This is a genomic window from Neorhizobium sp. BT27B (assembly GCF_050455485.1).
Taxonomy (GTDB): domain Bacteria; phylum Pseudomonadota; class Alphaproteobacteria; order Rhizobiales; family Rhizobiaceae; genus Neorhizobium.
Genome location: NZ_JBCIYT010000001.1, coordinates 92,904 through 314,922 on the forward strand (window position 1 = coordinate 92,904; position 222,019 = coordinate 314,922).

The following is a 222,019-nucleotide window of genomic DNA, read 5'->3' on the forward strand; positions in this document are numbered from 1 at the left end:
GGGGTTCGACTCCCCTAGGGCGTGCCACTCCCCTCCTGAAAATCATCAGCAAAACAGACAGACCAACCGCTGGTCCTGTTGCAGCATTCCTGCAAAAAGATCGCCCTTCTCAGAGCGATCTTGCGGCATCCAGAATGCGCAGCTGCACGCGGCGGCTGGACTGCCAGTGATCGGCGCTCAGGTTGCCGGCCACATGCACCTGGCTGCCACGCCCGTTGAGCAGCATCTGCCCGAGCGGCGTGTCGGCAGAGCGGAAACTGATGGCATCGATTCGACTGCCATCGACAGCCTCCAGAACCACCTTCACATGCGACGTCCCGACCGTGCGCGAATCGACGATTCGGTGCGACGGCAGCGCAAACACCGGCTGCGAGTGACCCGAACCATAAGGCCCTGCCTGCTCCATGCGGTCGATCAGCTCCAGCGTCGCGCCGGAGGCCGACAGCGCGCCGTCGATCTTCAGCACATGGTTAGCCACCAGCGCCGGCACATCCTTTTCAGCCCGCGCCTCGAAGAATGCCCGCAGCTTGCCGAGATTGGCGCGGTCGACAGTCAGGCCGGCCGCCATGGCGTGGCCACCACCCTTGGCGAGCAGGCCTTCATCAACGGCTGCCCGCACCATCCTGCCCATATCGAAGCCGGGAATGGAGCGGCCAGAGCCGGTTCCGCGACCAGACGGATCGAAGGCGATGGCGAAGGTCGGCCGCTTGAATTTTTCCTTGATGCGGGCAGCGATCAACCCGACAATGCCGGCATGCCAGTTCTGGTTGGCGGTGACGATGACGGAGGCGTTGTCGCCATTGCCGTATTCGGCCAGCACCTCGCCTTCGGCCTCGGCCAGCATGGCGGCTTCCATGGCCTGTCGTTCGCGGTTGAGGTCGTCCAGACGCTCGGCAATGACATCGGCAGCCGGGCCATCGTCCAGCGTCAGCAGACGGCTTCCCAGCGCCGCATCACCGATACGTCCACCGGCATTAATACGCGGCCCAATCAGGAAGCCGAGATGATACGGCGTGACGGGGCCGGCAAGCCCCGCCTTGCGGAAGAGTGCCGCCAGGCCCGCATTGCCCATATGCCGCGCCGCCAGCAGCCCCTTGACCACATAGGCACGGTTCAGCCCCTTGAGTGGCACGACATCGCAGACGGTCGCCAGCGCCACGATATCGAGCCAGGCCAGCAGATCGAGCGAGCCCGCCTGCGGATGTTTTCGCTCGCGCAAGATCCGCGCCGTCGCCACGAGCACGAGGAACACCACGCCGGCGGCACACAGATGCCCCTGCCCCGACAGATCGTCCTCGCGGTTAGGATTGACCAGCGCCAGACATGGCGGCAGATCCTCGCCGAGCTGGTGGTGATCGATCACCACGACATCACATTTTTCATCGCGCGCCACGCCAAGCGATTCGTGGCTTGTGGAGCCGCAGTCGACCGTCACGATCAATTGCGCGCCATTGGCGATCAGCTGGCGGATCGCCGCCGGGTTGGGACCATACCCTTCAAAGATGCGGTCGGGGATGTAGATTTCGCTCGACAGACCAAAATGGTGCAGAAAGCGCGACATCAACGCCGAGGATGATGCGCCGTCGACGTCATAGTCACCGAAGATGGCGACCCGTTCGCCGCGCATGACGGCATCGGCGAGACGTGCCGCCGCCTTCTCGCAGTCGGTCAACGTAAAGGGATCCGGCATCAGGGAGCGGATTGTCGGATCGAGAAAGGCTGGCGCGTCATCGACACCGACACCACGTCCGGCCAGCACGCGGCAGACGAGTTCCGGTATGCCGTGGATCTGCGACATCGCCAGAGCACGGTTGAGGCCGGCCTGATCGAGGCGCGCCATCCAGCGCTGGTCGCTTGCGGATTTCTCTACGCCTAAAAAGGCGCGCGCGATTGGATCAGCGGGTTCGGAGGCGGTCGGCATGATGGGGCTTGGGCTCATGAGAGCCATCTAGCCTATTCCTATGCCAAGCCACAATATTTTCGCGAACAGAACACGACGATGCTGCACACCGTCGCCGATGAGCCCAAAACTGCAATCAGTGAGATTCGACAGGGGTCAGAATAACCAGACAAGGAACGCGATCACCATCGCGAAAAATGCCGGCACGGACAACAGAACCAGAAGAGCCGCCCAATTGCGCGTCCCCTGGAAATCGTCGTCACTTTCGCTTCCCTTCCAGCCATCGAGCAGTCGAATATCAGCAATCCTGTCTGCTGCAGCGCCGACGATCAAACGTGACAGGTCTTCCGCCACACCCAATGACATTTCAGAGAGCCTCCCATACTTAATTTTTTCAATTCTATACACCAGACCCAAATACAAAACCAGCCCAAGGGTTTCACGGGTAAAATATTACCAAAAATAAACTTAATGCATTTCAGGTCCTCAGCAAAAATGCCGCCAGCGGCGGCATCTCATACTTTAGATCCAGACATTCTTTAAGAGTAAACTATCCGTGATCGGATCAGTATATATCAGAATGCTTTGGGTCGCTCGATGCGGATTACCTGCGGTTCTCCGGCTAGATATGTACCGGACTTGATAGCATCAACCGCCTTGCGGATGGATTGTTCCGTTGTCGCATGGGTGACGAGGATGATCGTCTTCGACCCGGAATCCGCTTCCGAACCCTTGGCACGCTGAACGATCGATTCCAGCGAAATGCCGTTATCTGCCATGCGCGTTGCCACATCGGCGAAAACACCGGCACGGTCGAGCACGGTCAGGCGGATGAAATAACCGCCCTCATGGCTCTGCATCTGCGCGCGGGTGTAAGGTGCAAGCGACGCCGCCGGATTGCCGAGAACCGGCACACGCTGGGCACCCGGACGGCTCTTGGCGATATCGGCAATGTCACCGAGAACGGCCGAGGCCGTGGCGTTGCCACCGGCGCCGGGGCCGACCATCAGCAATTCGCCGAGAATGTCGGATTCGATCGCCACCGCATTGGTGACGCCATCCACCTGAGCGATGACGCTGTCATGCGGCACCATGGTGGGATGTACGCGCTGCTCGATACCGGTATCGGTACGAAGGGCTACACCAAGCAGCTTGATGCGATAACCGAGATCGGCCGCCGCCTGAATGTCTTCGATCGAGATGTTGGAAATGCCCTCGAGGTAAATCTCGTCAGCCGCGATCTGCGTACCGAAGGCAAGCGTCGTCAGGATGGCAAGCTTGTGCGCCGTGTCGTTGCCTTCGATATCGAAGGTCGGATCGGCTTCTGCATAACCGAGGCGCTGGGCTTCCTTGAGGCAGGCTTCGAACGAAAGACCTTCCTTCTCCATCCGGGTCAGGATGTAGTTGCAGGTGCCGTTCATGATGCCGTAGACGCGCGACACAGTGTTGCCGGTCAGTGATTCACGCAGCGCCTTGATGACCGGAATACCACCGGCAACGGCGGCTTCGTAGTTCAGCAACGCGCCCTTGTCTTCGGCCATCACGGCAAGCTCGACGCCGCAACGGGCGAGAAGCGCCTTGTTGGCGGTCACCACATGCAGGCCACGCGAGAGTGCGGCACGGACTGACTGGTCAGCGGCGCCCTCGGCACCGCCCATCAGCTCGACGAACACGTCGATATCAGCGGAATTGGCCATGTCGACAGCCGAATCGAACCACTGGATGGCAGACAGATCGACACCGCGGTCACGGCTCTTGTCGCGTGCGCTGACCGCCGTAATCGTAATCGGGCGTCCACATGTCCTGGCGAGCTCGTTTGCACGTTCGCCAAGAATGCGCACCAGGGACGAACCCACGGTGCCAAGACCCGCAATGCCGATTTTGAGGGCGTCAGCCATCTGTCTTTTCCTGATTTTGTTTTAGAAAGGCGGGGTGGCCGGAACTATCATCCGGCCACGGAAGAGAAGTCTACTCAGCGATGCGCGTTGAGCGAGATCACATTGTGCATGGTCTCGTCGGCGGTCGACATGAACTTCTTGATATTGCGGGCAGCCTGACGGATACGGTGCTCGTTTTCAACGAGTGCGAGGCGAACGTAATCGTCGCCCTGCTCGCCGAAACCAATGCCCGGCGCCACGGCCACATCGGCCTTCTCGACCAGCAGCTTGGAGAATTCAAGCGAACCGAGATGGCGGAATTTTTCCGGGATCTTTGCCCAGGCAAACATGGTCGCTGCCGGCGGCGGCACTTCGAAACCGGCCTTGCCAAAAGTATCGACCATCACATCGCGACGACGCTTGTAGACATTGCGAACTTCGGCAATGTCGGTCCCGTCTCCGTTGAGCGCATGCGTTGCCGCGACCTGGATCGGCGTGAACGCACCGTAATCGAGGTATGATTTCACACGCGTCAGCGCGGCGATCAGGCGATCATTGCCGACGGCAAAGCCCATGCGCCATCCGGGCATCGAAAACGTCTTCGACATCGAGGTAAACTCGACGGCGACATCGATAGCACCCGGAACTTCCAGCACCGACGGCGGCGGAGCGTTCTCGTCGAAATAGATTTCCGAATAGGCAAGGTCCGACAGCACGATCAGCTCATGCTTCTTCGCGAACGCGATCACGTCCTTGTAGAAATCCAGCGAGGCGACATGCGCCGTCGGGTTGGACGGATAATTGATGATCAGGGCCAGCGGCTTCGGGATCGAATGCTTGACCGCACGCTCCAGCGGCGGAAAGAAGCTTTCATCCGGCTCGACCGACATCGAGCGGATCACGCCACCGGCCATCAGAAAGCCGAATGCGTGGATCGGATAGGTCGGGTTCGGGCAAAGGATGACATCGCCGGGCGCCGTGATGGCCTGCGCCATGTTGGCAAAGCCTTCCTTCGAGCCGAGCGTAGCCACAACCTGCGTATCAGGATTGAGCTTCACGCCGAAACGGCGTGCGTAATAGGCGGCCTGGGCACGACGCAGACCCGGAATGCCCTTGGACGACGAATAACGGTGCGTGCGCGGGTCCTGAACCACTTCGCACAGCTTGTCGACGATCGCCTTTGGCGTCGGAAGGTCGGGATTGCCCATGCCGAGATCGATAATGTCCGCGCCACCCGCTCGTGCGCTGGCCTTCAAACGGTTGACCTGTTCGAAGACGTAGGGCGGAAGGCGCCGGACCTTATGAAACTCTTCCATGTCTCTCCCCTTGGAAGGATAAAAGCCTTGAACCGCAACCAATGCGGCTCACATCAGGCTGGAGGCGTGCTTTGCGACCAAATTGGCGCAAACGCAAGCCTAGTTGCCCGAGATTTTCGCGTCAGCGTCGGTTACGTGACCGGTTGCGACGGCCTGCAGTTCGGCAACGCGTTTCTGGTACTCCCGCTCCGAGATCGCACCACTGCTGCGCGCCTTCGCCAGTCGCGACATCTGCGATTCCTGCGTGGTATAATCGGCATCGTCGATCTGGGTGTTGGCAGCCGTCAACTGACCGCCAAAAGTCGGATAGGTATTGGTCTGCTTGCGGAGCACCGGCCCTGGCGCCGGAACGTTGCTCGATGAAACCACGGTGGCCTGCGGTGCCGTGTTGGGAATGCCGTCATCCAGCGCAAAGCAGCCGGACAAGCCTGCCGGAATGGCAATCAGGACAGCCACAAAAGACAGTCTGCCGAACCCGTGCCTCATTTTTTCCATTCCCTGCGTCCACCTTTTATCGAAACGTCCGTTGGCGAACGCCAATCGCCGGACTTGTATTCGCTTTCGAGCACCATGTACAAACGAAAACGGACTTTAATTCAACACAGACCGGACGGCCAGCGTGAGCGCAAAAAAAGACCAGACCGGCAGTGAAAAAAGCCAGGCTTTCCCCGGCTTTGATCCCGCGTCCGTGGAAGACTATCTGGTCAAGGATCCGCATGCTCTCGCCATGAACCTCGCCCGCGCCGCCGAAAATTTCGGCAAGGCCGCGACGGAATGGCTGGGGCCGCGCGAACGTGGCGAGCTTGTGGATACGCTCGATCCGCTGACCGATCTCGTCAAAACGCTGTCGAAAGTGGCCGAATACTGGATGGCGGAACCGCAGCGGACGCTGGAAGCGCAGACCCTGCTTCTTTCCAGCTACATGAGCATATGGTCGCGCTCCGTCGCCCGTTTTTCCGGTGAGCCTGTTCCGCCGGAACCCGACCTGCCCAAAGACAAACGATTCGCTGACGAGGACTGGTCGAAAAATCCGTTCTTCGCGGTTTTGCGGCAGGCCTATGTCGTCACCGCCGCGTGGGCCGAACAGCTGGTGAAGCAGGCGCAGGATCTCGACGAACACACCCGCCACAAGGCCGATTTCTATCTGCGTCAGGTAACGGCAGCGCTTTCGCCCGCCAATTTCGCACTCACCAACCCCGAAGTGTTTCGCGAAACGGTCGCCTCGAGCGGCATCAACCTCGTGCAGGGTATGCGCAGGCTGGCCGAGGACATCGCCGCCGGCGGTGGCGAACTGAAGCTGCGACAAACGGATGAAAGCCGCTATGTCATCGGCAAGGATCTGGCGATCACGCCTGGCAAGGTCGTGGCACGCAGCGAGATCTGCGAAATACTCCAATATGCGCCGACCACGGAAAAAGTATTCAAGCGGCCATTGCTGATCGTGCCGCCCTGGATCAACAAGTTCTACATTCTCGACCTGACGCCGCAGAAAAGCTTTATCCGCTGGTGCGTCGAGCAGGGCCACACCGTCTTTGTCGTTTCCTGGGTCAACCCGGATGCGCAGCATGCAAAGATGGGCTGGGAAAGCTACATAGAAGACGGTATCGATTTTGCGCTGAAGACGATCAACAGCGCCACCGGCGAACGCGATATCAATGCCATCGGTTATTGCGTCGGCGGCACATTGCTGGCCACGGCGCTGGCCTTGCATGCCCAGTCCAGCAACAAACCAAGGTCGCGTCAGCCGCGTATCGTTTCCGCCACGTTTCTGGCCGCGCAGGTGGATTTCACTCATGCCGGCGATCTGAAAGTGTTTGTCGACGAGGAACAGCTGGCCATTCTTGAAAAACACATGGCCGATGTCGGTTACCTCGCCGGTTCGAAAATGGCGACGGCCTTCAACATGCTGCGCGCCTCCGAACTGATCTGGCCTTACGTCGTCAGCAACTATCTCAAGGGTCGCGATCCCCTGCCCTTCGACCTGTTGCACTGGAATGCCGATTCGACCCGCATGACACCGGCCAACCACGCCTATTACCTGCGCAGCTGCTATCTCGAAAACGCGCTGAGCCAGGGGCGGATGGAAGTGGCGGGCAAGACGATCGCGCTGTCCGACATCAAGATTCCGGTCTACAGCCTCGCCACCCGCGAGGATCACATCGCGCCGGCAAAATCCGTTTTCAAGGGCAGCGCATTGTTCGGCGGCCCGACCGAATTCGTGCTGGCGGCTTCCGGCCACATCGCCGGCGTGGTCAACCCGCCCGAGCGCCAGAAATATCAATACTGGTCCGGCGCGCCGCTGTCCGGCACGTTCGACGACTGGCTTTCCGCCGCCTATCCCGAAGACGGATCATGGTGGCCACACTGGCACGCCTGGATTACCGCGCAGGACGACGCCCACGTGCCGGCACGCCAACCGGGCGGCGACAAGCTGAAGCCGCTGGGCGATGCGCCCGGCACTTACGTTCTCGTGCGAAGCTAAGCCCTTTCAAAAAATGCATTTTTCCTCACCCCTCGTGCCGGCCACGCTGATCAGCCGCTACAAACGTTTCCTGTTCGACGCCGTGCTGGAAGACGGCCGCACAATCACCGGCTCCTGCCCCAATACCGGCTCGATGCGCGGCCTGACGACACCCGGCTCACGCATCTGGTTGTCAGAGCACGACAGCCCCACCCGCAAATATCGTCACATGTTCGAGATGATCGAAGCAGACGGCACCACAGTCGGCATCAATACCGGCCTGCCCAACAAGCTCGCGGAAGAAGCCATCCTTGCCGGCATCGTGCCCACCCTTGCCGGTTACGATCTGCTGAAGCGCGAACAGAAATACGGGCTGAAATCGCGCATCGATTTTCTGCTGTCGGGCGAAGGGCGGCCGGATTGTTATGTCGAGGTCAAGAACGTGCATTTCATGCGCACACAAGGTCTTGCCGAATTTCCAGACACGGCCACCATACGCGGCGCCCGCCATCTGGACGAGCTCGGCGACATGGCGCAAGCCGGCCACCGCGCTGTGATGCTCTACGTGATCCAGCGCAACGATTGCGATGCCTTGCGCATCTGTGGCGATCTCGACCCGGTTTATGCCGCCGCTTTCAAGCGTGCGGCGGCGCGAGGCGTTGAGGCCTATGCGCTGGCCTGCGAGGTTTCACCGCAAGCGATTACCGCAACGAGACTCATCGAAGTGGAAGATTTGGCCTAACGATCGGCCGCGGCGCGATAGGCAGCGTTTTTGTCGCGTCGGCCAACCGCCACCACCAGCACAACCAGTTGCGCATCCCGCACTTCATAAACCAGCCGGTATCCCGCCGTCCTCAGCTTGATCTTGTACCGATCCCGCGCTCCATGCAGCCTTGCTGATGGCACGCGCGGATTTTCCAATCGCTCGGCCAGCTTCTTCCTGAATTGCTCACGGATATTGGCGTCGAGCTTTCGCCATTCCTTCAAGGCTGGATCGAGAAAGGCCAGTTCATAGCTCATCCAGACTGACCTTGATCACCGGCTCGCCCGCCCTTTCGTCGGCAATCGCATTCAATTCCAGGTCTTCAAGACGGTCCATCATCACCTCATAAGCCTTGGCCGGAATGCAATAGAATGCCGGCTCATTGCGATTGAGGATGGCAACGGGGGCGCCATCGCCAGCGGCAACGGTTCCCATCGGATTGCGCTTCAGTTCCGAAACACTGGCCGTGACCTCGGCAAGGACAATACTGACCATCGCTCTATTCTCCGCACATTTAAGAGCACCTTAAATAGCACTCGAACAAGCGGGATGAAAGTCCTGTCCGGCGATGCGGCCATCAGATTGCCACTACAAATCCGCATCCCCCAAAATCAAGGTAATGGACGAACCCCGCCCACCTCCTTTATGAACGGGTGGAAATGGTATGAAGGCACGGCAATGGTAAGTTACATCGACGCGGATTCCGCACCCTTGAAGAACAACGGCGCGATCCGGCTTTATTCAGCCGAGGATTTCGCTGGCATGCGCAAGGCGTCGCAACTGACCGCGCGCTGCCTCGATGAACTGGCGTCGCTGGTCAAACCCGGCGTTACAACCAGTGCGCTCGACCGTTTCGTCTTCGAATTCGGCATGGATAACGGCGCGCTGCCGGCCACGCTCGGTTATCGCGGCTACAAATATTCCGTCTGCACGTCGCTCAACCATGTCGTCTGTCACGGCATGCCGGATGACAAGCCGTTGCGCGAGGGCGATATAGTCAACATCGACGTCACCTATATTCTCGATGGCTGGTACGGCGATTCGAGCCGCATGTATCCGGTCGGCCAGATCAAGCGCGCCTCCGAGCGGCTGCTGGAAGTCACCCATGAATGTTTGATGCGCGGTATTGCCGCCGTACGCCCCGGCGCCCGTATCGGCGCCATCGGTGAAGCCATCCAGACCTATGCCGAAGCGCAGCGCTGCTCCGTCGTGCGTGATTTCTGCGGCCATGGTGTCGGCAAGATCTTTCACGATACGCCGAACATCCTGCATTACGGCCGCGCCGACGAAGGCCCGGAAATGCGCGAGGGCATGATCTTCACCATCGAGCCGATGATCAATCTCGGCAAGCCGCATGTAAAGGTTCTGGCCGATGGCTGGACCGCCGTCACCCGCGACCGCTCTCTGTCGGCACAATACGAACACGCCGTCGGCGTCACCGCCACCGGCTGCGAAATCTTCACGCTGTCGCCGGGCGGCCTCGATCGCCCCGGCCTGCCACCAATAAAGGGCTGATATGGCTAAACCTCCCGCCTTCCCTTATCCTGACGGTGAAAATTCCGCAGACAAGGCGGAGGCGGACGGAGGTTTTGTCGACGAACGCGGCTTCTTTTCCGAGCAACCGGGCAAGCGCGACAACATCAAGAAAGCCATCGAGGCGAGCGGCGTGACGGAGCCGCCCGCCCATTATCTCGGACACCGGGAACGGCTGCGCGAAAAATACCGCGACCATGGCGACACGTCGCTTGCCGATTATGAAATCCTCGAACTGCTGCTTTTCCGCTCTATCCCGAGACGCGATACAAAACCGCTCGCCAAAATCCTGATCGCGCGGTTCGGCACGCTTGCCGGTGTGCTGGGAGCACCGCTTGGACTGCTGCAGGAGATAAAGGGCATCGGCGAGAATGTGGCGCTGGACCTGAAACTGGTCGCCACAGCCGGCCAGCGCATGCTGAAAAGCGAGCTGCGTGAGAAGCAGGTACTGTCCTCATGGTCGTCGGTGATCGACTACTGTCATGCCGCCATGGCCTTCGAAAGCCGCGAGCAGTTTCGCATCCTCTTCCTCGACAAGCGCAATACCCTGATCGCCGATGAAATCCAGGGCAAGGGCACGGTCGATCACACGCCGGTCTATCCGCGCGAAGTGGTGCGGCGCGCACTGGAACTCTCCGCTACCGCCATGATCCTTGTCCACAACCATCCGAGTGGCGATCCGACACCGTCCCGCGCCGATATCGACATGACCAAAACGATCATCGACACCGCAAAACCGCTCGGCATTGCGGTGCATGACCACATCATCATCGGCAAGGACGGCCATGCCAGCCTCAAGGGTTTGAGGCTGATCTGACCGTCCGCCCGCATATCGTCAGCCGGTGAAATAGGCATCCTGATCGAGATCGACGAGCAGGCCCGGCTGGGTCGGTTTCCATCCAAGCCAGGCTGCGGTCTTTGCACTCGATGTCGGAGAATCCATGCCTGCAAAATGCGTGAACCAGCCGAAATGGCTCGCGGCCTCGTCACCCGATCTTGAGACGACCGGCAGGTTCAGGCGCCTGCCGATGATCTCGGCAATCTGGCGGAACGGAATGCCTTCCTCCGCCGATGCATGATAGCGCGGTTCCGTTGCACCATGCTCCAGCGCCAGCCGATAAACGCGCGCGGCATCGATGCGGTGCACGGCCGGCCAACGGTTCTGACCTTCGCCGATATAGGCGGCAACGCCTTTTTCGCGCGCCAGATTGATCAGCAGGGGCACGAAACCATGGTCGCCGACCCCGTGCACCGATGGCGGCAGGCGGACGATGGCGGCGCGGACGCCACGTTCGGCGGCGGCCGCCGTCGCTTCGTCGGAGGCGGCCCGCGGAATGACGGAGGCGTCCGCATTCGGCAAATCGTCTTCCGTCGATGGCCGGCCAAGCTGCAGAAGCCCGGTGCCCGAGGTCACCAGCAGGGGACGATCCGATCCGGCAAGTTCATCCGCCAGTGCGGTGATCACCCGCCGATCCGCCTCGCAGTTTTCCTTGAATTTGGAAAAATCGTGGTTGAAGCCGGTATGGATGACACCATCCGCCTTTGCCGCACCGGCCCGCAGGCTGGCATGGTCATCCAGCGAACCACGGTGAACCTGCGCACCCGCTGCCTCAAGCTGTATGGCCCCAGCATCGGAACGGGCCAGCCCCAGAACCTCATGTCCGGCATCCAGAAGATCCCGCACGACGGCCGAACCGACAAAACCCGTTGCACCCGTAACAAAGACACGCATATGAAACCTCATGCTCGCTGTTGATCGGCTTCAACTAGAGCCATGGGTCAGGTGTTAAAAGCCGTGACCTTATACCGGTATCACAACTAACAGGCTGACGCTCATGCCCGGAACAGAGACAGTGCAGGACGACAATCTGCTTGGTGACTATCTGCGCGATCGCCGAGCGAAACTCGATCCGGCCGATTTCGGAATTGTCGCTTCGCGCCGGCGCACACCCGGCCTACGCCGCGAAGAAGTCGCCCAGCGCGCCAATGTCAGTGCCACCTGGTATACATGGCTGGAACAGGGTCGTGGTGGCGCACCCTCGGCTGATGTGCTCGATCGGCTGGCCAAGGCGCTGGCGATGAGCGGCGTCGAACGTGACCATCTGTTCCTGCTCGCCCAGCATAGATTGCCGGCGCTGCGGCAACGGCCATTGGAGCCGGTCTCCGCGCAATTGCAGCGCGTTCTCGATTCGATGGAATTTTCGCCGGCACTGGTGCGCACCGCGCTTTGGGATGTCGTTGCCTGGAACGATGCCGCTGCCGCCATTCTCTACGACTATGCGACATTGCCTGCCGAGCAGCGCAACATCCTGAAACTGGTGTTTTGCAATCCCGACAGCCGCAATCGGGCGATCGACTGGGAGACAACTGCCCGCAACGCCGTGGCGGCTTTTCGGGCGGAAGCGATGCGGACCGGCAGCATGCAGGCGGTGCAGGCCATGGTCGAGGAGATGAGTGCTGCCAGCCCGGAATTTGCAGCGATCTGGAGCGATTACGATCTGCAGAACTACGGCGAAGGTCTCAAACGCATGCGCCATGCCGCAGCCGGCGACCTGTCACTCGAATATTCATCCTTCGCCGTCGATGGCAGGCAGGATCTTGGCCTGATGATCTTTACGCCGGCAACGGCCGCTGACGCGGAGCGCATCAGGGCCTTTCTCAGTGAAAAACGGCGGAAGAACTGACCGTCCGGTTACCCCACCTGCACCATATGGCCTTCCGACACTTCGCGATATTCGCGAACCGGCGGCTGGTAATCCATGCCGCGCACCGGGCTTTTCAGTTCTTCATTGGTGATGCCACGGCGAATGCCGCGACGCGCCGGATCCGGCACCGGCACCGCCGCCATCAGCTTCTTTGTATAGGGATGCTGCGGGTTCTCGAACACCGAGGCACGCGGCCCGATCTCGACGATTTCGCCCAGATACATCACGGCGACGCGGTGGCTCACACGTTCGACGACCGCCATATCGTGGCTGATGAACAGGAAAGCGATGTCGAGGCTCTGCTGCAGATCCAGCATCAGATTGCAGACCTGCGCCTTGATCGACACGTCGAGCGCCGACACGCTTTCATCGGCCACGATCACTTTCGGATCGAGCGAGAGCGCGCGGGCAATGGCGATACGCTGGCGCTGGCCGCCGGAAAATTCGTGCGGATAACGATCCGCCATATCCGGCGACAGGCCAACCTTTTCCAGCAGATCGGCGGTCTTTTCCTTGGCCTGTTTGGCGGTGCCGAGCCTGTGCTTGATGAACGGCTCGGAAATCGCCGAGCCGACGCTCATGCGCGGGTTGAGCGACGAGAACGGATCCTGGAAGATCATCTGCACGCTCTTGCGCAACTGCCGCAGCCCGACCGGGTCCAGCCGCATGACGTCGTAACCGTCCAGTGACACTTCGCCGCTGGTGGGCTCGATCAAACGCATGATCGAACGACCGGTTGTGGACTTGCCGCAACCGCTCTCCCCCACCAGCGACAATGTCTCGCCCTTGAACAGGTCGAACGAGACATTTTCCACCGCATGCACCGCGCCGGTCTGGCGCGAAAACAGGCCGGAGCGCACGGGAAAGCGGGTAATGAGGTTCTTGACCGCCAGAAGCGGCGTCTTGCCCTTGCCGACCGTGTCGGACAATTCGATCGGCTCGGCCGCCTCTCCCGTCTTCACATCGACGATCGGAAAACGTGTCGGGCGCTTGCGTCCTTCCATCGATCCGAGTTTCGGTACGGCCGACAAAAGCGCCCGCGTATACGGATGCTGGCCGCGGAGAAAGATGTCTTCGGTGGCGCCGGCTTCGACCTGATCGCCACGAAACATCACGATCGTGCGGTCAGCAATCTCGGCGACGACGCCCATATCGTGGGTGATGAACAGAACGGACATGCCCTCCTCTTCCTGCAGGATCTTGATGAGGTCGAGGATTTGCCCCTGAATGGTGACGTCGAGTGCGGTCGTCGGCTCGTCCGCGATCAGGAGTTTTGGCTTGGAGGCCAATGCCATGGCAATCATCACGCGCTGGCGCATGCCGCCGGAAAACTGGTGCGGATATTCGTCGAAACGCGACGAAGCGTTCGGGATGCGCACCTTTTCCAGCAGCCGCACCGTCTCGGCGCGCGCCTCGCTCTGGTTCATGCCCTTGTGGCGGATGAGAACCTCGGAAATCTGCCGACCGATCGTAAAGATCGGGTTCAACGAGGTCATCGGCTCCTGAAAGATCATCGCGACATCATTGCCGCGCACGCCGCGCATTTCCTTTTCCGAGAGCGCCAGAATGTTCTGGCCGTTCAGCAGAACCTCGCCCTCGATCTTGCTCGAGCCCTGCGCCAGCAGACGCATGATCGACAGCGAGGTGACGGATTTGCCCGAGCCGGATTCACCAACGATGGCGACCGTTTCACCGGCATGCACGTCGAAGGAAATGTCGCGAACGACGGTCTTCCAGCCATCGCCGGTCTTGAACGAGGTGGAGAGATTGCGGACGGACAGAACGGGAGCGTTGGTCATAGGGGCTTCCATGGAGTTGCGAAGGAGGCGGATGGCAGGCCCTTGGCCACGCGTTCCGCTTCCAGCGCCGCAATCTTGCGGTCGATTTCGGTCCGGTCGGTCAGACCGTGAGGATTGTTGCGTGTCGGCATGGTCTCAGCGACATGCAGGAAACGTTCATGCGCAACGGCCAGCAGCCGCCGCAATTCGGCAAGCGGATCGGTATGGTCGTCGGCGCGAATGTCGAGCCAGGGGTAATCCTGATCACGGTAAAGAACGAGCGCTGCCGACTGTTTGCCGCGCTTGTCGCCGCCGGCCTGTTCGCCGGCATCCATGGCATCGAGCAGGCGTTCGGCCAGCGGCTTGCCCGCCCCTTCGCGGTAAACGCGCATCGTCTCTTCGATGACATGCGGCCCGGCCAGCATGTTGCCGGCCACGGACACGCCGTCCTCGACTAGATGCCCGGCCCAGTCGATGCATTTTTCACCGGTGAAGGCGGCATTGCGGCCGTCTCTATCGATCAGATGCATCTGCCGCTGTTGATGGCCATCATCACGCTGCGTCAGTGCGCTGATGATGGCGTCGGGTGCCAAACCCTCCGCCAGCATTTTCAGGCCGTCCGTACCGTAAAGCGGGCTGACAAAAGCCTGCGTGGCGATCGCGCCGATACTGCCGCGGATATGCGGCACGGCCGAACCAACCGAAAAGAACCGGCTGGCAACGGCAATGCCGAAATGACCCGTCTCAGCTTCGCGTGCAACGATCGACCACGTCATGGTTTTAGCGTCCGATCGCGTAGGCTTGCATCAGGCGCGGCGTCGCCGCTGCCTTCAGCAGGCCATCGGCCTCGCGCTTGGCGGCGGTCAGGCGGCCGACCGTCCAGGCATCCGAGACGGTGACATCGTGACCACGCTTGCGCAGGTCGCCAAGCGCCGCCTCGCCGACATTGGCTTCCACCATGATATTGCCCGGCTGGCTGGTGCGCGGATAAAACGAACCCGGAAAATGGGTGGTGTGGAACAGCGGCATGTCGATCGTCGCCTGCAGGTTCTTGCCGTGGTGCACGTAGCGCAGGAAGAACGGCAGCTGCCACTGGTCCTGCTGGTCGCCGCCGGGCGTGCCGAAGGCAAGCGTCGGGCGGCCCTGATGCAGCGCCAGAGACGGCGTCAGCGTGGTGCGCGGACGACGGCCCGGTGCCAGCGAGGTCGGCAGGCCTTCCTTCAGCCAGAACATCTGCGCACGAGAGTTGAGGGCGAAACCGAGACCCGGCACGATCGGCGAGGACTGCAGCCAGCCGCCGGACGGCGTGGTCGAGACCATGTTGCCCCAACGGTCGATGACGTCGATATGCACGGTATCGCCGCGCTTTTCGGAAAGATGCGCCATGGTCGGCTCATAGACGGCGCCCTTGCCGCTATAGCTTGCCAGCATCGACATGGTGAGGTCGTGCTGGTTTTCGAAGCCGGGAAGCTTGCCGGGACGCAGTTCGTAAGACGCTTCTGCGCCGATCAGCTTGCGGCGCTCGTCGTTATAGGCGTCCGACAGCAGCGTCTGGATCGGCACCTGCGCGAATTCCGGGTCGCCGTAATAGACTTCACGGTCGGCATAAGCGAGCTTCATCGCCTCGACGACGGTATGCACGAATTCCGGGCCGGTCGGATCCATCGATGCCAGGTCGATCTTGGAGAGCAGCGCCAGCGACTGCAGGAGAACCGGGCCCTGCCCCCAGCTCGGCGTCTTGGCCACGGTCCAGTCGTGATAATCGTAGGTCTGCGGCGCTTCGATCGTGGCGCTCCAGTCGGCCATGTCGGCGGCGGTCAGCACACCCTTGTGCTTTATGCCGCTGGCATCCATCACTTCGGCGGTCTTCAGAAAATCCTCGATCGCTTCAGCAACAAAGCCACGATAGAAAGCGTCGCGTGCTGCATCAACCTGCGCCTCGCGGCCGGTCGCAGCCTCGGATTCGCGGATGATGCGCTTCCAGGTTTCGGCAAGCACCGGGTTCTTGAAGTTCGAATGCGGCTCAGGCGCGGAACCGCCCGGCAGCCATGTCTCGTAAGAGGTCGGCCATTCCTTCTGGAAAAATTCGGCAAGGCCCTTGATGGTGGCCGAGACGCGCGGCAGCACCGGATGACCGTGTTCGCAATAATAGATCGCCGGCTCCAGCACGTCGCGAACGGACATCGTGCCGTAGTCGCGCAACATCAGCATCCAGCCATCGAAGGCGCCGGGAATGACGGTGGAGAGAAGGCCATCGCCGGGGATGAGCTTCAGGCCTTCCGACGTGTAGTGTTCGATTGTGGCGCCAGCCGGCGCCGGCCCCTGCGCGCAGATGACCTCGACCTTGTCCTTCTTCGTCGAATAGATGATCGCCGGCATGTCGCCGCCGGGGCCGCAGAGATGCGGCTCGACAACCTGCAGCACGAAACCGGTCGCGACGGCGGCGTCAAAGGCGTTGCCGCCCTTTTCCAGGATGGCCATGCCCACAGCGGAGGCGATCCAGTGTGTGGAAGTCACGACACCGAACGTGCCGAGGATTTCGGGTCTCGTCGTAAAGTCACTCATGCTTGCATTCCTTGAGAGATTAGCTTTCACGCGGGTCGAGCGCATCGCGCAGACCGTCGCCGAGAAGATTGAAACCAATTACGACGAGGAAGATCGCCGCGCCCGGCCACATCGCCATCCATGGCGCCTGGCTCAAAAAGTTCTTGGCGACATTGAGCATCGAACCCCAGGAGGGTGCCGGTGCCTGCTGACCAAGACCGAGGAAGGAGAGAGAGGCTTCGGCAATGATGGCGGTCGCCACCGTCAGTGTGGCCTGCACGATGATCGGCGCAAAGACGTTGGGCAGGATGTAGCGCGTCATGATGTCGACATGGCCGAGACCGACCGAACGCGCGCCCTCGACATAGTCTTCCGTCTTGACGGCCAAAACCTGGCCACGGGTCAGCCGCACGAAGATCGGCATTGCCGACAGGCCGATGGCAATCATCGCATTGGTGAGGCTCGGGCCGAGGAAGGCTGCAAGCGCGATTGCCGTGATCAGGAACGGCATGGCCAGCAGCGCTTCAGTGACGCGCTGGATGACCTGATCGACCCAGCCGCCAAAGTAACCGGAGAGCAGACCGAAGGGCACGCCGATGGCAACGGCGATGGCGACCGAGACGACACCGGCCATCAGCGAGGCGCGTGCACCCCAGATCATACGGGAGAGGATGTCACGGCCGAGATCGTCGGTACCGAGCCAATGGGCAGCAGACGGCGCCTTGCGGATCGCCCCCCAGCTGGTGGCGATCGGATCGGGGATCGGCAGGATCGGTGCCGCGATGGCGAGGATGGCGAAAAAGGCGATGATCCCCAGGCCGACCAGCGAACCACGGTTGGCCTTCATCTTACGCCATGCCCGGCTTTTTTCACGCGGCTTCAAAATCGGAGCGGTCTGTTCGATCACGGTCATAGCGTTGCCCTCAGACGCGGATTGAGAAGGACGTAGAGCACGTCGGCGATGAGGTTCATGACGATGAAACCGATGGCCGTACACATGACGATGCCCTGTACGACGGCGTAATCGCGGGTAAAGACGGCATCGACGGTCATCTTGCCGAAGCCGGGAATGGTGAAGATCTGCTCGGTCAGCACGGCGCCGGCCAGCAGTTCACCGAACAGCAGCGCCGAAAGCGTGATGATCGGCAGAAGCGCGTTGCGGAACGTGTGGCTGAGAATGACCTCGCGGGGCGAAAGACCTTTTGCACGGGCGGTGCGGATATAGTCGGAACTCAGCACGCCGAGCATGGCGGAGCGCGTGTGGCGCATCAGCTGTGCGGCAAGGGCCGTCGACAAAACGAAGGCCGGCATGATCATGGTTTTAATCGAGCGCACCGGATCGACAAAGATCGATTCGTAACCGGACGCAGGCAGCCAGCCGAGTTGCACCGAGATCAGCAGGATCAGCATGATACCGAGCCAGAAATTCGGCACCGACAGGCCGGAAAGCGCCACGATATTGGCGATGTAGTCGATTGCCCGGTTCTTGTAGACGGCTGCCAGGATGCCGGTCGGAATACCGATCACCAGAGCAAAAATCATCGCCATCACGGCAAGCTGGATGGTGACCGGCAGTTTCTGGCCGATCAGCTCGAGAACGGGCTGGTTGGTGCGCAGCGAAATCCCGAAGTCACCCATCAACATGCTGCCGAGCCATGAGAAATACTGCATGATCACGGGATCGTTGAGGTGATATTTTTCGCGCAGGAACGCGAGTGTCGCCGGATCGCGCTCTTCACCCGCCATGGCGAGAATGGGGTCGCCCGGCAGAAGTTTCTGCAGCGAAAACACGAAGATCGAAATGATCAACAGCGTCGGGATCGCGACCAGAAGCCGCTTGCCAATATAGACAGGCATGTCATCGCCCTCTTTGATAGTGGGAGACCGCGCGGACGTTGTTGTCCGCGCGGCGATCGTATGTCGGGATTACTTCTTGGAAACACCCAGCAGACGCATCATGCCATCCGGCGACGGCGCAAAGCCTTCGACCTTCTTGGAAATGGCATAGGCATAGGGCTGATGGCCGAGATAGATGATCGGCATGTCATCGTTGAGGATGACGCTGACAGCATCATACTTTTCCTTGCGCACGGCTTCATCCGGCGAAGTGCGGGCTTCGTCGAGCAGCTTGTCTACTTCCGGGTTGCAATATTTCACGTCGTTGATGCCGCCCTTGCAGGTGACGAACTGGTGAACATTGCCATCAGGATCAATACGGCCGGACCAGTCGGAACGGCTGAGCTGATAGTTGCCGGCAGTCTGTTCAGACAGCAGCGTTGCGAATTCGGTCGCCTTCAGCGACACGTTGAAACCCGCTTCCGCAACCATCGACTGGATGACCTGCATCATCTGCGTCTGCGTAGTGTTGTTGGCGTGCTGCAGTTCGATGTCGAGCGTCTCGTAGCCCGCTTCCTTCATCAATTGCTTTGCCTTTTCAACATCACGGGCCGGCACCGGAAGGTTCTTGTTGAACCACGGGCTGGTCGACGGGAACGGCTGGTTACCTGCCAGCGACGTGCCTTCAAAAACGATCTGGCCGATTGCTTCGCGGTCGATTGCCAGCGAGAAAGCCTGGCGCAGGCGCTTGTCCTTGCCGAGCGGGTTGTCGGCGCGTGGGCCATTGTTGACGTTGGCGTACATGGCCATGTAGCCCGGGCCGATGACGTCTGCATAGGTCAGGTTCGCATCATCCTTCACGGACTGCGCATCGGAGGCCGAGATACGCTCGGCGATGTCCAGATCACCCGAACGCAGGTTAGCGAGCTTCACCGTTGTGTCCGGGATCGGCAGGAAGGTCAGCTTGTCGACCTTGATCTTGTCCTTGTCCCAGTAGTCGGCAAACTTTTCGAGAACGATACGGTCCTGCTGGATGCGCTCGACGAACTTGAACGGGCCGGCGCAGACCGGCTTGGAACCAAAATTGGCGCCGAGTTCCTTGGCGGCCTTGGGAGCGACGATCATGCCGGCGCGATCGGTCAGCTGTGCGAGCAGCGTAACGTCAGGCGATTTCAGCGTGAACTTCACTTCCAGCGGGCCAGTCGCCTCGACCTTGGCAACCGAGGAAAGCTCGCTCTTGCGGCGCGATTCCGGCAGGGTCAGGTTACGTTCGATCGTGTAGACGACGGCCGCCGCATCCAGGGTTTCGCCGTCGTGGAATTTCACGCCTTCGCGGATCTTCATCGTCAGAACCTTGCCCTCTTCGGACCAGGCCCATTCTGTAGCCAGCTGCGGCACGACCTTCATGTTCTGGTCGATGTCGACCAGCTTGTCGCACATCGAGGTATAGACGATACGACCGACGAAAGTGCGCGACTGCGCCGGATCGAGAACGTCGGCATCGTCATTGAGGCCGATGCGCAATTCGGCAGACATGACTGGTGCGGCCAGGAAGGCGCTGGCCAGCAGTGCCGAGGTGAATGCGGAAAATTTCTTCATGTTCGTTCCTCTGGTCTGATTTATCTCTGTGTCGGCATTGTTCTTTTTGGCCGCCCGAAAAGGTGCGGCAGGCATTTCGACGGTTCAGGATGCGGCGCTGAGACGATCTCCCTCGTCATCAATGATTTCCAACGCAGCAATCTCCTTGTCCGTAAGTCCGGCGGCATCGAGTGAGGTTGCACGGATAAGTCGTTCCTGGTGCATCAAGAGATGCAGCCGCATCGCTTCGCTCGCCTTGCCCGGGTCACGCTCCGCGATCGCATCGACGATGGCATGATGCTGCAGATATGAGGCACGCGGATTCTTCCCGACGCGACGGGCACGCTCGCGGATCGACTGCCACGCCGCATCCTGACGGATGCGGTTGATGACATCGAAGATCGACAGAAAAAGCTGGTTTCCGGCACTCTGGGCGATCTGCCGATGCAGCGCGCCATCCCAAAGCTCCTTGGAATCGGCATCCGTGCTCTGGCCGATTTTTTCCGCCAACGCCCGCATACGCTCAATCTCTGCCGGTTTTGCCCGAAGCGCCGCCAGTTGCGCCAGCTGCGGCTCGATGCGCAGGCGCACCTCCATGATTTCCATGATGTCCGTGCCGGCCACCAGCGCCTCGACATGGCTGCTCCAGCCATCGGGCTTTTCACCAACGAAGGTCCCTGCCCCCTGACGGCGCCAGATCAGGCCTTCCGATTCCAGCACTTCGAGCGCGCGGCGTACGGAGCGACGGCCCACCCCCATCATCTCGGAAAGAGCGCGTTCGGTCGGCAGCTTGTCATCGGCGAGGTCACCACTGGCGATCAGCGCCCGCAGGCGCTCCAGGGCGTAGGCCGAATTGTCATGGGATACTTCGCTCACCGGCGGACCATTTACTGAACCAATCTTGAATTGGTCCCAGACAAAGACATTTTAACGTTTGCGTCAAGCTAGATTTTCATCATTTTTTTGCGCTGCACAAACGATGTGCAGGTGCGTAAAATTTCTGCCGGGCGCAATCAAACGTTCAGAAAAATAGAGTAGATATTGCGACAATTGGTCGCCATATTGCGAACTCGACCGAGCACCAGAAGCCGGAGTTTTTTATGAACCATTATGATCTGATCGTCGTCGGCAGCGGCCCAGCAGGCCGCCGCGCAGCCATACAGGCCGCAAAGCTGGACAAGAAAGTCCTTGTCATCGAACAGGGCAAACGTGTCGGCGGCGTCTCCGTCCACACCGGCACCATCCCGTCCAAGACGCTGCGTGAGACGGCACTCAATCTTTCCGGCTGGCGAGAGCGTGGCTTTTACGGCCTCTCCTACCGCGTCAAGCAGGAGATCAGCGCCGAAGATCTGCGCCGCCGCCTGCTGATCACGCTCGACCACGAAGTCGAGGTCCTTGAGCACCAGTTCTCCCGCAACCGCGTCCATCTCATGCGCGGCAAGGCGACATTCGTCGCCAAGGACACGCTGGCGATCGAAAAGGACGACGGCGAAATCCTGCACGTCAATGGCAACAGCATCCTGCTCGCCGTCGGCACAAAGCCGTTCCGCCCCGATTACATCCCGTTCGACAACGAGACCGTTCTCGACAGTGACGAGCTGCTGGATATCGCGCGCCTGCCGCGCTCGCTGGTGGTTATCGGCGCCGGCGTCATCGGCATCGAATATGCCACCATCTTCTCCGCGCTCGACACCGCCGTCACCGTCATCGATCCGAAATCGACCATGCTCGATTTCATCGACAAGGAAATCGTCGAGGACTTCACCTACCAGCTGCGCGACCGCAACATGAAGCTTCTGCTCGGCCAGAAGGCTGAAAAGGTCGAGCGCCTGCCCGATGGCAAGGTTTCCGTGACGGTCGATACCGGCCGCCGCATCATCGCCGACATGGTCCTGTTTGCTGCAGGCCGCATCGGCGCCACCGACAGCCTGAACCTTGCTGCCGCCGGCCTTGAAGCCGACAGCCGTGGTCGCCTGCGCGTTAACCCGGAAACATTCGAGACCTCCGTGCCCGGCATCTTTGCCGCCGGCGATGTCGTCGGCTTCCCGAGCCTTGCCTCGACCTCGATGGAACAGGGCCGCATTGCCGCCCGCGTTGCCGTCGGCGCCATCACCAAGGAACCGCAGAAATACTTCCCTTACGGCATCTATGCCGTGCCGGAAATTTCCACTTGCGGCCTGACGGAAGAAGAGATGAAGGAACGCGGCATTCCCTACGAATGCGGCATTGCGCGTTTCCGCGAAACCTCGCGCGGCCACATCATGGGCCTCGACAACGGCATGCTGAAGCTGATCTTCTCGCTGAAGACCCGTCGTCTTCTCGGCGTCCATATCATCGGCGAAACAGCGACCGAGCTCGTGCACATCGGCCAGGCCGTGCTCAACCTCAAGGGCACCGTCGAATATTTCGTCGAAAACACCTTCAACTATCCCACACTTGCCGAAGCCTACAAGATCGCCGGCCTCGACGCCTGGAACCGCATGGGCCCACCTGTGCCTAAGGAAGAAATCGTCGCCGGCCAACCCGCTGAAAAGGTGACGGCAGCCGAAACCTCCGAGCCGCAGAAGAAAAAAGCCGCCACCAAGTGAGGCGACCGCTCGGCAAGGAACGTTTGCGTTTTGGCCAGCGCCACCCGGTGCTGGCCTATTTCGCCACTCTGACGGTCATCCTGCTGTTTGCACTGTTCCCGCTGATCTCGGCACTCACCAGCATCTCGGTCGCGGATGCGGCTGGCTGCCGCGTCGATGAAGCCGGCAGCTATCCGTGCATCATCTTCGGCACCGATATCGGAGAACTTCTGGCTTTTCTCTTCGTGCTCGGCTGGCTGGGCATGGCAACGGTGCCGCTCGGGTTCATCTGTTTCCTCGTCTGGACCGGCTTTGTCATCGCCCGGATCATCCGCAAGCGCCGCCTGTCGCAGCAATAGAAAAAACAACACCAACGCAAAAAGCCGCCTCCGAAAGGAAGCGGCTTTTTCGTATGGCAGATACAAAAACGGCCCCTTGCGGGGCCATTTCCGTAAATTTTCGTCGCGATTAACGCGAGTAGAATTCGACGACGAGCGACGGTTCCATGATGACCGCGTACGGCACATCCGAAAGCGACGGTACGCGAGCGAAGGTGGCAACCATTTTGTTGTGGTCGACTTCGATATAGTCCGGAACGTCGCGTTCAGCGAGCGAAACGGCTTCGAGAACCGTTACCAGCTGCTTCGACTTCTGGCGAACTTCGATAACGTCGCCGGCCTTGCAACGGTAAGAACCGATGTTGACGCGAACGCCGTTGACCGTGACGTGGCCGTGGTTGACGAACTGACGGGCAGCGAAGACCGTCGGTACGAACTTGGCGCGGTAGACGATGGCGTCCAGACGCGATTCCAGCAGACCGATCAGGTTTTCACCGGTGTCGCCCTTGCGACGGTTGGCTTCTTCGTAGGTCGCGCGGAACTGCTTCTCGCGGATGTCGCCGTAGTAGCCCTTCAGCTTCTGCTTGGCGCGCAGTTGCACACCAAAGTCCGAAAGCTTGCCCTTGCGGCGCTGGCCGTGCTGGCCGGGGCCGTATTCGCGGCGGTTAACCGGGGACTTCGGACGACCCCAGATGTTTTCGCCCATACGGCGGTCAATTTTGTACTTGGACGATTCGCGCTTGCTCATCGCATTTCCTTTCGAACGGTTACACCGGTCTGTTGCCAAACCGGATGAAGGAAACACGCCCTCCTCTGAACCTCGTTTTAGAAGTTCTGACAGGCTTCTCACGGTAGCGACCGGAGAGTGCCACGGGACATGTCATTAAAACACCGGGCTTTGATACCCGGCGCTGGCGCGGTGTTTATGGGCCTGTCATGGAATTGTCAACTGCGCGATGCGTTGAGGGATCGAAGAGTTGTGCGTATAATCATATGACAGACAGCCCAAAGGTGATCCATGCAGATGAACCTTGACATCGATGACGACGTTTTTGAGGCCGCGAAGAAAATCGCAGAGAGCGAGGAACGGCAAATTGGTGACGTCATATCAGAGCTTGCCCGCAAATCGCTGACGCCATTGCGGTGGGAAATGAGAAACGGGGTTCCGTTAATTCCCAAACAGTTTGGATCAAAGCCGGTGACGATTGATATTGTCAACGCGCTCAGGGACGACGAGTATTGACCTCACTACTGGACGTCAATGTTCTGATCGCTTTGGCCGACCGCCACCATGAAAACCACGATGTTGCTCATCGCTGGCTGGGACGGAACGGGGCCAACGGCTGGGCAAGCTGCGCGATCACAGAAAACGGCCTGGTCAGGATCGTATCCAATCCACGCTATCCCAACAGCACCAAGTCTCCCGCCTTGGTAATACAGATGTTAGCGATGCTGCGACAAATGAGCGGCCATGTCTTCTGGAATGACTGCATCAGCCTGCTGGACGACAGCATTTTTCGGACTGACGAGATGATCTCGCACAAACAGGTAACAGATATCTATCTTCTGGGCCTCGCCCGCAGCTACCGAGGGTATTTCGCCACATTCGACAGGCACATCCGCGCGCAAGCCGTCATCGGTGGACGCGATGCGCTCCACATCATCGAGATCTAAAAACTACTCGGCCGCGATCTTGAGGTCACCCTCGTCAGGCGCTTCGGCGCTGCCCGGTGCCGTTTCGGCCTGCAGATCGGGGAAAGCGACGATACGTTTTCCGGAAAAATCCGCATGCACGACGATCAGCCCCTGCTCCTCGAAATACCCCAGCAGGCGGCGGGCGCGGCGGGCGGAATGGGTGCCGTAAGCACGGGCGATACGGGCGTCGGACGGGCAAGGCTCAGCCCCGAGCGCCGCTTTCGCCATCATCAGGAACACGCCCTGAAGGTCGTCCGAAACGCCGTTGGACAGCGAAAGCACAGTCGCCCAGGCTTCACTCGTTGCCATGGTCGCATCTACGCCTGAACGGGCAATCGCCGTGCGGCGGCGGAAATCGCTGAGCGAGATCGGCGATCCGGGCAGGCGGCGCATGCGGGCGCGCACCAGAAAATCCTGATAGAGAACGGCATCGGTGCGATAGGCCGATTGCGGATCGTCGAGGATTTCCGCCATCACCGCCATAAGGCGCTCTTCCCGCTCCTCCTCCGACAGTTCCGGCACCGGTACACGCGGCTCAGACGGCGAAGGCTGCATCACGGCCGGCGTCGAGCGAGAAAGCTCGGCCAGAATATCGGTTGTCGGGCGCGGCGTAGGCGTCGGGCGGCGCACAGCGGTCAACGGGCGCGAAAATTCTTCGGGGTCGGGCGTAAAGATCAGGTCTTCGACATCCTGCGGCGCATCCGGCAGCGGCATCAGCTTGGGGCTGGACGAACGCGCAGAAGTTTCCACCGTGCCGATGACGATCGGCAACGGACGGCGCGACAGGGCCGGGCCGAGCGCGACAAAATTGCCGCGCTTCAGATCGCGGAACATTTCTGCCTGACGACGATCCATGCCGAGCAGATCGGCGGCGCGCGCCATGTCGATATCGAGAAAGGTACGACCCATCAGGAAGTTGGAGGCTTCAGCCGCGACGTTCTTGGCAAGCTTTGCCAGACGCTGGGTGGCGATGACCCCGGCCAGACCACGCTTACGGCCACGACACATCAGGTTGGTCATCGCGCCGAGCGACATTTTTCGCGCATCTTCGGAGACGTCACCGCCAACCGATGGCGCAAACATCTGCGCTTCATCGACCACGACCAGAACCGGATACCAGAAATCACGGTCGGCATCGAACAGGCCGTTCAGGAAAGCGGCGGCAGCGCGCATCTGCTCTTCGAGATCGAGGCCTTCGAGCGTCAGCACGCAGGAGACGCGGTTCTTGCGGATACGGTTGGCAATGCCGGCAAGCTCAGCCTCGGTGCGCTCACCATCGACCACGACATGGCCAAACTTGTCGGCCAGAGTGACGAAATCGCCTTCAGGATCGATGACGACCTGCTGCACCCAAGGGGCGGACTGCTCCAGAAGACGGCGCAGAAGATGCGACTTTCCGGACCCGGAATTGCCCTGGACAAGAAGACGCGTCGCCAGCAGCTCCTCGATATCGAGCTTGGCGGCGTCCCCTCCTGCCAGGTTGCCCATATCGATGCCGACCTGCAATGCACTGCCCTCGTCTATATCGCTAACGGATTGATATCTTTGTTATCGCTGCACATGGCAGCGCAAGAGCGCCAAACGCTCTCCGTGCCTATAACAGAGATCGGGATTCGTTTCGCGGTGCAAGAGGCGAAATGCACAGTCTTTGCATTTGCAGCTTTCAAGCCGCGCGTTTGAGGCCCAGCGACAACAGCCCTGCCCCGATCATCAGCGAACCGCCGGTGCGATTGACGATCGTCTGGACTTTTGGCTTGCGGATCGTGTCGCGAGCCATCGATGCCAGCAGGCCATAAAGTGCTGCGTTGATTGTGGCCAGCACAAGGAATGTCACTTCGAAGACGGCCATCTGGAACAACAGCGGTTTTGCCAGATCGAGAAACTGCGGCAGGAAAGCCACGAAAAACACGATACTTTTCGGATTGAGCGCGGTGACGGCATAGGTGTGCAGAAACACTTTTAGCGGCCGCACTGCTGGCGCATTCTCTCCCGCATCGACGGCCTGCCCTGCCACGGGCGCACGCCAAAGCTTGATACCGAGATAGATCAGATAACCGGCGCCAACCCATTTCAGCAGCGTGAACAGCATTGCCGAGGTCGCCAGCAAGGCGCCAAGTCCCAGCATCGAGGCGGTCATGGCGGTGAAATCACCGAGCGCCACGCCTGCCACCGTCGCACTGGCGACCTTGCGTCCGTGGCTGAGCGAATAGGAAATGACCAGAAGAATAGTCGGACCGGGAATGGCCAGAAGAACCGCCGAAGCAGCAACGAAAGCAAGCCAGTGTTCGAGCGACATGAAATCCCCTCCCGGAAAACCGCAGCAAGCCACGGAAGCGTCAGGCTGGCAAGATCAATGAATTCACGCGGCCTCGTCATCCAAGCGCCGGATTTCCGGCTGCTCACGCTGCATGGCCTGCGACAGGTCATAATTGGCCTGCATGGCCAGCCACGCACGTGCCGTACTGGCACCAGCCCTTTCCAGACGCACTGCTAGATCCGGGCTGATTGCCGCGCGGCCATGCAATACCCGCGACAGCGCCACGCGCAACATTCCGAGCCTCTCGGCAGCTGCCGTGACGGAAAGCCGGAGCGGCACAAGAACGTCCTCGCGGAGCAGCTCACCGGGATGCGGGGGAGATTTCATCATGATGGCGCTCCTTCAATGATAATCCTGATAGTCCACAAGCTCGACATCCGCTCCAATGAACCGGAATGTCACCCGCCAATTGCCATTGACCCAAACAGACCAATAACCTCGCAAATCCCCTTTGAGCGAATGCAATCCGACACCGGGCAAATTCGATTCGGCAGAAGTTGTTGCGACATCCAGCAAGCCAGAGGATACGTGCGAGCTTTCTGGCATAGGCAACCTGAATGCCCCTGATCGTGCCAGATTTATAAATGGCCTCCAAATCCTTAGGCCGAAAGCTCACGATCATGCGTAACCGTATCGCGTAAAGATACACAGGGCCATATTATCGGCGCCAGTGGTAGAGCATATCCGGTTCGCGCTCATCATTGTCGGCACCGTCTGTTTCTCGCCTCGCGAGAAAGCCATGCGCCTCGTAGAAACGCCGCGCCCCGACATTGCGCTGAAACGTCCAAAGGCTCAGCACGCAATGCGTGGATTTTGCTTGATCCAGCAGGCGCGCACCGATCCCCTGCCCATGTGCGTGCGGAAGGACGTAAAGCTGCTCTATCCAGTTCTCACGAAAGGCGATGACGCCGATAAGTTCGTCCTGCCGCGCGACGCCCCATATGACGCAGTTCGTAAACAGATAGCCCGACCAGAAAGCCAGATCTTCTTCTGAAGTGTGACGGCCTGCAAGCCAGGGAAGTCGCGCATCGAATGCGTTGCGAAACACATTCGATGCGGCAGCCATATCCTTCAACGCCAGCGGACGGTAGGTCAGTTCTTCGTTCACGGGCATGCCCGCCATTGCAGAAATCAGGCATGAAGGGCGCGGTCGACTTCAGGCACGATCTCAGGGGCACCGATATCGCGACGCATGTAGTTGTCCAGATCGTCGATTTTGTTTGCACGCCACGGCGCCTTGCGCCGCAACGACGCGCCAATCAGCCCTTTCAAGATGGCCCAGGGACCATGACGCTGCCACAAGGCCTCCAGCTGGGCATCGAGAACGTCATCAACCATTAATTGTAATTCACGCATAGCTTTTCCGCCCCGACACGCGCGAGCGGTCAGGTCCTTTCGAAAGTCGGCGACGCGCGCGGACATGCGGACGGCAAAAGGCGCCGAACGGATTAGCCGGTTACGTCAGATTGATTGTGAGATAGCTGCCAAAAGGCGGATTCCGGGCTTTATCAGCCCTTGAATGCCACTCGAAGCATGAGGCGCGGATTGCCGCGCATGGTTCGATTGGATCCGCCATGGAGGCGAGTATGTGCGAAAAATACAGTCATGAAGCGCCTCCTTGTGTTTGCGTTGCGGATGCCGAAAACATGCCACGCTCTTTTTGATCGCGCAAGCCTTCGCAATCGAAAATTGCACTCCGCGAAAAACATGTTGCACGATCGCAACAGATAGCACGCGCAGACCTGCCGTCAGTTCGTGCTGAGGCCAAAGCCCTGCATCAGGCGACGTGTTGCAAAATCCGGGTTGCCGGAGGTGAACACGGCAAAATCGAAATCTTCCGGGTGATCGACCCCATCGACCAGCGGCACCTTGCGACGCGCCTGCCGGGCGATTGCCTCGGCGGGATCGAGCCAATCGACCGGCCATGGCGCAAGACGTCTGAACAGGTTGGCCATGAACGGATAATGCGTGCAAGCCAGCACGACGATATCGGTCTTTTTCCCGTCCATCTCCACGAAACAAGGAGCGATCTCGCTGCGGATATCATCATCGGACAGCGACTCGCCGCGGATATAGGCTTCCGCCATGCGGGCGAGGTTTTCAGAGCCGACCAGACGCACATGGCATTGTGTGGCAAAGGACTGGATGAGATCGCGCGTATAGGCGCGCTTGACGGTGCCGGGCGTCGCCAGCACCGACACAAGACCCGACCGCGTCCGCTCCGCCGCAGGCTTGATGGCCGGCACGGTTCCGACGAATGTCATCTCGGGGAATTTTTCGCGCAGCGCCGCACCGGCCAGCGTGAAGGCGGTATTGCAGGCGATAATGCAGATTTCCGGGCGATAGTCGGAGAGCAGCTTTTCGAACAGCGACAGGATGCGCGACGTCAGCGCCTGCTCTTCCCAGCCGCCATAGGGAAAACCGGCATCGTCGGCGACATAGATGAAGCCGCGTTCCGGCATCAGCACGCGCGCCTCACGCAGCACAGTCAGCCCGCCAATGCCAGAATCGAACACCAGCACCGGCCGCGACATGTTATTCGCCGTCATTCCCCTCGATCTCCGCCTTGTCCGTCGCCTTCTGCTGCCTCGGCACGACCTTGCGCGGCCATTGGCGCGGAAAACGGTCGAGCGAGTTGATCACGCCGCGAAACACGCTGATTTCCTGTTCGGAAAATCCGCGGCGCGAGATGACTGCGCGCAGGTTGTCGATCATTCTGGGCTTTTTCGCGGGCGGATGGAAATAACCGCGGGAATCGAGCGCTTCTTCCAGATGTTCGAACAGGCCAAACACCTGCTCCTTGGTCGAAGGCTTCTGCTCCACCGGATCGAACAGCGTTTCGGACAGATCCTCCATGCCGCACTTCATCCATTCATAGGACATCAGCAGCACGGCCTGGGCGATATTGAGCGACGCAAAGGCCGGATTGACCGGAAAGGTGACGATCTCGTCGGCGAGCGCCACTTCTTCATTGGTCAGGCCCCAGCGTTCGCGGCCGAACAGGATACCGGTCTTTTCGCCGCCCTTGAATTTCTGTTGCAGCGTCTGGCAAGCCACTACCGGCGAGCGCACAGGCTTGAAGCCATAACGTTCGCGCGCCGTCGTCGCGTAGACGAAGTTGAGGTCGGCGGTCGCCTCTTCCAGCGTCTCGTAGACCTTGGTGGCGTCGATGACATGGTCGGCCTTGGAGGCTGCGGCACGCGCCTTTTCGCTCGGCCAACCGTCGCGCGGATTGACGAGGCGCAGTTCGGCCAGGCCAAAATTGGCCATGGCACGCGCCACCATGCCGATGTTTTCGCCAAGCTGCGGCTCGACGAGAATGATGGCTGGGCCTTCGGCGATCAGTTCGCGTTCGCTATTGGTGCCTGACATGAATGCTTCCGGTTGGTTCTGTCCGGCGCGTTCGTCCGGATCGTCTCATATATCTGGGCGGGCAATAGCGCGCATGGCGGCGCGCGGCAAGCGTTCAGGCTTTCGGATAGAGCCGGTCCAGCATGGTCGCGACCATATCGACACCCAGCCGCGCGCCGTCCTTGAACACCGGCAGATGCCGCGAAGGCTGGGCGCGCTCCTGCATCCCGGCGAAAAAACATTCGCTGCGCCGGGCTTTTGCCGCATCGAGTTTAACGAGCGCGGTCTCGACAGCCGTTGCCATGCCCGCCGAGCTTTCGCCGGCAACCACATGGCTGCGGGCAAAGGTGCGCGCCCAGTAGGTGGAGGCCAGAAAGATCGCCAGCGTCTGGCGGATTTTGCCCGGTTTCGTCACCACCGACCAGCTGGTGCCGAACGGTCGCGCCGCCGTCGTCACCTCGCGATAGGCGGCGTCGAGCTCGCTGGAAAGCTCCACCATGCGAAAGCCGCCCTGCCCGTCCTTTGCCGCCACAAGCAGAGCCCTCAGAGCGCTGTACCAGCGGTCAAGCGCACCATCGAGGGTCGAGCGCGTGCTGGCCGGAAATACCAGAAAAGACACAAGCGTGCCGGCCGCGGCGCCGATCAGCGTTTCTTCGACACGCAAAATGAGGACCTCCGTTGTCAGCGTGCCAATCAGGCCGTAGACGAGGCAAAGCGTGATCGACACGAAAAATGTCATCACCGCATAGGAAACCTGCAGCGAATAAAAGGCGAAAAACACCCCGAGCGTGGCAAACACCGTCAGCCACAGCATGTGCCCGCCGAGCAGCGTCGCCAGCGCCAGTCCCATGCCGATGCCGAGCAGCGTGCCGATCGACCGCTGCACGGCCCGCAGTGCCGCGTCACCCCGCGACTTGGCATTGGTAAACACCAGAAACGCTGTCAGCACCGCCCAGAACCAGCGGTCGCGCGACAGCATCAGCCCACAGACCATGGCGATCGCCGAGGCGATGGTGATCTGCAACGCCGCCCGCACCACCGGGTTCTTCAGCGAAAAATCGATGGGTGCGGCAGCCGGTGCATTGTCCATCTCCTGCTGCAGCGAACGGAACTGATCGCGACGCCCCTCCTCGATCATCGCGGACAGCGTCAGACGCGCCTTGTGCAGCCATGTCAGCGCCCGCACGCTTTCGTCGGCGGGCGTGTCGCCGGTATGCAGCCTTTCGAAACCTTCGACGGTTTCGGAATCCTGCTCCAGCACGGCATGCACGAGCGAAAACGGCGGCAGGCTTTCCAGACCGATGACGACCGCACCTTCAGCCGCCAGATGCACGTCGAAAATGGCAGTCGCCATCGCCGCGATCCGTTCCTGGCCGGCATCGATCGCGCCATCAGCGGGACGCGGCAGAAACCCTTCCGCCGTCATCGCCACATCCTTCAGGCGCTCTTCCAGATGCTGCAATTCGCGGCGATCCGCAGGGCTCCATTCGCGCGCGGCAGACAGCACGGCAAGCTTGATCAGGATGGTGTTGACCCGTCCCTGAATACCGATCAGCGACTGCAACAGATCACGCCGGCGATCATCGGTGATCAGCCAGGTGCGCACGACGTGGCCGATGGCAACCGCCACGATCGGCCCCAGCGCTGCAAGCGGCAGGTCGGCAAAGCTTGGACGCAGATAGGCGCCGATGAAATAGGAGGTGAAGGCAAACATGCCGATGGCAAAACCGCGCGGCCCATAAACGCGGGCAAGCGTCGCCAAAAGGATCACGCCCAGAAACACCACGTCGGAAACGTAGCGATTGTCTTCCAGAATGGCCGCAACGCCGACTGCGCAAAGGCTGGCAAGGCAGCCGAGCAGTCTGGTGATCAGCTGATCGCGCGGCTTGCGGTCACGCACCGCCACCCCGCCTTCGATCGACAGGATGATGGCCAGACCGTAGGAGATCGGCGGCAATGGCAGAACCAGCGTATGAAAGGCGATCAGCAGCCCGATCGACAGCAGCATGGTCAGCGTCACGCGGGCCCCCATGCGCAACCGCGAAAAGGCCGGATCCTGCGCCAAAAGCCAGTCGATGATGGAAAAGCGGGCGCGGGTCAGGAAACTGGCAGCCATGTGTCGTCCTTCGGGCGGCATCCCGTCATGTCATCCATAAACCGGATAGTCAGGCAATCACTGGCCCTTGGCCAGTTCCTGCATCTCCGCATAGACGCTGTCGCTTTCGTCGTCGTCATACCGATGGATATCGTCGATGACCGGATGACCGTCTTCGCTGATCACATCGAAATGCACTTTTTCGACGGAATTCTTGATGTCGTCGTCATCCATGCAGGTCCAGAATTTGAAGCTGACGCCGACATCGGTGGCGCCGTCCTTGCCCGGTTTCTGCTCCAGCTTCATGTCCTGAAGCGGACAGCCGTCCTGCGAATTGGTGATCACGTCATAACCGAAGGGATCGCCCGGCTGGCCATTATCCGTGTCATAGGCCGGGTGTTTCGCCGCCTCGTGATAGGCCGCCTGAAAGCGCTTGCTGAACAGCTTTTGCAAAGGCTCGGCATCGAAGATGAACTTCCAGTCGCTTTCGGCACTCTTCCAGTTTTCCGAGGTGATTCGCATCACCTCCTTCACCGGATCGGCGGGGTCGGCAGCCTGGCAAACAGAGGCTGCGACAGAGAAAAGCAGCGCGAGCGAGAGGGTGCGCATCAAAATCAGTCCTTGAGGTGAAAGCGTCGGCAGACCTTAGCCCCGATCCGCATTTTGGCAATAATATTCCTGCAAAAGATCGCGGCTCAAACTCTTTGCGTCACGTCAATGCGATGTTATAGCGCATGCGCAAAGACCATTTTTCCATCCGGGTGTGACCGTTTTTCAACGGCCATTCCATCCAATCTCTCGAACGAGGCAGATATATGAAAAAGATCAAGGTCGCCAATCCCGTTGCAGATCTCGACGGCGATGAAATGACACGCATCATCTGGCAGCTTATCAAGGACAAGCTGATCCATCCGTATCTGGACCTCGAAATCGACTATTTCGACCTTTCCGTCGAAAACCGCGATGCCACCAACGACCAGGTCACGGTCGATGCCGCCCACGCCATCAAGAAGCACGGCGTCGGCATCAAGTGCGCGACGATCACGCCGGACGAAGACCGCGTCAAGGAATTCAACCTCAAGCAGATGTGGAAGAGCCCGAACGGCACGATCCGCAACATTCTGGGCGGCGTCATCTTCCGCGAGCCGATCATCTGCGAAAACGTGCCGCGCCTCGTTCCGGGCTGGACCAAGCCGATCGTTGTCGGCCGTCACGCTTTCGGCGACCAGTACAAGGCAACCGATTTCAAGTTCCCGGGCAAGGGCAAGCTGTCGATCAAGTTCGTCGGCGAAGATGGCCAGGTCATCGAGAAGGACGTCTTTGACGCTCCGAGCGCCGGCGTCGCCATGGCCATGTACAACCTCGACGAATCGATCCGCGAATTCGCCCGCGCTTCGATGATGTACGGCCTGATGCGCAAGTGGCCGGTCTACCTGTCGACCAAGAACACCATTCTCAAGGCCTATGACGGTCGCTTCAAGGACATCTTCGAAGAGATCTACCAGACCGAGTTCAAGACCAAGTTCGACGAAGCCGGCATCACCTACGAACACCGCCTGATCGACGACATGGTCGCCTCGGCCCTGAAGTGGTCCGGCGGTTACGTCTGGGCCTGCAAGAACTACGACGGCGACGTTCAGTCCGACACGGTTGCGCAGGGCTTTGGCTCGCTCGGCCTGATGACCTCGGTTCTGCTGTCGCCGGATGGCCGCACGGTCGAAGCCGAAGCCGCTCACGGCACGGTCACCCGTCACTACCGCCAGCACCAGAAGGGTCAGGAAACCTCGACCAACTCGATCGCTTCGATCTTCGCCTGGACGCGTGGCCTCGCGCACCGCGCCAAGCTGGACGACAACGAGGAACTGGCGAAGTTTGCAGCGACCCTGGAAAAGGTCTGCGTCGACACAGTTGAGGCCGGCTTCATGACCAAGGATCTGGCGCTGCTCATCGGCCCGGATCAGCCTTGGCTGTCGACCACCGCCTTCCTCGACAAGATCGACGAAAATCTTCAGAAGGCCATGGCGTAAGCCCTGGTTTTCGGAATAGATTTGAACGGCGGGGTTTTCCCCGCCGTTTTCTTTTGCGCCGGAGGCAAGCATGAGCAATACCCCGATCGAGATCCGTCCTCTGGTGCAGTCCGACCGTGCGGGCTGGGAGCCGTTGTTCGAAGCCTATCTGCGCTTCTACGAGTCGGAGCTTCCCAAAGACCAATACGACATCACCTGGGCGCGGTTTCACGATGATGCTGAACCTATGTATGTGCTCGGTGCCTTCGATGATGGCAAGCTGGTCGGCATCGTTCACGCCATCTTCCACCGCTCCACTTGGCTGCCGGACACGACCTGCTACCTGCAGGACCTTTATGTCGATGGCAGCCAGCGCGGCCGTGGCGTCGGCGAGGCGCTGATCGAAAAGGTGGCGCTTCTCGCGCGCGATAAAAATGCCGGCCGCCTCTACTGGCTGACACAGGAAGACAATGCCAAGGCGAGACGCCTTTACGACCGTGTGGCGGTTGCGCCCGGCTTCATCCAGTATCGCAAGCCGCTGTAGCGTCATCGCGTAGCCTTCAAGCCGGACGGAGGAGAGAATGGCTGAGAAGATCCTATTTTACACCCACCCGATGTCACGCGGACGCATCGTCCGCTGGATGCTGGAGGAAGTCGGTGTTCCCTATCAGGCGGAAATCCTGCAATTCGGCACAACGATGAAGGATGCCGAATACCGGGCCGTCAACCCGATGGGCAAGGTGCCGGCCATCGTGCATGGCAAGACGGTGGTGACCGAATGCGCCGCCATCTGCGCCTACCTCGCCGACGCCTTTCCAGAGGCCAATCTCGCGCCTCCGCTGAAAGAACGCGGTGATTATTACCGCTGGATGTTCTTTGCCGCCGGCCCGCTGGAAGCTGCCGTCACCAACAGGACCCTTGGTGTGGAAATCGCCAAAGATCGTGAACGCATGGTCGGTTATGGCAATTATGCCGAGGTCATGGCGACGCTTGAACGCGCCGTCGGCGCCCACGACTTTGTCGGTGGCTACCGTTTTTCCGCAGCCGATGTCTATGTCGGCTCACAGATCGGCTGGGGTTTGCAGTTCGGCACGATCGAAAAGCGTCAGGCCTTTGTCGATTATTACGGCCGTCTGTCGGAACGTCCGGCTTACAAACGCGCCACCGAAATCGACGACGCGCTGGTGCGGGAAATCAAGGCTGCAGGTTAAGACCTGCCGCCCTACTGGATCGACGGCTTTTTCAAAAAGCTGTTGCGATCGGCGGAATTGATGCGTAGCCACGCTTCCCGGCCATCGCGCAACACGCGCATCGGGATCTGCGCACCCGCCGGACCACTGCTCCATACTTTTCGATAGAAATCGGCCAGACCGTCGACCTCGCCATCGCGGATCTCCGAGATCACATCGCCGCGTTTCAATCCTGCCTGCGCCGCCGGGCTGCCCTCGGCAACGCTCATGACAACGACCTCGCCATCGCTTTCGGCGGAAAAGGCGCCAAGCCAGGGGCGCGGTTCGCGGTCGATCTCGCCACGGTTCAGGAGATCGTCGAGAATTGGCCGCAGAATGTCGATCGGCACGACCATGTTTATGTCGGTGACTTCGTTGCGCTGGCTCATCTGCAGCCGCAGCGAGCCGACACCAAGCAGCGTGCCTTCCGCATCGAACAGGCCGGCGCCGCCCCAGGACTGATGTGCGGGCGCGATAAAGATTGCCTCTTCCAGCAGATATTCCCAGTAACCGGCAAATTCCTGCTTGGCGACGATCGCCGCCTGCACATAATCACCCGTGCCATCGACGATCACCACCGGTTCGCCAACCTGCGCCTTGGCGGACTCGCCAAGCGGCACTGCGGGCAAATCGAGCGGCCCGAGCGCTTGTACGATGCCAAAGCCGCTTTCCTGATCGTAGGCCAGCGCATGTGCCGGCACCACGCGGCCGTCCTGCAAGGTCAACCAGACATCTTCCGCTTCGGTGATCAGGTAACCGATGGTCAGGACAAGCCCGTTTTCCCGGATGACGATACCACTGCCTTCACGACGCGTTCCGAGAGACCCGGCAGTGAAGGCATCTTCGGGAATGGTTGTGCGGACGGCCACAACGGACCGCAAGATTCTTTCGATATCCATGGTTTTGACCCCGATGAATGGGCCGGGCACCTGATACGGCGCCAGCCAATATGTATGGCCCTAAACGTATGAACTCGTGCTGCGGCGCGCAAGGGTCGGATGTCGCACCACAACCGCAGCAATCGGCAATTATTAAGCATTCGCTCACAGATATATTGCGGGCAATCACGCTTATGTTACTTATCATCAGTCCAGTTCCGGACCCGGGAGACCTCCAGTGACTAAAAAACTCGTTTCCGTCGCGGCGATTATTGTCGGCATCGCGGCGTCGGTCAGTCATGCGCATGCAGAAGACCTTGTCTTCACCCTGAAAAATGCCACCAGTTCGACGCTGGAGCGTTTTTACACTTCGCCAAGTGGTGTCGATGACTGGGAAGATGACGTGTTTGGCCAGGACGTGCTGGAACCCGGCCAGAGCATAAAAATCACCATCGCCGACGGCCGAAGCGTCTGCAAGTATGACATGCGTTTCGAGTTTACCGAGGATTCCAACCTCGACACGACCGAGGATACGCAGGATCTCTGCAAGATGGGTTCCTACACGATCCACGAGTGAGACGGCACCGGTGCCGGTGAGAGGCCAAACCATCACCGGCACTATGCCAATATCTGGGCATTCCCGACCGCGCCCGCGGCCGCTATATCTTTGCCATCACAGGCAATGATGGATTCCCCCGATATGACCGACACCGTCCTCGACCGTTTTCTCCGCTACGTCGTTATCGACACCCAGTCCGACGCCTCTTCGCCCACCCAGCCATCGACCGCCAAACAGCTGACGCTCGGCAAACTGCTGGTGGAGGAATTGCAGGCAATCGGCATCACCGATGCGCATCTCGACGAGCATGGTTATGTCTATGCGACGATCCCGGCCACCTCGACCAAGAACAATGTGCCGGTGATCTGCTTCTGCTCGCATATGGACACCGCACCCGATTTTTCCGGCACCGGCGTCAAGCCACAGGTCATCACGAATTATCAGGGCGGCGACATCGTCCTTCCCGGTGACAAGAGCCGCATCATCAAGGCCAGCGAAAACCCGGAACTGGCCCAAAACATTGGCAATACGATCGTCACTTCGGACGGTACGACGCTGCTCGGCGCCGATGACAAGGCGGGCCTGGCCGAAATCATCACCGCCGCCGAAATACTGATGAACAACCCGGATATCAAACACGGCGCCATCCGCCTTCTGTTCACGCCGGACGAGGAAATTGCGCGAGGCGTCGAAAAAGTCGACCTTGCCAAGCTGGGTGCCGATTTCGGTTATACCGTGGATGGTGAAACACCCGGCCATATCGAGGACGAGACGTTTTCCGCCGACAGCGTCGATATCGCCATCAAGGGCGTCGCCATCCATCCCGGTTTCGCCTTCGGCAAGATGGAAAACGCCATCCGCATCGCCGGCGACATCATCGCAAAACTGCCGCGTGACATGGCGCCCGAGAGCACCAAAGGCAAGCAGGGCTTTATCCACCCGACCGGCGTGTCCGGCGCCATGGAAGGTGCATCAATCCACTTCATCATCCGCGATTTCGTCGATGCAGGCCTGATCGAAAAGGAAGAATTGCTGGAAGGCATGGTCAAGGAGGTCATGGCGACCTACCCCGGCTCGACCTACACATTCAAGGTCACCGAACAGTACCGCAACATGAAAAACGTGCTCAGCGAACATCCACAGATCATGGACTATGCGCTGGAAGCGGTGGAACGCGCCGGCATGAAGGCCGTGCGCGGCAGCATTCGCGGCGGCACCGACGGCTCGCGCCTGACCGCCATGGGCCTGCCCTGCCCTAACATCTTTGCCGGCGGCCATGCTTTTCACTCGCCGCTGGAATGGGTCAGCCATCAGGACATGGACAAGGCCGTCGCAACGCTGGTGGAACTGGCAAAGATCTGGGAAGAGCGCGCCTGAGGGCGACCGGAAAATAAACGCAAAAGGCGGCCTCGACAGCCGCCTTTTCCTCATCCGCCATGGACGCCAATCAGGCCTGCAGGCCGGGAGCTTCGTAACCGGTGCGCTCCACATATTCCGTATAACCGCCGCCATACTGGTGAATGCCATCCGGCGTCAGTTCCAGCACGCGGTTAGATAGTTCGCCGAGGAAATGGCGATCATGGCTGACGAACAGCATCGTGCCTTCATATTCCGACAGCGCCCTGATCAGCATTTCCTTGGTATCGAGATCAAGGTGGTTGGTCGGCTCGTCGAGGACCAGAAAGTTCGGCGGATCGAACAGCATCGCCGCCATAACCAGACGGGCCTTTTCGCCACCCGAAAGCACGCGGCACTTCTTTTCGATGTCGTCACCGGAAAAACCGAAACAGCCCGCCAGCGCCCTGAGCGATCCCTGCCCGGCGCGCGGAAACTCGCTTTCCAGCCATTCGAACACGGTCTGCTCGCCATCCAGCAGGTCCATTGCGTGCTGGGCAAAATATCCCATCTTGACGCTGGCGCCGAGCGCCACCGAGCCCTGATCCGGTTCGGTTGAGCCGGCAATCAGCTTCAGCAGCGTCGATTTTCCGGCACCGTTGATGCCCATGATGCACCAGCGTTCCTTGCGGCGGATCATGAAGTCCAGACCTTCATAGATCGTGCGGCTGCCGTAAGCCTTGTGAACACCCTTGAGGTTGACCACGTCCTCGCCCGAACGCGGTGCCGGCTGGAACTCGAAAGCCACCGTCTGGCGACGCTTCGGCGGCTCGACTCGCTCGATCTTGTCGAGTTTTTTCACGCGGCTCTGCACCTGCGAGGCGTGGCTGGCGCGAGCCTTGAAACGCTCGATAAACTTGATTTCCTTGGCAAGCATCGCCTGCTGGCGCTCGAACTGCGACTGCTGATGTTTTTCGTTGAGAGCGCGCTGCTCCTCGTAAAATCCGTAATCGCCGGAATAGGAGTTGAGCGAGCCGGCATCGATTTCGATAATCTTGCCAACGATGCGGTTCATGAACTCGCGGTCATGCGAGGTCATCAGCAATGCACCGTCATATCCCTTGAGAAATGCTTCCAGCCAGATCAGGCTTTCGATGTCCAGGTGGTTGCTAGGTTCGTCGAGCAGCATCACGTCCGGGCGCATCAGCAGAATGCGGGCCAGCGCGACGCGCATCTTCCAGCCGCCCGAAAGCTTGCCGACATCGCCGTCCATCATCTCCTGACTAAAGCTCAGGCCATCCAGCACTTCGCGGGCGCGGCCTTCCAGACCATACCCGTCCAGTTCCTCGTAACGGGCCTGCACGTCGCCGTAACGCTCGATGATCTGATCCATCTCGTCCATGCGGTCGGGATCGACCATGGCGGCTTCCAGTTCGCGCAGTTCCGCAGCCACGATACTGACCGGGCCGGCCCCTTCCATGACTTCCGCCACGGCGCTGCGGCCGGACATCTCGCCGACATCCTGGTTGAAATAACCGATGGTGATGCCCTTATCGACCGACACCTGGCCTTCATCCGGCTCTTCGCTGCCGGTGATCATGCGGAACAGCGTCGTCTTGCCGGCGCCGTTGGGCCCGACCAGACCGATCTTTTCGCCGCGGTTGAGTGCAGCGGTCGCCTCGATGAAAAGAATGCGGTGGCTGTTCGACTTGCTGATGTTTTCGATGCGGATCATGGCTGCCGGTTCGGAAAATGGAAATCGGCTGCCTTATGTCATGGGTGCTGAAGAAAGTCGCGAGGGATTCAGCAAGAAAGCTCTCTACTCACCGGCGTGGCGGTTTGGGCGCGTCTTTTTTTCCACATAACGGGAGTAAAAGGCGATCGCCAGGCCGAGCGCGCCGACTAGGGGCGGCAGAATGTACCAGAAAAATATGTATGCGGACGTCATGACCTCAATCCTCCGAGAACAATCCGGCCCGCAAAATGTAATGCAAGAGCGCCAACAAGCCAACTGGCGATATCGATGATGGCGGACCACCCCACATTCATGGCCATCAATGCGGGAAGTTGAGTAACGACACCCACGGCCAGACAAGCGGTGGACAACCGGTCGAAAGAGGCCGCCAAATATTTCGTACGTTCATTATGAATGAGATCCACCGCAATGCCCCCTCAACCCGAAATGCATCAACATTAATGCAACTGCGGTCAGGCAATGCAACCCACCACCAAAACACGAAAAAGGCCGGGCTGTTTCCAACCCGGCCTTCATGATGTCTATCCGAAAAGGATTATTCGGCGCTGTCTTCAGCGGCCTTCTTCTTCGGAGCAGCCTTCTTCTTCGGAGCGGCGTCTTCGCCTTCGGCAGCGTCGTCAGCCTTGGCAGCAGCCTTCTTCTTCGAAGCAGCCTTCTTGGGCTTTTCCGAAGCATCGTCCTCGTCGTCGGCCATCAGCTCTTCCTTGCTGACGGTCTTGTCGGTGACGTCAACTTCGGAGAGCAGCTTGTCGATGACCTTCTCTTCGAAGATCGGAGCGCGCAGCGAAGCGGAGGCGCCCGGCGTGTTGCGGAAGAAATCAAGAATTTCCTTCTGCTGGCCCGGGAACTGCTGCAGCTGGGCGTAAAGCGCGCGCTGCATTTCTTCCTCGGTTACTTCGACGCCGGCCTTTTCGCCGATTTCGGAGAGAACCAGGCCGAGACGAACGCGGCGTTCAGCCAGCTTGGTGTATTCGGCGCGGGCTTCTTCCTCGGTCGTGTCTTCATCGGCAAAGGTCTTGCCGGACTGTGCGAGGTCGGTGTTGATCTGGCGCCAGATGTTTTCGAACTCGGCGTCGACCAGGCCCTGCGGCGCGTCGAACTTGTACATTTCGTCGAGCTGGTCAAGGATCTGACGCTTGACTTTCTGACGGGTCACGTTGCCGTACTGGCCTTCGATCTGACCGCGAACGATTTCCTTCAGCTTGTCAGCCGATTCGAGACCGAGCTTCGAAGCCAGGTCATCGTTGATTTCCAGTTCGGCTGCAGCAGCAACGTCCTTGACGGTGATGTCGAAGGTGGCTTCCTTGCCGGCCAGGTTTGCAGCCGGGTATTCAGTCGGGAAGGTCACGGTGATGACCTTCTCATCGCCAGCCTTGACGCCGACCAGCTGGTCTTCGAAGCCCGGGATGAAGCGGTTGGAACCGATGACCAGTTCGGCATCTTCGGCGGCGCCGCCATCAAAGGCTTCGCCATCGACCTTGCCGAGGTAGTTCATGGTGACACGGTCGCCTTCGGCGGCCTTGCCCTTCTTGGTTTCGTACGAGCGAGCGCTTTCGGCGATCTTGAGGATCTGCTCGTTGACTTCGTCTTCGGCAACTTCGACGACTTCGCGGGTGACCTTGATGCCGCTTGTCGGCTTCAGTTCGATCGCCGGGATGACTTCGTAAGCGAGTGTGAATTCGAAATCGATTTCGGCGTTGAGGATCTTGTCGGCTTCAGCTTCGTCCTCGGTCATGGAGACCGACGGCTGGGTTGCGGACTTTTCACCACGATCCGACAGGATCTGGCTCGGACGCTCACGAACGATCTCGTTGACGAGTTCAGCCATGATCGACTTGCCGTGCATCTTCTTGAGATGCGAAACCGGCACTTTGCCCGGACGGAAGCCGTTGATGCGGACCTTATCCTTGGCGTCTGCGAGGCGCACGTTCAGCTGCGCTTCCATGTCCTTGGCCGGGATGACGACCTTGAGTTCGCGCTTCAGGCCCTCGGAGAGGGTTTCGGTAACCTGCATTGTCTAACCTTCATATCAAACAGCTGTGTGCACACGGCCGTGGTTTCGATCGCACGGTCCCGGAACGCAGCCGGCCGTGGCTTCAGATACAATCTCGGACGCAACCGGAGAGCGTCAGCAATTCTATGGCCCTGATTAGGCTCCAACTGCCAGCTCTGCGGTCCTGGTGCGGGTAGAGAGACTTGAACTCCCACGCCTTGCGGCACCAGAACCTAAATCTGGCGTGTCTACCAATTTCACCATACCCGCGCACCGAACCGCGACGAAAATCCTCAGATCAGAGGCCTTCCGGAGCGCGCGTCTCTATATCACCCGTTTTTCAGCACGCAAAGGAAAAATGACAGGTTTTGCACGGCTGCACGGCGGCGGACTAAAGGCTAGCATAACAAGTAAGCCCAATCGGCGCATCTCGCCCTGAGAACATAAGGCAACAGCCCTGCATCACGGCATTCACGACAGCTCTGCGGGTTTTTGCGGCATTTACCAAAAAGCCATGCAAAAGCTGCAGACCATGCGTTCCGAGTTTGCACTGCACATGCAGCAGGTATCGTCTATAACTCAGCCATGCAGGCAATACATATCGTCTGCAGCGGCAGGCGGCCGGGCAGCAGTGCCAAATCACCCTCAAGCAAAAGCTTGCGAAACAGAATTCGGGGTTGCGCATCTCCTCCTAAGCGCCGCCTCGATAGACTAGCGCCCCTCCTCCTCCCGGTCGCTGGTCGTTTCCTCCAACGCCCACCGGATCTCCTCCCCCGGTGGGCGTTTCTCATTGCGCAAATTCAGCCGGATTGCAGCATCAGTCGCCGCGCGACGGTGCATTTGCCTTTATTTTGTACAGTTCCCTAATGCGATTTAACCAGGCCTGCACAAAACGCATGGGTGACCTCTGGGAAACGCGCTTTTATCGCGCCTAAATCGATTTATATTCCAATTCATGAAATTGACGCCGGTCAAGAACTGAACCGGCAAGCCTCAAAAAAGGAATTCGCCATGAACATCGCTCGCTCGCTCACCAACTGGCGCAAGTACCGTCAGACCGTTACCGAACTCGGCCGCATGTCGGACCGCGAACTGCACGACCTCGGCATCGGCCGTGGCGACATCCGTCGCGTTGCACGCACTGCCGTCGGCAACTAATTCCTCAAGCCCGCGAGGGCTTTGACGGACATCAAAAGAGCGCCCCTCGCCGGGCGCTTTTTTTGTGCTTTGTTCTTGCCACAATTCCGCCCTGCCCTGCACGAGAAAGCATCAAAGCGCTTTTTTTGTTCAACGTGCTGCACATTTGCATGGCAGTCGCCGATTTTTTGCACTGCGTTCTCTTGTTATCTGGCTGTATAAGACCCTCATCCGCTGAAGCAACAACGCGTTCGGCACCAGATCACTCGAGGAAAACCATGAACCCGATCCGCATCGCCAAGAACTGGATCAGCTACCGCCGCACCATGAACGAGCTCGGCAACCTGTCGAACCAGGCCCTGACCGACATCGGCCTGACGCGCTACGACATCCGTAACGTTGCTGCCCGTTCCTACCGCTAAGCATATCCTCGCGGCATGAGGCCGCGTTCATGGGGATGTCGATTGACCGATATCCCTTCGACGGCGCCCACGAGGCGCCGTTCGCATGTCTGGCACATGCTTTTCTTCATCACCTGATCCCTTTGGGAAAAGCTTTCCAGTTGGATGGCGAATGCGCACATGATAATGAGCGCGCCATGACAAACACGCTCCCCTCTCCCATTCACGTTATCGGTGGCGGCCTTGCCGGTTCCGAAGCCGCCTGGCAGATCGCCAGCGCCGGCGTCCCCGTCATCCTGCACGAGATGCGCGGCACCCGCGGCACCGATGCCCACAAGACCGATGGCCTGGCCGAACTGGTCTGCTCCAATTCCTTCCGCTCCGATGACGCGACCGCCAATGCCGTCGGAGTCATCCATGCGGAAATGCGGCTTGCCGGTTCGCTGATCATGTCCTGCGCCGACAAGAACCAGGTTCCGGCCGGTGGCGCACTCGCCGTCGATCGTGACGGGTTTTCCGATGCCGTCACGGCCGCAATCCACGAACATCCGCTGATTACGGTGGTGCGCGAGGAAGTGACTGGCCTGCCCCCGCAAGACTGGGATCTCGCCGTCGTCGCGACCGGCCCGCTCACCTCGCCGGATCTGGCGGCCTCCATCCAGAGCGAGACCGGCAAGGATGCGCTCGCCTTTTTCGACGCCATCGCGCCGATCATCCATCGCGATTCGATCAACATGGATGTCTGCTGGTACCAGTCGCGTTACGACAAGGTCGGGCCCGGCGGCACGGGCAAGGATTATATCAACTGCCCGCTCGACAAGGATCAGTATGACGCCTTCATCGATGCCCTGATTGCCGGCGACACGGTCGGCTTCAAGGAATGGGAAGGCACGCCCTATTTCGACGGCTGCCTGCCGATCGAGGTGATGGCGGAACGTGGCCGGGAAACCCTGCGTCACGGCCCGATGAAGCCAATGGGACTGACCAATGCGCATAACCCGACCGTCAAGGCCTATGCTGTCGTGCAGTTGCGGCAGGATAATGCGCTGGGCACGCTCTACAACATGGTCGGCTTCCAGACGAAGCTGAAATACGGCGCACAGGCGGAGATCATTCGCCTGATTCCCGGCCTCGAAAACGCGGAATTCGCCCGTCTCGGCGGCCTGCATCGCAATACCTACATCCAGTCGCCGGTTCTGCTCGACAATTCGCTGACGCTGAAAAGCCGCAAGGGCCTGCGTTTCGCCGGTCAGATCACCGGCTGCGAGGGTTATGTCGAAAGCGCTGCCGTCGGTCTGCTGGCCGGTCGTTTTGCCGCCGCCGAACGCCATGGTCAGGAGCCATCGCTGCCGCCCGCCACCACCGCACTCGGTTCGCTGCTCAACCACATCACCGGCGGCCACATCATGTCCGATGACGAACCGGGCAAGCGCTCGTTCCAGCCGATGAACATCAATTTCGGGCTTTTCCCGGAACTGGAGCCGGGCTCGATCGTCAAGCCGGAAGGCGTCAAGCGCTTTCGCGGCAAGGACAAGACGATCATGAAGCGGCAGCTGGTCTCGGCCCGCGCGCTGAAAGATTGCGCGGAATGGCTCGGCAAGACGCTCTGATCTTCCACGTGATACCAAGACGAGAAAAAGCCCGCTGATGCGGGCTTTTTCGATAGGTCTCGCACGCTTTTCTCTCAGGCCAGCGGGCGCTCGTCAGCCTTGCCGTCTTCGACAACGGCCTTATCCTCGGCGCTAACATAATTGCCGAGCAGCCACAGGCCGACCTCTGCCGCGATTTCATGGCTTGGAAATACGAATTCGCCATTTTGCGTCGGCGCATCGAGGAACTCGATAACAAAACCCTTGCCATCCGGCGTGCTGGTCGCCCGCGCGCGGCCGGGCTGAATGACGTGGCAGGAATAGTGGCGACCGTAATTGCGCATCACGCCGGCCTTGCCGTCATGCAGGCGAATGAACACTGCCTTGCCATCCACCGTTTCGTGGAGGGCGCGAATGGCTTCCGTCGGAAAGGCGCGGCCGAATTCCAGAATCGCAAGACCGGGATCGTGGCGTTCACCATCTTCGCGATCCTTGGCCATGCGCGTGACGTAATAGGCCAAGGCGATAACGATAACGCCGATGATCAACCAACTGACGAGGCTCATCTTTCCTCCCGAGAACAACCCGCACCGTTGCGGCATACCGCCACTAGAGCATCAGGCTTGCGCGAGCTTGGTCCTGCGACAAAATAGTTTGCAGAGTTTAGCAGATAGACGCAGGCGGAACAAAGGGGTGCCAGCCTCCTAGAGCAGGCCGCAGCTAATATGCACCACTCTGCCGGAGCAGGTTTTCGTCAGGGCAGAGGCGATTGGCGAAGTGCATACCCGAAGGTACGTGCGAGCCGATCGCCTCTGATCCTGGCGCAAAGATGCCCGGCCCCTTCGGGGTTGGCTGATACGGGCCGCCTATTCGTTCGGCCGGCTTGGCCGTATGCTTTGGCTACGACGCGCGCCGGCCGAACGAATATCCGACTCCGTCTAAGCCAACAGAATGGCGCAGATTAGCTGCGACCTGCTCTAGCTCAGATGCTGCGGCGGACGAGCGCCATCACCATGCGCAACTGCCGGCGCCATTGCAGCGGCAACAGAGGTTGATGAACGGCACCAGCGCCCAGTTTGCGCGCTCTTTTCAGCACCGTCTCCGCCGTTGTTGGCGGCAGAAAAGCGGGCATGACGGCCGCCGGGATTTTCCCCAAGGCACGCGCCTTCGTCAGGTGGTCGAGGCCGAGACCCGCAAAAGCCTCGATGGCAGCCGAGATGTGCACCTTGTCGTCACCGGCAAGAAAGGTCTCGCGATCGAGGCCGACAGCTGCCAGAAGATCGAGCGGCACGTAAAGCTGGCCGCGAGCCGAATGGTTCGGCATCAAAAGCAGCGCACCGGCAATCGCGTGTGCGACACCCGCATGGCCTGCCACTTGCGCCGATGCGGCCGCATCCGATGGCGACAGGATAAGGCCTGCCAGTTGGATCAGCGCCGAGGCGGTCTCGCCGGCATATCCTTCCAGCGCATTGCGATCCGGAAACGCGTCATCATAGAGGTCGAAGATACGGGCATCGAGCATGTCGATAAAGGTCTGACGCGGCAGGCGGTATTTTTCGACGGCAGCGAATAGTGCTGCGGCCACCGGATTGGCCTCGGCCTCTTCGTTCGGGCCTTCCTCAAACTGGCCACGCCACCATTGCAGGCGGATTTCACCGGCCAGAGGCTGGCGAATGACATCGCGGATCCTGGCGATTTCGGCATTGAAGGCATAAAGCGCTGCCAGCGCATCGCGCTTGTCCGGCGGCGAGAGCAGGCAGGCGAGATAACGGTCGCGGTCGGTGGCACGCAACGTCGACAGGCAGATGTCTGAAATGGTTTCGCCCGATGCGCTCACGGAGCGTTCATCCTTGGATGCGCTTCAGTCGACCGCGATCAGGGCAGCCGCCACCGGTCGCGATTCCATCAGCATGATATTGTAGGTGCGAACTGCCGCCCCGGTACTCATCGGGTCGGACGCGATACCGTGTTCCTTGAACACCGCTTTCAGCGCAGCCGGAATGGGCCGCATATCATTGCCGGTACCAAGAAGCAGGAATTCGATCTCACCGGCATCAGCCAGAACCTTTTCGAAGGCGGCAACATCAAGCGCATCGCCTTCGGAAAAATCCCAACCATAGATGCCGGAAGGAAGACAAAGGATCGAGCCGCGATGCGACATGTCGGCGAAGCGAAAACCGCCATTGCCATAAACGTCGATCTCGGCCCGGCCCGGAAAATGTGCGTCGCGGATCTGTAGAGGTTTCATCGGAAAGGATGCCCTTTATCGGATATCGCGACGCGCGGGTTTCAAACGTTATTACTTGGCAGCTTCGGTCTTGACCGGCTCGCCCTTGACGCGGACTTCGGCAACGTAAGAGCGCAGGACGCGAACGCGGACGTTTTCGGCGATTTCGACTTCGACTTCGTTGTCGTCGATGACCTTGGTCACCTTGCCGGAAATGCCGCCGCCGAGAACGACCTGGTCACCACGGCGGATCGCCGACAGGGTTTCCTGACGCTTCTTCATCTGGGCGCGCTGCGGGCGGATCAGGAAGAAGTACCAGACAACCATCAGCGGTGCGAAAAGGAAAAGCATTTCAAGGCCGGAGCCGAATGCGCCACCGGCTGCGGGGGCTGCACCACTGGCTTGGGCAAATGCCTCAGTAATAAACATCGAAAACTCCCAGATTGACGCTATACGCGTAGAAAGCCGTAAAGGCCGCCGAAATATAGTAACCGCTGCCCCGAATGCAACAGAGACACCGGGTCGCGGGCTTGTTCGGCGTACCGTTTCAAAGCCTCCTACCCTTTCGAGCCATCAAAGGCCATGCTACCGCCGGTCGAATACACAAAAAACCCGCACCACGAGGCCGATATGACCGACGAAAACACCGCTCTTCTGCTGGCCGAAATACGCCGCCTTGCCGATGCGCTGGATCGGCTCGCCGGCCCGCCACCGGCGGTAAACGACTGGAATGCCGCGGATTGTTTCGTCTGGGTACCGTCGAACCAGTATCTTCAGCCCGTTCCTCGCCCCAATCGTGTGGCGCTGACGCTGATCCGCGGCGTCGATCACGTACGCGATATCCTGCATGAAAACACGCAGCGTTTTGCCGAAGGTTATCCGGCAAACAATGTGCTTCTCTGGGGCGCGCGCGGCATGGGCAAGTCGTCGCTGGTGAAGGCCGTTCACGAAGATGTGCGCGGCCAGACCGGCGTTGCACTGAAGCTGATCGAGGTCCACCGCGAGGATATCGCCACTCTGCCGGCGCTTCTCGAGGTTCTGAAAAAGTCCGGCCAGCGCGTCATCCTGTTCTGTGACGACCTTTCCTTCGACCATGACGACACCGCCTACAAGTCTCTGAAGGCAGCACTCGACGGCGGCATCGAGGGCCGGCCGGACAATGTGCTGTTCTACGCCACCTCCAACCGCCGCCACCTTCTGCCACGCAACATGATGGAAAACGAGCAGTCGACGGCCATCAACCCGTCCGAGGCTGTGGAAGAAAAAGTATCGCTGTCGGACCGGTTTGGTCTGTGGCTCGGCTTCCACAAATGCAGCCAGGACGATTATCTGACGATGATCGACGGGTATGCCGATCATTTCGACCTCGGCCTCGATCGGGAGACGCTGCATCATCAGGCACTGGAATGGGCAACAACGCGTGGCGGCCGCTCCGGCCGTGTCGCATGGCAGTATATCCAGGATCTCGCCGGGCGCCTGCGCAAGCCGCTCACCGGCAAATAATCACCAGACAACCAGACGCAAAAAAGCCCGGCATGACCGGGCTTTTTCGTACAACCTTGAAACGCACTACATTATTCAAGGAAAGTGATCGGGTTGACCGGGGTTGCATCCTTGCGAACCTCGAAGTGGACCTGCGGACGCTTGGCATCACCGCTCATGCCGGAAGAGGCGAGCGTCTGGCCGCGCTGGATTTTCTGTCCACGCGTGACATTGATGCTGCCGGCATGGCCGTAAACGGTGACCTTGCCGTCGTCGTGGCGGACGAGAACCGTGTTGCCGAGCTGCTTTAGGCCGTTGCCGGCATAGATGACCACGCCGTTTTCGGCGGCCTTGATCGGCGTGCCTTCCGGAACCGAAATGTCGATACCGTCATTGCGGCTGCCGTTGACGTTGGCGCCGTAACCGGCAACCACCGCACCACTCACCGGCCAGCGGTACTTGCTGATGCCCGTGGAGGCGGGAGAGACCGAAGCGACATCGGACTTCTTTTCGACATCCGACACGCTGGCCGTGGCAGCGGGTGCTTGTTCGGCGGACTTTGCAGCCTGCTGCGGGGCAACCGATGCGGTCTCAGCCTTGGCAGGCGCCGTGGGCTTGGCGACAGCCGGCTGAGCCGGAATCGAAGCGGTTTTCAGCGTGTCCGAACCTGCGCCCGGAAGCGTCAGCGTCTGGCCGATGCGGATATTTTCGGTCGAAAGGCCATTGGCAGCTTTCAACTGATCGATCGGGGTGCCGGTTGCGCGTGCAATCTTGGCAAGCGAGTCACCCGGCTTCACCGTGTAGGTGCCGCCTGCGGGCTTGCCGCCGCCAGCCGGCGGAACCAGCTTGCCGGTTTCGCTCTGCGCCTTGTCGCGCGCCATCTGGGCGCCGGGAAGAACGGCAACCTTCTGCTCGGACTGCTGCTGCGGTGCCGGCATCTGGCCTTCGCGGGCAAGATCGGTACCGTCTGCAGCAGCCTTGGCAGCGTTACGCGGCGTGCCATAGGTCGGGATGATGGCGATCTGGCCAGACTGAACCTTGCCACCGTTCGCCTTGAGAATTTCCTTTTCCGGAACGCCGTAACGCTTGGAGAGCGATGCAGCGCTTTCGCCGGGACGCACCGTTACCTTCGGCGCATTGGCTGTCGTCCAGCCGGACGCGGACTTTGTCGTGTTGGTGACGACATTGTCGGAAGACGGCACCGAAAGCGGGCGCGGGGCAAGACCTGCAGTCTGCTGACGTGCCGGCATCGGCTGCGCCATGGCTTCCTGACGCGTTGCAGGTTCCATGCCGCCCGAAGGTGCAGCCAGTTCAGCACGCTGAATGCTGCTCGGTGCAGACGCTGCCCGCGCAGGCGACATTCCGCCACCGTATCCACCACCATTGTTCTGGTAGCCGGCGTTGTTCTGGTAACTACCATTATTCTGATAGCCGCCATTGCCGTTCTGGTAGGAACCCTGATTGTTGCTCGCCATCGGTGCCGACATGCCGCCATTCAGGTCGCCATGCGGGATCGGCGCCTGACCGTAAGCACCACCACCCTGCCGTTGCGGGATGGATGCCGTCGTCATGTTGTCCGATTTGGAGAACAGATTATCGAAGCGCGTTGCATCCGAACTGCAGCCTGTTGCGGCACTTGCCAGCAAGGCCAAAGCAGCAAACCGCAGGCTCGATTTTCCGACTTTGTATGAACTCTGAAAACGCATGACCCGACCTAACTCGTGACGCAACCAAGTGAGATTGATTAAAGCGCGTTAGTCTTACCGTCGGGTTAAAGCCGGCCTTAAGCGGCTTTTATTTTTGTCAAATTGATAACCATGTCATCGCTGTTGCGATAATGACTCACCTGGTCATTCCACCGGCGTCAGAGCTGGGCGGCGATATGCGGAACGATAGGCAGATAAGGAACTGCGAAAAGATCCTCGCGCTCGAAACGGCTGCCGGTCTTGGTCAGACGCACCATCATGCAGGTCTCGTCATCGATCATCAGGGGCGCCAGCATCGAGCCGCCATGGGTCAACTGATCCGCATAAAATCTCGGCATTGTCGGGAAAGCGGCCGTCACCAGAATGCGATCGAACGTTCCCTCGCCCGGCATGCCATTGCCGCCATCCGCCTGACGCAGAACGACGCCGCGAATGCCGAGCGCATCAATGCGAGCCTGCGCCTGCGTGACCAATGTCTTGTAACGTTCGACGGAAAGCACGCGCTCGGCCATGCGACCGATGACAGCGGTCATGAAGCCACTGCCTGTGCCGATTTCCAACACCCGCTGCCCGGGCTTGACCTGGAGGCGCGCCAGAATGCGCAGCGCCATATCGGCACCTTCCATGAAGGAACCGCATTCGATCGGAATGGTGCGGCTGGAATAGGCGGAAGCGGAAAATTGCGCCGGCACGAATTGCGACCGCGGCGTCTGTTCCACCGCGGTCAGGAGATCGAGATCGGAAATACCCTCGGCCCTGAGACGCAGGACGAGCGCCGCAAAACCTTCCTTCTCGACCATTCCCGGTTTCAAGCGGCTACTCCGTTACCAAGCAAGCAAAAGGGCCTCAGCCCAGAACCTTCGTCAACTGATCCTGCACCGAATAGTCGGTCAGGTCCAGCTTCAGCGGCGTCACCGAAATGCGGTTTTCGCGGATGGCATTCAGGTCGGTTCCCTCGCCCGGACGACCGGTACGCGATGCGAAATACAGCCAATAATAGGGAAAACCGCGACCATCCTTGCGCTCGTCGACGGCGAGATCGAAATCGGTCTTGCCCTGCGCCGTCACTTCGATGCCGGCAACTTCGTCCGGCGCACAGGCCGGGAAATTGACATTGAGCAGCGTGCCAGCCGGCAGTTCGGCTTCAAGCAGCTTGCGGATCACGCCGACGGCATGGGCTTCCGTCGTTTCCCACGGAACGATCTTGGCGCCATCCTGTTTCACATAGGCCTGGCTGAGCGCAATCGAACGCACGCCCTGCAGCGTGCCTTCCATGGCACCGGCAACCGTGCCGGAATAGGTGACGTCGTCGGCCAGGTTCGCACCGACATTGACGCCGGAGAGAACCAGATCGGGCTTTCCGCCCATCACCTGACGCATGCCCATGATGACGCAATCGGTCGGCGTGCCGCGCAGCGCGTAATGCTTGTCGCTGATCTTGCGCAGCCGCAGAGGCTCCGACAGCGTCAGCGAATGAGCAAAACCACTCTGGTCGGTTTCCGGCGCTACGATCCAGACGTCGTCGGAAAGCTGGCGAGCGATCCGTTCAAGGACCGCCAGCCCTTCCGCGTGAATGCCGTCGTCATTGGTCAGGAGAATGCGCATGTAAAGGCCTTATGCTTTTTCGATTTTCGTAAGGCCGCCCATATAGGGCAGGAGCGCATCCGGAATTGTGACAGAACCGTCTTCGTTCAGGTAATTTTCCAGAACCGCGATCAGGCAGCGGCCGACGGCAGTGCCCGAACCGTTCAGCGTGTGAACGAAGCGCGTCGCCTTGTCTTCCTTGCCGCGATAACGGGCGTTCATGCGACGGCCCTGGAAATCGCCGCAGACCGAGCAGGACGAGATTTCGCGATAGGTGTTCTGGCCCGGCAGCCAGACTTCAAGATCGTAGGTCTTGCGCGCGCCAAACCCCATGTCGCCGGTGCACAGCGTCATGGTGCGGAAATGCAGGCCAAGGCGCTTCAGCACTTCTTCGGCGCAGGCCGTCATCCGCTCATGCTCTTCCAGCGAGCTTTCCTGATCGGTGATCGATACGAGTTCGCACTTCCAGAACTGGTGCTGGCGCAGCATGCCGCGCGTATCGCGACCAGCCGAGCCGGCTTCCGAGCGGAAGGATGGCGTCAGCGCCGTAAAGCGCAGCGGCAGCTTTTCCTGATCGAGGATTTCGGCAGACACGAGGTTGGTCAGCGTCACTTCGGCAGTCGGGATCAACCAGCGGCCGTCGGTGGTCTTGAACAGGTCTTCCGAAAACTTCGGCAGCTGGCCGGTGCCATACATGGCCTCGTCACGCACCATCAGCGGCGACGATACTTCCGTATAGCCGTGTTCGCCGGTGTGCAGGTCGATCATGAACTGACCGAGCGCGCGCTCGAGGCGGGCCAACTGGCTGGTCAGCACCGTGAAGCGCGAGCCCGACAGCTTTGCGGCGCGGTCGAAATCCATGTAGCCGAGGGCTTCACCGATTTCGAAATGCTCCTTGGCCGTATGGTTCCAACGCGGCTTTTCGCCAACGACGCGAGCGACGATATTGTCGTTCTCGTCCTTGCCGACCGGCACATCGTCATGCGGAATGTTGGGGATGCGCGACAGCATGTCGTCGAGGGCAGCGCTCGTCTCGCGCTCCTCCTGCTCGGCTGCCGGCATGGCGTCCTTGAGGGTCGCGACTTCCGCCTTGAGCTTTTCCGCCAGTTCCATGTTCTTCTGCGCCATGGCGGCGCCGATTTCCTTGGAAGCGGTATTGCGACGGGACTGCATATCCTGCAGGCGGGCGATAACCGCGCGGCGCTTTTCATCCAGCGCTACGAGGGAGGCGGCCTGCGGCTCGGCGCCACGCTTGGCAAGGGCTGCGTCGAGCGCCTGCGGGTTCTCACGGATCCACTTGATATCGAGCATCGTCGTTCCACGTCATCGGTCTGGGTATCGGTATAGGCCGCGCCAGCCGGCTCGGCCGTGAGTTTGCTCCGGCCGAACAAAGATCTTCCGGAACGAATTACGTCTTGTCCGCTTCGGAAACCTCGGAGGATTCGTCGCTCTCGGCGAGTTCATCTTCCTTGCGCCTGCGTTCCACGAGTCGAGCGGTATAGATCGAAATCTCGTAGAGAAGGATGGTCGGCAGTGCAAGGCCGATCTGGGAGAGCGGGTCCGGCGGCGTCAGCACGGCCGCCACCACGAAGGCAATGACAATCGCGAACTTGCGCTTTTCACGCAGCCAGTCGCTGGTCAACAGACCGACGCGGGCCAGAAGCGTGGTCACGACCGGCAGCTGGAAGACCAGACCGAAGGACACGACAAGCGTCATGATCAGGCTGAGATATTCCGAAACCTTTGGCAGCAGGGAAATCGCCACACCGCCTTCAGTCGGTGCCTGCTGCATGGCCAGGAAGAACCACATGACCATCGGCGTGAAGAAGAAATAGACGAGCGCGGCGCCCATCAGGAACAGCACCGGCGATGCCACCAGAAACGGCAGGAAAGCTGCGCGTTCGTTCTTGTAGAGGCCCGGCGCCACGAACTTGTAGAGCTGCGAGGCGATGATCGGGAATGCGATCACCAGCGCGCCGAACATGGCCACCTTCACCTGCGTGAAGAAAAACTCCTGCGGCGCGGTGTAGATCAGTTCGGATTTCGACAGATCGAGGCCAGCCCACAGGACAGCCCATTTGTAGGGCTGAACCAGCAGGTTGAACAAACCCTTGGCGAAGAAGAAGCAGACAAGGAAGGCCAGGAAGAAAGCCGCGAGCGACCAGATCAGTCGCGACCGCAACTCCAGCAGATGCTCCATCAGCGGCTGCGGCTTGTCGTCGATATCGCCGGTCATGCTTCATCCTTCGGCGCGGTCGCTTTTTTGGGAGCGCGCGGTGTTTTTACTGCGGCGGCAGCCGTTTCGGATTGTGCGGCCTTCTTGGCCGGCGCCTTGGTGGCGACAGCCTTTGCCGGAGCAATCTTGGCGGCGGTCGGTTTTGGCGCAGTTGCCTTTGCCGCTGCGGCCTTTGGAGCGGCAACCTTTGTCGCCTTGGCAACAGGCTTCGGCTTAGTCACCACTGGCTCGGCGGTCGCCGGCGCTTCCACCGTCTTGCGCGGAGCACGCGGCTTGCGCACCGGAACCTCCGGCACTGCCGGGGTCGCAGCAGCAGCAGCCTGCTTGGCGGCTACCGCGGCAGCGACAACATCCGCAGCAGGAACGACCGCAGCTGTTGAGGCAGGTGCAGCGGGCTGAACCGGCGCGGTCGCGGTCTGCGGAGTGACGGTATCAGCCGCCTCATCCGCTGCCTCACCCGTCAGCAACGGGTCGTCGGCCGATGTCACGCTTTCCGAAGGCTTGGGAACCGCGGTCGCCTTTTGCAGGTCCTCGCGAATCTCCTGGCCCATCTGGCGCAGCGGATTGATCGCATCACGCAGCGCGTTTGCGGGGTTCAGGCTCTTGGCGTCAGAGATTGTCTTACGCACATCGTCCATGTCCGCTTCACGCAGCGCCTCATCGAACTGGGTGCGGAAATCGCCGGCCATCTTGCGCAGATTGCTCGTCATTTTTCCGAACGCCCGCAACATGGGGGGCAAATCTTTCGGCCCGACCACAACGATCAATACGATCGCTATGACCAAAAGCTCGGTCCAGCCGATATCCAACATTCACGCGGCTCCCGCCGAATCGCGTCTACAAGGAGACGCGTTCAATTATCTGGTCTTTGTCTCTTCGGCCTTATGGTCGACGGTGCGGGCATCAACGGTCTTGTCGTTGTCTGCAGGAGCCTCGTCGTCAGCCATGCCCTTCTTGAAGCTCTTGATGCCCTTGGCAACGTCGCCCATCAGGTCCGGAATCTTGCCGCGACCAAAGAAGATAAGCACGATGACCAGAACGATCAGCCAATGCCATACACTAAAAGAACCCATCACTTGACTCCATAGATTGCGCGTCTGTCGCGCATTAGGCCCGATGTAAGCTTATTGCCATGATTTTTCAAACACCAAATCGCGACATACACCGCGGATCGGGTCTCTATATGAGCAAGTCGATAACGACTGCGTCATCGGCAGGCCGTTCCGCTGCCCTGCCATTGCCTATTCGTCGCCGCCACTTGGCGCCAGCAGCCCCAGTTCCTCAAGATCGAGCTGGGTGATCGGATCCTCGTCCTCGGTCAAATCATCACCCAACGAGGGGATAGGAATATTGAAATTCGGCGGAATACGGCCAGACAACAGCCCTGCCCCCTTCAACTCTTCCAGCCCCGGCAGATCGCGCAGTTCCTCGAGGCCGAAATGGTCGAGGAAACTGATCGTGGTGCCCAGCGTGACCGGGCGACCGGGAGAACGGCGGCGACCGCGAAAGCGCACCCAGCCGGCTTCCATCAAAACATCGAGCGTGCCCTTCGACGTCTGCACACCGCGGATTTCCTCGATCTCGGCGCGTGTTACCGGCTGGTGATAGGCAATGATCGCCAGCACTTCGAGCGCGGCGCGCGAAAGCTTTTTCACTTCCGTCTCGTCGCGGCGAATCATGAAGGACAGGTCCGCGGCCGTGCGAAATGCCCAGCGATCCTCGACGCGCAGAAGATTGACGCCTCGACCGGCATAAAAAGCTGCCAGCTGGTGCATCGCCGCGGCAACATCGGTGCCCCGCGGCAGGCGATCTGCAAGATATGCTTCGGACACAGGTTCGGACGAAGCAAACACCAAGGCCTCGATCGTGCGCTGGATATCGATATCCGACAAGGTGAAGCGAGCGGGTTCGCCCTCCCCGGCCTCATCGTCCGGCTCCGGCGTCAGGAATTCGTCGTCAACCGCCTGCACTGTCGTTCTCCTGTTCGGTCAACTTTACCGCCACCGGCCGCTTCTGGCCCTGCCGCATATAGATCGGCTGGAACGCACCATCCTGGCGCATTTCCAGCTTGCCTTCCCGCACCAGTTCCAGCGAGGCGGCAAAGGCGCTTGCCGTCGCCGTCACCCGTTCTTCGGCGGGCATGTATTGCAGCAGATAATCCTGCAGCGCCGTCCAGTCACCGATTTCACCGAGCATATCGGTGAGCAATTGGCGCGCCTCGACCAGCGACCACACTTTTCGCCGCTCGATCGTCACCTGCGTGATCGCCTGCCGCTGGCGCAGATTGGCGTAGGCCGACAACAGATCGTAGAGGCTTGCATCGAAGGCAGACTGGCTGCTCTGCGGAATATGCTCCGGCGCACCGCGCACGAAAATGTCACGGCCGATGCGGTTGCGGTTGACCAGCATGGTCGCCTGCTCACGCATGGCTTCCAGACGTTTCAGGCGGAAAGCGAGGATCGCCGCCATTTCCTCGCCGCTAGGGCCGTCATCCCCACGGACCTGCTGCGGGATCAGCAGCTTGGATTTGAGAAAGGCAAGCCACGCCGCCATGACCAGATAATCGGCAGCCAGTTCGATGCGCACCTTTCGCGCACTATCGATGAAGAGCAGATATTGCTCGGCCAGCGCCAGCACGGAAATACGTTGCAGATCGACCTTCTGGGTGCGGGCAAGATGCAGAAGCAGGTCGAGCGGGCCTTCGAAGCCGCTGACATCGATCACCAGCGCGGGATCGGTCACCGCGCGGTCGTCGGCATCCTGCCAGAGCTTCTCCATCGGCGTGGCGCTCTTCGATGTGTCCGTCGCCATGCGCCTCTCCTATGCTGCGTCTTTACGAGGTCGGCAGCAGCGACCAGAATTCAGCCCGTATTGTCGCCTCGTCGGCGCCATCAGGCTGCGTGAATCCGGCCTCGACCAGTTCGGCGCGCCGCAAGGCTTCGCCAGCCAGAGACGGCACCTCGGCCACGACCTGCTTCATTTCCTCCATCAGGCCATTGCAATGCAAGACAATATCGCAGCCACCAGCGACAATGTTGGCGGCGCGCTGACTGAGCGTGCCCTTCAACGCGTTCATGGAACTGTCGTCGGAGAGCAGCAGTCCGTCGAAACCGATCGTCCCACGAATGATCTCGTCGATGACCTTCTTCGACGTCGTCGCCGGCCGTTCGGCGTCAAGCGCCGTGAAAACGATATGCGCGCTCATCGCCATCAACTCGTCCTTCATGGCCATGAAGGGACGGAAATCATGCGCTTCCAGCTCCTCGCGCGAAACGGTGACAACCGGCAATTCGTGGTGCGAATCGGCCATGCCGCGGCCATGGCCGGGAATATGTTTCATCACCGGCAGCATGCCGCCGGCCTTCAAACCTTCCGCCGCCGCCTTGCCCATGTCCGCCACCGTCACCGGATCAAATCCATAGGCGCGGTCGCCGATGACATTGCTCGCGCCTTCCACCGGCACATCCAGCACAGGCAGGCAATCGACATTGATGCCGAGCTTCATCAGGTCGAAAGCGTGCAGGCGCGACATCAGCCATGCGGCGCGCAGACCCTGCTGCTTGTCGGCGCGATAGAGATCGCCGAGGACCTGTGCCGAGGGATAACGCTCGATCATCGGCGGGCGTATGCGTTGCACACGGCCGCCCTCCTGATCGATCAGCACCGGTGCGTCCGGCCTGCCAACCGTGTCACGCATGGCCGCAACCAGATCACTGATCTGCTCAGTATCCTGCAAATTGCGGGCAAAGAGGATGAAACCCCAGGGGCGCTCGCCCCTGTAAAGGGCAATCTCTTCTTCGGTGAGGACGGTCCCGGCACAGCCGAGAATCATTGCTTTTGATTCGCTCATGCCCGGCATCATAAAACGCGCGACTGGAATAGCGATAGCTGCTGATCGTGATCCCGCGGGAAGCACAACGAGAAACGGGGCCTTTCGGCCCCGTTCCAGATTGGATTTTCGTCGTTGGAAAACTCAGCGTGCCACGAGGCAGCTGCCACCGGCCGAACGATAGTTTTCGCAAAGCTGCACGGCCTGATCCTTGCTGCCGGCCGGAATGCGGACGCGGTAGAAAGTACCCTTGCCGGCGATCTCTGCGGCCTTGATATCGACGCCTCGACCGCCGATGACATTGCCGAATTTCGACGACAGGCTCTGGTAGGACTTCTGGGCTTCGGCCTGCGAAGGCAACGATGCAACCTGGATGAAGTACCCACCCGGACCGACGGAGGCGACCTGCTGAGGAGCAGCCGACGTCTGCTGAACATTGCCGCGATCGGAAACAGAAGCCACCACGTTGACCGGCTGGTCAGCCGGACGCGATGCCGGAACCGGCCTTGCAGGCGCACTTGCAGTGACCAGCTGGGCCGGTGCTGCAGGTGCCGCCGGAGCGCTCATCGGCGCGGGCTGGACCGGAGCAACATGGGCGGTCTTCGGTGCGACAGTCGGCTCGGCAAGCGCCGGCTGGGCCGGAACCTTTTCCGAAGCGGCAGGCTGTACCGGAGCGGCGGCCTGCTGCACTGGGGCTGCCGGCGCCGTGACTTCCTGTTCGACCAGCGTACCATCAGGGCGGACGACCATGGTGCGCACCTTGCGGGGCATCACGCTGACGGGCTGCTCACCCTGCGGGGCGCCGTTCGCCTGCTGCGGCAGAAGGCGCGGATCCTGCGTATCGAGGCCTTCGGTCATCGCCTCTTCCTCACCCTGCAGAGGCAGGCTGTCGGAGGTCAGCGTGCGCTGGACAACGTCCATCGGCTCTTCATTGCTGGAAATCAGCGTTTCCTGGCGAGGCGCATCGTTAGCGCCGCCGGCAACACGCTCGTAAACAGCCTTGTCCTGGTTCGGCACCGTCTTGCCGCCCGGATTTTCCGGAGCAATCTTGACCGGCTCCTTGTCGGCGGCGATGACAAGCGGCTTGCCGCTCTCAGCCTTGCCCGGCAGACCGCTGGCATAATAGGCATAGGCCGAAAGCCCGCCCATCAACAGAAAGCCGACGACAGCAACCGGCGCACCCCAGCGAACCTGACGACGCGCGACAGGTGCCGCGTAACCGTCATCATCCTCATCGCTCATGCGGCCGCCATCCGGCAGCGGGTTCGACAGGCTGCGACGGAAATCTTCTTCCAGAGCGCGCTCGAAATCGTCGAGATCGGCATCGTAAGCGGATTTGGCCGGTGCGGGCGCGGCGGCGGGCTGTGCGACAGCGACCGGGGCCTGCGTTGGCGTGGCACGCGACATCGGCTGGCGAGCCTGTGCGTTCTGCATCTGGGCAGCTGCGGCACTGCCGCGCACCAAAGACGGAGCGGCAGGAGCAGAGGCCTGAAGCAGGTTCGCCAGTTCCGCGTCCAGATCGATATCGAAATCCGGATCGTGTTTGGCAGGTGCGACAGGCTCGTCGACCAGAAGTTCCGGAACATCGACTTCGGCCATGCTTTCCACATGCTCTTCGCCATCGGCGATCAGCGTGGGGTCGAAACTGTCGGCATCGAATTCCGGTGCAGCAGCTTCGACAGGCACGGCAGGAGGTGCCGGGGCGAATGCGGGTGCTGCACTCAAAGTCGTCGCCGGCGCATACGCTGCGGTCGGCACATAGGAAGGCTGCGAGGTCGTGACCGGGGCCGGCCTGTAAGCTGGCTCAGGCTGGCGGGCCGCATAAACGGGCTCTGCCGGCACTGGCGCCGCGACAGGCTGGACAACAGCAAGGGTAGCCGCCGGCTTGTCGTCATCGCCAAGCGAGATGTCGGAAAGATCGAGATCCAGATCGTCAAGCGCGAGCTCGAAATCATCGTCGATCAGATCGGCATCCGTCGCCGTCGGCTTCACAGCCACCGGCTGCGGTGCAACGGGTGCTGTAACCGGCTTTTGCGACAAGAAATGATCGACGTCGTAGACCATTTCTTCCAGTTGCGAGAACGTCTCCGATGGAGCCGGCTTCGCCTGGAAGGAAGGTTCGGCGCGAATCGGCTCGACAGGCGCTTGCGCTGCCACCGGCTTCGGCATTTCAAACACCGAAAGCTCGACGGGCTTTTCGACAACCGGAATGATAGCCGGCTTGCTTTCCGTCTGCTGGGCAGCAGCCTCGCCGGTCAGTTCGCGCTCAAGGCTGCTCCAGATCGATTCGTTGGTCTCGACAGGCGCTTCCCTTGCAGGCTCCACCGGAGCCGCCACAGTGACGGGGGCAACGTCCACGGCAACCTGTGCCGGCTCGACCGGCGACGGCCGATAGGCTTCGCGCGGCGCAATGTCGGTGCGCTGGAAATTGGCGATCGGCATGCGGAAACCGGGCTTGTAGCCCTTATCCACCGACCGTTCGGTCAGAGACAGTTCTGCAGGCGCCGGGGCCGCTATTGCAGCCGGCTCGACCTGGACCGGCTCGACAGGCTGCGGCTGATAGCGCGGCTGCTCGTATTGGGGCTGAGGCACCGGTGCGAGCGACGATTCAAGCTCTGCGACCAGATCCGCATGAGAGAAAGGTGCTCTCTGCGGAACAGCCTGCTGGATCGGCATGGATGGCGCCGTGGCAGCCAGATCGAATGGAAGGTGCTGCAGCGGCGGATTGCCGTCCGGCAACGGCTGAGCAACAGCCGGCGGCTCGAAGGCCGGTTCAGCACGCTCGACGGAAACCGTGCGCGGCTCATCCATAACCGGCGCTTCAACCGGCTGGCGCACCTGCGCAGGCTCGGCGACTGCACCGATATCGTTGGCGGGATCGAGGCGCGGAGCGTCGTAACGCTCGAATTCGCGCATCAATTCATCTTCGAGATTAAACTCGGGTTCACGGCGCGGTGCCGCAGCCTGAGCCGATGGGCGTGCCGGGCTATCTTCGTAACCGACGATACGGGCGAGTTCCGCCAGCGGATCGTCTTCCGCAAAGATATCCGGACCATCGTGCCGGCCGAGTGCAAGGTTGTTGTCTGCCATTCCCTCGTCCACTTACCTACGCGTAACAATTGCATATGCCAGCGCAATATGGGGAAATGGTGGCAATACTACCGCATTTCTACCGGAGCGTCAGTGCCCGCAATGGCGAGACCTGACTTCAAAACAGAAGCGACGGCATGCACCAACCCAAGTCTGGCTATACTCGATTCTCTATTTTTGTCGTTAATAAATCGTAAGTCCGCATTCTGATTGCCTTTCGCCCAGTGTCCGTGGAAGGCGCTGGCGAGGTCATACAGATAGAAAACAACGCGATGCGGCTCCTGCGCCTGCGCTGCGGCTTCGATCATCCGCGGGTATTCCGACAGCTTTGCAACGAGCTGCAACTCGCTCGGATCGGTGATTCCGGCAACCGAATCGGCCAGATTGAGCGAATCGATATCGAGGTCCGGGAACGCTTCGCGCGCCTGCCGGAACACCGACATACAACGGGCATGTGCATACTGCACGTAGAAAACCGGGTTGTCCTTCGACTGTTCCGTCACCTTGGCGAAGTCGAAGTCGAGCGGCTCGGAATTCTTGCGATAGAGCATCATGAAGCGCACGCTATCGGAGCCGACTTCATCGACCACTTCACGCAGCGTCACGAAATCGCCGGAACGCTTCGACATCTTTACCGGCTCGCCATCGCGCAGCAGCTTCACCAGCTGGCACAGCAGAACGGTCAGCTTGGACTTGCCTTCCGACACGGCCCGCGCCACGGCTTCCAGCCGCTTCACGTAACCGCCATGGTCGGCGCCGAGCACATAGATCATCTCTTCGAAGCCGCGATCGAACTTATCCTTGAAGTAGGCAACATCGGCGGCAAAATAGGTGTAGCTTCCATCGGACTTGATCAGCGGACGGTCGATATCGTCACCCACTTCGGTGGAGCGGAACAGCGTCTGCTCACGGTCTTCCCAATCTTCCGGCAACTGACCCTTCGGTGGCGGCAGCGCACCACGGTAAACGTGGCCCTTAAAGGTCAGGTCGTTGATGGCGGTGCGGATCTTCTGGGCGCCATCTGCGTGCAAGGTCCGCTCAGAGAAGAAGAGATCGTGATGCACATTGAGTGCGGCCAGATCCTCGCGGATCATCGCCATCATCGCATCGACCGCCTTGTCCTTGACGATCGGCATCCACTCGTCCTGCGGCATGTTGTGCAGGCGCGTGCCGTATTCCTTGGCCAGTTCCTGGCCGACCGGCACGAGATAGTCACCCGGATAAAGACCTTCCGGGATCGCACCGATGGTTTCGCCGAGAGCCTCGCGGTAGCGCAGGAACACCGACTTCGCCAGAACATCGATCTGGCCGCCGGCGTCGTTGATGTAATATTCCTTGGTGACGTCGTAACCGGCAAAACCCATCAGGTTGGCCAGCGCGTCGCCGACGACGGCGCCACGGCAATGGCCGACATGCATCGGGCCCGTCGGGTTGGCCGAAACGAATTCGACGTTGACCTTCTTGGACGCGCCAAACTGCGAGCGGCCGTAATAGGTGCCATCAGCGATCATCACCGCCAGCACACGCTGCCAATAACCGGTCGACAGGCGAATGTTGATGAAGCCGGGACCGGCAACCGACACTTCGCTGACATCGGCATCACCGCGCATCGCCTCGGCAATGATATCGGCCAGCGCCCGCGGGTTGGTGCCGAGCGGCTTTGCCAGCACCATGGCGGCATTGGTCGCGACATCGCCATGGCTCTGGTCTCGCGGCGGCTCGATGGTGATGCGGCCGAAATCGAGCTCGGCGCGCTTTTCCTTCACGATATCCAGCGTTTCCAGGGCGGCTTTGATCCGCAGGTCGAAATCGGCAAAAAGGTTCATGGCTAACAATCCGCGCGGCAGGCAAAACCGCCCCCGCGATAGTGGTTCATGTGGCGGGGTGCCTAACGCAATTCGGGAGTGCGGTCAAACAGGCGCTGGTGGGCTTTGACGGCATAGGTGTCGGTCATGCCGGCCAGATAATCGCCGACATGGCGCGCCCTCGCCGCCTCGCTGAGGTTGGGCATCTGACTGACCCAGTAATGGCTCTGCATCTCCTGCGGCGCCGCCATATAGGCGCGAAAAAGGTCGCAGACGATCTCGGCGGCACCGGCGCGGATGCGCATGATATCCGGGTGGCGATAGATACGGCTGAACAACAGTTTCTTGATCTGCCGGTCGGTCTCGGCCATCTCTGTGGAAAAGGTGGCGATCGCAAGATCGGCGCTGCGAATATCCGCCGCACTCTGCGGCTGCAGATTTGCCAGCCGCTCCTGCGCCACGCCGATGACGTCCTCGACCATGTGGGTGATCTGCCGGCGCATGATCTCGTGAGCGAACCGGCTCGTCTCGAGGTTCGGGTAACGGTCGCGCACCTCGCGCATCATGGCAGCCAGAAACGGCACGTCCTCCAGCATGTCCAACGTCAGGAAGCCGGACCGCAAGCCGTCATCGATGTCATGAGTATTGTAGGCGATATCGTCGGCAATCGCCGCCACCTGCGCCTCAAGACTGGCAAAGCTGGCGATTTCCAAATCGTGGATCTCGCAATAATCAAGGATCGGTTGCGGCACCGGGCCCTTGATACCCTCGCCCGCCTTGGTCATCATCGGGCCATTGTGCTTGACCAGTCCCTCAAGGCTCTCCCAGGTCAGGTTCAGCCCGTCGAAATCCGCATAACGACGCTCCAGCTTGGTGACGATGCGCAGCGACTGGGCATTGTGGTCGAAACCGCCATAGGGTTTCAGCATCTCGTCGAGCGCATCTTCGCCGGTATGACCGAAAGGTGTGTGGCCGAAGTCGTGAACAAGCGCCACACCTTCCGCGAGATCCTCATCCACTTTCAGGGCACGCGCCAAGGCGCGGGCAATCTGCGCCACCTCTATCGTATGGGTCAGCCGGGTGCGATAATGATCACCGTCGACGCCGATGAAGACCTGTGTCTTGTGTTTGAGTCGACGAAACGCCGTGGTATGGACGATGCGGTCGCGGTCGCGCTGAAATTCCGAGCGCGTCAGGCTGCCGGTTTCGGGAAAAAGCCGGCCACGGGATGTCCACGGATCGGCGGCGAAAATCGCCCTCTCCCCGCTTCCAAACCCCAGACTGCGTGTATCGATCGTCATTCAAAAGCCTTCCAACACGGCACGAAGCAGTAAACGCATCAACGAAGCATTGACGTGTCATTTAACCCTTCATACCTATAGTGCAACAAGCTGTAATGCTGATGATGACAATCTCGCCGGACCTTTAATCCGGAAGGAGCCCGAAATGCAGAACGATGTCACCCTTTCCGATGCAGCCGCCAAGCGCATCGCCCAGATCGTCAGCGCCGATGCCGGCAAGCAGGCGCTGCGCGTTTCCGTGGAAGGCGGCGGCTGTTCCGGCTTTTCCTACAAGTTCGATCTGGTCGAAGATCAGCTGGACGACGACTTCGTGATCGCCAAGGGCGACGCCAAGGTGCTGGTCGACAGCCTTTCGCTCGTCTACATGGCCGGTTCGGAGATCGATTTCGTCGACAACCTGCTCGGCCAGTCATTTCAGATCAAGAATCCGAATGCCGTCGCAAGCTGTGGATGCGGCACGAGTTTCGCCATCTGACTGGCTTCTGAAAGTCTTTTCCCTTCCAATGCGCGGGCCTTGCGATAAAAAGGCCCGAACGGAAGGAAGATCTGGCCCATGAAAATCGCGACCTGGAACATCAACGGAGTCAAGGCACGTATCGACAACCTGCGCGCATGGCTGACCGAATCTGCTCCTGACATCGCCTGCCTTCAGGAAATCAAATCCGTCGATGAAGGGTTTCCGCGTCTGGAAATCGAGGCGCTCGGTTATCACGTCGAAACCCATGGCCAGAAGGGTTTCAACGGCGTCGCGATCCTGTCCAAGATCAAGCCTGACGAAGTCATCCGTGGCCTGCCCGGCGATGATGGCGACGAGCAGTCGCGTTACATCGAGGCGGTGTTTTCGGTTCCAACGGGGGCCATCCGCGTCGCGTCGATCTATCTGCCGAACGGCAACGCGTCCGACGATCCGGTCAAATATCCTTACAAGCTCGCCTGGATGGAGCGCCTGCGTCTGCACGCTGCCGATCTGCTGAAGCTGGAAGAGCCGTTGATTCTGGCCGGTGACTACAATGTCATCCCCGAACCGCACGACTGTTTTGATCCGGCCGCCTGGGCCACCGACGCGTTGTTCCTGCCGCAGACCCGCGCTGCTTTCCGACGCCTCGAAGCGCTCGGCCTGACAGACGCCGTGCGCGCTACCACCGATGCCGTGAAACTCTATACGTTCTGGGATTATCAGGCCGGCGCCTGGCAGAAGAATAACGGCATCCGCATCGACCATCTGCTTCTGTCGCCGGAAGCCAGCGACTGCCTGAAATCGACAACGATCGAGAAGAGCACGCGCGCCTGGGAAAAACCTTCCGACCACGTGCCGGTATCAGCCGAATTCGATTTCGGCTGATAGGCCATTAAAGGCAAAAGCGGACGGATTTCCTGAAAAATAGAGGCCTCAGTCGCCGCTGCGCTCAAGATTTTGAGCCAGGGCGACGGCATTGCGGCGGTCGTTTTCCGTGGACAGGGAGAACGCGTCTTCCTGCAACTGCTGCATCCACGGGCAATCCTTCTTGCTGCAGCGATCAAGCGCTGCCGTCATGAAAGCGAGGCCGCGCAGTGTCTGGCCTTCATCGAAGAGGACATTGCCGAACACTGCCATGGCACCGGCATGGCCGCTCTTGCGGGCCTGATTGAGCCACTTCTTGGCCTGCTGCACGTCGGCACGGCCGCCCTCGCCTGCCAGCATCATACGGGCAAGCCGGAACTGCGCCTCGGCCACACCGAATGCGGATGCGGCTTGGAAATACAATTGGCGGGCCTGATAGAGGTCGGCCTTCACAGGCGTTCCAGCAATCCCTTCGCGATAATAGCCGGCCAGCGAAAGCAGAGCATTGACGAAGAAACCGGTATCTTCCGAGCCTGGCTCTACGCCCTGGCTGGCGATATCGCTATAGATCTTGAAAGCCTCGAAATCGTTCTGCACCACGCCGTCGCCATAGGCATACATGTTGGCCAGCGCCCAGCGCGAGCCGGTATGGCCCTTTTCGGCGGCATAACGATAGGCTTCGACAGCATCCTTCTTCTGACCGTTCTTGTAGGCCTTGAAGCCGAACTTGAAGAGATCGAAAGGACCTGATTCCTTGTTGACGCCGGCATTGATGTCGAACGCGAAGGCCGGCACTGCCGCCGTCGACGCAAGAACGAGCCCGATGAAAAGAGCCCTCAGAGAGCGTGTATCAGTCTTCAGCATGGGTCAGACTTCTTCCACCGTGCTGATTTTCGCACGCAGCGAAATTCCGCGCTGCTTTAAAGCGGCGGCTGCACCCAAAGCGGGTCCACAGTCCCATCCCATGCTCATGCCGATACTCCAATACACACTCTGGCCCCTTTGCCCGGGATAGCTACGGTCTTCATCAACCGGCACCTTCCAGGGGAGCTGCAATGCTGTTCGATCGGCAAAACAATAATCATGGTTTTCGGCAAGACTGCGGCCCTGAACCGCATTAGCAAGCATAAAATGCCCCCACGGCGCGCAGATGCCTGCAAGCCTTGATTCAATGGCATTTCTTTCGAATAACCGCCCATGTTTCCCCGACTACGAGCCCCGCCCCCGAGGTCCGTGAATTCCGTTGCAACTATCGCTGCGCTCTGTTTGTGGCGGGAAATGGACAAATTCCACCACAAAGATGCTGACGATGATCGTCGCAGACAGATGTTGCCAAATCGTCACATTTATACGAGTGATCGCGATTATCTGTCAGCATTTTTTTCACATAAAAAAGGCCCGGCAACGCGCCGAGCCTTTCATTCTTTTCAGACCGATAAGTCCCAGTTTTAGAACTTTACTTTAAGCGAGGTCGAAACAGCGGCAACAAGATCGTTGTCGAAGTCATAGATTGCTTCGTTGCCATAGGTCGCGCCGTTGATCTGAATGGGACCGGAACTGCCGCTGGTCATGATACCCAGCACACCACCGAGCTTGATTTCGACATGCTCTGTCGGCGCGTAGGATACGCCTGCACCGACTAGCCAAGTGTCGGTCTGAGCCATATAGCCGGTCGAGGTGCCGCGATCCCAAGTCAGGCTGACAGCGCCACTCCACTGATCGTTGAACTTGTGGCCAATACCTCCCGTAATCGTCCAGCCATCCTGGTACCCCAGATCAAGCGATGTCACCCGCGCGCCATTGGCGGCATAAAACGGGATTGTCTGGAGCTGGCTCCAGTCGACCCATTTGACCGAACCGAAGGCAAGCCAGTCCGGCGCGATGCCAGACTGAACCTTCAATTCGACCGAATCGGGCATCGCCGTCGATCCGGTCACAGGGATGACAGTTCCAGCACCGGGCACAATGCTGCCAAGCAGGGGGCTTCCGAGTGCAGCCGGCACTCCCCTCAAGTCTACGGCTCCCGTGATGTCATCCAGCTTTACTTCGCTGTAATACATCAAGCTCGCGCGCAACGCGTATTCGGGAATTTCGTAGGCAACACCGGCCCGCCAACCCCAGCCGTCGCCCTCGAGGTCGAGGCGTCCAACACCTGAACCAGAGAGGCCCAACGTCGAAAGAGGAGGCAGACTGAACAATTCCGGAGCGACAACGAGACGCTCTTTGAACCCGTCCATCTTCAGATAGTTGCCGCCGCCGATAACGCGAAACTGTCCGGGTCCCATATCAAAACGATAGGAACAGGTCAGCGCGTAACTATGGCTATTGACCTTCGTTTCGATATTCTGGTTGGCACCAGCCCAACGTGCCCCCGGATTTGTATGGGCACCAAATGGCTGCGAGTAATCGAACATGCAGTCAGCAGCATCGCCGATGCCAGCCTTGATACCGATGCGCGGCGACCAATAATCGTCCGTTTCATCGGCTGAGTTGGAATAACCGAGCGTATTCAGCGGACCATCGCCGGCGACCGTATCGCGGACATTTTTAACCTTACGATTTGGCATAACGAAGGTAGCCGTTGTCTCCGCAGCCACTGAAGACGGATCGAAAAGCAAATCGATATTATAACCACCTCGTTCAAGGCCGCTCGCAAAAGCAGGTGCCTGCACGGCCAGCAAACCGCTGGCAGCAAGAACGATCGTGGCAGTTTTTTTATTGAACGTCATGAGAACCCGCTCCTCCCAGCAAGTGATGGGAATCAGTGTGATGCAGTCTCTGCCAAATAACAACTTTCCGTGACATTAGGAATATCGCCGCTTACGCCCAAAAATTGACGTAAGCTTTTCAACAGAGCGCCATATCGACACATTCTGCGGAATTTAGTTTTAACATTCAGCAAATTTCACCTGTTACGTTAGAATGATTTCACGCAACCAAAGGTGGACGTGTCATTGCGGCAACAGAATGCTCATTTCACGCCTTCCATGGAACGCAAAAGGCGCGCTGCCTGGCAGCGCGCCTTTTTTCACTCAAAACCAAGGGGTTGCTGAACCGACTCAGTCAGCCTCGTTCAAACGCTGCAACGCCGTCAGCAGGCTCGCACGCTGCATCTCAAGCTCGGCCAGACGCTCGCGTTCCGCTGCAACCACTTCCGGATCTGCATTGGCGACAAACTTCTCGTTGGACAGCTTGCCCTTGGCGCGGGCGATATCTGCATCGACCTTGCCAAGCGTCTTTTCGATCCGTGCGCGTTCCGCAGCAAAGTCGATCAGGCTGCCAAGCGGCAGGCAGGCGGTCGCCTCGCCGATCACGACCTGTGCAGCGCCCTTCGGCGCCGCGTCCGCCAGCGAAATGGCATCAACACGCGCCAGACGACGGATCGCGGCATCATGGCGCTGCAGGCGGCCCTGTGTCAGCTCGCTCGCACCGACCATGATCAGCGGAGCGGTTGCCGACGGCGGCACGTTCATTTCCGAACGGGCCGAGCGCAGACCGGTAACGAGATCGACCAGCCAGTTGATTTCGGCGGCCGCAGTTGCATCGGCAAATTCCGGCGCCGGCCAGTCCGTGTGGCACAGCAAGTTGTCGCGGCTGTCGGTATGCGCCCACAGCTCTTCCGTCATGAACGGCATGAACGGGTGCAGCAGCTTGTAGATCTCTTCGAGAACATAAGCGGCGCAACCCTGCGCTTCCTTCTTGGCGGCTTCGTCTTCGCCCATGAAAATGGGCTTCAGAAGCTCGAGATACCAGTCGCAGAACTGGTTCCAGACAAAACGGTAGAGCGAAGATGCTGCCTCGTTGAAGCGGTGCGATTCGATCGCCTCGGTGACGTCACGGATGGTGATGCCGAGTTCGGTCAGGATCCAGCGGTTGATCGTCAACGTCGTGGCGTCCGGAATGAAATGCGGATCGCGCTTGACGCCGTTCATCTCGGCAAAACGCGTCGCGTTCCACAGCTTGGTGCCAAAATTGCGGTAACCAGCGATACGGGCCGGGTCCAGTTTCACGTCACGACCCTGCGCCGCCATGATGGCCAGCGTGAAGCGCAGTGCATCGGCACCGTATTCGTCGATCAGTTCCAGCGGATCGATGACGTTGCCCTTGGACTTAGACATCTTCTGGCCGTTCTTGTCGCGAACCAGCGCGTGAACATAAACCGTGTTGAACGGCTCGACCGCATTGCCTTCTTCATCCTTCATGAAGTGCAGGCCCATCATCATCATGCGGGCAACCCAGAAGAAGATAATGTCGAAACCGGTTACGAGCGTGTTGGTCGGGTAATAACGCGCCAGTTCCGGCGTGTTATCCGGCCAGCCGAGCGTCGAGAACGGCCAAAGCGCCGACGAGAACCATGTATCGAGAACATCTTCGTCGCGCGTCAGGATCGAACCCGGCTCGTAGTTTTCGAGCTTTTCCTGAACCCAGGCCTTCCACGGACCTTCATGCGCCAGATAATGCTGAACGGCGGCGTCGAGCGCCTCTTCCTCTGATTTTTCGACGAAGCACTGGCCATCCGGGCCATACCAGGCCGGGATCTGATGGCCCCACCAGAGCTGGCGCGAGATGCACCACGGCTCGATGTTTTCCATCCATTCAAAGTAGGTCTTTTCCCAGTTCTTCGGGACAAAGTTGGTGCGGCCTTCGCGAACAGAGGCGATCGCCGGCTCGGCCAGCGTCTTGGCGTCGGCAAACCACTGGTCGGTCAGCATCGGCTCGATGACGACGCCGGAGCGGTCGCCGAACGGCTGCGTGATCTTCTTCTTCTCGACGTAGGGAATATCGTTGTCTTCGGCATCCTTGACCGTGACGGCAAGGCCTTCGGCATTGATAGCCTCGATGATTTTCGCACGCGCGACCATGCGGTCGAGACCGCGATATTCTTCCGGAACGAGATTGATCTCGTCGACATCGCTTTCGCTTGGCAGTTCGCCGGACTTGGCGATTTCGAGCGCCTTGGCCGCGTAAACGGCATAAGCCTCGCCATCGTCACGCATGGATGCGGTCGTGTCCATCAGACGATAGAGCGGGATCCTGTTGCGCTTGGCGACCTGATAGTCGTTGAAATCATGCGCGCCGGTGATCTTGACCGCACCCGAACCGAAATCCGGCTCGGGATATTCGTCAGCAATAATCGGGATCAGGCGGCGATGTTCTTTCGGGCCAACCGGGATTTCGCAGAACTTTCCAACGATCGGCGCATAACGCTCGTCGGACGGATGAACGGCAACCGCGCCATCGCCCAGCATGGTTTCCGGGCGCGTGGTGGCGATCGAGATATAATTGCGCTCCTCGGACAGGGTTACATTACCGTCGGCGTCCTTCTCGACATAGGTATAGGTCTCGCCGCCGGCCAGCGGGTATTTGAAGTGCCACATATGGCCGTCGACATCCTTGGATTCGACTTCAAGATCGGAAATCGCCGTCTCGAATTTCGGGTCCCAGTTGACCAGACGCTTGCCGCGATAGATCAGGCCCTGTTTGTAGAGCGTGACGAAAACCTCGAGAACGGCCTTGGAAAGCCCCTCATCCATGGTGAAACGTTCGCGCGACCAGTCACAGGAAGCGCCAAGACGCTTCAGCTGGTTGAAGATCAGGCCGCCTGATTCTTCCTTCCATTCCCAGACCTTGTCGACAAAGGCCTCGCGGCCCATCTCGCGACGCCCCGGCAGCTGGCGCTCCATCAACTGGCGCTCGACAACCATCTGCGTGGCGATGCCGGCATGGTCCATACCCGGCTGCCACAACACGTCCTTGCCGCGCATGCGCTCGAAGCGGACCATGATGTCCTGCAGCGTGTTGTTGAGCGCATGGCCCATGTGCAGCGAACCGGTGACATTCGGCGGCGGGATGACGATGGTGAAGGTTTCCGCGCCCGGCTTGGCATTGGCACCGGCACGAAAGGCATTCGCCTCGTCCCAGGCGGTTGCGATCTTTGGTTCGACGGCGGCGGAATCGAAGGTTTTATCGAGCATTTCCTGACCCGTTTTTCTTTTATGAATGAGATGGTGCGGTGTTAGAGCGGTTCATTGTTAAATGGAATCGGTTCTGTTGGCTCAAACGGAGTTGGATGGTCGCATGGCCGGCGCGCGTCGTAGCCAAAGCATACGGCCAAGCCGGCCATGCGATCAGCCGGCCCGTTTCAGCCAACCCGTAAGGGCCGGGCATCTTTCCGCCGGGATCAGCGGCGATCGGCTCGCACGTACCCGGTGGTATGCCCTTCGCCAATCGCCTCTGCCCCGACGAAAACCTGCTCCGGCAGAACCGGTTCCATTTAACAATGAACCGCTCTAAAGAGATGGGGTACCGATAGTCAATAAAAAAGCCGCCCCGTCACCGGAGCGGCCATATTGAATGGCAGGTGCGGCGGATTAACGACGCGGGCCGCGGGCCACGCGCTCGATTTCCTCGCGCACAAGACGCTCGACCAGCGTCGGCAGATTGTCGTCCAGCCATTCCTGCAGCATCGGACGCAGCATGTCCTGCGCGATTTCCTCGACAGACTGCTGATTGAAACCGTCAAGCATGTCGGCCAGTTCGCCAAACGAGCGGGCAACCTGGGCGCCTGCTTCCGCCGACATCAGGTTGGCGGCTGCCTCGATCTTTGCCGGCAGGCTTTCGGCCTTCGGCTCGATAAACGGCTTTTCCGCCTTGGGCTCGGATGCGGGCGCAGGCTCGGCAAAGGTGATTTCCGGCATGGTCGGTTCGACAGCAGACTCCACGATGCGAGGCATCCTTTCAGGTTCGGCGGAAGCTTCATTCGGGTTGAAACCGGCAACACCGAGTTCCGGAATGGGCGGCAGAACGGGACGCGGCAAAGGCCGCGGTGCCGACGAGGCAACCGTCTGTACCGGTGCATGCGCGGCGGGCTGGTCGTCCGACTTCACGGTTTCCCGAGGGGTTTCAGTCGGCACTTCCGGCGCACGACCGGACGCGGCGCGAACGCGCGCGGCAACGTCGGCCAGCGAAAGCGACCGTTCCGGCACCGGTTGAGCAGGCGCGGAAGGTTCGGCGGAGAAATCGAGGGCCTGCGGCGCGGGCCTGGCGGACACAGTCTCGTGAGCAGGGATACCCGGATCGTTCGCAGCCATTTCCGGCACGAAAGCGATATCGCCGGCATCGTCCGTCACGCGATCATCATCGCGATAATCGGCGAAGTCGCGCGGTGTGGCACCCTCGGCCACAGGCTCGTTGCTTTCGATGATCCGGCGAATGGACGCCAGGATCTCTTCCATGGAGGGTTCACGCGCTACGCTTGGCTGAGCCATACTCTTCCCCGATCTGACGGTTCACGATCCCGAGCCTCAGATTACGCGAGGACGAATCACCGGCATTTTAACGGGAAAGCCCGCCTCGAAACAATCGAAGGCGGGCAAGTCATGCTGCGCGTGCACAGATTTGTTCAGCGCTTGCGCGCCGACAATTGATCAGAAAACGAACTCTTTCGCCTTCAGGAAACCCGGCAGCGGACGGATGGAGGAGTTGAACTGCGGGGTTGCAGAAACACCGCCGCTTTCCTTGGTGAACAGGGTGGCGAAGGCAGAATTGCCGTGGCCGACAACGGCGATCAGGCGACCGCCATCGCGCAACTGTTCAAACAGCGCCGCCGGCACTTCTTCGACAGCGCCGCTGATGAAGATCATGTCATAGGGGCTTTCGGCATGATGGCCCTTTGCCATGTCGCCGGCCGCCACTTCGACATTGTCATAACCGGCAAGCGAAGCCTTGGCCTGCTCTACCAGCACCGCGTCGCTATCGATGGTGACTACACTGCCGGCCAGGTGCGAAAGCAGGGCCGCCGTGTAGCCGGTGCAACAGCCGATCTCGAGCACGGCATCTTCGCGGGTGATGGCTGCCATCTGCAAAAGCTTGGCAAGAGGCGAAGCGGCCAGCACATAACGGCCCGACGCCACTTCAATGTCATTGTCGATATAGGAGATCGGCTTGACGGCATCCGGCACGAAAGCTTCACGCGGAACGGCGAGAAACGCCTTGAGAACCGAGTGGGACGTCACATCGGTCGTACGGATCTGGTTATCCACCATGGTGATCCGCGCTTTTTCGTAATCGGTCATGCTTCTGCGCCTCATAAAAGCGGTCCAACTGATCCCCGTATTACTGACGGTGCAGACGGCTTTCAAGCCAATGGTGCGTGGCGGAGCAGAAAAACTCGCCCAATGTGCCTGAACACCACCGCCACCCTCGATCCGACGGTCGCGCGCAAAAGCATATGCCACGCCGTAACAAAGCCCGGCGATGGCACGCCCCGTCGGCATTAACGTAAAATTCACTATGCGCTGGACGGCCACTCAACTTTATGGCGATAGGATGTCATGTTTTCAGGAGATAGAAATGCCAGACGCCGCAGCCCTTCGCGAAAGTTTAGACACAGTAGCGCATCTCAATAATTTCTGGTCGGTGCGTGATGATGGCTCACCGGTCAAGTTCGTCGACATGATCACCGAGTGTCGGCATCACAACAATATTGCCTATATTTCGCTTGGCTCGGCGATCATGGACCTGAATGGATCGCCAATCGTGGAGGTTGCCAGCCGCCTGCGGTTCGATCTCGGCACCGCGAGAAACCTGCACACCATGCTCGGCACGATGATTGCCGAAATGCTGCGGACCGAAGGGAAGACCTAAGCCACGGCCCTATCCGGCGCTGCAGACTATTCTTTCTTTTACTCACATTCTACCTATTGCCGCCATGACCCCGTGAGGGCGGACATGCGAACACGGGGCCGCCACCGGTTTTCGGTGCGGGCCGCCAACCGCACAACGCGAACCAGCTGACAGGCAAAGTAATCCGGGATGCGTGTCATAATGGTGCAGATATCGAAAATCCTGCGTCAAAGCCGAACCGGTGGCGCGCGTGACTGCAACATGAAAAAAGGATGGATGTTCAGAATGAAGGGGCTTGCGCGCCCCATAGATTCGTTCTAAACGCCCCTCACCGCACGCTTTTATCTACCGGATGGCCTCGTGGCGGAGTGGTGACGCAGAGGACTGCAAATCCTTGCACCCGAGTTCGATTCTCGGCGAGGCCTCCAACATTTTCTCAATAAAAATCAAATAGATACCCCTCTCGGGGCTCTCGATGCGAGACATCGTGCGTTACAGGCGTGCTGCAAGCCGGATTCATTCCCGACGACAGTCGCCCTATTAAAAGAACCTGCCCTGCTGCCCATAAAAAAACCGCCCGAAGGCGGCTTTCATTGCAGGCACATACGGGTGCTTATTTCTTGCCGCCGGCTGGCCGCGTTTTGCTGCCGCGGTTGTTGTTCGCGCCTGTGGTCTTGGCGTCGTAGCCCTGGCCGTTATTCGTTCCGCCAAGCTGGCCGCCCGCGCTGGTATTGGCGATCTGTCGCTGTGCTCTCTTGAGAAGCAGGGCCGCATCGGTCTTTTTCATGATTTTCTTTCGGGTCGCCGGAAATGAAAAAAGGCCGGGCGAAACCGCACCGACCTTCCTCATCGTCGCTTCGAACACCGGTGCCAGTACATCCGTGGTCAAAGGCTAAAAGCGACAGCGGCAATTGCGAACTCCGAAAGTTTCGGTGCTCATCAGCAATGCCGATACAAACACATAGACGCTCAATGTGTTCACAAGAAGTCGCTGCCGTCGTATTTTAAAGAATTGCGATTGGCGCTTCGTTACCGCGCATGCGCATCCCATATAGGATGAATGGAAATCAACCACGCGCGCGCCGCCGCCATCCTTGTGCTCATCACCCTCGCCATCTTCGTGTCCGTCTTTGCGACCGAACGATGGATGACCGGCAGGACCGGTGAGATCGACACACATTCGAGCATAACAGAGCCGCCGAAGTGAAGATTTGCGGACAGAACGGCTGCATGTGGTAAAACCCACCTCTCACCGAAAGAACCGATCACCGCATCGAGGCGGGCCTTCCAGTGATCCTGCGGTTTCCCCTGTCCTTTCAGACATGCGGCAGGCATCGCGATTCGAAATGCCACTGGACGCATACGGCCGCTTCTGGCAAAAGCGCCGCAGAACGCGACTGCCGTTAGCTTTAGAACGGGGTCGGGCGACCGATTGACGTCACGTTGCTGCCGCGAGATCACGCAGGCCGTTCTAAATTCTCCTTCGACATTCGATCACGCCGGCCAGTAATTGTCCGAGGCGAAATCGGCCGGGATCTTTACAAAACGCGCGATCGCCTGTGCGGCATACTCGATCTGCATGCGCAGATAGCGGATTTCGATTGGCATCGGCGTACCAGTCGCCAGTTCCCGTACCCGCCAGTCGTCGTAACCGCTGGCATGGATGCGCCGTTCCGCCTCCTTGCGCACATCCTCGGATGTTGGCCGACCGGCCCTGCCCGCTTCATTCGCAGCAAATCTGCCCTTGCCGCCCTCGATCACCATAAATTTCACCATGCCTGCCGCCTTTCCAGTCTGGCGCCCTTGATGAAAAACAAGTGTGGACCCGCTTTCTTGAGCGATCCTGACCATCGGCACTGTCGAAAACCATCGAAGAAAAATCACACGAACACGCGCTCTGGCAGGCAGTCATCAAATCTGCTAACATAACCGTGTGCTGAAGGGCTGAGGAGACCGACGGCACCGCATTGCGCCCTGCGATGCGTGGACCGGGAGGAGCATTTGCGGCGGATCAATGCCGCACCCCCTCCCTGAGGTAAGCTTGTCATGCGGTAAGAGGAGAAACCGTCATGCACTATCTTGAATTTGTCACCGCCATTAATCCGTTTGTACTCGGCGTGCTTGCGCTGGTCATTTGTGTCGGCATGTACGATCATTTCGTGGCGCATAAATAAGACTTCCGCTCGGCGCTCTACCGGCCAGCCTGAATGACGGTTCGCCCGCCGGCGAGCCGCGAGGTCGGTTTTCGCTTGGCATCAAAGCTGCTAGACACATCACAACCGCATCAACACGGAGGTGAATGTGCAGCAATCGGTCGAATTCGAAGATACCTCGCGCTCCCTGACGGAGACTTTGCAGGCGCTTGTCAGCGGCATACGTGGTCAGTCGATCACGCTGCGTGAGCTGATGGATGCCGTCGGCGAGCAGGGGCTTTTGCTGCTGTGCGCCATCGCCTCCCTGCCCTTCCTCATTCCCGTCTCCATTCCGGGCGTCAGCACCGTGTTCGGCGCCGCCATCATCTTGGTCGGCATCGCCGTGTGCATGAACCGCCTGCCCTGGCTGCCAAGACGCATTCTCGACCGCAAGCTCGACACAGCCAAACTGGTGCCGGCGCTGGAACGCGGTATCGGCATCGTCGGGAAGTTCGACCGTTTCGTCAAACCGCGCATGACGCAGCTGACCGGCAGCACCATTGCCAACCGCATCAATGCGCTGGCCATCACGGTCGGCGGCATTCTTCTGATGTTCCCGCTCGGCCTCATTCCATTTTCCAACACGCTGCCGGCAGTCGCCATCCTGCTTCTGGCGGTGGGCATGATCCAGCGTGATGGTCTGGTCGTGCTTGGCGGCTATGCATTTCTCGTCGGCACGAAAATCTATTTCGCCGCGCTCGCCTATGCCGCCTTCAGCGCCGGCCAGGGATTGATGTCGGTCTTCAGTTCGTAAGGACAAAAGTCCGGACGCAAAACGCAGAATCAAATCGCCCGCGAAAATCTCAGAATTTTCGCGGGCGATTCTGTTTATCGGGCATCGCGGGCACGCCGACGCGCCCACCAGACGGCAAAACGCCTCCGCTTGCGTCTGACGAAGGCAATATCGGCGGAAAGAACGAGAAGGCCGAGCGGCACCATCCAGAATCCGAGTATGGGCAGAAAACCGAGGCAGCCGCAGATGACCAGCAGGATGCCCAATGCCATGCGACCGTAGCGAGAACGCGGCATAGGAAGGCGAAAGCGCCCAAGCATCAGCTTTCCGTCCTTTGGATCGATCCCGAACCCGGACCTTTTTTCCTCGTCAGTCGCAGCCATCTGGCCTCCATTTTGGTCGATATTTTCAGGCGCGAAGTGGGAAGTCGCAGTGGATAAAACAAGTTCCTTCATTTTTTTGCAAAAAAGCGCTTGGCAAATGGCTCAAGCGTTTGTATTACCCCGCTCACCGCCGCGGCGACGCGGTTTTTCCCTGGTAGCTCAGCGGTAGAGCATTCGACTGTTAATCGACAGGTCGCCGGTTCGAATCCGGCCCGGGGAGCCAAATTAAAAGACAAACGCCTGCTTTCGTTGAGAAATCCGAAAGCGGGCGTTTTCTTTTCTGCTATACGGACTATCGCCGTGTGCAGGCATTTATCCCCGTTAATCAGAACCGAGCGTTTTCAGTCCGCCCTCAGCGATCAGGCTGTTTCGAGAGACGGCAAGGTCACGTCTTCCTGCCATCGAAATCGAATCGTCTGCACAGACATTCGTCCGAATGTTTCAGGTGATCCGCATGAGGAGGGATTTGATCCGTTCAGATTCGGGCAGAGCCGGCGCCTGATCGAGTTTTGTGCGCGAACGGTACTTCGTGTCGGAAGCATACCAATCGATCAGCCCTGACGCCACATCGAGCGCCTCGGCATCGGTCTTGTCGACGCCGTTCTCTTCGCACCATGCGGTATGGAAGCGATCGATCTCTTCCAGATCATCGGAAGACAATACGGTCGACGAAACTCTATTGGAAAGCATAACTGATCTCCGCGCGCTCACGCGTCATTGTTTGCGCATAACGGCAGCGGAATCATTTTGTTCCTGATTCGAAAAACACGAAGGCTGAAACGTCAGCACAGTTCGACGGTTTGAATGACCTTCGTCGGCATCAGCCCGACACGGAACACGTCAGGCTTTCTCCTCCAGAATCGCACTGAAGGCCTTCATGTCTTCCAGAAAATTCTGAAACCGCTCTTTTCCCATGGCCGAATGGATACGGCTTCTGGCCTTGAGCGCCGCCTCATGCACCGTCTGCAACACCTGTTCGCCCTCGGGCGTGATGAACAGCAGGCGCGCGCGCCTGTCCTTGCTGTCGACTTCGCGCCGGATCAAACCCTCGTTTTCGAGAATCTCGACGCATTTTGTCACCGACGAGCGGTCGAGTGCGATGCGTTCACCAAGCATGTTCTGCTGAATGCCCGGTTCGATATAGGTGAATGCCAGCGCGCTATATTGGGTTGGGGAAAACCCGAATTCCGACGCCTCTTCCGTAAACAGAGCAAGCGCCACCTGCTGGCAGCGCCGCAAGAGTATCCCATGGGTATTCAGCATATGCTCGGCGGTCACGATCACGGAAAACGTCTCCCTGCGACAGATTGACATACGTCAACTGGTGGCGTAACTGATCATCAGCTATCCAACTAATTTGGCGCGGTGGAGGACTGCGCTGTCTCGCGACAGCGTCAACAGGTCCGCTCGCGCTTTTTTTCGTGACTTCCGCATGCCCGAAATCCGTCAGCATTTTCCAGTCTCCGGACGCCAGGCGCTCAGCGCCACGGTGAAGAGCGCGACCTTGCCCGACATTTTTCGCCGATGCAACGCACCGGCCGTGCCGAAAACCCTTTTCCCGCAGGCAACAGCCTCGCTTTCTTCATGGACAGGAAAACGATGACGAGACAGTCGAACGATCCCAACGGCAAGCTGATGATGTCGCGCCGCGGCATGCTGCTCAGCGGCGCCACCCTTCTTGCCGGCAGCATGGCGGCTTCGCTCTGTCCCGGCATGGCGCTGGCGGCGGTCGATGCCGGCGCGCAGAGCCGCTTCATGCAGCTCTCCAATCTGCTGATCGACCATCGGCTTAACCCCGATGTCGGCGCCCGCATCGCCGAGACGGCGACAGGCCAATACACGAATTTTGCCGGCATGCTTGATGCCATCATCGCCATTGCCGAAAAGAAGCAGGCAAAGACGGTCGAAGAGTTTTTTGGTGACATCCCCGAAGGCGAGCTGAAGGACTTTGCCCACTGGGTGATTTTTGCCTGGTACAGCGGCTGTTCGTCGGAAAAGCGCGATGCCAAGGTTTTCACCTATGAAGAGGCGCTGACCTTCAAGACCACCAGCGACGTGGTCACCATCCCCTCCTACGGCATTTCCGGCCCGAACCTGTGGACACGCCCCAACGTGCCGCTGTCGGCCCCGATGCCGCGCTTCTGACGAACCCCATTTAAAAGAAGTTTTCCCATGGTTACCAAGAACAGTGCCGACGTCGTTATCGTCGGAACGGGCGTGGTCGGCGTCGTGATCGCCGAACAGCTGCTCGATGCAGGCCATTCCGTGCTGATGATCGAGGCCGGCCCGCGCGTCTCGCGCGCCGAAGTCGTCGAGAACTGGCGCAACGCGCCGCTCGGCGTCAAGGGCGATACATCCGTCGCCTATCCGCCCCGCCCCTGGGCGCCGCATCCGACTGGCGCGGAAAAGCCGGAAAATGCCTATCTGCAATTCACCGGCCCCGATGCCTACGACCAGACCTTCATCCGATATGCGGGTGGCTCGACCTGGCACTGGGCAGGCACGTCCTGGCGCCTGACGCCGGAAGATATGCGCCTGAACTCGCTTTACGGCGTTGGCCGCGACTGGGCTTTCGACTACGACACGCTCGAGCCCTATTACGTCCGCACCGAACACAAGCTCGGCATCTGCGGCCCCTCCGACAGGGCGCAGCAATGGCCGCAGACCGGTGCCCGCTCGGCTGACTATCCGATGCCGGCCCTGCCATTTTCTCCGGGCGAGGTGCGTTTCACCGACGTCGTGAAGACGCTCGGCTACAACAACATCCCCGTCTCGCAGGCGCGCAATAGCGGCATGCCCTATGATGGCCGCCCGGCCTGCTGTGCCAACAACAACTGCGTACCGGTCTGTCCGGTCGCGGCAAAATACGATGCCGAAACGGCGCTGCACCGCCTGGAAAAGAAAGGCGTCACCCTTCTCGTCGATTCGGTCGTCTACCAGGTCGAAACGAACGCCCAGAACAAGATCGAAGCCGTCAGCTATTACGACCAGCACAAGCAGAGCCACCGGATCACCGGCAAACTGTTCGTGCTCGCCTGCAACGGCCTTGAAAACCCGAAACTGCTGCTGATGTCGAAGGACGACCGCAACCCGAACGGTGTTGCCAATTCGTCCGATCAGGTCGGCCGCAACATGATGGACCATCCGGCCCGCTCGTTTACGGTCACCACCAAGGATCCGTACTGGTCCGGCGTCGGCCCGGTCGTCAATTCCGGCATCATGCAAACGTCGCAAGGCTCGTTCCGCTCGGAGCATGCCGGCGCCTATTTCCGCTATAATAACTTTGCCCGCAACCGCTTCGTCACCTTCGCGGCGCTGAAAAAGGGCCTCGTCGGCAAGGCACTTGATGAGGAAATCCGCCGCATGACCGCCTGCACGGCGGATATCGTCGCCGCGCACGAAATCCTTGCGGACCCGAACAACCGCCTGACACTCTCCGACAAGAAGGACTGGCTCGGCCTGCCCAAGCCATCGATCCACTACGACGTCGGTGATTACGTTCGTAAATCCTGGGAAGCCTATTCGCAGCCGATCGGCAAGCAGATCGCCGAGGCCATGGGTGCCGTCGACATCAAGATCAGCCCCAAATTCAACAACAGCAAGCACATCATGGGCGGAACCATCATGGGCAAGGACGCCTCGAACTCGGTCGTTGACGTGGATTGCCGGTCGCATGACCACGAAAACCTGTTCATTCCGGGCGGCGGCGCAATGGCAGCCGGCGCATGCGGCAACAGCACCATCACCATGGTCGCCCTCGCCCTCAAGGCCGGCGACGCCATTGTCGACCAGATGCGGGGTGCATGATCATGAAGACCATCACGTCCTTTGCCCTCGCCGCACCGCTGGCGCTGGTTGCCCTTGCTCCGGTCACGGCTTCCGCCCAGGAATTTTCCAAGGAATTGATCGACAAGGGCCGCTATCTGGCGACCGCGTCGGACTGCGTCGCCTGTCACACCAACCATGCCGGCGGCAAGCCGATGGCCGGTGGCCTGCCGATGTCGTCGCCGGTCGGCACGATCATGTCGACCAACATCACGCCGTCGAAGCAGTTCGGCATCGGCAACTATACCGAAGCCCAGTTCGCCGACGCGGTGCGCAAGGGTGTTCGCGGCGATGGCGCCAACCTCTATCCGGCCATGCCCTATGTCTCCTATTCCAACATGACGGATGAGGATATCCACGCGCTCTACGCCTATTTCATGCAGGGCGTGCAGCCGGTGGACGAAAAGGCGCCGGAAACCAGTCTGCCATTTCCGATGAACATCCGCGCCTCGATGATGGGCTGGAACATGCTGTTCCGTCCGAACGAGATGCACAAGGATGATCCGGCGCAGTCGGCCGAGTGGAACCGCGGGCGCTACCTTGCGGAAGGTGCCGCCCATTGCAGCACCTGCCACACGCCGCGTGGCGCCCTCATGCAGGAGCAGAAAGACCTGAACCTCACGGGCAGCCAGATCGGCCCGTGGTTCGCGCCTGACATCACCAATGACAAGGTGCACGGCATCGGCACATGGACACAGGAAGAACTGGTCACCTACCTGAAGACTGGACGGCTCGATCACCGCGCTCAGGCGGCCGGCAGCATGGCGGAAGCCATCAGCTATTCGTTCCAGCACCTCACTGATCCCGATCTCAACGCTATCGCCACCTATGTGCGCAGCGTGCCCTCCGCCAATGCCACCCAGGCATCCGCACCGACACGCTTCGATCAGGGCAAGGCCGGCAACGAACTCGCCGCCTTCCGTGGCAGGAACTATGCCGAAGGCATCAAGGGCGATCAGGCAGGTGCCGCACTCTACACCGCCAACTGCGCCTCCTGCCACGGCTACAATGCGCAAGGCACGACGGACGGTTATTATCCGAGCCTGTTCCACAATGCGGCGACGGCCGGCGACAACCCGACGAACGTCATCGCCGCCATCCTCTACGGCGTCGATCGCCACACCAAGGGCGGCCACGTGTTCATGCCGCCTTTCGGCGACCAGCCGAACACCGTCAATGCGCTCAGCAATGTCGAGGTCGCCTCGCTGTCGAACTTCCTCCTCAAGGACTATGGCAATGCGAAGCTGACCGTGACGCCGGAGGACGTGCAGGTGATCCGTCAGGGCGGCCCCAGCTCGCAGCTGGTGCTGTTTGCACGTATCGGCATGGGTGCCGGCGCTGCTGCGGCGTTGATCGTGCTGGGTGCCGCCGTATGGCTCTTCCGCCGCAAGCGGGCACAAACGCAAACCGCCGCGTAATCGCGGCGGCATTGCGTTCAAAATTGAAAGCCGCCCTCGCCGGGCGGCTTTTTTGTTTAGAAGAGCTCGGCAACAGCCGACGACTTGGCGGCCGCCATGGCTTCCGGCAGCGTCAGGGTCGAATAGACGCGGTTACGGCCATTGCTCTTGGCCAGATAAAGCAACTGATCGGCAGCATTGAGATTGTTGTCAAAACTCTCGCCGGTTTCGGTCTCCACCACGCCGATCGAGATAGTCACCGCGATCTCGTGCTTGTTGACCTCCATCACCAGTTCCTCGATCTGCTGGCGGATCAGCTCGCAGAAAGAATGCGCCTGGAAAGCATCCGTATTGCGCAGGTAAAGCGCGAATTCCTCGCCACCCAATCGCGCGGCAAAATGCTTTGCCGGTGCGCAGATCTCTGTCAGCGTATCGGCCACCATCTTCAGCACCCGGTCACCTGCCTCGTGACCGTAAGTGTCATTGATACGCTTGAAATGGTCGATATCGAGAATGGCAACGCTGCTGCACTGGCCGGGCAGCCTCGCCTCCTCCATCTGTTTGGTTTTCTCGAAAAAGCACCGACGGTTGGAAAGTCCGGTCAGGTAATCGCGGTCGGCCAGATAACGCAGCCGCTGGATCTGCTTCAGCGTCTCGATATTATTGTCGATGCGACACTGCAATTCTTCCGGCACAAACGGCCGATAGATGAAGTCGCAGGCGCCGGCCTTGAGAAAACTGGCCGAAAGCCACCGGTCATTCGAGGAAGACACGCCGACGATGCGCATTTCCTCCGAGGAACGGGTCTCGCGGATGCGCCGCGTCAACTCGTAACCATCCATGTCGGGCATGTGATAATCGGTCACGACGAGATCGATGATCTCTTCAGCCTCCAGGATCTCGAGAGCCTGTTTGCCGGAATGCGCTTCGAGAACGCGAAAATTCTGGCGCGCCAGTATTTCAACGAGGCCGGAACGTGCTGATCTTGCATCGTCAACGACGAGGATCGTGAAGGCACGGTTGGAGAGGATGCGCGACACTGTCTGCAGCACGGTCTCGATTGTCCGCTTGCCGTCCTTGACGATGTAGTCGATGATTTTCTTTTCGGCGTAACGCTCGCGTGCTTCCGGATCGAAGATCGCCGTAAAAACAATCGTCGGAACTCCGAAATCCCCGAGCAGGCCCACAATTTCGCCGCGCGGCGCATCCGGCAGATTAAGTCCGGTCAGCGCCAGCGTAAACTGCTGCGTCTGAAGACAAACACGAGCGCTTGCCAAGCTGTCACAACATACGACATCCGCACCGGTTTCTTCTTCCATTCGCTGCCGCAGCAACATCGTCATGGCCGGAGAATCTTCGATCAGCAGTATTCTATTGTGGTCGTCTTTTATGGTCGCAACACTCACGTGTCGCGCGTCTTTTCTGCCTGCCATTTACCCCACCGCAATAACAGTCACCCCAAATTTCCTCTTTTGTAGGAGGCAACCTGTTACCAAGCGATTATAGTGGAAGTAAAATTGCGAGCGGAAAGAAGCTTTTAGAGCAAAAGCTCATGTTGTCATGAACACCAATTGGTAAAAGCACCACCCTTTGGTTGCGCCAAACCTTCGCGCACAAGCTGATCACCTATCGACTTACCATTCCGCATCGCCACCCGCAGCTTGGCTCCGGCCTGTTCTCGATCACCGCTATCCGAAAGGACAAGGTCGAACGGGCCAGCGCCTAGAAGCTCCCGCAGACGAACCTTGGCGCGAAAACCGCGCTGGCGTTCGGCATCACACTTTGCAGACTCGGCTCCGGGCACGTCGACATCGGCCAGGCGCACCGCCGTCTTGTCGTGCCAGAACACACCCGCCTCGGCAATGCAGTCGTTCAATCCCGACCGGCCGCAATAATAGAACTGTCCCTTGAAGCCAGCACCGACCATCTTGGCACCACCATCGGGCGCAAGTGCTTTCGCACCTGCTGCCGTTGGAATGGCCGGCGGCGGCAGCGAGGCCAGCATCGGCTTGGCGATCGGCTGCGGTGCGGTTGCCGGTACGGATCGTGACGGAATGGATGCCGGCGGGACCGGCACATTGGCGGGCAGGTTCGAGGCCGCCTTGCTGCTCGACACGGCTGGCGGCGAAGTGGGGCGTGGCGACGGCTGCGGCTTTGCAGCCTCATGCCGGCTGGCCGCGGTCGCCGGCGGTTTTGTCGGGGGCAGATATCGCGCGAGATCCTCGCGGTTATCATAGGCGATGATACCGACGACCACGAGAGCCGCTGCACCGTACCAGGGCGTCATGCCGCCCCCGCCCTTTGCCTTGCTTGAACGGCGCGTCTTGCGCGCCCTGCTCGTGGCTGCCTTTGCCATTGCCTTTTCCTTCACGCCGTTTGCGACGGAGTATCGTTAATAAATCTTTCCGAATGGTTGGCATGAGACGATTGAGCGTACCGTTTCGGCGCAGATTTTTTTCGTCATCCACAAGCCTGAAATACAAGGGGTCCGGGCGCATGGGTGCGCAGACGTGCCGCCAAACATGACACCAGCCTCTAGAAAAGCGGATTCCCCCTCTATATGCAGGGGCTATCGGCACCTGTGTCAGTTTTGATCATGTGTGTATTTCGCGGATTTCGCGGCGGTGTTGATCCAGTTTTACGCAAGCCCTGAATTCTAGGGTCTCGTCACCGGAATGAGTCCGGCCCCAACGAGGACAATGATATGTCAAATGAAACGGACCATAACCGCCACGAGCCGAGCGATTCGGCCATTGCGCTTTTCCTGCAGGACAATGATCCTGATCAGTTGACGGACATCCTGGTCGCGGCGCTCGATGAGGCCTTCCGCATCATGGAACAGGATATCCGCACCGAAACCTTCCACTGAGACTTGATAGGGTGACGAGCCGGCCAACCAACCGGCTCAGGCCGCCAGCAACGCCTTGAGCTTTTCGAAACGCCGACGTGCGCGCGCCAGTCGCTTCGCCTCGGCGATCGGCAGATGAACGATATCCTCGAGGGATTCCATCAGCCGGGTGGCCGCTTCATTCTCGCCGGTTCCAACCGGCGCGTTTTCGACAATCTGGCAGGCGAAATTGTACATCTGTCTATAGCTGGCGATTTCCGCGGCGATCTCCTGCCAATCGCGCTTCTGTCTGCTCATATCCATCCATCACTTTGATCATCAAATCGGGACGGAAACGCGCCAACTGCCTAAAATGCCCAGCTTTATCGAAATCATTAGTCAAGCTCGCATTAACCTGTAACCGGCGCGCGAATTAGCATTGTCTGAATAAACGCACACACTTAAGTTTCGGATGGGAACCGGACGCGTACCGTCAGCCCTCTGCCGCCGGGTCCGTCCGCAAGCTCGACACTGCCGCCGTGCAGCGCGGCGACTTCCTCGACAATCGGCAACCCAAGTCCGCTTCCCGGCCGATCCTGCCATCCGCCACGCTCGAAACGGGTCAGCGCCTGCGTCCTGCGACCTGGTGGAATGCCCGGACCGTCATCCTCCACCTCGAGAATCACCTCGTTTTCCGTCTGCGATGTCCGCAGGGTGACGACGGCGCCCTCGCCCGCATAAAGAACGGCATTTGAGATCAGGTTCTTCATCAACTCGGTCAGCAGCAAGGGTTCGGCCTTGACCATAACAGGCGCCTCGCCCTCGAAACCGAGATCGATGCCGGCCTCTGCCGCCCGCACCACATGCTCGGCTGTCGTGGCACGCGCCAGTTCCGTCAGATCGATCGACGCAAAACCGTCGCGACGTGCGCGCGCCGTTGCATCGATCCGCGCCATCAGCAGCAGTTGCGCCAGCATGCGCTCGGCATCGGCCACCGCCTCATCGGCCTTCAACGCCGCCCGCCGCGCCTCGTCGAGATCGGTCGCCCGAGTCGCCAGCGCCAACTGGGTGCGGATGACGGCGAGCGGTGTGCGCAACTGGTGGCTGGCATTGCCGGTGAAGTGACGCAACGCATCGAGCGCCGATTGCAGCCGCACCATGAAGGAATTGACCGTATCGACCAGTTCCTGCACTTCCTTCGGCACCCGGTCGGCAATCGGCGCCAGATCGTCCGGGCTGCGATGGGCAATCGCGCCGCCCAGCCGGCTGAGCGGCCGCAGCGACACGGTCACGGCAATCCACACGATCAGCGTCGCACCGACGATCAAGAAAAGCAGCCGCAGCGCCGAATGCAGCAGGATCGAATTGGTCAGTTGCCGGCGCGCGATCGTGGTTTCCGCCACCGTCACCATGAAGGGCATGGAATTGATACCGGTCGAGGCGGAGCGCGCCAGCGTCGCCACCCGGATCGGTTCACCGCGAAATGTCGAATCGAAAAATGCCGTTGGCTGGCCTTCGTAACGCGCCAGAAACGGCAGGTTCTTGTAGCCGGTGATGAAGGTACCGGGTGGGCCATCAACCCGGTAGAAAACCCGGTCCTGCGCCGCCGAGGTCAGCATTTCCAGCGCCACATAGGGAATATCGACTTCAAGACTGCCGTCTTCGGCAACCACGACCCGCTCGGCAATGGCCAGCGCCGAGCCGGCCAGCACACGATCCGACACCTCGTTGGCGGTTTCGCGCGCCTCCCGCCATGTGTCGGACAGAGCCAGCAGGCCCAGCACGCCGGTCGAGGCGAGCAACCATGCCAGCAGGCGCCGGCGGATGGAATAAAGCACCAGCCTCATGCGGTCACGATCGTCTGGTTCTGGAAAAGGCGAGCATCAAAACTCACCGGCTCGCCGCCGCGCCTTCGAGGTAATAACCGATGCCGCGCGCACTCTTCACCGTCAGCCCATGCGGCTGCAGGCGGCGGCGCAGGCGGCTGACATATTGTTCGATCGCATTGGCCGACAGGTCCTCGTCGAAACCCGTCATCGAGCCGATGATCGCCTCCTTGGAGACGACCTTGCCGGCGCGCATGAACAGCAGCTCCAACAATCCGAGTTCGCGGGCGGGAATATCGAGCGGCCGGCCTTCGCTGGAAAAGCTGCGCGAGGTCAGATCGAAGGTGACGCCGCCATACCCGATCTGCGACGAGCGCATGCCCGCCTGCCGACGCAGGAGCACGCGGATGCGCGCTTCCAGCTCGGAGATATCAAATGGCTTGGTGAGATAATCGTCGGCGCCGAGATCAAGCCCCTTCACCCGCTCCTCGGGCGCTCCCCGTGCAGTGAGGATCATAACGGCGGCACGGTTCTGCCGCGAACGCATGGCGCGCAGAACGTCAAGCCCATCCATTTCCGGCAGGTTGAGATCGAGTATGACGAGATCGAAATTCTGGGCGGCTGCCACGGCTTCCGCAGACGCACCGTCGCGGACGACATCGACCACATAACCGCTGCCCCGCAGAATCGCCGCCAGCCCGTCGGCCAGCGCGACATTGTCCTCCACCAGCAAGATACGCACCGGCGACACCTCCCTCTTCGCAAGGCCGAGAATAGCGGCAATGCGACGAATTGTCACCGGCATTAGGCGGCTCGCGAACAGGGAGGCGGCGTTACTGCTTAAGTCTGCGATGGCTGAGCAGGTGCAGACGCTGGAGCGGCGTTTAGCTGGCGCGCCAGAGACATCTTTGCAATGTCGTTCTGGTACTCGGCAGATTTTACGAGAAAGTTCATGTGTTTCTCAATCTTAGCGATGTTGCCGCTGATGAGCAGCCCAACAGCGATGATTCCACACGTAAAAGTCGCCACAACGATGCCGATGAAAAAGCCAACCCACCCCGCTCCAGCCATGGCGGGTGAGTAAGCCATGCTGGCGAGAGTAAAGCCCGCAACGATCAGGATAGCATAGATTCCGTTCAGGCCATTTAGCAGCGCAACAAGAAGTCGATTCATAGGTCCCCCCAGGTTGCGGTAAAGATGCGCCCGACTGCGCATGATTTCAACTCATGGTCGTTGACGAACTGCTCAAGGCCTTTGGCCAAAACGTCGCGGGAGAAGGCGAACTGCCTCGTTTAAACGCTAGGAGCGCGGGCCGAGATAATCCATCTTGCCGATCGGAACGCCTTTGTGGCGCAGGATGGCGTAAGCGGTCGTGACGTGGAAATAGAAGTTCGGAATGGCGAAACCGAGCACGTAATCGCGCGCCGTGAAGGTAGTCGAACCGCTGCCGGTTTTCAGCACCACTTCAATGTCGTCCTTGCCCTCCATCGCTGATGCCTCGACGGCCTTCAGGATCTCGACGGTCTTTTCGATACGGGCGTGCAGGTCGGCAAACGTCACTTCTTCGTCCGCCATCGGCACGTCGTCGATTCCGGCGACGCGCACGGCCACGAATTTGGCGGTATCGCTGGCACGCTGGATCTGCGAGGTGAGCGGCGCCATGTCCTCGATCAGCCGTGCTTCAAGAAGGGTCTTGTGATCCAGCCCCTTTTCATCAGCAAAGGCCTCGCCTTTCTTCAGAATGGCGGAAAGGTTTTCGAAGGCGCGGATGAAGGCCGGGAGAGTGATGTCGTAAAGCGAGAGCGACATGGATGCGTCCTGTGTATTTGGCCGGAACGGCCGGGGAATGATCGCCAACAGGTAGGCATGGCGTTCCGTCAAACAAGCGGGACAAAAATTGTTTTTCCAGCCGTTGTGTTTGCGCTGGCAGTGCCCATGCTTGTCGTTTGTCAGGCAGTCGGGCATGCTTCGCCGATGAAGGCTTTTACGCTCCCGTTTATTATCGCGCTTCTCTGTCCCATCGCCGCGTCGGCGGCGGAGGAAACGCTGTTCCCTGCCCTTTCCGGCGCCAGGGACGCGCGCGAACTGAAAGTCTATTCGTCGCTCGACCGGCCACTCGCCACACCGATGATCACCGGCTTTCAGAAGGCCAATCCCGATATCGCCATTCGTTATGAGGAAATGCTGACCGGCGAGATCTACGATCGCATCGTGCACGAAACCGATGCCGGCCAGAAGACCGCGGATTTCGCCTTCTCCTCGGCCATGGATCTGCAGGTCAAACTCGCCAATGACGGTTACGCGCAGGTCAGCGAAATGCCGATGAAGGAGCGCTGGCCGACATGGGCCAACTGGCGCGATGCCGTTTATGCCCTGACGTTCGAGCCGGCCGTGTTCGTCTACCACAAGCCGAGTTTCGAAACGTCGCCGCCGCCATCCACCCGCGCCGAACTGGTCGATTATCTGGAAAGCCAGGGCGACGCCGTTCATGGCCGCATCGGCACCTATGACATCGAGCGTTCGGGCGTCGGCTTTCTGTTCATGTCGCGCGATCAGGAACAGTTCGGCGACATCTGGTCGGTGGTGAAGGCGATGGGGGCTGCCGGCGTCAAGCTCTATTCCACCAGCGAGGCGATCCTCGAACGCGTCGCCGACGGCCGGTTTGTGCTGGGTTATAATATTGTCGGCTCCTATGCCTCCAACTGGGCGAGCCGCCATCCCAATATCGGCATCCTGCTGCCCAAGGATTATACCGTGGTGATGTCACGCATCGGTCTTGTTCCGCAGGCTGCGGCGAACGCCGATCTTGGCCGGCTCTATCTGGAATTCTTCATGTCGAAGGAAGGCCAGACCATTCTCGCCCGCGATGTGCAGATCCCCGCGGTCAGCCCGGATGTCGCCGGCGCCAATACCGAAACGGCCCTGCAGAAGATTCTCGGCGGCCAGTTGAAACCCGTTCCCGTCAGCCCCGGCCTCATGGTCTATCTCGATCAGGTCAAGCGCGCCCGGCTGATTTCGCACTGGAACGACGTTCTGAGGCGACAATAATCGCTGTTTCCCCTTGTCAAATGCCAGGCGCGGGTGAAGTGTCAGGTAGATGTCAGCTTCATATGTTGGCTTAACAAATGATCGGTGACCGCGTGGAGGCGGAAACCGGTGGTGATGGGAGAGAGATTTCAAGCTGGGCCAACCCGGCACAGCTCCTCCTGTCTCCAGCAGAGACACCGCGCCTCAAAGGCGCCTTTGGAGGAAGACACTTGAAACACTTTTTCATCGCTTCGTTGTTGGCTGGTGCCATGGCACTGCCCGCTTATGCCGCCGATTACACCATCGTCGCTCCGGCAGCGCCGGGTGGCGGCTGGGACCAGACGGCCCGCTCATTGCAGGCCGACCTGCAGAAGGAAAAGATCTCCGGCAAGGTTCAGGTCGTGAACGTACCGGGCGCCGGTGGCACGATCGGTCTTGCCCAGTTCGCCAGCCAGCAGAAGGGCAACCCGAACTCGCTGCTCGTCGGCGGTTACGTCATGGTCGGCGCCATCCTCACCAACAAGGCCCCGGTGACGCTCGACGCCATCACCCCGATTGCCCGCCTCACCGGTGAATATGAAGCCGTCGTCGTTCCGGCCTCTTCCGACATCCAGAACATCGGCCAGCTGATCGAGAAGCTGAAGGCTGATCCGGGTGCGGTATCCTGGGCTGGCGGCTCGGCCGGCGGCACCGACCATATCGGTGCGGGCCTGATTGCCAAGGCAGCCGGCGTCGATCCGACCAAGATCAACTACATCGCCTATTCGGGCGGCGGTGAAGCGCTTGCTGCCATCCTCGGCAACCAGGTCACCGCCGGCATTTCCAGCTATGGCGAATTCGAGCCGCAGATTAAGGCCGGCACGCTGCGCCTTCTCGCCGTCTCCAGCGCCGAGCGCATCGAAGGCGCAGACGCTCCGACGCTGAAGGAATCCGGCCTCGACGTCGTTCTGGAAAACTGGCGCATGGTTGCCGCAGCTCCCGGCATTTCCGCCGAGCAGAAGGCTGCCATCACCGCAGACGTCGAAAAGCTGGTGAAGTCCGCCACCTGGCAGGCAACGCTGAAGACCAAGAAGTGGCAGGACACGTTCCTCGCCGGCAAGCCGTTCGAAGACCAGCTCGCCAAGGACATTGCCGCGACCGAAACCATTCTCAAGGACATCGGACTGGTTAAATGACCACTGGCAATCACAACCACACCCACGCGCGCCGCCCTGATTGGGCGGCGCTTGCCGTCGCCCCCGTTCTCGCCGGCATCGCCGCCGTCATCTTCTTCGATGTCAACCGGTTGGAAAGCAGCGGTGGCTATTCCGGCATCGGCCCGGCAACGGTTCCCGAAGTCATCGCCTTCTGTCTTGTCGGCCTGGCGATCTGGACAGTCGTTGCGGCCTTCCGGGGCGATTTTCCCGAACGCGAACAACAGGAAGTTTCGCCCGTCATCTGGATCGTCGGTGGCCTTGCTGCCCAGATGCTGCTTCTGACGACCGCAGGCTTCTCGATCGCGACAGGCATCCTGTTCGCCATGACCGCCGCCGGTTTCGGCAAGCGCAAGCTTTGGTTCTCCATCCCTGCCGGCATCGCCTTTGCCTTCGTCGTCTGGATCGCCTTCGCGCAGCTTCTGCAGCTGTCGCTGCCGGCCGGCCCGCTCGAACGACTGTTCTTCTGAGGCGCGTTGCAATCCCCCGGATCGCCTCGTCGCGCCTTAGTCTCTGTTTTCTCGCATGTCGTTACCGCAGCACGCTTTTGCGCGGCATGCTCTAGGAAGTAAGCCCCGATGAATACCTTCGATTTCCTGCTTCAGGGCCTGTCGATCGCAGCACAACCGATCAACCTGTTCTATGCGCTGATCGGTGTCACGCTCGGCACGCTGGTCGGCGTTCTGCCCGGCATCGGCCCGGCGCTGACCGTGGCGCTGCTCCTGCCCGTGACCTACCAGCTCGATCCGGCCGGTTCGCTGATCATGTTCGCCGGCATCTATTACGGTGGCATGTATGGCGGTTCGACCACCTCGATCCTTCTCAACACCCCCGGTGAAAGCGCCTCGATCGTCACCGCGCTTGAGGGCAACAAGATGGCCCGCGCAGGCCGCGGTGGTCCGGCACTTGCAACGGCTGCGATCGGCTCGTTCGTCGCCGGCCTCATCGCCACCGTGGCGCTGGCCTTCATCGCTCCCTTCGTCGTCAAATTCGCGCTCGCTTTCGGCCCCCGCGAATATTTCGCGCTGATGGTTCTGGCCTTCGTCACCGTGTCAGCCGCCTTCGGCGATTCGACCTTGCGCGGCCTTACCTCTCTTTTCATCGGTCTTGCGCTTGCCATTATCGGCATCGACCAGCTGACCGGCCAGACCCGCATGAGCTTTGGCATTCCCGATCTGCTCGACGGTATCGAAGTGACGACGCTTGCCGTTGCGATGTTTGCCATCGGCGAAACGCTCTACGTTGCCGCACAGGGCAGCCGCGCACCCGAAAAGGTCGAGGCGGTCAAGGGTTCGTTGTGGATGACGAAATCGGACTGGGGCCGTTCGTGGAAGCCTTGGCTGCGCGGCACGGCGATCGGCTTTCCGATCGGCGCCATGCCGGCTGGTGGTGCCGACGTATCGAGCTTCCTCTCCTATTCGGCGGAAAAGCAGTTTTCGAAACACCCGGAAGAATTCGGCAAGGGCGCCATCGAAGGTGTCGCCGGCCCGGAAGCCGCCAACAACGCCTCGGCTGCCGGAACGCTGGTTCCGCTTCTGACGCTCGGCCTGCCGACCACGGCGACCGCCGCCATCATGCTGGCCGGTTTCCAGCAGTTCGGCCTTCAGCCGGGCCCCCTGCTGTTCGCCACCAATCCGCAGCTCGTCTGGGGCTTAATCGCCTCGCTGCTGATCGCCAACTTCATGCTGCTGGTTTTGAACCTGCCGCTGATCGGCCTGTGGGTGCGTCTGCTGACCATTCCAAAACCGTGGCTTTACGCCGGCATCCTGATGTTCGCGACACTTGGCACGATCGGCGCCAACCCGTCGGTGTTCGAACTCGGCATGCTGCTCGCATTCGGCCTGCTCGGTTATTTCATGCGCGTCATGGGTTATCCGATCGCACCGGTTGTCGTCGGCCTCATCCTCGGCCCGATGGCGGAACAGCAGCTGCGCCGCGCGTTGTCGATCAGCCAGGGCGATCCGACCGTGCTGGTCAGCTCGCCGATTGCAGCAACGCTGCTGGTGCTGGCCGTGCTCGCACTGATCGTGCCGCTGATCATGCGTGCCCGTGGTCGTGGCGACGTGCTGTCGCAGGTTGCCGGCGCTGAAGATTGATCAAGACACAGCCTCCCAAGGCAAAAAACACCCCGCCCGGTTTCGCCGGCGGGGTGTTTTGCATTTCAGGGAGTGAAGGTTTTTAAAGGCCGAGAATGTCGCCGAGCAGGCCCATCTTCGAGCCTGACAGCACGATCGGCGCAAACAGGACCGACAGGCACAGGCAGGGTTTTGTCTGCCCCGCCACCGGCCGGTGGTCGAGGCTCTCGTCAGCGACAGAAACGTCGCCCCGCGCAAATGTGCCGCGATGATCGTGGAAATCGCCGTCGAGAACCAGCGTCAGTTCCAGCCCCTCGTGGGTATGATTGGGCAGTGCCCTGCCCGGCCGCGCCCATAACAGGCTCGCTTCCGAACCGTCTTCCTTGTTGTGCTCGATCATATGCTGCTTCAGACCCGGCAGCTTGCCCTTCCAGGGCACATCGGCCAGATCGAAGCCGAGATAATCACGCAAAGCGCGCGGCAGGACGTGGTGTTTTTCGCGCGGCTGCACCAATCGCAGCTGCGGCGATGCGGACCGCATGATGGTTTCCATCCGTCGATCGCCATTCACCAATGACCGCGTTTCTCCCTTTTCCAGAGATTGACCGGCAAACGCTTCCAGCGTTCGCGCCATCAGCGCAGAAGACGGTTTCATCTCGATATGGGACGCTATCAGTACCCGCGCAGGTTCCGGCAGGTCACCTGCCACGTATTCGGAAATCAGCGCATCCAGCATTGCAACCGTCATATGCCCGCCTCTGCTGCACAGCAGATTGTAAGCGCGCATGAGAGCAGGCTTCCTACTCTGCAACCTTTCCAATACTGCCAGACCATTGGCCGCATCAATTCACAACCTTCCAGTGTTCCTGCCTCCGCAACAGGGTAGATTTCCCATAATGTGGGGGTAATGGCGAAAAGCCGCCACTCCTGAAAAATAGGGGTAGATAAGAAATTAAGGCTGTCCCGCTTCCCAGAAACAGAATTTCTTGCGTCGGCGCCATTGTCCGTAGACAAGACGGTTACTAGGTCGTGTACTCTCGCGTCCATGCGTCGAGACACGATGCGCTTGTTAAATGACAGAAAAGGCTTTTCCATGACCCCGCATTCCTCGGTGCTCAGCGTGATCGGCAACACCCCTCTGATCCGCCTCAAAGGCGCGTCCGATCAGACAGGCTGCGAAATTCTCGGCAAGGCAGAATTTCTCAATCCGGGACAGTCGGTCAAGGACCGGGCAGCGCTCTACATCATTCGCGATGCGGAAAAGAAAGGCCTGTTGCGTCCGGGCGGGGTCATCGTCGAAGGCACGGCCGGCAATACCGGCATTGGCCTGACGCTGGTCGCCAAGGCGCTCGGGTATCGCACGGTCATCGTCATTCCCGAAACCCAGAGCCAGGAAAAGAAAGACGCCCTGAAACTCATGGGTGCCGAACTCGTGGAAGTGCCGGCTGTTCCTTACAAGAACCCCAACAATTACGTCAAAATCTCCGGCCGCCTCGCTGAGCAGTTGGCAAAGACCGAGCCGAACGGCGCCATCTGGGCAAACCAGTTCGACAATGTCGCCAATCGCCAGTCGCATGTGGAAACCACCGCGCAAGAAATCTGGCAGCAGACGGATGGCAAGATCGATGGCTTCATCTGCGCGGTCGGCTCCGGCGGCACGCTTGCGGGCACTGCGGAAGGACTTCGCGCCCATAACGCGGCCATCAAGATCGGGCTTGCCGATCCCGATGGCGCCGCGCTCTATGACTATTACGTCAATGGTGAGTTGAAGGCCGAAGGCAGCTCGATCACCGAAGGCATCGGCCAGGGCCGCATCACCGCCAATCTCGAAGGTTTTACGCCCGACTTCAGCTACAAGATCGGCGATGCGGAAGCCCTTCCCGTCGTCTTCGACATGGTCGAGCAGGAAGGCCTGTGCCTCGGCGGCTCCACTGGAATCAATGTCGCCGGCGCCATTCGGCTTGCGCGTGATCTCGGCCCCGGGCACACGATCGTCACGATCCTCTGCGATTATGGCAATCGCTACCAGTCAAAGATGTTCAATCCGGAATTCCTGAAATCCAAGGGCCTGCCGCTGCCGAAATGGTTGACCTCGACCAACAAGATTACGGCACCGTTCGAAGCTGCCTGATGCCCCTGAAAGTACACGCATGACCACGAAGCTGCTTTTCCGCGACGACTTCTATCTGTCCACGGCCGAAGGCACGGTTACCGTGCTGCACGAGGATGGCGCGATCGAACTCGACCAGACCTGCTTTTACGCCACCTCGGGCGGCCAACCCGGCGATATCGGCTTTTTCGAACGTGCCGATGGTAGCCGGATCGAGATTGCCACGACCCGCAACGGCGCCACCAAGGAGATCATTCTCCACGTGCCGGCCGAAGGTCAGCCGCAGCCGCTGGTGGGCGAAAAACTGACCATCCATATCGACTGGCCACGCCGCTACAAGCTGATGCGCATGCACACCGCCTGCCATATCCTGTCGGTCGTGTGCCCCTACCCTGTCACCGGAGCGGCTGTCGGCGAGGATGAGTCGCGCATCGATTTCGACATGAGCGACATTCCCGATCCGCTCGACAAGGCGTCAGCCACCGAACGGATGATGGCGCTCGTCACGCAAAACCACCCGGTCTATCTGCAGTGGATCACCGACGAGGAACTGGCCGCCAATCCGGAACTGGTCAAATCCAAGAACGTGCGCCCGCCGGTCGGCCTCGGCCGCGTCAGCCTTGTCTGCATCGGCGAGAATTCCAGCATCGACAGCCAGCCCTGCGGCGGCACCCATGTGTCTGAAACGCAGGAAGTCGGTGCGGTCTACATTTCCAAAATCGAAAAGAAGGGCAAGGAGAACCGCCGGTTCCGCATTCGCTTCGGCACGCCCGAAGAGACCGCCTGACCGCTTTCTGATATTGTCATCTATTGCCATGCAAGGGAGAGTGCCATGAGCGGAGCAAGAAGCCGTTTTATCGTATCCGCTGACTGGGTGGAAAAGCAGCTGGGGACGAGAGGTTTTCGTGTCATCGACGCGGCCTGGTATCTGCCGGCGCATAACCGCAATGGCGCTGCCGAATATGCCGGCGGCCACATTCCCGGCGCCGTGTTCTTCGATCAGGACGTGATCGCCGACCACACGACGGGCCTGCCGCACAGCCTGCCCTCGCCGGACTATTTTGCCGAGGAAATCGGCAAGCTCGGCATTTCCGAACACGATACGATCGTCGTCTACGACGGCCCCGGCTTTTTCTCCGCACCGCGCGTGTGGTGGATGCTGCGCACCATGGGTGCCGAAAACGTCTATGTTCTCGACGGCGGCCTCGATGGCTGGAAGGCGGAAAACCGCCCGCTTGAAACCAACCTTTCAGAACCGGTGCCCACCACCTTCACCCCGCATTACCGCCCGCGTCGCGTCACCGGATTTTCGGAAATGCGCGCCGTCGTCGATACCGCCGTGCGGCAGGTGGTGGATGCCCGAGGTGCCGGCCGTTTTACCGGCGACGAAGCCGAGCCGCGTGCCGGCATGCGCTCCGGCCATATGCCCGGTGCCCGCAGCCTGCCCGCCACCAGCCTTTCTGCGAATGGCCGTTTTCACGATCTCGCCACGCTGAAACGCCTGATGGACGATGCCGGCATCGATCTTTCGCAACCGGTCGTCACCAGCTGCGGGTCCGGCGTCACCGCCGCCGTCATCACGCTGGCGCTGGAATCGCTCGGCCATACCGACAATTCGCTTTATGACGGCTCGTGGTCGGAATGGGGTTCGCGCAGCGACACAGCCGTTGTCACCGGCCCCGCTGAGCCGATTTCGCGTGAGGACGTGCAGCCGATGAAGGCGCATATCACCCGCCTCGAAATGACAGCCGTGCCGAAAAACAGCCTGCCGATCCCGGCCAATATCCACACGGCGCTGATGAGCGTGCAGGACGTTCCCCTTAGCTATTACCGTTATCTCTACCATCAGGTCGGCAAGCGCTGGCACTGGTACGAGCGGCTGCGGATGAGCGACGCAGAACTGTCGGAGGTTCTGAAAGATCCAAAAGTCAGCGTCACTGTTCTGTATGTGAACGGCGCGCCAGCCGGTTTCTTCGAACTCAACAAGCTCAATGACGACCTCGTCGAACTTTCCTACTTTGGCCTGTTCGAACATGCGCTCGGCATGGGCATCGGCAAGTGGTTCCTGTTGCAGGCGCTGTACGCCGCCTGGCAGAACAATCCGAAAAAGGTCACCGTCACCACCAACACGCTCGATCATCCGCGCGCCCTGCAGCTCTACCAGATGATGGGTTTCTCACCGGTCAGCACCGGCGAGGCCTGGGTGCCACCCATGTCGGATGCCGAACTGCTGATGGCGCTCGATCGCTGATGCCGCAATTTCCCCCCAAGGCTACTCTGTGGGCCTTGGGGCTCCTGCCCGTTCTCGCCATCCTTGCCTACGGCTCATGGTCTGCGATCCGGGCTGCGCTTTACGTACCCCAGACAGTCACGATCTCTAAAATTGAAATCCTGTGTTCGATCCGTTCACGGCATCATGTGTTTCTTTTCAATGAGGAAACGCCGTGGACAGAGGACTGCGCGGGGCAGAAACAATTGTTCAAGACGCGGTTCGGCGGTCGACGGGACACGTTGCGGAGCGGCGTCTTTCTGTCTTTTTCCTATGTTTCTCCGGCGGACGGACGCCCACATGTTGGAACGCTACGCCGTCGCCACAACGACCAGAATTTCGAGGCACGACCGGGCGACAGAATTGCGATCGAGGCCTCCCGTCTGATGCCGTTGGTTATCACCGACTGGTCAAGCGGCAGCATCGCAGAAGATGATCGCATTCTCAGTCCTGCCGCAAACAGTTCTCTTCGACGCTGACGCAAGAAACGGGTGGCGGCTCTGAGCCATCCAGTTCATTTCTCCCGAACACAACGGGAGCAGCACCATGATCACCTTCACCGCCATGCCGACCGAACACGCCGAGCACCTGCGCAACAGCGGCCCGGACGCCTACGGCAACACGCCCGAAACCGCCGTGTCGGACGGCCCCGGACATCCGTGCCGTCACTGCCTTGAAAACATCGATGCGGGCGAAGACTATCTCATCGTCGCCTACCGCCCTTTCCCGTCGCTGCAGCCTTACGCCGAAACAGGACCGATCTTCCTGCACGCGAAACGCTGCAAGCGTTACGAGGCAACGGAAATCATGCCGCCTATGCTTGAGAGCCCCGACTATATTGTCCGCGGTTATGGCAGCAATGATCGCATCGTTTATGGTAGCGGCGCGGTGACATCCACATCCGATATTGCCAATCGTGCGGAAATTCTTCTGGCGCGCGAGGATATCGCCTATCTGCATGTGCGTTCAGCACGCAACAACTGCTTCCAGTGCCGGATCGACAAGGTTTGAAGCCATTTGACCGTCCCGTTCTGGGATTATATTCGAATTGCTCGAATTTTACAGATGCAATGAAATATAATTCAACGGCTTACCTGTATTTCTCCATTCGAACGATGGAGAGACGCATGGCAGTCATTGGAATGAAGACCCGCAGCGCCCAGCGCCGCAAGACCCGCATTATCGGGACCGTGAAATATTACAATCAGGCCGCCAAGGGCCGTATCGTTGATCTGTCCGACACCGGCCTGGCGCTCGATCTCGGCAGCCCGTTCCACGCCGCGACCGGCAGCGCGGTCAAGATCGAAACCGAGGAACTCGGCATTCTCGAGGGCACTGTCAAGTGGTCGCACCGTGGCCGCCTGGGCATCCATTTTCGCCCCAATTCGAATGCGTCGGCGCAGGTACAGTCGTATTTCCGCTTCTTCCATCAGGAAATCCGCCCGGTTCTGACACGATAAAAAGCGGCATCGGAAGATATCCAACCCTCTGTCATTTTACTGATGCAACCCCATGCAATTGCGCCTAGGTTGCCTCGATAAGCACAGGGGAGATTTTCATGTCGCAATTGTCCGCTCTTCATCCTATCAGCCGCCGCGCCCTGCTCGGCGGCTTTGCCGCTTCTTCGGCCCTCGTTGTCCTTCACCCATTTGCGGCACGCGCTGCCAATAATCAGGCGCATCTGCGCATCATGGAAACCACGGACATTCACGTCCACGTCTTCCCCTATGACTATTACGCCGACAAGCCGAACGACACGCTGGGCCTTGCCCGAACCGCCTCGCTGATCGACGGCATCCGCGCCGAAGCCGGCAATTCCATGCTGATCGACAATGGCGACTTCCTGCAGGGCAACCCGCTCGGCGATTACATCGCCTATGAGCGTGGCATGAAGGATGGCGACACACATCCGGTAATGGATGCCATGAACGTCCTCGGTTACGACGTCGGCACGCTTGGCAATCACGAATTCAACTATGGCCTGGACTTCCTCTCGAAGGTTCTGGCCGGCTCCAAATTCCCGCATGTCTGTGCGAATCTTACCAAGGGCATGCTGGCATCCGATGCCAAAAAGGATGAACTGATCCTCAAGCCATACGTGATCATCGAAAAACAGATCCGCGACGGCTCCGGCGCCACGTCTACCATCAAGGTCGGTTTCATCGGTTTTGTACCGCCGCAGATCATGACCTGGGATGCCAAGAACCTCGAAGGCAAGGCGCAGACCCGCGATATCGTCGATGCCGCCAAGGCCTGGGTGCCGGTGATGAAGGAGGAAGGCGCCGATATCGTCATCGCCCTTTCCCACTCCGGCATTGATGGTTCCGGCCAGAGTGAGCGCATGGAAAACGCCTCGCTTTATCTTGCCGGCGTCGAGGGCATCGATGCGATCTTCACCGGCCACCAGCATCTGGTCTTCCCCGGCCCCAAGGATTTCGACGGCATTGCCGGCGCAGACGCCAAGAAGGGCACGCTGATGGGCAAGCCCGCCGTGATGGGCGGCTTCTGGGGCTCGCATATGGGCCTGATCGACCTGCTTCTGGAAAAGGACGGTAACAGCTGGAAGATCATTTCCTCCACCTCCGAAGCGCGGCCGATCTACCATCGTGACGACAACCGGAAGATCGTCGCTGACGTGAAGGACAAGCCCGAAGTTCTGGCGGCCGCCAAGGCCGATCATGAGGCGACGCTCGCCTATGTCCGCCGCGCCGTCGGCAAGACATCCGCGCCGCTCTATTCGTATTTCGCGCTGGTGGCAGACGATCCCTCCGTACAGATCGTCTCCAACGCCCAGACCTGGTACATCAAGCAGATGCTGAAGGATGGCGAATACAAGGACTTTCCCGTCCTCTCCGCCGCAGCGCCCTTCAAGGCCGGCGGCCGTGGCGGCTCCGAATATTACACCGACGTTGCCGAGGGTGACATCGCCATCAAGAACGTCGCCGACCTCTATCTCTATCCGAACACCGTGCAGGCCGTACTGATCACCGGCGCGCAGGTGAAAAACTGGCTGGAAATGTCGGCCGGCATGTTCAATCAGGTCAAGGCCGGCTCGAAGGATGCCGTCCTGCTGAATGACGGTTTTCCGTCCTACAATTACGATGTCATCGACGGCGTCACCTACCAGATCGACCTGTCCCAACCGGTACGTTTCGACAAGGACGGCAAGCTGATCAATCAGGATGCCAACCGCATCGTCGATTTGGCATTCGACGGCAAACCGATCGATCCGGCCCAGAAATTCGTGGTGGTCACCAATAACTATCGCGCCGGCGGTGGTGGCAAATTCCCGGAGATCGCTTCCGACAAGCTGATCTTCGTTGCCCCCGACACCAACCGCGACGTCATCGTCCGCTACATCGTCGATCAGGGCACGATCAATCCGTCGGCCGATGCCAACTGGTCGTTCAAGCCGTTACCGGGCACCAGCGCGGTATTCGAGAGCGGTCCGAAAGGCCGCCAGTATGCCGCTTCGGTCAAGGGTGCCAAGATCGAGGAAGCCGGTGACGGCGAGAACGGTTTTGCAAAATTCCGTCTGGTGCTTTGATACCCTCCGGCATCATCAACCCTGACGTCATCCTCGGGCTTGTCCCGAGGATCTAATCACGTCAATAATCACAGGCAGTTGCAGATCCTCGGGACAAGCCCGAGGATGACGGCCGCACCGTTTATCCGAAACAACTCCCGTGATCCCCATGCCCACATTCTCCTTCCAGCAGGTCGACGTCTTTTCAACCCAAGCCATGCGCGGCAATCCGCTGGCCGTCGTCATCGGCGCCGATGGGTTTTCCGATGCCGACATGCAGGCCTTTGCCAACTGGACCAACCTGTCCGAAACCACTTTTCTACTCCAACCTACCACTCCCGATGCGCATTACCGCGTCCGCATTTTTACACCCACACAGGAATTGCCCTTTGCCGGCCACCCGACGCTCGGCAGCGCCCATGTCTGGCTCAGCCAGGCGGTGAACGCACCTGAGGGTGAAGTCGTGCAGGAATGCGGAGCCGGCCTCGTGCGCATCCGCCGGGATGGCGAGCGGCTTGCCTTTGCCGCCCGACCTTTGGTCCGCTCCGGCCCGGTCGATGCCGCCATCGTCGAGCGGATCGCCCGCGGCCTCAATCTGCCGGATGCGCTGATAAAGGACGCCAACTGGGTGGAAAACGGCCCCGACTGGATCGGCGTGCTTCTGCCCTCGCGCACCGATGTGCTGGCCGCCAAGCCGGATTATTCCATCCTGGCCGGCGCCCGCGTCGGCCTTGTCGGCCCGTTCAATTCCGATCTCGATGGCGCGGACGCCCGGTTCGAAGTGCGTGCCTTCACCCGCAACGGCTATGAGGATCCGGTCACCGGCAGTCTCAATGCGGGGCTTGCGCAGTGGCTAATCGCTTCGGGTGTCGCGCCAGACCATTATGTCGCCGTGCAGGGTACCGCGCTTGGCCGCGCCGGCCGCGTGCATGTCGACAAGGTGGGTGACGATATCTGGGTGGGCGGCAATGTGACCACCTGCATATCCGGCACGCTGACGCTATAGTCACCTGACAAGCGGCAGGAGGACGCATGCTGACGCGGCACTATTTTGCGACCCAGGCCTACAACAATGCCTGGGCCAATCACCGGGTTCTGAAGGCATGCAGGCAATTGTCTGCGGCAGAACTTACGGCGAAACGAGTAAACTTCTTTCCGTCGATCATCCACACGCTCAATCACATCCTGACCGTCGATTGGCTCTATATCAGCGCGCTTGAAGGGGATTGTATCGGCAGTGCCGCCTTCGATCCGGAGATCCCGTTTCCCGCCCTCGCCGATCTCGACCGCGAGCAGCGCGCCGCCGACCGTCGCCTGATCGACCACTGTCGAAATCTTGGCGAAATCGGCCTTGCCGCAGAGATCCACATCCCGCGCGCCACGCATATCCAGGTGGAAACAGCGGATCGCACGCTTCTGCATCTCTTCCAGCACCAGATCCACCATCGCGGTCAGGTGCATGCCATGTTATCGGGAGCATCGGTTGCGCCGCCGCAGCTGGACGAATTTTTTACCGCCGATCCGGCAGAACAGGCGCTCCGGCGTCAGGATTTTGCCGAACTCGGCTTCACCGAAGCCCTTATCTGGGAAAACGACAATGCCTGATCTTTATCTCTGTCTCAGGGCCCTGCACCTGATTTCCGACTTCGTGCTGATTGCCGGCATACTGGTCAACGCCTTTGCCATCGGCATGGTGCCGCCGGCCATCCGCACCGGTGTCATCGAGGTGCTGCGCAAATACGACCGCACCGTCAACACCGCGGCTCTCGCCGGTGTCTGGATTTTTGGCCTGTGGCTTGCCTTCGGCTATACCGGTTTTGTCGGCAATGGCTGGCTGCACGCGAAACTGCTGTTCGTGGTGTTGCTGTCGGCGCTGCACGGCATGCAGCAGGGCTGGATGCGCCGCATGGCCAAGGATCCGAAGCTTGATCCGCCCGCTTTCGTGCGCGCCGGCATGCCGATCATTCTGGTCTCGACGGTGATCATCGTGGCGCTGGCCGCCTTAAAACCGTTCTGATCTCGAAAACAGCGATCCTCAGCTTTCGCCGAGGATCGCCGCCAGAAGCTGGCCCTCCAGCAGTGCCAGCTCCGGATCTCCATGACGACGCGGATGCGCCTGTGGCACCGCGAGATCAAGCTTTATCTCGCCCTCATCCAGTACGATGACGCGGTCGGCCAGATGCACGGCTTCCGTTACGTCATGCGTCACCAGTACGGCGGTAAAACCCAGTTCCCGCCAAACCCTTGTCAGCAATTGCTGCATGCTGATCCGCGTCAAGGCATCGAGTGCGCCAAGCGGTTCATCCAGCGCCAGCAGCCCCGGCCGGCTGACGAGTGCACGCGCCAGTGCCACCCGCTGTCTCTGCCCACCGGAAAGCTTTGCCGGCCACTCCTTTGCCTTTTCGGAAAGCTGCACCTCTTCCAGCACCAGTTCCGCCTCACGGCGCGCATAGGCTTTTGGCACGCCATCGCCAAGGCCCACTGCAACATTGTCAGCCACGGAAAACCACGGCAGCAATCGCGGCTCCTGAAAGACGATCCGGGCATCCGGCGCAACACGATCACCACCATCGTCGATGAAATCGATCTCGCCACCGGTCGGCTCATCCAGCCCGACCAGCAGGCGCAAAAGCGTGCTCTTGCCGCAACCGCTTTTGCCGACGATGGCCACGAACTGCCCGGCCGGAACATCGAGGTCGATGCCGCGCAGGACACGGTTGTCGCCAAACGCCTTTTCGACACCACGCAGGCGAAGTCCGGCCGGAGCCTTGGGCAGGACCGGTGGCTCGGCACTCGGCCGGACCTCGGTGCCGTCGGGGAAGTAAGCTCTTTCCTGAAGCTCGAAAGCGTCCCAGACCATGGCGGAAGGAAGCAGATAGGAACTCACTGGCATAACCTCTTCTTCTCAAACCTGATAGGCCGCGTTCCAGGACAGGGCCCAGCGCTCCAGAGCGCGGGCAACAACATCGGCGAGCTTGCCGAGCACGGCATAGATGACCAGCGCCAGCACGACGACATCGGTCATCATGAATTCGCGGGCGGTATTGGCCATGTAGCCGATGCCGGAATTGGCGGCGATCGATTCGGACACGATCAGCGTCAGCCACATGATGCCGAGCGCATAACGAAGCCCCACGAAGATCGATGGCAGCGCACCCGGAAAGATCACCTTGCGGAACAGCGACCAGCTGCTCATGCCGTAAATCCTGCCCATCTCGACCAGATCACGATCAACGTTTTTCACGCCGTGATAGGTGTTGAGATAGATCGGAAACAGCACGCCGAGCGAGGTCAGAAACAGCTTTGCCTCCTCACCGATGCCGAACCACAGGATGACCAGCGGAATCATTGCCAGATGCGGAATGGTGCGCAGCATCTGCAAGGTCGTGTCGGTAAGTTGTTCCGACAATTTTGACACACCGTTGGCAATGCCGAGCAGAAATCCGATCGAGCCGCCGATCAACAATCCGCTGAGTGCGCGTGCGCCGCTGACAGCGATGTCACGCACCAGTTCACCGGACAGCAACCGTTCCCAGAAAGCCGCGACCACCGCCACCGGTGCCGGCATAATGCGATCGGAAATCACCCCGAGTGACGACAGGGTCTGCCACACGATCACCAATGCCACCGGCACGAGATAGGGCAACCAAGCAGCGCGCGAGATGGTGCGCAGGCCAGACGGTTTCCCGCCCTTTGCCTGCACACCGTCCGCCGCGCCCTTGGGAGGGTTTTGTGAGGCCTGCGCCCAGTCCTTGGACTTTTCCTGGGGCCTGTCTTCGGTCAGTGTCCGTGGCGTTCCACTGGTCGCCCGCCGCAGTTTTCGTCCGTCGGAAAACGTATCGATCGTCGTCATCGGCCAAGCCTCCATGGGTTATCAGGACGCCGCAACGGCGCGCACGGTCGCGTGCCCGCCGCCGCCAAAGATCGGTTTTGCCGCTGCAAACTCGTTGCCGAACCCGGCACGCTGTTCTTCGCGAGTAATGCCAAGCTCGGGGAAAAGCAGTTCAGCCACGCGATAGGCTTCTTCCAGATGTGGATAACCGGAACCGATCACCGTTTCGATGCCGAGTTCCTGATACTCCTTGAGCCGCGCCGCCACCGTTTTTGGCGAACCGACCAGCGCCGTGCCGGCACCCGAACGCACCAGGCCGATACCGGCCCACAGGTTCGGCGAGACTTCCAGCTTGTCGCGTCGTCCATTGTGCAGAGCCGCCATGCGCCGCTGCCCGACCGAGTCCGACTCGGTCGCGAAATGCGCCTGTGCCTTGGCAATCGTCTCGTCGGAAAGCTTTGAAATCAGCTTGTCGGCCGCTTCCCAAGCCTCCTCGTCGGTCTCGCGCACGATGAAATGAAGGCGGATGCCGAAGGAGACGTCCCGGCCCTGCTTTTCGGCTGCCGCCCGCACCGCCTTAATCTTCTGCTCCACCTGCTCCGGCGGCTCGCCCCAGGTCAGGTATTTGTCGGCGCGGCCTGCAAAAAATTCGATACCGGCATCCGACGAGCCACCGAAATAAAGCGGCGGGCGCGGCTGCTGGATGGTCGGGAAACCGAGTTTTGCGCCTTTGGCCTTGATGTGCTTGCCATCGAGATCGGCATGGCCGGTCGTGACCAGATCCTCGAAAACCTGAAAGAACTCTTCCGCATGCGCATAACGCTCGTCATGCTCGAGAAAGATGCCGTCACCGGCCAGTTCGGACGGATTGCCGCCGACAACGATGTTCAGCAGCAACCGCCCGTTCGACACGCGGTCGAGCGCCGCCGCCAGCCGCGCGTAATAGGCAGGCGACGCCGTGCCCGGCCGGATCGCCACTAGAAATTTCAGCTTTTCCGTGAACGGCGCCAGCGAAGCGGCCGTTACAAACGATTCCTCGCAGGAGACGCCGGTCGGCAGCAGCACACCGGAATAACCCAGCCGGTCCACCGTCTGCGCCAGTTCGCGCAGGTAGCGGTTTTCCGGCGGCCGGTTCAGTTCAGAACCACCGAGATAGGTGCCGTCGCCGCCGGTCGGGATGAACCATAAAAAGTCGATCGGTTTGGATGTGTCCGTCATGTCGGTGCTCCTCTCATTCCTGCTCAGCTGGCTTTCGGACGCCAGACGATGTCGCTGATGTCGAGTTTGCGGGGAATGATCTTCAGATCGTAGAATTCGTCGGCGAGCGCCTGCTGGTATTGAACCGCCGCGTCCGGCAGCGTTGAGACGGCACCGAGATCGGCGCCGCGACGTGACAGAACCACCTTGGTGACGTTTTCCGGCACACCGGTGATCGAGGCGATCGCCTTCACCGTCTCGTCGAAATTCGACTGCGCGGCGGTTCCGACCTTCTTCAGTTCATCGATGATCTCGACGACCAAATCGCCGTTTTCGCCGACGAAATCGCCGTTGCCGAGAAAGTAGCTCCATGAGTCGACGATGCCTTCCGCCGTCGTCAGCACCCGCGTGTTCGGATCTGCCTCGGCAATCGCCGTATAGGGATCCCAGATAGACCAAGCATCGATCGAACCGTTCTTGAAGGCGGCCGCCGCATCCGGCGGCGCGAGATCGAGCTGCGTCACGTCGCCCGGCGTAAGCCCGCCCTTGCGCAACACCTTGACGGTCACGTTATGGGCACTGGAGCCGCGCTTGAAGGCCAGCTTCTTGCCCTTGAGATCGGCGATCGACTGGATCGGCGAATCCTTGTGCACGAGAATCGCAGAGCCCTGCCCGCTGCCGCGATAGGTGCCGACGTAAAGCAGGTTGCCGCGCGCCGCCTGCGCAAACAGCGGCGGCACATCGCCGGTCGGGCCAAAGTCCAGCGCACCGGCGCCGAGCGCTTCCAGAAGCGGCGGACCGGAGGTGAATTCCGACCATGAAACCTTGATGCCGCGATCGGCAAAACGCTTTTCCAACGCACCCTGGCTTTTGGCGAGCGCAAGCACGCCGTTCTTCTGCCAGCCGATGCGCAATTCCTTCGCCGCCGCCCGCGCCTTGCCGGCGATCGGAAGAACCGTCGAGACTGCGGCGGCACCAATCAGTCCAAGTGTCTGCCTGCGCGTAACCATGAGAACCATCCCTCTCTTGCAGACCCCGCAGTGCCCTCACCGGCGGCGATCTCTCGATGAAGAAAGGCTCCCATACTCCAGTGGATTGGTCGACATTGCGATGTTTCAAAAAAGGCGGGGTTTAGGAGTTTTCATTTCTCAATTTTAGCGATGTCGGAATGCGAAACTCCTACAGTCACGAAATACACCGCAGTGCGGAAAATGATTTTTTGCAGCTGCGCGCTTCCCGATGCTCTCGCTTTGTTCTAAGCCTTAGGAAGTCGCATATTGGAGGTTGGCATGGCGAAAGTGGCATTCATCGGTCTTGGGGTCATGGGTTTTCCGATGGCGGGGCACCTCAAGGAAAAAGGCGGCCACGAGGTCACGGTCTATAACCGCACCGCTGCAAAAGCCGACGACTGGGCCAAAAAGTTCGGTGGCAAAACCGGCGCCACACCGGCCGAAGCCGCAAAAGATGCAGATTTTGTTTTCATCTGCGTCGGCAATGACGATGACCTGCGCTCGGTCACGCTGGGTGAAACCGGCGTGCTTGCCGGCATGAAGTCCGGCGCCATTCTGATCGACAACACCACGGCCAGCGCCGATGTGGCGCGCGAACTCGCAGACGCAGCCGCTGCGAAAAGTATCGGCTTTATCGACGCTCCGGTTTCCGGCGGACAGGCCGGCGCAGAAAACGGCGTGTTGACGGTCATGTGCGGCGGTGATCAGTCGACCTTCGACACGGCAAAACCGGTCATTGATGCCTTTGCCCGCATGGTCGGCCTGATGGGGCCGGTCGGCTCCGGCCAACTCACCAAGATGATGAACCAGATTTGCATCGCCGGCATCGTTCAGGGCTTGGCCGAATCCATCCATTTCGGCAAGCAGGCCGGTCTCGATATCGAAAAGGTGGTGGACGTCATTTCGAAGGGCGCCGCCGGTTCCTGGCAGATGGAAGCCCGCCACAAGACGATGAACGAAGGCAAATACGACTTTGGTTTCGCCGTTGACTGGATGCGCAAGGATCTTGGCATCGTGCTGGAAGAGGCCCGCAACAACGGCGCAAAACTGCCGCTGACGGCGCTGGTCGATCAGTTTTACGGCGACGTGCAGGCGCTTGGTGGCAATCGCTGGGATACATCCTCGCTGCTGGCGCGGCTGGAACGGAAATGATCAGGCGTTTGCGCATCGTCGCACTTGCCGCCGCGACCGTCGCGATGGCATCGGCGGCTCTGGCAGAAACCGACGGGGAGAGGATCGCAAAAATCCTGACCCCGGCCATCAAATCGTGCTGGACGATGCCCCTGCCGCCGGAAGGGCAAAAAGCGCTGCCATTTTCCGTAAGCTTCAAGCTTGGTCTCGACGGCTCGGTCAGCGAGCGACCCGTTTCGCAGAAAGAGCCCAGCTCCGATTACGAACGTCTGATGATAGCGAGTGGCGTTCGCGCCATTCTCAAATGCGGGCCGTATAGCGCGCTCGCGGCGTCGGGCCTGCCCTATGAAGCATGGCGGGACATCGACATCAACTTCGATCCGAGCCAAACGACGTTTTAAAGCCCTTAGTCGCAAGTTTGAGGCGGCTTGTCCGGTCACGCTTACCGTAAAGCAAGGCCATCGGCACGAATTTCCGTGCCGATGGCCTTCATGCGTTTTCGCTTGGTGCGCTGAATGCAGCGCTGCCGCTTATTCCTCGACCTGCGACTTCTGGGTATCGAGCGTCATGTAATCGAGCGGCAGTTCCGTCGTGTACTTGATCTGCTCCATCGCAAACACCGAGGACACGTCGCGGATCTCGATCTTGGCGATCAGGCGCTTGTAGAAAGCATCATAGGCAGCGATATCCGGTACGACGACGCGCAGCAGATAATCGACGTCGCCGCTCATGCGGTAGAATTCCACCACTTCCGGGAAATCGACCACGACTTCCGAAAAGCGCTTCAACCATTCGATCGAGTGGCTGGCAGTGCGGATCGAAACGAAGACCGTGACCTTGGTATTGACCTTGCCCGGATCGAGCAGCGCCACACGACGGCGGATCACACCATCCTCTTCCATCTTCTGGATACGGCGCCAGCAGGGCGTCGTCGACAGGCCGACCTTCTTGGCGAGGTCGGCGACGGCCAGTGTGGAATCCTCCTGCAGGATACGCAGAATCTTGCGATCGAGACGGTCCATAAAATCTCCCCTTCGAAATTATTTTTCGTCATACCGCGAATTTTGGCATGTGTAACCGAAAATTCTTTCAACGACACAAACTGTCCACATCCTGACGCAGAGTTGGCAAGACATCTTTGCTAAACCACAAATTGCGCTTCAGCCACGCGCTGTTTCGCCAGCTCGGATGCGGCAGAGGCAGAATGCGCGGCCCGTCATTGACAAAGTAGCTGCGGCGCCATTCCTTCACCGTGTCCGTCATCGTCTTGGCCTTGATAGTGCCCATATGCCAAACCTGGGCATATTGACCGACCGCCAGAATGAGTTCGATCTGCGGCATGGCATCGATCACCGCCTGGCGCCAGAGCGGGGCGCACTCCCGGCGCGGCGGCAGATCGCTGCCCTTTTCGTCATAACCGGGAAAACAGAAGCCCATCGGCACAATGGCAAACCGGTCGCGATCGTAAAACTCATCGCGACTGACGGCCAACCATTCGCGCAGCCGGTCGCCAGACGCGTCGTCAAACGGCAGGCCGCTTTCATGCACGCGAAGGCCCGGCGCCTGCCCGGCAATCAGAATTTTTGCCTTCGAGGACAACACGGCCACCGGACGCGGCTCGTGCGGCAGCCGATCCTCCGGCCCCCGCACCGGCACGTCACGACAGAGCCGACAGTCGGCGATCGATCGGCGCAGCAATTCCAGCCGATCGGCGGTGTCGGTTTCTGCGGATGATGTAACGGAAACAGACATGGCGTTGGACACGGGCAAAGAACTCACAACCATTGCAGCGACAATATATCCTTCATTCCGGAGAGGAAACCGCGGCCTTCCTGCTCAAGCTTGCGCTCGCGCCGCCAGTCGGCGGGCATGATGAACGGACCTGCCCATATCCCTTTCCTGTCATTTTCCGCATCCACCTGCTCCCGGCGATAAGTGATCAGGCTCGTCGTCACCGCCATGCCGGATCGCACCATCGCGCCACCGACCGTGCGGCCATCGACAAAACAGTTGACCACAAGACGCCCATAACGATCCCGCTCACCGCCGCGGCATTCGACCTCGCCGCCTGCGACTACCCGCTGCAACGCTGCCTTGGCATCCTGCCCGCAATCCCAAGCCTGCCCATCACGCTCGCAGGTCTGGTCGAGTTCGGGCGCATCGATACCGGCGAGCCTTAGCCGTTCCGACCCCGCCGCCAGCGTATCGCCGTCAACCACACGAAACGGACCTGTCACCGGATCGCTCGCGCCGCCCTGCAGCCGTGCCGCGATCAGCGCCAGCAGGAACAGGAAACACAGCGTCAGCACGACATCCTTAAAGCGCCCGATCGTTCTATGCCTTCGATAGGCGCCTATGCGACCCCGCGTCATGTTTCCGCCTCAAATCCCAACAGATGCTTCAGAAAAATGGAAAACAAATTCTTTCGCATCAGGACCTTCTTAATAATTTCCTACTAGGCTCGCACCATCCGGATCAGCAGTCCATGGGCAATGAGTAACAGCGTCAGCACATCGACGGACAAGATCATCGTGGACCGCACGCGCGCCCACCGCAGCAAACCTGTGTCCAAAGCCGTGCGGGCGACGCGTGAAAGATTGCAATATACTGCGCAGGGCGCCCATGGCTTTGATCGCGAAATGCTGTCGCAGCACGTTCGCACCGTGCTTCAGAGCGCACTGATCACGCCCGTCGTCATCTTCCTCGTTGCGATGGTCGGCCTTGCCATCAACCAGAACAGCAGCCTCATCTCCTGGGGCCTGCTCACCATGGCCGTTCATGCCATGAACCTGGTTCTGGCCAAACGGATCGCCCGCAAGGAATTCACCACCGAAGAGGCGTTGCGCTGGCGCAGATGGTTGCTGGTTGGACAGATCGCGCTTGGTTTCTGCTGGGCGCTTTTTGCCATGCAGAGCTGCGATGCCTGCGGCAATACCGACGGTTTCTATTTCTACAAGGTCGCAGCCCTTCTGGTGGCCATCTCCATCACGGCCATGACCAATTTCATGCTGCGCCAGGCGGCATTGTTCAGCTTTATCCCGACCGTACTGATGCTGGTGATGACCGCCATCAGCAGCCAGAACCCGCTGGATTATGGCCTGACCGCGATGGTCGCCACAGCACTCGTGCTGTTTTATTACATCTCCAACCGGCTTTATCAGTCCAGTCTTACACTGATGTCCTATCAGTCGGAAAAGGACGACCTGATCGCCGAGCTGGAGGTTGCCAATTCGATGTCGGACGAAGCGCGGCGCCGTGCCGAGGAAGCCAACCTTGCAAAGTCCCGCTTCCTCGCCTCGATGTCGCATGAGCTGCGCACACCGCTCAACGCCATTCTCGGTTTCTCCGAGGTGATGAATTCGGAAGTGCTCGGGCCGCTGTCCAACCCGACCTACAAGGAATATGCCGGAGATATCCACCGCTCCGGCGAGCACCTGCTCAACCTCATCAACGAGATTCTTGATCTGTCGCGCATCGAAGCCGGCCGTTACGATCTCGCCGAAGATGCGCTGTCCCTGCTGGAAATCGCCGAGGACTGCATCGGCATGGTACAGTTGCGGGCGCGCGCCAAGAACATCACCATCCAGCAGCAGTTCGAGCCGGAAATGCCGCTCGTCTGGGTCGATGAGAAATCGATGCGGCAGGTGCTGCTCAATCTTCTCTCCAATGCGGTAAAATTCACCAGCCAGGGCGGCGACGTCATGGTCAAGGTCGGCTGGACGGCCGGCGGCGGCCAGTATGTCTCTATCAAGGACAATGGCCCCGGCATCCCGGAAGAGGAAATCCCGGTCGTGCTCTCCGCCTTCGGCCAGGGCTCGATCGCCATCAAGAGCGCCGAACAGGGCACCGGCCTCGGCCTGCCGATCGTACAGGCCATCCTTGCCAAGCATGACGGCCAATTCATGCTGAAGTCCAAGCTGCGCGAAGGCACCGAGGTGATTGCCATCCTGCCCTCCACCCGCGTGCTACAAAGCCTGCCGGCCGTTGAAGACGCCCCGCCGATCGAGCGCCGCCGCAAGAGTTTTGCGTAATCCGGGTTCAGGCCACCATCTTCCACGGCAGCGCTTTTTGAGGCATCATGCCGGCCATGACCGAACTTCTCGACAAAGCCATCGAAGCCAGCAAGGAGCTTCCTGCGGAATTGCAGGATGAACTCGCTTACATGATGATGAAATTCGTCAGCGGTGGGCAAGAACCCTACATGATGTCTGCCGAAGAGGAAGCATCGTTCAAGACATCGCTTGAGCAAGCGGCGCGCGGTGAATTTGCTTCCGAAGAGCGCATGCAGGCAATCTGGACGAGATTTTCGAAGTGAATATCCTTTTCACACCTGAAGCGGCAGATGAGCTGGAGCAGGTGCTGGAAAGGGTTTCCGCAGTTTCTCCTTCGGGTGCCAAACATATCAGTCAGCGTATCGAGCAGATACTCAAATATCTCGCTGCTTTTCCATATGCCGGAACGAACGCCAATCGCGCTGGTATGCGCCGTCTGGTGGTTAACCCCTACCCTTATGCCATCTACTACAGCGCCACGGATGATTTCGTCACGGTTCTTGGTGTCCGTCACACAGCGCAAAATCCAGCTGACATGCCCGATGCCCGTTGACGCTTACCCCCACAGCCGCACCACCACCACATAGACAACAAACACCCCATTGGCGCACAGCAGGCAGAACACTGCCAGTGACCCCAGATCCTTGGCATGCCGGCCGACGGTGGAAATTTCGGGCGAGATGCGATCGACCAGTTCCTCGATCGCCGTATTGAGCGCCTCGACGGCAAACAGGAGCAGCATCAGCACGAGATAGATCAGGTAATCGGCAAGATGCGCGCCGATGGCAACAAACACCACAATGGCCATCACGAAAGCGATCACCTCGTGGCGAAAGGCTTCTTCCTGCCACAGCCTTGTCAGCCCCTGCAGCGAATAACGTGTCGCTGCGATGACGCGACGCAAGCCGCTCGCCTTTTCGATATTGCTGTCGAGTGGTGTCTTTTCCATGCGGGGCATACCTTCTCCGGCAGCCGCAGGATCATCGGCCATGGACGGTTCTATGGCGTGGGCAGGTTTCGCAGTCCATCCGCAATTTTTCGGTCACAGAGAAATCGGTCGTCGTAAATCCAGCCGCACCTGCCGAGAGACAGCAGCCTCGTCAGGTCTCACGGTCGTGCTCTTGCGCCTGTCTCAACCGAATTTTCTGACCGGCCGCCCAGGAATCGGCATGTTCTGCAAAACGAAATACGCGCTCCATGACCTCACCATTTTCAAACACCCGGACGATCCACCAGTCGTCACGCTCGAAAATCTCCACCCTGTCGCCAGACAATATGCCAAATCCCAATCACCCCACCAAAACATGACAAACGCTAACTTTTCAGGAAAAGAGAGTCTACCTGCAAGCTCTCGCGACTGACTGAAAATCAGGCAATCAATCACTCGGAAATATCCCAAACAGCTTGATATGAGTAAACATCACACAAACGTGAGGTTGCTCTGCTCTCAAAAGCGGCACGCCCTGCCAGGCCGATGGAATCAGCACGCAGACAGAAAATATTTCCAGGCAAATAAAAAGGGCGCCGCTACAGTCATAGCGCCGCCCCAAAAATTGCTGTCGTGATGTCTCGTCGAGCGGCTTACGCCTTGTTGGTCACGCCGGCCTGCGCAAAAGTCGCCATGCCGGAATGGCAGGCGGCAGCGGATTTGACGATGCCGGCGGCGAGTGCGGCGCCGGTGCCCTCACCCAGCCGCATGCCGAGCGCCAGAAGCGGCGTCTTGCCGAGTTTTTCGATCGCGGCAAGATGACCCGGCTCGCCGGAGACATGACCGATCAGGCAATGGTCAAGCGCCGACGGGTTGATCGCCTTCAGGATGGCCGCAGCAGAGGTTGCCACGTAACCGTCGATCAGCACCGGGATCTTTTCCATGCGCGCCGCAAGAATAGCGCCGGCCATCGCCGCCACTTCGCGGCCGCCGAGACGACGCAGCACTTCCAGCGGATCGGCAAGATGATCCTTGTGGAACTCGACAGCAGCCTTCACCGCCGCCACCTTGCGCGCCAGAACATCGCCATGCGAACCGGTGCCGGGGCCGACCCATTCCTCCGCCGTGCCACCGTAAAGCGCCAGATTGATGGCGGCGGCCACCGTGGTGTTGCCGATGCCCATTTCGCCGATCACCAGAAGATCGGTACCGCCGGCAATCGCTTCCATGCCGAATGCCATCGTAGCGGCGCAGTCACGCTCGGACAGAGCCGGTTCGACCGTGATATCGCCGGTCGGGTAATCCAGCGCGAGGTCAAAAATCTTCAGTCCGAGATCGTGCGTTACGCAGATCTGGTTGATGGCAGCGCCACCGGCGGCAAAGTTTTCCACCATCTGCTGCGTTACAGAAGGCGGAAACGGCGTGATGCCGTGTTTGACGACGCCGTGATTGCCGGCAAATATCGCCACAAGCGGACGGTTCACGGCCGGCGAACGGCCCGACCATGCGGCCAGCCAGAAAGCGATCTCCTCCAGACGCCCCAGCGAACCCGGTGGCTTGGTCAGTTGCGCGTCGCGTTCGCGCGCCGCCACCAGTGCCCGCTGGTCAGGTCCCGGCAATTCGCGCAGGAGAACGCGAAAATCGTCGAAAGGCATGCCGCTCACGCTCATATCATCAATCCTTGTCATGTCTTAAGCGCGGGAGACTTGTGTTTGCTTCGGGAATCCCGCTTTGTGGCCCCCTGTTTATCAGGCACGGCCGGAGGAACAACTGCCAAACGCACGTCACATGCTCAGCGAATTCGTCGCAGACATCGCCCGCTCCGTCGGTTTTCTCAGCCGACTGCCGGTTCACGCCCGCTTTTTCGAGGGCCATGACGGCAGCATTTCGCGTGCTGTCCGGGCGTTTCCGCTGGCAGGTGTGGTCGTTGCGCTTCCCGCCATGTGCGTGTTCTGGGCCACGCTCGTTCTCGGTGCCGAACCGTTCCTGGCCGCCATCCTCAGTCTCGGCGCATTGGCAATCACCACCGGCGCGCTGCATGAGGATGGATTGGCCGATGCCGCCGATGGGCTTGGCGGCGGCCGTGACAAGGAGCATGCGCTCACCATCATGAAGGACAGCCGCACCGGTTCCTATGGTGTTGTCGCCCTCATCCTTTCCTTCGGCATCCGCGCTGCGGCACTGGCCCAACTCGGCGACGACCTCTCTCCCTTCGGCGCGGCACTCACTCTTCTCTCCACTGCTGCCGTCAGCCGCGCGCTGATGGTCTGGCACTGGTCGCTGCTGCCACAAGCCCGCACCAATGGTGTTGCTGTCGCCGTCGGAAAACCGGAGGATGCAGCACGCACAACGGCGCTGACACTGGCCACATTGATTGCCTTCCTATTGCTTCTGCCAAGCTATCATCTCGGCTCCATCCTGTTCGCTTTGGCACTCGCGGTTCTGGCCGCCTTCGCCTTCACCCGCGTGGCCGATAAAAAACTCGGCGGCCATACCGGCGATACGATCGGCGCCACCCAGCAGATCACGGCGGCAGCCATGCTCACCGCCCTTGCCCTCGCCACGTGAGCACCCGATATGTCGGCCATGCACGTATCGAAAATCCTCTCCCCCTGCACCGGCGTCTGCACCATTGCTGCGGAAGACGCCCCGCTTGCCGGCCATTGCCTCGGCTGCGGCCGTTCGCTCGATGAAATCGGCAACTGGCGCGATATGGATAATGATGCGCGTGCAAAAATCATGGCCACCCTGCCCGGCCGCCTGCACCGTGCCGGCCTCACCGTTGCCTCGACACTGATGGAGACCACCGCACCGTGAATGGATTGACCGTCGTTCTGCTCATTCTCGGCGCCGGACTGGCGCTCCTGATCTTCAACGATTCGAGCGGCCGCACGCTCGGCATGGCCAATGACGATTTTGCCAGCCTCGTCTATCTTTTGCCGATTGCCGCCGTGCTTTCCGCGGGCGTGCTGGCGGGCCGTCATGGCAAGCTTGGCGAAACGGCACGGATGATCGCAATCTGGCTGGTCATCATCATGGGCCTGATGGTCGGTTATCTCTACCGCAATGATTTTGCTTCCGTCGGCAACCGGCTGATGGCCGGCCTCATGCCCGGCAGCGCCATCGTCACCACCGCGTCGGACGGTAGCTCGGAAGTCATCCTCCACCGCTCGATGGGCGGGCATTTTCAGGCTCGCACGGAAGTCAACGGTCGCACCATTGCGATGCTGGTCGACACCGGCGCCAGCGCCGTGGTGCTGACTTGGGAAGATGCACAGACACTTGGCCTAGATCCGGAAAACCTGTCCTTCACCGTCGCCGTTTCGACCGCGAACGGTCGCGCCATGGCAGCCCCCGTCCGCCTCGATCAGATGGCGATCGGCCCGATCGTGCGCCGCGATGTGCGCGCCATGGTCGCCTCGGAAGGTCGCTTGAGTGAAAGTCTGCTCGGCATGACGTTTCTGTCGACGCTGGGTTCCCTGCAAATCCAGACGGATGAGCTGAGGCTGCGCGACTGAACGACGGTGGGGCGGCGTCTATTCCGCCGCCATCAGTTCCATAACCGGCGTCACTTCATCCACCTTCGCGCGAAAATGACTCGGAGGAGCGCCGATGATGCGCTTGAAAGCACGGCTGAACGAAGCCTCGGCATCATATCCCAGCCGCTCGGCGATTACCGCCACCCGCATGCCCTCTTTCAGCCAGAGCCGCGCCTGATGCATGCGCACCCGCGCCACGTAACGCGCGGGCGTTTCGCCCACAACCTTGGCAAATCGTTCGGCAAAACCCGAGCGCGACGCCCCCATATGGCGCGCCAGTTCGGCAACCGTCCAGTCACGCTCCGGCTCCAGATGGATCGCCGCCAGAACCCGGCCGACATCGGGGCTGCGCACCGCCGCAATCCAGCCATTGGTCTTGCCGCAACCATGCTCCACCCAGGTGCGGATCATCGTCGCCATCAAGACATCCGCAAGCCGTGCCAAAATGCCGCCGGCACCAACGCGGTCCATATCCACCTCACGCGCCATGGCGTCGAGCAGATGCGGAATGGTGGGCTCGCTGCGGGCCAGATCGATCGTCGTCATCACATCCGGCATCATCTGCAATAGCGGATGCAGCCGGTCGACATTGAAGCGCATGGAGCCGTTGAAGACCTGCGTACTGCCACGCAGCATTTCCTGACATTGAACATCATAGACGCCGGAGCATATTTTGGTACGTCCGTACCGTTCGAACGGCACCGGCGACACGTCCGAACGGCTGGCCAGCACATGCGCATCGCCGCGCGGCAGAAGCACGGCGTCGCCGGCCTTCAGCTCCAGCCATTCGTCGTGGCCTGCCAGCTGCAATACGGCGCACCCGGACTGGATAAAATGAAACCGCGCCGCATCCTGCGCCGGAAATGCCGTCGCCCACGGCTCCGCAAGCCGGCACCGACCGTATTCAACGCCATCGAGACGCAACCCCCGCAGCATTTCGCTGAGCGGATCGGCGGGAAGTTCAAAATGAGAATTGGACGAATGATCAAGCATGACGGAGTTTCTAGCATGGAAACTCCAGCTCGTCACGCCTATCCCTTGATCAACCGCAAATCAGGAGAATACCATGCTGGACCATATCCCATCCCCGGGCGGCGACGCCCGGACGGCAGAACATGCGCGTTGGGGCGCTGTCGTCTCCATGACATTGGGCGTTTTTGGCCTTGTCACCGCGGAATTTCTGCCCGTCAGCCTGCTGACACCGATTTCCGGTGACCTTGCCGTCACCTCCGGCGTTGCCGGCCAGTCGATCACCATGACCGCCATCGTCGCTGCCATTGCAGGGCCTGCCGTTGTTATCGGCACCCGCAAATATGACCGCCGCTGGACCGTATTGGCGCTGACGACACTGCTCATCATTTCAAGCCTGATCGCGGCTTTCGCCGGCAGCATCTATACGTTGCTCACCGCCCGCTTCCTGCTCGGCATCGGGCTTGGCGGTTTCTGGGCCATGTCGGCAGCGCTTGCCATGCGCCTTGTGCCGCCGCACCTGATGCCCCGCGCCATGGCCATCATCATGGCCGGCGTGTCGCTCGCCACCGTCTGTGCCGCCCCGCTCGGCGCATGGATCGGCGCCACGATGGGATGGCGCGCTGCATTCCACCTGTCGGCCGGCATCGGCGTTGTCGCCCTTCTCGTACAGGCATTTACCCTGCCCGCCATGCCGCCAAGCGGCCATGCCGGTCTCGCCACCATGGCGGCACTGCTGCGTCGTCCGGCCATGCGTCTCGGCCTCATCACCATTCTTCTGGTCATCACCGGCCATTTTGCAGGCTTCACCTATATTCGCCCGTTCCTGGAACGTGTGCCGCATCTCGGCGTCGAAACCATCTCGCTGATCCTGCTTGCCTATGGCGTTGCCGGCTTCTTCGGCAACCTGCTCGGCGGCTTCGTATCGGAGCGCAGCCCGCGCCTGTCGATCACCATCTTTGCAAGCCTTGTCGCAGCCGCAGCCGTCAGCATGGCAGTGGCCGGAAGCTCGGAAATCGTTGCAGCTACGGCTGTTGCCGTCTGGGGCCTTGCCTTCGGCGCCATCCCGGTCAGCCTGCAGAGCTTTGTCGTCCGCGCCGGTTCGGATGAGGCGGAAAGTGCCGGTGCGCTGATGCTCACAACGTTCCAGATCGCCATTTCCAGCGGTGCGGTCCTCGGCGGCATCCTGATCGAGACCCAGGGGCCGATCGCCGTCGTGTCCTTCCTCGCCGCCGGCGCGCTTCTCGGCGCCTCGGTCATGGCCAGCCGTGGCGAGAGCCGTCGTCTGTCGATGGGCTGAGACGTTTCCTGACCATCCCTGCCAAAAAATCCGGTCGACACCTGTCGGCCGGATTTTCCTTTATTAGCTCTTGGCAATCATCAAGTTTAGGCGCAAGCACGGCGCATCAACGACCGCAGCAAGATGCCTCCATGTCTCCTCGCAAAATTGCCTCCGTCATTTTCAACCCCATCCTTGCCGGCGCCAGCCTGCGCGAACGCCTCGTCGCCGGTCTCGGCGCCCTGATCGGCATCGCGCTCACCGGCGCGCTGGCCGGGCTGATGATCGGCCATGGCCTGTCACCGCTTCTGGTCGCGCCGATGGGCGCATCCGCCGTGCTGGTGTTTGCCGTACCCGCCAGTCCGCTGGCGCAGCCATGGTCGGTGATCGGCGGCAACACGCTGTCGGCGGCTGTCGGCCTGCTGGTCGCGCATTTCGTGCCCGAACCGGTGCTGGCCACGGGTATCGCCGTCTCGCTTGCCATTCTGGTGATGTCGATCACCCGCTGCCTGCATCCGCCCGGTGGCGCTGCGGCGCTGATGGCGGTTCTCGGCGGTGGTGCCGTTGATGCCTGGGGGCCGCTCTTTCCTGTCATGCCGGTGCTGTTGAACGCCATCGTGCTGACGATTGCCGGCATCATTTTCCACCGCCTGTGTGGCCGCTCCTACCCGCACCGCCCGGCACCGGCGGTCACCGCACCGAATGTACCGGTGCCATCGGCCATACCGAATTTCGAAGAGGAAGATGTCGATGCCGCGCTCGCCCATCTCGACGAAACCTTCGACATCGACCGGGAAGACCTGATCCGCCTGATGCGGCAGGTGGAGGCGGAGCATATCGCCCGGCGCACGGTCCTGAAATGACAAACGGCGCCCCGAAAGGCGCCGTCCTCAATTATAACTCGCAGTCGAAGAAATCAGATCTTCAGATCGTCCTTGTCGGCCTTCGCCGAGGCCATGATCTTTTCCAGCCAGCCGAGCATCACCGCCGATACGACAAAGGCAAGATGGATGATCGTGTACCACATCAGCTGACCATCGGTGTATTGCGCGGCATTGAGAAAGATCTGCAGCAGATGGATCGACGAGATCGCCACGATCGACGAGGCCACCTTGATCTTCAGGCTGCCGGCATCGAGCTTGCCGAGGAAGGACACGTCGGCTTCCGTCTCGTCGAAACGGCTGACAAAGTTTTCGTAGCCGGAAATCATCACCATCACGATCAGGCTGGCGACCAGAGCAGCATCGATCAGGCCGAGCATGGCGAGGATCATTTCCCCTTCACCCAGCGTGAAGACGTTCTGCGCGACCTTCCAGAACTTTGACAGGAAGGACAGTGCGTAAACCGCCAAAGCCGCAGCAAGGCCAAGGTAGAAGATGATGAGTATCCATCGGCTCGACAGGATAATCTTCTCGACGAGCAGTTCCAGCGATTTCATGTAGGTGTAGTCTCCGAAGGTCTTGGGGTGCGGATCAGATAGTCCCTGACCACGACACCCGCAAGACGACGAAGCTGCCCCGCGTCGCTAGGTCGCGATTTTCCTGACGATTGCCAGTTTCAAGTCTTAGCTGCGCAGCCGGTAACCGGTGCGGAAAATCCAGCCGAGGATCGACAGGCAGATCACCAGAAACAGCCCGATCATGCCAAGGCTGACGATCGGATTGACGTCGGCGATCTCGTAAAAACTCCAGCGGAAACCGCTGACGAGATAAAGCACCGGATTGAAATGGCTGACCGCCTGCCAGAAAGGCGGCAGCATGTCGATCGAATAGAAACTGCCGCCGAGGAAGGTGAGCGGCGGCACGATCAGCATCGGCACGATGTTCAACTGTTCGAAATTCTTGGCCCAGATGCCGATGATGAAACCGAACAGACTGAAAGTGATCGCCGTCAGCACCAGAAACAGCACCATCATGAACGGATGGGCGATGTGGATATCGACGAAGAAGGAGGCCGTGGCGAGAATGATCAGGCCGATGATCAGCCCTTTGCTGGCCGCCGCTCCCACATAACCGATCAGCACTTCCGACATCGCCACCGGCGCCGACAGAAGCTCGTAGATCGTTCCGGTAAATTTCGGGAAATAGATGCCGATCGAGCCATTGCTGATGCACTGGGTCAATAGCGTCAGCATGATCAGGCCCGGCGTGATGAACGAGCCGTAGGAAACGCCGCCGACTTCCTGAATACGCGAGCCGATCGCCGTACCGAACACGATGAAATAGAGCGACGTGGTGATGACCGGCGAGATGACGCTTTGCAGAAGCGTGCGGCGCATGCGGGCCATCTCGAAATAGTAGATCGCCTTGACCGCTTCGAAATTGAATGTGCCGGTCATGCCCGCTCTCCGATCAGCTTTACAAATATGTCCTCAAGCGAACTCTGGTGGGTGGAAATATCGGCAAGCGGCACATCGGCTGCCGCCAGCGCCTTCATCAGCGCCGCGATGCGACTGCCCTGCCCGTTCCCATGCGTCTCATCCGCCGCATAATCATGCACCAGCGCACGACCGTCATCGACCAGTTTGAGATCGAAGGCCTCCAGCCCTGGCGGCACCGTTTCAAGTGGCCGAGTCAGTTCCAGCCGCAGCTGTTTGGCACCGAGCTTTTTCATCAGCGTGGTCTTGTCCTCGATCAGCAGCAGCTCGCCGGCATTGATGACGCCGACGCGATCGGCGATCTCCTCCGCCTCCTCAATATAATGGGTGGTGAGGATGATGGTGACGCCGGTTTCGCGCAGTTTTTCCACCACCTGCCACATGTCGCGCCGAAGCGTCACATCGACACCGGCCGTCGGCTCGTCGAGGAAGAGGATGCGCGGTTCATGCGCCAGCGCCTTGGCGATCAGCACACGCCGTTTCATGCCGCCGGAAAGTTCGCGCAGCATGTTGTTGCGCTTGTCCCACAAGGACAGGTCCTTCAGAACCTGCTCAATCAAGGCCGGATTTTTCGACTTGCCGTGCAGACCGCGCGAAAACGTGACGGTGTTGATCACCGTCTCGAACTGGTCGGTGGTCAGTTCCTGCGGAACCAGCCCGATCATCGAGCGGGTGGCGCGGAAATCGCGCACCACGTCATGACCGCCGACCGTCACCTGCCCACCGCTCGGATTGACCAGCCCGCAGACGATAGAGATCATCGTAGTCTTGCCGGCGCCGTTTGGCCCGAGCAGCGCAAGGATCTCGCCCTCGCGGATGTCGAGATCGACGCCTTTCAGCGCCTTGAACCCGTTGCCATAGACTTTTGTCAGATTACGGATGGAAACGATGGGAGGTTTGCTGGAATTCGGCTGAATAGACGACATGGAGAGACTTCTGGCTGGAATACTTTGGCGCCGGATATAGGTGCCATGCCAACGGAAAAACATCCCCCGTCGGCAGTTATCCGTTTTGACGGACAATCAATAGAACACGCCGACAAAGAACTGGATCGAAACGCAGACGAGAAACACGCCGAACGCCCGCTCCAGCGCCTGTCGGCTCATCGCATGCGCGGCCCGCGCGCCATAGGGCGCCATGATGAGCGTGATCGGGATGATCAGCGCGACGGCGATCCAGTTGACGTAACCTGTGGAAAGCGGCGGCAGGCCGGCTGCACCCCAACCGCCGAATACATAACCCACCAGCCCCGGCAGCGAAATCAGCACGCCCATGCCGGACGACGTCGCCACCGCCTGATGGATGGAACGGCCATAGAGCGTCATGAACGTGTTGTTGACGACACCGCCGCCCACACCCATCAGGCCGGACAGGATGCCAAAGCTGGTGCCGACCAGAAACCGCGCCGGATTTTTCGGCAGCTCGTCGCCCAGCCGCCAGCTCGCCCGGTTAAAGATCATCCGTGCCGCCAGAATGAGCGCGATCACCGCAAAGATCAGCCGTAGCGTCACGCTCGACGCCTTGGCGGCAACGATTGCCGCAATCAGCGTGCCGAGCGGCACGGCAATCACCCAGCCGCGCAAAAGCTCCATATCGACCGCACCGCGCGCCCGATGCGCCAGAAACGAGCGGATCGAGGTCGGCACGATGATGGCCAGCGACGTGCCGAGCGACAATTGCATGCGAACGTCCTCGGGCACGCCGAGCAGACCGAAGACATGAAAGAAGATCGGCACCAGAATGGCGCCTCCGCCGATACCGAACATGCCGGCCAGCAACCCGGACACGACACCGCTCGCCGCCAGCACGGCGGCAAAGAAAAGCATTTCTGTCATTTCGGGCATGAACTCTCCTGCAACGCGAAAACCGGCATTGCGGAGTTTTTTTGAAATTCACCGCCTGCGCATCCGATCCTGCCGTTGTGCCAGCGTGATCGCCTGTGGACAAGTGCGTTCGGGTGTCATCCAGATCATTCGTAAAACGCGCAAATGGCAAAATCTGCACAACCGTCACAGAGCCGTAATCTTGTCGCGCCATGTTGCCGTCGTCGAGACCGGCCGCACCGCCGCACACGCCGCCGATCCCGAAGCATGACCGTCAGGCCGCCTTGCCCGCCCATCCTCGTTGGGCCGCCGAGGCACCGTTCGCCTGATGGTCCCTATCGGAAATGCATGGCCGCCCATGCGCTTCCTGTCGTGATGCATGCAGTCGTAGTGACCGAAAGCCGGCACACAATCCCGCGCCCGCTTTCCACCCTTTGGCCGGCCCCGTGCCGGCCTCTTTTTTGCCTGAGGGTATGAAAGCCATTCTCACCCTTGAGCCTTGGCCCCTCACCGGCTATCTGGAGCCTCCACAAAACTCCTCCGTCACAGCAAGGTAGCTCCCGGCATGATCCCAGATTTCCTCGTCACCCATTCCGGGGGCTTCCATGCCGATGAGCTGCTGTCGAGCGTCATCCTCACGCGTCTCTTCCCGAACGCCAAATTGGTACGCAGCCGCGCGCCGGAATGGATCACGCCGGGTTCCGACCGCATCATCTATGATGTCGGCGGCGCCTATGATGCCGACATAGGCATTTTCGACCATCATCAGCGCGGTGCGCCGCTGCGCGAAGATGGCGCGCCTTACTCATCCTTCGGCCTGATCTGGAAACATTTTGGTCGCGCCTATCTTCTGGCGCTGGATGTGCCGGAAGCGCATGCCGATGCCGTGCACGCTGCCTTCGATCAGAAATTCGTGCTGCCGATTGATCTGCTCGACAATGGTGCGGTCGATCCCTCCGTCGCCGGACCGCTGGCCAGCCTGACGCTGCCGAGCCTGCTGGCAACCTTGAAGCCCGTCTTCGACGCCAAGGATGCGGACGCAGACGACCGCGCCTTTGAGGTTGCACTCGGCATTGCCCGTCTCTTCGTCGAGGCCGGCATCGCCCAGCGCGCCTCGAAACTGCGCGCAGAAAGCCTCGTTCTCGATGCGATCGCCACCACCGGCGACAGCCGCGTTCTGGAACTGCCGATGGGCATGCCTTTTCGCCCGGCCATCGTAAAAGCCGGCGCAGAGCATCTTCTGTTCGTGGTGCACCCGCGCGACAAGGATTGGTGTGTTACCGGTATTCGCCTCAGCGATGACGGATTTGAACAGCGCGCCGATCTGCCCGCTGCCTGGGCCGGTTTGAACAACGGAGAACTTGAAAAGGTTTCCGGCGTTATCGGCGCCAGCTTCTGCCACAATGCCCGCTTCATCGCGGCTGCCAAAACACGCGAGGCAGCACTCGCCATGGCCGATCTGGCGGTAAAGGAAGCTCTGGCGGGTTGATCCCCGCCAGCTCCACTCAATCGCAATAACGGCTGCCCGATTTGCGCTCCCGCAGATCGAAGTGAAAATGGTTCCAGTGCTCCTTGTTGGAGCCTGGGCCGAGCACCGTGTTGAAATATTTGCAGCTGTCGGTGCGCACGGCCTTCAGAAGCCCGCCTTCGCGGAACTTGAACAGGCCCTTCTTGCGCACGTCGATATCGTGGCCGTTCTTCAGCACGAACTTGCCGACATCGATGGCATTGCCACGCGCATGTTCGGAGATCGGATTGTATTTCTGGCGGCTGTTGTTCATGCGCCGGCAGGAATAGCCGCCAAGCGGCACGATGGTCTTGACGCCGCTCCAGTAGCGGGCGCGCGAAGACGGTGCGAGTTCGTATTTCACCCAGCGGGCAAAGGCGAGTGTCGTCTGGCAGTTCAGCTTGACCGACGGCTTGACGCCGATATTGCCGGACAGGCCGGTCAGCTCGATCGGGTAATCGATGCCGCAGCTCGGGCCATCCGAGATGCGCTCGGCATTGCGATATTCGACGCCGAGACGGCGCAGTTCGACACGGCAGGCCGCTTCCGAAGCCGGCATGGCTTCCGGGCCGCGCGGTGCGATCGGCGTGCGTTCGTCCATCGGGTTCGGGGTGCGCAGCATGGCCACTTCCTGCGCCTGCGCCTCGCCGCCCACCTGACGGGTCCCGAAAGGCGTAGACTGGCGCTGCCATGGCTGCTCGCCACTCATGTTGTTGTTATTGCCCAGATCGGCACGCTGGCCGCTGCCCGAGCGCTTTGGCGGCACGATGACAGGCTCGTCACCCAGGTTCTGCGGCTGCGTCCTGCCCTGACGGCCAAGTGCGCGTGGACTGTCGGTGCCGATGCCATCAACCACCGGCTGGCTGCCGACACCTTCGGCGATATCCGTCTGCTGCTCCTGCGCCAGACCGACGACGCCGTTATCGCCGCCGACGCCAAGTTCGGCATCCATGTTGACGCCACCTTCGGCGCCTTGTGCGGACATGCTCTGGCCGCCGGAAACGGCAGCGACGCCTTCATCGCTGTCGATACCCGGAAGACGCCCCTGCTGCACGCGAGCGTTCCGCATCGGCTGGCTTGTTGATCGCTCGGGCGGCATCGGCCCGCCCCATTGTTCGTTGGCGGGTGCCTGCGGCATCGGCTGGCGGGCAATGCCACCGTTCTGTCCGCTATAACCGCCATAGGCCGAACCGGGATTGCCGTTGACGCCCGGCTCGCGCAGGTATCCGTAGGAAGACTGGCCGTTATCGACGGCTGCCGGCGGCATGGGGTCGGAAAGGCCGGCGGTCGAGGTTCCGCCATAGGTCTGGCTGGCCGGCATGTTTGTCGGCGGCATCGGCCGAATGGCGCCGACGCGCGTGCCGTTGTCGATGCCGGCCGGCGGCACAAGCCCGTCCGCCGAACATGCCGTCAGCATCGTCGTGATCATCAGCGAAGCCGTAACCCGCCGCCAGAAAAGAGCATACGCCATACCAGAATGCCTTACCTGTCCAAGAGGTCGTCCGTTCTTCGTGACAGATTCGCCACTCTTCCGGATTCTAGGCTGGCTTGGTAAACGAAAGCTTGAGCGATCAAGGCCGTTTCAAGGTCATATCGGGACAGAGGTGCCGCGAAACGATGCGTCCGGGCGGCAGACTTGCTGCGAAAGCCGCCTTGCCGAGGCTATGCGACATGCTTATGGTCCGCCGCACCGCAAACGAAGGCCACCAGATCACCATGAACGACACCGCCAAGACTGTACCAACGGGCGAACTGACACTCCGCACGCTCGCCATGCCCGCCGATGCCAATCCGGCCGGCGACATTTTTGGCGGCTGGGTCATGGCACAGATGGACCTGGCAAGCGGCATCCGCGCCGCCGAGCGCGCCCATGGCCGCGTGGTGACGGCCACCGTCAAGGAGATGTCGTTCGAACTGCCGGTGAAGATCGGCGATACGCTGAATATCTACACGCAGATCACACGGGTCGGCCGCACTTCGATCACGCTCAGTATCGAAGCCTGGGCGAAACGGGACCGTCACCGGGCGCTGGAAAAAGTCACGGCCGGCACATTCATCATGGTGGCACTGGATGAAAACGGCAAACCGACGCCGGTGCCACCGGAGTGAGGCGGAGCACCGCTCGCGGCCTCCCTGAACCGCATCTCACCGCAAAACGGCAAGCCGAAATTGCTCGCCCTATTCCGCCGCCTGCCGCATGGGCCGCACATCGTCCAGCCCGAGAATTTCGGAAAAATCCTTGTGATTGGGGCAATTGGAAAGCCGCACCTTGAAGGCCTCCACCAGCCAGGATGCCGCAGGTCCCAGCGGATGCGAGGCCTTGTGCATGGCGTAAAGCGGATATTCGCCCTGCTGATAGGCATCGAGCTTCAGCGCCACCAGCCGGCCCTCGACGAGATCATGCCGCACCAGCGAGGCCGGCAGACCACCCCAGCCGAGCCCGCCCTTGATCAGTTGGTGTTTGGTGGCGATGTCGCTCACCCGCCATGTCTTGAACGACAACACATTGAAATCGCGGCCATTGGTCAGGCCCGATGCATCAGTCACCACCATCTGCACCTCTTCACGCACGTCGGCCAGCGTCAGCGGCCGGGCGATCTGCGCCAGCGGATGGTCGCTTGCCGCCACCGGCAGCATGAACGAGTGGCCGATCCTTTCCACCACCAGCGTGTCATCCTTGCTCAGCAGCGCCCCGCCAAGGCCGATATCGGCACGACCGGAAGACACCATGTCCATCACCATGCCGAGTTCACCGACATGCAGATTGAGCGACACGGAGGGAAAACGGGCGCGAAATTCGCGCAGTTCGACGACGACGGCATCGGCAGGCACCATGACGGAGATCGCCATGGTCAGCTCAGCTTCCAACCCCTGCTTGATGCTCTTTGCCCGCGCCCGCATCAATTGCAGGTCGGCAACGATGCGGCGCGCATCGGCCAGCATCGCCCGCCCCTCTTCCGTCAATTTTGGCTGGCGGCCGCTGCGCTCGAAAAGCGGCATTTCCAGCTGCGCCTCGAGATTGGCGATCGTGTAGCTGACCACCGACTGCGCACGGTTCAACCTGCGGGCGGCAGCAGAAAAGCTTCCCGTTTCGGCAACCGACAGAAAAACCTGCAACTGATCGAGCGTGGGATTGGCGTCCATTCGACCTATCCATTTCCTAGATAACTAGCTTCGACATTATCCCGGTTCTCTCGATAGGTGTCCATGCCTATTTGTGAAGCCGAGCGAGGATGGGACCTCCCAGCCCAACCTCCGAAGAAACAACCGCAATCCGTTCAAGGAATTCCGACATGTCGTCCATTCTCCTCGTCACCTCAAGCCCGCGCGCCGAATCCCTGTCGACGAAAGTGGCTACCGAATTCGTCGATAAGCTGAAGGCAAACAATCCGGCCGCAACCGTCGCACATCGCGACCTCGGCAAGAACCCGATCGCCCATCTCGACCCGGTCACCACCTCGGCCATCAAGAAGCAGCCGGCCGACCGCACGCCGGAAGAAGCCGCAGCCGTCGTCGAATCCGACACGCTGACCAATGAACTGCTGGCCGCCGACACAGTCGTCATCGCCACCGGCCTGATCAACTTCAACATCTACTCCTCGCTGAAGTCCTGGATCGACATGGTCGCCCGCGCCGGCATGACCTTCCGCTACACTGCTGAAGGCCCGGAAGGCCTGGCAAAGAACAAGAAGGTCTACATCGTCCTGTCGGCTGCCGGCGTTTATTCGGATGGCCCGGCTGTCGCCATGAACCACGCCGTTCCCTACCTCAAGACCGTGCTGGCCTTCCTGGGCATGACCGATGTCGAAGTCATCTATGTCGAAGGCACGGCCTTTGGCCCGGAAGCCTTTGAAAAGGCGATCGCCTCCGCTGCTGCCCGCACGGACGAACTGGCCAAGGCTGCCTGATCCGCATCTGATCCACCGCTGAAAACACATATGGCGACCGATGCAGATCGGTCGCCATATTTCGTTGGAAGACATTTTGTTCGATGTGCGTGCCCGCGCAGACGCGATGTCAGACCGCTTCGCGCTCCTGCATCTGTCCGCTGCGCACATTCTTGCTGCCGCGCGTAGCCTCGGCCATGCCGTTGAGCTGCATGGCAATCGCCGGGCGCACCTCTGTCAGCCGCTCGCTCACCGGTGCCGGCCGGCCAAGTAGATAACCCTGCAATTCATCACAGCCCGCCTGTGTCAGGAACAGCGCCTCCTCGATGGTCTCGACGCCTTCGGCGACGATACGCATGCCGAGCCCGTTGCCAAGCGCAATGATGGAGCGGACGATCACTTGCGCGCTGTCGACGACGCCGAGATTGCTGACAAAACTGCGGTCGATCTTGATCGTGTCGAATGGATAGCGGCTGAGATAGCTGAGCGACGAATAACCGGTGCCGAAATCATCCAGCGCCACATCGAAGCCCATCTGCTTGAGATCGCCGAGCACCTGCAGCGCGCGCTTGTCGTCATCGATCAGCACGCTTTCGGTGATCTCCAGCTCGATCTGCGACGGTTCGGCACCGGTTGCCTTCAAGGTTTCCGCCAGACGGCTGACGAAACGGCTGTTGCGGAACTGCAGCGGGCTAAGATTGATGCTGATGCGCCGGCCTTCCAGGCCACCACTCAGGCGGCATGCCTCGGCAATCACCCACTCGCCCAGCGCCACGATCTGGCCCGACGCTTCAGCCACGGGAATGAACTCGCCCGGAGGCACAAGGCCGCGCTGCGGATGGTGCCAGCGCAGCAGCGCCTCATAGGCGACAATCTCGGCCGTCGCTGCATCCACGCGGGGCTGCAGATAAAGCTCGAATTCGCCGCGCAGGATGGCGAGATCGAGATCCGCCTCCAGCGCCCGCCGTTTTTCGATCAGTTCGTTCATGCCGGGCTTGAACACCAGGCTGGTGCCTCGCCCTTCCTGCTTGGCATGGAAAAGGGCGATATCCGCCCTGCCGACCAGCCCGTCGAGATCATCCGCATGTTCCGGGCAGAGCGCCCCGCCGATGCTGACATCGGCCAGCACGATGTCGCCGCTGACGAGTTCGATCGGCTCGGCCATGCTGCGCAACAGGCGATGGCCAAAATCCTCGATCTGCGCATTCAGATGGGCGCTCGTCAGGATCACCGCAAATTCGTCGCCGCCCAGCCGCGCCACGACATCATCCGGGCCGAGCAGGCGCTGCAGCCGTGCAGCCGTCTCGCGGATCACAGCATCGCCAGCCTGATGGCCGTGGATGTCGTTGACGTCCTTGAAGCGGTCGATATCGACCATGGCGATGGCAAAGCTCGCGCCGCGTTCGGTCAGCTCCCCCACACGTTCGGCAAACAGTGCCCGGTTCGGCAGGCCTGTCAGGAAATCGTGCTGCGCCAGATGGCGAATGCGCTGTTCGGCTTCCTTGCGATCGCGCAGGTCGACGATGCAGCCGACGCGCACGCGCTCGCCACGATAGACGATGTCGCGTCCGCGCGCCTGTACCGGAATGCGTTCGCCGTCGCTCGCCACCAGCACCAGTTCGTGGATCGTGTCGTCGTTGAAGGTGGTCACGGTCGCCACATCGATTGACGGCCCGTTCTGAAGGAAATCGAAGATGCTCGTGCCCGGCAGGTCTTTCAGTGGCCGACCCAGCAGCTTCGCCAGCTGCGGATTGCCATCGACGACGATGCCGTCGCGGTGGATCATGATCGCCTCGAACGTGGCACTGGCCAGGGCCGCAACACGCTCGCCGTCATCGCCAACGACAACGTTTTTCACCTTCTTACGATGGAAAGCGGCCAGCGACCAAGCCTTTCGGCCAGGGATCAGCCAGCTGAGACCGGCAAAAACAAGCGCACCTGCGCCCAGTCCCCAATACAGGTCCGTCGTGATCGTGGCTGTGGCAGATGCCATCACTACCGCATTCGTCGCAGCCGCCGCAGCCTGCGGCTCGAGGCAGACGAGAGGGCTTAGCGCAAACCAGCCGATATGTATGCAACCTGCTCGCATCAACGGACCGACAACTCAAATGACAAGATGAGCGGACGGTAGCGGCAAGGCCTTAATTTTAGGTGATCGGCAAACGCCAGCCGACGACAATTTCAGCAACAGGATCAAGACCGTGCTGACTTTTCCGTGAGAGCGGAGAACGACTTACGTTACGGTAACCGACTCTGCGTCAACAGCCGTCAGGCCGAGCGTTCCGGCGCACCATCGGAAAACAGCGAGGCGCCGTTCTGATCAATGATCTGGCGTGCCTTGCGGAACGTGCTTTCGACTGCGTCATCCATCGAGGTGAACATGTCTGCCCGGATGAAGGTGCGCACAAGCACGGTCTCGCCGACCTGCTTTTCGATACGGCCTGCAAGCCGATACTGGCTGCCTTCCTTGATCGGCGCGGGATGGATCATGCAGCCCGCATGCTCCTGCGGCTCGACAGCCGGACCTGCGGCAGCCTTGGGCGCATCACCGGCGGAAAACATCGAAAGGAAACTGGAAAAGAATGAAGCCATGGGATTTGCCTTATCATACCAATGCCGCTGCCGGAAGCCACGCATTGACGCAGCTTCCGTCGGTTCAAAATGCCCGTCAGATGATCAGATTGGCGAGAATTTCGTTTTCGGTTATGTCCTCGTAACCGAGACCCGCGGCTTCAAAACGCTGGAACAGGCCGGCAAAGTTTTCCGGCGCCGTCGTTTCGATGCCTATCAGGATCGAACCGAAATTGCGGGCCGATTTCTTGAGATATTCGAAACGGGCGACATCATCGTCGGGACCGAGCATATCGAGAAAGTCGCGCAGCGCACCGGGACGCTGCGGCAGGCGCAGGATGAAATATTTCTTCAGGCCGGCAAAGCGCATGGCGCGCTCCTTCACGTCCGGCAAACGCTCGAAATCGAAATTGCCGCCCGACACCACGCAGACCACCGTCTTGCCAGCCAGCCTGTCCGGCCCCAGTTCCTCCAGCGCCCGGATCGACAGGGCGCCGGCCGGCTCCAGCACCACGCCTTCAAGGTTGAGCATTTCGGTGATCGTCACGCAGATGGCGTTTTCGGCGATCAGTTTTACCTGCTCGGGCGGAAAGCCGCTCAGGCGCTCGAAATTGAGGCTGCCGATACGGGCAACGGCTGCGCCATCGACAAAATTATCGACCTTGGACAGCGTCACCGGCCCACCGGCGAGAAGGCTCTTTTGCAGGCTCGGCGCGCCTTCCGGCTCGACGAACAGAAAGTTTTCGCGCGCCACGACATCCTTCAGGAAACCGGTGGCACCCGATGCCAGCCCGCCACCGCCAACCGGCAGGATAACGAGATCCGGCACCGCGTCGCTTGGCAACTGGTCCATGATTTCTGCGGCAACCGTCGCCTGGCCTTCGATGATATCGGCATCGTCGAAGGGTGGCACCATCATGGCACCCGTCGTTTCCACATGCTCGCGGGCAGCAGCATAACATTGATCGAAAATGTCGCCGACGAGACGGATCTGGATGAACGGGCCGCCGAACATGCGGGTCTTGTCGATCTTCTGCTGCGGCGTCGTCACCGGCATGAAGACCACACCCTGCACCTCGAAATGGCGGCAGACGAAGGCAAAACCTTGCGCATGATTGCCGGCCGAGGCGCAGACGAAAACACGGTCACGACCATGCACTTCTACGGCCTTGCGCAGAAAATTGAAGGCACCGCGAATCTTGTAGGAACGGACGGGAGACAGGTCCTCGCGCTTCAGCCAGATTTCGGCGCCATACCGGCGGCTCAAATGTTCATTGAGCTGCAACGGCGTTTCGGGAAAAATTTCCCGCATGGCCACCTGAGCATCCGCGACCGCGACTTTATCCAAGACCTTCACTCCCTGACCGTTCTCTCTGTTGAACCGGCTATGCCACAGCGGCGCGGAAGACAAAAGGATATTTCCGAACCCAGCGGTACGGTTGAGGTAGATGATCGGAATTGATGAGTACAGTTGGCACTGGTGCGGACGGCGGGGATCGAACCCGCAAGACCGAAGTCGAGAGATTTTAAGTCTCTTGCGTCTACCAGTTTCGCCACGTCCGCGTGACGTGTCTTTTCAGGCACATAAGCCGTGCAGTCAACAGCCGGTTTTGAAATCACGCGGATTTCAGCACGCGGCTTATATTAGCAACTACCATTGATGCGACCTCGCCAAAGCCTATGTCGATCTTTTGGCGCAGGAGCGATCATGGCAAAATTCTATCTGCATATTTCCGACGGCAAGGAAGCCGAAGTGGAAATCGACGCAGCCAATGCCCACGCGGCGATGAATGACGGGCTGAACGCACTCAGCACCTTCGCCTGCCGCAATTTCCCGCCGCCCGACAATGTTTCGATCACCGTGCTCGACGACAAGCGCCGCAAGGTGGGTCGCATGCGTTTTGTGTTTGAAATCGAATATGCCGATACTCTCGTGATGTAGTCCGTCCCATCAGGCACAAAAACAAAAGAGCGCGACATCCCTGCCGCGCCCTTCTCAAAACCTTTACAGCCGATCAGGCCAGCTTGGCGGCGATTTTTGCCACATGGGCGCCCTGGAATTTGGCGGCTTCCAGCTCGACTTCGGACGGCTGACGAGAGCCGTCGCCATCGGTGATGGTCGAGGCGCCATAAGGAGAACCGCCCTTGACGGCTTCAACGCCCATCTGGCCCTGGAAGGCATAAGGCAGGCCGACAACGACCAGGCCGTGGTGAAGCAGTGTCGGGATGAAGCCGAGAATGGTGGATTCCTGACCACCATGCTGGGTGGCGGACGACGTGAATACCGAACCGACCTTGCCGACCAGCTTGCCGTTGAACCACAGGCCGCCCGTCTGATCCCAGAAATTGCGCATCTGCGAGGCGACCGTACCAAAGCGCGTGCCGGCGCCGACGATGATTGCGTCGTATTCGGCAAGCTCATCGACGGTGGCGATCGGCGCTGCCTGATCGAGCTTGAAATGCGAGGATTTTGCCACCTCCTCCGACACCAGTTCCGGCACGCGCTTGACCGTTACCTCGGCACCGGCCGACTTGGCGCCTTCGGCAACCGCGTAGGCCATCGTCTCGATATGGCCGTAGGAGGAATAATAGAGGACCAGAACTTTTGCCATTGTCTTCGTTTCCTTGGTTTGTGTGGGTGTAGGCGCTTCGACCGGCGCGCTGCCGATCAGCTTTTTGAGAAATTCGATGATCATCGGCCCGCCTTGTAACAATCGTATGGGCGAAGCTAACGGAGGCAAGCCAACCCCGCCAGCCGATGGTTTCAGCACGCACTGTCCACTTTTCATGAACAACGACGAGAGATCTCGTTCATCTTTTGTGGAAGGCAAGCCCGCAGCATGTTGCGGCTTGCATTCATTCTGCCGCGCGCTAACGTCAAAGCATCCGCACACCGCACGAGTACCCTTCATGAGCCAGACCTCCTCCGTCACCGCCGCCATGCTTGCCATCGGCGACGAGCTTCTCTCCGGCCGCACCAAGGATAAAAATATCGGCCATCTCGCCGACCTTCTGACGATGGCGGGCATTGATCTGAAGGAAGTCCGCATCGTTGCCGACGAGGAGGATGCCATCGTCGAGGCGCTGAATGCGCTGCGCAGCCACTACACCTACGTCTTCACGTCAGGCGGCATCGGCCCCACCCATGACGATATCACCGCCGATTCGGTGTCAAAGGCTTTTGGCCTGCCCTGCATCCACGATGCGGCGGCGATGACGCTGCTTTCGGAAATGTACAAGCGCCGCGAGATGGAATTTACGGAAGCCCGCCAGCGCATGGCGCGTATGCCGCAGGGTGCAAAACACATCGCCAATCCGGTCTCGACCGCGCCCGGCTTCATCGTGGAAAACGTCTATGTGATGGCCGGCGTGCCGCAGGTGTTTCAGGCCATGGTCGACAACGTCCTGCCGACGCTGAAGACCGGCGCAAAGATGCTGTCGCGCGCCATCCCCTGTCCCTATGGCGAAGGCGATATCGGCACGCTGCTTGGCGCCATCCAGAAGGCGCATCCCGCCACCAGCATCGGCTCCTATCCGAAATATGACGGCCAGCGGTTTTCCACCGAGCTGATCGTTCGCGCCCGCGACAACGACGTTCTCGATGCGGCCGCAGCCGCCGTCGAAACAATGATTGCGGAACTCACTGCGCAGAAAACCGCCACAAACCCCTCGCCGGACGCCTGATCGCGGCCAGCCTCCTCCATCGCCGCCCCATCCTTGACCCGCAGGCCACCGCGACCCACCTTCCATACAAGGCCGGGTCTGGAAAAAATCCCGGCGCATGAGGAGGCACCGCAATGAGTTACAAGACCATCATGGCCGTACTCGATGATCCGGCCAGCGCCCGGCAGATCAGCGATTTCGCCACCTTCCTTTCCGAGCGGTTCTCCGCCCATATCGTCGGTGTGCATGCCGAAACGCTGGCCGCCGTGCCGCTGATCGCGCCGATGGAAATTCCCGATCCTGCCGCCGTGCAGGTTCTGCAGGAAGCTGCCCAGCGCGAAACCGCCTCGGTCGAGAAGATTTTTCGCGAACGCATCGAAGCACAGGGGCTGCCTTCCGAATGGCGCAGTTTTGTTTCCGCCAACGGTTATGCTTCCGGCAATGTCATAGAAAGCGCGCGTGCCGTCGATCTGATCGTCGCCAGCCAGGGGCACGCACCGGAAGGCGGCCCCGTCAATCGGGCCGATCTCGAGGCATTCCTGTTCGAAAGCGGCCGCCCCATGCTGCTGGTGCCGCGCACCCTCACCCAGCCCCAGCCGATCCGCCGCGTGCTGATCGCCTGGAACGGCTCGCGTGAGGCGACGCGTGCCACATTCGATGCGCTGCCCTTCCTGAAAAATGCCGAGAGCGTCGAAATCTTCTGCGTCGATCCGCCGGAGACATCCGGCCAGATGCCGGACATGGCAGGCGTCGAGCTCGCCGCCACGCTTTCCCGTCACGGCGTCAACGTGACGCTGCGGACCGAACACACAAGCGGCATCAAGGCATCCGCAGCCATCGAGAACCGGCTGGCCGATTCCAGCGTCGATCTGCTGGTGATGGGTGGTTATGGCCATGCCCGCTGGTGGGAAGTGCTGTTTGGCGGCGTCACCCGCACGCTGCTGGATTCGATGACGGCGCTGACGCTGCTGTCGCGCTGAGAGGACCGGGCTGCCTTCTCCCCGCAGGCCGGGGAGAAGGACGTTCACGGGAACGCACCGCGTTTAAGGCCGCACCTCGAGATAAACTGACTGCCCGCCATCCCTGCCGATCGCAACCACATCATAGGCTGCAGCCGGATCGTCGCCCATGCCAAGCGCACCGGCCGGCATGCCCGGCACGGCGACACCGGCCATATCGGGCCTTTCCTTCAGCACGCGCTTGAGCGCCGCCAGCGGCACATGGCCTTCGAACACATAGCCGTCGGCCACGGCGGTGTGGCAGCTCCAGGCCTCTTCGGGCACGCCCCATTTGGCCTTGACTGCATCCATATCGTCCACAATTTCCATACGCAAAGGCACACCGGCCGCCTTCACGGCCTTGGCCCATTCCTCGCAGCAGCCACAATACGGGTCCTTGTAGACAACCATTTCCGCCGCCTGCGCCGTCACGGAAGCCATTAGCGCGAAAGCCAGCGCGCCCATCATCAATCTCGGTTTCATCACGATATCTCCATCGTCTTCGAATTTTCAGTCAGGGTGTCAGGCGACGAATGCGCCCATCGTTTCGAGAACAGGAGATTTGGGTGGCGGCACCGGCGGCGCTAAAAACAGCACGGTAATGCCGCACTCGGCAGGCGGGCAGAAACACGGCTGCACGCCAAAGGGCGCAACCACCAGCAGGTCAGGCACGATCACAGGCGATGCCACGCATTGCATCGGACAGGCGGCAGGCGTGCATCCCGCCTCCTGGCAATATTTGCCGCCCCGTGCGGCATGCGCCTTGCCGGGATGATACGCCGTTTGAATGTGGGACGCCGCCTGCCCCGCATCATCCGATGGCATTTCCAGCGACAGCGCACCGCCTGCCAGAAACAGCGTCGCGACGAGCATCGACAGGAAACGCAGCATGATGACCATGACGGCATGATTGCACCGTCAATGCCGTAAATGAAGCGCTCACCAGAGGGACAATTGAGCGCAGCTTCTCTATCGTCAGTTTTCCCGGCGCATGCGGGCGGCCTCGCCGCTCAATCCTGCTCGTAAACCACCCAGGCCTTGTCGAAATTGCGCGCAGCCAGATCTTCTTCGCTCATCAGCACATACAGTGCGCCCGGAAAGGGATAACCGGTCGCCTCGTCGGTGCCGATCTGCAGTACCAGCCGCCAGTCCTTGGCATCTGCCAGCAGGCGCTTGCCCTGCTCCGTCTCGAATGCGGAAGTATCGCCGGCATAAAGGCCGTTTGCGGCCAGCTGGCTCATCGCCTGCATGCCGGTCTGGATGGCACGCGGCCAGCCACCAAGCTGGTGATTGCCGCCCTCGGCTGCCGTCGGCCAGCCCAGCGAAAACAGCCATTGCGAATAGATCGACGTATCGTCGCCGCTGATTTCGCCGACCGTATCCCAGCCGCTGTCGCCGACCGGCACCGTGGTCACGACAGAACGCGGAGAAATGGCTGCGGCCTTCAGGCTGGCGGCACCGGGAAAATCCGAGAGTTCCTTCGGCAGAGGCTTGCGCTCGAGTTCGGCTTTCGGCGTGTCGTCATAAACCAGCTTCCAGCCGGCTTTTCCGCGCGGCTCGTAGCTCGCCGGCAGAACCGGCATGTCGTAAAAGAACAACAGCCTGCCCGTCGTCGGCAGCGCCTTGTCGAAACCGGGTTCGCCGGCCAGAGCCGCCAGATCCACCTGCGCGACAAACGGCAGCGGAAACGGTTTTATCACGGTCTCGGCCAGCAGTTTCTGTTCGACAGCCGCCTTGACGGCCACATCCGCCGGCAGACCGGTGGCATTGGCCAGATCGGCTTCACTCACCTCGGCGCCGGCATCCTTCATGACTTTCAGCGCCGCAGCCCTTGCCTCCTCGTTGGCGCGCTTGCGCTCATCGGCAAAAGCCCTGCCCTCGGCTTCCGGCACCCAAGGCGGCACGACACCGGCATCGGCATAGAAATTGGCGGCATCGGCGGTGAACTGTTCGGCCAGTTCCACCGCATTCTCATAAACCGGCCGCATCGGCCATGCGACACCCTTAGGCAGGTCCGGCAGGCCACCGACCTTGGACGAACCGAGCGGCAGCGCCGTTTCATCGGCGGGTTTGGTATCGAGCACGATGCCATCGCGCGCCACCTTGACGATCGCCGCCACACCGGCCGCCGACATGCCGGCCTCGGTCAAACGGTCGGACAGTTCGTCACGTGATGAGGGCAGCGCCATGATCTCCTCGCCCTCCTGCGCAAATGCCGCATGGGGGCTGGACAGGGAAATACAGGCCAACAGGCTGCAGGCGAGAGCGAGACGGAAACGGCGGGCCATGGTCGGCTCCTCGGGCTGGTCGCGGGGAAAAGAGCAGTGCCGTGACTCGCGTGACAAGATCAAGTCGGATGCGGTGGGCTGTACATCGCCGCGCGTTTTCGTCCCAACTCGAACGAACAGGGCCTTGCGCTAGAATTGGTCGTGTTTCCACTTTTATCGTGATAGCCGTCCTTCGTCGCCCAGCTCATTTTCCTCAGAAGGGAAATCTGTATGAAGTGCCTGCGCATCTACGCCACACCGGATGGTGAATCTCATTTCGATGAAATCGAACTGCCAACGACGAAGCGGTCAGTACATCCAGATGCGGTTCCGTTTGACGTTACCGCCAGCTACCCAGCCTCACGTGTCCGGATCACTCATATTCCGGAGGGTATGCGGGAAGTTGCGTGGCACAAGGTACCAGAGCCGGTGCTGACCGTCAGGCTTGATGGATCCGTAGAATACGAAACCAGTGACGGAGAGGTGCGCCAGGTTTCGGCTGGCAGTTTCGTGCTGGTCATGGACACCCATGGGAAAGGCCATCTTTCGCGACATTCACCAGAGGCTCAGACCGTCATCTGGATATCATTGCCAAACGGCCTTGATCTTCCATCGCCGCAATGACCGTTCATCCATTCGTGGCAGACATGCCGTCCAGTCCGCCACTCGCCCACCTACAATTCCCCCGATCATCCACAGCACCCTCACCCTCCCGCTTGCCATCGATCCGCCAATACCGTTATGAAAGCCTGCAAGGGGCCGGAAAACCGGCCTTTCGGCGTCTCCGCCCTCACTACCGGCGCGGCCGCCCGTTTTCTTTCACACCATGCTTGCGGAGCCCGTCGGATGTCTCTTCCCGATAAAGCCTTTCCCGTTTCCTGGGATCAGTTCCACCGTGATACCCGTGCGCTCTCGTGGCGGCTGTCCGGCCTCGGCCAGGAATTCAAAGCCATCGTCTGCATCACCCGCGGCGGCCTCGTGCCGGCGGCGATCATTTCGCGCGAACTCAATATCCGCATGATCGACACCGTCTGCATCGCCACCCGCCATGATTACGTCAATCAGGGCGATACCGTTCTCCTCAAGGGCATTTCGCCGGAACTGATGGAAAATGGCGGCGAAGGCGTGCTCGTAGTTGACGATCTCACCGATACCGGCAAGACGGCACTGGAAGTGCGCGCTATGATGCCAAAAGCGCATTTCGCCTGCGTCTACGCAAAACCCTCCGGCGTGCCGACCATCGACACCTTCGTGACAGAGGTTTCGCAGGATACGTGGATCTATTTCCCATGGGACATGGGCTTTACCTATCAGGAGCCGATCGCCAAGGGCCATCGCGGCTGATGGCCGACAGCCGCTGATTCGCCAAAAAATCTCTGGCCAGCCCCATGCATGCAGGGCTGGTCTTCCAAATCCGCACGGCGTCCCATTTCGGAACGATTAAAGAGCGTGGTCCACTTTGGGTGCCGCGCTCTTTCCATATCTGGTGATGCCTTGGCATGCCGGGGACACGGCGGTGGCGAGGTGACAAGCTCTTTCCGAAATCCACCGGAAAATGTGGCAATTTATCGTCGCTTTTGTGGTGCACGGCCGTTCATTTTCCGGCTCATCACTGCTTGACCTCCAAAAACTTTCTCGCAAGCAATTGAGATTTAACGGCTATTTTTTCTCCCCGTTTTCCACAGGCCCCAACCACAATATCTTGTGGTTAAAAAAGTGTGGCAGACCAGCCCTTGACCCAAAGGCTGCGACTCGGCATGAATGATCCCATGTTGCGGCGGCGACTGGACCGGATATACGAGACCGGCCCTCCTTCGATTTGTAGATTTCCTGCATGGCTCGGGCCGACATGACTGTCGCCTTGGCAACGGGTTTTCGTGCGCGTTCGAATGCTTGCCAATGCGGTGCCCAAGGCTGGTAAAAATATTCTGTTAATGCTATATTTAGCGTTTGCAGCCAGCATCGGACACAAGATACAGGTTAAGCAATCACTGCTGATTCACCTGGATCACCGAATCCGACCGGCTGCCCATGATGGCGAGCGGCCGGCGCTGAAGATTTGCGCCTTGAGAGGCGCCACGAACTAAGGACGAGACCATGCGCATTGAACGTCGTTTCACCAAGCCCGAGACCGGGGCTTATGGCGAGATCGCTTTCCGCAAGGCGGTGAGCGAGATCCGCAACCCGGACGGCTCCATCGTTTTCCGTCTCGCCGATATCGAGGTGCCGACCCAGTTTTCTCAGGTCGCCACCGACGTTCTGGCCCAGAAATATTTCCGCAAGGCCGGCGTGCCAAAATTCCTGAAGAAGGTCGAGGAAAACGACGTTCCTTCCTTCCTGTGGCGTTCGGTTGCCGATGAAAAGGCGCTGAAGGACCTGCCGGAGAACGAGCGTTACGGCTCGGAAACCGATGCGCGTCAGGTGTTTGATCGTCTCGCTGGCACCTGGACCTACTGGGGCTGGAAGGGCAAGTATTTCTCGTCTGAAGAAGATGCGAGCGCCTTCAAGGACGAGCTTGCCTATATGCTCGCCACGCAGCGCGTCGCCCCGAACAGCCCGCAGTGGTTCAACACCGGCCTGCACTGGGCCTATGGCATCGATGGCCCCGGTCAGGGCCACTTCTATGTCGACCCCTTCACGGGCAAGCTGACGAAGTCGAAGTCTTCCTACGAACATCCGCAGCCGCATGCCTGCTTTATCCAGTCCGTCGAGGACGACCTCGTCAACGAGGGCGGCATCATGGACCTGTGGGTGCGTGAAGCCCGCCTGTTCAAGTATGGCTCCGGCACCGGCTCCAACTTCTCCTATCTGCGTGGCGAAGGCGAGAAGCTTTCCGGCGGCGGCAAGTCGTCGGGCCTGATGTCCTTCCTGAAGATCGGTGACCGCGCTGCCGGCGCCATCAAGTCGGGCGGCACCACCCGCCGTGCGGCGAAAATGGTTGTGGTCGACATCGACCATCCGGATATCGAAGCCTATATCGACTGGAAGGTGAAGGAAGAGCAGAAGGTTGCCGCTCTCGTCACCGGTTCCAAGATCGTTGCCCGTCACCTGAAGTCGATCATGAAGGCCTGCGTCAACTGCGAGGCCGATGGCGACGATTGCTTCGATCCGCTGAAGAACCCGGCCCTGAAGCGCGAAATCCGCGCTGCCAAGAAGGACCAGGTTCCGGAAAACTACGTCAAGCGCGTCATCCAGTTCGCAAAGCAGGGTTACAAGGATCTTGATTTCAAGACCTATGACACCGACTGGGATTCGGAAGCCTACCTGACGGTTTCGGGCCAGAACTCCAACAACTCCGTCTCCTTGAAGGACGACTTTCTGCGCGCCGTCGAAAACGACGGTGACTGGAACCTGACCGCCCGCAAGGACGGCAAGGTCATGAAGACGCTGAAGGCACGCGACCTGTGGGAAAAGATCTCCTACGCCGCATGGGCGTCGGCCGATCCGGGCCTGCATTACAACACCACCATGAACGACTGGCACACCTCGCCGGCCGCGGGCCCGATCCGCGCCTCGAACCCGTGCTCGGAATACATGTTCCTCGACGACACCGCCTGCAACCTGGCGTCCCTGAACCTGTTGCAGTTCAAGTCGGCCGCCACCAAGCGCATCGACATCGCCGATTACGAACATGCCGTTCGCTTGTGGACCGTCGTTCTCGAAATCTCCGTGATGATGGCGCAGTTCCCGTCCCGCGAGATTGCCGAACGCTCTTACGAATACCGCACGCTTGGCCTCGGCTACGCCAATATCGGCGGCCTGCTGATGTCGACCGGCATTCCGTATGACTCGAAGGAAGGCCGCGCCATTGCCGGCTCGCTGACCGCCATCATGACCGGCGTTTCCTACGCCACGTCGGCTGAAATGGCATCGGAACACGGCCCATTCCCGGGCTTTGCGCCGAACCGCGACAACATGCTGCGCGTCATCCGCAACCACCGCCGCGCCGCTCACGGCGAAACGTCGGGCTATGAAGCCCTGTCGGTTGATCCGGTCGCTCTCATCCACGAAGAGAACCCGGATCAGGATCTGGCAGTGCATGCCATGGCCGCATGGGACAAGGCGCTGGAACTCGGCGAACAGCACGGCTACCGCAATGCCCAGGTATCTGTTATCGCGCCGACCGGCACGATCGGTCTCGTGATGGATTGCGACACGACCGGCATCGAGCCCGACTTCGCACTGGTCAAGTTCAAGAAGCTCGCCGGTGGCGGTTACTTCAAGATCATCAACGGTGCCGTTCCGGAAGCGCTTCGCACACTCGGTTACTCGGAAAGCCAGCTTGCCGAAATCGAAGCCTATGCTGTCGGTCACGGCAACCTCAACCAGGCCCCGGCCATCAACCCGTCGACGCTTGCCGCCAAGGGTTTCCCGGCTGACAAGATCGAAGCCGTCAACGGCGCTCTCAAGGCTGCCTTCGACATCAAGTTCGTGTTCAACCAGTGGACGCTTGGCGCCGACTTCCTCAAGGAAACCTTGAAAGTTTCCGACGAGCAGCTGGCCGACATGAGCTTCAACCTGCTCGAGCATATCGGCTTCTCCCGCAAGGACATCGACGCCGCCAACATCCACGTCTGCGGTGCGATGACGCTGGAAGGCGCGCCGTTCCTGAAGGACGAACATCTGGCCGTATTCGATTGCGCCAACCCCTGCGGCAAGATCGGCAAGCGTTATCTGTCGGTAGAATCGCACATCCGCATGATGGCAGCTGCCCAGCCGTTCATCTCGGGTGCGATCTCCAAGACGATCAACATGCCGAACGACGCGACTGTCGAAGAGTGCGGCGAAGCCTACATGCTGTCCTGGAAGCTGGCCCTCAAGGCCAACGCCCTTTACCGTGACGGCTCCAAGCTTTCGCAGCCCCTCAACGCCTCGCTGATCGACGAAGACGATGCCGACGACGCTCTCGAAGAGCTGATCCAGGCACCGGCAGCCGCGCAGGCGGTCACCGTCACCGAAAAGATCGTCGAGCGCATCATCGAGCGTGTATCGCGTGAACGTGAAAAGCTGCCGAACCGCCGTCAGGGTTACACCCAGAAGGCCAATGTCGGCGGTCACAAGGTTTACCTGCGCACCGGCGAATTCGGCGATGGCCGCATCGGCGAAATCTTCATCGACATGCACAAGGAAGGCGCCGCCTTCCGTGCGATGATGAACAACTTTGCGATCGCCATATCGCTGGGTCTGCAATACGGCGTACCGCTGGAAGAATATGTGGAGGCATTCACCTTCACCAAGTTCGAGCCGGCCGGCATCGTGACGGGCAATGACGCGATCAAGAACGCCACGTCGATCCTCGACTACGTGTTCCGCGAACTCGCCGTATCGTATCTCGGCCGCCACGATCTGGCGCATGTCGATACGTCGGACTTCTCGCAGACCGCACTCGGCAAGGGCATTCAGGAAGGCAAGACCCAGCTCGTTTCGACCGGCTGGACCCGCGGTTACAAGCCGACCCTGATCCAGGGCGGCCAGATTGACCGCGCTGCCGGCGAACCGAAGGGTGCAGCCACGGCAGCCCCTGCCCGCGCCTCGGCCAATGTGACGGCGTTTGCCGGCTCGGCTGCCCGCAAGCTGGAACCGGCTGTCGCCATCTCGACCTCGGAAATCGTCGCCTTCAAGCGCGATTACGAGGAACGCGCCAAGGAACTGGCCGAAGAGATCGCCGAGGAAGCACCGCTGGCCAGCGAAAGTGAACAGGCCGCAACCGCGCTGTTCTCCGACAAGGCAGCAGCGGATGCCGCATCGGCAAAGGCCGAAGCCAAGAAGGTGGAAGCCGACCGCCGCATGAAGTCGATCATGCAGGGGTATACGGGCAACATGTGCTCCGAGTGCCAGAACTTCACGATGGTGCGCAACGGCACGTGCGAGAAGTGCGACACGTGCGGTGCTACGAGCGGCTGCAGCTGATTGACGCGACAGCGTTGAATGAATGAGAAAAGCCCGGTTTCACGACCGGGCTTTTTGGTATCGGCTGGCAGAAACATGCCCCCTCACCAAGCGCGTCCAGCGCTCGGCTTCGCCTCTCGCGGACTTGCTATCCTCTCCCTCAAGGGGAGAGGTAAGACGCTGCGGCCCTTATCTCTCCCCTTGAGGGAGAGAAAGCGATTTCAACACCTTAGCCAAAGGCTAAGTGTTAGAAATCGCAAGTGAGGGGTAAACGCCGCCTCCACCATCACTCACCTCGATTCATCAACTCGGCGACAATTTTCATCACCACACCATCCAGATTGCGTTCCACCTCGTCGTTCCAGAAGCGCAACACGCGAAAACCTTGCGACCTGAAATAGGCGTCACGCACTGCATCTGACGCGCTTTCGGAGTGCTGGCCACCATCCACTTCGATAATCAGTTGCGCCTCGAAACAGACGAAATCGAGAATGTAACCGCCGGTCGGCACCTGCCGCCTGAACTTGAAACCTTCAAGCTGCCGATTGCGCATCGCCTGCCACATCAGGTTTTCCGCCTTGGTGGAATCCGTCCGCATCGCTTTCGCATATCGGCGATGCTTGTCTGGAATGTTTCTATGCATGTGATGCCCCCAGCCGGGAAGCATTTAACCGCCGGCTGAAAGGGAAAGGCAAGATGGTTGCGGCAGCGTGTTTACCTCTCCCCCTGCGGGAGAGGATACAAGATCATGATCTTAGCTTCAGCTAAGTCATAGATTTTGTTGGTGAGGGGCAACCTTCTGCGCCCCCACAAACGCAAACAGCGCCGCGCACCCTTCCGGGCACACGGCGCTGCCGCAATCATATCAGGCGCAAATCCTAGAAGTGGTAGTTCACGCCGGCCTTGATGGTGTGATCCTTGACGTCGCTTTCGGCAACGGTGCCGCTGGCGGTGTCGAAGCTGCGGACGTCGCCGGTGCGGGTGTAGTTATATTCCACGCGGCCGGAAATCTGCTGGTTGAACTTGTGCTCAACGCCGGCGCCGACCTGCCAGCCTGGCTTCCAGCCGTCAGGACCTTCAACACCAGCGCTGTCGCGGATGCTGGTCATGGCGACGCCGCCTGTGCCGTAGATCAGCGTATTGCCGAGCGGCATACCGACCTTGGCCTTGCCGGCCAGGCGGTAGCGTTCCTGCAGGTTGCCATTAGGCACGTTTACTTCGACATCGCCCAGATGCGAGAACTCGACTTCGCCACCGACGACAACGCCGTTGGTTTCCATGTTGTAGCCGCCGTGGACGCCGCCGGTGAATTCCTTGTCGCCCGAAAACGGGTTGCTGCGCTCCGAAGAGGTGCCGGCATGGATACCGACATAACCGCCGGTCCAGCCCGAATCCTGCGATACAGGCTCGTTGTAGGACGGGGCTTCATAAGCATTGGTGAGATCGGCAGCGAAAACCGGGCCGGAAACGAAAGTGGCGGCAAGCGCCAAAGCAAGCGACTTCTTGATCATGACTATACTCCATACACAGCCCGCAGATGGTGGATGCGCGGGCGATACATCGGCTTGCGCCACGGAAGTTTCCAATCGGTCCAGCCCGGTCCCCTGACCGTCTTGGCACTTCCGCACCGGTATGCCTTTAACTTTCACGAAATCATAAACAGTCCATTAACCGCGCCGCGCCGTCGCCCCCGCGCCGATACCGCAACAGCCCCGGTTTTCCGCATTCACGCCTGAGCGGAGCGAAAGAGCCGATAACGGAATCAAGTGCTTGCAATTATCCCGACATTTGATCGCCTTTCGCGGTCGCCTGCAGATATTTTTTTCGTGATCACGGCCGAAAAAACAGCCAGCATCAGCGGGTGAGCCAGCCTTGGCCGCAACCACATGATCCCGGTCCGTACCGAAACCATGGGAGAACGGCAGTTTTGCCAAAAGGTTTGTCTGGTCACGGCAGCGCCCTCCGCTATCTTGGGAAACCCACACCCTGAGCGACCGGAAGCCCATGAGCGAAACGCCTCCAAAAACCCGCGAACGTTTTGTCCTGCTCGATGGTTTGCGTGGTGTCGCCGCCGTGTTCATCGTGCAGCGCCATGCCGAGCCGATGCTGGGCGACGCCCTGCCCTCCAGCTATCTCGGCGTCGACCTGTTCTTTGCCCTGAGCGGTTTCGTGCTTGCGCATGCCTATGGGTCGGCGCTGGCCTCCGGCGCCACGTCGTCGCTCGCCTTCATGAAGGCGCGGCTGCTGCGGCTTTACCCGCTCTATCTGGTCGCGCTGGCGCTCACCGTCGGTTATTACCTGCGCATGTACCAGACCGGCCTGCCGGTGATGGCGGACGAGGTGGTGGCACCGGGCGAGCTTGCTGCCGCCATCGTCACCGGCCTTCTGTTCCTGCCGACGCCCTTCACCATCTCCTTCAACGCTGCGCTGTTTCTCGTCCACCCCGCATGGTCGCTGTTCGATGAACTGGTCGCCAACTTTGCCTATGCGGCGCGCGGCGTGCGCCTGCAAAGCCGCCATATCGCCGTCGTCATCGCCATCAGCGCCGCCGTGCTGGTCATTGCCGCGCTGCAATTCGAGCGCCTGCATGCGGGCTTCCGCTGGAACGAGATGTATGCCGGCCTTGCCCGCGTGTTCTTTTCGTTTTCCGCCGGCGTGCTGATCTATCGCCATCGCCGCAGGACGCAGAAACTTCAGCCGCTCGCAGCCCTCGCCTGCCTCGCTGTCACGGCCGCCGTGCTCGCCGCGCCGACGCCAAAAGATGTGAAATGGATCTTTGATCTGATCGTCGTCTTCCTCGTCTGGCCGGCTATGCTCTATGCCGCAAGCGGCATCCTGCCCGACCGCCGCACCGCCGCCGTCTCCACCTTCCTCGGCACGGCCTCCTACGGGCTTTACGTGCTGCATTCGCCCTTCATCGATTGGGCTGTGCTCGGCTGGGCGACATGGACCGGCAACAGCATCGGCGACCTGCCGTTCGCGCCGGTTGCCGGCACCGCCTTCATCGGCCTTTGCGTGCTCCTGTCATGGTGGCTGACGGTAGCGTTCGACGAACCCTTGCAGCGCCGTTTCAAGCGTGCCCGCGCTGACCGCCGTCCACTGGCCGACAATCCCGGAGGCCCCTGAAACATCCGCACCCATAGATGACGCATGACCGGCGGAACCAAAGCATTCACCGCGTGTTGAAATGCCACACGGCAGCAATAGACCGTGATCATTTCAGGAGGTTCATCATGGGACGCGGTATTCTTCTCTGGCTTCTGGGTATTCCACTGCCGATCGTCATCCTTCTCGTCCTGTTCCTGCGCTGAGGAGGCTGACATGCCCCTCACCTCAACAGACGCCACGGCGCTCACGCCGGTCGAATCCTCGAAATCGGCCGTCGCCTGGGGACCGATCATCGGCGGGGCGGTCGCCGCCACCGGCGTCAGCCTCATCCTCATCATGTTCGGCTCCGGCCTCGGCCTCACCATGGTCTCGCCCTGGGCGGGCGAAAGCAGCTCGGCGGCAACGGTCGGCATCACCGCCGCGATCTGGCTGATCGTCGTGCAATGGCTGTCCTCGGCGCTCGGCGGTTACCTGACCGGTCGCCTGCGCACCAAATGGGCGGCCGTCCATACTGACGAAGTGTTTTTTCGCGATACCGCCCACGGGCTCGTGTCCTGGGCCGTAGCCACCCTCTTCGTGGCAGGGGTCCTCACCTCGTCGCTGACCTCGCTTGCCGGTGCCGGTGCGCAGGCAGTCGGCAGCGCTGCCGCCACAGCCACGGTGGCCGCCGCCTCGACATCCGGTGGCCCGGCAGACACGTCGGCTGCAACGTCATACTTCACCGATGCATTGCTGCGCCCGGAACGGGTTTCGTCCAATGCGCAGGGTGATGACACCGCGGCAACCGCCGAAGTCTCCCGCATCCTCGTCAACGGCGCCGTTGCCGGCGGCGTGCCGGAAGACGACAAGGCCTATCTCGCCGCCATCGTCTCGGCCCGCACCGGGCTGGAACCGGAACAGGCACGTAGCCGCGTCGATGCCGTGCTGCAGCGTATCGAAGCCGCCAAGGTCGCCGCTCAGGAAGCGACCGACAAGGCCCGCAAGGCAGCGGCAACCACCGCACTGGTCGGCGCCATCTCGCTGCTGGTCGGTGCCTTCATCTCCTGCGCGGCCGCCGCTCTTGGCGGACGCCAGCGTGACGAGGAAGAAGACCTGATCGCCGCCCGCCTCTGAGCGCGACCCGATCTGACGAAAACGAAGCCTCGCAGCGATGCGGGGCTTTTTTGTCGCGTCACGTCAACGCAACGTGAGCCAAGTTTATGATGCCAAACAAAATGCGGATCGGAGTGTGGTTTTGCTCGTAGAATCGTTTCCATCCCCTAATCTGGCGCTTGATGAAAGCGAAGGAGCAATGAAGGCATGACCGAGTTGAAAAACATCTGCGTCTATGGCGCCGGAGCGCTTGGTGGCACACTGGCGGCACGACTTGTGGAAGGGCTCGGCGACACGGTTTCCGTTTCCGTCATCGCGCGCGGTGCGCATCTCCAAAAAATCCGTGAGAACGGCCTGGAAGTGCGTGTGAGCGGTGAAGACAAGCCGACCATCGTTCCCGTCACCGCAACCGACGACCCGAGGACGCTGCCCAAGCAGGATCTCGTCATTACCGGCCTGAAAGGTCATCAGGTACCGGCAGCGGCGGAAGGCATCGCCCATCTGCTGGCCGATCACACCCGCGTCGTGATGGTGCTGAACGGCATTCCGTGGTGGTATTTTCACCGCGACGAGAAGAGCGGCCATGCCGAACATCGCCTGCCGGAACTCGATCCCGGCGATCGCCTGTGGAATGCCGTCGGTCCACAACGTGTAATCGGCTGTGTTGCCTATCAGGGCGCCGAAGTGGTCGAACCGGGCATCATCCAGCTGCCGGCGCGTGGCCGTTTCATTCTCGGCGAACCGTCCGGCGAGATTTCGGCTGATCTGCAGGCCATCTCCGATCTCCTGACGCAGGCCAATGTCAAAATCATTCAGACCGCCGATATCCGTGGCGAAATCTGGAGCAAGCTGATGGGCAATGCGTCCTTCAATCCGATCAGCGCACTGACAAAAGCCCTCAGCGACCGCATCGTTACCGATCCAGCCCTTCTGGCGTTGATGAGCCGCGTCATGCAAGAGGTGTATGCCGTCGCTTCCGCCCTCGGCAGCCAGCCGGCGCAGACGGTCGAGGAACGATTGAAGGAAGCGATGACGATCGGCCCCCACCCCACCTCCATGCTTCAGGATTTCCTTGCAAAGAAACCGCTGGAATATGTCCCGCTGGTTGAAATGGTGGTGCGGCTCGGACAGATGACCGAAACACCGGTGCCGGCGCTCGATACCATCCTTGCACTGGTCGGCGAACTCGACCGGCAGAACCGTGAGGTTCAGGCCTGATAAATCGAGTCAACGGCTTGTGAGATAGAATCAGGAAAGCCCGACAAGGCGCTGATATGGAGTGCAAACAGCGGCCCAAAGAAAAACCCTCCGCGGCAGGGGAACAGCGGAGGGTCAGGTGACTTGGAGGTCAAAAATGTTTTTTGTTATCGTGCGACACCGAGGGGAGGAATGCCGCCTGTTATCTGATGTGTTCGATGTGTAGATAACCGATAAGTGGCCATTTGGTTCCACGCTTCCTTAACGGCCGAGTGTTATAGCTCTAAACCACCGCATGCAGCAGAGGCAACGATGTCGACCCATAATTTCCGCTTCACCCATTATGATCTGCGTGAACAGCGTGCCGGTACGATCGTGGATGTGACGCTGAATGCGGTGAACAACGTGCGTCTGATGACGGCGGTGAATTTTCAACGCTTCAAGGAAAAGCTCGACTACAAATATGTCGGCGGCATCGCCAAAAAATCACCGACACGGGTCATCATTCCGGATGCCGGTCACTGGCACCTGATTGTCGATGAGGAAGGTCATGGCGGGCTGGCGGGGTCTTCCGTCAAGGTCGTCGCACCGCCCGGCCGTCAGACCAAGGCGTCCTGACGCCTCAGCCTTCGCCGCGCTCACGCCGCAGTTTTTGCCACCAGTCCAGCCGCTTGCGGATATCCCGCTCAAAGCCGCGCTCGACCGGCTCGTAAAACGTCTGGCGACCCATCTTTTCCGGAAAATAATCCTGACCTGAAAACGCATCCGGCTCGTCGTGGTCGTAACGATAGCCGTCGTTATACCCTTCAGCCTTCATCAGCTTGGTCGGCGCATTGAGAATATGTTTGGGCGGCAGCAGCGAACCGTTTTCCTTCGCCGCCCGCGTCGCGGCCTTGAAGGCGGTATAGACGGCGTTGGATTTCGGCGCGGTGGCGAGATAGACGCAGGCCTGCGCCAGCGCCAGTTCGCCCTCCGGCGAACCGAGATAGTCATAGGCATCCTTGGCGGCATTGCACACCACCAGCGCCTGCGGATCGGCAAGGCCGATATCCTCCACTGCCATGCGCACCAGCCGGCGCCCGAGATAAAGCGGGTCCTCACCGGCATCGAACATACGGGCGAGATAATAGAGCGCCGCATCCGGGTCCGATCCGCGCACCGATTTATGCAGCGCAGAGATCAGATTGTAATGGCCGTCCTGCGCCTTGTCATAGACCGGCGCGCGACGCTGCACGATGCGGGTCAGGTTCTCTGTGTCAAAAACCTCCCCTGCCCGCGCGGCACGCCAAACCTCTTCGGCCAGCGTCAGCACAGCACGGCCGTCGCCATCGGCCATGCGCACCAGCGCCGCACGCGCGCTGCCATCGAGCGGCAGCGGCTTGTCTTCCACCTTTTCGGCGCGTGCCAAAAGTTCGGTCAGGCTTTCTTCGTCATGGCTTTTGAAGGTCAGAACACGGGCACGCGACAAAAGAGCGGCGTTGAGTTCGAAGGACGGATTTTCCGTGGTGGCGCCGACCAGCACGATCGTGCCGTCTTCCATCACCGGCAGAAAACTGTCCTGCTGGGCGCGATTGAAGCGATGGATCTCGTCGACGAACAACAGCGTCTGGCGGCCATCCATGCGGCGCAGCCGGGCGCCCTCAAAAACCTTCTTGAGATCGGCGACGCCGGAAAAGATCGCCGAAATCTGCTCGAAGGCCAGACCCGCCTCACCGGACAAAAGCCTTGCAACAGTGGTCTTGCCGGTGCCGGGAGGTCCCCAGAAAATCATCGAACCCAGCGAACCGCTGTCGATCATGCGGCGAAGCACGCCGTCTTCACCGGTCAGGTGCGATTGGCCGGTCACGTCAGCGATCGTTTTCGGTCTCAGCCGATCAGCAAGAGGCCGCCGATTGGCGACCTCCTCCGGAATTTTCGGTGCGAAAAGATCGTTGCTCATGATCGATCAGCGGAAGAACTGGCGGATGCGCTGGCCATCACGCTCGATCTCAAGACGCCAGAAACCCGGATCGGCATCTTTCAGGATGCCTTCGAGTTCCTTGCTGGTCTTCACCGTATCGCCGTTGAGCGAAATGATGATGTCCTTCGGCCGGAAGCCGACGCGGGCAGCAGGAGAGTTGCGGGCGATATCGGTCACCACGACGCCGGTCTTGTCGGCGGTCAGCTGCAGTTCGCCGGCAAGTTTCGGCGACAGATTGGCGACGCGCAGGCCGGCAAACGGATTGCGGCCTTCGATCAGGCGTTCGTCACGTGGCGTCGTTTCCGGCGCGGTGTTGAGCGCGATCGTCAGCTTGCGCTCACCGCTCGATTGGGCGACCGTCAGGTCCGCAGCCTTGCCGAGACCGGCCGTGGTCAGGCGGTAACCCAAGGCATCGGGATGCTCGACAGGGATGCCGTTGACGGCGGTAATGACTTCACCCGGCTTCAGGCCACCCTTGTCCGCCGGCCCACCTTCGACAACGGCCGTTACCAGCGCGCCGCGGGCGGTTTTCAGGCCAAGCGCTTCAGCAACCTCGGAAGTCACCGGCATGAAGGTCGCGCCGACATAAGGACGTTCGAAGGTGGTCTTGCCCTCTTCGGCAGCCTTCAGGAACACTTTTACGAGATTGCCGGGAATGGCAAAACCGACGCCGTTGGAACCACCACCACGCGAGAAGATCGCGGTGTTGATGCCGATCAGCTCGCCATTGGTGTTCATCAGTGCACCGCCGGAATTGCCGGGGTTGATCGACGCATCCGTCTGGATGAAGAAGCCGAAATCGCCATTGGTGACCTGGTTGCGGGCAAGGCCCGAAACGATGCCGCTGGTGACGGTCTGGCCGACGCCGAACGGATTGCCGATGGCGAGCACGAGATCACCGACCTCGACGGCATCGGAATTGGCGATGGCGAGAACCGGAAAGCTTTCCTTCGCCTTGATGCGCAGCACGGCCAGATCCATGCTCTCGTCCTTGAGGATCACCTCGCAGGGGAACTCACGGCCATCGGCCAGCGCGATCTTGATATCGTCAGCGCCCTGGATGACGTGGTTGTTGGTGACCACGAGACCGTTGTCGGAGAGGATGACGCCGGAGCCGAGCGACGACTGCTTTTCCGAGCGGTTCGGCATGCGCTGGCCAAAGAACTGCTCGAAGAAGGGATCGCCGGCAAACAGATTGTTCCGCTGCACGGCACGTTCGGCATAAACGTTGACCACGGCGCCCGCGGTGCGCTTGACCAGCGGCGCGAACGAAAGCTGCATCTGCTCACGGCTCTGCGGCAGGGTTTTCTCCTGCGCTTGCGCCGCAACGGGCAGAAGAAGGGTTAAAGCCAGAAGGCCGGTCGACACGCATTTTTGCATGTTCAGCATGTAGTTCCTCTATTCAGAAGGTCCGGCCACAACAGCCGGGGCCGATATATCGACGCCGAAGCTGGAAAACAAAGGTGGCCGAATCACGGACGAGATCGCGAAAATCGAATGGTTTCAGATTACATATAGGACAGGTAAGAATGGAAACCATGGACTTTCTGACACGCGCAAAAAACTGGGCAAAACGGCTGAAACGCGAGGTCGTGGTGCTGTGGTTTGCCGCCCGTGATCGCGCGTACCCTTGACGGCGAAGCTCGTGGCAGGTGCGGTTGCCGCCTACGCGTTGTCACCGATCGACCTGATCCCGGATTTCATCCCCGTCCTCGGTTATCTCGATGATGTGATCCTGGTGCCGCTCGGCATCATGCTGGCGGTAAAGCTCGTGCCGCAGGCGCTGATGGCCGAGTTCCGCGAGCAGGCAGCTTTGCGCGAAGGACGCCCGACCAGCCGCTCCGGCCTCATCGCCATCCTTGCCATCTGGCTTTTGTGCCTCATTTTGCTTGTCTGGGGTCTTTCAGATTTCTTCTGAAGGCTCGCCACCATGCAAGGAACGCCGGAATGAAGAATACGATCACCGCCACAGCCCTGACTGCCTTTCTCCTCGGCCTGACCTTGCCAACCCTGCCCGCGACCGCAGCCAGTTTCGACTGCAACGGCCAGAATCTGGCCGCCGATGAAAAAGCCATCTGCGAAAACCGTGACCTCAACGATGCCGACGTGAAGATGGTGACGACATTCGAGATCCTCACCGGGCTTCTGGCCATGGGCACGCGCGGCGAGATGCAGGACGATCAGGCCACATGGCTGAAACGCCGCCAGGCTTGCGGCGGTGATATCGAATGTATCCGCACCGCGTATGTAGGGCGGCTGAAACAGCTCAGCGAAACGTTCGAGAAGATCAACCGGCCGCTGTGATGGTGGTGTGGTGGTGCCATGAATGGTAAGCTGTCTCAGTTCATCAGAAGAGGTTCACCATGGCAGCCCTCGATAATCTGCCGGATGGCTCTGACGACACCGCGCGCGAGCCCACAAGCAGGGCCGTTAGCACCTATGTCGACGACGAAACCGACATCCTTCGCGGCATAGAAGCGGGCCTCTCCGATCTTCAATCCGGTAGACTCGTGCCGCATGATGAAGCCATGGCCGAGATAATGGCGCGGATCAATGCAGCGCAGTTTCAGGCGACGCCTGACACCGTATGACCGGCAGGGCCGGCGATATATTCAAGGGCGGCCTGAATATCCGCAGCCTCGGGAAGCGGATAATCCTCGAGGATTTCCTCATGACTTGCACCGGCCGCCAACAGTTCAAGAACATCCTTCCCACGGATCCGCAGGCCGCGAATGGCGGGGCGTCCCGCGCAGATTTGCGGATCGAAGGTGATGCGATGAAGTTCGGACATTTTTGCCTCCGGAGCCTGCCACCTAAACACAACACAAAGCCCCGCCGGTGAAACCTGACGGGGCTTTGATGTCTTAGTGCCGTATCGGCAAACCTTACTCCGGCAAGATCCGCACTGCGCCCTTGTCGGCCGAAGATGCAAAGGCCGCATAAGCCTTCAGCGCCGTCGTGACATTGCGCTTGCGCGGCGCTGCCGGCTTCCAGCCGAGCGTTTCCTGCTCGTGGCGGCGGGCCGCCAGATCGGCGTCCGAAACCTTCAGGTTGATCGTGCGGTTCGGAATGTCGATCTCGATCATATCACCCGGCTGAACCAGACCGATGGCGCCGCCCTGTGCCGCTTCCGGCGAGGCGTGACCGATCGACAGGCCCGACGTGCCACCGGAGAAACGGCCGTCGGTGATGAGAGCGCAGGCCTTTCCAAGGCCCTTCGACTTCAGATAGCTGGTCGGATAGAGCATTTCCTGCATGCCCGGTCCGCCCTTGGGACCTTCGTAACGGATGACGACGACGTCACCGGCAACGACTTCGTTGCTCAGGATGCCCTTCACGGCAGCGTCCTGACTCTCGAAAACCACAGCCGGGCCGGTGAATTTCAGGATCGATTCATCGACACCGGCGGTTTTGACGATGCAGCCATCGAGCGCGATGTTTCCGTAGAGAACAGCCAGACCGCCGTCCTTGGAGAACGGATGTTCGACCGAGCGGATAACGCCCTTTTCGCCGTCTGCGTCGAGATCATCCCAGCGCGAGGACTGCGAGAAGGCGACCTGCGTCGGCACGCCGCCCGGTGCGGCCTTGAAGAAGGTGCGGACAGTCTCGGAATTGGTGCGGGTGATATCCCAGCGGTCGATGGCATCACCGAGCGTCGGCTCGTGGACGGTGTAGCAATCGCGGTTGATCAGGCCACCGCGATCGAGTTCGCCGAGAATACGCATGATGCCACCGGCGCGGTGCACGTCTTCCATATGGACGTCCTGCTTGGCAGGCGCGACCTTGGACAGGCACGGTACCTTGCGCGACAGCTTGTCGATCTCTTCCATGCCGAAATCGATGCCGCCCTCATAGGCGGCCGCGAGGATGTGCAGAACCGTATTGGTCGAACCGCCCATGGCGATATCGAGCGACATGGCGTTCTCGAAAGCTTTCTTGCTGGCGATATTGCGCGGCAGGACGTTTTCGTCCTCCTGCTCATAATAACGGCGTGCGAGATCAACGATCAGGTGACCGGCCTCGACGAACAGGCGCCTGCGATCCGAATGGGTGGCGAGCGTCGAACCGTTTCCGGGCAAGGACAGGCCGAGCGCCTCGGTCAGACAGTTCATCGAGTTGGCGGTGAACATGCCGGAGCAGGAACCGCAGGTCGGGCAGGCCGAGCGTTCGATGACAGCCACGTCCTCGTCGGAAATCTTGTCATCCGCAGCGGCGACCATGGCATCGACGAGATCGAGCGCAACCGTCTTGCCGTGCATGACAACCTTGCCGGCTTCCATAGGGCCGCCGGAGACGAAGACTGCCGGAATGTTCAGGCGCATGGCAGCGTTCAGCATGCCGGGCGTGATCTTGTCGCAGTTGGAGATGCAGACCATGGCATCGGCGCAATGGGCGTTGACCATGTATTCGACCGAGTCGGCGATGATTTCGCGCGATGGCAGCGAATAGAGCATGCCGTCATGGCCCATGGCGATGCCGTCATCGACGGCGATGGTGTTGAATTCCTTGGCAACACCGCCGGCCGCCTCGATTTCGCGCGCAACCAGCTGGCCGAGATCCTTCAGGTGGACGTGGCCGGGTACGAACTGCGTGAAGGAATTGACGACGGCGATGATCGGCTTGCCGAAATCCGAATCCTTCATGCCGGTGGCGCGCCAAAGGCCGCGCGCACCCGCCATGTTGCGGCCGTGGGTGGTGGTTCTGGAACGATAAACTGGCATGGATGTGTCCTCACTCGATCGGACCCTGCAGTCTATCTGCTCCCCGGCAGAGACGCAAAAGCCCTATTTTTGTGGTTTTCCTACTCCAATCGCGAACGGGTGTCACTGCCAGAAACCGGCAAAACAGTACGGTACGGTACGGTTCGCAAAATGAACTTGGTCAACGCCGCAAGTCATCAGGCATAACGCCAAAATGCTGCATGATCATATCGACGTTGCGGCGGTGGGATTTGAAATAGACGTCGAACAGATCACCGAACACCGGCACGCTGCCGACCACAGAATCCAGCGCGATATTGCCGACCATCTGCGCCAGCTTATCGGCGGGCACACCCATGCGGCGCGCTTCGTTGACGATGTAGAGGCCGATTAACGCGCCGCCGGCATCACCGATCACCGGAACGAGGCCCATTACGGAATCTGCGCCAAAGCGGATGCCGGTACCGGGAATGCGGATGGCAGTGTCCATCAGCCGCGCGATACCCGACAGCCTGCGCAGACGACGCAGTCTCTCGATACTATCGGTGAAATCGTCTCCGGTGGTATTTCCAGCGGCATTCCATGTGCGTGCGGCCATTTTTGCCTCCAGCAAATCCATTGCTGCATAAATGAATGGGGATTGCTGTGGTTCCCTGCAATGCCGGCGGTGAGATTTGTCTCCTCAAGGACAATCCCAGGCTTCACGCAAACGTGGTTCATTCGCATCCGCTGGGTGCTGTGAAACCAAACCGCCCGGCGCTACGTATATTGACGGAATACAGTTTTCAGCTGGAGGCCGATCATGGCTGCCTATCGCCCACCACACATTCCCGCATCCGACATTACGCCGCGCAGCATCTACATGTCGCGCCGCAGCTTTCTCGGTACGGCCGCTGCCGGCCTTGCCCTGACTGGCGCAGGCAGCGCGTTTGCCGCACCGCTGCAGGCCAGGCCCGGCCCCTATACACTGGACGAGAAGCTGACGCCGAAGGAAGCGGTGACCTCCTACAACAATTTTTATGAGTTCGGGACGGACAAGAGCGATCCGTCCAACAATGCCGGCGACTTCAAGCCGACGCCCTGGACGGTGAAGGTCGACGGGCTTGTCGGCAAACCGAAGGAATTCGGCCTCGAAGAGCTGTTGAAGATGCCGATCGAGGATCGCACCTATCGCATGCGCTGCGTCGAGGGATGGTCGATGGTGATACCATGGATCGGTTTTCCGCTGGCGGCATTGCTCGATCAGGTGGAGCCGCAGGGCAGCGCCAAATATGTTTCCTTCGAAACGGTGGTGCGGCCGGAAGAAATGCCGGGCCAGAAAGGCCTTTTTCAGCCCCTGCCCTGGCCTTACGTCGAAGGATTGCGCCTCGATGAGGCCCGTCATCCGCTGACCATCCTCGCCGTCGGTCTTTATGGCGAAACGCTGCCCAACCAGAACGGTGCACCGATCCGACTGGTGGTGCCGTGGAAATACGGCTTCAAGAGCATCAAGTCGATCGTCAGGATTTCGCTTGTCGAAAAGCAGCCCGAAACCACCTGGAAAAACAGCAATGCCCGCGAATACGGGTTCTATTCCAACGTCAATCCGGCCGTCGATCACCCGCGCTGGAGCCAGGCGACCGAGCAGCGCATCGGCGAAGGTGGTTTCTTCAAGACGGCGCGGCGGCCAACCCTGCCCTTCAATGGCTATGCCGATGACGTCGCTGGTCTTTATGCCGGTCTGGACCTGAAGGCAAACTACTGATGTCTGTCATTCCCGCCCTGCCGCGCAAGTTCCACGGCCCGAGTATCTGGGCGCTCTATGTCATCGGTCTCTGTCCCGCGGCGTGGTATTTCTATCTTGGCGCAACGGGCGGCCTCGGCATCAATCCGGTCAAGGAATTCGAGCACCTGCTGGGTTTGTGGGCGCTGCGCTTCATCATCGCCACACTTGCAGTGACGCCGCTGCGCGATCTGGTTGGCATCAACTGGATCCGCTATCGGCGGGCGCTGGGTCTCCTCGCCTTCTATTATGTCGTGATGCATTTTTCGGTGTGGATGCTGCTCGATCTCGGCATGGATGTGCATGCAGTCCTGGGGGATATCCTCAAACGTCCCTATATTTCGATCGGCATGGTGTGCCTTGCGGCGCTGGTGCCGCTGGCGGTTACATCCAACAACTATTCGATCCGGCGTCTCGGCAAGCTCTGGATCGACATGCATCACCTGATCTACCCGATCGCCCTTGGCGGGGCGCTGCACTATTTCCTCGCCGTCAAATCGATCACCACCGGGCCCTTCATTCACATCGCAGCGATTGCCCTGCTTCTTGCCTATCGGCCGCTGCGCAAACCCATCATGCGCTGGAAGCGGGCGCGCAAGTCCGTGGATAGCCCACAGCCAGCACATCGCTGACGCGCCCTCGCCTTGACTTTGCCCATCTCGCAGTCTCCATTCCGGGCCGAATGGAGATCGGGGCATGACGACAGCAGACACGACAGCGAGCGGCGGACGACTGTCCTTCCTCGACACTTATCTGTGTGATCTGCGCCCCTGGGGCGAGCTTCGCGGTTCTGCCCGGTTCATGGTCGAGTTTCTCTATTTCGGCGTCAAGGAAGCGCGGGCCTGTCTGTTTGCCGGCCTGTTTTTCGTTTCGATCTTTCTGGTGCCGAAAGCAGGACTGCTTGGCCTGCCGCGCTACGACGTTCTGCTGATCATCGCACTCGCCATCCAGATCTTCATGATCTGGAGCAAGCTCGAAACCTGGGACGAAGCCAAGGCGATCGGCCTGTTTCACATCGTCGGTTTTGCGCTGGAAGTGTTCAAGACGTCAGGCAGCATCCAGTCATGGTCCTATCCGGATTTCGCCTATACCAAGCTGTTTGGCGTACCGCTGTTTTCCGGTTTCATGTACGCCGCCATCGGCAGTTACATCATTCAGGCCTGGCGGCTGTTCGACCTGCGTATCCACCATCATCCAAGCTACTGGATGGCGACAGTGATTGCGCTGGCGGTCTATATCAACTTTTTCAGCCACCATTATATCGGCGATTATCGCTGGTATATCGCAGCCTGCGCGATCGGCCTTTATGCGCGCACCACGGTCACCTTCCGCCCTTATGACCGCGAACGGAAAATGCCGCTTCTGCTGGCTTTCGTTCTGATCGGCTTTTTCATCTGGTTTGCCGAAAACGTCTTCACGCTCGTCGGTATCTGGCAATATCCGAACCAGATCGGTGCATGGTCTACCGTGCATCTCGGCAAGTGGAGTTCGTGGTCGATGCTGGTCATCATGACCTTCACGATCGTCGCGCACCTGAAGCACATCAAGCGGCAGATCCACGTTCCGGAATAAGCGCTACCGCAAGCAGATGAGGGCCGGACCCTGATGTGTCCGACCCTCGCCCCTCCCGCTGAACCTCGCGTGATGTCTAAAACTGTTTCTTGAAGAGCAGACGATCGAGCGACAGATAACCGCCGCCGAAGGCTGCGAACATGAAAGCGCCGCCAGTCCAGAACAACGATGCCTGTTCCGCCTTGCCCTGCGCCTGATGCAGGAATTTTGCGCCGCCATCGGCGAGCCTTGCCATTGCCGGCTGGGTGAACAGATCGCCGCCAGCCTTCAGCGCATCGATACCGGCCTGCGTCAGAAATGCATCTCCGTATGGATGCGCGAAATGATAGAACAGCGTGATCGCCAACATGACACCATTGGCCAGCGCTGCCGGACGGGTGAACAGGCCGAGAGCAATCATGATGCCACCGAAAAACTGCACGGCGGCGAGAAGCGGCGACCACAGCCAGCCCGGATAGAAGCCGATATTCTCGACAAAGCCGATTTGCGCGAACGGCGCCGTGATCTTGGCCCATCCCTCGATGGCAAGCATCCCGCCAATTGCCAGACGGAACACGCTCCAGGCCATGGGCTGAGCAATCCGTTCGTAAAATCCGCCAAGGGCAGGAATAAACAAATTTCTGGGTTCGCGGTCGAATATCGGAGCGTAAGTCATTGTCATCCCTCGCACTGTGTTGACAAGAGACAACTTAGCGGGATCACCGCCGGCCGACTTTGATTACAGTCAATCGCGAAAGACAAATGTCTGCGGCGGCGACCAATCCGATACCAACCGCGTAGGCCAGGATATTCCAGAGCGAGAAAACGCGGCCAAGCAGCAATTTCCCGGCCAGCGTCAGGCGAAACGCGTCGAGTTCGGGCGTGTGATATAGCCGGGAGAATTCCACCGCGGCGGCGATTGCTAGCGCCATGACGACCATCCGAACGATCCTCAGTGAACCGCTGACAACAGCGATCAGCAGGAAGACCATGGCGCCCCAGAGAATGGAGCCACCATATTTCACCACCAGGAAGGACAGTCCGAGATCATATCCGAAGCGCCGGAGTGCCAGCCCCGCCATGATCACGAGGATGACGACGAGCAGCCTGCGCCACCTCCGGTTCCACATCTCTTTGTCGGTCGCCATGCGCCCTCCCCGCAAGACATGAAAAAGGCCGGGCGTTTCCACCCGGCCTTTTCAAAGGATAGATCGAAGCCGAAATTAAGCGGCTTCAGCAGCTTCTGCTTCAGCGGCAACACGAGCCTTGTCGGCCTTGCCCTTGGCATCAACGTCGCGTTCAACGAACTCGATGACAGCCATCGGAGCGTTGTCGCCCTGACGGTAACCAGCCTTCATGATACGCAGGTAACCGCCGTTGCGGGTTGCGTAACGCGAAGCGATGGCATCGAACAGCTTCTTGACAGCGTCGTTGTCCTGGATCTGCGAGATGGCCTGACGACGAGCGTGCAGGTCGCCGCGCTTGCCGAGCGTTACCAGCTTCTCGACGATCGGGCGAATTTCCTTCGCCTTCGGGAGAGTGGTGACGATCTGCTCGTGCGTGATGAGCGAAGCAGCCATGTTGGCGAACATCGCCTTACGGTGGCTGGCAGTACGGTTAAGCTTGCGGCCGGCTTTTGCGTGGCGCATGATTTGTCTCCTTCACTTGCAGGCATTCGCCTGCAGTCTGACTAGTTAGTATTGGTCTTCGTAACGCTTTGCGAGGTCTTCGATGTTCTCCGGCGGCCAGGCGGGAACTTCCATACCAAGATGGAGGCCCATGGACGCGAGAACTTCCTTGATCTCGTTGAGCGACTTGCGACCAAAGTTCGGAGTGCGGAGCATTTCTGCTTCGGTCTTCTGGATCAGGTCGCCGATATAAACGATGTTGTCGTTCTTCAGGCAGTTCGCCGAACGGACGGAAAGTTCCAGTTCGTCGACCTTCTTGAGGAGCGCCGGGTTGAATGCCAGCTCGGTGACTGCTTCCTCTTCGGCTTCCTTCTGCGGCTCGTCGAAATTGACGAAGACCGACAGCTGGTCCTGAAGGATGCGGGCAGCGAATGCGACGGCATCTTCACCGGTGACCGAACCATCGGTTTCGATGGTCATGGTCAGCTTGTCATAGTCGAGAACCTGGCCTTCGCGGGTGTTCTCAACCTTGTACGATACCTTCTTCACCGGCGAGTAGAGGCTGTCGACCGGGATAAGGCCGATCGGAGCATCTTCCGCACGGTTGCGATCGGCCGGGACGTAACCCTTGCCGTTGTTGACCGTGAACTCCATGCGGATCTCGGCGCCCTCGTCGAGCGTGCAGATCACGTGGTCAGGGTTCAGGATCTCGATATCGCCGACCGTCTGGATGTCGCCGGCAGTGACCGAACCCGGACCCTGCTTGCGAACGACCATGCGCTTGGCATCGTCGCCGTCCATCTTGATGGCGATTTCTTTGATGTTGAGCACGATATCCGTCACATCTTCCCGAACGCCGGGGATGGAGGAGAATTCATGCAGGACGCCGTCGATCTGCACTGCGGTGACAGCAGCACCACGCAGAGACGACAGGAGAACGCGACGCAGGGCGTTGCCGAGCGTAAGACCGAAGCCACGTTCAAGCGGCTCGGCGACCAGCGTTACCTTCGTGCGACCGGACGAGGTGAAATCGACCTTGTTCGGCTTGATCAATTCCTGCCAGTTCTTCTGAATCATATTTTTCCCTTCCGTACGCTGCCACCATCCAATCGTGGCAACCGATCACGAGAACACCAACGATGCAAGATGCTTGTCGGCGATACAGGCAAAGCCGCCAAACCTCAAACGTGAGGCCGGGCGGCGATACCAGAGTTCTTTGAACGAAGCCGCGCCACACGCAGCCCCGAAATGCGATCAGACGCGGCGCTTCTTGCGCGGACGGCAACCGTTGTGCGGGATCGGCGTCACGTCGCGAATGGAGGTGATCATGAACCCGGCAGCCTGGAGGGCGCGCAGAGCCGATTCACGGCCGGAACCCGGACCGGTAACTTCGACTTCAAGCGACTTCATGCCGTGTTCCTGAGCCTTCTTGGCGCAGTCTTCAGCAGCGATCTGGGCCGCAAACGGAGTCGACTTACGCGAACCCTTGAAGCCCTTTGCACCAGCAGACGACCAAGCAATTGCGTTGCCCTGTGCGTCCGTGATGGTGATCATCGTGTTGTTGAAAGTCGAGTTAACGTGGGCAACGCCCGACGTGATGTTTTTACGTTCGCGACGGCGAACGCGTGTGGCTTCCTTGGCCATGATCTTCCTTTCGTCGATCTCTTCACCGCCGTAGTTCCAGCGGCTCCACCGGCCTGCATCGCAAGGATACAGGCCAAATTATAAAGAGGCCGGCAGCAGCCAGCCTCCCACTCCGGATTCCCGAAGATTACTTCTTCTTACCAGCAATCGCCTTCGCCGGACCCTTGCGGGTACGAGCGTTGGTGTGCGTGCGCTGACCGCGGACCGGAAGGCCACGACGGTGACGCAGGCCACGGTAGCAACCGAGGTCCATGAGGCGCTTGATGTTCATCGCAGTTTCGCGACGAAGATCGCCTTCGACCTGATAGTCGCGGTCGATGGTTTCGCGGATCTGAAGGACTTCAGAGTCCGTCAGCTGATGGACGCGCTTATCGGCGGGAAGACCAGTCTTCTCCATGATTTCCTGCGCGAACTTCGGACCAATCCCGTGAATGTAGGTCAGCGCGATAACAACGCGCTTCGCAGTCGGGATGTTGACGCCAGCGATACGTGCCACGTCTGCTCTCCTTTTCCAGTTGCCATCCGGCAAGTGGTGCTTGTTCATGATAGCGACCTTAAGCGGTCACCAGTTCAATTTCGATCCGGAACATGTCAAAACGATCGGACCCGGCTTCCCTCACGGGAAAACCGCGCCGATCGCAGAAATGTCGCGAGTTGGCGCGGTGTTTAGCGGAATCAGTGGCTGAAAGCAACCGGCACCGCCAAGATTCTTTAACAGTCCCCTACGGATCAAAGAGCCGACAGGTGCTTTTCGATTTCAGCCGTGACCGTCTTTACGTCAGCCATGCCATCGATCGTCTTCAACTGGCCGGTCGAAGCATAATGCGCCGATAGCGGAGCAGTCTTCTCGCGGTATTCGACCAGACGCTTCTTGAAAGCTTCCGGCATGTCATCTGCACGAACCTTGCCGCCTGCGGCGATCGTTTCGGCGACTCGGTTTTCGATTCGGCCCAACAGGGCGTTCTCGTCGACCTTCAGCTCGATGACCGTATCCAGCGGGCAGCCCTTGTCCTCGAGCATCTTCTCCAGCGCAACGGCCTGCGGCACGGTGCGCGGATAACCGTCGAGGATAAAGCCCTTGGCACAGTCCTCGGCGTCGATGCGTTCAGCGACGATCGCATTGACGATCTCGTCTGAGACCAGCTGGCCAGCATCCATGACGGCCTTAGCCTTAAGGCCGATTTCAGTTTCGGCTTCCTTGGCGGCACGAAGCATGTCGCCGGTGGAGAGCTGCGGAATACCGTATCTCTCGGTCAGAAGCTTGGCCTGGGTGCCCTTGCCCGCCCCGGGCGGTCCCAAAAAGATCAGTCTCATCGTCCCCTCTTTCCTCCGCGCAGTTTCGACTTCTTGATCAGACCCTCATACTGCTGCGCAATGAGGTGTCCCTGGATCTGTGCGACCGTATCAAGGGTTACACTGACGACAATCAAAAGCGAAGTACCACCAAGGGCTAATGGAATACCCGTGCGGGCAATCAGAAGCTCAGGCAGAGTGCAGACGAAGACAAGATAAATAGCGCCGATAACCGTGATGCGGGTAAGCACGTAGTCAATATATTCAGCGGTGCGATCACCCGGACGAATGCCCGGAATGAAGCCACCATGTTTCTTCAGGTTGTCCGCCGTCTCCTTGGGATTGAAGACGATGGCCGTGTAGAAGAAGGCGAAGAAGGCGATCAGCAGGCCATACAGAAGCATGAACACTGGCTGGCCGTGGCCGAGCGCCGAGATAACCATGGTTGCCCATTCAGGCAGCTGGTTGTTGCTGGCAAAGCCAGCAGCCGTTGCCGGCAGAAGCAGCAAAGAGGAAGCGAAGATTGCCGGAATGACACCCGAAGTGTTGAGCTTCAGCGGCAGGTGCGACGTGTCGCCCTGGAACATGCGATTGCCGACCTGACGCTTCGGATACTGGATCAGAAGGCGACGCTGCGCACGCTCGACGAAAACGATCAGAGCTATGACGCCGATGGCAACGAGGACGACCAGCAGAATGAGGCCCGTGTTCAGCGCGCCCGTGCGGCCAAGTTCCAGCGTGTTGGCAAGAGCGCTCGGCAGGCCTGCGGCAATACCGGCGAAGATGATCAGCGAGATACCGTTGCCGAGACCGCGCGAGGTGATCTGCTCACCCAGCCACATCAGGAACATGGTGCCGCCAAGCAGCGTCACGACGGTGGCGATTCGGAAGAACCAGCCCGGATCGATAACAAGCCCCTGCCCGCTTTCGAGGCCGACAGCAATGCCATAGGCCTGCAGCGTGCCGAGAAGAACGGTGCCGTAACGGGTGTACTGGTTAATGATCTTGCGGCCCTGCTCGCCTTCCTTCTTCAGGTTTTCAAGCGAGGGAACGACCGAGGTCATCAGCTGCACGATGATCGATGCGGAGATGTAAGGCATGATGCCGAGCGCGAAGATCGCCATACGCTCGACGGCGCCGCCCGAAAACATGTTGAAGAGGCCGAGAATACCACCCGACTGACCGCGGAAGGCTGCGGCATAAGCCTCGGGGTTCAGACCCGGAAGCGGAATATGCGTACCCAGACGGTACACAAGAAGGGCTGCCAGCGTAAACCACAGGCGCTTCTTGAGATCTTCCGCCTTGGCGAAAGTCGAAAAATTCAGATTTGAGGCCAGTTGTTCAGCTGCTGAAGCCATGGAATTCTCCGCCCGACCCTGTCCCCGGCAGCAAAACGCCAAACCGGAACCTAGTCTTGATTCTGTTTTTCAGAAATTCGGGGGCGCGAACTGCAATCAGCAATCGCCTGCCTCACCCGCTTTTCCGTTTGATCCCGGTAAGCTGACCGGCCGGACTGCCCTGGGATCGTGAGGCTCACATATGGACATAAAATCGCCCGGTGTGAAGCTCACTCCGGGCGATTTCAAAGGTTTTACTCTGCGGCAGTTTCGACAGCCGGAAGCTTGATCGAGCCACCAGCCTTTTCGATCTTCTCGACAGCAGCCTTGGAGGCGCCGGCGGCTTCGATCGAAACCTTTACCGTCAGTTCGCCGTCGGACAGGACGCGAACGCCGTCCTTGAGGCGACGGATGACGCCGGCAGCCTTGAGGGCTGCAGCATCGATCGTTGCCTTCGGGTCGAGCTTCTTGGCATCGATCGCAGCCTGAATACGGCCAACCGAAACGGTTGCGAAGTCAGACGAGAAGATGTTGTTGAAGCCACGCTTTGGCAGACGACGGTAGATAGGCATCTGACCGCCTTCGAAGCCGTTGATGGCAACGCCGGAACGGGCCTTCTGACCCTTGACGCCGCGACCACCGGTCTTGCCCTTGCCCGAACCGATACCGCGACCTACGCGGATACGGTCCTTGGAGGCGCCTTCGTTGTCCTTGATCTCATTCAGTTTCATGATCAAACCCTCACTTCTCGTCGACGACGCGGACGAGATGCTGGACGGCCCGGATCATGCCACGAACGGAAGGAGTGTCTTCCAGCGTGCGAACCCGGTGCATCTTGTTGAGGCCCAGACCAACCAGCGTTGCACGCTGAACGGCCGGACGGCGAATAGGCGATCCGATCTGTTCGATCGTAACCGTCTTTGCTTCAGTCTTCTTCGTAGCCTTAGCCATGTGTCAGACTCCTCTTATTCTTCCGACGCATTGCCGGAAGCGGCGCGACGAGCCTGCAGTGTGGCATACTTAAGGCCACGCTGAGCTGCCACATCCTTCGGATGCACCTGGTGCTTGAGGGCATCGAACGTCGCACGGATCATGTTGTACGGGTTCGACGAACCGGTCGACTTTGCAACAACGTCGTGCATGCCGAGAGTTTCGAAAACGGCGCGCATCGGGCCACCGGCGATGATGCCGGTACCAGCCTTGGCTGCACGAAGCAGAACCTTGCCGGCGCCATGGCGACCGTTGACGTCGTGATGCAGCGTACGGCCGTCACGCAGCGGTACGAAGATCAGATCGCGCTTGGCAGATTCAGTTGCCTTGCGGATAGCTTCCGGCACTTCACGAGCCTTGCCATGGCCGAAGCCAACGCGGCCCTTCTGGTCGCCGACGACGACGAGAGCAGCAAAACCGAAGCGACGGCCGCCCTTGACGACCTTGGCGACGCGGTTGATCGCGACCAACTTGTCGACGAATTCGCTATCGCGCTCTTCACGGCCCTGACGATCGTCACGGCCCTTTCTTTCCTGTGCCATTGTCCTTTTCCTTTTTCTTTTGCGGGTGGAACGGCAGGTTAAAGATAACCCGTCCCCTCTTTCTCAAGATCGGCCGGGGGCTGCGGAGAAACCGCATTTCGCCCGGCCTCCCCTATTGGGTGAGACCGGGCGAAAATTTCTTAGAAGCTCAGACCGCCTTCGCGGGCAGCTTCAGCAAGTGCCTTGATGCGGCCATGGTAGATGAAGGCGCCGCGATCGAACACGACTTCCGTCACGCCGGCCTTGGAGGCGCGCTCTGCAACCAGCTTGCCGACGGCAGCAGCTGCTGCAACGTCCGCACCGGTCTTCAGCGACTTGCGCAGATCGACGTCGAGCGTGGAAGCGGCTGCAAGAGTGCGGCCGGCCACATCGTCGATGACCTGTACGTAGATGTTCTTGGACGAGCGGTGAACCGACAGACGCGGACGGCCGTTTGCGACCTTCTTGATCTGGCGGCGAACACGGCTCGCACGCTTTGTGAGTGCTTCTTTTCTGGTAGCCATGATCGCTCGTCCTTACTTCTTCTTGCCTTCCTTGCGGACGATCCGTTCCCCAGCGTACTTGACGCCTTTGCCCTTGTAGGGCTCGGGACCGCGGTATTCGCGGATTTCCGCTGCAACCTGACCGACCTGCTGCTTATTGATGCCGGAGACGACGATTTCCGTCGGCTTCGGCACGGCAATGGTGATGCCCTCAGGGGCTTCATAGACAACATCGTGAGAGAAACCGAGCTGCAGCTGCAGGTTCTTGCCCTGCAGAGCCGCGCGGTAACCGACGCCGTTGATTTCGAGCTTGCGCTCGTAACCGTCCTTAACGCCCTTGAAGATGTTCTCGATCATCGTGCGGGACATGCCCCACTTCGAACGAGCATCCTTGGAATCGTTGACCGGGGTCACCGAAACAGCGTTTTCGTTGTATTCAACTTTGACTTCGTCGTTAGCAACGAAGAAAAGTTCGCCCTTCGGGCCCTTTGCGGTGATCTTCTGGCCGTCGACCGAAGCCGTTACGCCTGCAGGAACCGGAACGGGCTTTTTACCGATACGAGACATTATGTTATCCTGTCTGTCCGTTATGGAGATCCTTGCCCAGTCTTAGAAGACCGAGCAAAGAACCTCGCCGCCTACGTTCTGCTCGCGCGCCTGGTGATCGGCCATCACGCCCTTCGGTGTCGAAAGGATGGTGATACCGAGGCCGTTCGAGACCTGCGGGATGGACTTAACCGAGACATAAACTCGGCGGCCCGGCTTCGAAACGCGGCCGATCTTACGGATCACGGACGCGCCTTCGTAGTACTTGAGTTCGATTTCGATCTCGGCCTTGCCGTTACCAAAATCAATTTCCGAATAACCGCGGATGTAGCCTTCAGCCTGCAGAACATCGAGAACGCGAGCGCGCAGCTTGGAAGCAGGCGTCGAAACGGTGTTCTTGCGACGGGCAGCGCCGTTGCGGATGCGGGTGAGCATATCGCCCAAGGGATCAGTCATGGTCATCTAACGATCTCCTTACCAGCTCGACTTAACAATGCCCGGCACCTTGCCGGAATTACCAAGCTCACGAAGCGCGATACGCGACATTCCGAGCTTGCGGTAGAAAGCGCGCGGGCGACCGGTGACTTCACAACGGTTGCGGATACGCGTTTTCGAGCCATCACGCGGCAGAGAAGCGAGCTTGACAGAAGCCTTGAAGCGCTCTTCGATGGGCAGTGCCTGGTTCATGATGGTCGCCTTCAGAGCAGCACGCTTCTCAGCGTGTGCGGCAACCGTCTTGCGGCGGCGCTTGTTCTTTTCAACTGCGCTGGTTTTCGCCATATCGTAGTTCCTTTAAAACGCTTGTCGTTACGGTTACTGGCGGAACGGGAAGTTGAACTCTTTCAGAAGAGCCCGTGCTTCGTCGTCGCTGGTAGCCGTCGTGCAAACGATGATGTCCATGCCCCACATCTGATCAACCTTGTCGTAGTTGATCTCCGGGAACACAATGTGCTCCTTCAAGCCCATGGCGAAGTTGCCACGACCGTCAAAGGACTTCGGGTTCAGGCCGCGGAAGTCGCGAACGCGCGGAAGCGCGATGTTGACCAGGCGATCTACGAACTCGTACATGCGGGCGCCGCGCAGGGTAACCTTCGCGCCGATCGGCATCTGCTCGCGGACCTTGAAGCCGGCGATAGAGTTGCGAGCCTTGGTGATGACCGGCTTCTGGCCGGCGATAGCAGCCAGATCGGCAGCAGCCACGGTGGGCTTCTTCGAATCGGCAGTTGCTTCACCAACGCCCATGTTGATGACGATCTTGTCCAGCTTGGGGATCATCATTTCATTGGCGAACGAGAACTGTTCCTGCAGCGCTGCGCGGATGCGGGAAACGTATTCGGTCTTGAGCCGCGGCTCGTACTTGGACTCAGCCATCGATCACATCTCCCGTACGCTTGGCCACACGAACCTTCTTGCCGTCGACGACGGAGAAACCAACGCGGGTCGGCTTGCCGTCTTTCGCGACGATCGCGATGTTAGACAGGTGGATCGATGCTTCTTTGTTGATGATGCCAGCTTCCTGCGTCTGTGTCTGACGCTGGTGACGCTTCACCATGTTGATGCCGCCGACGACCGCACGGTCTTCCTTCGGCAGAACCTGGAGGACTTCACCGGTACGGCCCTTGTCCTTGCCGGTGAGTACGACGACGTTGTCGCCCTTCTTGATCTTCTGCATGGTTCTCGCTCCTTACAGTACTTCGGGAGCCAGCGAGATGATCTTCATGTGGTTCTTGGCGCGAAGTTCGCGCGGAACCGGTCCGAAGATACGGGTGCCGATCGGCTCTTTTTTGTTGTCGATGAGGACCGCTGCGTTGTTATCGAAGCGGATGACGCTGCCGTCGGCGCGACGGATGTCCTTGGCGGTACGAACGACCACCGCCTTCATCACATCGCCCTTCTTCACGCGGCCGCGCGGGATGGCTTCCTTGATCGAAACGACGATAATGTCGCCGACCGAAGCATACTTGCGCTTGGAGCCGCCCAGCACCTTGATGCACATGACACGACGTGCGCCGGAATTATCCGCCACGTCGAGGTTTGTTTGCATCTGAATCATGTCAGGTCGCCTTCTCGTAAGGACCGAAACGGTTGGGCATAGAGCCCCCTATTCCGGCCATGGACATATTTTATTTCGCGCGGGTTGGGTCTTGCCAAGGTGGTTTCCCCAACGGGACCTTCCCTGCGCTGCAAAGCAAAAAGAACGCCCGTAAACCGGGCGTTCTCAGCCGATGGGCTGCTTCATACAGATTTCTGCGGCAGACGCAAGGGCCTGCCGCAATTCTGTGGGCTTAAGCCTGGGCAGAAACAACTTTCCAGGTCTTGTCCTTGGAGATCGGTGCGCATTCCTCGATGGAAACGACATCACCAATCTTGTACTGGTTGGTTTCGTCATGCGCCTTGTACTTCTTCGAACGGCGAACCGTCTTCTGAAGCAGCGGATGAGCGAATCGGCGCTCGACGCGGACAACAACGGTCTTCTCGTTCTTGTCGGAAACGACTACGCCCTGCAGAATGCGTTTTGGCATATTATTCTTCCTTAGGCCTTGGCTTCTGCCGCCTTCTGGCGGGCAATGGTCTTCACGCGAGCGATGTCCTTGCGGACTTCGTTGATGCGGGAGCTCTTCTCAAGCTGGTTGGTGGCCTTCTGGAAGCGCAGATTGAACTGCTCTTTCTTCAGGTCAGCAAGCTTATCCTTGAGCTGATCGGCCGTCAGGCCGCGTACTTCTTCGGCTTTCATCGTGCCTCTCCTTACTCTGCGATGCGCTGAACAAAGCGCGTCGTGACCGAGAGCTTGGCAGAGCCGAGGCGCAGGGCCTCGCGCGCGATTTCTTCCGAAACGCCGTCGATCTCGAACATGATACGACCAGGCTTGACCTTGCAAGCCCAGTATTCAACAGAACCCTTACCCTTACCCATACGAACTTCGGTGGGCTTGGCAGTAACCGGGACGTCAGGGAAGACGCGGATCCATACACGGCCCGCGCGCTTCATGTAACGGGTGATCGCGCGGCGAGCCGCTTCGATCTCGCGAGCGTTCACGCGGTTCGGTTCCTGAGCCTTCAGGCCGAATTCGCCGAATGCCAGGTCGAAGCCGCCCTTGGCAACGCCCTTGATGCGGCCCTTGAACTGCTTGCGGAACTTGGTACGCTTTGGCTGCAACATTTTCTTACTTCTCCGAGCTTATCTTTCGCCAGCGCTAATCAAGCGTTTTCGCGTTCGCGGCGACCGCCGCGATCGTTGCGTTCGCGGCTTGCCGGACCCTGTGCGTCGCCTTCAAGGCCACGACGTTCGGAAGCCATCGGATCGTGCTCAAGGATTTCGCCCTTGAAGATCCAGACCTTGATGCCGCAGATGCCGAATGCGGTAGAGGCTTCAGCCGTACCGTAGTCGATGTCTGCACGCAGGGTGTGAAGCGGCACGCGGCCTTCGCGGTACCATTCGGTACGAGCGATTTCAGCACCGCCGAGACGGCCTGCGCAGGTGATCTTGATGCCTTCGGCGCCGAGACGCATGGCCGACTGAACGGCACGCTTCATCGCACGGCGGAAAGCCACGCGGCGCTCGAGCTGCTGGGCGATCGACTGACCGACCAGCGTGGCATCGATTTCCGGCTTGCGCACTTCAACGATGTTGAGGTGCGTTTCCGAAGAGGTCATGGTCGAGATCTTCTTGCGAAGCTTCTCGATGTCTGCACCCTTCTTGCCGATGATCAGACCCGGGCGAGCCGAGTGGATCGTGACGCGGCACTTCTTGTGCGGACGCTCGATAACCACCTTGGCGATGCCGGCCTGCTTCAGCTCGGACATCAGGTAAGCGCGGATCTTCAGGTCTTCATGGAGCAGCTGGCCGTATTCGGCGTTGTCGGCGAACCAACGGCTGTCCCAGGTACGGTTAATGCCGAGGCGGAAACCGATAGGATTGATTTTCTGACCCATTATGCGGCCTCCCCTTTTTCCTCGACTTCGCGAACGACGATCGTCAGATGCGCGAACGGCTTTTCGATGCGCGAGGCGCGGCCGCGACCACGAGCGTGGAAACGCTTCATGGTGATCGACTTGCCGACGTAGGCTTCCGCCACGATCAGGCTGTCGACGTCGAGGTCATGGTTATTCTCGGCGTTGGCGATAGCAGACTCGAGAGTCTTCTTCACCGAACCGGAAATGCGCTTGCGCGAAAATTCCAGTTCTGCCAGGGCGCGTTCAACCTTCTTGCCACGGATCATGGCAGCGACGAGGTTGAGCTTCTGCGGGCTGACGCGAAGCGTGCGGGCTACTGCCTGTGCTTCGTTGTCCTTCAGCCGGCGTTCGGTCTTAGCCTTCGCCATGGTTACTTCCTCTTCGCCTTCTTGTCCGCACCGTGACCGTAATAGGTCCGGGTCGGAGAGAATTCACCGAACTTGTGACCGACCATGTCTTCGTTGACATTGACCGGAATGTGCTTGCTGCCGTTGTAGACGCCGAACGTCAGGCCAACAAACTGGGGCAGGATCGTGGAGCGACGGCTCCAGATCTTGATAACTTCTGCACGTCCGCCTTCGCGCACCTTCTCAGCCTTCTTGAGAAGATAGCCGTCAACAAACGGACCTTTCCATACTGAACGAGCCATTTTTTGACTTCCCTCTTACTTCTTGCGCTGGTGGCGCGAACGCATGATGAACTTGTCGGTCGACTTGTTCGAACGCGTGCGCTTGCCCTTGGTCGGCTTACCCCATGGGCTCACCGGATGGCGACCACCAGAGGTACGGCCTTCACCACCGCCGTGCGGGTGATCGACCGGGTTCATGACGACGCCGCGGTTATGCGGACGCTTGCCACGCCATACGGTACGACCAGCCTTGCCGTCGTTGATGTTGCCGTGATCCGGGTTGGATACGGCACCGACTGTACCAAGGCACGAAGCCGGTACGAGGCGCTGTTCACCGGAGTTCAGACGCAGGATCGCCATGCCGGCATCGCGGCCGACGAGCTGCACGTAGGTGCCAGCCGAACGAGCAATCTGCCCACCCTTGCCAGGCTTCATTTCCACGTTGTGGACGATGGAGCCGACCGGGATGTACTGCAGCGGCATCGTGTTGCCGGGCTTTACGTCCACTGCCTTGGTGGAGGCAATGACCTTGTCGCCGGCAGCAAGACGCTGCGGAGCAAGGATGTAAGCCTGCTCACCATCCGTGTAGGTGATGAGCGCGATGAACGCGGTACGGTTCGGGTCGTATTCCAGACGCTCGACGGTGCCTTCGATGTCGAACTTGCGACGCTTGAAGTCAACCAGGCGATAGGTACGCTTGTGACCGCCGCCGATGAAGCGGGCGGTGATGCGGCCGTTGTTGTTACGACCGCCGCTCTTGGAGAGACCTTGCGTAAGCGCCTTGACCGGCTTGCCCTTCCAGAGGCCCGAGCGGTCGACGATAACCAGCTGGCGCTGGCTAGGGGTCGTCGGATTGTAGCTTTTCAATGCCATGATCTAATTCCCTCAGAGGCCCGTGGACACGTCGATGGACTGGCCTTCGGCGAGCGTGACGATAGCCTTCTTGACGTCCTTCTGCTTGCCGACGAAGCCGCGGAAGCGCTTCGTCTTGCCCTTGCGGACCAGCGTATTGACGGCAGTGACCTTGACGCCGAAGAGAGCTTCGATGGCAGCCTTGATTTCAGGCTTGGAAGCGGTCTTGGCGACGTTGAAGACGACCTGGTTCTGTTCGGATACCAGTGTCGACTTTTCGGTGATCGACGGAGAGACGATCACGTCGTAGTGGCGAATGTCGATCACTTGAAACGCTCCTCGAGGGCTTCAACCGCAGCCTTGGAAAGCACGAGCTTGCCGCGACGCAGGATGTCGTAAACATTGATGCCCTGTACCGGAAGAACGTCCACGTTCGGGATGTTCTGGGCAGCGAGCTTGAAGTTGCTGTCGAGTTCGGCACCGCCGATGAACAGCACGTTGGTCAGGCCGAGCGAAGCGAACGTACCGACCAGACCCTTGGTCTTTGCTTCAGCAGCAACCAAGTCATCGATAACGATCAGATCTTCAGACTTCAGCTTGGCCGACAGGGCGTGACGCAGAGCAAGCGCACGAACCTTCTTGGGAAGGTCGAATGCATGGCTGCGGGTAACCGGGCCGTGAGCCTTGCCACCACCACGGAACTGCGGAGCGCGAGCCGAATGGTGACGAGCGCGGCCCGTACCCTTCTGCTTGAACATCTTGGCGCCGGTGCGGGAAACTTCCGCACGTGTCAGCGTCTTGTGTGTGCCCTGCTGCTTCTTGGCAAGCTGGTAGCGAACCATACGGGCGAGGATGTCCTCGCGCGGGTCGAGGCCGAAGATCGCGTCGGACAGGGAAACCTTGCCGGCGTCTTTTCCCTCGAGGGTCTTGACGTTGAATTCCATTTGCTTGGCTCCCTTACTTCGCGGCCGACTTGACGGCATCGCGGACGATGATCCAAGCGCCCTTCGAACCGGGAACGGCACCCTTTACGAGGATCAAACCACGATCTTCGTCGGTGGATACAACTTCCAGATTCTGCGTGGTTACGCGGGTCGAACCCATGTGACCAGCCATGCGCTTGCCCTTCCAGACCTTGCCCGGATCCTGGTTGTTACCAGTAGAACCGTGCGAACGGTGCGAAACGGACACACCGTGCGTGGCGCGAAGACCGCCGAAGTTATGGCGCTTCATGGCGCCAGCAAAACCCTTACCGATCGAGGTGCCGGTCACGTCGACCAGCTGGCCGGCCGAGAAGTGGCTCGGGGTCAGAGACTGACCAACTTCGATAAGGTTGTCGCTGGAAACGCGAAACTCTACGAGCTTCGCCTTCGGCTCGACTTCAGCAACGGCAAAATGACCGCGCAGAGCCTTGCTCGTATTCTTGACCTTGGCAGTACCAGCACCAAGCTGGACAGCCGTATAGCCATTCTTTTCATCGGTACGCTGGGCTACCACCTGGCAGTTTTCCATGCGCAGTACCGTTACCGGGATATGCTCGCCGGCGTCGTTGTAGACGCGGGTCATCCCAAGCTTCTGTGCAATTACACCTGAACGCATCGGTTCAATCCTTCTCACTCAACCCGAGACCTGGCCTCAGAGCTTGATTTCCACGTCGACACCAGCGGCGAGGTCGAGCTTCATCAGAGCATCGACTGTCTGGGGCGTCGGATCGACGATGTCGAGCAAGCGCTTATGCGTGCGCATTTCGAACTGCTCGCGGCTTTTCTTATCGACGTGGGGAGACCGGTTGACCGTAAACTTCTCGATTCGAGTCGGAAGCGGAACGGGGCCCCGGACGCTAGCTCCGGTGCGCTTCGCCGTCGACACGATCTCGCGCGTAGAAGCGTCGAGAATACGGTGATCGAATGCCTTAAGGCGAATGCGGATATTTTGGCCGTTCATTCGACGTTATCCTTGTTATCTAGTTATCCGTGCACCGAAAAAACGGAACACAGGTTCTTCGTACCTAAAGGCGGGACCACCGGTGTCAAAGATCGAGAGAGACCCCGGCGAACCGTGGCTCTTTCCAGTCTTCGGGCCCAAAGGACCCACCTTTATATTGATTTGCAGCAGACGATTCGCTGGCCAAAGCCGCTTTTCACTGCGCTCACGCGCCATCTGCTACATTTTTATGTCATACGCAAGGGTCTACCCCGTTTGCGCATGAAAAAAGCATGAATAAAGGGATAAGGGCGCCGCGAGCGGCGCCCTTACCTGTCTTATTCTACGATCGAGGCAACGATGCCGGCGCCGACGGTACGGCCGCCTTCGCGGATAGCGAAGCGCAGCTTTTCTTCCATCGCGATCGGAACGATCAGCTCAACAGCAACCGTGACGTTGTCGCCCGGCATAACCATTTCCGTGCCTTCCGGCAGCGAAACGATACCGGTCACGTCCGTCGTGCGGAAGTAGAACTGCGGACGGTAGTTGGTGAAGAACGGAGTATGACGGCCGCCTTCTTCCTTCGTCAGGATGTAGGCTTCTGCCATGAACTTCTTGTGCGGCTTGACCGAACCCGGCTTGCACAGGATCTGACCACGCTCGACGCCGTCACGCTGTACGCCACGGATCAGCGCGCCGACGTTGTCGCCGGCCTGGCCCTGGTCGAGCAGCTTGCGGAACATTTCAACGCCGGTAACCGTCGTCTTGGTCGTGTCGCGGATGCCGACGATTTCGACTTCTTCGCCAACCTTGACGATACCACGCTCGACGCGGCCGGTCACAACAGTACCACGACCCGAGATCGAGAACACGTCTTCGATCGGCATCAGGAACGGCTGGTCGATCGGACGCTCAGGCGTCGGGATGTAGGCGTCGACCTGAGCCATCAGCTCGCGGATCGCGTCTTCACCGATCTTCTTGTCCGAATCGTTCAGAGCGGCCAGAGCCGAACCCTTGACAACCGGAACGTCGTCGCCCGGGAAGTCGTAGGACGACAGAAGTTCGCGAACTTCCATTTCCACGAGTTCCAGCAGCTCTTCGTCGTCGACCTGGTCGACCTTGTTGAGGAACACGACCAGAGCCGGAACGCCAACCTGACGAGCAAGCAGGATGTGCTCGCGGGTCTGCGGCATCGGGCCGTCGGCAGCCGAGCAAACCAGGATCGCGCCGTCCATCTGCGCTGCACCGGTGATCATGTTCTTGACGTAGTCGGCGTGGCCGGGGCAGTCGACGTGCGCGTAGTGGCGGTTCGGCGTCTCATACTCAACGTGTGCCGTCGAGATGGTGATGCCGCGTGCCTTTTCTTCCGGTGCAGCGTCGATCTGGTCGTACGCCTTGAACTCGCCGAAATACTTCGTGATCGCTGCCGTCAGAGACGTCTTGCCGTGGTCGACGTGGCCGATCGTGCCGATGTTCACGTGCGGCTTGTTACGCTCAAACTTGCTCTTTGCCATTGCAGGCTCTCCATTTTATGTGGACCGTTTCAGGTCCTAATTCTTGTTTGATCGCCCCGGCTTTGAGACCGGGGCGTAGTCTGGTGTCGTATTCCGATTACTTCTGACCGGAATACTTAGCCTGGATTTCGGTCGCGACGTTCGACGGAACCGGTGCGTAGTGATCGAAGGTCATCGAGTACTGCGCGCGGCCCTGCGACATGGAGCGCAGGTTGTCGACGTACTTGAACATGTTCGCAAGCGGAACGTGTGCGTTGATGACGATAGCGATGCCGCGCTGTTCCTGGCCCTGGATCTGGCCACGACGCGAGTTCAGGTCGCCGATAACGTCACCGACATAGTCTTCCGGCGTTACGACTTCGACCTTCATCATCGGCTCTAGAAGCTGTGCACCAGCCTTCTTTGCTGCTTCACGGAAGCAGGCACGCGATGCGATTTCGAAGGCGAGAACCGACGAGTCGACGTCGTGGAAGGCGCCGTCGATGAGGGTCGCCTTGACGCCCAGCATCGGGAAGCCAGCCAGCGGACCCGAAGACAGAACGCTCTCGATACCCTTCTGAACGCCCGGGATGTATTCCTTCGGAACAGCACCGCCGACGATCTTGGATTCGAACAGGAAGTCTTCGCCATCCGGGTTCGGTTCGAAGACGATCTTGACGCGCGCGAACTGACCGGTACCACCGGACTGCTTCTTGTGCGTGTAGTCTTCTTCGTGCTGACGCGTGATGGTTTCGCGGTAGGCAACCTGCGGAGCACCGACGTTGGCTTCAACCTTGAACTCGCGACGCATACGGTCAACGAGAATGTCGAGGTGAAGTTCGCCCATGCCGGCGATGATCGTCTGACCCGATTCCTGGTCAGTCTTGACGCGGAACGACGGATCTTCAGCAGCCAGACGGTTGAGCGCGAGGCCCATCTTTTCCTGGTCGCCCTTGGACTTCGGCTCGATCGCGATCTGGATGACCGGCTCGGGGAATTCCATCCGCTCGAGGATAACCGGCTTCAGCGGATCGCAGAGCGTATCGCCAGTGGTGGTTTCCTTGAGGCCAGCCAGAGCAACGATGTCGCCTGCAAAGGCTTCTTCGATGTCTTCACGGCTGTTGGAGTGCATCTGCAGCATACGGCCGACACGCTCGCGCTTGTCCTTGACCGTGTTGATGACAGACGAACCCTTTTCGAGCTTGCCCGAATAGATACGTGCGAAGGTGAGCGAACCGACGAAGGGGTCGTTCATGATCTTGAACGCCAGCATCGAAAGCGGCTCCGAGTCGTCAGCGTGACGCTCGATTTCGGCTTCGGTCTTGAAGTCGATGCCCTTGATCGCGGGGATGTCCATCGGCGACGGCAGGTAGTCGACAACAGCGTCGAGCAGCGGCTGAACGCCCTTGTTCTTGAACGCGGTGCCGCAGAACATCGGGTGGAACTTGACGTCGATCGTGCCGCGGCGAACCAGTTCACGGATCTTGTCATTGTCCGGCATGTCGCCGTTCAGGTAGGCTTCCATTGCCTCTTCGTCGATTTCGACGACCTGTTCGATCATCTTCTCGCGATATTCGGCAGCCTTTTCCTTCAGGTCGTCCGGGATCTCGACAACGTCCCATGCAGCGCCGAGCGATTCGTCGCGCCATACGAGAGCGTTCATCTCAACCAGGTCGACAACGCCCTTGAATTCGGTTTCTGCACCGATCGGGAGCTGCATGACGACTGCGATGGCGCCAAGACGGGTCTTGATCATCTCGACCGAGCGGTAGAAGTCCGCACCGGTCTTGTCCATCTTGTTGCAGAAGATCATGCGCGGAACGTTGTACTTCTCAGCCTGACGCCAGACGGTTTCCGTCTGCGGCTCTACGCCGGCGTTGGCATCGAGAAGAGCAACCGCACCGTCGAGCACGCGCAGCGAACGTTCGACTTCGATGGTGAAGTCAACGTGGCCGGGGGTGTCGATGATGTTGAAGCGGCGCATCTTGCCGTCGCGACCCTTCCAGAAGGTCGTGGTGGCAGCGGAGGTGATCGTGATGCCACGCTCCTGCTCCTGCTCCATCCAGTCCATGGTGGCAGCGCCGTCATGAACTTCACCGATCTTGTGCGACTTGCCGGTGTAATAGAGAATACGCTCGGTGGTCGTGGTCTTGCCGGCGTCGATATGCGCCATGATACCGAAGTTGCGGTAGTCTTCGATTTTATATTCGCGAGCCATAATGACTGCCTTTCGAAATTCGATCGGTTAAGATTACCAGCGGTAGTGCGAGAAGGCGCGGTTGGCGTCAGCCATCTTATGCGTATCTTCGCGCTTCTTGACAGCGGAACCACGGTTGTTCGAGGCATCCATCAGTTCACCGGACAGGCGGTCAACCATGGTGGTCTCGTTGCGCTTGCGGGCAGCAGTGATCAGCCAGCGAATAGCGAGTGCCTGACGGCGCTCCGGACGAACGTCGACCGGGACCTGGTAGGTAGCACCACCAACGCGGCGCGAGCGTACTTCAACATGCGGCGCGATATTCTCGAGCGCCTGATGGAAGATCGCCAGCGGCTCGGACTTTGCCTTTGCCTGCACGCTATCGAAGGCACCGTAAACGATGCTTTCAGCAACCGACTTCTTGCCATGAAGCATGATGGCATTCATGAACTTCGTGACGACCAGATCACCGAACTTCGGGTCCGGGTTGATCTCACGCTTCTCTGCACTATGACGTCTGGACATACGTTCCGTCTCTCAATTGTTGCGGGCGCTTTATCACGCGGAGAACCTCGCGCAGCGCCAAATAGGTTTTGTTGACCGAAGATTACTTCGGACGCTTCGCGCCGTACTTGGAGCGACGCTGCTTACGGTTCTTGACACCCTGGGTATCGAGAACGCCGCGGATGATGTGGTAACGAACGCCCGGCAAGTCCTTTACGCGGCCGCCACGGATCATGACGACAGAGTGTTCCTGCAGGTTGTGACCTTCACCCGGAATATAACCGATGACTTCGAAGCCGTTGGTCAGACGGATCTTGGCGACCTTACGCAGAGCCGAGTTCGGCTTCTTCGGCGTCGTGGTGTAGACGCGGGTGCAGACGCCACGCTTCTGCGGGTTTTCCTGCAGAGCCGGGACCTTGTTGCGCTTGACCTGTGCCTGACGAGGCTTGCGGATCAGCTGGTTTACGGTAGGCATATAACCATCCCTTGCAAAATAATCTCGTGACCCCTTTTGAGGGCCGGTTTCGCCGTTTCCGGCCGCGACGCACACATTCCAACATGCACAAAACGTGGCCCCACCCTGTCTCGGAAGGACCACGGAAGGCAGAGGACGCGTTCAAAAAACGCGTCGTGCGTGCAGCATTCTTGTCTTCAACGTGCGCATGGAAGCCTGTTTGAGGCATATTTCCGACACGTGTCGTGCCGGATAGTGCAGCCTCACATCTCTTCCGATGCGGCGCGTTTACTGTTTCCGTCCCGGCGCGTCAAGGGAGAAAACGAAATTACCCCCTGCCCGACCTGGGCAAGCGCCTTGTTTTCCGGCCTTTATACGCCATTTCCGGGGAATTGCGACACAGGTTCGGTGATGCCGGTGGGAATCGGCTGGCAAAGCCGTTAAGAATCGATAAAGACCTGAAAGGCACCTGCCCACGGCACTGCCGCCAGCCTCGGAAATGGAAAAACGCATGATCGACACGCCCGACAACGACAACACTCTCGACGAACCAATGATCTTCATCATCATCGGCAAGGGGTATGAATCGAAGACGAGCGAAGGCACGGAGATGCATATCCTGCTGCGCGCGCCCGATGATGACACCGCCGTACGCGACGCGCTCAACGCGCTGTCCGAAGAAGGTTTTCTCGAAGCGGACCTCGACCAGATCGGTGTCCTGACGCAAGAGCCCGTGGATGAACCGCATGCCTCCGCCTATCAGGGCGCTCTCGAAGGCGAAGTGTCGATCATCCGCTTCACCTCCTGACCCACACGCCGCACGCCGCTGCGGCGGCCCGTGCGACGCCGTTCAGGCCATACGATACGCCCACGCCTCCACCGCGTGGGCGTTTTCGTTTGTGCATCATCCATGATCCCGGATTGCTCCGGACAGTAAAAAAGCCGCCCGGATCACTCCGAGCGGCTTCATTTTTATCGGAAGGACCGACCCTGCTTATTCAGCCGGGGTCTTCTCCGGGTTCATGTCCTGCAGCATCGGGGTGGCAGAGCCAGCGCCCGAACCCTTCTTGCGCTCATCAAGGATGAGTTCGTCGCGCGAAGTGGCGATGCGGCGGATCTGCGTCATGGTCCCGCCGGTACCAGCCGGGATGAGGCGGCCGACGATGACGTTTTCCTTCAGACCCTGCAGTGTGTCCATCTTGCCGGCGATGGCAGCTTCCGTGAGAACCTTGGTGGTTTCCTGGAAGGATGCAGCCGAGATGAAGGACGGCGTCTGCAGCGATGCCTTGGTGATGCCGAGCAGAACCGGATCGCCGTAAGCGGGCTTCTTGCCCTCTTCCTCGAGCCGTTCGTTGGCTTCGTCCAGTTCGATACGATCGACGTTGTCGCCGACGATGTACTGGCTGTCACCACTGTCGGTGATCTCGACCTTCTGCAGCATCTGGCGAACGATCACCTCGATGTGCTTGTCGTTGATCACAACGCCCTGCAGTCGGTAGACTTCCTGGATTTCGTTGACCAGGTAGGAAGCGAGTGCTTCCACGCCCTTGATCGCCAGGATGTCGTGCGGCGCCGGGTTACCGTCGAGGATGTAATCACCCTTTTCGATATAGTCGCCTTCCTGAAGGTGGAAGGGCTTGCCCTTCGGGATCAGGTATTCGACCGGCTCGACACCGTCTTCTGCAGGCTCGATCATCACGCGACGCTTGTTCTTGTAGTCGCGGCCGAGGCGGATCGTACCATCGATCTCAGCGATGATGGCGTGGTCCTTCGGACGACGAGCTTCGAACAGTTCGGCAACGCGCGGCAGACCACCGGTGATGTCCTTGGTCTTGGCGCTTTCCATCGGAACACGCGCAAGAACGTCACCCTGCGACACCTTCTGGCCCGGTTCTACGGACAGGACGGCCTCGACGTTGAGGTGGAAGCGGGCTTCGCCACCACGCGACAGCTTCAGGATCTGGCCTGCATCGTCCTTGATGACGATTGCCGGCTTGAGATCGACACCGCGCGGCGTCGAACGCCAGTCGATGACCTGACGCTTGGTGATGCCGGTGGATTCGTCGGTGGATTCCGAAACCGAGATCGAGTCGACCACGTCTTCGAAGGAAACCGTACCGGCGACTTCCGTCATCATCGGGCGTGTGTATGGGTCCCACTCTGCCAGACGCTGACCGCGACGAACCTTGTCACCATCATCGACATGCAGCTTCGAACCGTAGGCAACGCGCTGCGAAGAACGCTCCACGCCACGCTCGTCCAGGATCGTCACCGCCATGTTACGACCCATGGCGACAAGAACGCCTTCCGAGTTGCGCAGCATGTTGCGGTTCTTGATCAGGATCGTGCCTTCGTACGACGCTTCCAGGAACGACGAGTCAACCACGTTGGCCGTACCACCAAGGTGGAACGTACGCATGGTCAGCTGCGTGCCCGGCTCACCGATAGACTGAGCAGCGATAACGCCGACTGCTTCGCCCATGTTGACCGGCGTACCGCGAGCAAGGTCGCGGCCGTAGCAAACCGAGCAAACGCCGGTCTGGACTTCGCAGGTCAGTGCGGAGCGAATGCGGATCGACTGGATGCCAGCCTTTTCGATTTCGATGACATCCGGCTCGAGGATCATGCGGCCGGCATCAACGATGCGCTCACCCGTGACCGGATGATCGATGTCGTCGAGAGCCGTACGACCCAGAACGCGGGCGCCGATCGATGCAACGACCTGGCCGGCGTCAACGATGGCGGTCATGGTAAGACCGGTCTCGGTGCCGCAATCGACGAGGTTGACGATGCAATCCTGGGCGACGTCAACGAGACGACGCGTCAGGTAACCGGAGTTAGCCGTCTTCAGAGCCGTGTCTGCGAGACCCTTACGGGCACCGTGGGTCGAGTTGAAGTACTCGTTAACGGTCAGACCTTCCTTGAAGTTCGACGTGATCGGCGTTTCGATGATTTCACCCGACGGCTTGGCCATCAGGCCGCGCATGCCGCCCAGCTGACGCATCTGGTTCGGTGAACCACGAGCACCCGAGTGCGACATCATGTAGATGGCGTTCATCTGCTTCTGGCGACCGGTTTCCGGATCGAACTCGACGGCCTTAATGCGGGCCATCATGTCTTCGGCAACCTTCTCGGTGGCCTTACCCCAGGCGTCGACGACCTTGTTGTACTTTTCGCCCTGAGTGATCAGACCGTCATTGTACTGCTGTTCGTATTCCTTCACCAGGGTTTCGGTGTCACCGACGATCTTGGCCTTGGTTTCAGGAATGATCATGTCGTCCTTGCCGAACGAAATGCCGGCGCGGCAGGCATGCTTGAAGCCCAGCTGCATGATGCGGTCGCAGAAGATGACCGTGTCTTTCTGACCGCAGTGACGGTAGACCGTGTCGATCATCTTGGAGATGTTCTTCTTGGTCATTTCCTGGTTGCAGGTCTCGTAAGGGACCTTGAAGTTCTTCGGCAGAAGTTCGCCGATGATCATACGACCAGGTGTCGTCTCATGGATCTGCGAAACCGGCTTGCCTTCTTCGTCGACCGTCTTGAAACGACCGCGGATCTTGGCATGCAGGGTCACGACCTTGTTTTCCAGAGCATGGAGCAGTTCGCCCATGTCGGAGAAGACCATGCCTTCGCCCGGCTCGTTCTGGTTCATGATCGATAGGTAGTACAGGCCGAGAACCATGTCCTGCGACGGAACGATGATCGGTGCACCGTTAGCCGGGTGCAGGATGTTGTTCGTCGACATCATCAGGACGCGGGCTTCGAGCTGAGCTTCCAGCGACAACGGCACGTGAACGGCCATCTGGTCACCGTCGAAGTCGGCGTTGAAGGCCGTGCAGACGAGCGGGTGCAACTGGATAGCCTTGCCTTCAACCAGGATCGGTTCGAAGGCCTGGATGCCCAGACGGTGCAGCGTCGGTGCGCGGTTCAACAGGACCGGATGCTCGCGGATAACCTCGTCGAGGATATCCCAGACTTCCGGCTTTTCCTTTTCAACCAGCTTCTTGGCCTGCTTGACGGTCGAGGAATAACCCTTGGCGTCGAGGCGGGCGTAGATGAACGGCTTGAACAGTTCGAGCGCCATCTTCTTCGGCAGGCCGCACTGGTGCAGCTTCAGTTCCGGACCCGTCACGATAACCGAACGACCGGAATAGTCGACGCGCTTGCCGAGAAGGTTCTGGCGGAAGCGGCCCTGCTTGCCCTTGAGCATGTCGGACAGCGACTTCAGCGGACGCTTGTTGGCGCCGGTGATGACGCGGCCACGGCGGCCGTTGTCGAACAGCGCGTCCACAGATTCCTGCAGCATGCGCTTTTCGTTGCGGATGATGATGCCCGGAGCGCGCAGTTCGATCAGGCGCTTCAGACGGTTGTTACGGTTGATGACGCGACGATAGAGATCGTTCAGGTCAGACGTCGCGAAGCGGCCGCCATCGAGCGGAACCAGCGGACGCAGGTCCGGCGGGATAACCGGCACGACCTTCATGATCATCCATTCCGGGCGGTTGCCGGACTCGATGAAGTTCTCGACGATCTTCAGTCGCTTCATGAACTTCTTCTGCTTCAGATCAGACGTCGTTTCCGCCAGATCTGCACGCAGGTCACCAGCCAGCTTGTCGAGGTTCATCGACGCCAGCATTTCGAAGATGGCTTCAGCACCGATCATCGCCGTGAACTGATCTTCACCGAACTCGTCGATGGCGATCATGTATTCCTCTTCCGACAGAAGCTGATTTTCCTTCAGCGACGTCAGGCCAGGCTCGGTGACGATGTAGTTTTCGAAGTAGAGAACGCGCTCCACATCCTTCAGCGTCATGTCGAGCAGCGTCGAGATACGCGAAGGAAGCGACTTCAGGAACCAGATATGGGCAACCGGAGCTGCGAGCTCGATATGGCCCATGCGCTCACGACGAACGCGCGACAGCGTGACTTCGACGCCGCACTTTTCGCAGATGATGCCCTTGTACTTCATGCGCTTGTACTTGCCGCACAGGCACTCATAGTCCTTGATCGGACCAAAGATGCGCGCGCAGAACAGGCCGTCACGTTCCGGCTTGAAAGTACGGTAGTTGATGGTTTCCGGCTTCTTGATCTCGCCGTAGGACCACGACAGGATCTTTTCCGGGCTCGCAATCGAGATCCGGATCGAATCGAAGTGCTGTGCCGGCACTGTCGGGTTGAAAAGGTTCATGACCTCTTGGTTCATGCCTGTCTCCTTGATGGGGCGCGAAGGCCCTCAAACGGGTCGTGCTCGACAAATTCCCGGGCTGTCGAACCAGACCCTTAAATGACAAAGGACGCCAGTGATGGCGAAACTCCCCTCACCTTTCCGGTTGCCCGGCGGTTAAGGGAATGGTGTGCGCAATTTCTCACGCACACCGTTGTCAAAGTATTATTCGGCTGCGTCCGGCAGCTGACCTTCCGGCTGGTTTTCGAGCTTGGAATTCTCCAGCTCGACCGACAGACCGAGCGAGCGCATTTCCTTGACGAGAACGTTGAAGCTCTCCGGAATGCCCGCTTCGAACGTGTCGTCGCCACGTACGATCGCTTCGTAGACCTTGGTACGGCCTGCCACGTCGTCCGACTTCACGGTCAGCATTTCCTGCAGGGTGTAGGCGGCGCCGTAGGCTTCCAGAGCCCAGACTTCCATTTCCCCGAAGCGCTGGCCACCGAACTGCGCCTTACCACCGAGCGGCTGCTGGGTGACGAGCGAGTACGGACCGATCGAACGCGCGTGGATCTTGTCGTCCACAAGGTGGTTCAGCTTGATCATGTACATGTAGCCGACGGTTACCTTGCGGTCGAACTGCTCGCCGGTACGGCCATCGTAGAGAACCGACTGACCGCTTTCGTCCAGACCAGCCTTCTTCAGCATGGCAGCAACGTCAGGCTCATGCGCACCGTCGAAGACCGGCGTTGCGATGGAGAGACCACGCTTGGACTGCTCGGCCAGACGAATGAGAGATTCGTCGTCGAAGGTCGAAACCTCGTTATTGGCCTGGCTTTCGTAAGCTTCGGTCAACTCCTGCTTGAGCTCGGTGATGTCGTTCGATGCCTTGTACTCTTCGAGCATCTGACCGATGCGCTTGCCCATACCGGCGCAAGCCCATGCAAGATGCGTCTCGAGGATCTGGCCGACGTTCATGCGCGAAGGCACGCCCAGCGGGTTCAGAACGACGTCGACATGGGTACCATCTTCCAGGAACGGCATGTCTTCGACAGGCACGATACGCGAGACAACGCCCTTGTTACCGTGACGGCCGGCCATCTTGTCGCCCGGCTGGATCTTGCGCTTAACAGCCACGAAGACCTTGACCATCTTCATGACACCCGGAGGCATTTCGTCGCCGCGCTGTACCTTCTCGACCTTGTCCATGAAGCGGTGCTCGAGGAGCGACTTCGATTCGTCGTACTGGGCACGCAGAGCTTCGACTTCGCCCTGAACCTTTTCGTCTTCGACTGCGAACATCCACCACTGCGAGCGGGGGTATTCGGAGACGATGGCGTTGGTCAGTTCGACGCCCTTCTTGAAGCCCTTCGGGCCGGCAACCGACATCTGGCCGCGCAGCATCTCGATCAGACGGCCGTAAACGTTACGGTCGAGGATCGCCTGCTCGTCGTCACGGTCCTTGGCGAGGCGTTCGATTTCCTCGCGCTCGATCGCCATCGCACGTTCGTCCTTTTCAACGCCGTGGCGGTTGAAAACGCGAACTTCGACGATGGTGCCGAACGTGCCCGGAGGCATGCGCATGGAGGTGTCGCGAACGTCGGACGCCTTTTCACCGAAGATGGCGCGCAGAAGCTTTTCTTCCGGCGTCATCGGGCTTTCGCCCTTCGGCGTGATCTTGCCGACGAGAATGTCGCCAGGAGCGACTTCCGCACCGATGTAGACGATACCGGCTTCGTCGAGGTTCTTCAGCGCTTCTTCCGAAACGTTCGGAATGTCGCGCGTGATTTCTTCGGGACCAAGCTTGGTGTCACGTGCCATCACTTCGAATTCTTCGATGTGGATGGAGGTGAACACGTCGTCCGACACGATACGCTCGGAGAGCAGGATCGAGTCTTCGTAGTTGTAACCGTTCCAGGGCATGAACGCGACGAGCGCGTTGCGGCCGAGTGCCAAGTCACCCAGGTCCGTCGACGGACCGTCGGCGATGATGTCGCCCTTGTTCAGAATGTCACCGACGGCGACGAGCGGACGCTGGTTGACGCAGGTGTTCTGGTTCGAACGCTGGAACTTCATCAGGCGGTAGATATCGACGCCGGACTTGCCGGATTCGAGGTCTTCCGTGGCGCGGATAACGATACGTGTCGCGTCGACCTGGTCGACCACGCCGCCACGACGGGCAGCGATGGCAGCACCGGAGTCACGGGCAACGACCGGTTCCATGCCGGTACCGACGAACGGCGCTTCAGCGCGAACGAGCGGAACGGCCTGACGCTGCATGTTCGAGCCCATGAGAGCGCGGTTGGCGTCGTCGTTTTCGAGGAACGGTATCAGAGCCGCGGCAACCGAAACCAGCTGCTTCGGCGAAACGTCCATCAGGTTGATGGTGTCGCGCGGGGACAGCATGACTTCGCCGGCATGACGGCAGACGACGAACTCTTCGACGAACAGGCCGTCCGTGGTCAGCTCGGAGTTTGCCTGGGCAACGTAGTACTTCGCTTCTTCCATTGCGGAGAGATAAACGACGTCCTTCGTGACCTTGCCGTCAACGATCTTGCGGTACGGGCTTTCGATGAAGCCGTACTTGTTGACGCGGGCAAAGGTGGCCAGCGAGTTGATCAGACCGATGTTCGGGCCTTCCGGCGTTTCGATCGGGCAAATACGGCCGTAGTGGGTCGGGTGAACGTCGCGGACTTCGAAGCCTGCGCGCTCGCGGGTCAGACCACCCGGTCCAAGAGCCGAAAGACGGCGCTTGTGGGTGATTTCCGACAGCGGGTTCACCTGGTCCATGAACTGCGACAGCTGCGAGGAACCGAAGAACTCGCGAACGGCGGCAGCTGCCGGCTTCGCGTTGATCAGGTCCTGCGGCATCACGGTGTCGATTTCGATCGAGGACATACGTTCCTTGATCGCGCGTTCCATACGCAGGAGACCCAGACGGTACTGGTTTTCCATGAGCTCGCCGACCGAACGAACACGGCGGTTGCCGAGGTTGTCGATGTCGTCGATTTCGCCCTTGCCGTCGCGCAGCTCGACCAGCATCTTGACCACGGCCAGGATGTCGTCCTTGCGGAGTGTACGAACGGTGTCTTCGACCTGCAGGTCGAGGCGCATGTTCATCTTCACGCGGCCAACGGCGGAGAGGTCGTAACGCTCCGCATCGAAGAACAGCGAGTTGAACATGGCTTCGGCGGAATCCATGGTCGGCGGTTCACCCGGACGCATGACGCGGTAGATATCGAACAGAGCGTCCTGACGGTTCTCGTTCTTGTCGACCGAAATCGTGTTGCGGATGTAGGCGCCGACATTGATATGGTCGATGCCGAGAACCGGGATCTCGTCGAAACCGTTCTTGAGAATGATCCCGAGGGTCTTCTCGTCGATTTCGTCGCCGGCTTCGAGATAGATCTCACCGGTTTCGTAGTTGACGACGTCTTCGGCAAGATAGTTGCCGTACAGATCGTCATTGCTGGCCTTGAGAGCCTTGAGGCCCTTTTCGGTCAGCGTGCGAAGCAGACGCGGGGTCAGCTTCTTGCCGGATTCGACAACGACTTCGCCGGTATCGGCGTCGATCATGTCGGACAGCGTCTTGGCACCCTTGAGGGTTTCCGCGTTGAACGGAATGCGCCAGCCGTCACCGTCGCGTTCGTAGTTCGACTTCGAATAGAAGGTCGACAGGATTTCTTCGCCATCCATGCCGAGGGCCATCAGCAGCGAAGAAACCGGGATCTTGCGACGACGGTCGATACGGGCGTAAACGATGTCCTTGGCGTCGAATTCGATATCGAGCCAGGAACCGCGGTAAGGAATAACGCGAGCAGCGAAGAGCAGCTTGCCGGAAGAATGGCTCTTGCCCTTGTCGTGGTCGAAGAAGACGCCCGGCGAACGGTGCATCTGCGACACGATAACGCGCTCGGTGCCGTTCACGATGAACGTACCGTTATTGGTCATGAGCGGCATGTCGCCCATGTAGACAGACTGTTCCTTGATGTCCTTGATGGACTTCGCGCCTGTATCCTCGTCGATATCGAACACGATGAGGCGCAGCGTCACTTTCAGCGGCGCTGCGTAGGTCAGATCGCGCTGACGGCATTCATCAACGTCGAACTTCGGCGGTTCGAATTCGTAGGACACGAATTCGAGCATCGAGGCACCGGAAAAATCGGTGATCGGGAAGACGGAGCGGAAAACCGCCTGCAGCCCCTCGTCGGGGCGGCCGCCTTGCGGCTCGTCTACCATAAGAAACTGATCGTAGGACGCCTTCTGAACCTCGATGAGGTTCGGCATCTGCGTAACTTCAGGAATTTTTCCGAAAAACTTGCGTACGCGCCTGCGACCGTTGAACGAAAGGGTCTGAGCCATCGTCGCTCCTTCAAAATTGCATCCGGGCCTGCAACGGACGGGTGTCGATGGCCAGTCGATCCCGTCGAACATGGGTGATCTCAAACTCGTCCCACTTCCCAATGCCGCAGGCCGGATTGCCATGGCGGTCTCGGTTCGGGACTATCCTCTTGAGAACCCATTACCCAGGAACCGTTTTTGCGGTTCCTGGGTAATACGTTCCAAAGAAACGGGTGGGGAAGCAAACTTCCCCACCACATTCCGATATTACTTAACGTCGACCTTAGCGCCGGCGTCTTCGAGCTTCTTCTTGAGGTCAGCAGCTTCAGCCTTCGAAACAGCTTCCTTGACAGCCTTCGGAGCGCCTTCAACGAGGTCCTTGGCTTCCTTCAGGCCGAGACCTGTGATTGCGCGGACTTCCTTGATGACGTTGATCTTGTTTGCGCCGGCATCCGTGAGGATGACGTCAAATTCGGTCTTTTCTTCTTCAGCGGCAGCAGCCGGGCCAGCAGCAGCAGCAACAGCTACCGGAGCAGCGGCGGAAACGCCCCACTTTTCTTCAAGAAGCTTGGAAAGCTCAGCAGCTTCCAGAACGGTCAGAGCCGAGAGGTCGTCTACGATCTTTGCGAGATCAGCCATTTTCATAGTTCCTTATATAGGTTCGAACTTGGTTTTGAACAGCGAAAAACCGCCTTAAGCGGCTTCGTCCTTCTTTGCATAGGCCGCGAACACGCGGGCAAGCTGGCTTGCCGGTGCTGCAACAACCCCTGCGATACGGGTAGCCGGCGTCTGGATCATGCCCAGAAGCTTTGCACGAAGCTCGTCGAGCGAAGGCAGGGTCGCAAGCGACTTGACTGCATCTGCTGTGAGCGTCGTGGAACCCATGGCACCACCGAGAACAACGACCTTGTCGTTGGTCTTGGCAAATTCCATGACGACCTTCGGTGCCGTGATCGGGTCGGCGCTATATGCGATAAGCGTCTGACCCTTGAAGAGATCGATGATCCCTTCCGACTCCGTACCCTGAAGAGCGATCTTGGCCAGGCGGTTCTTCGCGACTTTGACGGTGCCGCCAGCAGCACGCATTTTCGAACGAAAATCGTTCATCTGCGCAACTGTGACACCAGCATAGTGGGCCACGACAACCGAACCGGAAGCCTTGAAGACTTCGTTCAGCTCCGTGACGAATTCGCGTTTTTCCGCTCTTTCCACTGTCTGTCTCCAGTTGACGGGACCGCAATCCTGCAGGCCCCATCGGTTTGCCTTTGCCATTCAGGATCTTCGAAAAGACCATGTCTGGCGTTTGAGGATCCTGCCCCCCTGCTCTACAGTTTGACTGCAGGCACAAGGCATTCCAGGCTCGAACCAACACTTAAGGGGATGCATCACGCATCTCAAAAACCTTGGGTCTTACCAGTCTCATGCAGGTCATACGATTAAGGTTTCGATCTCAAGAGACCTAGACCACCCACAATCTCGGACAGGAGTTCCGGATTTCTCCGGAAATCTCCGGCTCCTTGCGGAACCGGAAATCAGTGCGGCCGGACTGACGAGCAGCCCGGCAAACTTGTCTTAGAGAACCGACGACGGCTCGATGCGAACGCCCGGACCCATGGTCGAGGAGATTGCAACGCGCTTGACGTAGTTGCCCTTGGCGCCAGCCGGCTTGGCCTTGACGACCGCATCGGCGAAAGCCTTGATGTTTTCTTCCAGAGCCTTGGCGTCGAAGGAAGCCTTGCCGATGCCGGCGTGGACGATACCAGCCTTCTCGACGCGGAATTCGACTGCACCGCCCTTGGATGCCTTGACGGCGCCGGCGACGTCCATGGTCACGGTACCGACCTTCGGGTTCGGCATCATGCCACGCGGGCCGAGAACCTTACCGAGACGACCGACCAGCGGCATCATGTCCGGGGTAGCGATGCAACGATCGAAGTCGATCTTGCCGCCCTGAACGATTTCCAGCAGGTCTTCTGCGCCGACGATGTCTGCGCCAGCAGCCTTGGCTTCATCAGCCTTGGCGCCACGTGCGAAGACGGCAACGCGAACGTCGCGGCCGGTGCCGTTCGGCAGGTTGACAACGCCGCGGACCATCTGGTCTGCGTGACGCGGGTCAACGCCGAGGTTCATCGAGATTTCGATGGTTTCGTCGAACTTCGCGATAGCGCGTTCCTTGACAGCCGAGATGGCATCGGAAAGTGCGATCAGCTTGGTCGGATCGATGCCTTCACGGATCTTCTGGAGACGCTTTGCAACTTTTGCCATGTTACGCCACCACTTCCAGGCCCATGGAGCGGGCAGAGCCCTCAACCATCAGCATTGCGCCTTCGATATCGGCTGCGTTGAGATCCTTCATCTTACCTTCGGCGATCGCACGGACCTGAGCCTTGGTGATGGTGCCGGCCTTGCCGCCCTTACCAGGCGTCTTGGAACCGGACGTGATCTTCGCTTCCTTCTTCAGCCAGTAGGTAACCGGCGGCTGCTTCATTGCGAAGGTGAAGGACTTGTCCTGGTAATAGGTGATGACGACCGGGATCGGCATACCCTTTTCCATTTCCTGCGTGGCGGCATTGAACGCCTTGCAGAATTCCATGATGTTGATGCCACGCTGACCAAGCGCCGGGCCGATCGGCGGGGACGGGTTAGCCGATCCTGCCTTGACCTGAAGCTTGAGCTGGCCTGCTACTTTCTTAGCCATTTCTCTGCCTTTCGTTATGGACCGAATGTCGGCCCGATATGCCGACCCGAAGGATCGACGGCTGCGGTTGCGTGGTACGGTCGGGACATCCGGCTAAGACGCCTCCCCTCCCACGCGGTTGCGGCAAACGCCGCGCGAGGCCGACCACATCAAGCGGTCGACCCCAATTCGAAACAAATGTTCAGACCTTCTCGACCTGAGCGTATTCGAGCTCCACCGGAGTGGCGCGACCAAAGATCGAAACTTCGACCTTGAGGCGCGAACGCTCTTCATCGACATCCTGCACCACACCGTTGAACGATGCGAACGGACCGTCGGAAACACGAACCTGTTCACCGATCTCGTAGGAGATCGAGGACTTCGGACGCTCGACACCTTCCTGGACCTGACCTAGGATACGGTCGGCTTCAAAGTCCGGGATCGGAACCGGCTTGTTGTCGGAACCAAGGAAACCGGTGACCTTCGGCGTATTCTTGATCAGGTGATAGGCTTCGTCGGTCAGGTTCGCACGAACCAGAACGTAGCCGGGGAAGAACTTGCGCTCGCTGTCGACCTTGCGGCCGCGACGCACTTCCGTCACCTTCTCTGTCGGCACCAGAATACGTTCGAACAGATGCTCAAGCCCTTTCTGGCGAGCCTTGTTCTCGATATCCTCAGCGACCTTCTTTTCGAAGTTCGAATATGCGTGGACGATGTACCAACGTGCCGCCATCTTCATACCAACCAATCAAACGCCGAAATTCATAACGAAGCCGAGGAGCCAGCCGATAAGCTGGTCAGCGGCGAAAAAGAACAGGGCAGCCACAACAACCATGACCAGGACCATCGCGGTCGAGATCATTGTTTCACGACGCGAAGGCCAGGTGACCTTCTTCGTCTCGGTGCGCACCTGTCGCAGGAACGTAATCGGGTTGGTTTTGGATGCCATAACTGTCCACGCAATTACGGCACGTAAAGCTGATCTTATTCAGCCCCACGCACCGCGTGTCTGTTCTTACCCTACATAGACACCGATTTCAGCTTTCACAAGAGGAAATCGATATCCGATGAAGCCGGACTACCGGCAGACCAATTTTCTTCGGCGACCATGCTGCGAAACAACCGCGCGTATCAACCTCAAGAAAATGGCAGGGGCGGCCGGGCTCGAACCGACGACCTGCGGTTTTGGAGACCGCCGCTCTACCAACTGAGCTACACCCCTAAACCCTTTTTGGACCTGCGCCGAAGCGCTGTCCGTGAAGGACGTGTGCGCTCTTTAAGGCGATGAACCGGAGTTGGCAAGTGGGTTTCTGCAAGAGATGCGACACTTTTATGGATGAACGGTGGAAAGCCCATTCAAGCCGCCGGCTTTTCAGACCCATCACCAAATGCGCATTCACGATTCTGCCCGGTACCGGGCGCATTTTCGAAGGTACAGCGCGCTTCGGGCGGCGTGCCGCAGACCTTGGACAGTTGCTTGAAGCCGACGCAGCGACCATCCGGCCACGATAGCCGGGGCCGCCCTTGCATCCACAGCCCTTGCAGGCCGGCCGCTCCGGACAGCGCGCCTCTGCCGGTACTGGCAGAATCATGGAAGAGGACAGAATCACAATTGCAACAATGAGATACCGAATCAAAGGTGCCCCCTCCCCGACAGAATCACCAACGAAAAAGGCCTCGCCGTTGCCGGCGAGGCCTATCTTATTCAATTCGATCGAGGATTACTCGACGATCGAGGCAACGATGCCGGCGCCGACGGTACGGCCGCCTTCGCGGATAGCGAAGCGCAGCTTTTCTTCCATCGCGATCGGAACGATCAGTTCAACAGCAACCGTGACGTTGTCGCCCGGCATAACCATTTCCGTGCCTTCCGGCAGCGAAACGATACCGGTCACGTCCGTCGTGCGGAAGTAGAACTGCGGACGGTAGTTGGTGAAGAACGGCGTATGACGGCCGCCTTCTTCCTTCGTCAGGATGTAGGCTTCTGCCATGAACTTCTTGTGCGGCTTGACCGAACCCGGCTTGCACAGGATCTGACCACGCTCGACGCCGTCACGCTGTACGCCACGGATCAGCGCGCCGACGTTGTCGCCGGCCTGGCCCTGATCGAGCAGCTTGCGGAACATTTCAACGCCGGTAACCGTCGTCTTGGTCGTGTCGCGGATGCCGACGATTTCGACTTCTTCGCCAACCTTGACGATACCACGCTCGACGCGGCCGGTCACAACCGTACCACGACCCGAGATCGAGAACACGTCTTCGATCGGCATCAGGAACGGCTGGTCGATCGGACGCTCAGGCGTCGGGATGTAGGCGTCGACCTGAGCCATCAGCTCGCGGATCGCGTCTTCACCGATCTTCTTGTCCGAATCGTTCAGAGCGGCCAGAGCCGAACCCTTGACAACCGGAACGTCGTCGCCCGGGAAGTCGTAGGACGACAGAAGTTCGCGAACTTCCATTTCCACGAGTTCCAGCAGCTCTTCGTCGTCGACCTGGTCGACCTTGTTGAGGAACACGACCAGAGCCGGAACGCCAACCTGACGAGCAAGCAGGATGTGCTCGCGGGTCTGCGGCATGGGGCCATCGGCAGCCGAGCAAACCAGGATAGCGCCGTCCATCTGGGCAGCACCGGTGATCATGTTCTTGACGTAGTCGGCGTGGCCGGGGCAGTCGACGTGCGCGTAGTGGCGGTTCGGCGTCTCATACTCGACGTGTGCCGTCGAGATGGTGATGCCGCGTGCCTTTTCTTCCGGTGCAGCGTCGATCTGGTCGTACGCCTTGAACTCGCCGAAATACTTCGTGATCGCTGCCGTCAGAGACGTCTTGCCGTGGTCGACGTGGCCGATCGTGCCGATGTTCACGTGCGGCTTGTTACGCTCAAACTTGCTCTTTGCCATTGATGCTTCCTATAATCTGTAGGGATGATAGATCCGCAGTGAACGGATTTGGTGTCGCCGTTTAAGGCTTTCGCTACGAATGCGCAAGACTTAATTGCTGGGCCCTATTTAGGTGCGCGCTTGCAGAACACCAAGCCCTGCGAAGCGACTGTTTTCCCATTTGCTTATAAAGTGCGGATCACCGGCCACCCGGCTCATCCGCGATCCCCTCACCGGCTCATCGCGAATATGGCGAAGTTCACGGCCAGCAGCAGAACGATCGTGGCTACGAAGCCGCCGACGAAATAAAACATGCGCCGACCAAATGGCTTGGCGCTGTTGAAGACAGGAATATAGAGGAGAGAAAATCTGGAGCGGGTAGCGGGAATCGAACCCGCGTATTCAGCTTGGAAGGCTGCTGCTCTACCATTGAGCTATACCCGCGGGGTCTGGTTCGATCCATGCAACGAAATGGTGGAGGGAGTTGGATTTGAACCAACGTAGGCTGAGCCAACGGATTTACAGTCCGTCCCCTTTAACCACTCGGGCATCCCTCCAGTATTTCGTCTGGATCGAGAACCAAGCTCTTCAGAACGTTCAGCGAAACCGCGTCTCGTTCTGTGCGGCGTATATGACGGGCACTTTCGCTGCTGTCAACACGGGTCAAAACGAAAACTTCAGAAAAAACACAGATTGATATGTCAGGCTGATGAATGTGCCCTCACCCTGTGGATAGAGTGAACGGCGACCAAAGCTCTGCAAACCAGCGGATACGGGGCTTTGCCGGAACCGCGCCTGCCGTTATAAGGCGGCATGAGCAAAAATGATCAAAACGACAAATCCGGGCGTGACAGCCATTACGCCACCCTGCGCCGCAATGTGCGCGATGCCAAACGCCAGCGCGGCGACATTCCGACGCCGGATCCGCGCAAGCGACCGAAACCCGCGCATGAAAACTGGAAGGCGCCGCAGCTGCAGCCTGACCAGGTCTTTCTCTATGGCCTGCACACCGTGCGCGCCGTCATAGACAATCCCGAGCGCAAGATCGTCAAACTGACGGTGACGCAGAACGCCTTCGTGCGTCTCGATATCGGCGAATCCCACGCCCTGCCCTTCCCTGTCGAATTCGTCTCGCCGCAGGATATCGACAAACATCTCGGCCCCGACGCCATTCATCAGGGCGCTATGATCGAGACGAAACCGCTGCCGGTTCGCCGTCTGGAAGCGCTGAAGGAAAGCAATCTCATTCTCGTGCTCGATCAGGTTACCGATCCGCACAATGTCGGCGCCATCATGCGCTCCGCCGTCGCCTTCGAGGCAGGCGCTCTGATCACCACCCAGCGTCACAGCCCGACCGAATCGGGCGTCATGGCCAAGTCGGCCTCCGGCGCGCTGGAAATGATACCCTATATCCAGATCGGCAATCTGGCCGATGCACTGGCCGAGTTGCAGAAACTCGGGTTCCAGACGATTGGTCTCGATTCGGAAGGCCCGGCCCCGCTGGAAGGCACGTTCGCTGCGGGCAAGGTTGCGCTCGTGCTCGGTTCCGAGGGCAAGGGCCTGCGCCAGAAGACGCGCGAAACCGTCGATGCGCTGGCGCGTCTCGACATGCCGGGCGCGATCAAATCGCTCAATGTGTCGAATGCGGCAGCGATCGCGCTTTACGCAGCACGTCAGCATCTGGCCAAGGCGTAATCAACCGTCAGTGCAGCGCCGTCGCCCGCTTGTCGAAACAACGCATGCGTTCGGGCGGCGTCGCATTGCGGCCATCCCGCACCTCGGCGGCGAACTGGATCGAGCCGATCAGTTCGAGATCGAACAGTGGTTTCGAGATGACGCCGAGCGTTCCGGGTATGCCGCTGGCAATTGCCTCTGGGTTGGCGGTCATGAAAATGACTGTCAGCCCGCGTGCCGCAAGCTCCCGGCCGATATCCGGGCCGGTGGCGCCATCCTGCAGGTGAACATCGACAAGGGCGATGTCGGCATCATCGCCGGCATCCAGGGCATCGGCGGTATTGGCCGCAATGCCGGCAACTTCATGACCCAGGGCCAGCACCGCATCTTCGATATGCAATGCGATCAGCAGCTGGTCTTCTACCACGAGAATCCGATGCGGCATGTGGCCCTCTTCGTTTTATGACTGGATATAATGGCGCGCACGCAGTTTTGTTCCACAACCTCTAATATTTGATGCAGGCGTGAACCACCGCCGCCACAACCGTTCGCAAAAATCTGCGCCTGACCAAGAGAATCAGTTAGAAATCACCGCATGATTCGGAAAAGCCCATGAGCCTCGCCTATCTCGAAACACTCAACGACGCTCAGCGTCGCGCAGTCGAGCACGGTGCGACGGCCGCCAAGACCGGCGACAGCGGCCCGCTGCTGGTCATCGCCGGGGCAGGATCCGGCAAGACCAACACGCTGGCGCATCGCGTTGCCCACCTGATCGTCAATGGTGCCGATCCGCGCCGTATCCTGCTGATGACATTTTCCCGACGGGCCGCCTCAGAGATGGGCAAACGCGTCGAGCGCATCTGCGGTCAGGTTCTCGGCGCCAATGCCGGCGTCATGACCGATGCGATGGCCTGGGCCGGCACATTCCACGGCATCGGCGCGCGACTGATGCGCATGTATGCCGAACAGATCGGCCTCGACCCGGATTTCACCATCCACGACCGCGAAGACTCAGCCGACCTGATGAACCTCATCCGGCACGAACTGGGTTTCTCCAAAACGGAAAGCCGGTTTCCGACAAAGGGCACCTGCCTTGCCATCTATTCACGCGTGGTGAATTCGGAAGCAGCACTCGGCGAGGTGCTGAAGACAAATTTTCCATGGTGTGCCGCCTGGGAAGCGCAACTGCGTGACCTGTTCGGCTCCTATGTCGAAGCCAAGCAGGCCCAGAACGTTCTCGATTACGACGATCTTCTGCTCTACTGGGCGCAGACCATGTCCGAGCCGCAGCTGGCCACCGATATCGGCGCGCGTTTCGATCATGTTCTGGTCGATGAATATCAGGACACCAATCGGCTGCAATCGACCATCCTGATGGGCTTGAAACCCGGCGGCCGCGGCCTGACCGTGGTCGGCGACGACGCCCAGTCGATCTATTCGTTTCGCGCCGCCACAATCCGCAACATTCTGGATTTTCCAAAATCCTTCGAACCGCCGGCCGATATCATCACGCTCGACCGCAATTACCGCTCCACGAATACTATCCTGGCCGCCGCCAATGGCGTCATCGATCTGGCCCGCGAACGCTTCACCAAGAACCTGTGGACCGAGAGGCAATCGGCGGAACGGCCTCGCCTCGTCGCCGTGCGCGATGAAAACGAGCAGGCCAATTACATCTGCGAAAAAATTCTGGAGAACCGCGAAACCGGCATGCCCCTGAAAAACCAGGCCGTGCTGTTCCGCTCCTCCAACCATTCCGGCCCGCTGGAAGTGGAACTCACCCGCCGCAACATTCCCTTCGTGAAATTCGGCGGCCTGAAATTTTTGGACAGCGCGCATGTGAAGGACCTGCTGGCCGCACTGCGTTTTGCCCAGAACCCACGTGACCGCGTCGCCGGTTTCCGGCTGATGCAGCTCATCCCCGGTGTCGGCCCGCAGACGGCCGGCAAAATTCTGGATGCCATCGCAACCGATCCCGAGCCACTCGCGGCTTTGCAGGAAATCCCCGCCCCGCCCCGCAGCGGCGAGGACTGGATGCGATTCGTCGAGATGTTATCGTCCGTAAGGCGCGGCGAAGGCTGGCCATCGGAAATCGGCACGGCCCGTAACTGGTACGAACCGCATCTGGAGCGCATCCATGAGGATGCCGAGACCCGCAAGGCCGATCTTCTGCAACTGGAACAGATTGCCTCGGGATATGCCTCACGCGAACGGTTCCTCACCGAACTGACGCTCGACCCGCCCAGCGCCACCAGCGATCAGGCCGGCGTGCCGCTGCTAGACGACGATTACCTGATCCTCTCGACCATCCATTCGGCCAAGGGGCAGGAATGGCGCTCGGTCTTCGTGCTGAACTGCGTCGATGGCTGCATTCCCTCCGATCTCGGTGTCGGCACCAGCGCCGAAGTCGAGGAAGAACGCCGCCTGCTCTACGTGGCGATGACGCGCGCCAAGGACAGCCTCGACCTCATCACCCCGCAACGTTTCTTCACCCACGGCCAGCACTCTCAGGGCGACCGGCATGTCTATGCCGCCCGCACCCGCTTCATTCCGGCAACGTTGCTGCAGTTTTTCGAAACGGCGGCTTGGCCGGTGGTGGAGCCGATGTCGGAAGCGGAAAAGGCGGCCCGCAAGCAGGTGCGCATCGACGTGACGGCGCGTATGCGTGGGATGTGGCGGTAAACGCGGCCTCAGATAAAGAAAGGCCCCCTCTGGCCTGCCGGCCATCTCCCCCACAAGGGGGGAGAAAACTCGCGGCAACCGACTTGCCTCAAACAGATCTCGGCGGTGAGGCTGGGTTAAGCCCTCCCCCTTGTGGGGAGGCTTGGGAGGGGTCTTTTTTCCTCATGTCCTGACGCCTCACCCCTCCGGCACATTCTCCTCCAGTTCTTTCAACCACACCCGAGCATTGCCATCCGACGGCGCGCGCCAGTCGCCACGCGGCGACAGCGAACCACCGGACGTAACCTTCGGGCCGTTCGGCGAGGCCGAGCGCTTGAACTGGCTGATGGTGAAGAAGCGGAACAGAAATGTCTGCATCCATTTCCTGATGGTGGCGAGATCGTATGCGCGGCGCTTTTCATCCGGGAAATGCGAAGGCCATGCGCCGGCGGCCACATCGCTCCAGGCATGATGCGCCAGATAGGCAATCTTCGACGGTTTCAGGCCATACCGCGTCAGGTAATAGAGCGTGAAATCGTGCAGGTCGTAAGGACCGATCTTGTCCTCGGTGCTCTGGATGACGCCGTCCGCGCCCGCCGGCACCAGTTCCGGCGAGATGATCGTGCCGAGCACGCGCTCCAGCGTCGCATTCGCCTCGGCATCAAAACTGCCGCTCTCGATCACCCAGCGGATCAGATGCTGGATCAACGTCTTCGAGACCGAGCCATTGACATTGTAATGGCTCATCTGGTCGCCGACACCATAGGTGGACCAGCCAAGACCGATTTCCGAAAGGTCGCCGGTGCCGAGCACCAGCGCGTTGCGCTGATTGGCGGCGCGGAACAGAAAATCGGTGCGCAGACCCGCCTGCACGTTTTCAAACGTCACATCATAAACCGGCTCGCCGCCCGAAAACGGATGGCCGAGATCTTTCAGAAGCTGCAGCGCCAGCGGCTTGATATCCACCTCTTCCGCCGTAATTCCGATGCTGCGCATCAGCGACCAGGCATTGCCGAGCGTTTCGTCGCCGGTGGCGAAACCCGGCATGGTGAAGCCGAGAATATCGGTGCGCGGCCAGCCCAGTCTGTCAAAGGCGCGCGCCGCCACCAGCAGCGCATGGGTGGAATCCAGCCCGCCGGAAATGCCGATGCAGAGACGCTTGATGCCGGTTGCCCGCAGGCGCTTCATCAGGCCCTGCACCTGAATGTTGAAGGTCTCGTAACAATCCTGATCCAGACGGGCCGGATCGGATGGCACGAAAGGATACCGCGCAACGGATCGCTTCAGGCCGATATTGCCTTCGGGCGCCGCGAACTCGAAACCGACGCGGCGGAATGGCTGGTCTGCCCGCAACACACGCTCGGCCGCATCTTCGAAAGTGACGGTGCGCAGCCGCTCCAGCGCCAGGCGCTCGACATCGATATCGGCAACGCACATCTGCGACGCATCCGGGAACCGTTCGGTTTCGGCCAGCAGATCGCCAAGTTCATAGATGCAGGCCTGCCCGTCCCAGGCGAGATCGGTGGTCGATTCGCCCGGCCCCGCCGCCGAATAGAGATAGGCGGCAATGTTACGCGACGACTGGTTGGCGCAGAGCTGTTTTCGCACATCCGCCTTGCCGACCGTGACATTGCTGGCCGACAGGTTGGTGAGGATGGTCGCGCCTGCCATAGCGCCAAAATCGCTCGGCGGTGCCGGCACCCATACATCCTCGCAGATTTCCACATGGAAAACGAAATCGGCGATGCGGCGGTCCTCGAACAGAAGATCGATGCCGAAGGGCACGACCTGTCCAGCAACCGAAATCTCCTGTCCGCGCACCGTGCGGCCCGAAGCGAACCAGCGTTTTTCGTAGAACTCGCGGTAGTTGGGCAGATGCGCTTTCGGCACCACGCCGAGAATTTGGCCCGCATGAATGACGATGGCGCAATTATAAAGCCGGCCGCGATGGCGAAGCGGCGCCCCCACCAGCAGCACGGGAATGAGCGCGCGGCTCACTTCGACCAGCGTCTTCAGCGCAGTTTCGACGGAATCGAGAAGTGCAGCCTGCCCCAGCAGATCATCGATCGAATAACCGGAGATGCCAAGTTCGGGAAACACCATCAGCGCCACGCCCTGATCATGGCCCTGACGCGCCAGCTCCAGCACCGCCTGTGCATTGAAGGCCGGATCACCGATCTCGCAGGCCGGCGTGGCTGTGGCGACGCGCACAAAACCGTGGGCATAGGCAGAATGAAAATTCATCGGGCACTCCGTCTTCTCAGATGCGCCATAAGTAATGCTGCGGCGCGGCGCGGTCGAGAGCGTTTTGGTGATTCTCGGCAAAGCAGATGGTCATGGTGTCATTGGCGGGTCCGCCCGCCGGATCATCGCGCCTCGTCCGGCGAAAATGCACAGGAATGGCCAAATTATCAGTCGTCAAATCCGCTTCTTGCGCCTTCGCGCCAATTTCCTCTTTACAGCCAATCAAAATATGGTAACTCCCCTCTCCATTGCCCTTGTAGCTCAGTTGGTAGAGCACCTGATTTGTAATCAGGGGGTCACGAGTTCGAACCTTGTCGGGGGCACCACTTTTCGAATTTCCGACTTCCGGCCTTTGCGCTCTGGAAGTCGGAAATCTCGCAAAGCCTTGAATTCACTCTTCCGCTATCGACATCAGTCCCGCCGCCTGCTTCAGGCACGGCAAGGCTATTCTTTTCCACAGTCTTTGACATTTCTGCGTATGCCGCGCCACCAATGGTGCTTGGCTCCGCTCAAGCCGTTCAGCGGCCTTGTCGCCCTCCTCGCTTTTCATGTACCAAGGACGGCCATTGCAGAAGGTGCCGTTGATGTCTCAAAAGAAAAGCCTCGCATTCCTGGCGTCCATCGCGCCCGAGGCGCAGGCCGCGCTCGAAGAACTCACACGCCTTTACGGTCAGACACCGGTGGATGAGGCCGATGTGATCGTGGCGCTCGGCGGTGACGGCTTCATGCTGCAGACGCTGCATGACAGCATCAATTCGGGAAAACGTGTCTATGGCATGAACTGCGGTTCGGTCGGCTTTCTGATGAACGACTACCGTTCTGACAATCTGCACGAACGCGTGTCGGCCTCGGTCGAAAACGCCATACATCCATTGCGCATGACCACCACCAATACCGACGGCACCTCTTCCGTGGCGCTCGCCATCAATGAGGTCTATCTGTTTCGCCAGAGTTATCAGGCCGCAAAACTGCGTGTCGAGATCGACGGCAAGACGCGGCTGGAAGAACTGATCTGCGACGGCCTGATGGTGGCGACCCCTGCCGGCTCCACCGCCTACAATCTGTCCGCCCACGGGCCGATCCTGCCGCTGGAAGCGCCGCTGCTTGCCATGACGCCGGTCAGCGCGTTCCGGCCGCGTCGCTGGCGCGGTGCGCTGCTTCCCAACCGCGTCTGTGTCGATATCCATATCCTCGAAGCCGAAAAACGCCCGGTCAATGCGGTGGCAGACAATACCGAGGTGAAATCGGTACTGCATATCCGCGTCGCCCAGCTGAAGGACATGAAGGCGCATATCCTTTCCGATCCCGATCATTCCTGGTCCGATCGCATTCTGGCGGAACAGTTTGCGGATTGATTTCAAACGAACGACACGAAAAAGGCGGCCTCCGAAGAAGCCGCCTTTTCCATTTCCTGCGATATGACGCCAATCAGTCGATGTCGCCGCCGGCAACGTCCGCCTTGCCGCTGATACGGTGGGCAAGCGCGGCTTCCATGAACGCATTTAGATCGCCGTCGAGCACATCGCCCGGAGCCGTGCTTTCGACACCGGTACGCGTATCCTTGACCAACTGATACGGCTGCAGAACGTAGGAACGGATCTGGTGACCCCAACCGATGTCGCTCTTGGAGGCGGCTTCCGCGTTGGCGGCCGCTTCGCGCTTCATCAATTCGGCTTCGTACATACGGGCGCGCAGCATGTCCCACGCCTTGGCGCGGTTCTTGTGCTGCGAACGTTCCTGCTGGCAGGACACGACGATGCCGGTCGGAATATGAGTGATACGCACGGCCGAGTCGGTGGTGTTGACGTGCTGACCACCCGCACCCGAAGCGCGGTAGGTGTCGATACGGCAATCGCTTTCGTTCACCTCGATATTGATCGAGTCGTCGACGACCGGATAAACCCAGATCGACGAGAAAGACGTGTGGCGACGCGCGTTCGAATCGTAAGGCGAGATACGCACGAGACGATGCACACCCGATTCGGTCTTCAGCCAGCCAAAGGCGTTGTGGCCCTTGACGAGAATGGTCGCCGATTTGATGCCGGCTTCTTCGCCGTCATGCATTTCGAGGATCTCGACCTTGTAACCCTGACGCTCGGCCCAGCGCGTGTACATGCGCAGCAGAATGTTCGCCCAGTCCTGGCTTTCCGTGCCGCCGGCACCGGAATGCACTTCGACATAGGTGTCGTTGCTGTCGGCTTCACCGGACAGCATGGCTTCGACCTGACGGCGGTTTGCCTCGGCACGCAATGCTCGCAGAGCATCCTCGGCGTCCTTGATGATCGCTTCGTCGCCCTCGTCCTCACCCATTTCGATGAGTTCGATATTGTCGTTGAGCTGCTGCTCCAGCGATTTCACGCCGTTGATGCTGTCATCCAGCTGCTGGCGCTCGCGCATCAGCTTCTGGGCTTCCTGGGCATCGTTCCAGAGGTTGGGATCCTCTGACTTGTTGTTCAACCAGTCCAGTCGTCTTACCGCCTGATCCCAGTCAAAGATGCCTCCTCAGCAGGCTTATGGCCTGCTTGATTTCGTCGGTGACGTTGATCATTTCGTTGCGCATATGCGTGCAAACTTCCCGTCTTTTACTTGGAAATGAGGCCTGACATAGAGACGGCGGGCGAGGATGTAAACCCCGCCCGCCGCTTCGAACCTAAGCCATGAATGGATCAGAACAAACCGCCGGCACCCGAGGTGACCGCCTGCTGCGCCTGCGGCGACGTGCGCAGGATTTCCTCGGCCGGCATCGTGTCTTCCATGCCGATCACGCTGAACGTGTCGGACGGGCCGGTGCCGGGTTTGAAGGCTTCGACGATCGTGTCCGGCTCGCCTTCGTTGGCGAACATGCCGGTCTTGCGGTTGACGGCGATGAACTGCATGCCCTGCGGCACCTGGAATTTTCCGGCTTCACGGGTCTTTTCGGCCTTTTCGATAAAGTCCGCGAAGATCGGTGCGGCGAGGCTGCCGCCGGTCGCGCCGCGTCCGAGCGTCGCCGGGTTGTCGAAACCGATATAAAGTCCGGCAACGAGATCCGGCGAGAAGCCGACGAACCATGTGTCCTTGCTGTCGTTGGTCGTGCCGGTCTTGCCGGCGATCGGACGGTCGGCAACATGGATCTTGCCGGCAGCCGAACCACGGATCACCACGCCTTCGAGCATGGACGTCACCTGATAGGCGGTCATCGGGTCGAGAACCTGCTCGCGATTGTCGGCCAGAACAGGCTCTTCCTGATTTGCCCAGCTGTTGGCGTTGCAGCCTTCGCAAGTGCGCTCCTCGTGACGGAAGATCGTCTTGCCGTAACGGTCCTGAATACGGTCGACCAGCGTCGGCTTGATCTGCTTGCCGCCATTGGCGATGACCGAATAGGCCGAAACCATGCGCAGCACGGTGGTTTCGCCGGACCCCAGCGCCATCGGCAGGTAAGGCGCCATCTTGTCGTAGATGCCGAAACGCTCGGCATATTCGGCGACCAGATCCATGCCCATGTCCTGCGCCAGACGAACGGTCATCTGGTTGCGGGATTTTTCGATACCGGTGCGCAGCGTAGAAGGACCACCGCCATCTTCGCCACCATAGTTGGTCGGGCGCCAGACCTGATTGCCGGACACGACCTCGATCGGCGCATCCATGATCACGGAGGCCGGCGTATAACCATTGTCCATGGCGGCCGCATAAACGAACGGCTTGAACGACGAACCGGGCTGGCGCATTGCCTGCGTGGCGCGGTTGAATTCGGACTGGGCGTAGGAGAAGCCGCCGACCATGGCCAGAACGCGGCCGGTATGCGGATCCATCGCCACCAGCGCGCCCTGCACCTTCGGCGGCTGGCGCAGACGGTAGAAGCCCTGCTTGCCGGTAAGCGGCTCAACATAGATGACATCGCCGGCCTTCAGCACACCTTCGGGCGAACGCGCCGTCTTGCGCTCGCCGGCTGCGTCACGATAGGCCCATTTCATGTTTTCGGCGTCGATATGACCGCGCTCGCGCTCATCGACCACCTTGCCGCCGGCTGCCGTTTCAGGCTGCAGGCCGATGTCGACACCGGTGGCCGAAACCGCCGTCACGACAGCAAGCTTCCATTCAGGCACGTCACGCAGCGAGGGCAGCTTGGCCAGTTCCGGGCCCCAGTCGCCGCTGGCGGCAATCTGCTTGACCGGACCATGGAAACCGCGGCGCTCGTCATAATCGACCAGACCACGCTGCAAGGCGGCACGCGCCTGCAGCTGCATATTCGGATCGATGGAGGTGCGCACCGACAGGCCACTCTCGTAAAGGGCCTTGTCGCCATACTTGCCGATGATCTGGCGGCGGACTTCCTCGGCAAAGAAATCGGTACCAAGCAGCGACGGGCCGCTCCGGCGCAGGGTAACGCCCAGCGGATGGGTCTTCGCCTCGGTCGCGTCTTCGACGGTAATGTAGCCATTTTCGGCCATGCGATCGATCACCCAGTTGCGGCGCTCGACGGCGGCCTTCTCGTGGCGGAACGGGTGATAGTTGGCGGGGCCTTTCGGCAACGAGGCGAGATAGGCCGATTCGGCGATCGTCAGCTCGGTCACCGACTTGTCGAAATAGGTGAGTGCTGCGCCGGCAATGCCGTAGGAGTTCATGCCGAAAAAGATCTCGTTCAGATAAAGCTCGAGAATCTTGTCCTTGGAATAGGTCTGCTCGATACGGAAGGAGAGAATGGCTTCCTTGACCTTACGGTCCATCGTCTGGTCGGCAGAAAGAAGGAAGTTTTTCGCGACCTGCTGGGTGATGGTCGAAGCGCCTTCAGGACGACGGCCGGAGCCGATATTCTGCAGGTTATTGACGACGGCACGGCCGAGACCGGTGATATCGACACCCGGATGATTGTAGAAATTCTTGTCTTCGGCCGAAAGAAACGCCGCCTTGACGCGATCCGGCACGGCCTGGATCGGCAGGAACAACCGGCGTTCGCGGGCATATTCCGCCATCAGCGCGCCGTTGCCGGCATGAACGCGGGTGGCGACCGGCGGCTCGTAGGAATTCAGGACTTCATAATCCGGCAGATCGCGGGTCACGCCGACCAGATAAACGGCCGCTGCGGCCGCAACTGCGAGAAAGAGCACGCAGCCCAGTCCGAACATGTATCCAATCAATCTGATCATCAGGCGCTACCGTCTATCATCGTAGGGTGCAAAAAAGCACAATCGCATATTTTCTGGCGTTTTGCACGGAGAGGCCGAGAGTACAAGCCTTTGCGCGCATTCGCGACTTCTGCGCCCTCAAGCATTACGGGCACACTCAAAATCGTCGCTATTCGTATGGCGTCGAATAACCGTTCGAATGTGCGTAAAATAGGGCTTGGCCACGTTAATCCCATGACATCCCGACAGAACAGGCTGTCCGGCGCGCCACATGTTGCAAACTCATCACGATCGCGGCACCGATAAACTTCGTCTATCAGCCGCCGTCCGCCATGGCGCGCCCGCGATATTGCAGAACGGCATCGGCAATCAGCCCGGTCACCTTTTCCCGCCATTTCTCATCCAGCAACAGTTTCTCGTCATCGGCGTTCGACAGAAAGCCCAGCTCCAACAGCACGGAAGGAATGTCGGGCGCGCGCAAAACCTGGAAACCGGCCGAACGACGCGGATTGTTGATAAGCCCCACCTGCCCCTCGAAAGACGTCACAACCCGGTCGGCAAGCGAAATCGAAAAAGCCTGGGTTTCGCGGCGCGTCAGGTCCATCAGGATATCGGCCACCTCGGGCGGTCCATCCTGCAGGCTGTAACCGGCCAGCTGGTCGGAGAGATTTTCGCGCGCCGCAAGGTTTTCCGCCATGCGGTCGGAAGCCTTGTCGGACAGCGTATAGACCGTCGCGCCGCGAATATCCTTTTCGCGCAGCGTGTCGGCATGCAGCGAGATGAACAGGTCGGCCTTGCCCTGGCGCGCGCGCGTCACCCGCTCCGAGAGCGACAGGAAATGATCGTCCTCGCGCGTCAAGAATGCCTTCATGCCGGCCTTGCCATCGAGCTTGGCCTGCAAATCCTGCGCAAAGGCAAGCGTAATGGCTTTTTCCTGAACCTTGCCGTCGGCGCCCGTCGCACCCGCATCAATGCCGCCGTGCCCCGCGTCGATGGCGATCGTAAAAACGTCGTCCTTCGGCTCGATTGTTGAAACCGCGTTGATATCGCCGGGCGCGTCCCATACCTGCTTGCGCACCATCTCGACAAATGCCTTGTCGGTGGTCATCTCGGCGTCGAGCACAAGACGGTAGCCGTGATCGTCGTTTTTCTGCACTTCGGCCATGACGAGCTTGACCGGACGTATGGCAGTCAGCACGAGGCGGGCATTCGCCTCCCCCATCGCGCCATATCGGATATCCTTGAACAGGCCGCGCGCCGTCAGATCCTGGGGCGAAAAACCAAAGGCGGTTGCCGGCAGATCGATGACCACCCGGTCGGGATTGGAAACGTAGTGCACGGAAAAGGTCGGCTTTCCGTCGAAATCCAGCACGACACGGGTGCGGGCATCGTCACCGGCAATGCGGGCGCCGAACGCGAGCAATGGCTGCGCGGCTGGCTGATCGGTCGCTGCGGCCCGCGCCTGAGGCACGCCCACCGCCAAAAACCCGCCGCAAACAACAGCGGCCAGTGAAATCATGGAGGCCAAGCCAGCACGGCGAATCACCGCGCCGCAGCCAAACAATCCGCCAACGCGCGACATGTCAGTTTTCATTCTCGCCGCCAATGCTGCTCCAAACTTCCGAATGAGCGCTCGAAGCGCCTTTCCACAGCCTGCTGATACCACGTCGGGTGTTGCCCTCGATACAGTCAGATCAGCTCTACCAAGAGTGGCAAAATCGATATTCCGCACGATATCTGGAGTTTTTTGTTCGACTTCGATGTTTTTTCGCCGATTCCGCTCGCCGAATGCGAGGGTTGCACCATATTTCACGCGCCTTAGCCCTGTCACGAATCATGATCCATGGCTGTCATATAACAAGGCGTAGGAATTGATCTACAATAAGGCGCGGCCGGCTTTTCCCTTGCCATAGCAACAATTAAAACATAAAAGACAAAGAAGGGTCAAAGTGTTGACGGGATAGGACTGCCACGGGCAGCCAGCCGATAAGGACCTGGCGCCATACACGGGCATACATCCGTCGTCGCTGCACTTTGCCTCTGAAACACTATCCGCACCGGCGGTGGCCGGAACAGTACCCAGTCGCGGGCATCGTATCGCTCGCACGGAGCATATTCATCGGACCCGCATGGGTCTTCACGTATCGTCATTCTCGTCTGGTCTTAGATGTCGCGGCACGTTTTTCAAAACCTGGAGATGCTGAGGGAGCCGAAAGCTCCGCCGGCTATCGGGTTGCGGTCGCCACGGAAGCGCCTTGCGGGAATCATCTTATCCGGCGCAACAACCGCGACGCATGATCGGCCTGCCCTTGCGGCAGGCATCCGTGCCCCTGCGCGCTTGCGCCGAGGAGCACATATTCAATGGCAGACAAAATGCTCATCGACGCGTCTCACGAAGAGGAGACGCGGGTCGTAGTCGTCCGGGGTAACCGGATTGAAGAATTCGACTTCGAATCGCAACACAAGAAGCAGATCCGCGGCAATATCTATCTCGCCAAGGTGACCCGCGTAGAGCCGTCGCTTCAGGCAGCCTTCGTGGATTACGGCGGCAACCGTCACGGTTTCCTCGCTTTTGCTGAGATCCATCCTGATTATTACCAGATCCCGCTGGCTGACCGTCAGGCCCTGAAACAGGCCGAAGCGGAAGAGCAGCAGCGCATCGCCGATGCTGATGCCGTCGATCCGATCGTTGACAACGTTGTCGACCCTGGCCTGCAGGATCAGCCGGATGTCGGCGTGCCGGCAGCTGTGGTCGAGCAGGTTGAAGCCGCGCTCGGCGAAGAACCCGCCGCAGAAGAAGCGCAGCCGGAAGCCGCAGCCGAGGTTGTTGCCGAAGAAAAGCCGAAAAAGCCGCGCCGCAGCCGCGCTCGCAAGAAGGTTGCTGAAGAAGCACCGGCGGATGCAGAAGCCAGCGCTGAAGGCAATGACGACGACAGCACGCCGGGTGAAATGGCTGCCATGGTCGAGACCGATTCGATTTCGGAAGAAGTCGAAACCCGCGGTCGCCGTCGCGACGACGACGATGATGACGACGATGACAATCACGAGAAGGAAGAAATCGAATCCGTCGGCGCTGAAGACGCCATGGAAGAGGTTCCGGATCGCATCCAGCGCAAGCCGCGCAAGCAGTACCGCATTCAGGAAGTCATCAAGCGTCGCCAGATCCTGCTCGTTCAGGTCGCCAAGGAAGAACGCGGTAACAAGGGCGCAGCGCTCACCACCTATCTGTCGCTGGCCGGCCGTTATTCTGTCCTGATGCCGAACACGGCACGTGGCGGCGGCATTTCCCGCAAGATCACCCAGCCGACCGACCGCAAGCGTCTGAAGGAAATCGCACGCGATCTCGAAGTGCCGCAGGGCATGGGCGTGATCCTGCGCACCGCCGGCGCCAACCGCACCCGCGTCGAAATCAAGCGCGACTTCGAATACCTGATGCGCCTGTGGGAAAACGTCCGCACGCTGACGCTGCAGTCGACCGCACCCTGCCTGGTTTACGAAGAAGGTTCGCTGATCAAGCGGTCTATCCGCGACCTGTATAACAAGGACATCAACGAGGTCATCGTTTCCGGCGAAGAAGGCTATCGTGAAGCGAAAGACTTCATGAAGATGCTGATGCCGAGCCATGCCCGCGTCGTTCAGCCTTACCGCGACATGCACCCGATCTTCTCGCGCTCCGGTATCGAAGCGCAGCTCGATCGCATGCTGCAGCCGCAGGTGACCCTGAAGTCCGGTGGCTACCTGATCATCAACCAGACGGAAGCGCTGGTTGCCGTCGACGTCAACTCCGGTCGCTCCACCCGCGAGCACTCGATCGAAGACACTGCTCTGCAGACCAACCTGGAAGCGGCTGAAGAAGTTGCCCGCCAGCTGCGCCTGCGCGACCTTGCAGGCCTGATCGTCATCGACTTCATCGACATGGAAGAAAAGCGCAATAACCGCGCTGTCGAGAAGAAGCTGAAGGATTGCCTGAAAAACGACCGCGCCCGCATCCAGGTCGGCCGCATCTCGCATTTCGGCCTTCTGGAAATGTCGCGCCAGCGCATCCGCGCTTCGGTTCTGGAATCGACGACGCAGGTCTGCTCGCATTGCGGCGGCACCGGCCACGTCCGTTCGCAGTCTTCCGTTGCCCTGCACGTCCTGCGCGGCATCGAAGAGTATCTGCTCAAGAACACCACGCACGACATCACCGTGCGCACCACGCCGGATATCGCGCTCTACCTTCTGAACCACAAGCGTCAGACGGTTATGGATTACGAGAAGCGCTTCGGCGTCTCGATCTTCATCGAATCCGACCACAATGTCGGCGCAACGCATTTTGCCATCGATCGTGGCGAACCGGTGGAAAACCCGGTCAAGATCGAAAGCCTGATGCAGTTTGCGTCCATCCCGGTCGAGGACGAGGATGACGATATCGTCATCGAGGACGAGATCGACGAGGACGAAGAAGATATCGTTGAAGTCACCAGCGCGCCCGCCGCTCCGGCGCAGGCCCGTAATGACGACGACCAGAACGGCCGCAAGCGCAAGCGCCGCCGCCGCCGCCGCAACAAGAACGGCGAACGCAATGGCGATGCGCAGGCGCAGTCTGCCGACGACGACAGCATTTCCGGTGATGCCGATGAAGACGGCGAAGAAGGTGACGACGACGCCACCGAAGGTCAGTCTTCTGCCGACGCAGCCGAAGGTGATGAAGGCGCACGCCGCAAGCGTCGCCGTCGTGGCAAGCGTGGCGGTCGTCGCAACCGCACGGACGAAGACGGCAATGTCGTCGAAGGCTCCGGCGAGGATGATGGCGATAGCGAAGCTGCCGTGATCGCAGCAACCGGCGAACAGTCCGACGATGCAGCAACGGCTGCTGTCGAAACGCAGGTCGCTGAAGCTCCGGTTGCCGAGGTTGAGGCGGAAGCCCCGGCCGACGCCAAGAAGCCGCGCCGCACGCGTCGTGGCAAGGCTGCCGCGTCTCCGGCCGAAGAAGTCGCTGTCGCAGAAGTCGCGGTCGTAGAAACCATCGTCGAAAGCGAACCGGCTCCGGCTGCTCCGAAGGCACGCGCTTCCCGCAAGAAGGCTGCTCCCAAGGCGGATGCCGTTGTCGAAGCTCCGGTCGCAGTGACCGAAGAAGCCAAGCCTGCAGACGTCACGCCTGTTGCAGCCGTTGAGGAAGCGCCTGCAGTGGTCGAAGAAGCCGAACCGGCCAAGCCCGCCCGTGCGAACCGTGGCGACGCAGTGTCCTCTTCCGATCCGGTGATCAAATCCACCGCCCCGGAAAAGCCTGCGGAAGGCGACGACAAGCCGAAGAAAGCCGGCTGGTGGCAGCGCCGCGGCTTTTTCTAAGCCGTAAAAATCAAACATCTGAAACGGCCGCCATCGTGCGGCCGTTTTTGCATCTTCATAGGCCTTTTACGGTACAGGCGGAAACGCGCCGTTTTTGCGGTTTCCACATGGGCGGCGCTGGCTTACTCTTGCCGACCACGAACATTGATTTGAGACAGGACGAAGATGACCATCAAGGCCCCTACTCTCCGCACGACCGTTTTTGCGCTCATGGGTGCCACGGTGCTGGCGACATCAACGCTTATCAGCGTCAAGCCGGCTGCCGCCGAAATGACCGAAGCACAGAAGACGGAAATGGGCGCCTTCGTTCGCGAATACCTGATCGCCAACCCGGAAGTCCTGATCGAGGTCCAGCAGGCCTATGAGAAGAAGCAGTACGAAAGCCGCCTCAGCCAGGCCGGCGCGGGTATTGCCGAAAACAAGGACGCGATCTTCTCCGACAAGAACGACATCGTGCTGGGCAATCCGAAGGGTGACGTCACCGTCGTCGAGTTCTTCGATTACAATTGCGGTTACTGCAAACACGCGCTCGAGGACATGGACGCCATTCTGGAGAAGGACAAGGATGTCCGCTTCGTGTTGAAGGAGTTTCCGATCCTCGGGCCTGAATCCGTTGCCGCGCATCAGGTGGCCAATGCCGTGCGCCTGACCGCACCTGAAAAATATCCGGATTTCCATCGCAAACTGCTCGGCGGCGAGACACGCGCCACGGAAGAGACGGCAATGGAAGTCGCGACCTCGCTGGGTCTCGATGAGGCGAAACTGCGCCAGTCGATGAAGGACCAGCCGAACGACAACAACGTCAAGACGACCTACCGTCTGGCCAACGCGCTCGGCATTACCGGCACGCCCTATTATGTCGTCGGCAATGAAGCGCTGATCGGCGCCCAGGGTGCCGATGCCATCGAGGAGAAGATCGCCAACATCCGCAAGTGCGGCAAGGCAAGCTGCTAATCGCAGCCTGCCGCCGTTTTCGCGCCCCTTGAAAGGCCGGATGCCCGGTTATGCACGGGTTTCATGGCCGGGGGCTTTCCCTTGACGTTTCAGCGGTCTATAGGTGGCCCAGATTTTTCGACGGAACACTTGATGAGCAAGACGATTTTCGTCCTCAATGGGCCCAATCTCAACATGCTTGGAAAGCGTGAACCCGGCATCTATGGCGCCGGCACGCTGAAGGATGTTGAAAACCGTTGTATTGCGGTCGGCAAGGATCTCGGTTTCGACATCGATTTCCGCCAGAGCAATCATGAAGGCGTTCTGATCGACTGGATCCACGAGGCAGGCGAGAAGGCTGCGGGCGTCGCATTTAATGCCGGTGCCTACACACACACTTCGCTCGCTCTCCATGACGCCATCAAGGCCATCACCGTTCCGGTGGTCGAAGTGCATATCTCGAACGTGCATGCCCGCGAGGAAATCCGGCATCATTCGATGATTGCGCCGGCTGCCAAGGGCGTCATCTGCGGCTTCGGCCCGACGAGCTACATTCTCGCGCTGCATGCCTTAAAAGACATAACCAGCTGAAAAAAGACAACTACGTATAGGGTTTGCCATGTCTGAAAAGAAAAGCGGTATCGACAAGGTACTGATCCGCGATCTCGCCAACATCCTCAACGACACCGATCTCACCGAGATCGAAATCGAACAGGACGATATGCGTATCCGCGTTTCGCGTTCCGCTCCGCAATATGTCCAGGCACCGGTCATGGCCGCTGCTCCGGCCGCCGCTCCTGTTGCTGCAGCCCCGGCTGCTGCCGCTGCGCCTGCCGCATCGCCGCGTGACAACAAGAACGCCGTCACTGCCCCGATGGTTGGCACCGTATATCTGTCGCCGGCACCGGGTGCTGCCGCCTTCATCCAAGTCGGCGCCACCGTCAAGGAAGGCCAGACACTCCTGATCATCGAAGCGATGAAGACGATGAACCAGATCCCGTCGCCGCGTTCGGGCGTCGTCAAGGAAATCATCGTCAACGACGCACAGCCCGTCGAATACGGCGAACCGCTCGTCATCGTCGAATAACGCATAGGTCAGCCTGATGGTTTCCAAGGTCCTCATAGCCAATCGCGGCGAAATCGCGCTTCGCGTTCTTCGCGCCTGCAAGGAACTCGGCATCGCGACCGTTGCCGTGCATTCGACGGCCGACAGCGATGCCATGCACGTCCGCCTCGCCGACGAGAGCGTCTGCATCGGCCCGCCGCCGTCGCGTGACAGCTACCTCAACATCCACCAGATCGTCGCCGCCTGCGAGATCACCGGAGCGGACGCTGTCCATCCCGGTTACGGCTTCCTGTCGGAAAATGCCAAGTTCGCCGATATTCTCGACGCGCACGGCATCACCTTCATCGGACCGACCGCCGATCACATCCGCATCATGGGCGACAAGATCACCGCCAAGAAGACGGCGCAGGAACTCGGCATCCCCGTCGTTCCGGGTTCCGATGGCGAAGTTCTGCCGGAAAATGCGCTGGAAGTTGCCCGCAAGATCGGTTTCCCGGTCCTGATCAAGGCGACGGCCGGCGGTGGTGGCCGCGGCATGAAGCTTGCCCAGAGCGAAGCCGATCTGGACGAAGCCGTATCGTCGGCCCGTTCCGAAGCGCTTGCCGCTTTCGGCAACGATGCCGTCTACATGGAAAAGTATCTCGGCAAGCCGCGCCACATCGAAATCCAGGTTCTGGGCGACGGTGAAGGCAATGCGGTGCATCTGGGTGAACGTGACTGCTCGCTGCAGCGCCGCCACCAGAAGGTCTGGGAAGAAGCAAACTCCCCTGCCCTGACGGTCGAGCAGCGCATGAAGATCGGCGAAATCTGCGCGGATGCCATGCGCAAGCTGAAATACCGCGGTGCCGGCACGGTCGAATTCCTCTACGAAAACGGCGAGTTCTATTTCATCGAAATGAACACCCGCCTGCAGGTGGAGCACACGATCACCGAAGCCATCACCGGCATCGACCTGGTGCATGAGCAGATCCACATTGCCTCCGGCAAGGGTCTGTCCGTCACTCAGGAAGACGTGGTGTTTTCCGGCCATGCCATCGAGTGCCGCATCAATGCCGAGGATCCGCGCACGTTCGTGCCGTCGCCCGGCACGATCACCTATTACCACGCACCGGGTGGTCTGGGCGTTCGCGTCGATTCGGGCGCTTATGCCGGCTACAAGATCCCGCCTTTCTATGACAGCATGATCGGCAAGCTGATCGTGCATGGTCGCACCCGCGACGAATGCATGATGCGCCTGCGTCGCGTGCTCGACGAATTTGTCGTCGATGGCATCAAGACGACGATCCCGTTGTTCCAGGATCTGGTCGACAACCCGGATATCGCCGCTGGCGATTACGACATTCACTGGCTGGAAAACTATCTGGCCGGTGGCGCAGACATAGCGCACTGATCACAATGGCAGGCGGCCGCAGGAGAAAAGATCCGACCATTACCGCGGATATTCTCCTGCGAGCCTATTCCATAGGCCTGTTTCCCATGGCCGATTCGGCAGACGACCCGGAAATCTTCTGGGTCGAGCCTGACCTGAGGGGCATTATCCCCCTCGACACGTTTCACGTCTCGAAAAGCCTTTCCAAAGCCATCCGCAAGGCGCCGTTCGAAATCCGTTTCGACACTGCCTTTGCTGCCGTCATGGACGGCTGCGCCGAAGCCGTCGAGGATCGGCCGAGCACCTGGATCAACTCTACCATCCGCGCGCTCTATACCGAGCTCCACGGCCTCGGACACGCCCATAGCGTCGAAGCGTGGGAAGGTGGCGAACTGGTAGGCGGACTTTACGGCGTTTCGCTGGGAGCGGCCTTCTTCGGCGAGAGCATGTTCTCCCGCCGCACCAATGCATCGAAGATTTGCCTCGTGCATCTGGTCGAGCGTCTGCGCCGCAATGGTTTTCGACTGCTGGACACGCAATTCACCACCGATCACCTCAAGACATTTGGCGCGATCGACGTGCCCAAGGCGGAATATCTGGTGATGCTGCAGGCGGCCGTCGAGCCGCCGCATCTGGCGTTTTGATAATTTTAAAGTGAGTTGCCGGCCGCGCGATCAGTTGCCCGGCGTCGGCGCCGGCACGTCGGACTTGTCCTTGCAGCCCGTCAGCCAGATATCATAGATCGGGTGTTCGACGGCGTTGAGACCGGGGCTGTCGGCAAACATCCAGCCGGTAAAAATGCGGCGGATCTTGCGGTCGAGCGTGATTTCATCGACTTCGACAAAACCGTCGATCTTCTGCGCTTCGGTATCGTCGCGCGAATAACAGACCTTTGGGGTCACCTGAAGCGCACCATATTGTACCGTCTCGTTGACATAGACATCGAACGAGGTGATGCGGCCGGTGATCTTGTCGATGCCGGCAAAGACCGCGACCGGGTTCTCAAGGCGCGCTGCATCCGCCGTTTGCGGCGCGATCAACGGCAAGGCGCCGAACAACACACCGGCCAACAGCTTTTGCGAAAACTTCATCGACAAAGACAATCTCATCAATCTACTCGTGGGACGCCCCCTCTTTTCCGGAGGCATACGCTCACGCGTAGTCAGGGATTATGGCCAAAAGCCGAAGGCAGTGGCCGTTTGCAGACCCGGCACTTGGGCCGGGTCGCGTAGATCAGCCCGACAGGCTCAGTTGCCCGGCGTCCAGGCGTCATAGTCGCCGGTGACGCGCGGACGTTCGCCAGCGCCCGAAAGCGAGCCCTGCGGACGGTAAGCGGCAGCCGAACCGGTCAGGTTGGGCTGATGCGGCTTTTGCCATTCGCGCGGCTTGTAGTCTTCCTTGGTCGGCGGGGTGTCGGTGCGGTAATGCATCCAGCCGTGCCAGCCCGGAGGAATGGCCGAGGCTTCGGCATAACCCTTATAGATCACCCAGCGACGCGGCATGCCCCAGGAGGTCATGGTGCCTTCGTAATAGACATTGCCGAGCTCGTCTTCACCGACGCGCTTGCCGTGTTTCCAGGTGAAGAAGCGCGTCCCGATCGTCTGACCGTTCCACCAGGTAAAAATCTGCAGAAGAAGAGTTTTCATTGTTTCCGTCGGCCTCAAACGAGAGAGGGAATTTCAGGTGTGAGCTTATGCAATCTCAAGCCGCTTATGTCCAGAGATTCCAAACTGGCATCACTTCTATTTCAGCTTCATCTTGAATCCGGCATGGGTCTTTTCGAAGCCATGGCGTTCATAGAAGCGGTGCGCATCACTGCGGGTGGCATTGCTGGTCAGTTGAGCCAGACGGCAATCGCGCCGGCGCGCCTCTTCCACCGCATATTCGACCATCGCCTTGCCTATGCCACGACCGCGCACATCGGGTCGCGTCTGCACGGCTTCAAGGATCATCGTCAGTGAGCCGCGACCGGTCAGCGTGCGGGTAAACAGCAGCTCGAACGTGCCGACCACCTCGCCACCAAGCTCGGCCACAAACAGGTTTTCGTTCTGGGAGGCGTCGATGACATAAAAGGCCTTCAGGTAATCCTCGAAGGCTTCAGGGTCGGTGGTATCGCCATGGCCGCCCTTGTCGTCGGCTGCGAACATCGCGATGATATCCGGCAGATCGGTTTCGCGCGCCCTGCGAATGATCAGGTCCGTTTCGCCCATGACAGTATCCTCCCTCGCCTGCGCATCGCTGCCGGTTATTGCGGCAGCCGCTTTTCCATCACCACGGCCGGCAGACCGGAATTCGGCCCACCGAACTCCTCCATACGATCGACTTCGACAAATCCAAGCCGGCTGTAGAAGGATATGGCGCGTTCGTTCTGGAGGGCCACCTCGACACGCATGATTTCCGCATCGGGAAAGCAGGTTTCGAGTTCGGCGAAGAGATCGCGGCCAACGCCATCGCCCTGCGCGGACGGTTTGACGTAGAGCTGATGCAGCATCACCGTCTTGTCCATCTTGGGATAAGGTGCCGCAAAACCCATGCCACCGATGTCGCGTCCGCTGTCGGCCACCACATACTCACCGCCCTTGCGGCCTATCCGTTCCGTGATGGCGGAAGGCGAGTTCCAAGCCTTCAGCAGCTTTTCCACGGCATCGACACCGTAAAGTCCGTCATAGGTGGCGTGAAAGGTCTCGATCAGGAGCTTGTGCACCTGATCGACGTCCTTTGGGCCAGCGGTTCGAACGAAGTAGACCATCAGGTCTTACTCCTCGATGCCGAGCTTTGCCTTCACCAGCGCCTGAACGGCCTGCGGGTTGGCCTTGCCGCCGGTGGACTTCATCACCTGACCGACGAACCAGCCGGCAAGCGTCGGCTTGGCCTTGACCTTCTCGACCTGATCCGGGTTGGCAGCAATGATTTCGTCCACAGCCTTTTCGATGGCACCGGTGTCAGTCACCTGCTTCATGCCGCGGGCTTCGACGATTTCCGCCGGATCACCACCTTCGGTCAGCACGATTTCGAAGAGGTCCTTCGCGATCTTGCCGGAAATGGTTTCGGACTTGATCAGATCGATAATGCCACCGAGCTGAGCGGGCGAAACCGGAGTCTCTTCAATGTCTTTGCCGATTCTGTTCAAGGCACCCAGCAGGTCGTTGATGACCCAGTTGGCGGCAATCTTGCCATCACGGCCTTCGGCGACGGCTTCGAAATAATCGGCAATCGCCTTTTCCGAAACCAGAACCGAGGCGTCGTAGATCGAAAGGCCGAGTTCAGCGACGAAACGCGCCTTCTTGTCGTCCGGCAGTTCGGTCAGGTCGGCGCGCATCGCGTCGATGAAGGCATCGTCGAATTCCAGCGGCAGCAGGTCCGGGTCGGGGAAATAACGGTAGTCGTGTGCATCTTCCTTCGAGCGCATCGACCGCGTTTCGCCCTTTCCCGGATCGAACAGGCGGGTTTCCTGATCGATCACGCCACCGTCTTCCAGAATTCCGATCTGGCGGCGCGCTTCATATTCGATTGCCTGACCGATGAAGCGGATGGAGTTGACGTTCTTGATTTCGCAACGCGTGCCAAAACCTTCGCCCGGACGGCGTACGGAAACGTTAACGTCGGCGCGCATCGAACCCTCGTCCATGTTGCCGTCGCAGGTGCCGAGGTAACGCACGATCGAGCGCAGCTTGGTCATATAGGCCTTGGCTTCGTCGGACGAACGCATGTCGGGCTTCGACACGATTTCCATCAGCGCCACGCCGGAACGGTTCAGGTCGACGAAGGACATGGTCGGATGCTGGTCATGCATCGACTTGCCGGCATCCTGCTCCAGATGCAGACGCTCGATGCCGATCTCGATATCCTCGAACTGGCCCTGACGGTCCGGACCAAGCGAGATGACGATCTGGCCTTCGCCGACGATCGGGTCCTTGAACTGCGAGATCTGGTAGCCCTGCGGCAGGTCGGGATAGAAATAGTTCTTGCGGTCGAAGATCGAGCGCTTGTTGATCTGCGCCTTGAGACCGAGACCGGTACGCACGGCCTGGCGCACACATTCCTCGTTGATGACCGGCAGCATGCCCGGCATGGCGGCATCGACCAGCGAGACGTTGGCATTGGCCGGCTTGCCGAATTCGGTCGAAGCGCCGGAGAACAATTTCGAATTCGACAGGACCTGCGCATGCACCTCCATGCCGATGATCACTTCCCAATCACCGGTAGCACCGGGAATGAAGCGTTTCGGGTCGGGGGTACGGACGTCGACTAGGGTCATCTTATGCTCGTCAATTGGTCTCTGAGATAGTTTCTGGAGGTAGAGCATATGACGCCAAGGCGCAAGCACATGCCCTCTCCTAGCGGCAAAACAGCATCGAAGAATGCGACAGAAACTTAACCGGCAAAGGTCATCATGCGCAAATGCAACTCGGACAGCCCTTCACTCTCTTCCTGATCTACCTGCTCTTCAACGTCATCGTCTTCTGCGTCTACTGGTGGGACAAGCAGGCGGCGATCGAAGGCGAATGGCGGGTGAGCGAAAACACCCTGCTGACACTCGCATTTCTGGGTGGAAGCCTTGGCGCCGTTTCCGCGCAACGGCTTTTGCGGCACAAGACGCGCAAGGAACCGTTTCGATCAATCCTGATGACAATCGTCGGACTACATGTCGTCATCGCAGCCTTTTGGCTGTTTGCGCCGGCCGGCACGCTGGCGAGACTGCTTACCCTGATGGAATGATCAGAAGCTCGGCCCGTAAGTGCTCGGCTCTTCGATGGCCAACTGTTTGGACAGGCCGACGGACTGAACATCCTGATCGATCTTCGGTGAATAGGCGACCGACAGCCAATTGACGGCATAACCGTTCTTTTCGAAAAACCCGACGGCATCGGTATTACGGGCATGGGTTTCGAGCCTTGCAACGACAAATCCCTGCCGCAGGATTTCCTGCTCGACCTCTTCCAGCAATGCCGTTCCGACGCCCTGCCGCTGATAGGCGGGATCCACCCAGAAATCGGTCACGGTCTCATCCAGCCCTTCACGCGCCGCCCAACCCGCGACTGCGCCATCCAGTTCTGCCACCGTGATTGTCAGCCACGAAGACCGGGTAAAGTTTTCAAAGGCGATTTCGGCATTGGCGTGCATTTCGGCAGTAGCGCCAATCGGCGCCACCGCCTGCTCCCAGGCGCGAACACCGATTTCCCTCAAGATTGCTGTTTCGTCGTCACGCGCATTGCGAATGCTGATCATGGCGGCCCCTGCTACAATGACGAGTAGACCACCGCGATACCCGTTTGGCCAGCGCAACATGTCTTGACGATCCGCAACCCGGCTTGACGGCAGTGGAAAACCTGTAAAAATGCCATCATCGTTCCAGGAGTTTTGATGTCCTCGAAAGAGACCCGGTAAGGGGCCGGCCCGCTTCGCTGCCGCCGGCCCAGACAAAAACGATCCACACCGACGCACATTCGCGCCGGCAACGTTTTTGCATGCCTTCTCAAAGGCATTCCCGGACATCACATCATGGATATTTCCCGCGCCGAACAGCGCATTCTCCACCTGCTTGCCCAGGGCGGACGGATCGAGATTACCCGCGACGACGATCGCAAAATCGAGAAACTGAAACTCATCACCCGCGAGGGCTGGGCCTTCTCCCGCCTCGACCTACCGACCTTTCGCAAGCTGAAGCAGAAAAAGGCAATCCGCTCTGAGGGCGGC

General features: G+C 59.8%; 232 protein-coding genes, 8 tRNA genes and 2 pseudogenes (1 of these 242 running past the window's edge). 86 read left to right on the top strand and 156 right to left on the bottom strand.

What is annotated here, in order from left to right:
* Positions 1-109: 109 nt before the first annotated feature.
* The 5 genes from recJ to AAIH70_RS00500 all read right to left on the bottom strand — a co-directional run bounded on the left by recJ (position 110) and on the right by AAIH70_RS00500 (position 5,588).
* On the bottom strand, positions 110-1,939 hold the full coding sequence (recJ, locus tag AAIH70_RS00480) for a single-stranded-DNA-specific exonuclease RecJ (RefSeq protein WP_245519149.1): 1,830 nt from the start codon (positions 1,937-1,939) through the stop codon (positions 110-112).
* A gap of 117 nt (positions 1,940-2,056) precedes the next feature.
* Positions 2,057-2,266: a hypothetical protein gene (locus AAIH70_RS00485; RefSeq protein WP_132273459.1), complete on the bottom strand. Its 210-nt coding sequence runs from the start codon at positions 2,264-2,266 to the stop codon at positions 2,057-2,059.
* A 209-nt stretch (positions 2,267-2,475) separates the two neighbouring features.
* Complete coding sequence (locus tag AAIH70_RS00490; protein WP_132273458.1) at positions 2,476-3,798, bottom strand: homoserine dehydrogenase; 1,323 nt, start codon at positions 3,796-3,798, stop codon at positions 2,476-2,478.
* A 74-nt stretch (positions 3,799-3,872) separates the two neighbouring features.
* Positions 3,873-5,093 (bottom strand): LL-diaminopimelate aminotransferase, encoded by a 1,221-nt coding sequence (locus AAIH70_RS00495; RefSeq protein ID WP_132273457.1) that lies wholly within the window; start codon positions 5,091-5,093, stop codon positions 3,873-3,875.
* A 99-nt stretch (positions 5,094-5,192) separates the two neighbouring features.
* On the bottom strand, positions 5,193-5,588 hold the full coding sequence (locus AAIH70_RS00500) for a hypothetical protein (protein WP_132273456.1): 396 nt from the start codon (positions 5,586-5,588) through the stop codon (positions 5,193-5,195).
* A gap of 124 nt (positions 5,589-5,712) precedes the next feature.
* Here AAIH70_RS00500 and AAIH70_RS00505 point away from each other — a divergent pair, with 124 nt between their 5' ends.
* Together AAIH70_RS00505 and sfsA are read left to right on the top strand one after the other, a co-directional pair.
* Positions 5,713-7,575 (top strand): PHA/PHB synthase family protein, encoded by a 1,863-nt coding sequence (locus tag AAIH70_RS00505; protein WP_132273455.1) that lies wholly within the window; start codon positions 5,713-5,715, stop codon positions 7,573-7,575.
* Between the two features lie 13 nt (positions 7,576-7,588).
* Positions 7,589-8,296 (top strand): DNA/RNA nuclease SfsA, encoded by a 708-nt coding sequence (gene sfsA / locus AAIH70_RS00510; protein ID WP_132273454.1) that lies wholly within the window; start codon positions 7,589-7,591, stop codon positions 8,294-8,296.
* Here the strand turns inward: sfsA and AAIH70_RS00515 are convergent.
* Together AAIH70_RS00515 and AAIH70_RS00520 are read right to left on the bottom strand one after the other, a co-directional pair.
* A complete protein-coding gene (locus AAIH70_RS00515; RefSeq protein WP_132273453.1) occupies positions 8,293-8,574 on the bottom strand; it encodes a type II toxin-antitoxin system RelE family toxin in 282 nt (93 codons plus the stop codon). The two genes, sfsA and AAIH70_RS00515, sit on opposite strands and share 4 nt — an antisense overlap.
* The gene (locus AAIH70_RS00520; RefSeq protein WP_132273452.1) at positions 8,564-8,812 is read right to left on the bottom strand and encodes a type II toxin-antitoxin system Phd/YefM family antitoxin; all 249 of its coding nucleotides are present in this window, start codon (positions 8,810-8,812) and stop codon (positions 8,564-8,566) included. The genes AAIH70_RS00515 and AAIH70_RS00520 overlap by 11 nt, the downstream gene beginning before the upstream one ends.
* Before the next feature lie 183 nt (positions 8,813-8,995).
* Between AAIH70_RS00520 and map the strand changes: the two genes are divergently transcribed.
* Both map and radC read left to right on the top strand, forming a co-directional pair.
* The gene (gene map / locus AAIH70_RS00525) at positions 8,996-9,832 is read left to right on the top strand and encodes a type I methionyl aminopeptidase (protein ID WP_132273451.1); all 837 of its coding nucleotides are present in this window, start codon (positions 8,996-8,998) and stop codon (positions 9,830-9,832) included.
* A 1-nt stretch (position 9,833) separates the two neighbouring features.
* Positions 9,834-10,667, top strand: coding sequence for a RadC family protein (gene radC / locus AAIH70_RS00530; protein ID WP_132273450.1), 834 nt, complete (start codon positions 9,834-9,836; stop codon positions 10,665-10,667).
* 18 nt (positions 10,668-10,685) lie between these two features.
* Here radC and AAIH70_RS00535 read toward each other — a convergent pair whose 3' ends face one another.
* Positions 10,686-11,582, bottom strand: a complete 897-nt coding sequence (locus AAIH70_RS00535; RefSeq protein ID WP_132273449.1) for an SDR family oxidoreductase — start codon at positions 11,580-11,582, stop codon at positions 10,686-10,688.
* A gap of 103 nt (positions 11,583-11,685) precedes the next feature.
* On the opposite strand from AAIH70_RS00535, the gene AAIH70_RS00540 reads away from it, so the two are divergent.
* A complete protein-coding gene (locus AAIH70_RS00540; RefSeq protein ID WP_132273448.1) occupies positions 11,686-12,534 on the top strand; it encodes a helix-turn-helix transcriptional regulator in 849 nt (282 codons plus the stop codon).
* A gap of 8 nt (positions 12,535-12,542) precedes the next feature.
* Here the strand turns inward: AAIH70_RS00540 and AAIH70_RS00545 are convergent, their stop codons facing one another.
* The 7 genes from AAIH70_RS00545 to AAIH70_RS00575 form a co-directional block, all read right to left on the bottom strand.
* The gene (locus AAIH70_RS00545; protein ID WP_132273447.1) at positions 12,543-14,354 is read right to left on the bottom strand and encodes an ABC transporter ATP-binding protein; all 1,812 of its coding nucleotides are present in this window, start codon (positions 14,352-14,354) and stop codon (positions 12,543-12,545) included.
* Positions 14,351-15,109: a DUF1028 domain-containing protein gene (locus AAIH70_RS00550; RefSeq protein ID WP_430032736.1), complete on the bottom strand. Its 759-nt coding sequence runs from the start codon at positions 15,107-15,109 to the stop codon at positions 14,351-14,353. Before AAIH70_RS00550 ends, AAIH70_RS00545 begins: the two co-directional genes overlap by 4 nt.
* A 4-nt stretch (positions 15,110-15,113) precedes the next feature.
* A complete protein-coding gene (locus AAIH70_RS00555; RefSeq protein WP_132273445.1) occupies positions 15,114-16,898 on the bottom strand; it encodes a gamma-glutamyltransferase family protein in 1,785 nt (594 codons plus the stop codon).
* A 19-nt stretch (positions 16,899-16,917) separates the two neighbouring features.
* Positions 16,918-17,790, bottom strand: a complete 873-nt coding sequence (locus tag AAIH70_RS00560; RefSeq protein WP_132273444.1) for an ABC transporter permease — start codon at positions 17,788-17,790, stop codon at positions 16,918-16,920.
* Complete coding sequence (locus tag AAIH70_RS00565; RefSeq protein WP_132273443.1) at positions 17,787-18,734, bottom strand: ABC transporter permease; 948 nt, start codon at positions 18,732-18,734, stop codon at positions 17,787-17,789. Before AAIH70_RS00565 ends, AAIH70_RS00560 begins: the two co-directional genes overlap by 4 nt.
* 69 nt (positions 18,735-18,803) lie before the next feature.
* Entirely contained in the window at positions 18,804-20,249 is a 1,446-nt protein-coding gene (locus AAIH70_RS00570; RefSeq protein WP_245519148.1) for an ABC transporter substrate-binding protein, read from the bottom strand.
* 147 nt (positions 20,250-20,396) lie between these two features.
* Complete coding sequence (locus AAIH70_RS00575) at positions 20,397-21,167, bottom strand: FadR/GntR family transcriptional regulator (RefSeq protein WP_132273441.1); 771 nt, start codon at positions 21,165-21,167, stop codon at positions 20,397-20,399.
* Between the two features lie 224 nt (positions 21,168-21,391).
* Here AAIH70_RS00575 and sthA point away from each other — a divergent pair, with 224 nt between their 5' ends.
* A complete protein-coding gene (sthA, locus tag AAIH70_RS00580; RefSeq protein WP_132273440.1) occupies positions 21,392-22,879 on the top strand; it encodes a Si-specific NAD(P)(+) transhydrogenase in 1,488 nt (495 codons plus the stop codon).
* The gene (locus AAIH70_RS00585) at positions 22,876-23,217 is read left to right on the top strand and encodes a hypothetical protein (RefSeq protein ID WP_132273439.1); all 342 of its coding nucleotides are present in this window, start codon (positions 22,876-22,878) and stop codon (positions 23,215-23,217) included. Before sthA ends, AAIH70_RS00585 begins: the two co-directional genes overlap by 4 nt.
* 109 nt (positions 23,218-23,326) lie before the next feature.
* Here AAIH70_RS00585 and rpsD read toward each other — a convergent pair whose 3' ends face one another.
* Positions 23,327-23,944, bottom strand: coding sequence for a 30S ribosomal protein S4 (rpsD, locus tag AAIH70_RS00590; RefSeq protein ID WP_132273438.1), 618 nt, complete (start codon positions 23,942-23,944; stop codon positions 23,327-23,329).
* Between the two features lie 276 nt (positions 23,945-24,220).
* Between rpsD and AAIH70_RS00595 the strand changes: the two genes are divergently transcribed.
* Positions 24,221-24,439, top strand: a complete 219-nt coding sequence (locus tag AAIH70_RS00595) for a CopG family transcriptional regulator (RefSeq protein ID WP_245519124.1) — start codon at positions 24,221-24,223, stop codon at positions 24,437-24,439.
* Complete coding sequence (locus AAIH70_RS00600) at positions 24,436-24,870, top strand: TA system VapC family ribonuclease toxin (RefSeq protein ID WP_132273436.1); 435 nt, start codon at positions 24,436-24,438, stop codon at positions 24,868-24,870. The genes AAIH70_RS00595 and AAIH70_RS00600 overlap by 4 nt, the downstream gene beginning before the upstream one ends.
* 3 nt (positions 24,871-24,873) lie before the next feature.
* On the opposite strand, the gene AAIH70_RS00605 is transcribed toward AAIH70_RS00600, so the two are convergent.
* The 10 genes from AAIH70_RS00605 to AAIH70_RS00650 form a co-directional block, all read right to left on the bottom strand.
* Entirely contained in the window at positions 24,874-26,397 is a 1,524-nt protein-coding gene (locus AAIH70_RS00605) for an ATP-binding protein (protein WP_165931994.1), read from the bottom strand.
* 157 nt (positions 26,398-26,554) lie between these two features.
* Positions 26,555-27,187, bottom strand: coding sequence for a LysE family translocator (locus tag AAIH70_RS00610; protein ID WP_132273435.1), 633 nt, complete (start codon positions 27,185-27,187; stop codon positions 26,555-26,557).
* 63 nt (positions 27,188-27,250) lie between these two features.
* Positions 27,251-27,538 (bottom strand): HigA family addiction module antitoxin, encoded by a 288-nt coding sequence (locus AAIH70_RS00615; RefSeq protein WP_132273434.1) that lies wholly within the window; start codon positions 27,536-27,538, stop codon positions 27,251-27,253.
* Between the two features lie 12 nt (positions 27,539-27,550).
* On the bottom strand, positions 27,551-27,754 hold the full coding sequence (locus AAIH70_RS00620; protein WP_245519147.1) for a type II toxin-antitoxin system RelE/ParE family toxin: 204 nt from the start codon (positions 27,752-27,754) through the stop codon (positions 27,551-27,553).
* Positions 27,755-27,866: 112 nt separating this feature from the next.
* Positions 27,867-28,322 carry a GNAT family N-acetyltransferase gene (locus AAIH70_RS00625; RefSeq protein ID WP_132273433.1) on the bottom strand — a complete coding sequence of 152 codons (456 nt, stop codon included), beginning with the start codon at positions 28,320-28,322 and terminating at the stop codon, positions 27,867-27,869.
* 17 nt (positions 28,323-28,339) lie between these two features.
* Positions 28,340-28,564, bottom strand: coding sequence for a hypothetical protein (locus AAIH70_RS00630; RefSeq protein ID WP_132273432.1), 225 nt, complete (start codon positions 28,562-28,564; stop codon positions 28,340-28,342).
* A gap of 392 nt (positions 28,565-28,956) precedes the next feature.
* Complete coding sequence (murI, locus tag AAIH70_RS00635; RefSeq protein ID WP_132273431.1) at positions 28,957-29,757, bottom strand: glutamate racemase; 801 nt, start codon at positions 29,755-29,757, stop codon at positions 28,957-28,959.
* Positions 29,744-30,580, bottom strand: a complete 837-nt coding sequence (locus tag AAIH70_RS00640) for an RNA methyltransferase (RefSeq protein WP_132273430.1) — start codon at positions 30,578-30,580, stop codon at positions 29,744-29,746. The genes murI and AAIH70_RS00640 overlap by 14 nt, the downstream gene beginning before the upstream one ends.
* Before the next feature lie 94 nt (positions 30,581-30,674).
* A complete protein-coding gene (locus AAIH70_RS00645; protein ID WP_132273429.1) occupies positions 30,675-32,675 on the bottom strand; it encodes an FUSC family protein in 2,001 nt (666 codons plus the stop codon).
* Between the two features lie 57 nt (positions 32,676-32,732).
* Positions 32,733-33,263, bottom strand: a complete 531-nt coding sequence (locus tag AAIH70_RS00650) for a hypothetical protein (protein WP_132273428.1) — start codon at positions 33,261-33,263, stop codon at positions 32,733-32,735.
* A gap of 206 nt (positions 33,264-33,469) precedes the next feature.
* Here AAIH70_RS00650 and AAIH70_RS00655 point away from each other — a divergent pair, with 206 nt between their 5' ends.
* The 3 genes from AAIH70_RS00655 to AAIH70_RS00665 all read left to right on the top strand — a co-directional run bounded on the left by AAIH70_RS00655 (position 33,470) and on the right by AAIH70_RS00665 (position 35,871).
* On the top strand, positions 33,470-34,681 hold the full coding sequence (locus AAIH70_RS00655) for an NADP-dependent isocitrate dehydrogenase (protein ID WP_132273427.1): 1,212 nt from the start codon (positions 33,470-33,472) through the stop codon (positions 34,679-34,681).
* A gap of 70 nt (positions 34,682-34,751) precedes the next feature.
* Complete coding sequence (locus AAIH70_RS00660; RefSeq protein ID WP_132273426.1) at positions 34,752-35,204, top strand: GNAT family N-acetyltransferase; 453 nt, start codon at positions 34,752-34,754, stop codon at positions 35,202-35,204.
* Between the two features lie 37 nt (positions 35,205-35,241).
* Positions 35,242-35,871 (top strand): glutathione S-transferase family protein, encoded by a 630-nt coding sequence (locus tag AAIH70_RS00665; RefSeq protein WP_132273425.1) that lies wholly within the window; start codon positions 35,242-35,244, stop codon positions 35,869-35,871.
* Positions 35,872-35,882: 11 nt separating this feature from the next.
* Here the strand turns inward: AAIH70_RS00665 and AAIH70_RS00670 are convergent, their stop codons facing one another.
* Positions 35,883-36,788, bottom strand: a complete 906-nt coding sequence (locus AAIH70_RS00670) for a S1C family serine protease (RefSeq protein ID WP_132273424.1) — start codon at positions 36,786-36,788, stop codon at positions 35,883-35,885.
* 217 nt (positions 36,789-37,005) lie between these two features.
* Between AAIH70_RS00670 and AAIH70_RS00675 the strand changes: the two genes are divergently transcribed.
* Entirely contained in the window at positions 37,006-37,344 is a 339-nt protein-coding gene (locus AAIH70_RS00675; protein ID WP_165931993.1) for a hypothetical protein, read from the top strand.
* Between the two features lie 123 nt (positions 37,345-37,467).
* On the top strand, positions 37,468-38,703 hold the full coding sequence (gene pepT / locus AAIH70_RS00680; RefSeq protein WP_132273423.1) for a peptidase T: 1,236 nt from the start codon (positions 37,468-37,470) through the stop codon (positions 38,701-38,703).
* Between the two features lie 70 nt (positions 38,704-38,773).
* On the opposite strand, the gene AAIH70_RS00685 is transcribed toward pepT, so the two are convergent.
* The 5 genes from AAIH70_RS00685 to AAIH70_RS00705 all read right to left on the bottom strand — a co-directional run bounded on the left by AAIH70_RS00685 (position 38,774) and on the right by AAIH70_RS00705 (position 42,680).
* Entirely contained in the window at positions 38,774-40,396 is a 1,623-nt protein-coding gene (locus AAIH70_RS00685) for an ABC-F family ATP-binding cassette domain-containing protein (protein ID WP_132273422.1), read from the bottom strand.
* Between the two features lie 84 nt (positions 40,397-40,480).
* On the bottom strand, positions 40,481-40,609 hold the full coding sequence (locus AAIH70_RS00690; protein ID WP_281033579.1) for a hypothetical protein: 129 nt from the start codon (positions 40,607-40,609) through the stop codon (positions 40,481-40,483).
* Entirely contained in the window at positions 40,606-40,821 is a 216-nt protein-coding gene (locus AAIH70_RS00695) for a hypothetical protein (RefSeq protein ID WP_132273421.1), read from the bottom strand. Before AAIH70_RS00695 ends, AAIH70_RS00690 begins: the two co-directional genes overlap by 4 nt.
* A 131-nt stretch (positions 40,822-40,952) precedes the next feature.
* Positions 40,953-42,431, bottom strand: a complete 1,479-nt coding sequence (tig, locus tag AAIH70_RS00700; RefSeq protein ID WP_132273420.1) for a trigger factor — start codon at positions 42,429-42,431, stop codon at positions 40,953-40,955.
* A 164-nt stretch (positions 42,432-42,595) separates the two neighbouring features.
* Positions 42,596-42,680 (bottom strand) — tRNA-Leu (locus AAIH70_RS00705).
* Positions 42,681-43,421: 741 nt separating this feature from the next.
* Between AAIH70_RS00705 and AAIH70_RS00710 the strand changes: the two genes are divergently transcribed.
* The 3 genes from AAIH70_RS00710 to trmFO all read left to right on the top strand — a co-directional run bounded on the left by AAIH70_RS00710 (position 43,422) and on the right by trmFO (position 45,558).
* Positions 43,422-43,568 (top strand): DUF1127 domain-containing protein, encoded by a 147-nt coding sequence (locus AAIH70_RS00710; RefSeq protein WP_165931992.1) that lies wholly within the window; start codon positions 43,422-43,424, stop codon positions 43,566-43,568.
* A gap of 257 nt (positions 43,569-43,825) precedes the next feature.
* Positions 43,826-43,969 carry a DUF1127 domain-containing protein gene (locus AAIH70_RS00715; RefSeq protein WP_132273419.1) on the top strand — a complete coding sequence of 48 codons (144 nt, stop codon included), beginning with the start codon at positions 43,826-43,828 and terminating at the stop codon, positions 43,967-43,969.
* Positions 43,970-44,145: 176 nt separating this feature from the next.
* Positions 44,146-45,558 (top strand): methylenetetrahydrofolate--tRNA-(uracil(54)-C(5))-methyltransferase (FADH(2)-oxidizing) TrmFO, encoded by a 1,413-nt coding sequence (gene trmFO, locus AAIH70_RS00720; protein ID WP_132273418.1) that lies wholly within the window; start codon positions 44,146-44,148, stop codon positions 45,556-45,558.
* Positions 45,559-45,632: 74 nt separating this feature from the next.
* On the opposite strand, the gene AAIH70_RS00725 is transcribed toward trmFO, so the two are convergent.
* From AAIH70_RS00725 to yajC, 4 genes are all read right to left on the bottom strand, one after another.
* Positions 45,633-46,103 (bottom strand): hypothetical protein, encoded by a 471-nt coding sequence (locus tag AAIH70_RS00725; RefSeq protein WP_132273417.1) that lies wholly within the window; start codon positions 46,101-46,103, stop codon positions 45,633-45,635.
* 416 nt (positions 46,104-46,519) lie between these two features.
* Complete coding sequence (locus tag AAIH70_RS00730; RefSeq protein ID WP_132273416.1) at positions 46,520-47,374, bottom strand: phytoene/squalene synthase family protein; 855 nt, start codon at positions 47,372-47,374, stop codon at positions 46,520-46,522.
* A gap of 24 nt (positions 47,375-47,398) precedes the next feature.
* Positions 47,399-47,785, bottom strand: coding sequence for an Mth938-like domain-containing protein (locus tag AAIH70_RS00735; RefSeq protein WP_132273415.1), 387 nt, complete (start codon positions 47,783-47,785; stop codon positions 47,399-47,401).
* A gap of 51 nt (positions 47,786-47,836) precedes the next feature.
* Positions 47,837-48,193, bottom strand: coding sequence for a preprotein translocase subunit YajC (gene yajC / locus AAIH70_RS00740; RefSeq protein WP_132273414.1), 357 nt, complete (start codon positions 48,191-48,193; stop codon positions 47,837-47,839).
* 201 nt (positions 48,194-48,394) lie between these two features.
* Between yajC and AAIH70_RS00745 the strand changes: the two genes are divergently transcribed.
* A complete protein-coding gene (locus AAIH70_RS00745) occupies positions 48,395-49,267 on the top strand; it encodes an ATP-binding protein (protein ID WP_132273413.1) in 873 nt (290 codons plus the stop codon).
* Positions 49,268-49,338: 71 nt separating this feature from the next.
* Here the strand turns inward: AAIH70_RS00745 and AAIH70_RS00750 are convergent, their stop codons facing one another.
* From AAIH70_RS00750 to AAIH70_RS00810, 13 genes are all read right to left on the bottom strand, one after another.
* Entirely contained in the window at positions 49,339-50,952 is a 1,614-nt protein-coding gene (locus tag AAIH70_RS00750; RefSeq protein WP_132273412.1) for a peptidoglycan DD-metalloendopeptidase family protein, read from the bottom strand.
* Positions 50,953-51,110: 158 nt separating this feature from the next.
* Positions 51,111-51,752 carry a protein-L-isoaspartate(D-aspartate) O-methyltransferase gene (locus tag AAIH70_RS00755; RefSeq protein WP_132273782.1) on the bottom strand — a complete coding sequence of 214 codons (642 nt, stop codon included), beginning with the start codon at positions 51,750-51,752 and terminating at the stop codon, positions 51,111-51,113.
* Between the two features lie 46 nt (positions 51,753-51,798).
* Positions 51,799-52,557: a 5'/3'-nucleotidase SurE gene (surE, locus tag AAIH70_RS00760; RefSeq protein WP_132273411.1), complete on the bottom strand. Its 759-nt coding sequence runs from the start codon at positions 52,555-52,557 to the stop codon at positions 51,799-51,801.
* 9 nt (positions 52,558-52,566) lie between these two features.
* On the bottom strand, positions 52,567-53,847 hold the full coding sequence (gene serS, locus AAIH70_RS00765) for a serine--tRNA ligase (RefSeq protein ID WP_132273410.1): 1,281 nt from the start codon (positions 53,845-53,847) through the stop codon (positions 52,567-52,569).
* A gap of 97 nt (positions 53,848-53,944) precedes the next feature.
* The gene (gene tatC, locus AAIH70_RS00770; protein WP_132273409.1) at positions 53,945-54,772 is read right to left on the bottom strand and encodes a twin-arginine translocase subunit TatC; all 828 of its coding nucleotides are present in this window, start codon (positions 54,770-54,772) and stop codon (positions 53,945-53,947) included.
* Complete coding sequence (gene tatB, locus AAIH70_RS00775; protein WP_132273408.1) at positions 54,769-55,584, bottom strand: Sec-independent protein translocase protein TatB; 816 nt, start codon at positions 55,582-55,584, stop codon at positions 54,769-54,771. Before tatB ends, tatC begins: the two co-directional genes overlap by 4 nt.
* Before the next feature lie 45 nt (positions 55,585-55,629).
* Positions 55,630-55,845 (bottom strand): twin-arginine translocase TatA/TatE family subunit, encoded by a 216-nt coding sequence (locus AAIH70_RS00780; RefSeq protein ID WP_132273407.1) that lies wholly within the window; start codon positions 55,843-55,845, stop codon positions 55,630-55,632.
* A gap of 168 nt (positions 55,846-56,013) precedes the next feature.
* The gene (gene scpB, locus AAIH70_RS00785) at positions 56,014-56,742 is read right to left on the bottom strand and encodes an SMC-Scp complex subunit ScpB (RefSeq protein WP_430032764.1); all 729 of its coding nucleotides are present in this window, start codon (positions 56,740-56,742) and stop codon (positions 56,014-56,016) included.
* Positions 56,729-57,583, bottom strand: coding sequence for a segregation and condensation protein A (locus tag AAIH70_RS00790; RefSeq protein WP_132273406.1), 855 nt, complete (start codon positions 57,581-57,583; stop codon positions 56,729-56,731). The genes scpB and AAIH70_RS00790 overlap by 14 nt, the downstream gene beginning before the upstream one ends.
* Before the next feature lie 22 nt (positions 57,584-57,605).
* Positions 57,606-58,622, bottom strand: a complete 1,017-nt coding sequence (gene nagZ, locus AAIH70_RS00795) for a beta-N-acetylhexosaminidase (protein ID WP_132273405.1) — start codon at positions 58,620-58,622, stop codon at positions 57,606-57,608.
* Positions 58,623-58,745: 123 nt separating this feature from the next.
* Positions 58,746-61,691, bottom strand: a complete 2,946-nt coding sequence (locus tag AAIH70_RS00800; RefSeq protein ID WP_430032768.1) for an SPOR domain-containing protein — start codon at positions 61,689-61,691, stop codon at positions 58,746-58,748.
* Between the two features lie 68 nt (positions 61,692-61,759).
* Positions 61,760-63,517, bottom strand: coding sequence for an arginine--tRNA ligase (argS, locus tag AAIH70_RS00805; RefSeq protein WP_132273403.1), 1,758 nt, complete (start codon positions 63,515-63,517; stop codon positions 61,760-61,762).
* 62 nt (positions 63,518-63,579) lie between these two features.
* The gene (locus AAIH70_RS00810) at positions 63,580-64,797 is read right to left on the bottom strand and encodes a deoxyguanosinetriphosphate triphosphohydrolase (RefSeq protein WP_132273402.1); all 1,218 of its coding nucleotides are present in this window, start codon (positions 64,795-64,797) and stop codon (positions 63,580-63,582) included.
* A 145-nt stretch (positions 64,798-64,942) separates the two neighbouring features.
* On the opposite strand from AAIH70_RS00810, the gene erpA reads away from it, so the two are divergent.
* Positions 64,943-65,272, top strand: coding sequence for an iron-sulfur cluster insertion protein ErpA (erpA, locus tag AAIH70_RS00815; RefSeq protein ID WP_132273401.1), 330 nt, complete (start codon positions 64,943-64,945; stop codon positions 65,270-65,272).
* 78 nt (positions 65,273-65,350) lie between these two features.
* Positions 65,351-66,139 carry an exodeoxyribonuclease III gene (gene xth, locus AAIH70_RS00820; protein WP_132273400.1) on the top strand — a complete coding sequence of 263 codons (789 nt, stop codon included), beginning with the start codon at positions 65,351-65,353 and terminating at the stop codon, positions 66,137-66,139.
* A 48-nt stretch (positions 66,140-66,187) separates the two neighbouring features.
* Here the strand turns inward: xth and exoR are convergent, their stop codons facing one another.
* The 6 genes from exoR to AAIH70_RS00850 all read right to left on the bottom strand — a co-directional run bounded on the left by exoR (position 66,188) and on the right by AAIH70_RS00850 (position 74,193).
* Positions 66,188-66,982 carry an exopolysaccharide production regulator ExoR gene (gene exoR, locus AAIH70_RS00825; protein ID WP_132273399.1) on the bottom strand — a complete coding sequence of 265 codons (795 nt, stop codon included), beginning with the start codon at positions 66,980-66,982 and terminating at the stop codon, positions 66,188-66,190.
* A 3-nt stretch (positions 66,983-66,985) separates the two neighbouring features.
* Positions 66,986-67,246 carry a hypothetical protein gene (locus AAIH70_RS00830; protein ID WP_430032773.1) on the bottom strand — a complete coding sequence of 87 codons (261 nt, stop codon included), beginning with the start codon at positions 67,244-67,246 and terminating at the stop codon, positions 66,986-66,988.
* 320 nt (positions 67,247-67,566) lie between these two features.
* Positions 67,567-68,847, bottom strand: coding sequence for an OmpP1/FadL family transporter (locus AAIH70_RS00835; RefSeq protein ID WP_132273397.1), 1,281 nt, complete (start codon positions 68,845-68,847; stop codon positions 67,567-67,569).
* 330 nt (positions 68,848-69,177) lie between these two features.
* Entirely contained in the window at positions 69,178-72,093 is a 2,916-nt protein-coding gene (locus AAIH70_RS00840; protein WP_132273396.1) for a valine--tRNA ligase, read from the bottom strand.
* A 396-nt stretch (positions 72,094-72,489) separates the two neighbouring features.
* On the bottom strand, positions 72,490-73,386 hold the full coding sequence (locus AAIH70_RS00845; RefSeq protein ID WP_132273395.1) for a PopZ family protein: 897 nt from the start codon (positions 73,384-73,386) through the stop codon (positions 72,490-72,492).
* A 159-nt stretch (positions 73,387-73,545) separates the two neighbouring features.
* Positions 73,546-74,193 carry a protein-L-isoaspartate O-methyltransferase family protein gene (locus AAIH70_RS00850; RefSeq protein WP_132273394.1) on the bottom strand — a complete coding sequence of 216 codons (648 nt, stop codon included), beginning with the start codon at positions 74,191-74,193 and terminating at the stop codon, positions 73,546-73,548.
* Between the two features lie 277 nt (positions 74,194-74,470).
* Here AAIH70_RS00850 and AAIH70_RS00855 point away from each other — a divergent pair, with 277 nt between their 5' ends.
* Together AAIH70_RS00855 and AAIH70_RS00860 are read left to right on the top strand one after the other, a co-directional pair.
* The gene (locus tag AAIH70_RS00855; RefSeq protein ID WP_132273393.1) at positions 74,471-74,764 is read left to right on the top strand and encodes a hypothetical protein; all 294 of its coding nucleotides are present in this window, start codon (positions 74,471-74,473) and stop codon (positions 74,762-74,764) included.
* A gap of 333 nt (positions 74,765-75,097) precedes the next feature.
* Positions 75,098-75,171 (top strand) — tRNA-Cys (locus AAIH70_RS00860).
* Positions 75,172-75,356: 185 nt separating this feature from the next.
* Here the strand turns inward: AAIH70_RS00860 and AAIH70_RS00865 are convergent.
* Positions 75,357-75,608 (bottom strand): hypothetical protein, encoded by a 252-nt coding sequence (locus AAIH70_RS00865; RefSeq protein ID WP_430033560.1) that lies wholly within the window; start codon positions 75,606-75,608, stop codon positions 75,357-75,359.
* A gap of 195 nt (positions 75,609-75,803) precedes the next feature.
* Between AAIH70_RS00865 and AAIH70_RS00870 the strand changes: the two genes are divergently transcribed.
* Positions 75,804-75,950, top strand: a complete 147-nt coding sequence (locus AAIH70_RS00870) for a hypothetical protein (protein ID WP_165931991.1) — start codon at positions 75,804-75,806, stop codon at positions 75,948-75,950.
* A 287-nt stretch (positions 75,951-76,237) separates the two neighbouring features.
* On the opposite strand, the gene AAIH70_RS00875 is transcribed toward AAIH70_RS00870, so the two are convergent.
* A complete protein-coding gene (locus tag AAIH70_RS00875) occupies positions 76,238-76,519 on the bottom strand; it encodes a hypothetical protein (protein ID WP_132273391.1) in 282 nt (93 codons plus the stop codon).
* 525 nt (positions 76,520-77,044) lie between these two features.
* Here AAIH70_RS00875 and AAIH70_RS00880 point away from each other — a divergent pair.
* The gene (locus tag AAIH70_RS00880) at positions 77,045-77,689 is read left to right on the top strand and encodes an exopolysaccharide biosynthesis protein (RefSeq protein WP_132273390.1); all 645 of its coding nucleotides are present in this window, start codon (positions 77,045-77,047) and stop codon (positions 77,687-77,689) included.
* 74 nt (positions 77,690-77,763) lie between these two features.
* Here AAIH70_RS00880 and AAIH70_RS00885 read toward each other — a convergent pair whose 3' ends face one another.
* Positions 77,764-78,051, bottom strand: a complete 288-nt coding sequence (locus tag AAIH70_RS00885) for a hypothetical protein (protein ID WP_132273389.1) — start codon at positions 78,049-78,051, stop codon at positions 77,764-77,766.
* Positions 78,052-78,199: 148 nt separating this feature from the next.
* Between AAIH70_RS00885 and AAIH70_RS00890 the strand changes: the two genes are divergently transcribed.
* Positions 78,200-78,274: transfer RNA gene (locus AAIH70_RS00890), tRNA-Asn, on the top strand.
* A 218-nt stretch (positions 78,275-78,492) separates the two neighbouring features.
* On the opposite strand, the gene AAIH70_RS00895 is transcribed toward AAIH70_RS00890, so the two are convergent.
* Positions 78,493-78,741 (bottom strand): hypothetical protein, encoded by a 249-nt coding sequence (locus AAIH70_RS00895; protein ID WP_132273388.1) that lies wholly within the window; start codon positions 78,739-78,741, stop codon positions 78,493-78,495.
* Positions 78,742-78,891: 150 nt separating this feature from the next.
* Positions 78,892-79,335, bottom strand: a complete 444-nt coding sequence (locus AAIH70_RS00900) for a MarR family winged helix-turn-helix transcriptional regulator (RefSeq protein WP_165931990.1) — start codon at positions 79,333-79,335, stop codon at positions 78,892-78,894.
* 315 nt (positions 79,336-79,650) lie between these two features.
* On the opposite strand from AAIH70_RS00900, the gene AAIH70_RS00905 reads away from it, so the two are divergent.
* Genes AAIH70_RS00905 through AAIH70_RS00915 form a run of 3 tightly spaced genes read left to right on the top strand, consistent with a single transcriptional unit; the run spans position 79,651 to position 83,294 of the window.
* A complete protein-coding gene (locus tag AAIH70_RS00905) occupies positions 79,651-80,196 on the top strand; it encodes a sorbitol dehydrogenase family protein (protein ID WP_132273386.1) in 546 nt (181 codons plus the stop codon).
* 27 nt (positions 80,197-80,223) lie between these two features.
* The gene (locus AAIH70_RS00910) at positions 80,224-81,858 is read left to right on the top strand and encodes a GMC family oxidoreductase (protein WP_132273385.1); all 1,635 of its coding nucleotides are present in this window, start codon (positions 80,224-80,226) and stop codon (positions 81,856-81,858) included.
* Between the two features lie 2 nt (positions 81,859-81,860).
* Positions 81,861-83,294: a cytochrome c gene (locus AAIH70_RS00915; RefSeq protein ID WP_132273384.1), complete on the top strand. Its 1,434-nt coding sequence runs from the start codon at positions 81,861-81,863 to the stop codon at positions 83,292-83,294.
* Between the two features lie 56 nt (positions 83,295-83,350).
* Here AAIH70_RS00915 and AAIH70_RS00920 read toward each other — a convergent pair whose 3' ends face one another.
* Entirely contained in the window at positions 83,351-84,616 is a 1,266-nt protein-coding gene (locus AAIH70_RS00920; RefSeq protein ID WP_245519122.1) for a GGDEF domain-containing response regulator, read from the bottom strand.
* 215 nt (positions 84,617-84,831) lie between these two features.
* Entirely contained in the window at positions 84,832-85,629 is a 798-nt protein-coding gene (locus AAIH70_RS00925; protein WP_132273382.1) for a hypothetical protein, read from the bottom strand.
* 348 nt (positions 85,630-85,977) lie between these two features.
* Between AAIH70_RS00925 and AAIH70_RS00930 the strand changes: the two genes are divergently transcribed.
* Complete coding sequence (locus tag AAIH70_RS00930) at positions 85,978-86,142, top strand: hypothetical protein (protein WP_165931989.1); 165 nt, start codon at positions 85,978-85,980, stop codon at positions 86,140-86,142.
* A 36-nt stretch (positions 86,143-86,178) separates the two neighbouring features.
* On the opposite strand, the gene AAIH70_RS00935 is transcribed toward AAIH70_RS00930, so the two are convergent.
* From AAIH70_RS00935 to AAIH70_RS00955, 5 genes are all read right to left on the bottom strand, one after another.
* On the bottom strand, positions 86,179-86,418 hold the full coding sequence (locus tag AAIH70_RS00935) for a hypothetical protein (protein ID WP_132273381.1): 240 nt from the start codon (positions 86,416-86,418) through the stop codon (positions 86,179-86,181).
* A 143-nt stretch (positions 86,419-86,561) separates the two neighbouring features.
* Positions 86,562-87,947 (bottom strand): sensor histidine kinase, encoded by a 1,386-nt coding sequence (locus tag AAIH70_RS00940; RefSeq protein WP_132273380.1) that lies wholly within the window; start codon positions 87,945-87,947, stop codon positions 86,562-86,564.
* 43 nt (positions 87,948-87,990) lie between these two features.
* Entirely contained in the window at positions 87,991-88,668 is a 678-nt protein-coding gene (locus AAIH70_RS00945) for a response regulator transcription factor (protein WP_132273776.1), read from the bottom strand.
* A 98-nt stretch (positions 88,669-88,766) separates the two neighbouring features.
* Positions 88,767-89,099 carry a hypothetical protein gene (locus AAIH70_RS00950; protein WP_132273379.1) on the bottom strand — a complete coding sequence of 111 codons (333 nt, stop codon included), beginning with the start codon at positions 89,097-89,099 and terminating at the stop codon, positions 88,767-88,769.
* Positions 89,100-89,225: 126 nt separating this feature from the next.
* Complete coding sequence (locus AAIH70_RS00955) at positions 89,226-89,735, bottom strand: DUF1993 domain-containing protein (protein ID WP_132273378.1); 510 nt, start codon at positions 89,733-89,735, stop codon at positions 89,226-89,228.
* 165 nt (positions 89,736-89,900) lie between these two features.
* Here AAIH70_RS00955 and AAIH70_RS00960 point away from each other — a divergent pair, with 165 nt between their 5' ends.
* From AAIH70_RS00960 to AAIH70_RS00975, 4 genes are all read left to right on the top strand, one after another.
* Positions 89,901-90,974, top strand: coding sequence for an ABC transporter substrate-binding protein (locus AAIH70_RS00960; protein WP_132273773.1), 1,074 nt, complete (start codon positions 89,901-89,903; stop codon positions 90,972-90,974).
* 209 nt (positions 90,975-91,183) lie between these two features.
* On the top strand, positions 91,184-92,128 hold the full coding sequence (locus tag AAIH70_RS00965; protein ID WP_132273377.1) for a Bug family tripartite tricarboxylate transporter substrate binding protein: 945 nt from the start codon (positions 91,184-91,186) through the stop codon (positions 92,126-92,128).
* On the top strand, positions 92,125-92,616 hold the full coding sequence (locus AAIH70_RS00970) for a tripartite tricarboxylate transporter TctB family protein (protein ID WP_132273376.1): 492 nt from the start codon (positions 92,125-92,127) through the stop codon (positions 92,614-92,616). Before AAIH70_RS00965 ends, AAIH70_RS00970 begins: the two co-directional genes overlap by 4 nt.
* Positions 92,617-92,724: 108 nt before the next feature.
* Positions 92,725-94,242 carry a tripartite tricarboxylate transporter permease gene (locus AAIH70_RS00975; protein WP_132273375.1) on the top strand — a complete coding sequence of 506 codons (1,518 nt, stop codon included), beginning with the start codon at positions 92,725-92,727 and terminating at the stop codon, positions 94,240-94,242.
* 82 nt (positions 94,243-94,324) lie between these two features.
* Here the strand turns inward: AAIH70_RS00975 and AAIH70_RS00980 are convergent, their stop codons facing one another.
* Positions 94,325-94,969 carry a ChrR family anti-sigma-E factor gene (locus AAIH70_RS00980; RefSeq protein WP_132273770.1) on the bottom strand — a complete coding sequence of 215 codons (645 nt, stop codon included), beginning with the start codon at positions 94,967-94,969 and terminating at the stop codon, positions 94,325-94,327.
* 345 nt (positions 94,970-95,314) lie between these two features.
* Between AAIH70_RS00980 and AAIH70_RS00985 the strand changes: the two genes are divergently transcribed.
* The 10 genes from AAIH70_RS00985 to AAIH70_RS01030 all read left to right on the top strand — a co-directional run bounded on the left by AAIH70_RS00985 (position 95,315) and on the right by AAIH70_RS01030 (position 104,143).
* Entirely contained in the window at positions 95,315-96,352 is a 1,038-nt protein-coding gene (locus tag AAIH70_RS00985; protein WP_132273374.1) for a cysteine synthase A, read from the top strand.
* Between the two features lie 19 nt (positions 96,353-96,371).
* On the top strand, positions 96,372-97,118 hold the full coding sequence (locus AAIH70_RS00990) for an alanyl-tRNA editing protein (protein ID WP_132273373.1): 747 nt from the start codon (positions 96,372-96,374) through the stop codon (positions 97,116-97,118).
* Positions 97,119-97,163: 45 nt separating this feature from the next.
* Positions 97,164-98,582 (top strand): 3-mercaptopyruvate sulfurtransferase, encoded by a 1,419-nt coding sequence (gene sseA, locus AAIH70_RS00995; RefSeq protein ID WP_132273372.1) that lies wholly within the window; start codon positions 97,164-97,166, stop codon positions 98,580-98,582.
* Complete coding sequence (locus AAIH70_RS01000; RefSeq protein WP_132273371.1) at positions 98,582-99,079, top strand: hypothetical protein; 498 nt, start codon at positions 98,582-98,584, stop codon at positions 99,077-99,079. Before sseA ends, AAIH70_RS01000 begins: the two co-directional genes overlap by 1 nt.
* Before the next feature lie 67 nt (positions 99,080-99,146).
* Positions 99,147-99,611 carry a DUF1203 domain-containing protein gene (locus AAIH70_RS01005; protein WP_430032793.1) on the top strand — a complete coding sequence of 155 codons (465 nt, stop codon included), beginning with the start codon at positions 99,147-99,149 and terminating at the stop codon, positions 99,609-99,611.
* A 116-nt stretch (positions 99,612-99,727) separates the two neighbouring features.
* A complete protein-coding gene (locus AAIH70_RS01010; protein ID WP_245519120.1) occupies positions 99,728-100,060 on the top strand; it encodes a PilZ domain-containing protein in 333 nt (110 codons plus the stop codon).
* Between the two features lie 98 nt (positions 100,061-100,158).
* A complete protein-coding gene (locus AAIH70_RS01015) occupies positions 100,159-102,147 on the top strand; it encodes a bifunctional 2',3'-cyclic-nucleotide 2'-phosphodiesterase/3'-nucleotidase (protein WP_430032797.1) in 1,989 nt (662 codons plus the stop codon).
* A 148-nt stretch (positions 102,148-102,295) separates the two neighbouring features.
* Entirely contained in the window at positions 102,296-103,132 is an 837-nt protein-coding gene (locus AAIH70_RS01020) for a PhzF family phenazine biosynthesis protein (protein ID WP_132273368.1), read from the top strand.
* Positions 103,133-103,158: 26 nt separating this feature from the next.
* Positions 103,159-103,731: a DinB family protein gene (locus AAIH70_RS01025; RefSeq protein WP_132273367.1), complete on the top strand. Its 573-nt coding sequence runs from the start codon at positions 103,159-103,161 to the stop codon at positions 103,729-103,731.
* Positions 103,724-104,143 carry a CopD family protein gene (locus tag AAIH70_RS01030; protein ID WP_132273366.1) on the top strand — a complete coding sequence of 140 codons (420 nt, stop codon included), beginning with the start codon at positions 103,724-103,726 and terminating at the stop codon, positions 104,141-104,143. Before AAIH70_RS01025 ends, AAIH70_RS01030 begins: the two co-directional genes overlap by 8 nt.
* Before the next feature lie 18 nt (positions 104,144-104,161).
* Here the strand turns inward: AAIH70_RS01030 and AAIH70_RS01035 are convergent, their stop codons facing one another.
* The 4 genes from AAIH70_RS01035 to AAIH70_RS01050 are packed head-to-tail and all read right to left on the bottom strand — an operon-like array spanning position 104,162 to position 108,165.
* Positions 104,162-105,019, bottom strand: a complete 858-nt coding sequence (locus AAIH70_RS01035) for an ABC transporter ATP-binding protein (RefSeq protein ID WP_245519119.1) — start codon at positions 105,017-105,019, stop codon at positions 104,162-104,164.
* A gap of 12 nt (positions 105,020-105,031) precedes the next feature.
* A complete protein-coding gene (locus tag AAIH70_RS01040) occupies positions 105,032-105,979 on the bottom strand; it encodes an ABC transporter permease subunit (RefSeq protein WP_245519118.1) in 948 nt (315 codons plus the stop codon).
* Between the two features lie 21 nt (positions 105,980-106,000).
* A complete protein-coding gene (gene ssuD / locus AAIH70_RS01045; RefSeq protein WP_132273365.1) occupies positions 106,001-107,176 on the bottom strand; it encodes an FMNH2-dependent alkanesulfonate monooxygenase in 1,176 nt (391 codons plus the stop codon).
* 23 nt (positions 107,177-107,199) lie between these two features.
* Positions 107,200-108,165: an aliphatic sulfonate ABC transporter substrate-binding protein gene (locus AAIH70_RS01050; RefSeq protein WP_132273364.1), complete on the bottom strand. Its 966-nt coding sequence runs from the start codon at positions 108,163-108,165 to the stop codon at positions 107,200-107,202.
* Between the two features lie 267 nt (positions 108,166-108,432).
* Here AAIH70_RS01050 and AAIH70_RS01055 point away from each other — a divergent pair, with 267 nt between their 5' ends.
* Complete coding sequence (locus tag AAIH70_RS01055) at positions 108,433-109,317, top strand: NAD(P)-dependent oxidoreductase (protein ID WP_348639719.1); 885 nt, start codon at positions 108,433-108,435, stop codon at positions 109,315-109,317.
* Positions 109,314-109,697, top strand: a complete 384-nt coding sequence (locus AAIH70_RS01060) for a hypothetical protein (protein WP_430032805.1) — start codon at positions 109,314-109,316, stop codon at positions 109,695-109,697. The genes AAIH70_RS01055 and AAIH70_RS01060 overlap by 4 nt, the downstream gene beginning before the upstream one ends.
* A gap of 129 nt (positions 109,698-109,826) precedes the next feature.
* Here the strand turns inward: AAIH70_RS01060 and AAIH70_RS01065 are convergent, their stop codons facing one another.
* The 3 genes from AAIH70_RS01065 to AAIH70_RS01075 all read right to left on the bottom strand — a co-directional run bounded on the left by AAIH70_RS01065 (position 109,827) and on the right by AAIH70_RS01075 (position 111,668).
* Positions 109,827-110,318: an Lrp/AsnC family transcriptional regulator gene (locus AAIH70_RS01065; protein ID WP_132273361.1), complete on the bottom strand. Its 492-nt coding sequence runs from the start codon at positions 110,316-110,318 to the stop codon at positions 109,827-109,829.
* A gap of 67 nt (positions 110,319-110,385) precedes the next feature.
* A complete protein-coding gene (locus tag AAIH70_RS01070) occupies positions 110,386-111,048 on the bottom strand; it encodes a uracil-DNA glycosylase family protein (RefSeq protein ID WP_132273360.1) in 663 nt (220 codons plus the stop codon).
* A gap of 23 nt (positions 111,049-111,071) precedes the next feature.
* Positions 111,072-111,668 (bottom strand): thermonuclease family protein, encoded by a 597-nt coding sequence (locus tag AAIH70_RS01075; protein ID WP_132273359.1) that lies wholly within the window; start codon positions 111,666-111,668, stop codon positions 111,072-111,074.
* 120 nt (positions 111,669-111,788) lie between these two features.
* On the opposite strand from AAIH70_RS01075, the gene AAIH70_RS01080 reads away from it, so the two are divergent.
* The 3 genes from AAIH70_RS01080 to AAIH70_RS01090 are packed head-to-tail and all read left to right on the top strand — an operon-like array spanning position 111,789 to position 113,901.
* Positions 111,789-113,327, top strand: coding sequence for a sensor histidine kinase (locus AAIH70_RS01080; protein WP_132273358.1), 1,539 nt, complete (start codon positions 111,789-111,791; stop codon positions 113,325-113,327).
* A gap of 47 nt (positions 113,328-113,374) precedes the next feature.
* The gene (locus AAIH70_RS01085) at positions 113,375-113,611 is read left to right on the top strand and encodes a hypothetical protein (RefSeq protein WP_245519117.1); all 237 of its coding nucleotides are present in this window, start codon (positions 113,375-113,377) and stop codon (positions 113,609-113,611) included.
* Positions 113,608-113,901: a type II toxin-antitoxin system RelE/ParE family toxin gene (locus AAIH70_RS01090; protein ID WP_165931988.1), complete on the top strand. Its 294-nt coding sequence runs from the start codon at positions 113,608-113,610 to the stop codon at positions 113,899-113,901. The genes AAIH70_RS01085 and AAIH70_RS01090 overlap by 4 nt, the downstream gene beginning before the upstream one ends.
* 3 nt (positions 113,902-113,904) lie before the next feature.
* Here the strand turns inward: AAIH70_RS01090 and AAIH70_RS01095 are convergent, their stop codons facing one another.
* Positions 113,905-114,297, bottom strand: a complete 393-nt coding sequence (locus tag AAIH70_RS01095) for a diacylglycerol kinase (protein WP_132273757.1) — start codon at positions 114,295-114,297, stop codon at positions 113,905-113,907.
* A 40-nt stretch (positions 114,298-114,337) separates the two neighbouring features.
* On the opposite strand from AAIH70_RS01095, the gene AAIH70_RS01100 reads away from it, so the two are divergent.
* On the top strand, positions 114,338-114,709 hold the full coding sequence (locus AAIH70_RS01100; RefSeq protein ID WP_132273356.1) for a hypothetical protein: 372 nt from the start codon (positions 114,338-114,340) through the stop codon (positions 114,707-114,709).
* A gap of 220 nt (positions 114,710-114,929) precedes the next feature.
* On the opposite strand, the gene cobT is transcribed toward AAIH70_RS01100, so the two are convergent.
* Positions 114,930-115,946, bottom strand: a complete 1,017-nt coding sequence (gene cobT / locus AAIH70_RS01105) for a nicotinate-nucleotide--dimethylbenzimidazole phosphoribosyltransferase (protein ID WP_132273355.1) — start codon at positions 115,944-115,946, stop codon at positions 114,930-114,932.
* 118 nt (positions 115,947-116,064) lie between these two features.
* Between cobT and AAIH70_RS01110 the strand changes: the two genes are divergently transcribed.
* The 3 genes from AAIH70_RS01110 to AAIH70_RS01120 are packed head-to-tail and all read left to right on the top strand — an operon-like array spanning position 116,065 to position 117,794.
* A complete protein-coding gene (locus AAIH70_RS01110) occupies positions 116,065-116,844 on the top strand; it encodes an adenosylcobinamide-GDP ribazoletransferase (RefSeq protein ID WP_132273354.1) in 780 nt (259 codons plus the stop codon).
* Between the two features lie 18 nt (positions 116,845-116,862).
* Positions 116,863-117,093 (top strand): DUF1289 domain-containing protein, encoded by a 231-nt coding sequence (locus AAIH70_RS01115; protein ID WP_132273353.1) that lies wholly within the window; start codon positions 116,863-116,865, stop codon positions 117,091-117,093.
* On the top strand, positions 117,090-117,794 hold the full coding sequence (locus tag AAIH70_RS01120) for a TIGR02281 family clan AA aspartic protease (RefSeq protein ID WP_132273352.1): 705 nt from the start codon (positions 117,090-117,092) through the stop codon (positions 117,792-117,794). Before AAIH70_RS01115 ends, AAIH70_RS01120 begins: the two co-directional genes overlap by 4 nt.
* 18 nt (positions 117,795-117,812) lie before the next feature.
* On the opposite strand, the gene AAIH70_RS01125 is transcribed toward AAIH70_RS01120, so the two are convergent.
* Positions 117,813-118,808, bottom strand: coding sequence for an AraC family transcriptional regulator (locus AAIH70_RS01125; protein WP_132273351.1), 996 nt, complete (start codon positions 118,806-118,808; stop codon positions 117,813-117,815).
* Positions 118,809-118,881: 73 nt separating this feature from the next.
* On the opposite strand from AAIH70_RS01125, the gene AAIH70_RS01130 reads away from it, so the two are divergent.
* Both AAIH70_RS01130 and AAIH70_RS01135 read left to right on the top strand, forming a co-directional pair.
* Positions 118,882-120,084, top strand: a complete 1,203-nt coding sequence (locus tag AAIH70_RS01130; protein ID WP_132273350.1) for an MFS transporter — start codon at positions 118,882-118,884, stop codon at positions 120,082-120,084.
* A 131-nt stretch (positions 120,085-120,215) separates the two neighbouring features.
* Positions 120,216-120,908 (top strand): annotated as a pseudogene (locus AAIH70_RS01135) (HPP family protein); the annotation flags it as partial.
* Positions 120,909-120,979: 71 nt separating this feature from the next.
* Here the strand turns inward: AAIH70_RS01135 and AAIH70_RS01140 are convergent.
* The 4 genes from AAIH70_RS01140 to AAIH70_RS01155 form a co-directional block, all read right to left on the bottom strand.
* Complete coding sequence (locus AAIH70_RS01140) at positions 120,980-121,501, bottom strand: TIGR00645 family protein (protein ID WP_132273348.1); 522 nt, start codon at positions 121,499-121,501, stop codon at positions 120,980-120,982.
* A 126-nt stretch (positions 121,502-121,627) separates the two neighbouring features.
* Positions 121,628-122,401, bottom strand: coding sequence for an ABC transporter permease (locus AAIH70_RS01145; RefSeq protein ID WP_132273347.1), 774 nt, complete (start codon positions 122,399-122,401; stop codon positions 121,628-121,630).
* Positions 122,398-123,366, bottom strand: coding sequence for an ABC transporter ATP-binding protein (locus AAIH70_RS01150; RefSeq protein WP_132273346.1), 969 nt, complete (start codon positions 123,364-123,366; stop codon positions 122,398-122,400). The genes AAIH70_RS01145 and AAIH70_RS01150 overlap by 4 nt, the downstream gene beginning before the upstream one ends.
* 96 nt (positions 123,367-123,462) lie before the next feature.
* On the bottom strand, positions 123,463-124,284 hold the full coding sequence (locus AAIH70_RS01155; RefSeq protein WP_132273345.1) for a sulfite exporter TauE/SafE family protein: 822 nt from the start codon (positions 124,282-124,284) through the stop codon (positions 123,463-123,465).
* Between the two features lie 544 nt (positions 124,285-124,828).
* Here AAIH70_RS01155 and AAIH70_RS01160 point away from each other — a divergent pair.
* Positions 124,829-125,752, top strand: a complete 924-nt coding sequence (locus AAIH70_RS01160) for an MYG1 family protein (protein ID WP_132273344.1) — start codon at positions 124,829-124,831, stop codon at positions 125,750-125,752.
* 16 nt (positions 125,753-125,768) lie between these two features.
* Here the strand turns inward: AAIH70_RS01160 and AAIH70_RS01165 are convergent, their stop codons facing one another.
* A complete protein-coding gene (locus tag AAIH70_RS01165; protein ID WP_132273343.1) occupies positions 125,769-127,241 on the bottom strand; it encodes an extensin family protein in 1,473 nt (490 codons plus the stop codon).
* 245 nt (positions 127,242-127,486) lie between these two features.
* On the opposite strand from AAIH70_RS01165, the gene AAIH70_RS01170 reads away from it, so the two are divergent.
* Positions 127,487-127,879: an acyl-CoA thioesterase gene (locus AAIH70_RS01170; RefSeq protein ID WP_132273755.1), complete on the top strand. Its 393-nt coding sequence runs from the start codon at positions 127,487-127,489 to the stop codon at positions 127,877-127,879.
* A 69-nt stretch (positions 127,880-127,948) separates the two neighbouring features.
* Here the strand turns inward: AAIH70_RS01170 and AAIH70_RS01175 are convergent, their stop codons facing one another.
* Positions 127,949-128,914 (bottom strand): LysR family transcriptional regulator, encoded by a 966-nt coding sequence (locus tag AAIH70_RS01175; protein ID WP_132273342.1) that lies wholly within the window; start codon positions 128,912-128,914, stop codon positions 127,949-127,951.
* 149 nt (positions 128,915-129,063) lie between these two features.
* On the opposite strand from AAIH70_RS01175, the gene AAIH70_RS01180 reads away from it, so the two are divergent.
* Positions 129,064-129,678 (top strand): FMN-dependent NADH-azoreductase, encoded by a 615-nt coding sequence (locus AAIH70_RS01180; RefSeq protein ID WP_132273341.1) that lies wholly within the window; start codon positions 129,064-129,066, stop codon positions 129,676-129,678.
* A 109-nt stretch (positions 129,679-129,787) separates the two neighbouring features.
* Here the strand turns inward: AAIH70_RS01180 and AAIH70_RS01185 are convergent, their stop codons facing one another.
* The 4 genes from AAIH70_RS01185 to AAIH70_RS01200 form a co-directional block, all read right to left on the bottom strand.
* On the bottom strand, positions 129,788-131,650 hold the full coding sequence (locus tag AAIH70_RS01185; protein ID WP_245519115.1) for a putative bifunctional diguanylate cyclase/phosphodiesterase: 1,863 nt from the start codon (positions 131,648-131,650) through the stop codon (positions 129,788-129,790).
* 275 nt (positions 131,651-131,925) lie between these two features.
* Positions 131,926-132,249, bottom strand: coding sequence for an HlyU family transcriptional regulator (locus AAIH70_RS01190; protein WP_132273339.1), 324 nt, complete (start codon positions 132,247-132,249; stop codon positions 131,926-131,928).
* Between the two features lie 76 nt (positions 132,250-132,325).
* On the bottom strand, positions 132,326-133,576 hold the full coding sequence (gene ilvA, locus AAIH70_RS01195) for a threonine ammonia-lyase (protein WP_132273338.1): 1,251 nt from the start codon (positions 133,574-133,576) through the stop codon (positions 132,326-132,328).
* Positions 133,577-133,706: 130 nt separating this feature from the next.
* Positions 133,707-133,791 (bottom strand) — tRNA-Leu (locus tag AAIH70_RS01200).
* Between the two features lie 145 nt (positions 133,792-133,936).
* Between AAIH70_RS01200 and AAIH70_RS01205 the strand changes: the two genes are divergently transcribed.
* On the top strand, positions 133,937-134,170 hold the full coding sequence (locus AAIH70_RS01205) for a hypothetical protein (RefSeq protein ID WP_132273337.1): 234 nt from the start codon (positions 133,937-133,939) through the stop codon (positions 134,168-134,170).
* 73 nt (positions 134,171-134,243) lie between these two features.
* Here AAIH70_RS01205 and wrbA read toward each other — a convergent pair whose 3' ends face one another.
* Positions 134,244-134,840 carry an NAD(P)H:quinone oxidoreductase type IV gene (gene wrbA, locus AAIH70_RS01210; RefSeq protein WP_132273753.1) on the bottom strand — a complete coding sequence of 199 codons (597 nt, stop codon included), beginning with the start codon at positions 134,838-134,840 and terminating at the stop codon, positions 134,244-134,246.
* Between the two features lie 298 nt (positions 134,841-135,138).
* Here wrbA and AAIH70_RS01215 point away from each other — a divergent pair, with 298 nt between their 5' ends.
* Both AAIH70_RS01215 and AAIH70_RS01220 read left to right on the top strand, forming a co-directional pair.
* Positions 135,139-135,912: a competence/damage-inducible protein A gene (locus AAIH70_RS01215; RefSeq protein ID WP_132273336.1), complete on the top strand. Its 774-nt coding sequence runs from the start codon at positions 135,139-135,141 to the stop codon at positions 135,910-135,912.
* Positions 135,913-136,025: 113 nt separating this feature from the next.
* Entirely contained in the window at positions 136,026-136,871 is an 846-nt protein-coding gene (locus tag AAIH70_RS01220) for a universal stress protein (RefSeq protein ID WP_132273335.1), read from the top strand.
* Positions 136,872-136,934: 63 nt separating this feature from the next.
* Here AAIH70_RS01220 and AAIH70_RS01225 read toward each other — a convergent pair whose 3' ends face one another.
* The 3 genes from AAIH70_RS01225 to AAIH70_RS01235 form a co-directional block, all read right to left on the bottom strand.
* On the bottom strand, positions 136,935-137,372 hold the full coding sequence (locus AAIH70_RS01225; RefSeq protein ID WP_207908241.1) for a DUF411 domain-containing protein: 438 nt from the start codon (positions 137,370-137,372) through the stop codon (positions 136,935-136,937).
* A 39-nt stretch (positions 137,373-137,411) separates the two neighbouring features.
* On the bottom strand, positions 137,412-137,789 hold the full coding sequence (locus tag AAIH70_RS01230; RefSeq protein ID WP_132273333.1) for a hypothetical protein: 378 nt from the start codon (positions 137,787-137,789) through the stop codon (positions 137,412-137,414).
* A gap of 110 nt (positions 137,790-137,899) precedes the next feature.
* Entirely contained in the window at positions 137,900-139,177 is a 1,278-nt protein-coding gene (locus AAIH70_RS01235) for a DUF1963 domain-containing protein (RefSeq protein ID WP_132273332.1), read from the bottom strand.
* A gap of 210 nt (positions 139,178-139,387) precedes the next feature.
* On the opposite strand from AAIH70_RS01235, the gene AAIH70_RS01240 reads away from it, so the two are divergent.
* The 3 genes from AAIH70_RS01240 (at position 139,388) to AAIH70_RS01250 (ending at position 145,066) form a co-directional block, all read left to right on the top strand.
* Entirely contained in the window at positions 139,388-139,780 is a 393-nt protein-coding gene (locus AAIH70_RS01240; protein WP_132273331.1) for a hypothetical protein, read from the top strand.
* Between the two features lie 222 nt (positions 139,781-140,002).
* Positions 140,003-140,500 carry a xanthine phosphoribosyltransferase gene (gene gpt, locus AAIH70_RS01245; protein WP_132273330.1) on the top strand — a complete coding sequence of 166 codons (498 nt, stop codon included), beginning with the start codon at positions 140,003-140,005 and terminating at the stop codon, positions 140,498-140,500.
* Between the two features lie 753 nt (positions 140,501-141,253).
* Positions 141,254-145,066 (top strand): vitamin B12-dependent ribonucleotide reductase, encoded by a 3,813-nt coding sequence (locus AAIH70_RS01250; protein ID WP_132273329.1) that lies wholly within the window; start codon positions 141,254-141,256, stop codon positions 145,064-145,066.
* A 265-nt stretch (positions 145,067-145,331) separates the two neighbouring features.
* Here AAIH70_RS01250 and AAIH70_RS01255 read toward each other — a convergent pair whose 3' ends face one another.
* Positions 145,332-145,688 carry an endonuclease domain-containing protein gene (locus AAIH70_RS01255; protein WP_132273328.1) on the bottom strand — a complete coding sequence of 119 codons (357 nt, stop codon included), beginning with the start codon at positions 145,686-145,688 and terminating at the stop codon, positions 145,332-145,334.
* A gap of 235 nt (positions 145,689-145,923) precedes the next feature.
* Positions 145,924-146,556, bottom strand: a complete 633-nt coding sequence (locus AAIH70_RS01260) for an outer membrane protein (protein WP_430032827.1) — start codon at positions 146,554-146,556, stop codon at positions 145,924-145,926.
* A 493-nt stretch (positions 146,557-147,049) separates the two neighbouring features.
* Here AAIH70_RS01260 and AAIH70_RS01265 point away from each other — a divergent pair, with 493 nt between their 5' ends.
* The 4 genes from AAIH70_RS01265 (at position 147,050) to AAIH70_RS01280 (ending at position 151,060) form a co-directional block, all read left to right on the top strand.
* Positions 147,050-148,171, top strand: a complete 1,122-nt coding sequence (locus AAIH70_RS01265) for an acyltransferase family protein (protein WP_132273326.1) — start codon at positions 147,050-147,052, stop codon at positions 148,169-148,171.
* 195 nt (positions 148,172-148,366) lie between these two features.
* Positions 148,367-149,266, top strand: a complete 900-nt coding sequence (locus AAIH70_RS01270) for a hypothetical protein (protein ID WP_132273325.1) — start codon at positions 148,367-148,369, stop codon at positions 149,264-149,266.
* A 186-nt stretch (positions 149,267-149,452) separates the two neighbouring features.
* A complete protein-coding gene (locus tag AAIH70_RS01275; protein ID WP_132273324.1) occupies positions 149,453-150,463 on the top strand; it encodes a ketopantoate reductase family protein in 1,011 nt (336 codons plus the stop codon).
* Between the two features lie 291 nt (positions 150,464-150,754).
* Complete coding sequence (locus AAIH70_RS01280) at positions 150,755-151,060, top strand: DUF1883 domain-containing protein (protein ID WP_132273323.1); 306 nt, start codon at positions 150,755-150,757, stop codon at positions 151,058-151,060.
* Positions 151,061-151,064: 4 nt separating this feature from the next.
* On the opposite strand, the gene AAIH70_RS01285 is transcribed toward AAIH70_RS01280, so the two are convergent.
* A complete protein-coding gene (locus AAIH70_RS01285) occupies positions 151,065-152,381 on the bottom strand; it encodes a replication-associated recombination protein A (protein ID WP_132273322.1) in 1,317 nt (438 codons plus the stop codon).
* A gap of 6 nt (positions 152,382-152,387) precedes the next feature.
* On the bottom strand, positions 152,388-153,791 hold the full coding sequence (locus tag AAIH70_RS01290) for a DegQ family serine endoprotease (protein WP_132273321.1): 1,404 nt from the start codon (positions 153,789-153,791) through the stop codon (positions 152,388-152,390).
* Positions 153,792-153,940: 149 nt separating this feature from the next.
* Here AAIH70_RS01290 and AAIH70_RS01295 point away from each other — a divergent pair.
* The 3 genes and pseudogenes from AAIH70_RS01295 (at position 153,941) to AAIH70_RS01305 (ending at position 154,993) form a co-directional block, all read left to right on the top strand.
* A pseudogene (locus AAIH70_RS01295) lies at positions 153,941-154,320 on the top strand (YkvA family protein).
* A 29-nt stretch (positions 154,321-154,349) separates the two neighbouring features.
* Positions 154,350-154,706 carry a lysozyme inhibitor LprI family protein gene (locus AAIH70_RS01300; RefSeq protein WP_132273320.1) on the top strand — a complete coding sequence of 119 codons (357 nt, stop codon included), beginning with the start codon at positions 154,350-154,352 and terminating at the stop codon, positions 154,704-154,706.
* 59 nt (positions 154,707-154,765) lie between these two features.
* Positions 154,766-154,993, top strand: a complete 228-nt coding sequence (locus AAIH70_RS01305) for a CopG family transcriptional regulator (RefSeq protein ID WP_132273319.1) — start codon at positions 154,766-154,768, stop codon at positions 154,991-154,993.
* Here the strand turns inward: AAIH70_RS01305 and AAIH70_RS01310 are convergent.
* The 3 genes from AAIH70_RS01310 to AAIH70_RS01320 all read right to left on the bottom strand — a co-directional run bounded on the left by AAIH70_RS01310 (position 154,969) and on the right by AAIH70_RS01320 (position 157,700).
* Entirely contained in the window at positions 154,969-155,193 is a 225-nt protein-coding gene (locus AAIH70_RS01310; RefSeq protein WP_132273318.1) for a DUF433 domain-containing protein, read from the bottom strand. The genes AAIH70_RS01305 and AAIH70_RS01310 overlap by 25 nt on opposite strands.
* 94 nt (positions 155,194-155,287) lie before the next feature.
* A complete protein-coding gene (gene ilvD, locus AAIH70_RS01315) occupies positions 155,288-157,123 on the bottom strand; it encodes a dihydroxy-acid dehydratase (protein ID WP_132273317.1) in 1,836 nt (611 codons plus the stop codon).
* A 160-nt stretch (positions 157,124-157,283) separates the two neighbouring features.
* Positions 157,284-157,700 carry a DUF4112 domain-containing protein gene (locus tag AAIH70_RS01320; protein ID WP_132273316.1) on the bottom strand — a complete coding sequence of 139 codons (417 nt, stop codon included), beginning with the start codon at positions 157,698-157,700 and terminating at the stop codon, positions 157,284-157,286.
* Between the two features lie 204 nt (positions 157,701-157,904).
* On the opposite strand from AAIH70_RS01320, the gene msrP reads away from it, so the two are divergent.
* The 3 genes from msrP (at position 157,905) to AAIH70_RS01335 (ending at position 160,436) form a co-directional block, all read left to right on the top strand.
* Complete coding sequence (gene msrP / locus AAIH70_RS01325) at positions 157,905-158,846, top strand: protein-methionine-sulfoxide reductase catalytic subunit MsrP (protein WP_132273315.1); 942 nt, start codon at positions 157,905-157,907, stop codon at positions 158,844-158,846.
* On the top strand, positions 158,846-159,496 hold the full coding sequence (gene msrQ, locus AAIH70_RS01330; RefSeq protein ID WP_132273314.1) for a protein-methionine-sulfoxide reductase heme-binding subunit MsrQ: 651 nt from the start codon (positions 158,846-158,848) through the stop codon (positions 159,494-159,496). The genes msrP and msrQ overlap by 1 nt, the downstream gene beginning before the upstream one ends.
* Before the next feature lie 64 nt (positions 159,497-159,560).
* Positions 159,561-160,436, top strand: a complete 876-nt coding sequence (locus AAIH70_RS01335) for a DUF817 domain-containing protein (protein ID WP_132273313.1) — start codon at positions 159,561-159,563, stop codon at positions 160,434-160,436.
* A gap of 76 nt (positions 160,437-160,512) precedes the next feature.
* Here the strand turns inward: AAIH70_RS01335 and AAIH70_RS01340 are convergent, their stop codons facing one another.
* From AAIH70_RS01340 to rpsL, 33 genes are all read right to left on the bottom strand, one after another.
* The gene (locus AAIH70_RS01340) at positions 160,513-161,004 is read right to left on the bottom strand and encodes a DoxX family protein (RefSeq protein ID WP_245519113.1); all 492 of its coding nucleotides are present in this window, start codon (positions 161,002-161,004) and stop codon (positions 160,513-160,515) included.
* A gap of 130 nt (positions 161,005-161,134) precedes the next feature.
* Entirely contained in the window at positions 161,135-161,563 is a 429-nt protein-coding gene (locus AAIH70_RS01345) for a DUF2809 domain-containing protein (RefSeq protein ID WP_132273311.1), read from the bottom strand.
* A gap of 75 nt (positions 161,564-161,638) precedes the next feature.
* The gene (gene rplQ / locus AAIH70_RS01350; RefSeq protein ID WP_132273310.1) at positions 161,639-162,064 is read right to left on the bottom strand and encodes a 50S ribosomal protein L17; all 426 of its coding nucleotides are present in this window, start codon (positions 162,062-162,064) and stop codon (positions 161,639-161,641) included.
* 45 nt (positions 162,065-162,109) lie between these two features.
* On the bottom strand, positions 162,110-163,120 hold the full coding sequence (locus tag AAIH70_RS01355; protein ID WP_132273309.1) for a DNA-directed RNA polymerase subunit alpha: 1,011 nt from the start codon (positions 163,118-163,120) through the stop codon (positions 162,110-162,112).
* Positions 163,121-163,297: 177 nt separating this feature from the next.
* A complete protein-coding gene (rpsK, locus tag AAIH70_RS01360) occupies positions 163,298-163,687 on the bottom strand; it encodes a 30S ribosomal protein S11 (RefSeq protein WP_112731736.1) in 390 nt (129 codons plus the stop codon).
* Between the two features lie 127 nt (positions 163,688-163,814).
* Entirely contained in the window at positions 163,815-164,183 is a 369-nt protein-coding gene (gene rpsM / locus AAIH70_RS01365) for a 30S ribosomal protein S13 (protein WP_132273308.1), read from the bottom strand.
* A 233-nt stretch (positions 164,184-164,416) separates the two neighbouring features.
* Positions 164,417-165,001: an adenylate kinase gene (locus AAIH70_RS01370; protein ID WP_132273307.1), complete on the bottom strand. Its 585-nt coding sequence runs from the start codon at positions 164,999-165,001 to the stop codon at positions 164,417-164,419.
* Positions 164,998-166,338: a preprotein translocase subunit SecY gene (gene secY, locus AAIH70_RS01375; protein WP_132273306.1), complete on the bottom strand. Its 1,341-nt coding sequence runs from the start codon at positions 166,336-166,338 to the stop codon at positions 164,998-165,000. Before secY ends, AAIH70_RS01370 begins: the two co-directional genes overlap by 4 nt.
* Positions 166,339-166,571: 233 nt before the next feature.
* On the bottom strand, positions 166,572-167,048 hold the full coding sequence (gene rplO / locus AAIH70_RS01380; RefSeq protein ID WP_132273305.1) for a 50S ribosomal protein L15: 477 nt from the start codon (positions 167,046-167,048) through the stop codon (positions 166,572-166,574).
* Positions 167,049-167,058: 10 nt separating this feature from the next.
* A complete protein-coding gene (gene rpmD / locus AAIH70_RS01385; protein WP_054158113.1) occupies positions 167,059-167,268 on the bottom strand; it encodes a 50S ribosomal protein L30 in 210 nt (69 codons plus the stop codon).
* Between the two features lie 14 nt (positions 167,269-167,282).
* Positions 167,283-167,849: a 30S ribosomal protein S5 gene (gene rpsE, locus AAIH70_RS01390; protein WP_132273304.1), complete on the bottom strand. Its 567-nt coding sequence runs from the start codon at positions 167,847-167,849 to the stop codon at positions 167,283-167,285.
* Positions 167,850-167,989: 140 nt separating this feature from the next.
* A complete protein-coding gene (gene rplR, locus AAIH70_RS01395) occupies positions 167,990-168,352 on the bottom strand; it encodes a 50S ribosomal protein L18 (protein WP_132273303.1) in 363 nt (120 codons plus the stop codon).
* 12 nt (positions 168,353-168,364) lie between these two features.
* Positions 168,365-168,898, bottom strand: a complete 534-nt coding sequence (gene rplF / locus AAIH70_RS01400; RefSeq protein ID WP_132273302.1) for a 50S ribosomal protein L6 — start codon at positions 168,896-168,898, stop codon at positions 168,365-168,367.
* Between the two features lie 42 nt (positions 168,899-168,940).
* Positions 168,941-169,339: a 30S ribosomal protein S8 gene (gene rpsH / locus AAIH70_RS01405; protein WP_132273301.1), complete on the bottom strand. Its 399-nt coding sequence runs from the start codon at positions 169,337-169,339 to the stop codon at positions 168,941-168,943.
* Positions 169,340-169,351: 12 nt separating this feature from the next.
* Positions 169,352-169,657: a 30S ribosomal protein S14 gene (gene rpsN / locus AAIH70_RS01410; RefSeq protein WP_132273300.1), complete on the bottom strand. Its 306-nt coding sequence runs from the start codon at positions 169,655-169,657 to the stop codon at positions 169,352-169,354.
* 33 nt (positions 169,658-169,690) lie between these two features.
* The gene (gene rplE / locus AAIH70_RS01415; RefSeq protein WP_132273299.1) at positions 169,691-170,248 is read right to left on the bottom strand and encodes a 50S ribosomal protein L5; all 558 of its coding nucleotides are present in this window, start codon (positions 170,246-170,248) and stop codon (positions 169,691-169,693) included.
* On the bottom strand, positions 170,241-170,549 hold the full coding sequence (rplX, locus tag AAIH70_RS01420; RefSeq protein WP_112731758.1) for a 50S ribosomal protein L24: 309 nt from the start codon (positions 170,547-170,549) through the stop codon (positions 170,241-170,243). The genes rplE and rplX overlap by 8 nt, the downstream gene beginning before the upstream one ends.
* 12 nt (positions 170,550-170,561) lie before the next feature.
* Positions 170,562-170,930, bottom strand: coding sequence for a 50S ribosomal protein L14 (gene rplN / locus AAIH70_RS01425; RefSeq protein ID WP_003495199.1), 369 nt, complete (start codon positions 170,928-170,930; stop codon positions 170,562-170,564).
* A 232-nt stretch (positions 170,931-171,162) separates the two neighbouring features.
* On the bottom strand, positions 171,163-171,399 hold the full coding sequence (gene rpsQ, locus AAIH70_RS01430) for a 30S ribosomal protein S17 (protein ID WP_112731760.1): 237 nt from the start codon (positions 171,397-171,399) through the stop codon (positions 171,163-171,165).
* 11 nt (positions 171,400-171,410) lie between these two features.
* Entirely contained in the window at positions 171,411-171,611 is a 201-nt protein-coding gene (gene rpmC, locus AAIH70_RS01435) for a 50S ribosomal protein L29 (RefSeq protein ID WP_132273298.1), read from the bottom strand.
* 11 nt (positions 171,612-171,622) lie between these two features.
* Positions 171,623-172,036, bottom strand: coding sequence for a 50S ribosomal protein L16 (gene rplP / locus AAIH70_RS01440; protein ID WP_132273297.1), 414 nt, complete (start codon positions 172,034-172,036; stop codon positions 171,623-171,625).
* A gap of 38 nt (positions 172,037-172,074) precedes the next feature.
* Complete coding sequence (gene rpsC / locus AAIH70_RS01445) at positions 172,075-172,809, bottom strand: 30S ribosomal protein S3 (RefSeq protein WP_132273296.1); 735 nt, start codon at positions 172,807-172,809, stop codon at positions 172,075-172,077.
* Positions 172,809-173,198, bottom strand: coding sequence for a 50S ribosomal protein L22 (gene rplV, locus AAIH70_RS01450; RefSeq protein ID WP_132273295.1), 390 nt, complete (start codon positions 173,196-173,198; stop codon positions 172,809-172,811). The genes rpsC and rplV overlap by 1 nt, the downstream gene beginning before the upstream one ends.
* A gap of 2 nt (positions 173,199-173,200) precedes the next feature.
* Positions 173,201-173,479, bottom strand: a complete 279-nt coding sequence (rpsS, locus tag AAIH70_RS01455) for a 30S ribosomal protein S19 (RefSeq protein ID WP_018900272.1) — start codon at positions 173,477-173,479, stop codon at positions 173,201-173,203.
* Between the two features lie 15 nt (positions 173,480-173,494).
* On the bottom strand, positions 173,495-174,331 hold the full coding sequence (gene rplB, locus AAIH70_RS01460; RefSeq protein ID WP_132273294.1) for a 50S ribosomal protein L2: 837 nt from the start codon (positions 174,329-174,331) through the stop codon (positions 173,495-173,497).
* Between the two features lie 12 nt (positions 174,332-174,343).
* Positions 174,344-174,637 carry a 50S ribosomal protein L23 gene (locus tag AAIH70_RS01465; RefSeq protein WP_112731768.1) on the bottom strand — a complete coding sequence of 98 codons (294 nt, stop codon included), beginning with the start codon at positions 174,635-174,637 and terminating at the stop codon, positions 174,344-174,346.
* Positions 174,634-175,254: a 50S ribosomal protein L4 gene (rplD, locus tag AAIH70_RS01470; protein WP_132273293.1), complete on the bottom strand. Its 621-nt coding sequence runs from the start codon at positions 175,252-175,254 to the stop codon at positions 174,634-174,636. Before rplD ends, AAIH70_RS01465 begins: the two co-directional genes overlap by 4 nt.
* Before the next feature lie 13 nt (positions 175,255-175,267).
* A complete protein-coding gene (gene rplC, locus AAIH70_RS01475) occupies positions 175,268-175,909 on the bottom strand; it encodes a 50S ribosomal protein L3 (RefSeq protein WP_132273292.1) in 642 nt (213 codons plus the stop codon).
* 36 nt (positions 175,910-175,945) lie between these two features.
* Positions 175,946-176,254: a 30S ribosomal protein S10 gene (gene rpsJ / locus AAIH70_RS01480; RefSeq protein WP_003507767.1), complete on the bottom strand. Its 309-nt coding sequence runs from the start codon at positions 176,252-176,254 to the stop codon at positions 175,946-175,948.
* Positions 176,255-176,571: 317 nt separating this feature from the next.
* Positions 176,572-177,747 carry an elongation factor Tu gene (tuf, locus tag AAIH70_RS01485; protein ID WP_132273282.1) on the bottom strand — a complete coding sequence of 392 codons (1,176 nt, stop codon included), beginning with the start codon at positions 177,745-177,747 and terminating at the stop codon, positions 176,572-176,574.
* Positions 177,748-177,844: 97 nt separating this feature from the next.
* Positions 177,845-179,944, bottom strand: a complete 2,100-nt coding sequence (gene fusA, locus AAIH70_RS01490) for an elongation factor G (RefSeq protein WP_132273291.1) — start codon at positions 179,942-179,944, stop codon at positions 177,845-177,847.
* Between the two features lie 33 nt (positions 179,945-179,977).
* The gene (gene rpsG / locus AAIH70_RS01495) at positions 179,978-180,448 is read right to left on the bottom strand and encodes a 30S ribosomal protein S7 (protein ID WP_132273290.1); all 471 of its coding nucleotides are present in this window, start codon (positions 180,446-180,448) and stop codon (positions 179,978-179,980) included.
* Between the two features lie 82 nt (positions 180,449-180,530).
* Positions 180,531-180,902: a 30S ribosomal protein S12 gene (gene rpsL, locus AAIH70_RS01500; RefSeq protein ID WP_003507760.1), complete on the bottom strand. Its 372-nt coding sequence runs from the start codon at positions 180,900-180,902 to the stop codon at positions 180,531-180,533.
* A gap of 490 nt (positions 180,903-181,392) precedes the next feature.
* On the opposite strand from rpsL, the gene AAIH70_RS01505 reads away from it, so the two are divergent.
* Complete coding sequence (locus tag AAIH70_RS01505; protein ID WP_132273289.1) at positions 181,393-181,689, top strand: transcriptional regulator; 297 nt, start codon at positions 181,393-181,395, stop codon at positions 181,687-181,689.
* Between the two features lie 186 nt (positions 181,690-181,875).
* On the opposite strand, the gene rpoC is transcribed toward AAIH70_RS01505, so the two are convergent.
* The 12 genes from rpoC to AAIH70_RS01565 all read right to left on the bottom strand — a co-directional run bounded on the left by rpoC (position 181,876) and on the right by AAIH70_RS01565 (position 196,496).
* Positions 181,876-186,084: a DNA-directed RNA polymerase subunit beta' gene (rpoC, locus tag AAIH70_RS01510; protein WP_132273288.1), complete on the bottom strand. Its 4,209-nt coding sequence runs from the start codon at positions 186,082-186,084 to the stop codon at positions 181,876-181,878.
* A gap of 186 nt (positions 186,085-186,270) precedes the next feature.
* Positions 186,271-190,407: a DNA-directed RNA polymerase subunit beta gene (gene rpoB, locus AAIH70_RS01515; protein ID WP_132273287.1), complete on the bottom strand. Its 4,137-nt coding sequence runs from the start codon at positions 190,405-190,407 to the stop codon at positions 186,271-186,273.
* A gap of 246 nt (positions 190,408-190,653) precedes the next feature.
* Positions 190,654-191,025, bottom strand: coding sequence for a 50S ribosomal protein L7/L12 (gene rplL / locus AAIH70_RS01520; protein WP_132273286.1), 372 nt, complete (start codon positions 191,023-191,025; stop codon positions 190,654-190,656).
* Positions 191,026-191,079: 54 nt separating this feature from the next.
* On the bottom strand, positions 191,080-191,598 hold the full coding sequence (rplJ, locus tag AAIH70_RS01525; protein WP_132273751.1) for a 50S ribosomal protein L10: 519 nt from the start codon (positions 191,596-191,598) through the stop codon (positions 191,080-191,082).
* Between the two features lie 360 nt (positions 191,599-191,958).
* Positions 191,959-192,651 carry a 50S ribosomal protein L1 gene (gene rplA, locus AAIH70_RS01530; protein WP_132273285.1) on the bottom strand — a complete coding sequence of 231 codons (693 nt, stop codon included), beginning with the start codon at positions 192,649-192,651 and terminating at the stop codon, positions 191,959-191,961.
* 1 nt (position 192,652) lies between these two features.
* Positions 192,653-193,084, bottom strand: coding sequence for a 50S ribosomal protein L11 (gene rplK, locus AAIH70_RS01535; RefSeq protein ID WP_112730803.1), 432 nt, complete (start codon positions 193,082-193,084; stop codon positions 192,653-192,655).
* Between the two features lie 181 nt (positions 193,085-193,265).
* Complete coding sequence (gene nusG / locus AAIH70_RS01540) at positions 193,266-193,796, bottom strand: transcription termination/antitermination protein NusG (protein WP_132273284.1); 531 nt, start codon at positions 193,794-193,796, stop codon at positions 193,266-193,268.
* A gap of 15 nt (positions 193,797-193,811) precedes the next feature.
* The gene (gene secE, locus AAIH70_RS01545; RefSeq protein WP_132273283.1) at positions 193,812-194,012 is read right to left on the bottom strand and encodes a preprotein translocase subunit SecE; all 201 of its coding nucleotides are present in this window, start codon (positions 194,010-194,012) and stop codon (positions 193,812-193,814) included.
* A 197-nt stretch (positions 194,013-194,209) separates the two neighbouring features.
* Positions 194,210-194,285: transfer RNA gene (locus AAIH70_RS01550), tRNA-Trp, on the bottom strand.
* Positions 194,286-194,784: 499 nt separating this feature from the next.
* On the bottom strand, positions 194,785-195,960 hold the full coding sequence (gene tuf / locus AAIH70_RS01555) for an elongation factor Tu (protein WP_132273282.1): 1,176 nt from the start codon (positions 195,958-195,960) through the stop codon (positions 194,785-194,787).
* A gap of 349 nt (positions 195,961-196,309) precedes the next feature.
* Positions 196,310-196,383: transfer RNA gene (locus tag AAIH70_RS01560), tRNA-Gly, on the bottom strand.
* Between the two features lie 28 nt (positions 196,384-196,411).
* Positions 196,412-196,496, bottom strand: a tRNA-Tyr gene (locus tag AAIH70_RS01565).
* Between the two features lie 256 nt (positions 196,497-196,752).
* On the opposite strand from AAIH70_RS01565, the gene AAIH70_RS01570 reads away from it, so the two are divergent.
* Positions 196,753-197,634, top strand: coding sequence for a TrmH family RNA methyltransferase (locus tag AAIH70_RS01570; RefSeq protein ID WP_430032865.1), 882 nt, complete (start codon positions 196,753-196,755; stop codon positions 197,632-197,634).
* 7 nt (positions 197,635-197,641) lie between these two features.
* On the opposite strand, the gene AAIH70_RS01575 is transcribed toward AAIH70_RS01570, so the two are convergent.
* On the bottom strand, positions 197,642-198,058 hold the full coding sequence (locus AAIH70_RS01575) for a response regulator (RefSeq protein WP_132273280.1): 417 nt from the start codon (positions 198,056-198,058) through the stop codon (positions 197,642-197,644).
* Positions 198,059-198,225: 167 nt separating this feature from the next.
* Between AAIH70_RS01575 and AAIH70_RS01580 the strand changes: the two genes are divergently transcribed.
* Entirely contained in the window at positions 198,226-200,295 is a 2,070-nt protein-coding gene (locus AAIH70_RS01580) for an ATP-dependent helicase (RefSeq protein ID WP_132273279.1), read from the top strand.
* Between the two features lie 177 nt (positions 200,296-200,472).
* Here the strand turns inward: AAIH70_RS01580 and AAIH70_RS01585 are convergent, their stop codons facing one another.
* Entirely contained in the window at positions 200,473-202,518 is a 2,046-nt protein-coding gene (locus AAIH70_RS01585; RefSeq protein WP_132273278.1) for an NAD(+) synthase, read from the bottom strand.
* 16 nt (positions 202,519-202,534) lie between these two features.
* Positions 202,535-202,795, bottom strand: coding sequence for a hypothetical protein (locus AAIH70_RS01590; protein ID WP_132273277.1), 261 nt, complete (start codon positions 202,793-202,795; stop codon positions 202,535-202,537).
* Here AAIH70_RS01590 and AAIH70_RS01595 point away from each other — a divergent pair.
* Together AAIH70_RS01595 and AAIH70_RS01600 are read left to right on the top strand one after the other, a co-directional pair.
* Positions 202,769-202,844, top strand: a tRNA-Thr gene (locus AAIH70_RS01595). The genes AAIH70_RS01590 and AAIH70_RS01595 overlap by 27 nt on opposite strands.
* Positions 202,845-203,102: 258 nt before the next feature.
* The gene (locus tag AAIH70_RS01600; RefSeq protein ID WP_430032870.1) at positions 203,103-203,873 is read left to right on the top strand and encodes an NAD kinase; all 771 of its coding nucleotides are present in this window, start codon (positions 203,103-203,105) and stop codon (positions 203,871-203,873) included.
* A gap of 73 nt (positions 203,874-203,946) precedes the next feature.
* Here the strand turns inward: AAIH70_RS01600 and prfB are convergent.
* The 3 genes from prfB to AAIH70_RS01615 form a co-directional block, all read right to left on the bottom strand.
* Positions 203,947-205,078, bottom strand: a protein-coding gene (prfB, locus tag AAIH70_RS01605) for a peptide chain release factor 2 (protein WP_132273275.1) whose coding sequence is annotated in 2 segments (ribosomal slippage) — positions 203,947-205,008 and positions 205,010-205,078 — 1,131 coding nt in all. Because the reading frame shifts where the segments join, the coding sequence is not laid out codon by codon here.
* Positions 205,079-205,184: 106 nt separating this feature from the next.
* Positions 205,185-207,644 carry a penicillin-binding protein 1A gene (locus AAIH70_RS01610; protein WP_132273274.1) on the bottom strand — a complete coding sequence of 820 codons (2,460 nt, stop codon included), beginning with the start codon at positions 207,642-207,644 and terminating at the stop codon, positions 205,185-205,187.
* A gap of 295 nt (positions 207,645-207,939) precedes the next feature.
* Complete coding sequence (locus AAIH70_RS01615; RefSeq protein WP_245519112.1) at positions 207,940-209,217, bottom strand: N-acetylmuramoyl-L-alanine amidase; 1,278 nt, start codon at positions 209,215-209,217, stop codon at positions 207,940-207,942.
* A 767-nt stretch (positions 209,218-209,984) separates the two neighbouring features.
* On the opposite strand from AAIH70_RS01615, the gene AAIH70_RS01620 reads away from it, so the two are divergent.
* The 6 genes from AAIH70_RS01620 (at position 209,985) to aat (ending at position 216,966) form a co-directional block, all read left to right on the top strand.
* Positions 209,985-212,954 (top strand): Rne/Rng family ribonuclease, encoded by a 2,970-nt coding sequence (locus AAIH70_RS01620; RefSeq protein ID WP_132273273.1) that lies wholly within the window; start codon positions 209,985-209,987, stop codon positions 212,952-212,954.
* 165 nt (positions 212,955-213,119) lie between these two features.
* The gene (locus AAIH70_RS01625; protein ID WP_132273272.1) at positions 213,120-213,908 is read left to right on the top strand and encodes a DsbA family protein; all 789 of its coding nucleotides are present in this window, start codon (positions 213,120-213,122) and stop codon (positions 213,906-213,908) included.
* Positions 213,909-214,040: 132 nt separating this feature from the next.
* On the top strand, positions 214,041-214,478 hold the full coding sequence (aroQ, locus tag AAIH70_RS01630) for a type II 3-dehydroquinate dehydratase (protein ID WP_132273271.1): 438 nt from the start codon (positions 214,041-214,043) through the stop codon (positions 214,476-214,478).
* Between the two features lie 28 nt (positions 214,479-214,506).
* A complete protein-coding gene (accB, locus tag AAIH70_RS01635) occupies positions 214,507-214,974 on the top strand; it encodes an acetyl-CoA carboxylase biotin carboxyl carrier protein (protein WP_132273270.1) in 468 nt (155 codons plus the stop codon).
* Positions 214,975-214,990: 16 nt separating this feature from the next.
* Positions 214,991-216,343, top strand: a complete 1,353-nt coding sequence (gene accC, locus AAIH70_RS01640) for an acetyl-CoA carboxylase biotin carboxylase subunit (RefSeq protein ID WP_430032876.1) — start codon at positions 214,991-214,993, stop codon at positions 216,341-216,343.
* 5 nt (positions 216,344-216,348) lie between these two features.
* Entirely contained in the window at positions 216,349-216,966 is a 618-nt protein-coding gene (gene aat / locus AAIH70_RS01645; protein WP_132273268.1) for a leucyl/phenylalanyl-tRNA--protein transferase, read from the top strand.
* Between the two features lie 30 nt (positions 216,967-216,996).
* Here the strand turns inward: aat and AAIH70_RS01650 are convergent, their stop codons facing one another.
* From AAIH70_RS01650 to gatB, 5 genes are all read right to left on the bottom strand, one after another.
* Entirely contained in the window at positions 216,997-217,413 is a 417-nt protein-coding gene (locus tag AAIH70_RS01650; RefSeq protein WP_132273747.1) for a DUF2155 domain-containing protein, read from the bottom strand.
* A gap of 156 nt (positions 217,414-217,569) precedes the next feature.
* On the bottom strand, positions 217,570-217,968 hold the full coding sequence (locus tag AAIH70_RS01655) for an NADH:ubiquinone oxidoreductase subunit NDUFA12 (protein ID WP_132273267.1): 399 nt from the start codon (positions 217,966-217,968) through the stop codon (positions 217,570-217,572).
* Between the two features lie 96 nt (positions 217,969-218,064).
* Positions 218,065-218,532, bottom strand: coding sequence for a GNAT family N-acetyltransferase (locus AAIH70_RS01660; RefSeq protein ID WP_132273266.1), 468 nt, complete (start codon positions 218,530-218,532; stop codon positions 218,065-218,067).
* A 35-nt stretch (positions 218,533-218,567) separates the two neighbouring features.
* Entirely contained in the window at positions 218,568-219,071 is a 504-nt protein-coding gene (locus AAIH70_RS01665) for a GNAT family N-acetyltransferase (protein ID WP_132273265.1), read from the bottom strand.
* Positions 219,072-219,077: 6 nt separating this feature from the next.
* Positions 219,078-220,580 carry an Asp-tRNA(Asn)/Glu-tRNA(Gln) amidotransferase subunit GatB gene (gene gatB, locus AAIH70_RS01670; protein WP_132273264.1) on the bottom strand — a complete coding sequence of 501 codons (1,503 nt, stop codon included), beginning with the start codon at positions 220,578-220,580 and terminating at the stop codon, positions 219,078-219,080.
* 143 nt (positions 220,581-220,723) lie between these two features.
* Here gatB and AAIH70_RS01675 point away from each other — a divergent pair, with 143 nt between their 5' ends.
* Entirely contained in the window at positions 220,724-221,041 is a 318-nt protein-coding gene (locus tag AAIH70_RS01675) for a DUF1294 domain-containing protein (RefSeq protein WP_132273263.1), read from the top strand.
* On the opposite strand, the gene AAIH70_RS01680 is transcribed toward AAIH70_RS01675, so the two are convergent.
* Positions 221,042-221,551 carry a GNAT family N-acetyltransferase gene (locus AAIH70_RS01680; protein ID WP_132273262.1) on the bottom strand — a complete coding sequence of 170 codons (510 nt, stop codon included), beginning with the start codon at positions 221,549-221,551 and terminating at the stop codon, positions 221,042-221,044.
* 273 nt (positions 221,552-221,824) lie between these two features.
* Between AAIH70_RS01680 and AAIH70_RS01685 the strand changes: the two genes are divergently transcribed.
* Positions 221,825-222,019, top strand: partial view of a YjhX family toxin gene (locus tag AAIH70_RS01685; RefSeq protein ID WP_132273261.1) — the 5' portion only. Its footprint extends 63 nt past the window's final position; only the first 195 of its 258 coding nucleotides appear in the window; it begins with the start codon at positions 221,825-221,827; the stop codon falls past the right edge of the window.

Coding starts and splice junctions, on each gene's coding strand:
- AAIH70_RS01030 (WP_132273366.1), top strand. CDS start 103,724: ATGCCTGATCTTTATCTCTGTCTCAGGGCCCTGCACCTGATTTCCGAC.
- tatC (WP_132273409.1), bottom strand. CDS start 54,772: ATGACCGGCGATATCGACGACAAGCCGCAGCCGCTGATGGAGCATCTG.
- AAIH70_RS01270 (WP_132273325.1), top strand. CDS start 148,367: ATGCCCCTCACCTCAACAGACGCCACGGCGCTCACGCCGGTCGAATCC.
- AAIH70_RS00650 (WP_132273428.1), bottom strand. CDS start 33,263: ATGCGCACCCTCTCGCTCGCGCTGCTTTTCTCTGTCGCAGCCTCTGTT.
- sseA (WP_132273372.1), top strand. CDS start 97,164: ATGAGCGGAGCAAGAAGCCGTTTTATCGTATCCGCTGACTGGGTGGAA.
- AAIH70_RS00520 (WP_132273452.1), bottom strand. CDS start 8,812: ATGGTCAGTATTGTCCTTGCCGAGGTCACGGCCAGTGTTTCGGAACTG.
- rplK (WP_112730803.1), bottom strand. CDS start 193,084: ATGGCTAAGAAAGTAGCAGGCCAGCTCAAGCTTCAGGTCAAGGCAGGA.
- AAIH70_RS01260 (WP_430032827.1), bottom strand. CDS start 146,556: ATGATCAAGAAGTCGCTTGCTTTGGCGCTTGCCGCCACTTTCGTTTCC.
- aat (WP_132273268.1), top strand. CDS start 216,349: ATGGCAGGCGGCCGCAGGAGAAAAGATCCGACCATTACCGCGGATATT.
- AAIH70_RS01230 (WP_132273333.1), bottom strand. CDS start 137,789: ATGGTCATCATGCTGCGTTTCCTGTCGATGCTCGTCGCGACGCTGTTT.
- AAIH70_RS01110 (WP_132273354.1), top strand. CDS start 116,065: ATGCTCAGCGAATTCGTCGCAGACATCGCCCGCTCCGTCGGTTTTCTC.
- rpsJ (WP_003507767.1), bottom strand. CDS start 176,254: ATGAACGGCCAAAATATCCGCATTCGCCTTAAGGCATTCGATCACCGT.
- tuf (WP_132273282.1), bottom strand. CDS start 195,960: ATGGCAAAGAGCAAGTTTGAGCGTAACAAGCCGCACGTGAACATCGGC.
- AAIH70_RS00980 (WP_132273770.1), bottom strand. CDS start 94,969: ATGACGGTTGCAATGCTGGATGCGCTGATTTCCGAATACGTGGCAGGT.
- secY (WP_132273306.1), bottom strand. CDS start 166,338: ATGGCTTCAGCAGCTGAACAACTGGCCTCAAATCTGAATTTTTCGACT.
- AAIH70_RS00905 (WP_132273386.1), top strand. CDS start 79,651: ATGACGAGACAGTCGAACGATCCCAACGGCAAGCTGATGATGTCGCGC.
- rplP (WP_132273297.1), bottom strand. CDS start 172,036: ATGTTGCAGCCAAAGCGTACCAAGTTCCGCAAGCAGTTCAAGGGCCGC.
- AAIH70_RS00595 (WP_245519124.1), top strand. CDS start 24,221: ATGAACCTTGACATCGATGACGACGTTTTTGAGGCCGCGAAGAAAATC.
- tig (WP_132273420.1), bottom strand. CDS start 42,431: ATGCAGGTTACCGAAACCCTCTCCGAGGGCCTGAAGCGCGAACTCAAG.
- AAIH70_RS00970 (WP_132273376.1), top strand. CDS start 92,125: ATGACCACTGGCAATCACAACCACACCCACGCGCGCCGCCCTGATTGG.
- fusA (WP_132273291.1), bottom strand. CDS start 179,944: ATGGCTCGCGAATATAAAATCGAAGACTACCGCAACTTCGGTATCATG.
- AAIH70_RS00615 (WP_132273434.1), bottom strand. CDS start 27,538: ATGATGAAATCTCCCCCGCATCCCGGTGAGCTGCTCCGCGAGGACGTT.
- rpsK (WP_112731736.1), bottom strand. CDS start 163,687: ATGGCCAAGGAAGCCACACGCGTTCGCCGTCGCGAACGTAAAAACATC.
- AAIH70_RS00835 (WP_132273397.1), bottom strand. CDS start 68,847: ATGACGTTCAATAAAAAAACTGCCACGATCGTTCTTGCTGCCAGCGGT.
- rpmC (WP_132273298.1), bottom strand. CDS start 171,611: ATGAAAGCCGAAGAAGTACGCGGCCTGACGGCCGATCAGCTCAAGGAT.
- AAIH70_RS00830 (WP_430032773.1), bottom strand. CDS start 67,246: ATGCTTGCTAATGCGGTTCAGGGCCGCAGTCTTGCCGAAAACCATGAT.
- AAIH70_RS00710 (WP_165931992.1), top strand. CDS start 43,422: ATGAACATCGCTCGCTCGCTCACCAACTGGCGCAAGTACCGTCAGACC.
- pepT (WP_132273423.1), top strand. CDS start 37,468: ATGACCGACACCGTCCTCGACCGTTTTCTCCGCTACGTCGTTATCGAC.
- AAIH70_RS01215 (WP_132273336.1), top strand. CDS start 135,139: ATGAGCCAGACCTCCTCCGTCACCGCCGCCATGCTTGCCATCGGCGAC.
- rpmD (WP_054158113.1), bottom strand. CDS start 167,268: ATGGCTAAGGCTACGAAGAAGACTGAAGCAAAGACGGTTACGATCGAA.
- AAIH70_RS01580 (WP_132273279.1), top strand. CDS start 198,226: ATGAGCCTCGCCTATCTCGAAACACTCAACGACGCTCAGCGTCGCGCA.
- AAIH70_RS00925 (WP_132273382.1), bottom strand. CDS start 85,629: ATGGCAAAGGCAGCCACGAGCAGGGCGCGCAAGACGCGCCGTTCAAGC.
- radC (WP_132273450.1), top strand. CDS start 9,834: ATGGCTAAACCTCCCGCCTTCCCTTATCCTGACGGTGAAAATTCCGCA.
- gpt (WP_132273330.1), top strand. CDS start 140,003: ATGTCTCTTCCCGATAAAGCCTTTCCCGTTTCCTGGGATCAGTTCCAC.
- AAIH70_RS00625 (WP_132273433.1), bottom strand. CDS start 28,322: ATGCCCGTGAACGAAGAACTGACCTACCGTCCGCTGGCGTTGAAGGAT.
- AAIH70_RS00875 (WP_132273391.1), bottom strand. CDS start 76,519: ATGGTGAAATTTATGGTGATCGAGGGCGGCAAGGGCAGATTTGCTGCG.
- AAIH70_RS00645 (WP_132273429.1), bottom strand. CDS start 32,675: ATGGCTGCCAGTTTCCTGACCCGCGCCCGCTTTTCCATCATCGACTGG.
- tatB (WP_132273408.1), bottom strand. CDS start 55,584: ATGTTGGATATCGGCTGGACCGAGCTTTTGGTCATAGCGATCGTATTG.
- accB (WP_132273270.1), top strand. CDS start 214,507: ATGTCTGAAAAGAAAAGCGGTATCGACAAGGTACTGATCCGCGATCTC.
- AAIH70_RS01305 (WP_132273319.1), top strand. CDS start 154,766: ATGGCAGCCCTCGATAATCTGCCGGATGGCTCTGACGACACCGCGCGC.
- AAIH70_RS01040 (WP_245519118.1), bottom strand. CDS start 105,979: ATGACGACGATCGATACGTTTTCCGACGGACGAAAACTGCGGCGGGCG.
- AAIH70_RS01370 (WP_132273307.1), bottom strand. CDS start 165,001: ATGAGACTGATCTTTTTGGGACCGCCCGGGGCGGGCAAGGGCACCCAG.
- AAIH70_RS01205 (WP_132273337.1), top strand. CDS start 133,937: ATGGCAAAATTCTATCTGCATATTTCCGACGGCAAGGAAGCCGAAGTG.
- rplC (WP_132273292.1), bottom strand. CDS start 175,909: ATGCGTTCAGGTGTAATTGCACAGAAGCTTGGGATGACCCGCGTCTAC.
- AAIH70_RS00715 (WP_132273419.1), top strand. CDS start 43,826: ATGAACCCGATCCGCATCGCCAAGAACTGGATCAGCTACCGCCGCACC.
- rpsC (WP_132273296.1), bottom strand. CDS start 172,809: ATGGGTCAGAAAATCAATCCTATCGGTTTCCGCCTCGGCATTAACCGT.
- AAIH70_RS01180 (WP_132273341.1), top strand. CDS start 129,064: ATGTCGTCCATTCTCCTCGTCACCTCAAGCCCGCGCGCCGAATCCCTG.
- AAIH70_RS01285 (WP_132273322.1), bottom strand. CDS start 152,381: ATGAGCAACGATCTTTTCGCACCGAAAATTCCGGAGGAGGTCGCCAAT.
- surE (WP_132273411.1), bottom strand. CDS start 52,557: ATGCGCATTCTCCTGACCAATGACGACGGCATTCACGCGGAAGGGCTG.
- AAIH70_RS01015 (WP_430032797.1), top strand. CDS start 100,159: ATGTCGCAATTGTCCGCTCTTCATCCTATCAGCCGCCGCGCCCTGCTC.
- AAIH70_RS00550 (WP_430032736.1), bottom strand. CDS start 15,109: ATGACGTGGTCGATCGTTGCACGCGAAGCTGAGACGGGTCATTTCGGC.
- rplL (WP_132273286.1), bottom strand. CDS start 191,025: ATGGCTGATCTCGCAAAGATCGTAGACGACCTCTCGGCTCTGACCGTT.
- msrP (WP_132273315.1), top strand. CDS start 157,905: ATGGCTGCCTATCGCCCACCACACATTCCCGCATCCGACATTACGCCG.
- AAIH70_RS01150 (WP_132273346.1), bottom strand. CDS start 123,366: ATGTCGTCTATTCAGCCGAATTCCAGCAAACCTCCCATCGTTTCCATC.
- AAIH70_RS01585 (WP_132273278.1), bottom strand. CDS start 202,518: ATGAATTTTCATTCTGCCTATGCCCACGGTTTTGTGCGCGTCGCCACA.
- AAIH70_RS00755 (WP_132273782.1), bottom strand. CDS start 51,752: ATGGTCGAGAAGGAAGGTTTTGCGGCGCTCGTCCTGCGTCTCAGGGCC.
- trmFO (WP_132273418.1), top strand. CDS start 44,146: ATGACAAACACGCTCCCCTCTCCCATTCACGTTATCGGTGGCGGCCTT.
- rpsQ (WP_112731760.1), bottom strand. CDS start 171,399: ATGCCAAAACGCATTCTGCAGGGCGTAGTCGTTTCCGACAAGAACGAG.
- AAIH70_RS01165 (WP_132273343.1), bottom strand. CDS start 127,241: ATGGCGTATGCTCTTTTCTGGCGGCGGGTTACGGCTTCGCTGATGATC.
- AAIH70_RS00895 (WP_132273388.1), bottom strand. CDS start 78,741: ATGCTTTCCAATAGAGTTTCGTCGACCGTATTGTCTTCCGATGATCTG.
- rplD (WP_132273293.1), bottom strand. CDS start 175,254: ATGGAATTCAACGTCAAGACCCTCGAGGGAAAAGACGCCGGCAAGGTT.
- AAIH70_RS01020 (WP_132273368.1), top strand. CDS start 102,296: ATGCCCACATTCTCCTTCCAGCAGGTCGACGTCTTTTCAACCCAAGCC.
- AAIH70_RS01095 (WP_132273757.1), bottom strand. CDS start 114,297: ATGGAAAAGACACCACTCGACAGCAATATCGAAAAGGCGAGCGGCTTG.
- AAIH70_RS01125 (WP_132273351.1), bottom strand. CDS start 118,808: ATGCTTGATCATTCGTCCAATTCTCATTTTGAACTTCCCGCCGATCCG.
- AAIH70_RS00920 (WP_245519122.1), bottom strand. CDS start 84,616: ATGACGATGTTGCTGCGGCAGCGAATGGAAGAAGAAACCGGTGCGGAT.
- serS (WP_132273410.1), bottom strand. CDS start 53,847: ATGCTCGATATCAAGTGGATCCGTGAGAACCCGCAGGCGCTCGACGCA.
- AAIH70_RS01235 (WP_132273332.1), bottom strand. CDS start 139,177: ATGGCCCGCCGTTTCCGTCTCGCTCTCGCCTGCAGCCTGTTGGCCTGT.
- AAIH70_RS00810 (WP_132273402.1), bottom strand. CDS start 64,797: ATGACGATCGATACACGCAGTCTGGGGTTTGGAAGCGGGGAGAGGGCG.
- rplF (WP_132273302.1), bottom strand. CDS start 168,898: ATGTCTCGTATCGGTAAAAAGCCCGTTCCGGTTCCTGCAGGCGTAACG.
- rplQ (WP_132273310.1), bottom strand. CDS start 162,064: ATGCGCCACGCAAAAGCCGGCCGCAAGCTTAACCGTACTGCCAGCCAC.
- AAIH70_RS01170 (WP_132273755.1), top strand. CDS start 127,487: ATGAACGACACCGCCAAGACTGTACCAACGGGCGAACTGACACTCCGC.
- AAIH70_RS00940 (WP_132273380.1), bottom strand. CDS start 87,947: ATGAGGCTGGTGCTTTATTCCATCCGCCGGCGCCTGCTGGCATGGTTG.
- AAIH70_RS00985 (WP_132273374.1), top strand. CDS start 95,315: ATGACCCCGCATTCCTCGGTGCTCAGCGTGATCGGCAACACCCCTCTG.
- AAIH70_RS01665 (WP_132273265.1), bottom strand. CDS start 219,071: ATGGTCTACTTCGTTCGAACCGCTGGCCCAAAGGACGTCGATCAGGTG.
- AAIH70_RS00665 (WP_132273425.1), top strand. CDS start 35,242: ATGGCTGAGAAGATCCTATTTTACACCCACCCGATGTCACGCGGACGC.
- AAIH70_RS01655 (WP_132273267.1), bottom strand. CDS start 217,968: ATGAAAACTCTTCTTCTGCAGATTTTTACCTGGTGGAACGGTCAGACG.
- rplA (WP_132273285.1), bottom strand. CDS start 192,651: ATGGCAAAAGTTGCAAAGCGTCTCCAGAAGATCCGTGAAGGCATCGAT.
- rpsN (WP_132273300.1), bottom strand. CDS start 169,657: ATGGCGAAAACCAGCGCAGTTGAAAAGAACAAGCGCCGCCGCAAGACG.
- AAIH70_RS00490 (WP_132273458.1), bottom strand. CDS start 3,798: ATGGCTGACGCCCTCAAAATCGGCATTGCGGGTCTTGGCACCGTGGGT.
- AAIH70_RS00485 (WP_132273459.1), bottom strand. CDS start 2,266: ATGTCATTGGGTGTGGCGGAAGACCTGTCACGTTTGATCGTCGGCGCT.
- AAIH70_RS01275 (WP_132273324.1), top strand. CDS start 149,453: ATGACCGAGTTGAAAAACATCTGCGTCTATGGCGCCGGAGCGCTTGGT.
- xth (WP_132273400.1), top strand. CDS start 65,351: ATGAAAATCGCGACCTGGAACATCAACGGAGTCAAGGCACGTATCGAC.
- AAIH70_RS01250 (WP_132273329.1), top strand. CDS start 141,254: ATGCGCATTGAACGTCGTTTCACCAAGCCCGAGACCGGGGCTTATGGC.
- rplO (WP_132273305.1), bottom strand. CDS start 167,048: ATGAAACTGAATGAGATCAAGGACAACGAAGGCGCCTCCAAGGACCGT.
- AAIH70_RS01065 (WP_132273361.1), bottom strand. CDS start 110,318: ATGGACCGTCTCGATCGCAAGATTCTGCGTATCCTGCAGGAGGATTCC.
- secE (WP_132273283.1), bottom strand. CDS start 194,012: ATGGCATCCAAAACCAACCCGATTACGTTCCTGCGACAGGTGCGCACC.
- AAIH70_RS00560 (WP_132273444.1), bottom strand. CDS start 17,790: ATGACCGTGATCGAACAGACCGCTCCGATTTTGAAGCCGCGTGAAAAA.
- AAIH70_RS01615 (WP_245519112.1), bottom strand. CDS start 209,217: ATGAAAACTGACATGTCGCGCGTTGGCGGATTGTTTGGCTGCGGCGCG.
- AAIH70_RS01300 (WP_132273320.1), top strand. CDS start 154,350: ATGAAGAATACGATCACCGCCACAGCCCTGACTGCCTTTCTCCTCGGC.
- AAIH70_RS00630 (WP_132273432.1), bottom strand. CDS start 28,564: ATGCGTGAATTACAATTAATGGTTGATGACGTTCTCGATGCCCAGCTG.
- gatB (WP_132273264.1), bottom strand. CDS start 220,580: ATGACCCTAGTCGACGTCCGTACCCCCGACCCGAAACGCTTCATTCCC.
- AAIH70_RS00610 (WP_132273435.1), bottom strand. CDS start 27,187: ATGTCGCTCGAACACTGGCTTGCTTTCGTTGCTGCTTCGGCGGTTCTT.
- rplX (WP_112731758.1), bottom strand. CDS start 170,549: ATGCAGAAGATCAAGAAGGGCGACAACGTCGTCGTACTCACCGGCAAG.
- AAIH70_RS00500 (WP_132273456.1), bottom strand. CDS start 5,588: ATGGAAAAAATGAGGCACGGGTTCGGCAGACTGTCTTTTGTGGCTGTC.
- exoR (WP_132273399.1), bottom strand. CDS start 66,982: ATGCTGAAGACTGATACACGCTCTCTGAGGGCTCTTTTCATCGGGCTC.
- AAIH70_RS01255 (WP_132273328.1), bottom strand. CDS start 145,688: ATGCATAGAAACATTCCAGACAAGCATCGCCGATATGCGAAAGCGATG.
- AAIH70_RS00555 (WP_132273445.1), bottom strand. CDS start 16,898: ATGAGTGACTTTACGACGAGACCCGAAATCCTCGGCACGTTCGGTGTC.
- AAIH70_RS01070 (WP_132273360.1), bottom strand. CDS start 111,048: ATGTCTGTTTCCGTTACATCATCCGCAGAAACCGACACCGCCGATCGG.
- AAIH70_RS00685 (WP_132273422.1), bottom strand. CDS start 40,396: ATGATCCGCATCGAAAACATCAGCAAGTCGAACAGCCACCGCATTCTT.
- AAIH70_RS00855 (WP_132273393.1), top strand. CDS start 74,471: ATGCCAGACGCCGCAGCCCTTCGCGAAAGTTTAGACACAGTAGCGCAT.
- AAIH70_RS00845 (WP_132273395.1), bottom strand. CDS start 73,386: ATGGCTCAGCCAAGCGTAGCGCGTGAACCCTCCATGGAAGAGATCCTG.
- AAIH70_RS00935 (WP_132273381.1), bottom strand. CDS start 86,418: ATGAGCAGACAGAAGCGCGATTGGCAGGAGATCGCCGCGGAAATCGCC.
- AAIH70_RS01570 (WP_430032865.1), top strand. CDS start 196,753: ATGAGCAAAAATGATCAAAACGACAAATCCGGGCGTGACAGCCATTAC.
- rplE (WP_132273299.1), bottom strand. CDS start 170,248: ATGGCTGAGTCCAAGTACGAGCCGCGGCTCAAGACCGAATACGTTTCC.
- AAIH70_RS00780 (WP_132273407.1), bottom strand. CDS start 55,845: ATGGGTTCTTTTAGTGTATGGCATTGGCTGATCGTTCTGGTCATCGTG.
- AAIH70_RS01620 (WP_132273273.1), top strand. CDS start 209,985: ATGGCAGACAAAATGCTCATCGACGCGTCTCACGAAGAGGAGACGCGG.
- AAIH70_RS00535 (WP_132273449.1), bottom strand. CDS start 11,582: ATGCGTGTCTTTGTTACGGGTGCAACGGGTTTTGTCGGTTCGGCCGTC.
- AAIH70_RS01680 (WP_132273262.1), bottom strand. CDS start 221,551: ATGATCAGCATTCGCAATGCGCGTGACGACGAAACAGCAATCTTGAGG.
- AAIH70_RS00565 (WP_132273443.1), bottom strand. CDS start 18,734: ATGCCTGTCTATATTGGCAAGCGGCTTCTGGTCGCGATCCCGACGCTG.
- rplV (WP_132273295.1), bottom strand. CDS start 173,198: ATGGCGAAGGCTAAGACCGAACGCCGGCTGAAGGACAACGAAGCACAG.
- AAIH70_RS01220 (WP_132273335.1), top strand. CDS start 136,026: ATGAGTTACAAGACCATCATGGCCGTACTCGATGATCCGGCCAGCGCC.
- AAIH70_RS01660 (WP_132273266.1), bottom strand. CDS start 218,532: ATGGGCGAAACGGACCTGATCATTCGCAGGGCGCGCGAAACCGATCTG.
- AAIH70_RS01320 (WP_132273316.1), bottom strand. CDS start 157,700: ATGGCCGCACGCACATGGAATGCCGCTGGAAATACCACCGGAGACGAT.
- AAIH70_RS01100 (WP_132273356.1), top strand. CDS start 114,338: ATGGACGGTTCTATGGCGTGGGCAGGTTTCGCAGTCCATCCGCAATTT.
- AAIH70_RS00800 (WP_430032768.1), bottom strand. CDS start 61,691: ATGGCAGACAACAACCTTGCACTCGGCCGGCACGATGGTCCGGATATC.
- rplN (WP_003495199.1), bottom strand. CDS start 170,930: ATGATTCAGATGCAAACAAACCTCGACGTGGCGGATAATTCCGGCGCA.
- recJ (WP_245519149.1), bottom strand. CDS start 1,939: ATGAGCCCAAGCCCCATCATGCCGACCGCCTCCGAACCCGCTGATCCA.
- AAIH70_RS01610 (WP_132273274.1), bottom strand. CDS start 207,644: ATGATCAGATTGATTGGATACATGTTCGGACTGGGCTGCGTGCTCTTT.
- AAIH70_RS01600 (WP_430032870.1), top strand. CDS start 203,103: ATGTCTCAAAAGAAAAGCCTCGCATTCCTGGCGTCCATCGCGCCCGAG.
- AAIH70_RS01650 (WP_132273747.1), bottom strand. CDS start 217,413: ATGAAGTTTTCGCAAAAGCTGTTGGCCGGTGTGTTGTTCGGCGCCTTG.
- AAIH70_RS00670 (WP_132273424.1), bottom strand. CDS start 36,788: ATGGATATCGAAAGAATCTTGCGGTCCGTTGTGGCCGTCCGCACAACC.
- AAIH70_RS00975 (WP_132273375.1), top strand. CDS start 92,725: ATGAATACCTTCGATTTCCTGCTTCAGGGCCTGTCGATCGCAGCACAA.
- AAIH70_RS01155 (WP_132273345.1), bottom strand. CDS start 124,284: ATGCCCGAAATGACAGAAATGCTTTTCTTTGCCGCCGTGCTGGCGGCG.
- rpsG (WP_132273290.1), bottom strand. CDS start 180,448: ATGTCCAGACGTCATAGTGCAGAGAAGCGTGAGATCAACCCGGACCCG.
- AAIH70_RS00745 (WP_132273413.1), top strand. CDS start 48,395: ATGACCGACGAAAACACCGCTCTTCTGCTGGCCGAAATACGCCGCCTT.
- AAIH70_RS01175 (WP_132273342.1), bottom strand. CDS start 128,914: ATGGACGCCAATCCCACGCTCGATCAGTTGCAGGTTTTTCTGTCGGTT.
- AAIH70_RS01145 (WP_132273347.1), bottom strand. CDS start 122,401: ATGACCGGCACATTCAATTTCGAAGCGGTCAAGGCGATCTACTATTTC.
- AAIH70_RS00690 (WP_281033579.1), bottom strand. CDS start 40,609: ATGACGTCCGCATACATATTTTTCTGGTACATTCTGCCGCCCCTAGTC.
- msrQ (WP_132273314.1), top strand. CDS start 158,846: ATGTCTGTCATTCCCGCCCTGCCGCGCAAGTTCCACGGCCCGAGTATC.
- rpsD (WP_132273438.1), bottom strand. CDS start 23,944: ATGAGCAAGCGCGAATCGTCCAAGTACAAAATTGACCGCCGTATGGGC.
- AAIH70_RS00790 (WP_132273406.1), bottom strand. CDS start 57,583: ATGGCGACGGACACATCGAAGAGCGCCACGCCGATGGAGAAGCTCTGG.
- ssuD (WP_132273365.1), bottom strand. CDS start 107,176: ATGACGGACACATCCAAACCGATCGACTTTTTATGGTTCATCCCGACC.
- AAIH70_RS00955 (WP_132273378.1), bottom strand. CDS start 89,735: ATGTCGCTCTCGCTTTACGACATCACTCTCCCGGCCTTCATCCGCGCC.
- AAIH70_RS00735 (WP_132273415.1), bottom strand. CDS start 47,785: ATGAAACCTCTACAGATCCGCGACGCACATTTTCCGGGCCGGGCCGAG.
- AAIH70_RS00620 (WP_245519147.1), bottom strand. CDS start 27,754: ATGCCAGAAAGCTCGCACGTATCCTCTGGCTTGCTGGATGTCGCAACA.
- AAIH70_RS01265 (WP_132273326.1), top strand. CDS start 147,050: ATGAGCGAAACGCCTCCAAAAACCCGCGAACGTTTTGTCCTGCTCGAT.
- AAIH70_RS00725 (WP_132273417.1), bottom strand. CDS start 46,103: ATGAGCCTCGTCAGTTGGTTGATCATCGGCGTTATCGTTATCGCCTTG.
- AAIH70_RS01130 (WP_132273350.1), top strand. CDS start 118,882: ATGCTGGACCATATCCCATCCCCGGGCGGCGACGCCCGGACGGCAGAA.
- AAIH70_RS00850 (WP_132273394.1), bottom strand. CDS start 74,193: ATGACCGATTACGAAAAAGCGCGGATCACCATGGTGGATAACCAGATC.
- AAIH70_RS01505 (WP_132273289.1), top strand. CDS start 181,393: ATGATCGACACGCCCGACAACGACAACACTCTCGACGAACCAATGATC.
- AAIH70_RS01310 (WP_132273318.1), bottom strand. CDS start 155,193: ATGTCCGAACTTCATCGCATCACCTTCGATCCGCAAATCTGCGCGGGA.
- AAIH70_RS01115 (WP_132273353.1), top strand. CDS start 116,863: ATGCACGTATCGAAAATCCTCTCCCCCTGCACCGGCGTCTGCACCATT.
- wrbA (WP_132273753.1), bottom strand. CDS start 134,840: ATGGCAAAAGTTCTGGTCCTCTATTATTCCTCCTACGGCCATATCGAG.
- AAIH70_RS00640 (WP_132273430.1), bottom strand. CDS start 30,580: ATGTCAGGCACCAATAGCGAACGCGAACTGATCGCCGAAGGCCCAGCC.
- AAIH70_RS00495 (WP_132273457.1), bottom strand. CDS start 5,093: ATGGAAGAGTTTCATAAGGTCCGGCGCCTTCCGCCCTACGTCTTCGAA.
- sfsA (WP_132273454.1), top strand. CDS start 7,589: ATGCATTTTTCCTCACCCCTCGTGCCGGCCACGCTGATCAGCCGCTAC.
- AAIH70_RS01185 (WP_245519115.1), bottom strand. CDS start 131,650: ATGGCATCTGCCACAGCCACGATCACGACGGACCTGTATTGGGGACTG.
- AAIH70_RS00910 (WP_132273385.1), top strand. CDS start 80,224: ATGGTTACCAAGAACAGTGCCGACGTCGTTATCGTCGGAACGGGCGTG.
- AAIH70_RS01625 (WP_132273272.1), top strand. CDS start 213,120: ATGACCATCAAGGCCCCTACTCTCCGCACGACCGTTTTTGCGCTCATG.
- rpsS (WP_018900272.1), bottom strand. CDS start 173,479: ATGGCTCGTTCAGTATGGAAAGGTCCGTTTGTTGACGGCTATCTTCTC.
- cobT (WP_132273355.1), bottom strand. CDS start 115,946: ATGAGCGTGAGCGGCATGCCTTTCGACGATTTTCGCGTTCTCCTGCGC.
- AAIH70_RS00750 (WP_132273412.1), bottom strand. CDS start 50,952: ATGCGTTTTCAGAGTTCATACAAAGTCGGAAAATCGAGCCTGCGGTTT.
- AAIH70_RS00840 (WP_132273396.1), bottom strand. CDS start 72,093: ATGCTCGATAAAACCTTCGATTCCGCCGCCGTCGAACCAAAGATCGCA.
- murI (WP_132273431.1), bottom strand. CDS start 29,757: ATGACGGCGAATAACATGTCGCGGCCGGTGCTGGTGTTCGATTCTGGC.
- AAIH70_RS00885 (WP_132273389.1), bottom strand. CDS start 78,051: ATGGCTGCGACTGACGAGGAAAAAAGGTCCGGGTTCGGGATCGATCCA.
- rpsH (WP_132273301.1), bottom strand. CDS start 169,339: ATGACCATGACTGATCCCTTGGGCGATATGCTCACCCGCATCCGCAAC.
- AAIH70_RS00960 (WP_132273773.1), top strand. CDS start 89,901: ATGAAGGCTTTTACGCTCCCGTTTATTATCGCGCTTCTCTGTCCCATC.
- aroQ (WP_132273271.1), top strand. CDS start 214,041: ATGAGCAAGACGATTTTCGTCCTCAATGGGCCCAATCTCAACATGCTT.
- rplB (WP_132273294.1), bottom strand. CDS start 174,331: ATGGCATTGAAAAGCTACAATCCGACGACCCCTAGCCAGCGCCAGCTG.
- AAIH70_RS00515 (WP_132273453.1), bottom strand. CDS start 8,574: ATGAGCTATGAACTGGCCTTTCTCGATCCAGCCTTGAAGGAATGGCGA.
- ilvD (WP_132273317.1), bottom strand. CDS start 157,123: ATGCCAGTTTATCGTTCCAGAACCACCACCCACGGCCGCAACATGGCG.
- rpsL (WP_003507760.1), bottom strand. CDS start 180,902: ATGCCTACCGTAAACCAGCTGATCCGCAAGCCTCGTCAGGCACAGGTC.
- yajC (WP_132273414.1), bottom strand. CDS start 48,193: ATGTTTATTACTGAGGCATTTGCCCAAGCCAGTGGTGCAGCCCCCGCA.
- AAIH70_RS01280 (WP_132273323.1), top strand. CDS start 150,755: ATGTCGACCCATAATTTCCGCTTCACCCATTATGATCTGCGTGAACAG.
- AAIH70_RS01005 (WP_430032793.1), top strand. CDS start 99,147: ATGATCACCTTCACCGCCATGCCGACCGAACACGCCGAGCACCTGCGC.
- AAIH70_RS01080 (WP_132273358.1), top strand. CDS start 111,789: ATGAGTAACAGCGTCAGCACATCGACGGACAAGATCATCGTGGACCGC.
- sthA (WP_132273440.1), top strand. CDS start 21,392: ATGAACCATTATGATCTGATCGTCGTCGGCAGCGGCCCAGCAGGCCGC.
- rpsE (WP_132273304.1), bottom strand. CDS start 167,849: ATGGCACAGGAAAGAAAGGGCCGTGACGATCGTCAGGGCCGTGAAGAG.
- AAIH70_RS01085 (WP_245519117.1), top strand. CDS start 113,375: ATGCCGGCCATGACCGAACTTCTCGACAAAGCCATCGAAGCCAGCAAG.
- AAIH70_RS01290 (WP_132273321.1), bottom strand. CDS start 153,791: ATGCTGAACATGCAAAAATGCGTGTCGACCGGCCTTCTGGCTTTAACC.
- rpoB (WP_132273287.1), bottom strand. CDS start 190,407: ATGGCTCAGACCCTTTCGTTCAACGGTCGCAGGCGCGTACGCAAGTTT.
- AAIH70_RS01035 (WP_245519119.1), bottom strand. CDS start 105,019: ATGCCAGTGAGTTCCTATCTGCTTCCTTCCGCCATGGTCTGGGACGCT.
- accC (WP_430032876.1), top strand. CDS start 214,991: ATGGTTTCCAAGGTCCTCATAGCCAATCGCGGCGAAATCGCGCTTCGC.
- AAIH70_RS00655 (WP_132273427.1), top strand. CDS start 33,470: ATGAAAAAGATCAAGGTCGCCAATCCCGTTGCAGATCTCGACGGCGAT.
- AAIH70_RS00950 (WP_132273379.1), bottom strand. CDS start 89,099: ATGAATCGACTTCTTGTTGCGCTGCTAAATGGCCTGAACGGAATCTAT.
- map (WP_132273451.1), top strand. CDS start 8,996: ATGGTAAGTTACATCGACGCGGATTCCGCACCCTTGAAGAACAACGGC.
- erpA (WP_132273401.1), top strand. CDS start 64,943: ATGCAGAACGATGTCACCCTTTCCGATGCAGCCGCCAAGCGCATCGCC.
- AAIH70_RS01075 (WP_132273359.1), bottom strand. CDS start 111,668: ATGACGCGGGGTCGCATAGGCGCCTATCGAAGGCATAGAACGATCGGG.
- AAIH70_RS00990 (WP_132273373.1), top strand. CDS start 96,372: ATGACCACGAAGCTGCTTTTCCGCGACGACTTCTATCTGTCCACGGCC.
- AAIH70_RS01575 (WP_132273280.1), bottom strand. CDS start 198,058: ATGCCGCATCGGATTCTCGTGGTAGAAGACCAGCTGCTGATCGCATTG.
- AAIH70_RS01060 (WP_430032805.1), top strand. CDS start 109,314: ATGATCAGGCGTTTGCGCATCGTCGCACTTGCCGCCGCGACCGTCGCG.
- AAIH70_RS01345 (WP_132273311.1), bottom strand. CDS start 161,563: ATGGCGACCGACAAAGAGATGTGGAACCGGAGGTGGCGCAGGCTGCTC.
- AAIH70_RS01675 (WP_132273263.1), top strand. CDS start 220,724: ATGCAACTCGGACAGCCCTTCACTCTCTTCCTGATCTACCTGCTCTTC.
- AAIH70_RS01010 (WP_245519120.1), top strand. CDS start 99,728: ATGGCAGTCATTGGAATGAAGACCCGCAGCGCCCAGCGCCGCAAGACC.
- AAIH70_RS01335 (WP_132273313.1), top strand. CDS start 159,561: ATGACGACAGCAGACACGACAGCGAGCGGCGGACGACTGTCCTTCCTC.
- AAIH70_RS01050 (WP_132273364.1), bottom strand. CDS start 108,165: ATGGTTACGCGCAGGCAGACACTTGGACTGATTGGTGCCGCCGCAGTC.
- argS (WP_132273403.1), bottom strand. CDS start 63,517: ATGAACCTTTTTGCCGATTTCGACCTGCGGATCAAAGCCGCCCTGGAA.
- AAIH70_RS01140 (WP_132273348.1), bottom strand. CDS start 121,501: ATGAAATCGCTGGAACTGCTCGTCGAGAAGATTATCCTGTCGAGCCGA.
- AAIH70_RS01225 (WP_207908241.1), bottom strand. CDS start 137,372: ATGAAACCGAGATTGATGATGGGCGCGCTGGCTTTCGCGCTAATGGCT.
- rpoC (WP_132273288.1), bottom strand. CDS start 186,084: ATGAACCAAGAGGTCATGAACCTTTTCAACCCGACAGTGCCGGCACAG.
- AAIH70_RS01340 (WP_245519113.1), bottom strand. CDS start 161,004: ATGGCCTGGAGCGTGTTCCGTCTGGCAATTGGCGGGATGCTTGCCATC.
- AAIH70_RS01240 (WP_132273331.1), top strand. CDS start 139,388: ATGAAGTGCCTGCGCATCTACGCCACACCGGATGGTGAATCTCATTTC.
- AAIH70_RS00545 (WP_132273447.1), bottom strand. CDS start 14,354: ATGACCAACGCTCCCGTTCTGTCCGTCCGCAATCTCTCCACCTCGTTC.
- AAIH70_RS01190 (WP_132273339.1), bottom strand. CDS start 132,249: ATGGCTTCATTCTTTTCCAGTTTCCTTTCGATGTTTTCCGCCGGTGAT.
- AAIH70_RS00870 (WP_165931991.1), top strand. CDS start 75,804: ATGGAAATCAACCACGCGCGCGCCGCCGCCATCCTTGTGCTCATCACC.
- AAIH70_RS01160 (WP_132273344.1), top strand. CDS start 124,829: ATGATCCCAGATTTCCTCGTCACCCATTCCGGGGGCTTCCATGCCGAT.
- nagZ (WP_132273405.1), bottom strand. CDS start 58,622: ATGAGCGAATCAAAAGCAATGATTCTCGGCTGTGCCGGGACCGTCCTC.
- AAIH70_RS00915 (WP_132273384.1), top strand. CDS start 81,861: ATGAAGACCATCACGTCCTTTGCCCTCGCCGCACCGCTGGCGCTGGTT.
- AAIH70_RS01355 (WP_132273309.1), bottom strand. CDS start 163,120: ATGATTCAGAAGAACTGGCAGGAATTGATCAAGCCGAACAAGGTCGAT.
- rplR (WP_132273303.1), bottom strand. CDS start 168,352: ATGGCTACCAGAAAAGAAGCACTCACAAAGCGTGCGAGCCGTGTTCGC.
- AAIH70_RS01025 (WP_132273367.1), top strand. CDS start 103,159: ATGCTGACGCGGCACTATTTTGCGACCCAGGCCTACAACAATGCCTGG.
- nusG (WP_132273284.1), bottom strand. CDS start 193,796: ATGGCGGCACGTTGGTACATCGTCCACGCATATTCGAACTTCGAAAAG.
- AAIH70_RS00570 (WP_245519148.1), bottom strand. CDS start 20,249: ATGTCTGCCGAATTGCGCATCGGCCTCAATGACGATGCCGACGTTCTC.
- AAIH70_RS00540 (WP_132273448.1), top strand. CDS start 11,686: ATGCCCGGAACAGAGACAGTGCAGGACGACAATCTGCTTGGTGACTAT.
- AAIH70_RS00930 (WP_165931989.1), top strand. CDS start 85,978: ATGTCAAATGAAACGGACCATAACCGCCACGAGCCGAGCGATTCGGCC.
- tuf (WP_132273282.1), bottom strand. CDS start 177,747: ATGGCAAAGAGCAAGTTTGAGCGTAACAAGCCGCACGTGAACATCGGC.
- AAIH70_RS01000 (WP_132273371.1), top strand. CDS start 98,582: ATGCCGCAATTTCCCCCCAAGGCTACTCTGTGGGCCTTGGGGCTCCTG.
- AAIH70_RS00660 (WP_132273426.1), top strand. CDS start 34,752: ATGAGCAATACCCCGATCGAGATCCGTCCTCTGGTGCAGTCCGACCGT.